Source organism: Streptomyces cyanogenus, assembly GCF_017526105.1.
GTDB classification, from domain to species: Bacteria; Actinomycetota; Actinomycetes; order Streptomycetales; family Streptomycetaceae; genus Streptomyces; species Streptomyces cyanogenus.
This window is the reverse complement of the sequence record NZ_CP071839.1, coordinates 7,798,094-8,023,618: the sequence shown is the minus strand read 5'-3', so window position 1 is coordinate 8,023,618 and position 225,525 is coordinate 7,798,094. Positions and strand designations below refer to the sequence as shown.

Genomic DNA, 225,525 nt, shown 5'->3' with positions numbered 1-225,525 from the left:
GGTTGGCGCGCCGGGCGGTCTCGGCGTAGTCCAGCCGGACCGGGCCGCAGACGACGGCGGTACGGTCGGGGGTTAGGGCCGCCTGGGCGTGGAACAGGTCGGGCAGGGTGGCGGGTTCGGTGTCCGGGGACCGGCGGGCGGGCGGGTTCCAGGTCTCGACGAGGGTGCGCTGCTCCTCGGCGGACAGCATGGGCAGCTCGGCCAGGGTGCGGCCCGGGCCGTCCGCCATGCCCTCCAGCAGGCGGTGCAGGTGGGCGGTCAGGCGGGCCACGGTGGCCGCCTCGAAAAGGTCCGTGTTGAACTCGGCGGTCAGCACGCAGCCGCCGTCCGCGTCCGGGGTGAACTCCAGGACCAGGTCGAAGCGGGCGGCCGGGCGGGGCAGCGGGTGCTCGTCGAAGCGCACCCCGCCGGAGAGCGGCGGCACCGGCAGCGCGGTCTGCTGCACGACGAGCGCCTGGACCAGTGGCGTACGGCTCGGGTCACGCGGTGGCGCCAGCTCCTCGACCACCCGGTCGAACGGCACCCCGTCGTGCGCGAAGGCGTCCAGCACGGTCGCCCGCATGCTCTCCACGAAGCGGTCCACGGTGGCCCGCTCGTCCACCTCGCCGCGCAGCACCACCGTGTTGGCGAAGAAGCCGGGCACGTCCTCCAGGTCGCGTCGTGGGCGGCCGGTGGTGACGGTGCCGAACGCGACGTCCCGCTGCCCCGAGTAACGGGAGAACAGCAGCGCGGAGGCGCCCGCGAAGAGGGTGAACACGGTGGTTCCGCGGCCCGCGGCCAGCTGCCGCAGCCGGGCCACCAACTCGGCGGGAAGCGGGTGCCGGTGGGCCGCCCCGGCGGTGGTGCGCACGGCGGGGCGCGGCCGGTCGGTGGGCAGCTCCAGCTGCTGAAGATCCGTCAGGTGACGTCTCCAGTAGGCGAGGTCGGCGGCGTCCGCGTCGCCGGCCCGGTGCTCCCGCTCCCACACCGCGAAGTCCGGGTACTGCACGGCTGGTTGTGCGAGCCCGTCGGGCTCGCCGGTGATCTCCGCGTGGTAGAGGGCCGCGAGTTCGCGGGTGAGGATGCCCACCGACCAGCCGTCGGTGACGATGTGGTGCTGGGCCAGCAGCAGCAGGTGGTCCTCGGCGGCCAGCCGGACCAGCAGGGCCCGGGTGAGCGGGCCGGCCGCCAGGTCGTAGGGGCGGCTCAGCTCCTCGGTGAGCAGCGCCTCGGCGGCCTCGGCGCGGCGCGCGTCGGGTACGCCGGTCAGATCGGCGGACCTGAGGGGCAGTTCGGGGTCCGGCGCGACACGCTGGGCGCCCTGGCCGTCGACGGTGGTGAAGGTGGTGCGCAGGGAGGCGTGGCGGGCCGCGAGGCGGTGCAGGGAGCGGTGCAGCGCGTCCGGGTCCAGCGGGCCGCGCAGCCGCAGGGACACCCCGGTGTTGTACTCGGTACCGCCCGCGGTGAGGTCGTCGAGGTACCACAGCCGCCGCTGGGCGCTGGACAGCGGCAGGGTGGCCTCGTGGGGGGCCGGCGGTATCGGCTCGGACGGTGCCGCACCCGACGGGTCGCCGGGCAGCGCGGCCAGAGCGGCGATCGTCCGCGCGGTGAACACGTCCCGCACGGTCAGCCGGACGCCCAGCTCCTCCCGGATCCTGGCCAGGACACGGGCGGCGAGGATCGATTCGCCGCCCAGCTCGAAGAAGTCGTCCGTCACCCCGACCGTCTCGGCGCCCAGCACCTCCGCCCAGATCGCGGCCAGGGCCCGCTCCCGCTCCGACCGCGGCGCCACATGCCCGGCCGCGACCGAGCGTTCCGGGGCGGGCAGCGCCCTCCGGTCGATCTTGTGCTGCGGGGTGAGCGGCATCCGCTCCAGTACGACGATCGCCGAGGGCACCAGGTGAGCGGGCAGCGTGGCGGCGAGGGCCGCGCGCAGGGCGGCGGGGTCGAGGGCGAGCGCGGGCGGCTGCGGGCCGTCGGCGGCGGCATCGAGGGCGAGCGCGGGCGGCTGCGGGCCGTCGGCGGTGGGGGCCAAAGTGCCCGAGCCGCGGGACGTGACGGTATCGGTCTGGGGCTCGGTGGGGGCTCCGGCCGGGGTGACGTAGGCGACGAGGCGCTGGTGGCCCGGCGTGTCCTCGCGTACCACCACGACCGCCTCGCCGACGGTGCCTGCGCCGGCCCGGCGCAGGGCCGCCTCGATCTCGCCCGGTTCGACGCGGAAGCCGCGGATCTTCACCTGCCGGTCCAGCCGGCCCAGGAACTCCAGTTCCCCGTCGGCGGTCCAGCGCGCCCGGTCCCCGGTGCGGTACAGCCGGGCCCCCGGCGGGCCGAACGGGTCGGCGACGAAGCGGGCGGCGGTCAGGCCCGGACGGCCCAGATAGCCTCGGGCCACCGCGTCGCCGCCGACGAACAACTCGCCGTCCGCCCCCGGCGCTACGGGACGCAGCGCGGCGTCGAGGACGTACACCCGGGTGTGCGGCAGGGCCCCGCCGATGGTCGGGGTGCCCCGGCCGGCGGTGAGCGGTCCGGTCCAGGTGGCGACGATGGTGGCCTCGGTCGGGCCGTAGGAGTTGATCATGCGGCGGCCGGGTGCCCAGCGGTCCACGAGCCCGGCCGGGCAGGCCTCGGCGCCCACGATCAGCGTGCGCAGGTGACGGGCGGTGCCCTGCGCGGGGCCGGGCAGGGTGGCCAGCGCGGCCGGCGGGATGAGGGCGTGGGTGATGCGGTGCTCGTCCAGGACCGCGGCGAGTTCGTCGCCCAGCCAGGGGCCGTGCGGCGGTACGACGAGTGTGGCGCCGGACAGTACGGAGACGCACAGCTCCAGCACGGAGGCGTCGAAGCTCGGCGAGGAGAACTGGAGCACGCGGTCGCCGGGGCCCACCGCGTACCGTTCGGCGGCGGCCGTGGTGAAGCCGCCGATGCCGCGGTGGGTGACCGTCACGCCCTTGGGGGTGCCGGTGGAGCCGGACGTGTAGATGACGTAGGCGGCGTGGTCGGCGTCGGCCTCGGTACGGGCCTCGGGCCCCGCGCCGTCCCCGGTGTCCAGCAGCTCGCCGACTCTGCGCGGATCGTCCAGGGTGACGGCGGGCGCGGCGTCGGCGAGCATCAGCGCGCGGCGCTCGGCGGGGTAGGCGGGGTCCACGGGCAGGAACGCCGCGCCCGCGCGGGCGACGGCCAGCTCCGCCGCGATGAGTTCCATGGAGCGGGGCAGGACGAGGGCGACCACCCGGTCGGGCCCGGCTCCCCGGCGGGTCAGGTGTACGGCCAACCGGTCGGCGCGTGCGGCCAGTTCGCGGTAGGTCCAGGTGCGTCTGCCGTCGGTGAGGGCCGGTGCGTCCGGGGTGCGGGCCACCCAGGCGGCGAACAGCTCGCCGAGCGTCGGATACGCCGGGGCCGTGCCGCTCTCCGGCACGTCGGTGGCGGGGCCCGCCTGCCGCGGCAGGGAGGACGCCGGTACGGGCTTGTCGTGCAGGTCCGTCATGGGTGAAGTCCTTTGGAGAGCGGGACGATGCGGCGCCGGGGACCGCCACGGTGGCGGCGCGCTGGGCCGGGGCGGCCCACCGGGGGTGCGCGACGGTGCTGCGTGCGGGGGGCGGAGCAGGGATGTGCCGGCCGACGGTGCCGGGCGGTTCGAGGCGGCACCCGATCGGTGGGGATCACCGGTGCCGTAGCCCGTCCGGTGCGGCGGGCGACGCGGCCACCCGGCTCGGGTACGGGCGGCACCGGTATGCGGCGGGAGGGCGGCGGCACCGAGCCGGGCCGGGAACGGAAACCCGGCGGTAGCCGGCCGGTCAGCCGTCGGCGGTGCGCCGGGCCGTGCGGCCGGAGATCTGTACCCGGTCCACCCTGCCGGTGGCCGGATCGCGGTGGAACCGGCCCCCGGGTTCGAGGCGCCCGGTGGCCGGATCGCGCAGGTCGCAGGAGAGGTCGGCGTAGCAGACCAGCGGGAGGGGCAGGTCGCCGTCCACGGACAGGGCCGGTGAGCCGTCCGGCCCCGGCGCCACGCGGTACGTCGTGGTGCCGTTGCGGTAGGTGCCCGTGCAGTCGGGCAGGGCGACGGGGCGGCCCCGGCCCGCGGCCCGCGCGCCGGCGGGCACCCGTATGCCGGTCAGCCGGCCCAGTTCGGCCACGAGGTCGTGCCAGAGCGCGGTCGCGCCGCCGGCGTTGCCGGTGAAGGCGACCACCACCCCGCTCTCCGGGTCGGCCCGCAGATGGCAGGACGTGCCCTGGGCGTTGCCGTCGTGCCCGCACCACACGCGGCCGTCGCGTTCGTACAGGGCGAGTCCGGCGCCCCAGCCGTCGGCCAGCGTGCCCGGGCGGGCGGCCGGTTCGGCGCGGCGCATCTCCTTGGCTACGGCGGGCGGCAGCAGGTCCGCGCGGCCGATCAGCGCGTTGCCGAACGCGGCCAGGTCCCGGGCACTGGCGAGCAGCGCTCCGGCCGGCGCCTCCAGCGGAGCGAGGTTCTGCCGGGCCGGACGGGCCTGCCCGGTGGCGGTGTTGACGGCGTGTCCGGCGGCCACATGGCGTGCGGGCACCGCGTCCCCGAGGAACACCGGTACGGTGCCGAGGGGTTCGAGGAGCAGCGCCCGGACCGCCTCGCGCCACGGCATCCCGGTGACCACCTCCACCAGCCGGCCGGCGGCGACGTAGCCGGCGTTGGAGTAGGAGAAGTCGGCCCCCGGCGGGAACAGCGTGTCGCCGGCGGTGCAGACGGCCGCGAGATAGCGGGGCGCGGTGGTCGCGCCGGCCGTGTCCGAGTCCGGTCCGGTGGGTAACCCACCGACGTGGGCGAGCAGGTGACGGATGGTCACCTCGGGGACATCGCCCAGTTCCGGGAGGTGTGCGGCGGCGGGTTCGTCCGGGTCGAGGTCGCCGTCGTCGGCCAGGAGCATGACGAGCGCGGCGGTGTAGGGCTTGGTGAGCGATCCGAGGGGCACCGCCGTGTCCGCGGTGAGGGCACTGCCGGTCGCGGTGTCGGCCGTGCCGGTGTACACGGTGATGACGTCCGCGCCCGTGTCCAGGGTGAGTTGGGCGCCGGGCACCCGGTGGGTCCGGGCGAGGGCGTCGATGCGGTCCTGCAGCTCCTGCTGCAGCAGGTACGGCGTCCGGGAGGCGGCCGGAGCGACGGGGAAGGTGTACGGCATGAGAAGGGGACTCCCGTTGGATGGGTCTCATGTGCAGGTGTGCCGGTCCGGCCCCTGAGCGGTGTGGGGGCCGGCCGGTGCGCGGTGCGCGCTCGGGCTACGGCCTGCCGACCTCGACGGGCAGCTGCCGTACGCCGATGATCACGGCCGGATTCTGGTAGGCGATGTCCTCGTAGGAGGGGATCGCCAGGATGCGGAATCGTTCATGCAACTTACGCAGAGCGATCCGGGCCTCCAGCCGGGCCAGCGGCGCGCCGAAACAGAAGTGGATGCCGTGCCCGAAGGTCAGATGGGGATTGGGGTTCCGGGTCACGTCGAGGACGTCGGGCGCGGCGAAGCGGGCGGGGTCCCGGTTGGCGGCGCCCAGATGTGCCATCAGCAGGCTGTCCGCCGGAATCTCGTGGCCGCCGAGGACCACGGGCCGGGTGACCCGGCGCCCCAGTTCAGGGAAGGGCGGCAGCCAGCGCAGCACCTCCTCGACGGCGGCCGGGATCCGCGCCGGGTCGGCGCGCAGCGCGGCGTCCGTGCCAGGGTGCCGGTCGAAGGTGACTACGGCGTTGCCCAGCAGTGCGGTGGTGGTGATGTGCCCGGCGACCAGCAGCAGCGCCACGAACCCGACCATCTCCTGGTCGGCGAGGCGGACGCCGTCCACCTCGGCGGCGATGAGTCTGCTGGTGAGGTCCTCGCCGGGGTGGGCGCGGCGGGCGCGGATGTGGTCGAGCATGTAGCCGTTCATCTCGCGCACGGTGGGGGCGATGGCCTCCAGCGCCCGTTCCAGATCGGCCATGTCCGGCGCCTCGCCTAGCTGGTCACCTCCGAAGAGGACGCTCGCCCACTCCTGGAAGAGCCGGTGTTCCTCGGCGGGGATGCCGAGCAGTTCGGCGATCACGATGATGGGCAGCGGATAGGCCAGCGCGTCGACCAGGTCGAACCGGTCGCGGTCGGCGACCTCGTCCAGGAGCCGGGCGCACACGGCCTCGATCCGGGGTCCGAGCCCCTGGACGACCCGGGGGGTGAAAGCCTGGCTCACCAGGGTGCGGAGCTTGCGGTGTTCCGGCGGGTCCATGCCGACGAAGTTGCCCTGCCGGAAGGTCTCGAAGTCGGACTGGGTGGGGGCGAGGGCGGAGAGGTCCGAGGAGTACGTCGCCGGGTCGGCGAGCACGGTGGCGACGGTCTCGTGGTCCACCACCTGCCAGACGCCCTGGGTCTCGTCGTACCGCACCGGCCCGGCCTCGCGTAAGCCCCGCCAGCGGTCGGGTAACTCCTCCAGGAGGATCCGTTCGCCCGTCGGTTGCCTGCTGATCACCTTGTCTCCTTGCTAGCGCGTGCGGGCACGGCGGAGTCACGCACGGGGTTTACGCCGTGGGCCGGTGCGGCCTGGGCCGCGGGCGGTTCCGGGCACGGCTGCGCCCCGCTGCCGGGCGGTCCGGACGGGACGTGCGCACGTCCCGTGCGGCTTCCTCGTGCGCGGCGGGACGGTCAGCCGCCGTCGGTGTGCTGCCGGGGTGGGCCGCAGGCCCTCAACACATGCGGTGCAGGACGCGGCGGCCGCGGGGCCGGCTCCGGCCCCGCGCCGAGCCCGGTCGTGCGACACGCCAACCCGACATAACCCATCCCCTCGGCGACACCTCCCGCGCGGCGATCGCGCGGGGCCCTCCCGGCTCGTGAACGGACAGCGGGACCCGCGGCCCCGGCCGTCCGGAACGAGGTGTGAGAATACGCAGCCGTAGGACGTGCCGTCCCACGATTGGCATGATGCGTACCCCGTAGCACCTTCGTTTCGATGGAACTCGGCCACAGTCTTCACGGTGAGTCACGCGCAAGCAACCCCCTGAAGTTGAACGGAGAGTACTCTTGCGGTGCTTTTGCGTCACTCTCCGGCCGTCTGGCGAAGCCCCGTGCGTGCCTGGGGCCTTGGCCGGATCGTCGCCCCCGCGTGTGCCCCGGCATCTCGCCCGCAAACCGGGCAGGCGAGAAAAAGACCGCCGCCGGGCCCGGCCGGGCAGCGCCGTCCGCCACTCGGCCGCCGCCGACCCGTCCTTCCGCTCCGCTGTTCGACGGGTTGGCCGGACTGCCCCTGATCTGGGGTGATGATCCGGCCGACGGACACTCCGGATACGCCGCCGGGGAACGACGACGACACGCCCGGCGCACCACCCCGGTACACCGCCGATCCGCCCCTGCCGCCGTGCACGTCTCCGCCCGCCCGCCGCGCTGCCGGGGCCGGGAATGTCGCCCCCTGCGTATGGAATCGGCCAACCAGGCGCGACGGGGGCGCACACAGAAAACTCGTACACCTCCCGTGCCTCGTCCCCCACCGGACGCCACGCCAGCCACCGGACGCCACGCCCGCCGACGGCCCGCCGCGACGCCGACCGGCCGGCTCGCGGGTCCTGCCGGCTCCGGGGCGGCGCCGGCGCATGGAGACGGTCCGGCGGGGTATGCGAAGGCATCCGACGTGCGGGGGCGTGAGCGGCGCCCCGCGCACGCTCGCCGTGCGCCGGGCGCCGCCGCGAGGGAGTCTTGTGCCCGGGATGCGACGCGCGGCCGTACGAGGAGGTGGTCGGCGTGTCCGACGGGCCAGGGACGAGCCAGGCGCCGGCCCGGCAGCCGGTGCTGTCGCTCGCGCTGGCCTCGCTGCTGGAGGACCTGCACGCGCACTCCGGCGCGGTGTATCTGCTCAGGCCCGACGAGCCGGTCCTGGAGATGGCCGTGATGGCGGGCATGCCCCGGGCGTTCGCGGCGCCCTGGGAGCGAGTGGGGCTCAGCGCGCCGGTGCCGGTGGCGGACGCGGCGCGCGAGAGACGGCTCGTGTGGGTGGGCGGCGAGGAGGAGATGGCCCGCCGTTATCCGCGGATCTCGGTGGTGCTGCCGTACCCCTTCGCGCTGGCCGCGGCACCCGTGGCGACGGAGGGCACGGTGTACGGCTCCCTGTTCGTCACCTGGCCGGGCGCGCACCCTCCGGAGCTGTCGGACTGGGAGCGCGAGCACCTGACGGCGGCCTGCGAACGGCTGGCGCTGCGGCTGGAGCGGGCCGCGCGGGAGGACCGGCCGATCGGCCACGAGCCGGACGTCCTGGCGGCGCCGGTGTCGGGCGTGGCGGGCACCCTGGGCTCCATCGAGGCGGTGCGGATGGTGTCGAGGCTGCCGTACGGGCTGATGTCGCTGGATCTGCACGGCCGGATCGGTTTCGCGAACACGGCCGCCGCCGAACTGCTCGGCAGGACCGTCGGGGAGCTGCTGGGCACGCTGCCCTGGGCGTCGGTGCCCTGGCTGAACGACCCGATGTACGAGGACCGGTACCGGGCGGCGCTGATCAGCCAGCAGACGACGTCGTTCCTGGCGCTGCGCCCGCCCGGCGAGTGGCTGTCGTTCCGCCTGTACCCGAGCACGACCGGGCTGAGTGTGCGCATCAGCCGGGCCCGGGCGGTGGCGGAGATGACCCGCGCGACCCCGCAGGCGGGTCCGGGACCGTCCCGGCTGGTGACGATCTCGCAGGTTCTGAGCCTGGCGGGCGCGCTGACCGAGGCGGTCGGGGTGCAGGACGTGGTGCAGCTGGTGTGGGACGAGGTGGCGCCGGCCGTCGGCAGCCGGGCACTGGTGCTGCTGCGGGCGCAGGGCGGGCGGCTGCACGTGCTGGGGCACCGCGGCTACCCTTCCGCGCGCGTCGCGGAGCGGTTCGACGGACTGCCGCTGTCCGAGCGGACCCCGGGCACACACGCCCTGAACAGCGGGGTACCCGCGTTCTTCGGCTCGCGGGAGGAGCTGGAGCGGCTGTATCCGGACCGGCAGGACGCCCCGGACGGCTTCGCGGCCTGGGCGTACCTGCCGCTGATCGCGTCCGGGCGGCCGGTGGGCATCTGCGTGCTGGCCTACGCCGGGCCGCACCCCTTCCCGGCCGACGAACGCGCGGTGCTCACCTCGCTCGGCGGGCTGATCGCGCAGGCCCTGGAGCGGGCCGTGCTCTACGACGCGAAACACCGCCTGGCGCACGGTCTGCAACAGGCGCTGCTGCCGCACTCGCTGGCGCCACCGCCCGGCATCGAGGCGGCGGCCCGCTATCTGCCGGCCACCCAGGGCATGGAGATAGGCGGCGACTTCTACGACCTGGTGCCGACCCGTCCGCTGGCGGCGGCGGTGATCGGGGACGTCCAGGGGCACAACGTGACCGCGGCGGGCCTGATGGGCCAGATCCGCACGGGCGTACGGGCGTACACCACCGTGGGGCAGGCGCCGCACGAGGTGATGAGCAGCACCAACCGGCTGCTCATCGATCTGGGCGCCGACCTGTTCGCGAGCTGCCTGTACCTGCGTCTGGACCCGGCGCGCGGGCGGGCCGTGATGGCCCGGGCGGGTCATCCGCCGCCGCTGCTGCGCCGGCCGGACGGGCGGGTGCGGGTGCTGGACCTGGCCGGGGGTCCGCTGCTGGGGATCGACGCCGGGGCCGTGTATCCGACGACCGAGGTGTCCCTGACACCGGGCTCGGTCCTCCTCCTCTACACCGACGGCCTGGTGGAGTCCCCCGGCGTCGACATCGAGGACGCGCTGGTCGGTCTCGGCGCGCTGCTCGCGGACGTCGGCAACCAGCCGCTGGAGAGCCTGGCGGACGAGGTGATCCGGCACGGTGCGGCGGGGCTGGAGCGGGTGGACGACGTGGCGGTGCTGTTGCTGCGGGCGCGCGACGACGGCTGACGCGCACGGCCGTGGTCCGGCCCTCCCGCGGGAGGGCCGGACCACTTCCCCGCCGGCCGGTACCGAGGGGGAGGCCGGCCGGGGATCCTTGCGGGCGAACCGGTCCGCTAGCGCGTGCCGCTCAGGGACGACGAACCGTCGTGCGCCGCACCGGAGCCGGAGGCGTCGGACGGTGCGGACGGGGCGGCGCTGCCGCCGATCTGGTCACCGCCGGCACCGGCCTGGTCACCGGCGCCCGCGCCCGACTGGTCACCGGCACCCGCCTGATCGCCCGCACCGGCACCCGACTGGTCACCGGCACCGGCCTGGTCGCCCGCACCGGCCTGGTCACCGGCACCCGCGCCCGACTGGTCACCGGCACCCGCCTGGTCGCCCGCACCGGCCTGGCCGCCGGCACCCGCCTGGCCGCCCGCGCCGAGCGTCGCTCCGGTGGCCTGGAGGGCGGTGGTGACCGGCTGGAAGAAGGTCTCGCCGCCGCTGGTGCAGTCGCCGCTGCCGCCGGAGGTGAGGCCGAGGGCACTGCCGTCCTGGGTGAACAGCGAGCCGCCGCTGTCGCCCGGCTCCGCGCAGACGTTGGTCTGGATGAGACCGGTGACGGTGTCGACGCCGTTGGGGTCGGTCTCGCTCTGGAAGTTGACGGTGGCGTCGAGTCCGGTGACCTGGCCGTCGTGCAGCCCGGTGGTGGAGCCCATCCGGAACACGGTCGCGCCCACGGTGGCGTCGGCGGCCTGCTTGATCTGCACCGTCTGGCCGTTGCCGACGTTGACCTCGCTGGGCGCCTGCGTGGCCGGGTCGTTGTACTTGACCAGGGAGAAGTCACCCTCGCCGGGGAAGGTGGCCTGGTCGACGGTGGCGATGGGCTGCCCGTTCTGGGAGTCGGACCAGTCCTTGGCGGCGACCCCGCAGTGACCGGCCGTCAGGAAGGCGGGACTGCCGTCGGAGGCGGTGACGTTGAAGCCGAGGGAGCAGCGGACGTTGCCGCCCTGCACCTGGGAGAAGATGGCGTCGCCGCCCGACACGAACGTCTTGAAGGTGCCGGAGGACTTCTTCAGGGTCGCCGTGTCGGAGCCGAGGCTGCGCACGGTCGACTGCAGTCTGTTCCACTTGCTGCCGGTGACCGTGGCGTCGGCGGTGACCACGACCTTGTCGGTGCGCGGATCGACGGCCCAGGAGGTGCCGGGGATGGTCGCCTTCTTCTTCAGCGTCTGCGCGGCGGCCTTGAGTTCGGCGGTGCTGTTGTCGACCTGGCGGACGACCGCGCCCGCCTTCTTGGCCTGGACGATGACGTTGTCGTCGCCACTGACCACGTTGACGACGAGCTGCTGCTTGGCGCTGTCGTAGTACGAGCCGGCGAAGGCGTCGCCGAGGATCTTCTGCAACTGGGCGGCGAGGCCGGAGGCGTCCGCGGCCTTCAGGGTCTTCGCGGTGCCGGTGGTGCCCGACGCCTGGTCCTTGTCCTGGGACGCGTTGGCGTTGGGCAGCAGGAGGGCCGCCGCTCCGAGCGCCGCGACACCGCCCACCGCTATCGCGGCCTTGCGCTTCGGCATTCGCTTGTGACTCAAACTTCTCGACCTCCTGGGGACGGGGGGGTCTGCCGCTCGCGGGCAGTTCGTATCGGGGGGTGGGTATCGCGGCGCCTGGATGGCCGTAGGTACGCGCCGGCCGCATGGTGTGTTCAATTCCGGTTCCGAACGGCCGTACCGGCGTGGCGAATCGGCCACGCTCCGCGTGGCGCGGCAGGGGGCCGGGAACAATCCCCCATATGACGATGACCACCGCCGAAGCCGACAAGATCCTCTCCGTCAACTTCGCCCCCTGGGTGCTCGATCTCGGGCTGACCGTCGAGGCGGTGGGCGAGGACCGGGCCGTGCTGCGACTGCCCTGGTCGGAGCGGCTGGCCCGGGAGGGCGGCGGGCTGTCGGGGCAGGCGCTGATGGCGTCGGCCGACACGGCGACGGTGATCGCGGTGTCGGCCGCGCGGGGCGGGTTCGTGCCGATGACGACGGTGCAGCAGTCGACCTCGTTCCAGCGGGCGGTGACCGGTTCGGATGTCCTGATCGAAGCGGTCCTGACGAAGCTGGGCCGCCGGATGGCGTTCGCCGACGTCACGTTGAGCGATGCCGCCTCGGGCGCGCTCGCCGCCCGGGCGAGCACGGTCTACGCGATCCTCGGCTGACAGGCTCGGTCGGCGACCGGGCGGACACGCTCGGCCACCGAGCGGTAACGGTCGGTTCCCGACCTGAAGCGGAATCCCTCCTTCAGGGAATCTGCACATCCCGCACTCAGCCACCTCACCGGCGCTGAGGGATCTGCACAAGCGCACGCCCTCCGACACGCCTTTGGCGAGGAGTGCCGGATTCGCCGTCCGGCGGGCAGGCCGCCCGCCGCGACGATGCCGTGCGGCATGTGAAGGAGTCGCCGACAAGCCGTGCGCAGACCTGCACGGATGAAACCCTTCGCTTGCCAAGTGCCCAGGTGGGAGCCCTGGTTGATTGGAAGCGCGCCCCGCCTGCGTGCTTTGATCCATCGCACCGCGGGGTCCGGCGGGCCGCCCGGAGACGGGTGCCCGGCGCCCGCGGTCGCGGCCGTCCGTCTGTCCCCAGAGGGGGCCGCTCCCCCTTGTGAAATATCCATATGAAGGGAAGTTCCACCATGAACTCCACCCCCCAGGTCGAGACCGTCGAGATCTCGGACGCCGAGCTGGACAACGTCTCCGGCGGCCTGTCCGTGAACACGCTCAACAGCACCCTCGGCACCGTGAACGAGGTCGCTCCGGGCGTCAACGGCCTGGTCAACACGGTCGTCGGCACCGTCGAGGGCGTGTCCGGCCTGAACACCGCCCCGGTCAACGGCCTGGTCGCCGGTCTCTGATCGCACTTTTGCGCCATCGCGGTCCCGGAGCCGTCCCACGGCTCCGGGGCTCAGCGATGCCCTGACACACATGCGTCTCTCCCACAGGTGAGGGAAGTCCCGTGCAGTTCCGCCAACAGGCCCTCGCCAAGCTCCAGTCGCCGGAGGAGCTGGACCTTCCGGTGCGGCTGGCCCGCCCGCAGGGCTGGCTCGCGCTCGGCGTCACCGTCGTCGTCATGGCCGCCGCCTCCGTGTGGGCGGTGACCGGCTCGGTCGCCTCCACGGTGAGCGCACCCGCCATCCTCACCCACGGGCAGGGCAGCTATCTGCTGCAGAGCCCGGTGGCCGGGCAGGTGACGGCCGTCCTCGCCCGGCAGGGCGAGCGGCTGCCCGCCGACGCGCCCGTCCTCAAAGTCCGTACCGCCGAAGGCGACACGGTGGTCCGGACCGTCGCCGCGGGCCGCGTCACCACGCTCGCCGCGACCATCGGCCAGATCATCCGGACCGGCACGAACGTCGCCGCCGTCGAGAAGGTGGCCCACGCCTCCGACCCGCTGTACGCGACCGTGTACGTGCCCGCCGAGAACGCCGCCGCCATCCCCGCCCACGCCTCCGTCGACCTGACCGTGTCCTCCGTACCGACACAGCAGTACGGCGTGCTGCGCGGCCAGGTGAAGTCGGTGGACCGCACCGCGCAGTCCGCCCAGTCGATCTCCGCGTTCCTCGGCGACAGCCAGCTCGGCGAGCAGTTCACCCGCAAGGGCCGACCGGTGGCCGTCCTGGTGGAACTCGACACGTCCTCGTCCACCAGGAGCGGTTACCGCTGGTCCACCGCCGGCGGGCCGCCGTTCCGGCTCGACTCCATGACCCTCGCCACCGGCTCCGTCCGGCTCGCCGACCAGCGTCCCGTCGATTGGCTGCTCCCGTGACCACCGCCCAGGAAACCCGCGGCCGCAGACGGGCGGCTCCCGCGAAGCGACCCGTCCCCAAGTCCCGGACCGGCACGGTCCGTACCCCCACCGTGCTCCAGATGGAGGCCGTCGAGTGCGGCGCCGCCTCGCTCGCGATGGTCCTCGGCCACTACGGCCGGCACGTCCCGCTGGAGGAGCTGCGCATCGCCTGCGGTGTCTCCCGGGACGGCTCACGCGCCTCCAACCTGCTGAAGGCGGCCCGCGGTTACGGTCTGACGGCCAAGGGCATGCAGATGGACCTGGCCGCCCTCGCCGAGGTGCGGGCGCCGGCCATCCTCTTCTGGGAGTTCAACCACTACGTCGTCTACGACGGCATGGGCCGCCGCTTCGGCCGGCGCGGGGTGTACGTCAACGACCCGGCCAAGGGCCGCCGTTTCGTGCCCATGGAGGAGTTCGACGGCAGCTTCACCGGCGTGGTGCTGGTGCTGGAGCCCGGCGAGGGCTTCACCAGGGGCGGGCGCAAGCCCGGTGTGCTCGGCGCGATGCCGGCCCGGCTGCGCGGCACCGCGGGCACCCTCCCGGCGGCGGTGCTGGCCAGCCTGCTGCTGGTCGCGGTCGGCGCTGCCGTACCGGCGCTCAGCCGCACCTACATCGACATGTTCCTCATCGGCGGGCAGACCTCGCTGCTGGGCGTGCTGTTCACCTCGATGGCCGTCTGCGTGCTGCTCACGCTGGTGCTGACCTGGCTCCAGCAGGCCAACCTGCTGCACGGCCGGATCATCTCCTCCACCCTCTCCAGCGCCCGCTTCCTGCGCCATCTGCTGCGGCTGCCGGTGACGTTCTTCGCCCAGCGCTCCCCCGCCGACCTGGTGCAGCGCCTGCAGTCCAACGACCAGGTCGCCGAGACCCTGGCCCGCGACCTCGCGGCGGCCGGCGTCGACGCGATCGTGGTCGTCCTGTACGCGGTCCTGCTCTACACCTACGACCCGCAGCTGACCTTCGTCGGGATCGCCGTGGCCCTGCTGAACGTGGTCGCCATGCGGCTCGTCGTACGGCTGCGCGCGACGCGCACGGCGAAGCTGCGCGCGGACACCGCGCGGCTGACCAACACGTCGTACACCGGCCTGCAGTTGATCGAGACGCTGAAGGCGACCGGCGGCGAGGACGGCTACTTCCGCAAGTGGGCCGGGCAGCACGCCACCACACTGGAGGAGCAGCAGCGGCTCGGCGTGCCGAGCGCCTGGCTCGGCGTGGTCGCGCCGACGCTCGCCACGTTCAACAGCGCGCTCATCCTGTGGATCGGCGGGCTGCGCGCGGTCGAGGGGCACATCTCGGTCGGTCTGCTGGTCGCGTTCCAGGCCCTGGTCACCCGCTTCACCGCGCCGCTGACCCGGCTCAACGGCGTGGCGGGCCGCATCCAGGACTTCGCGGCCGACGTGGCCCGGCTGAAGGACGTGGAAAACTTCCAGACCGACCCGCTGTACGCCCGCCCCGGCGGCGGCGAGTCGACCCGGCGGCTGCACGGGCACGTCGAGCTGGAGAACGTCTCCTTCGGCTACAGCCCGCTGGACCAGCCGCTGCTGACCGGTTTCGACCTGACCGTCGGCCCCGGTCAGCAGGTGGCCCTGGTCGGCGGCTCGGGCAGCGGCAAGTCCACGGTCTCCCGGCTCATCTCGGGCCTGTACACGCCGTGGGACGGGGTGATCCGCATCGACGGCCGCCGGCTGGAGGACATCCCGCGCGGCGCGCTCGCCGCCTCCGTCTCCTTCGTCGACCAGGAGGTCTTCCTCTTCGAGGGATCCGTCCGCGACAACGTGGCCCTGTGGGACCCGTCGATCCCCGACGAGGCCGTGGCGGAGGCGCTGAAGGACGCGGCGCTGTACGACGTGGTCATGCGCCGGCCCGGCGGCATCCACAGCCGGGTCGAGCAGGACGGCCGCAACTTCTCCGGCGGGCAGCGCCAGCGCCTGGAGATCGCGCGGGCGCTGGTGCGCCGGCCGAGCATCCTGGTGCTGGACGAGGTGACCAGCGCGCTGGACGCGGAGACCGAACAGGTCGTGATGGACAACCTGCGGCGGCGCGGCTGTGCCTGCGTGGTGATCGCGCACCGGCTGAGCACGGTCCGCGACAGCGACGAGATCGTCGTCCTCCAGCACGGCACGGTCGTGGAGCGCGGACGGCACGAGGAGCTGGTGGCGCGCGGCGGCGCGTACGCGGCGCTGGTCAGGGAGCGGTGAGATGACGTCCGTTTCGGAAGGCGACCTCGTCCTCGGGGCGCTCGGCTCGCTGGGCACCCGGCTGGACTGCGCCGGCCTGGGCCGCCTGGACCTGGAGGGCCCGCAGGTGCTGTGGCTGGTCGCGGCCGGCGCGCTGGACCTGTTCGCGGTGGACGCCGCCCAGCAGGGCCACTGGCACCACCTGGGCCGGCTGGAGGCGGGCACGCTGCTGCTCGGTCCGGTCGCCGGACCGCAGCACACGCTGGTGGCCCGGCCGGTGCGGGACTGCGTGGTGCACCGCGTCAACCTGCGCGAGCTGTACCAGCCGGCGCAGACCCAGACCTGGTCGTACGACGAGTACGGCAACCCGCAGTACGTGCCGCCGACATCGAGCCCGCTGGAGTACGCGCTCGCCCTCGGTGTCGGCCGCGGCCTGTCCGTCCTCTTCCAGGCACCGCTGGCCGACGAGCGGACCGCGGCCCCGGCCGACGACGAGGTCTTCTGGATGCAGGTGCCGCCGGGCAGCGTGCAGTACGGCTCGCTGTACGGCGCGGAGGCCGCCGCCGACCTGCTGATGGACCCGGCGCTGTGGCAGAGCCTGGTGGACCAGCAGTACCGGCTGCTGGCCGCGCTCGACCGGTGGATCGAGCAGCTGGAGCGCACCCACGAGACCCGCACGGCCGAAGGGATCAAGGCCGGCGAGGCCGTGCGCGCCCAGGCCGACCGGACCCTGCTGGCCTCCATCGGCAAGCGCTCCGCGCGCCGCACCACGTCGGCCGACGCGGATGCCACCTACGCGGCCTGCAAACTGGTCGCCGAGGCGGCCGGCATCAGCCTCGCCGAGCCCGCGCAGAGCGGCACCGAGAGCGACCGGCTGGACCCCGTGGAACGGGTCGCGCTGGCCTCCCGGGTGCGCACCCGGGCCGTCCGCCTGGACGGGCGCTGGTGGCGCGAGGACGTGGGCCCGCTGGTCGGCCACCGGGCCCTGTCCGGCGCGCCGGTCGCCCTGCTGTGGCGGCGCGGCGGCTATGTGGCCGTACATCCCGGGACGGGGCGTGAGACGCCCGTCGAGAAGGCGAACGCCGAGGAGTTCGAGCCGCGCGCGGTGATGTTCTACCGGCCGCTGCCCGACAAGCGTCTCGGACCGCTCGGCCTGCTCCGGTTCAGCCTCCGCGGCACCCGCGCCGATCTGCTCAACCTGCTTCTCGCGGGGCTGGTGACGGTGGCGATCGGTGCGCTGGTGCCGATCGCGACGGGCAAGGTGCTCGGCGAGTACGTGCCGCGGGCCCAGGAGGGCCTGATCGTCCAGGTGTGCCTGGCGGTGATGGTGAGCGGGGTGGTCGCGGCGGCGTTCACGCTGCTGGAGAACCTCTCCATCCTGCGCCTGGAGGGCCGTGTCGAGGCGGCGCTCCAGCCGGCCGTCTGGGACCGGCTGCTGCGGCTGCCCACCCGCTTCTTCACCCAGCGCTCCACCGGTGAACTGGCCAGCGCGGCCATGGGCATCAGCGCGATCCGCCGGCTGCTGGCGGGCGTCGGCCCGGTCGTCGCCCAGTCGGTGACCGTCGGCGCGATGAACCTGGGGCTGCTGTTCTGGTACAGCCCGGCGATGGCCGCGGCGGCGATCGGCATGCTCGTCGTCATCGCGGCGGTGTTCACCGGGCTCGGGCTGTGGCAGGTGCGCTGGCAGCGGCGGCTGGTGACGCTCGGCAACAAGCTGAACAACCAGGCGTTCCAGACCCTGCGCGGGCTGCCCAAGCTGCGGGTGGCGGCGGCCGAGAACTACGCGTACGCGGCATGGGCGCGGGAGTTCGCGCGCAGCCGGGAGCTCCAGCAGCGGGCCGGCCGGATCAAGAACCTCACCACGGTCCTCGGCGCGGTCTACCTGCCGGTGTGCACCCTGCTGATGTTCATGCTGCTGGCGGGTCCGGCCAAGGGGACGATGTCGGCGGCGGACTTCCTCACCTTCAGCACCTCGGTGACGATGGTGCTGACCTCGGTCACCCAGCTGACCGGCGCGTTCGTGTCGGCGGTGGCGGCGCTGCCGCTGTTCGAGGAGATCAGGCCGGTGCTGGAGGCCACGCCCGAGGTGCGCACGGCGAGCACCCGGCCCGGCCCGCTGTCCGGAGCCGTGGAGGCCCGCCGGGTCTCCTTCCGGTACGCCGACGACGGCCCGCTGGTCCTGGACGACGTGTCCTTCGCGGCGCGGCCGGGCGAGTTCGTGGCGATCGTCGGTCCCAGCGGCTGCGGCAAGTCCACGCTGCTGCGGCTGCTCATCGGCTTCGACCGGCCGGTCTCCGGCAGTGTCCTGTACGACGGCCAGGACCTCGCGGCGCTCGACCAGTCGGCGGTGCGCCGCCAGTGCGGGGTGGTCCTCCAGCACGCGCAGCCGTTCACCGGTTCGATCATGGACGTCATCTGCGGCGCCGAGCCGTACACGCCGGAGGAGGCGATGGCGGCGGCCGAGCTGGCGGGGCTGGCGGAGGACATCAAGCGGATGCCGATGGGGCTGCACACGATCGTGGCGGGCAACGGCGCGATCTCCGGCGGCCAGCGGCAGCGCCTGATGATCGCGCAGGCCCTCATCCGGCGCCCGCGCATCCTCTTCTTCGACGAGGCGACCAGCGCCCTGGACAACGACACCCAGCGCATCGTCATCGACAGCACCCGCAAGCTGAACGCCACCCGGATCGTCATCGCCCACCGCCTGTCGACCGTTCTGGACGCCGACCGGGTGATCGTGATGGAGGACGGCAAGGTCGTCCAGCAGGGCGCCCCGGCCGAACTCCTCGCGGACACCGGCGGCCGGCTGCACGAACTGGTGCGCCGCCAGCTGGCCTGAGGGCCTGCCGCTCGGGATGGTCAGCCGGGTGCATCCGCCCGACGACGTATCACTTCGGAAGCGTGGAGGTCTCGCCGACGGCGGCGAGCAGTTCGAAGGGGAACTCCCGATCGACTTGGCCGATGGTGAGTCCGAGCCAGCGCCCAGTGGACGGCACGTGCCACGTCTGCATGCTGCCGGCGAGGTTGCACAGGGAGCCCAGGGGCTCGGGCGCCTCGATGTCCGGGTGCTCCGGGTCGTCGAGCCCGGGACAGGGCCACAGATCGACCACGGTCGGACGGCCCCAACGCCCGGCCAGCACCGTGACCAGTACGGTGAGGTCTGCCTCCAACTCCTCCTCGGCCGCCGTCATCGCCTCCGGATCAGGAACGTCCCAGAAGTCCCGGCTCTCCCGGAGAACGGCGATGTGATACCCGGGCCCGCCCCATCCGTGGTGCGTCTTCGACTTGCTTTCCCGTTCGGGGAACGGCAGAGCGATCAGCGCATCGATGACCGACAGTTGTTCCTCGGCAGAGCTTGCGGACCGGGGCTGGAGCGGCATGGCGGAAGTGTAGGGCCGGTGGCGGATGCCGTGCGGCCACCTGGAGGTGTGGGCCGGGACCGGCTTCGCCGACCGTGCTGGCGTCGGCTTGGTTCGGTGGACTACGCTGCGCCGCCATGACTACCGGGACGGCCCTGCGCCACGCACGGATGGGTGACCCGGTGCCCTTCTGAGCGCCGTACGGGCCGCTGCGGGCCCGCTTCCGGACCGGGGATCCCGCGTTGCCGCACGGGCTCCGCCTCCGTCGTGTTGATCACAGGTTCCACACATCAACGACGACAGGAGAGTTCATGCCCTGCAAGACGCTGCACATTCCCACCGCGGACGGTCACGCCGACGCGTTCGCCGCCTTCCCCGACGGAGGCGGGCGGCACCCGGGGGTGCTGATGTACCCGGACGGCTTCGGGATCCGGCCCGTGCTGCGGGACATGGCCCACGAACTGGCCCGGCACGGGTACTACGTGCTCGTCCCCAACCTCTTCTACCGGCACGGCCCCGCACCCGTGATCGAACTCCCCGAGCACATCGGAGAAGAGGTCCGGCCCGCGGTCTTCGCCCGGCTGATGCCCTTGATCGAGGCGCACACCCCCGAGCGTTCCCTGAACGACGCCGACTCCTACCTCAGGTTCCTCACCACCCGGTCCGAGGTCTGCGCCGGTCCGTTCGCGGTGACCGGCTACTGCATAGGCGGCCTCCTGGCGGTGCGCACCGCCGCGGCCCACCCCGGCCAGGTGGCCGCCGTCGCCGCGTTCCACGGCCCCGTGGCCGCCGACGGGCCCGAACCTCTCTCCAGGCTCACCGCCCAGGTCCACCTCGGTCACGCCGAAGGCGACATGACACCCGAGGCACTCGGCGAGCTCAACCGGACCCTGGACGCCGCAGGTGTCGGCTACACCTCAGAGATCTACCCCGGCACCGTTCACGGCTTCACCTTGTCCGACACCGATGCCTTCGACCCCGCCGCACTGCAGCGCCACTGGGACCGCCTGCTGCCCCTTCTCGGCCGTACCCTGACCCACGGCTGAGCTCCGGTATCCCCCACCACACGCACAACCACGGCCAGAACCTGGCGAAGCACTACTGGGCGGACCCCTCCCCGTCGGCCGGCCCGGCCGGCTCGTCCTCGTGGTGGGACGGCATCCAGTGGTGTTCGGTGAACCAGCGGCCGAAGATGGCGCCGCCGTAGATGACGAACCCGACGCCGATGAGCCAGGACTCGACGACGAGTACGGTGCCGACGGCGCCGTAGCTCAGGGCGTTGGTGACGATGAGCGGGGTGAACACGAGGTAGGAGAAGGCGCGCAGGCCGGCCAGTCCGACGACGGTGGCCAGCGCGCCGGGCAGCAGCGAGCGCCAGTGCACCTGACCGCCGAGCAGGAAGCGCTGCCCCCACCAGAAGAACAGGATCCCGCTGAGCGTGGACAGCGCGATCCGCTGCGTCCCGTGCAGCGTCGACTTGGACGCCACCTCCTGGTAGAGGTACGCCGTCAGCACGATCAGCCAGGTCGCCTGCCGCCACACCCGGTGCCAGGGCCCGGAGACCAGGCCCCAGATCCGCTCGTAGGCGTTCTGCACGCTGCCGCCGAAGGACACGCCGAAGACGGCGAGCAGGATGCCGCTCCAGACGCTGGTGGTGCCGATGACCTTGCGCGGGGGGCTGATGACGTCGGTGACCACGTGGGCGGACCGCCCGGACAGCCCCATGCCGTCGGTGAGCCAGGACGCGAAGCCGCCGCGCACCAGGGGGTCGGCCGCGGCGACCACGATCAGCAGCGGTGCCAGCGTCACCAGGGACAGGGTGGCGAACCCCATGGCCCGGTGCATCAGCTCCAGCTCACGGCCGTGCTCGAACAGGGCCCGCAGGCGCAGCCACTCCCACGCCCGGTGCAGGCCGCGCCGCAACCGCCTCACGGCTCCTCCCGTGCTCGCCGCCCACACGCTCTCCCGTGCCGGTTCATCCAGCGTGGCACGCACCGGGCGACTCGCAGCCGGAGGGCGGGCAGCCGCACGGGACACTGGTGCGCACGAGTGACCGTCCCGCCCGGCGACACGGTCGGCCGGGTCCGGCGTGCGGGCCCTTCACCGGCGCAGAATCGGACTCCGTGCCCACCACAGACCACCACGCGCCGGACGGCCCGCGACGCACGCTGATCCTGAGCGCGAGCATGGGGGCCGGCCACGACACCGTGGCCGCCGAACTCGCCCGCCGGGCCACGGCCCGGGGCCACGAGGTTCACGTGGCCGACGTGCTGCGGCTCCTGCCGTACGGCCTGGGCGCCGGGCTGCGCCGCGGCTACCAGGCGTCGGTACGGCACCTGCCGTGGCTGTACGCCGGCGTCTACGGCGCGTTCCTGCGCGGCGGGCCCGGCCGGCGGCCCAGCGGGGTGCCGCTGGCCCGGCTCGCCGGGGACCGGCTGACGGAGCTGGTGGACCGGCTGGGCGCCGATGTGGTGGTGTCCGTGTTCCATCTCGCCGCCCAGCTGACCGGGCACCTGCGGGCCCGGGGCGGGCTGCGGGTGCCGAGCGCCGTCTTCCTGCTCGACTTCGCGGTGCACCGGCAGTGGCTGCATCCGGGCAACGACCGGTACCTGTGCCTCACGGACGCGGCGGCCGCGGAGGTGCGCCGCCACCTCGCCGTACCCGTGGTCACGACCGGCCCGGTGGTCGCGCCCGCGTTCCGGGCACCGGCCCCCGGGGCGGCCCGGTGGCGGGAGCGGTTCGCCCGGCGGGCGCCCGGCCGGCCCCCGGTCCTGCTGTCCGCCGGTGCCTGGGGCGCGGCGTCCCGCCCGGCCGCCACCGCCCGGCTGCTGGCGGCGGGCGGTTACCTGCCGGTGGTGCTGTGCGGCCGTGACCAGCGGCTCCTCGCCCGTCTCTCCCGGGAACCGGCGGGCCTCGCCCTGGGCTGGGTCGACGACATGCCCGGGCTGCTGGCCGCCTGCCACGCCATGGTGGACAACGCCGCCGGCCAGACCGCCGTCCAGGCCCTCGCCGCGGGCCTGCCGGTGATCGGCTACCGCCCGCTGCCCGGTCACGGCGCGGAGGGCGTACGCCGCATGGCCGAGCTGGGCCTGTCCGAACCGGCCTCGAACGGGCCCGCCCTGCTGGCGGCCCTGACCCGCCTCCGGGAGGACTCCCCCGACCGCACGACCCGGGTGGCACGCGGCCACGCGCTGTTCCGACGGGACGCCCTGGACTGCCTGACGGACCTGTGACCCGACCACGGCCCCACGCCACCCCCGACGACCACCACACACCGACCCGCCGGCCCCGTACGACACCCTCCAACGGACCCGCGAACCAGCCGGCCCGCCTCCGCGAGCGCGTGCCGCGGTCCCGTGCCACGCGGGCGGACCGTCACCCGTCGGCCCGCCCGCGTGGGCCGTCCTGCACGGCGGTCTCCCGGTCACCGGCCGCCGGTCCGGCCGGTGCGCCGGCCGGCTGTCCGGCCCGGTGGCGGGGGCGGTCACGGAGAGGGCCGGTGGTCCGGCCGCCCCCGGCCCCCGGCACCGTCCGGTACGTGGTCGCGGAGGGGGCCGACCGTGAGGCCCGCCTCCCAGCAGTCCTGGACGATGGCCGGCAGGGCGGCCAGGGTCGCCTGCCAGCAGCCGGGGGCCGAGTGGTGGTCGGAGTCGTGGAGCAGGACGGTGCCGCCGCCGCGCAGGTCCGCGGCGACCCGGGCCCGTACGGACGCCGGCGTGGCGTCGGCCGTCCAGTCCCTGCCCCACGCCGACCACAGGACCGTGCGCAGGCCCGCCCGCCGGGCGGCCCGCCAGCGGCTCGCGGTGAGGATGCCGTACGGCGGGCGGTACCACCGCGGGCGCCGGCCCGTGAGGCCGTGCACCGCGCGGACGGTCCGGGCCACCTCCGCGGCGTCGCGGGCGAACGCGGGCCGCCAGGGCCGGTCGTGGGTCCAGCCGTGCACGCCCAGCTCGTGCCCGCGCCGTACCGTCTCCCGGACCAGTTCGGGATGGCGGACCGCGTGCTCGCCGACCACGAAGAAGGTGGCCCGCACCCCGAGCACGTCCAGCGTGTCGAGGAAGTGCGGGGTCGACTCCGGGTCCGGTCCGTCGTCGAAGGTGAGCGCGACGTGCCGGGGTCGCCCGGTGCCGGCGAGCCCCGGGAAGAGCAGCAGCCGTACGCCCGGCAGCCAGGTGACCGCCGGGCCGATGTGGGCCACGGCCGCACCGGCCGGCAGCAGGACGGCGGCCGTCCGCCAGGCACGGCCGGACACGGGGGACATCGGTGACCTACCTCCTCGGGGGGCGCGGCAGAGCCGCGGTGGATCCCGGGGACGCCTCGGGGCCCGCGGCGTCCCACTCCCCGCCGATGGAGGCGGCGTGGGCCAGGCCGATGCTGCCGGCCCCGATCAGCGCGACACCGACCGCCTCGGGCAGCAGGCTCAGCCCCAGGTGGATCGACTCGGCGAACAGCACCCAGCCGAGTACGACGCTGGTGAGCGCGTCGCCGAGGGTGAGCGCCGGCTGGGAGGCGGTCAGCGAGCCGGCGCCGAGCGCGCCCTGCAGCAACAGGAAGGCGACGAGCCCGGCGAGCCCCGTGGCGTACAGCGACCAGTGCCCGAACATCGCCGCCGGGCCCTGTTCGAGCCGCCCCACGGCCTCCTTGAGCAGCGCCGCGGTGGCGGCGAAGGACACGGCGGAGGCGAGGCCGAGCAGCGCGGCCCGGGAGGCGCCCCGCGCCGCGCGGGCGGCCAGCAGCAGCACCACCACCGCGCCGAGCACCCCGCCGCCGCCCAGCAGCCAGTCCTCCGGCCGCGCGGTGGACCGGCCGGCGGACGGCGCGGCCGCGAGGAGGAACAGGGCCAGCCCGCCGGCGAGGGCGACGAACGCCAGCCAGGTCCGGCCGTCCGGGCGGCGCCGGAAGACGACGCTGCCCACGGCGAGGGTGAACAGCAGTTCGGCGGCGAGCAGCGGCTGGACCAGCGACAGGCTGCCCACGGCCAGCGCCCCGGCCTGCAGCAGGCTGGACAGCGCGAGCAGCCCGGCCCCCGCCAGCCAGTAGGGGCGCCGCAGCAGCCGGGTGAACCGGCGCACGACGGACCCGGCCCCGGCCCCGTGGTCCGGCTCCTGCACGGCGGCGCGGCGCTGGAGCACCGAGGCGGACGCGTTGGAGAGGGCCGCGAGGAGGGCGAGCAGCACCGTGACGGCGGTCATGGCGGTCATCCGAAGCGGGCGGCGAGCCGCCGGTACAGCCCGGGCGCGGCACCGCGCACGCGGGCGGGCAGGCGCAGCCACCCGGGGACGTACACCTCGTCCCGGCCGTGCAGGACGGCGGCGCAGACCGCGTCCGCCACGCGTTCGACGGGCACCGGCCGCGGCCAGGAGCGTGCGTAGGGGGTGCCCCGCCGGTCGAAGAAGGGGGTGTCGACCACGCCGGGGATGACATGGCTGACGCCCACTCCGGTGCCCCGCAGCTCGTACCGCAGGCAGTCGGCGAACGTGGCCAGGGCGGCCTTCGCCGCCGAGTAGACGGCCTCGCCGCGCACGCCGACGCTGCCGGCGAGGGACCCGACGAGCACGATCCGTCCGGATCCGGCCGCCACCATGTGCGGCAGCACGGCCCGCACCAGGTGCACGGTGGCCAGCAGGTCCAGGCCCACGACCTCGTCGATCCGGGCGGCGGGCATGGCGGTGAACTCCCCGGCCCAGCCGACGCCGGCGCCCGCCACCAGCGCGTCCAGCCGGCCGAGGTGGTCCAGGGCGAGGCCGGCGAGCCGGCGGTCGGCGCCGGGCCGGGTGAGGTCCGCGGGCAGCGCGACCGCTCCGCACTGGGCGGCCACCTGCTCCAGTCGGGTGACGTCGCGTCCGTTCAGTGCCAGCCGCCAGCCGCCCTCGGCGGCCAGCCGGCGGGCCACGGCGGCACCGATGCCCGAGGAGGCACCCGTCACCAGAGCGGTGCCGCCGCGGGCGGCGCGCGGGGCGTCGGCCGCCCGGCCGGCCGAGGCCGGGACCGGCCGGGTGTCGTTCGACGGTCCTGCGGAGGACGGGGCGTGGGACATGGTGACGACCTCACTGCGACGGCGTGCACGAGTTCGCGAGCTCCGGGGCCGAATCTTCGCGGTGTATCCAGGGCGCCACACACTGAAACACCGCGCACGGCGAAGCACCGACCGTGCACCTGCCCGCCGTAAAGAAACGTTGCCGTTTCGCTCGGGAGGTCACAGATCCCTCCCCCACCGGCGGGGGGGGGTGCCTGTCCTGGGGACGCTTGGGACGGCCCCGCCGGGTAACTCGCAGGGGAGATCACCTCGTCCGACGGAAGGAGACGTCATGCCTGGCGGGAACGGCCGCGATGATCACGAGGACCGGCCGGAGTCGGCCCTGGAGGAGGTGCTCCGGGAGGTCGAGGAGGCCGAGAAGCGGGACGAGGACAAGGGCGCCCCGGGCGAGGCCGGGGACGCCATCACCCCGAACACCGGGGCGCAGGAGCAGGCGAACGGCGACTGAGCCGGCCGGGCGGCGCGCCCACCGGGCAGCCGGGGTGCCGGTACGCGGGCGCGCCCTGCATCCCGCTGGTCACCCGGCGGGCGCCGCCCTCGTCGCCGGCGCCCCGGTCCTCCTGGTGCTTTCCCCCGGGCCGGGTACCCGAGCCGCATGAACGACGATCTGCGACACCCCCTGCTGCCCCCGTCCCGCGGCCCGCTCTCCGCCGCGGTCACGGCCCACCTGCGCGGCACGGGCCCGCTCCCCCGCCCCGCGGACGCCGCGGACGCCGACCCGTACGGCGACGACCTCCAGCTCGCCCTGTACCTGTGCTATGAGCTGCACTACCGAGGTTTCGCCGGGGTCCCCGCGGAGGCCGAGTGGGACCCGGAGCTGCTGCGCGTGCGGGCCGCGCTGGAGGAGCGCTTCCGGTCCGCGCTGCGCGCCGACACCCCGGTCCACGACAGCCTGGACGAGGCGCTCGCCGCCCTCCTGGTGGAACCGGCCGAGGGCACGGGCGTGTCTCACTTCCTGTCCGCCGAGGGCGAGCTGTGGCAGCTGCGGGAGTACGCGGCGGTGCGCTCGCTGTACCACCTGAAGGAGGCCGACCCGCACGCCTGGGTGCTGCCGCGGCTGTGGGGCCGGGCCAAGGCGGCGATGGCCGCGGTGGAGTACGACGAGTTCGGCGGCGGCCGGGCCGAACGGGTGCACGCGCGCCTGTTCGCCGACCTGATGCGGGACCTGGACCTGGACACGGCGTACGGCCGGTACCTGGACGCGGCCCCGGCCGAGATGCTCGCCGTGGTGAACCTGATGTCCCTGTTCGGCCTGCACCGCGAACTGCGCGGAGCGCTGGTGGGCCACTTCGCCGAGGTGGAGATCACCTCCTCGCCCGGCTCGCGCCGGCTGGCCGAGGCGATGCGCCGCACCGGCGCCGGACCGGCGGCGGAGTTCTTCTACGACGAGCACGTGACCGCGGACGCGGTGCACGAGCAGATCGTCCGGCACGAGGTGATCGGCGGACTGCTCGCCGAGGAGCCGGAGCTGGCGCCGGACATCGTCTTCGGGATCGACGCGACCGAGTACCTGGAGGACCGGCTGGGCCGGCGGCTGCTCGACTGCTGGCGCGCGGGACGGTCCTCGCTGCGGACACCGCCGGCGCCCCGGGCATCGTCCCCACAGGCACCACGGGAACAGGAGATGTCCCATACATCCTGAGCCCCCGGGTATTCGGACGGTGTGATCGCTGTGATGCTTCCGGGCGTGTACGCCCCGCAGGACGACACCGAGCTGCTGGCCGAGGCCCTCGACGAGGTGGCCCCGCCGCCCGGCACCCGGGTACTGGACGTGGGCACCGGAAGCGGTGCGCTGGCCCTTGCTGCGGCCCGGCGGGGCGCCGAGGTGACCGCCGTGGACGTGTCCCGGCGCGCGGTGTGGACCGCCCGCCTGAACGCGTGGCTGTCCCGGCTGCCGGTGCGCATCCGGCGGGGCAACCTGTTCGCACCCGTACGGGGCCGCACGTACGACCTCATCCTGGCGAACCCGCCCTACGTGCCGGCGCCGGACACCGGGCGCGGGCCGCGCGGCCGGGCCGTCGCCTGGGACGCGGGGCGCGACGGACGGCTGCTGCTGGACCGGATCTGCCGGGACGCGCCGGCGCTGCTGAGCCCCCAGGGCGTGCTGCTGATCGTGCACTCGGCGCTGAGCGGTCCGGACCGCACCCTGGAGCTGCTGCGGGACGCCGGTTTGAAGGCCGCGGTGGTGCGGCGCCGCTGGGTCCCGTTCGGGCCGGTGCTGCGCTCCCGGGAGGACTGGCTGCGCCGGCGCGGGCTGCTCGCACCGGCCGACGACAGGGAGGAACTGGTGGTCATCCGTGCCGAACGACCCAGCTGACGCGGCGCCGAACGACTCCGCCGGCCCGGCGCCCGGCGCCCGCCGGCTCACCGTGCAACGGCGCGGGCCCCTCCTGGTGGAAGGGCCCGTGGAGATCGAACTGGAGGACGGGAGCACGGTCTTCTCGGACCGGTTCCGTGTCGCTCTGTGTACCTGCCGGCGCAGTCGCCGCTACCCCTGGTGCGACACGAGTCACCGGCGCAAGGCCTGAGCACCCCGTTGAAACAGATTGTTTTTCGCCGCTCCCCGGGACGGCCCCCCACGGACCGCCCGGGGAGCGGCTGTGTGCCCGGGTCCGGCGGGCGGCCCCACTCCGCCCGTCCGACCCCGGTGCGAGATCACAGGTTCCCCGCTCCAGGGGCCGCACTCCCCAGTTGCGAACCTGATCCGGTGTCCACGAGGACTCCTGCGATCCCGGTCTCAGAACGCGAAGAGGCCGCCGCCGACGGCATCCCGCATGCACGTGTTGCTGAAGGTGCGCTCGTAGGAGAGGCGCTTGCCCTGCCAGACACCCTGGACGGTGACGACGACGGGGTCGTAGATCTTGGTGCACATCACGCCGTCGGCCGGCTTCAGGGCGTCGAGTTCGCCGCCGATGCCGCGCAGTTCGGCGCAGGCCTGTGCCGCGGCCGGGTGGGTGCCCGAGGCCGAGGGGGCGCAGTTCAGGGTGACGGCGCGCTCCGGTGTGGCCGTGGCCGCGTCGGTGCCGTGGCCGGTGGTGAGCACCATGGCCGAGGGGGCGTAGAGCGACGACGGGGCGGCGCCCGGTGCAGCGACGGCGGCCCCGGTCAAGGGTCCGCAGACGGCGGCGGCCGTGAGGCCGAGGGCCGCTGCCCAGCGCGCGGTGTTCCGCATTGTGTGCATCCTTCCGCTCGATCAGACGAAGTGCCGTCTCCGGTCCGGTCGGGCGCCGGAGCGGCGAGCGCCACTCTGCCGACTCCACCGGCGAAACTCACATCGAACCCATGGGTTTCAGTAACCTTTCGTGTTGAAGCAGTGGCGTGAAGTCACGGAACTCGAGCGCCGTGACCCCGGAACAGAGCCGTTCCCCCGTCGCCGAGGCGGCCGGATGGCCGAAAATCAGCTGTTCGTTAATCGTCCTGAAACATTCCGACTGTGGCCGCCACAAGTCCCCTCATGACTCCTTGTGTTCATGAAGTGATCACCGGCGCGCCGATGGACGGTTCCTCCCTCGACGGACCGAAACCCGGACGAACTGCCCTCTGAGGCAACGGCTTCCACCCGCCGCACCGCCGGCGCCCCCTGCCGCCGTCCCCGCGGGCCGCGCCGGCCGGCCCGGTCCGGGACGGTCCCCTCCGACGTACCGGTCGGTATCGTCAGGTGCGCAGGCGGCCGACGACGTACGGGAGTTGACGGATGGCACGGCACTGGGCGGACTTCCAGCACGAGATCTACCTGAACGGGACGACCGGGGCGGTGCCCCGGCTCCCCACCGATCTGACCCGGCTGGAGGAGCTGGCCGAGCACCGGCTCGGTCCGGGCCCGGTGGGCTATGTGGCGGGCAGCGCGGGCGACGGCGGCACGGCCCGCGCCAACCGGGAGGCCCTCGCCCGGCGCCGGATCGTGCCGCGCATGCTGCGGGACGTGCACGAGCGGGACCTCACGACCGAGGTGCTCGGGCGGACCCTGCCGGCTCCGCTCGCCCTGGCGCCTGTCGGGGTGCTGTCCATCATGCATCCGGACGCCGAGACCGCCGCCGCGCGGGCCGCCGCCGCGCAGGGCGTGCCGTTCGTCCTGTCGTCGGCGTCGAGCACCCCGCTGGAGCAGGTGGCGGAGGCGATGGGGGACGCCGAGCGGTGGTTCCAGCTGTACTGGGGCAAGGACCGCGAGGTGACCCGGAGTTTCCTCGCCCGGGCGCGGGCGGCCGGCTTCTCGGTGCTGGTCGTCACGCTGGACACCCCGCTGCTGGCCTGGCGGCCCCGCGATCTGGACCAGGCGTACCTGCCGTTCCTGCACGGCGTGGGCACCGCCAACTACTACACCGACCCCGCGTTCCGGGCCGGCCTCGCCAAGCCGGTGCACGAGGACCCGAAGGCGGCGGTGCTGCACTTCCTCGGCCTGTTCGGGGACGCCGGGCACACCTGGCCCGACCTGGCGTTCCTGCGGGCCCACTGGGACGGGCCGATCGTCCTCAAGGGCGTGCTGCACCCGGACGACGCCCGGCTCGCCGCGGACGCCGGCATGGACGGCGTGGTGGTCTCCAACCACGGCGGCCGCCAGGTCGCCGGCTCGGTCGCGGCGGCCGACGCGCTGCCCCGCGTCGCGGACGCGGTCGCCGACCGGCTGACGGTCCTGTTCGACAGCGGCGTGCGTACCGGCGCCGACGTCTTCAAGGCCCTCGCACTGGGCGCGCGGGCGGTCCTGCTGGGCCGCCCGTACGTGTACGGCCTGGGCCTGGACGGGCGGGCGGGCGTCGAACACGTCATCCGCTGCCTGCTGGCGGAGTTCGACCTCACCCTGGCCCTGTCGGGCCACGCCCGGCCGGGCACGGTGACACGGTCGGACCTGGAAGCCGACGGCGGCGCGACTCCCTGAGCGACGCCGCGGCCTGATCCGGTCCGCCCCGGACGAAACCGCTACGCCGCCGTCCACCGCTGACCGGCGGACCCGTCCCGGACCTTGACGACGAGGTCGGCCCCCGCCTGGTCACCGCCGGCGGCGAGCGCGAGCGTCCGGTCCCAGCGCGGCAGCAACTCGCCCTCGGGAGTGAGGTCGTAGCGCACGTCGTCGCCCCGTTGCGACCCGGCGCCGGCGCAGCGGCCGAGGAGCACCACCCCGGCGTCGGCGTGCGAGTCCAGGCACAGACCGGTGTCGGCGGCACTGCGCAGCAGCCCGTCCGTCTCGTACGTCCACCGCTGTGTGGCCGAGCCGGAGCACGCGGCGAGCACGGCACTCGCGCCCGCCTCCGGTGTGCCCTTGACGTCCAGGCACCGACCGGCGGCGTTGCGCAGCGGACCGGGCCGGCCGGCGGCGGGCAGGCCCGTGGGGCTCGGCGAAGCCGACGTGCCGGGGACGGCGCTGGTGGCGACCGGCTCGGTGCCGTCGCCGCCGTCCGGCCACACACTCACCGCGAGGACCGTCGCGAGCAGCCCGGCCGAGGCCACGCCGACGCCGAGCAGCAGCGTCCGGGACGACCAGGCGCCCGGCGCGCGGCGCGCGGACACGGCGGTGAGGAGCCGGGCCGGCCACCCGGGTCCGCCGTCGCCGGCCCGGCGCCGCCCGCCACCGCGCCGGCGTCCGCCGGACCGCCGGGCGCCGGCGCGGCCGGGATCCTGGCGGCGGCCCGGGCGGGAGTCGAGGTAGCGGCGGGCGCCCCAGCCGAGGACGGCCTCGGCGAGCAGCACCCCCAGGGCGGCGTCGACGTGGCCCAGTTGCTCGGCCGCGTGCCGGCAGTAGGCGCAGCCGGCCAGATGGTCCTGCACATCGGGCAGCAGCGCACCGCCCCGGCGGATCGGCACGTCGAGCAGGCGGTTGTAGTAACGGCACTCCTTGCCGGGCGCGAGTTCCCGGTGGGCGCGCACCAGGCCCTCGCGGAATTTCTCCCGGGCCTGGTCGAGCGCGGCGGTCGCGCTCTGGATGTCCAGGCCGAGCAGTCCGGCGGGCACGGCAGGCGGCTCCGCCTCGACCTCGGTGTGCCACAACAATGCCTGTTCCAACCGGGAAAGGGCGTGGAACGAGCGGTCGGAAAGGACGCGGTTCTCCGGTATCAGGGTCGGCGCGGTGCGCATCCCGCGGCCCCCGGCGGGTTGGGTGAGGCCCGGCAGGACGGCGGTGATCCGGTCCGTGGCGGACCAGTTCAGGACCGTGTCCCGGACGGCCACCAGCAGGCGGGGCCGCAGCGCGTCGGCGGGTTCGCCGAGCGCCAGCCGGCCGAGGACCTGGTGGAAGGCGGTGGCGGTGACCATGTGGGCGAGGGAGCCGGGGGTGGCCAGGCAGATGACCGCGTACTCCTGGGCCGGCTGCCAGTGCCGGGCCATCAGGAGGGCGGCCGACCGGGAGGCCTCCGCGTCGGAGCCGGCCCGCAGCGGACCGGCGAGGAACTCGTCGGATTCCCCGGGTTCGGCGCCGGAAGGCGGCCAGGCGGGACGAGGGGGGTGGGGGGTGAGCACGGAGCGGATTCCTTTTGGCGCGTGGTGCGAGCGGAAATTCACCGCGTTTGAACCCTTGCACAACTTCCACACGGGCAACAAGGCGCACGTGCGACATGGACGGTTTTGAAAGAAAGTCAGAAACAGGGCCGCGACCGGGGCTTGGCGGAAATGCGGCCCTATTCCTCATGCGCCCCGTGTGAAGCGTGCGCACACACCGGCCGGGCGCGCACGCTCCCGGAGCCGGCCGGCCGGTAGTGGACTGGGAGCCGGTCCTCCTCGGAGGCCCGTCCCCGGCCGGCGGTCCCGGCGGCTTCCCTCCGCCGGCCGGGGCGGGCACGGCCCGCGCGGGGTCAGATCTGCCAGGAGCGGAGCCGGTCGGCGGCGCCGTACACGTCGGTCCTGCCTGAGAACAGGTCGCGGGCCAGGTCGACGAGGGCGCCGTAGGGCGGGTCGATGCCGACGCCGCTGACGAACATGTAGGCCACGGCGGTGGCGCAGGCGAAGCGGGCGTTGGCCGCGGGCAGCGGCTTGAGCACGGCGAGGGTGTGCAGCAGCGCGGCGGCGCGCCAGGCCGCGTCGGAGTCCACACCGAGCCGGGGCGGGTCCACCCGGTGCCGGGCGACGGCGGCGACCAGCGCGGAGAAGTCGTCCACGGCGGGCTGGTCGGGCAGGACCTCCTCATGCCGCTGGAGCAGCCACGGGACGTCGATATGGATGACGGAGGAGGTCATCGCTCAGGCGGCCTCGCCCTTGGCGGGACGCTCGTCGTCGGGGAAGGCCGCCGCGAACTCCTCGGCATGGCCGGCGAAGAAGCGGCGGAAGGCCTCGGCACCCTCCTGCAGGGCGCGGTGCCGGGCGATGTCGGCGGCGGCGGCCTCGCGGACGAGGGCCTTCATCGACGTACCGCGCTCCTTGGCGATCTGCCGCAGGTCCTCTAGTTCCCGTTCGCTGAACTCCACGTTGAGAGCTGGCATGGCCCACACGGTACCGCGCGGGTACTCATGCGTAAATACCCGCAGGTCAGCTCGGGTTCACTGCGGTACCGGAAGGCTCCGAGGGCGGTGTCCGGTTGCCGACAGTCACGGGCGGCCCGCCCTCAGCAGGGCCCAGAAGTGCTCACATCCGATCGTCATCAAACAGATCCCGGCGTTCTGGCACACACGATCGTCGCCCCCGGCCGCCGCTCAGGGGAGGACGCGAAGCACTAGGCTGGACCAGCGGGTGGAGCCACCCGTTCACTGTGAGTGTGCGCTTGGGAGCGGCGACGATGAGCCGGGTCTATCCGTTCGACGATGCGGCCACGGCCCGAGCCGTCATCCGCGACGACGGAACGCTGACGGAGTGGAACGAGGGCGCCCACCGCCTGCTCGGCCACCCGGCCGCCGCCGTCCTGGGCCGCCCCGCCGCCGAGCTGCTCGCCGAGGCCGAGCCCCCGGACCCGCCCGCCGGCACCCGCTGGGCGGGCACGGTCGGGTTGCGCCACCGCGACGGCCGTACCGTCTCCGTCTGGCTGCTCGCCCACCGCCGCCCGCCGGACGACGAGCACCCGGGCGGCTGGCTCCTGGTCACCCCGCTCGCCGGCGACGACCCGCCGCCCGGTGGCGACCCGCTCACCGAGGCGGGCCTGATCCAGTCGCCGTGCGCGGTCGCGGTGTACGACGACCGGCTGCGGCTGCGCCGGATGAACGGCGCGATGGCCGACGTGATCGGGCTGCCGGAGCGGCGGCTGCGGGGCCTCAGGCTCGCGGAGATCGGCGGCAGGCCCCAGAGCGAGGAGCTGGAGCAGGACATGCTCCGGGTACTGACCACGGGCCGCCCGCTGGACGTGCAGACCTTCATGCATACCGGCGGCGAGGACCGGGCCCATGCCTGGCTCGCCCGCATGGCTCCGGTCCGGGACGCGGCGGGCCGGGTGCGGGGCGTGTGCCTGGCCGCGCACGACGTCACCGACAACCAGTGGGCCCGGCAACGGCTGCAGCTGGTCAACGAGGCCAGCGTGCGCATCGGGACCACGCTCGACGTCACCCGGACCGCGCAGGAGCTGGCCGACGTGTGCGTGCCCGCGCTCGCCGACTTCGTCACCATCGACCTGCTGGACCCGGAGGAGTACGGCGGCGAGCCGCCCGCCCGCGTCACCGCCCCGGTACGGCTGCGCCGCACCGCCCACCGGTCCGTGCTGCCCGACGTGCCCGAGGCCGTGATCAAGCCCGGCACGGCGGAGGAGTACCGGGACTTCTCCCCGCAGGCCGACTCGATGACCGCGGGTCGCACGATCATCACCTCGGTGACCTCCGGCGCCACCAACCAGTGGCGGACCTGGCACGCGGAACGCGGGGAGCGGGTCCGGCAGTTCGGCATGCACTCCTCGATGTCGGTGCCCATCCAGGCGCGCGGGCTGACCCTCGGCGTCGCGGTGCTCACCCGGCACCGCCGCCCGGACGGCTTCACCCCGGACGACGTGCTGCTGGCCGAGGAGATCACCGCGCGCGCCGCCGTCTGCATCGACAACGCCCGCCGCTACTCGCGCGAGCGGGAGACCGCGCTCGCGCTCCAGCGCAGCCTGCTGCCCCGGTCGCTGCCGCGCACGGCCGCGCTGCACGTCTCCTCCCGCTATCTGCCGGCCGCCCGCGCCGGCGTGGGCGGGGACTGGTTCGACGTGATCCCGCTGTCCGGGATGCGGGTCGCGATGGTCGTCGGGGACGTCGTCGGGCACGGCATCCAGGCCTCGGCGACCATGGGCCGGCTGCGCACCGCCGTACGCACCCTCGCCGACATCGACCTGGCCCCGGACGAGCTGCTCACCCACCTCGACGACCTGGTCGTCCGGCTGTCGGAGGAGTCCGGCGGTGACGTCAGCCCGGGCCAGGACGGCAGCCCCGGCGAGGTCGGCGCGACCTGTCTGTACGCCGTCTACGACCCGGTGTCCCGGCGCTGCACGCTGGCCCGCGCCGGGCATCCGCCGCCCGTGCTGCTGCGGCCGGGCGGCACGCCCCACGCCCTGGACGTGCCCGCCGGTCCCCCGCTCGGCCTGGGCGGGCTGCCCTTCGAGTCGACCGAGGTGGAACTGCCCGACGGCACCCTGCTCGCGCTGTACACCGACGGGCTGGTGTGGTCCCGGGAGCGCGACCCGGAGACGAGCCGGGAGATGCTCCACGAGGCGCTGGGCTCGTACGCGGACTCCCTGGATGAGACCTGCGACCGCGTCCTGCACACGCTGCTCCCGGCCGGTGGCGCCCCGGACGACGTGGCGCTGCTGCTGGCCCGCACCCGGGGCCTGCCCACGGGGCAGGTGGCGACCTGGGACATCCCCGCCGATCCCGCGCTGGTCGCGCCGGTCCGCAAGCAGGTGGTGGAGCAGCTGGACACCTGGTCGCTCAGCGAGGCGTCGTTCACGACGGAGCTGGTGGTCAGCGAGCTGGTCACCAACGCCATCCGCTACGGCGCGCACCCGATCCGGCTCCGGCTGATCCACGACGCGGCCACGCTGATCTGCGAGGTCTCCGACACCAGCCCCACCGCCCCGCACCTGCGCCGGGCCAAGACCTTCGACGAGGGCGGCCGGGGTCTGCTGCTGGTCGCCCAGCTCACCCAGCGCTGGGGCAGCCGGCACCATGCGGAGGGCAAGACGATCTGGGCGGAGCTGCCGCTGTACGAGGAGGACGAGTAGCCCCCGGACGGCCCTCAGGGAGACCGTCAGGAGACCGCCGCCAAGAGCCCGCCCTCACGGACGTCGTCAGGCGGCCGTTCGTCAGGAGCCCGCCCTCAGGAGACCGCCGCCGCTAGGAGGCCGCCCTCAAGCCGCCGCCCTCAAGCGGTCGCCGCCAAGAGCCCGCCCTCACGAGGACGTCGCCAGGCGGCCGTTCGTCAGGCGGCCGTCGTCAGGAGCCCGCCCTCAGGAGACCGCTGTCAGGAACCCGCCGCCGCTAGGAGGCCGCCCTCAAGCCGCCGCCCTCAAGCGGACGCCGCCAAGCGCCCGCCCTCACGAGGACGTCGCCAGGCGGCCGTTCGTCAGGCGGCCGTTCGTCAGGCGGCCGTCGTCAGGAGCCCGCCCTCAGCAGACCGCTGTCAGGAACCCGCCGCCGCTAGGAGGCCGCCCTCAAGCCGCCGCCGTCAAGAGCCCGCCCTCAGCAGACCGTCGTCAAGAGGCCGTCAGCCACGGTCGTACCTGTTTGCGGGCCTCGTGCAGCCGGGACTTGAGGGTGCCGAGCGGGATGCCGGCGCGCTCGGCGGCCTCGGCGTAGTCGAGCTGGCAGATGTCCCGGTAGACCAGCGGCGCGACCAGGTGCGGATGCTCCCGCTCCAGGCGCTCCAGGGCCTCCAGCAGATCCACCCGGGAGCCGGCGATGACGCTGGTGGTGCGCGGGTCGACGGCGTGCCCCGGCTCGATGGCCGCGGGCTGTTCGGCGGCCCGCCGCTTCAGCTCGCGGTACTTCTGCCGGCAGCAGTTGGCGACGACGGTGTACAGCCAGGTGCCGAAGCGGCTGCGGCCCTCGAAGCCGGAGATGTGCCGGGCCACCTGGAGCAGCACGTCCTGGGCGGCCTCCTCGGCGTCCTCCCGGCAGGGCAGGAAGCGCGCGCAGCGGCGCACCACCTCGGGCCGTATCTCCGTCAGCAGCCGGTCCAGGGCCGTGCCGTCGCCGGCGGCGGCACGCCGGGCGAACTCCTCCGTCAGCGCCTGGTCCTGCACGGACGGGCCCCCCTCCGAGTCGATCTCAGGCCAGGCATGATAGTCGTATGCACCCCCTGGAGCGGATCGGCCGCCACCGCCTGGAACAGCCGCTGGGCAGCGGCGCCTTCGCCACCGTGTGGCTCGCCCACGACCCCGAGCTCCAGGCCCCCGTCGCGGTGAAGGTGCTCGCCGAGAACTGGGCGCACCGGCTCGACATCAGGGAGCGCTTCCTGTCCGAGGCGCGGCTGCTGCGCCGGGCCGGTTCCAGCCGGGTCGTGCAGGTCTACGACATCGGTGAACTCCCGGACGGCAGGCCGTACTTCGTGATGGAGTACGCCGGCGGCGGGACCCTCGCCGATCTGCTGGCGGACGGTCCGCTGCCGGTGCGGGAGGCGCTCGCGCTGACGTCCGAGGCCGCGCGCGGCGCCGCCGCGCTGCACGAGGCGGGCATCGTCCACCGCGACATCAAGCCGACCAACGTGCTGCTGCACACCGCCCCGGACGGCACCCGGCGGGTGCTGCTCGCCGACCTGGGGCTGGCCAAGAGCCTCACGCAGGCCTCGGTGCTGACGCTGGCCGCGGGTTCGGCGGGCTACCGGCCGCCGGAGCAGGCCGAGCCCGGCGCGGGCATCGACGAGCGGGCGGACGTCTACAGCCTGGGCGCGGTCGGCTACGAACTGCTGACCGGGACGGTGCCGGGACCGCCGGGGCAGGTGGTACCGCCCCGGCGGCTGCGGCCGGGACTGGACGCGGACGTCGAGCGGGTGCTGCTGCGCGCGCTGGAGCCGGACCGGACGCGGCGCTGGCCGGGCGCCGGGGAGTTCGCGGCGGAGCTGGACCGGCTGGCCGCGGCGCCGTCGGTACGGCCCGCGCGGCGCCTGGACAGGGTGCGCGGCCGGCTCACTCCCCTGACCCTGGCCCTCGCCGCGGTCCTCGCCGCCGGCGGGGCCGCGGTCACGGTGACCGCGGCCCTCCACCGGGACGGCACCGCGGACGACGAGGTGCGGGTCACGGACGCCACCGGGCGGGTGAGCCTGCGGGTGCCGGACGGGTTCGGCCGCGAGCTGCGCGACTCCGGCTGGGACCCGCGGGCGCTCGGACTGGCCGCCGGGCACCAGCCCGGTCTCGCGGTGGCCGACGACCTGTCCCGCTGGTCCGACCCGAAGGCCCCGGTGGACGGGGTGTTCGTCGGGGTCGGTGCGGACGGTGACATCACCGCCAAGGTGAAGGCGCTGGCGCACTCCGGCTGCCGGTACGCGGGTGCCCGCACCTTCGCGGACGCCGACTGGCACGGGCTGGTCAGGTCCTGGAACAGCTGCCCGGACGGCGGCTCGGTCACCGAGTCCGCGCTGGTCCCGGCGGGCGGCGCGACCCGGCCGCAGGTGTACGTGCAGGTGCGTCAGCGGGACGGCGACGACGCGACCGACGGCGTGCTCCGTTCGCTGCGAGTGGCCTGACCGACGCCTGCCGAGCGGCACGGCGGGGAAGAGAACCGGACAGAACCCGGCGCGTCCCGAACTTTTCCGGCGGTCCGTGCATCGGACGGAGAGGACGGCGCACCCGGCGCCGTAGGCACGCGTCCCGGTCGCGTGCCGTGACCTCCAGGAGTGTTGAGCGACATGGTGTACATCCCCCGGTCCGCGCGGCACGGTGCCCTGCTCGTGGGCACGGTCGCCGTGCTGGGCTTCCTGACCGCCTGTGGTGACGGCTCCGGCGCGCACAGCGCCGGCCCGGTCACCGTCTTGGGTACGGCCGCCCCCGCGCGGGACACCTCGCAGCCCCCGGCGTCCCTCGCGAAAACGGCCTCCTCCCCGGCGGGCACCGGCTCGTCGTCCGCGCCGAAGGCGACCGGCACCTCGGGCCGCGCCGCGGCCACGACCGTCCCGGCCGCGGCGAGCTCCCGCTGCCACACCTCCGAACTACGTGCCTCCGTGGGCCGCAACGACCCGGGCGCCGGCCAGGAGAACTTCCCGGTGGTGCTCACCAACACCTCTGCCCGGACCTGCACCCTGCACGGCTATCCGGGCGCGGCCTTCGTCAACGCCTCCGGCACCCAGCTCGGCCCCGACCCCCGGCGTGAGCCGGGCACCCCGGTGACCGTCACGCTCAAGCCAGGGCGGAGCGCCTGGGCCGGGCTGACCTTCTCCAACCCGGAGATCAGCGGAGCGAAGACGGCCACGCCGGCCGCGCTGCTGGTCACTCCGCCGGACGAGCGGGCCTCGTTGAGGGCGGTCTGGTCGGGCGGGCCGGTGCCGGTCTCCGGAAACTCCTCCTCCGTCCGCCTGACGGTGCTCGCCCCGGGCACCGGCCCCTGAGCCCCTCCCCCCGCCCCCTCCACGCGAACCCCGCTGCCACCCCCGAGGCAGCGGGGTTCGCCATGCCGGCCCCGCGGTGGCCCGGTCCGGCATGCCGGTCCCGGGAGTTCCGGTTCGCCATGCCGGCGCGAGGGCAGCGCCGTTCGTCATGCCGGTGCCACAACTGTCACAGGACGGCAACAGGCGCCGTCGGCCGCGATCTTTCCCCGGCCCGTGGTCATCGAACCCGGTCGACCGCACGGCGAACAGGCCCCGCGGGGGCCATGACCAGGGAATCGGGGAGACGATGAGCGGGATCTCACGCAGGCGGGTGCTGACGGCCGGGGTGGCGGCGGGCGCACTCGGGACACTGGCCGCCTGCTCCTCCGGCACCGGCGGGCCGGGCCCGGCGGGCGGCCGGGGCACGGCGCAGGCCCGGCCGGTGAAGCCGATCGGCGACGGCTCCACCGCCGACACCGGCGCCCAGCCGCACCAGCCGAAGCCGGACCGGCTGAAGGAGGGCCAGCAGCCGCCGCAGTTCGTGGTGTTCTCCTGGGACGGGGCCGGCGAGCTGAGCAACAAGCTGTTCTCCCGGTTCCGCAAGGTGGCCGCCGACCACGACGCGAAGATGACGTTCTTCCTCAGCGGCATCTACACGCTGCCCGAGTCCAAGAAGCACCTGTACCGTCCGCCGCAGCACCCGGTCGGCGCCTCCGACATCGGCTACCTCGCCGACCGGCACATCCACGCCACCCTCCAGGAGGTCCGGGCGGCCTGGCTGGAGGGCCACGAGATCGGCACCCACTTCAACGGGCACTTCTGCGGCGCGACCGGCGTGCGCAGGTGGTCCCCGGCCGAGTGGCGCAGCGAGATCGACCAGGCCGTGGACTTCGTGACGAAGTGGAAGACCAACACCGGCTTCACCGACCTCGACCCGCTCCCCTTCGACTACCGCAAGGAGCTGATCGGCGGCCGCACCCCCTGCCTGGAGGGTCAGGCCAACCTGCTGCCGACCGCCGCCGCGCTCGGCTGGAAGTACGACGCCAGCTCCCCCGGCGGGCTCCAGATCTGGCCGGGCAAGGTGCAGGGCGGCAAGCTGTGGGACTTCCCGCTGCAGTCCATACCGTTCGCCGGGCACTCCTTCCAGGTGCTCTCGATGGACTACAACCTGATGTTCAACCAGTCCGGCGGCAACCCGCTCGGCGACCGCACCAAGTACGACACCTGGCGGGCCCAGGCCCGTGACACCTACCTGGCCGGTTTCCGGCGGGCCTACGAGACCAACCGCGCCCCCCTGTTCATCGGCAACCACTTCGAACGCTGGAACGGCGGCATCTACATGGACGCCGTCGAGGAGGCCATCGGGAAGATGGCTTCCTACGACGACGTGCGCTTCGTGTCCTTCAAGCAGCTCGTCGCCTGGCTGGAGGCGCAGGACCAGGCGGTGCTGCGCCGGCTGCGCACCCTGCCGCCCGGGCAGGCCCCGGCGGGCGGCTGGGCGGAGTTCCTGGGCGCGGCGGGCAGCCGGTCGTCGTAACGCGTCCGACGTGGTCTGTTTTCATGGGCGGGCGCCCCGTGCCCGACTCCGGAAGGACCCGCCCTGAACACCCCGCTCGCCGAGGCCCTGTCCGCCGTTCTGCTGGCCGCCGTGCTGGCCTGGGCCGTCGTACGGCCCTTCGGCCGGCCGGAGGCGGTCATGGCCGTCCCCGCCGCCGCCGTCGCGGTCGCGACCGGCGCGATCTCCCTCGACCACGCCCGAGCCGAGGCCGAACGGCTCGGCCCGGTGGTCGGGTTCCTGGCCGCGGTGCTGGTGCTCGCCCACTTCTGCGACGTCGAGGGGCTGTTCCAGGCGTGCGGGGCGTGGATGGCCCGGTGGGCGGCGGGCCGGCCGGTACGGCTGCTGACGGCGGTGTTCGCGCTGGCGTCGGCCATCACCGCCGTGCTCAGCCTGGACGCGACGATCGTGCTGCTGACCCCGGTGGTCTTCGCCACGGCCGCGCGGACGGGCGTACGGCCCAAACCGCATGTGTACGCCTGCACGCACCTGTCGAACACGGCGTCGCTGCTGCTGCCGGTGTCCAACCTGACGAACCTGCTGGCGTTCGCGGCGAGCGGGCTGACCTTCACCCGGTTCGCGGCGCTGATGGCGCTGCCGTGGCTGGCCGCGATCGGCGCCGAGTACCTGGTGTTCCGGCGGTTCTTCGCCCGGGACCTCACGGCGGCGGCCCCGGCGGGCCGGGACACCGACGAGGTGCCCGCGTTGCCGCTGTTCGCTCTGGTGACCGTGGGCTGCACGCTGGCCGGGTTCGTGGTGGCGTCGGCGTTCGGCGTGGACCCCGCCTGGGTGGCGGCGGCCGGCGCGCTGGTGCTGGCCGGACGGGCGCTGGTGCGGCGGCAGGCGAGCCCGCTGACCGTGGTGCGCGCGGCGGCCCCGGCCTTCCTCGCGTTCGTCCTGGCGCTGGGCATCGTGGTGCGGGCCGTGGTCGACAACGGGCTCGCGGACGTGCTCGGACACGTGCTGCCGGCCGGCACCGGGCTGCCCGCGCTGCTCGGGATCGCCGCGCTCGCCGCGCTGCTGGCCAACCTGATCAACAACCTGCCCGCGGTGCTGGTCCTGCTGCCGCTGGCGGCGCCCGCCGGGCCGGGGGCGGTGCTCGCCGTGCTGCTGGGCGTGAACATCGGCCCGAACCTCACCTACGCCGGATCGCTGGCCACGCTGCTGTGGCGGCGGATCGTGCACGAGCACGAGCACGACGTGGACCTCGGGGAGTTCACCCGGCTCGGGCTGCTCGCCGTGCCGTCCTCCCTCGCGGTCGCGGTGGTGGCACTGTGGGGGTCGCTGCGGATTCTGTGACGGGTTCGCGTGAGCCGAGGGAGGCCGAGGGATGCGGGTGATCGCCTGGCTCGTGGAGGGCACCTGGCCCGCCTGCGTGGACGCGGTGCGCGCCCACGCGCCGGACGGCGCCGAGGTGGTGCTGCTGCACGTGAGCGGACCGGACGTGCCCGCGGTGGCGCACGGGGCCTTCGCCGGGCTGCTGGGCCGCGGTCACCGGGAGGCGGACCCGGGTGACCGGGTCGAGGCGCTCGGCGGCACGTCGGCGGCCTCGCTGCTCGCCGCGGCGGCCGAGCGGCTGGGCCGGCCCTGTGTGCGAGAGGAGCGCTCGGGCCGGGTCGAGCGGGAGGTGGTGGCCGCCGCCGAGGGGGCCGGGCTGCTGGTGCTGGCCCGGGACGGGGACCGGTCCCGGCTCGGCCCGAAGAGCCTCGGTCCTGCCGTGCGGTTCGCCGTGGACCACGCGCCCTGCCCGGTGCTGCTGGTGTGGCCGGAACCGGCCCCGGGCCTGGGGACGATCCCGCCCCCGCCGGCGCACCGTCCCTGACGTCAGCGGCGGTGGCGTCCGCCGCCCCCGTCCCAGCCGCCGCCACCCCAGCCGCAGTTCTGCGGGTACCTCGCGCACGGGTCGGCGCTGGTGGTCGGCGAGGGCGCCGGGGCGGACGTCGTCGCGGACGGCGTGGGCGTCGGCCCGGCCGTCCGGGACGGCGTGGGTGCGGCCGGTCCGGGAGTCGTGGGAGGGGCGGGCGGGGTGGACGCCAGGGCGTTGTCCCGGTGCCAGTTGACGTTCTCCATCCGCAGGTCCGGGTGGGCGGTGTCGACGGACCAGCGCTGGACGGTGCCCGCGGCGCGGATCTTGAGCACGAGGGCGCCGGAGCCGTCGGTGGCGGACGGGGTGAGGGCCAGCCCCTGGTTCGCCTGTGGCACCAGGGCGCCTTGGAGGGTGAAGTCGTAGCGGATGTCGCGGGCGGCCTTGCCGGTGGCCGTACAGGGGGCGAGGCGCACGGAGTAGCCGAGGTGGGAGTCCAGGCACAGGTCGGGGGCGGCGGTGTTGCGCAGCAGTCCGTCGGTCTCGTACGTCCACTGCTGGCTCGGGGCGGCGGAGCAGTCGGCGAGTTCCGTCTCGGCACCCTCGGCCGCCTGCCCGCCGACGACGCCGATGCACAGGCCGGAGGCGAGGTTGCGCAGCCTGCCGTGCAGGGTGCCCTGGCCCGGGGTGTTCCGGCCGGCCCAGGAGGCGCCCGGGGAGGGCCTGTCCTTGCCCGGGGTGCGGGAGGGCGTGCCGGCGGCGCCGGGCGCCGGGCCGTCGGGGGAGCCGAGTGCCGACCACAGTGCCAGGGGCAGGACGACGAGGCCGCTGACGGTGACGACGGCCAGCGCGAGGGTCCTGCGCCGGGCACGCCGGGCGGCGCGGTGCGCGGAGCGGGGGGAGGTGGCGGGTTCGGTGCCCGCGGTGACTTCGGTGCCTCCGGCGGGGGCGGGGGAACCGGACGTCCGGCGGCGGGCGGGCGGGACGCCACGGCCGGCCGCTCGGCGGCGGGCGGTGCCCGGGCCGGGCACGGCGTGTTCGGCGGGGGCGGCGGGTTCGGCGGGGGCGGCCTCTGTGAAGGCTTCGCCGCCCTGCGGTACGACGGCGGCCGCGGCCGGTACCGGTGCGGCGGGCTCCTCGGCGCGGACCGCCCGGGACTCCACATAGCCGTGGGCGCCCCAGCCGAGGACCGCCTCGGCGAGCGCGAGGCCCAGGCCGGTGCCGTTGAACTCGGCGAGCTGGCCGGCGGTCCGCTCGCAGTGGGCGCAGCCGGCCAGGTGCTGCCGCAGGTCCGGGTCGATGTCGGTGCCGCCGCGCCGGAACGTCACGTCCAGCATGCGCAGGTAGCGCCGGCACTCGGCCTCCGGGGCGAGTTCGCGGTGTACCTGGAGACACTCCTCGCGCAGCCTCTCGCGGGCGCGGCCCAGTTCGACGCGGGTGTCCTCCTCGTCCAGGCCGAGCAGCGCGGCGGGCACGGCCAGGGGTTCGGCCTCGACCTCGACGTGCCACAGCACGGCACGGGAGGTCTCCGGGATCCGCTGGAACGCGCGGGACAGCAGCCGCCGTTCGGGCGGTGGCAGCAGCCGGGCCGCGGCACGCTCGCCGGGTCCGTCGCCGGAGCGCAGCCCGGGGTGGAGGAGTTCCTGGCGGCCGTCGGTGTCCCACTCGGCCGCGATACGGCGGACGGCGACCAGGACCTGGGGCCGCCAGGCGGCCGTCGGGCCGGTCTGCCGGAGGGACGCGCCGAAGAGCCGGGTGAAGGCGGCCGTGGTGAGCATGCCGGCGGCGCGCGGACCGTCGGTGCACAGCCGGGCGTAGGCGAAGGCCGCCGCCCAGTGCCGGTCGAGGAGTTCGCCGACGGGATGCAGGGCGGGTGACGCGCCCGTCCACTTCTTCAGTTCGGCGCTCAGCTGCTCGTCCGACAGGCCTGCCTCGGTCACGGCCGAATTCCTCCCGAATGCACTACCGGAATTAGTCCATACCAAACGGTATGACGAAGGCATGGGCAGCTCGAACGTCCACCTGAGGCGGCTCTTGTGAAGCGTGGGGGGTGTACGGGAGCGGCCTGGCGCATACACAGGGAATGTATTTGCCCGCGCGCCGACAGCGCACACTTTTACACAGCCGATCACGTCCGAACAAGAGATCTCCCGATTCCCGGTATTCCCCGCCACGGGTTTCTTCATTGACATCTCGTCAACGACAGCCTTTTCCTCCCTTTACTGCCGTTCGCCCGCCCGCGGGCTCGGGAATCCGGAGGCCGCCGCCACCCGTTCCACCGTCAGGTCCGGCCCCGGGGGGACGTGCTGTTCTTCAACGGCAGCAGCACCGACCGCTTCTGGGCGCGGGTGGCGCTGCCGGACAGCGAGGGGGGCGGGGCCGTGCGGCGCGGAGTTCGCGCCGCACGGTCCGCACCGGGTGCTCCGCGGACCGGGCCGTGGTTCGGCTGCGGGTCGTCCGTGGCTGGTCGCGCAGTTCCCCGCGTCCCTTTGGGGAGTGGTTCAGTGGCCGCTGATGTCGTGGGGCGCGTAGGGCTGCTCCAGCTCCTCGATCTCCTTGCCGGTCAGTTCCAGTTCGACCGCCGCCACCGCGTCCTCGATGTGCTGCGGCTTGGCGGCGCCGACGATCGGGGCCGCCACGGTGTCCTGGTGCAGGAGCCAGGCGAGGGCCACCTGGGCGCGGGGCACACCGCGCTCGCCCGCGATCCGGGTGACGGCCTCGACGATCGCGCGGTCGCTCTCCAGGTAGAGCCGGCTGCCGAAGTCGTCGTTCGCGCTGCGCTCGGTGACGGTGCCCCAGTCGCGGGTGAGCCGGCCGCGGGCGAGCGGGCTCCAGGGCAGCACGCCGACGCCCTGGTCCGCGCAGAGCGGCAGCATCTCGCGCTCCTCCTCGCGGTACAGCAGGTTGTAGTGGTTCTGCATGGACACGAACTTGGTCCAGCCGTGCAGCTCGGCGGTGTACTGCGCCTTGGAGAACTCCCACGCGTACATCGAACTCGCCCCGATGTAGCGGACCTTGCCCGCCTTCACCAGGTCGTGCAGCGCCTCCATCGTCTCCTCGACCGGAGTCGCGTGGTCGTAGCGGTGGATCTGGTAGAGGTCGACGTAATCGGTGCCGAGCCGGCGCAGGCTGTGGTCGATCTCGCTCATGATGGCCTTGCGGGACAGTCCGGCCCCGTTGGGCCCAGGCCGCATCCGGCCGTTCACCTTGGTGGCCAGCACGATCTCGTCGCGGTTCGCGAAGTCCCGCAGCGCCTTGCCGACGATCTCCTCGCTGGTGCCGTCGGAGTAGACGTTCGCGGTGTCGAAGAAGTTGACGCCCGCCTCCAGCGCCTGCCGGATCAGCGGTCGGGACGCCTCCTCGTCGAGGGTCCACTCGTGGACGCCGCGGTCGGGCAGGCCGTAGGTCATGCAGCCCAGACAGATCCGCGAGACGTCCAGGCCCGTCGAACCGAGCTTCACGTACTGCATCGTTGCTGCTCCTGCCTTCGGGACGATGGTCACGACAGAGCCTACGACGGCGGCCTGTCGGCGATTTGACTCCTCCGCCGTGCGGGGGATTTGATCCGGGAACGTGCCGCGCCGCCCGGCGCGGGCAGGATGGAGCGGACTTGCCCCCCACGGGTGTGCGCCGTGCCACGGGGTCGCGCACGGCCCTGGGCGCGCTGGCGGCGGTACTGGTCGTCGTGGTGTCGGCGGTGGCCGGCTGTGCCTCCGGCGAGCGGGAGGAGGGCGGCGGGCCGAAGACCGCCCCGCCGCGGCTGCCTCCGCGGCACGCCGGGTTCGACTACCAGATCGGGGGTGCCTATCCCCCGCCCGCGGGCGTGCGGATCGTCAGCCGCGACCGGTCCGACCCCCCGGCGCCGGGGCTGTACAACATCTGCTACGTCAACGCGTTCCAGGCGCAGCCCGCCGAGCGCTCCTCCTGGCCGGCCGAGCTGCTGCTGCGCGACGCGCGGGGCAGGGTCGTCATCGACGAGGACTGGAACGAGCCGCTGCTCGACATCGGCACCCCGGCCAAGCGGGAACGGGTGGCACAGCGGGTCGGCCGGTGGATCGACGGCTGCGCCGACAAGGGGTACGACGCCGTCGAGCCGGACAACTACGACAGCTACACCCGCTCCCACCGGCTGCTCACGGCGGCCGACGCGACCGCGTTCATGCGTCTGCTCTCCCGGCGCGCGCACGCCCGGCACCTGGCGATCGGGCAGAAGAACACCGCCGGGCTGGCCGGGCAGCGCGGGCGTGCGGGACTGGACTTCGCGGTGACGGAGGAGTGCGGACAGTACGACGAGTGCGAGGTGTACGCGAAGGCGTTCGACGACCGGGTGGTGGACATCGAGTACACCGACGGCGGCCTGCGCGCGGCCCGGGCCCGCTGGGGCGGCCGCCTGAGCGTCGTCCGCCGCGACCGGGACGTGTCGGTCCCGGGCAGCGCCGGGTACGTGCGCAAGGTGCGCTGAGGTCCCGCCGACGATACCCGTCCGGCGGCACGACGGCCCGCGGTCACCGTGCCGCCGGACGCCGGTCAGCCGGTGCTGTCCCGCACGGTGATCGCGCTCACCGGGCAGGCACGGGCCGCCGCCCGGACCATCGGGTCGCCCGCGCCGTCCTCACTGCCGGGCAGGAGGGTGCTGTAGCCGTCGTCGTCCTGGGTGAAGACGCCCGGCGCGGCCAGCGCGCACTGCCCGGCGCCGATACAGACGTCCTTGTCGATGTCGATGTGCATGAGCAGAGCCTCTTACCAGCTCACGGGGAGTTCCAGCATCCCCTGGATCGTGTCGCCGGGTTTGAACGGAATCTCCTCCGCCGGGGCGGCCAGCCGCAGCCCGGGCAGCCGCGTGAACAGGCTGCCCAGGGCGATCTCCAGTTCGGCGCGGGCCAGGTTCTGGCCGAGGCACTGGTGGATGCCGAAACCGAAGGCCACGTGGTGGCGTTCGGGGCGGTGGAAGTCCAGGGCGTCGGGGTCGTCGTACAGCGCCGTGTCGCGGTTGATCACCGAGGTGGAGAAGAGCACGCCGTCGCCGGCCCGGATCGTGCTGCCGGCGATCTCGATGTCCTCCAGCGCCACCCGCTGCAGCCCGTCCGCGATGGACAGCATCCGCATCAGCTCCTCCACGACGGCGGGCAGCAGCGCGGGGTCGGCGCGCAGCTCGGCCAGCCGGTCGGGGTGCCGGAGCAGGGTGTAGGTGCCGAGGGAGATCATGTTGGCGGTGGTCTCGTGGCCGGCGACCAGCAGGATGATGGCGAGCGACACGGCGTCGGTGCGGTCCAGCTCGCCCGTGCGCAGGTGCTCGTGGACCAGCTCGTCGAGGATGCCGTCGCCGGGCTCGGCGTCCGCGGCCTTGGCGTCGATGAGCCCGCCGAGGTACTCCTCCAGCCGGTCGCGGGCGTCCACTGTGTCGGCACCGGTCGGGCCGCGCAGCAGCCGGCGGGACTGCTCCTCGAAGAACTCGTGGTCGGCGTACGGCACGCCGAGCAGGCCGCAGATCACCATCGACGGCACGGGCAGCGCGAAGGCGGAGACGAGTTCGGCGGGCGGGCCCTGCGCGATCATCGTGTCCAGCAGGTCGTCCACGATCCGCTGGATCCAGGGCCGCAGGGCCGCGGCGCGTTTGACGGTGAACGACGGGATCAGCAGCCGCCGCTGCCGGTGGTGCTCGGGGTCGTCCAGGCCGAGCAGGGCCACCCTGCGGTTGCGGCCGGCCTCGAACCGGGGCGTGGGCACGGGGAAGCCGGGGCGGTGCCGCTCGGTGGACAGGCGGGGGTCGGCGAGCAGGGCGCGGGCGGTGGCGTGCGCGGTGACCAGCCAGACCTCACGGCCGTCGTAGAGGGTGACGCGGGACAGGGGTCGCCCGTCGCGCAGGGGGGCGTATCCGGTGGGCGGGTGGTAGGGGCAGGTGCGGTCCTGGGGGAAGGCGACGGGTTCGGCCTGGGCAGCCGGGCCGCTGATGTCCGTCAGTTCCGTCATGGAAAGACCTCGCAGACGAAGAAGTGCGTCGTGCCGATCTTCATTAGATGCCCCAGGCATCTATGGGTCGACGTCAAGTTCGGCCACTTCGGTGACCTCCGTCATCTGGCCGAAGCACCCGGGGTCCGGGGGCGGGAACCGGCCACCGTCCCGCAGCCCGCAGCCGGCCATGGGTCAGGGCGGCCGATGCGTGGCCGGAGCGGTGCGACGGTCCCTGAGGTGATCGCCGCGTCGGCGCACGCCGCGCGCGGTAGGGATGTGTGCGGCGGCCATCGGTGTTGACGCCGGTGGCAGACAGACCGTGGACCGACGAAAGGAAGCGGAACCCATGCCTCTTGAGGGCGAGTACGAGCCCAGCCCGACGCAGTGGGTGCGCGAGCAGGTCGAGCTGTACGAGAGCTCCGGCGGGACGAAGGGGACGACGCTGCTCGACACCGGGCTGCCGGTGATCGTGCTGACCACCCGGGGCGCGAAGAGCGGGAAGATCCGCAAGACGCCGCTGATGCGGGTGGAGCACGAGGGCCGGTACGCGGCGGTCGCCTCCCTCGGCGGCGCGCCCAAGCATCCCGTCTGGTACTTCAACGTGAAGTCCGACCCGCACGTCGAGCTGCAGGACGGCCCGGTGAAGCGGGACATGCGGGCCCGGGAGGTCACCGGGGCGGAGAAGGCCGCGTGGTGGGAGCGGGCGGTGGCCGCGTACCCGCCGTACGCCGACTACCAGAAGAAGACCTCCCGGGAGATCCCGGTCTTCGTGCTGGAGCCGCTCGACGAGAGCTGATTCAGGCCGGACACGGCTCCATTTCAGAAAAATCTGTTTCGGGGACGTGTGAACCGGCCCGCGGGCGGGCACTGGTGCGTCAGGCCCCGCCGCGTTCCCCCGTCGCGGCGGGGCTTTCCCGTGCCTCGCCCGCCGGCCGGTCGGTGACATCGAGGAAGATCTGGCCGGCGTCCGGGAACGTCCGGGCGAGGGACCGCTTGATGCGTACGGCGACTTCCTCGACGCGTTCGCTGTCCAGGCCCGGCACCAGGTCGACGCGGGCGGCGACCAGCACGGAGTCGAGGCCCGTCTTCATGGTGAACAGCGCCTCCACGCTGTCGATCTCCGGCTGCGCCCGCAGCTGTGCCCGGATCCTGCCGCTCAGCTCCGGATCCGCGGCCTCCCCGATCAGCTGGGCGCGGGCGTCGCGTCCGAGCCGGTAGGCGACGTAGACCAGCAGCGCGCCGATCGCCAGCGAGGCGGACGCCTCCCAGACGACCTGCCCGGTCACCATGTGCAGGACCATCCCGACCAGGGCGAGGGTCACGCCGAGCACCGCCGTGCCGTCCTCGGCGACCACCGTGCGCAGCGCCGGGTCGTGCAGCGCGCCGAGGCCGCCGCCCTGCCGGCGCACCTGGTGCAGGGCCCGCAGCAGCGACACGCCCTCGGCGAGCAGCGCCACGCCCAGCACGATCAGGCCCGCGACATAGCCGCTGAACGTCTCCTCGGCGCCGCTGCGAAGGGCCTCGACGCCCTGGAAGAAGGAGAAGCAGCCGCCCATGACGAAGATGCCGACGGCGGCCAGGAGCGACCAGAAGAAGCGTTCCTTGCCGTAGCCGAAGGGGTGCCGGCTGTCGGCGGGGCGGCGGCTGCGGCGCAGTGCGGCCAGCAGGAAGACCTCGTTGAGGCTGTCCGCGACCGAGTGCGCGGCCTCCGACAGCAGGGCGGGTGAGCCCGCGAGGACGCCGCCGGCCGCCTTGGCGACGGCGATCACCAGGTTGGCCGCGAGGGCCACCAGGACGGTGACCCTGGTGTGCCGGTCGGTCCCGGACCCGGCCGGGCCGCGGGGCGCGCCGTCGGCATCGCCGCCCGCGGGGGCGCGTGCCGGTCGCCTGTCGCTGTCCGGGGCGTGCGCCGGTGCCGTTCCGGGGTCCGGGGCGTGCGCCGGCCCCGGTGCGTTGTCCTCGGCCGTCCGTGCGGCCGTCTCACGTTCCGAGGATGTCCCACTCACCCTTCGGCGACTGCCCCCGACCGGACGGCTCACACCGTGCGGGACGCGCCGAACGGGGAACGCGGGGACGAGGAGACCCGGACGGCCCGGGCGGACCCGGGCGGACCCGGGCGGCGAGGAGGAGACATGGGCGGCGACGGCAACCGCGCCTACGGACACCGGAGCTTCAGCCGGTCCAGGAGCCACTTCACGGACCGGATCACCGCCGACGGCCGGGACGGCTGGCCGGTGGAAGCGGGCCGATACCGGCTGGTGGTCTCCCGTGCCTGCCCGTGGGCGAGCCGGGCGGTGATCTCACGCCGGCTGCTGGGGCTGGAGGAGGCGCTCCCGATGGCGGTGGCCGACCCGATCCAGGACGACCGCAGTTGGCGGTTCACCCTGGATCCCGGCGGCCGGGACCCGGTGCTCGGCATCCGGTTCCTGAGCGAGGCCTACGACAGGAGGGAGACCGGCTGTCCGGGCGGGGTGAGCGTGCCCGCGATCGTGGACGTGCCCAGCGGGCGACTGGTCACCAACGACTACCAGCGGATCACCCTGGACCTGGCCACCGAGTGGACGGCCCTGCACCGCGCCGGCGCGCCGGACCTGTACCCGGCGAGGCGGCGCGAGGAGATCGACCGGGTGATGGCCGAGGTCTACGAGGACGTGAACAACGGGGTGTACCGGGCCGGGTTCGCCACGCACCAGAGCGAGTACGAGGAGGCGTGCGCGGCCGTGTTCCGGCGGCTGGAACTGCTCGGCGAGCGGCTGTCGGGACAGCGGTATCTGGCCGGTGACACGCTCACGGAAGCGGACATCCGGCTGTTCACCACGCTGGTGCGGTTCGACGCGGTCTACCACGGCCACTTCAAGTGCAACCGCTGGAAGCTGGCGGAGCATCCGGTGCTCTGGGCGTACGCCCGGGATCTGTTCCAGACGCCGGGCTTCGGCGACACGGTCGACTTCGACCACATCAAGCGGCACTACTACCAGGTGCACTCCGGGATCAACCCCACCGGCATCGTGCCGCTCGGCCCGGACCTCGCCGGCTGGCTGAGCCCCCACGGCCGGGAGGAACTGGGCGGCCGGCCGTTCGGGGACGGAACGCCGCCGGGGCCGGTGCCCCCGGGCGAACGGGTGGCCCCGCAAGGACGGCCCGCATGAGGGGCGGCTGACGAGGAAGTAGACACACATGGCCAAGAACAAGAAGAAGAAACTACCTCTCGCCTACCAGCCGATCGGATTCGTGCTCAGCTGGGCGGGTGGCGCGCTGGCCGGTATGGCCTTCCGCAAGGCGTGGATGGCGATCCGGCACGAGGAGGACGCGCCCGACGCCCTGGACCCGGACCGCAGCTGGGGTGAGGTCCTGCTGGCCGCGGCGGTCCAGGGCGCGATCTTCGCGGTCGTACGCAGCGCCGTGGACCGCACCGGCGCGAAGGCCATCGCCCGTTCGACAGGCGTCTGGCCGGCAACCGACAAGGGCGGCCGCGACTGACCCCGCCCAGCCTCCCCCCCCCGGCCCCACCGGCCGTCCCGGCCCCGGTACCACCGGCCGACCTCACCTGAACACCGCCGGACGGGCCCGCCTCGCCACCGCGAGGCGGGCCCGTGCCGGCACCGCCGGCAGCCCGCCGTACGCGCGCACGTGCCCGGTGCCGGCGGCCGGCCCGCTCTCGGTGCCGCCGAGCCGGCTCGGCGGCACCGCGCCCCCGTTCGCGCCGTACGCCTCCGCGTCCGGCGTCAGCCCTGTTTGGGGGCCGTCGGGGGTACGAGGCGGAGGGTGAAGGAGTGGCCGGCGGGGTCGGCCTAGCCGCGCTCCTCGTAGGGGCCCGCCACGTCCCTGGTTTCGATGGGGCGGCCGCCGAGGTCGACGATCCGGCGTTCGGCCTCGTCCAGGTCCTCGACGAGGAAGTCGAGGTGGGCCTGGAGCGAGTTCTCGGGGCGCGGCCAGCTGGGCGGGGTCGCGTTGACGTCGCGCCGGAAGGCCAGCCGGACGCCGTCGGCGCCCCGGACCTCCACCAGGTTGGCGGATGCCGCCGTCCGCTCGCCGTCCAGCAACTCGCGGTAGAACTCGGCGAGTTTCTCCGGTTCCGCGCAGTCCAGTACGACCACGCCCGCTTTGACCAGTGCCATGGATCCTCCCGGGATGCGTCCTCTTCCCTGCGGATATCCCGGGCCCCCGGATTCAGTCGGCGGGCAGCCACTCGCCGTCGCGCATCAACTCCCGCCCGCGCAGCTCGTTCGCCTCGCGCCAGGCCTGGACCCGCTGCGGGAGGACCCTGAAGTACAGGTACCGGGTGGCCAGTTGGCGCGGGTCGAAGCCGGTCTTCCCGGCGAAGATCTCGGCGTCCTCCTCGGGCAGGTCCTCGGGCGTCACCGCCTGCGCGATGCCCTCGACCAGGACGACGTCCCGCGTGGGGCCGATGCCGAGACGGGCCCGGCCGGTGGCCACGAGATTGCGGCCGGTGGGGCTCTCGGCCGGCGTGGCGAACAGCAGCGAGGTGCCGTCCCACACGTACGACAGCGGCACGAGATACGGGGCGGCGCCGTCGGGACCGGCGGTGGCCACCCACGCGTCTACGTCGCTCTCCAGCCGGTGGAGGGTGTCCTTCTTGCGCTGCTCGGCACTGCGGGCGGGGGGCGGGGTCATGACGTACGGCCTCCTCTGGATGATCGTGACGATCAGTGTGACCGCGGATCCCCGGTCCGCGCACGGAGTTGCCCGGGGCGTGTCCGGGGCGGCGGTGCGCGACAGCGGGCGGCCGGCCGTCGGCGGCCCGCCGTACCTCCGACCTCCCGCCGGGGATGCTCTTCGCGGCCCGGACCGGGACGATGTGCATCCGGGAAGACCGCTCTCCCGCTCCGACCGACCCACCTGGAAAGGCACCATGCACGCTGACCTGCTCTTCATCGGCGGCCCCGTCCTCACCCCCGAGGGCCGTACCGCCACCGCCGTGGCCGTCACCGGCGACCGGATCACCGCCGTCGGGCACGCGGAGGTACGCGCGCTCGCCGGGCCCGGCACGGAGGTGGTGGACCTGGCGGGGCGGCTGTTGCTGCCCGGGTTCCAGGACGCGCACGTCCATCCGGTGCCGGCCGGGCTCGAACTGTCCCGGTGCGATCTGACGGGGGCGACGACGGCCGAGGAGACCGTGGCCGCCGTGCGCGCCTACGCGGACGCCCACCCGGAGCGGGAGTGGATCCTGGGCGGCGGCTGGTCGATGGAGGCGTTCGCCGGCGGTACGCCGACGAAGGAGCTGCTGGACGCGGTCGTCCCGGACCGGCCGGTGTACCTGCCCAACCGCGACCACCACGGCGCCTGGGTGAACAGCCGGGCGCTGGAGCTGGCCGGTGTCGGCCGGGACACGCCGGACCCGGCCGACGGGCGGATCGAGCGGCACGCCTCCGGGGAGCCCGGCGGAACCCTCCAGGAGGGTGCGATGCAGCTGGTCGGCCGGCTGACCCCGCCCGCCACCCCCGCCGACCGGCTGGCCGCGCTGCTGCACGCCCAGCGGCATCTGCACGCGCTCGGCATCACGGCCTGGCAGGACGCGCTCGTCGGCGACTTCCTCGGCATGGACGACCCGGCCCAGGCGTATCTCGCCGCCGCGCAGGACGGTTCGCTGACCGCCCGGGTCGTGGGGGCGCTGTGGTGGGACCGGGAGCGGGGTGCCGAGCAGATCCCCGAACTCATCGAGAAGCGTGCCGCGTCGAGCCGGGGACGGTTCCGGGCGGGCACGGTGAAGCTGATGCTGGACGGCGTCGCCGAGAACGGGACGGCCGCGCTGCTCGACCCGTATCTGGACCGGTGCGGATGCCCGACCGCCAACCTCGGCAAGAGCTTCATCGACCCGGAGCGACTTCCGGACTTCGTCACCGAGCTGGACGCGCTCGGCTTCCAGTGCCACTTCCACGCCCTGGGCGACCGGGCCGTACGCGATGCGCTGGACGCGGTGGAGGCGGCCCGCGCCACGAACGGGCCGAACGACACCCGGCCGCATCTCGCGCATCTCCAGGTCGTGCACCCGGACGACGTGCCGCGCTTCGCCCGGCTCGGCGCCACCGCGAACATCCAGCCGCTGTGGGCCGCGCACGAGCCGCAGATGGACGAGCTGACGATCCCGTTCCTCGGACCCGAACGGGCCGCCCTGCAGTATCCGTTCGGGGCGCTGCTGCGCTCCGGGGCGCGGCTCGCGGCGGGCAGCGACTGGCCGGTGAGCAGCCCCGATCCGCTCCAGGGCATCCATGTCGCGGTCAACCGGGTCGAGCCGGGCGGCACTGGGCCGGTGTTCCTGCCGGGCGAACGGCTCGGCCTCGCCGACGCGTTGACGGCGTACACGGCCGGCTCGGCGTACGTGAACCACCTCGACGACACCGGCCGGGTGGCCGTCGGTGCGCTGGCCGACCTGGTGGTGCTGGACCGCGATCCGTTCGCCGGGCCGCCGGAGGCGATCGCGGAGACGGCCGTGGCGCTCACCTATGTCGGGGGCGAGTGCGTGTACGCCGCGGGGTGAGGACGTGCCGGGGGGCGCGGGCCGTCTCCGGTCCGCGGGTGCGGTGACCGGTCGCGCTGGTGCCCGCGCCCTTCGGGGTCCTCTCCCCCGCCCGCGCCGGTCAGTCGCAGCCGACGCCCTCCTTGACCAGCGGCCACGCCTCCACCCCGCGGTCGGTGCGGACGTACGCCGTGGCCCTGTCCGCCGTCAGCCACAGGCGCCGGCCGCGGTGGTGGTACCCGGTGTCACGGGCGTCGGCGGGCATGCGGACGTCCTTGCGGTACGGCGCGCGGAGCAGACCGTCGCGGGTCAGCACGCCGTCGGGGTCGCGGGCGTACGTCCGCTCGTCCAGGGCGAGGAAGTGGGCGGACTGCCAGTCGCAGTGCTCCGGCCCCGGCGCGCTGTGCAGCCGGGCCACCGGGACCCTGCGGCCGGCGCGGTCCGTCCAGATCTCCCAGCCCGTGGTGGCCGTGAAGCTCTCGGGGAGTTCGGCCGGATCGCAGGAGGCGTCGGTCTCGGGACCCCAGCCGGGGCGGTCCTTCTGGTCCTTGGCCACCACGACCGCCACCTTCGTACGGCCGCCCACGTCGTAGGAGTACAGCACCCGGTCCGGCTCCGCGCGCTCGACGCGGTAGCCGTGGTCGGGCAACTCCGGCCGGGCGATGTCGAAGTAGAGGGCCAGCCCCTCCTCCGGGGTGGCGCCGCCGTCGGACCTGCTCCACCCGTCGGGTCCGGAACCGTCGAAGATCTCCCCGTCGCACTCCAGCGCCCGGCCGGCCGCCCCGGAGGCCAGGCGCAGCGCCCGGGGACCGTGCCCGTCGAGTTCCTTGGCGGGGACGCGCAGCGGACCGCTGTAGGGGCTGGCCGGCGGGGAGCCCTTCACCACCAGATCCGGGCGGGGGCCGTCGTCGCACCCCGCCACCGCCACCGCCGTCAGTAGGGCCACCACCGTGAGCACTCTCCGCATCCCCGCCCCTGTTCTCCTGTGCGCCTGATCGCGTCCGTGCGGTCCTTCGACGCCGGTGCGGGCCGGAACGTTCAGCGGGTCTGCTGGAAGGTCCTCCGGTAGGTCTGCGGGGACACCCCGATGGCCGCGTGCAGGTGCTGGCGCAGTGAGGCGCCGGTGGCGAAGCCGACCTCGGCGGCGATCCGGTCCACCGGCAGGTCGCTGGCCTCCAGCAGGTGCCGGGCGCGGGCCACCCGCTGCTGGATGAGCCAGCGGCCGGGGCTGAGGCCGACCTCCTCGCCGAAGCGGCGGGCGAAGGTGCGCAGGCTCATCCGGGCGTGCCCGGCGAGGTCCGCCAGGGTGAGCGGCTCGTCCAGGCGCTCCAGTGCCCAGGCGCGGGTGGCGGCCGTGCTGGCGGCACCGCTCTCGGGGACCGGCTGCTCGATGTACTGGGCCTGGCCGCCGTCCCGGAACGGGGGCACGACACAGCGGCGGGCGACGAAGTTGGCCAGTTCGCTGCCGTGGTCGGTGCGGACGATGTGCAGGCAGATGTCGACGCCGGAGGCCGCGCCGGCCGAGGTGAGGATGCGGCCGTCGGCGACGAACAGGACGTCCGGGTCGAGGTCCACCTGCGGGTACCGGGTGCGGAACCGGTCCGCCACCTGCCAGTGCGTGGTGGCCCGGCGTCCGTCGAGCAGCCCGGCCGCGGCGAGGACGAAGGCCGCCGTGCAGATGGATACGATCCGGGCGTCCGGGCGGATCCGGGCGAGCGCGGCGGCCAGCTCCGGGGGCAGCTCGGCCGGGATGTGCGCGGGCGGCACGGCGGCGACGATCACCGTGTCGGCCGTGTCCAGGATCTCGGGGCCGTGGGCGACACCGACGGTGAAGTCGGCGTTGGTGCGCACCGGCCGGCCGTCGACCGAGCAGGTGAGCACCTCGTAGTGGCCGTCGGCCGCGCCGAAGATGCGGCTGGGGATGCCCAGCTCGAAGGGGTAGACGCCGTCGAGGGCCAGGACGACGACCCGTTCCGGGCGGGGGCGCAGCTCCAGATCAGACATGGCACGATTCTATCGAAGGTTGGCAATCGTGCCATTTCCCGGGCCGGTGGGCTCCGGCAGGCTGGGGACCATGAGCGATGTGAACACGATGCGAGCCATCAGCCAGGACGTCCTCGGCGGTCCCGAGGTGCTGAGGGAAGTACAGGTCGAGCGGCCGCGGCCGCGCCCGAACGAGGTGCTGGTCCGGGTGCGGGCCGCCGGGGTGAACCCCACCGACTGGAAGCACCGGGCCAACGGCGGGTTCCTGGGCGAGCCCCCGTTCGTCCTCGGCTGGGACGTCTCCGGGGAGGTCGCGGAGACCGGGATCGGGGTGGCCGCGTTCCGGCCCGGCGACGAGGTCTTCGGGATGGTGCCGTACCCCTTCGGCCACGGCTCGCACGCCGAGTACGTCACCGTCCCGGCGCGGGCCCTGATGCACAAGCCGGCCTCCCTCGACCATGTGCAGGCGGGTGCGCTGCCGCTGGTGTCCCTGACCGCGTGGCAGGCGCTGACCGAGCACGCCGACGTCCAGGCGGGGCAGCGGGTGCTGATCCACGCGGCGGCCGGCGGGGTGGGCCATGTGGCGGTGCAGATCGCCAAGGCGCGCGGGGCGTACGTGATCGGTACGGCGAGCGCCGGCAAGCACGACTTCCTACGGGAGATCGGCGTGGACGAGCCGGTCGACTACCGGGCCACGGACGTCACGGAGGCGGTGCGTGACGTCGACGTGGTCCTGGACACGCTCGGCGGCGAGACCTCCGTGCGGTCCCTGCGGGTGCTGCGGCCGGGCGGTGTGGTGGTGTCGATCCTGCCGGTGGGCTCCGAGGACTTCCACCAGGAGGCCGAGCGGCTGGGCGTGCGGGCGGTGCGCATGCTGGTCGACGCCGACCGGGCGGGGATGCGGGCGATCGCGGAACTGGCCGGGTCCGGGCGGCTGAAGGCGGCGATCGCCGGGACGTTCCCGCTGGCCGAGGCCGCGAAGGCGCACGCGCTCGGCGAAACCGGCCGGACCACCGGCAAGCTGGTGCTGCTGGCCGACTGAGCGACCCGCACCGCCTCCGCACCCGCGACACACGTCAAACCCGAAGACATATGTCAATCGAACATGCTCAAATTCCTTCCATCGAGGGTAACTTGACGATCGGGAAGCGACGTCGGGGCGCGGGTGGGAGGTGGTGCCGAGGTGCGACACGAACCCGTACCTCTCACCCGGCAACTGGGCATGTACGAGGATCGCGGGCACACGGTGCTGGAGTTGCGGGGCGAGATCGACATCGCCTCGGCGTCGGAGATCGGCCCGTTCCTCGACCGCATCACCGAACGGCCCGAGGTGCGGCTGGTCATCGACCTGCGGCCGGTGGAGTTCTTCGACGGCTCGGGGCTGCGGCTGCTGTACCGGGCGCGCGTCCGGGTGCTGGAGCGCGGCGGGCAACTGCACGTGGTGTGCACGCACCCGCTGACCCTGCGGGTGTTCCGGGTCACCGGCCTGGCCCGGCTGCTGCCCCCGCACCCGAGCCTGGACGAGGCCCTGGCCCGCTCGGAGGCCGCGTCCGGCTCCCTGTGAGCGGGGCCGTCGGCGCGGCCTTCCGTCCCGGCCGTCTGTGTCAAGGACACGACGAGGTCCACGCGCCTGTTGTGCATCGGGATGTGGCGGGCATCCGGTCGGCAGGAAGGAGGACCGTCGCGATGACGACTTCCGTGAGGCGCCTGCCGGGCTGGGCCAAGGCCGTGGCGGCGCTCGTGCTGGTGCTCGCCGTACTGTTCGCCGGGATCCGGCTGGCCGTACTGCCGGGCATCAAGGATCTGTTCGGCACCGACACCCATGACCGCTCCGGACCCACCCTGCTCAGGTCGATCCAGGACATGAGCCGTTACCAAGCGGCCTCGGGCAACTTCCAGGTCGTCGTGGACCTGGAGAAGGACGCCAGGTTCCTGCCCGACGCCCTGCGCGGCACCCGCACCCTGTACGTCGGCGCGGGCACCGTGGACGCCTACGTCGACCTCGGTGGGGTCGGCGAGCGGGACGTGCGGGTCGACGAGGACCGTACGACCGCCACGATCCGGCTGCCGCACGCGCGGCTCGGCAGGCCGGCCCTGGACCCCGACCACTCCTACGCCGTGTCCAAGCAGCGCGGTCTGCTGGACCGGCTCGGCGACCTGTTCTCGGACAACCCCAACAGCGAGCAGGCCGTGCAGAAGCTCGCCGTCCGGCACATCGCCGACGCGGCGAAGCGCAGCGGGCTGACCGCCCGGGCCGAGGGCAACACCACCGGCATGCTCCAGGGCCTGCTGCGCTCGCTCGGCTTCAAGGAGGTGCACATCACGTACGGGACCTGATCAGCCGCCCAGCACCCCCGGCAGGGCCAGCGCCCCCAGGACGGTCGCGCCCACCAGCAGCCAGGCCACGTAGTCGCCGACGTGCCCGGACTGCAGGCGCCTGAGGGGCGCGGCCCAGTCGGGGGCGGCCACCCAGCGGGGCCGGGTGACGGCGAGCCCGGCCAGCGCCACGGCCAGCACGGTGGAGGCCACGCCCAGCAGGACGCCGTGCGCGGTCCAGTGCACCGAGGTATGGGCGCCGCCCGAGCCGGCCTCGTTGACGGAGCGGGCCACCAGGGCGCCGAAGCCGGGGACCACCCCGACGGCGAAGGCGGCGGCGAGCAGCACGGCGGGCACGATCGTCATGGTGTCCGGGACCCGGCGCAGCAGGCCGGACGTCTCCGGTTCCTCGTCGGAGCCGCTGGTCTCGTACTCCGCGTCCTCCGGGCGCGGGCCGAGGCCCAGGAAGACACGGCCGGTGACGCGCAGGACCGCGCCCGCGGTGATCGCGGAGGCGACCACGAAGACCACGGTGAGCGGTCCGCCGACCGCCTCCTCGGCGATCGACTTCCCCAGCGCCGTGCCGAACGGCGGCAGGCCGGCCAGGCCCAGGGCGCCGACGGCGAACATCACCCCGGTGGCGCGCAGTTGCCGGGCCCGGCCGTGCAGCGCGTGCTCGTCGACACTGCCGAACCGGTCCAGGAGGACGCCCGCGCAGGCGAACAGCGCGGCCTTCACCCCGGCGTGCCCGAGGAGGTACAGGGCCACGCCGTCGTCGCCCTCGGGGGTGAGGACGCCGAGCCCGACGAGGAACAGGCCGGTGTGGGCGACGGTGGAGTAGGCGAGGAGGCGTTTGATGTGCCGCTGGTACCAGCACATGACGGCGCCGGTCGCGGCCGTGAGGGCGCCGAGGGTCACCAGGGCCCGGGTCAGGTCGGCGGCGGGGATGCCGCCGGGTCCGGCGAAGACGGTGCCGTACACCCGCCACACGCCGTAGGCGCCGAGTTCGACCATGACGCCGGACAGCAGCATGCAGACCGGGGTGGGGGCGACGGCGTGCGCGTCCGGGAGCCAGAAGTGGAAGGGCACCGCCGCCGCCTTGACCAGCAGCCCGGTCAGCACCAGCACGAAGGAGGCGAGGACCAGCGCGTCCGGGCCGCCCTGCCCGGCGGCGTCGAGCCCGCGGCCGATCTTCGCCATCGCCAGCTCGCCGGTGCGGGCGTACAGCAGGGCGATGCCCATCAGCATGGCGTACGCGCCGAGGGAGTTGACGACCCCGAAGGTCAGGGCGCCCTGGACGGCCTTCGCCTCGTCGATGCGGTAGCCGGTCAGGGCGTACGCCACCACGCTCATCAGCTCGAAGAACACGAACGCGTTGAACAGGTCGCCGGCTACGGCGAATCCGCACATCGCGCCCTGGAAGACCAGCATCAGCGCGGTGAAGGAGCCGGTGCGGTCCCGTGGCGGCTCGTCGAAGTAGCGCCAGGAGTAGGCGAGGGCGGCGAGGGTCAGCAGGGAGGCCAGTGCGGCCATGCCGAGCGCCGGACCGTCCCCGAGGACGAGGATGCCGACGCTCTCGCCGTCGACGGGCAGCCAGCCGCCGACCCACTCGACCATCGGCGGCGCCGAGTTCAGCAGCAGCACGAGCGCGAGGGCGGCCGTACCGCCGGAGACGGCGAACCCCACGATCTCGGCCGCCATGCGGGGCAGATGGCGGCCCGTGGCCACCAGCAGGGCGGCGCCGAGCAGCGGGACGGCGACCAGGAGCGGGATCAGGTGGTGCATCAGCCGCGCAGCTCCCGCAGTTCGTCGGGATCGATCGTGCCGTGCCGTTTGGCGATCTGCAGGACGAGGGCGAGCAGCAGCGCGGTGACGGTGGCGCCGACGACGATGTCGGTGAGGGTGAGCGCCTGCACCACCGGGTCCACCACCGGCCGGGAGCCGGGCTTGATGTCGGAGAAGACGGGCGCGGTGGCGCCGTCGCGGTAGCCGACCGCCAGCAGCAGGACGTAGGTGGCGGACTGGCAGACCGCGAGACAGCCGACGGCGTGGATCAGGTTCCGGCTGGTGGCGAGGCCGTAGCAGCCCGTCAGGAAGACGTAGGCGGCCACCAGGTACGGCAGGACGTGCATCGCGGTGTTCACCTCCCGGGCTCTTCCTCGATCTCGACGGCCTGGTCGAGGAAGTGGGCGAGCAGGACGACGACCGCACTGGCCACCTCCATGCCGACGGCCGCGTTCAGCAGCGGCACGGTGCCGCCGGAGGACAGCGTGTTGAAGGTGCCGTACGGCAGCAGGGTGTTGGCCAGGAACGCGGTGCCGGCCAGGACGCCGGCGGTGCCCAGTACGAGGTAGGCGCAGACCGCGAGGGAGTCGGTGGTCTCGAAGACGCCGAGCGGGCGGACGCGTTCCAGTGCGCCGTAGTCGGCGCCGAGGTAGAGCAGGTGCAGGGCGGTCGCGGCGACGACCCCGCCCTGGAAGCCGCCGCCGGGGCTGAGCTGGCCGTGGGCGATCACGTACAGGCCGGTGACCAGGGCGACGGGCAGGGCGAGCAGGGCGTAGCGGCGGACCGGGCGGACCACCTCGGCGGGTTCCGGCCGTGCCCGGTACTCGTCGCCGGCCTGGCGCAGCAGCACCACGCAACCGAGGACGGCGGCGAACAGGATGCTCATCTCGCCGAGGGTGTCGTAGGCGCGCTGGTCGAAGTTGACGGAGGCGATGGTGTTCGCGGTGTGCCGGGCGAGGGAGGCGTGGACGGCGCGGTCGCCGTACGGGTGCCGGCGTCCGCCGAAGCCGGGCAGGCCGAAGCAGGCGGCGACGAGCAGGGCGGCGAGCCCGGCGCCGCCGACGGCCAGCAGGTACAGCCGCAGCCGCCTCACTTCGGCTCCTCCTTCCTCCGGCCCCGGCGTCTGACCTTGCGCACGGACAGCATGATCAGCAGCGGGGTGAGGGCGGAGCCGACGGCCAGCTGGGACAGGCCGACGTCCGGGGCCTGGAGCACGGTGAACAGCGCGGCCAGCGCCATGCCGAGGAAGGACAGCACCAGCGCCTGGCGGGCGGGGTCACGCTGGGCCACGGCCGCGGTGGCGGAGGCGGCCACGAGCAGCAGGACGACGACGATCACCGCGTCGGACACACGCCACCTGCCCTCGCCCCACGAGCCGGCGCACGCCCCGCGACCGCGCGCCCCGGCATCCCGTCAGCCACCGCGCACCCCCCGGAAACCGCCCGCCAGGGCGCGTGAGGCGATGATGTTGCCGCTGATCAGCAGGGTGCCGATCAGCAGCAGCTTCACCATGGACCGGCCCGGTGTGCCGGCCGCGCACAGGGCGACGACGACGGCCGCGGCCAGTCCCGCGGCGACCCAGGTCAGCCCCCAGGCGCTCGGGCGCCGGGCCGGCTCGTCGGACAGCAGACGGGCGAAGACGAGCGTGCCGACCGGGCCGAGCAGGGCGAGCAGCAGGGCGAGGTCGACGTAGGACGGGCGGCCGTAACCCTGGGCGAGGAGCAGCAGGGCCGGGCAGACGACGGAGGTGGTCAGGTTCTGGGCGATCAACCGGCGGGCCGGCGGGCCGGTGGACACGCCCCAGAGGGTGGCCGCGCCTCCCCCGCCCAGTTCGACGGTCGCCGCGAGGATCCAGCCGTTCACCGCCAGGTCACCGCCCGCCGGCCGGTCCGGGCCAGCAGCGCACCGACGGCGGCGCAGCTCGCGCCGACGATCCGTTCGAGCGTGTCGACGGTCGTGATGAGCACCAGCCACAGCAGCGCCAGCGCCGCCCACCAGGCGAGGAGTTCACCGGCGGCGAGGAGGAACGCGCGGGGGGCCGTACCGCGGGTCATACAGCGCCTCCTCGGTCCGCTGTGCTCGGGTGTGCGGCGGTGGATCCGGAGTGCCGCTGGGGGCATCCAAGCACCGCCGGACCCGGGCGGGAGCGGCGGCGCGCGGGTCCGCATCCGGAGTGCCCCGGAGGCGTGAACGGAAACCAGCGGGGGTGCCGGGCGGGGGCATCCCGGGCCGCGGTGCGGGTAACCGACGTGCGGAACCAGGACGTTGACGACTGGAGGACCGTATGGACCGAACCGTCCCGCGACTGCCGGGGTTTCTGCGCGCCGTCCGCAGGCGCCGCCCGGCGGAGGAGGTCCGGCCCTCGGAGCCCTCGCGCCCCCCGCGGCACGCGCTGCCGCTCCCCCTCCGGCTCCTCGCCGTCCTGGTGGCGTTCGCGTTGATGGTGGCGTTCGCCGTCGTCCTGGCCCGGATCACGCTCCAGCCGTCGCCCGCCTCGGTGCCGCTGACGCACAGCAACCTGCACCCGGGCCGCTCGCTCAGGGCCTATCTGGAGCAGGCGTCGCTGCGGGACGCGCTCCGGCAGCTCGGCGGGAACGTGCTGCTGGGCGTGCCGTTCGGGGTGCTGGTGCCGATCCTCGCGCCACGCGCCCGGGGAGCGGCGCGGGTGACGGCACTGACGGCCCTGGTGATGCTGATGGTGGAGCTGGTCCAGGGCGCGCTGGTCACCGGGCGGGCCTTCGACATCGACGACGTGATCCTCAACACGGCCGGGGCGCTGCTGGGTTGGCTGCTGCTGGGGCGGCGGCTCGGGCGGGGCGTGCACCGTCGGGTGGCCGGGCCGTCGGCCGGGTGATGGTCAGGGGCAGGTCTGCACCAGGGACTTGACGCTCCCTTATCTCACTTCTTAAATCAAGAGGCACACCGCTCCCGCCCCCCACCGAACGGAGAGCCATGGCCTCCTCGCGCCTGCTCCGCAGATGTCTCCTCGCCGCCCTCTCCGCCGCGCTCGTCGGCTCCGCCGCCGTCGGCCCGGCGCAGGCCCGGACCGCCGCCCCGGCGGCCGCGGCCGTCACCACCTTCTCCGACACCTTCGACGGGCCCGCGGGCGCCGCGGTCGACTCCTCGAAGTGGACCCTGGAGACCGGCGACAACGTCAACAACCACGAGCGGCAGTACTACACCTCGGGCACGAAGAACGCGGCCCTGGACGGCCAGGGCCATCTGGTGATCACGGCCCGCAAGGAGAACCCGGCCGGCTACCAGTGCTGGTACGGCAGTTGCCAGTACACCTCGGCCCGGCTGAACACGGCCGGGAAGTTCAACGCCCAGTACGGCCATGTCGAGGCCCGGATGAAGATCCCGCGCGGGCAGGGCATGTGGCCCGCGTTCTGGATGCTCGGCACGCCGGTCAACTGGCCGGACTCGGGTGAGATCGACGTGATGGAGAACGTCGGCTTCGAGCCCTCCACCGTGCACGGCACCATCCACGGCCCCGGCTACTCCGGCTCGGGCGGCATAGGCGCCCCGTACTCGCTGCCGAACGGGCAGGCCTTCGCGGACGCCTTCCACACCTTCGCCGTCGACTGGGCGCCCGACTCGATCACCTGGTCGGTGGACGGGAACGTCTACCAGCGCCGCACGCCCGCCGACCTGGGCGGGAAGACCTGGGTGTTCAACAAGCCGTTCTTCCTGATCCTGAACCTCGCGGTCGGCGGCTACTGGCCCGGCGACCCGGACGGCTCGACGCAGTTCCCGCAAGCGCTGGTGGTGGACTCGGTGTCGGTGACGACGAGCGACAGCGCGGCCGGCGTGCCGATCCGGGGCCTCGCGGGCAAGTGCGTGGACATCGCCGGGGCGAACGCCGCGAACGGAACCCCGGTCCAGCTCTACGACTGCAACGGCACGGGCGCGCAGGCGTGGACCGTCGGCTCGGACGGCACGCTCCGGGCGCTCGGCAAGTGCCTGGACGTCAGCGGCGGCGGCACCGCCGACGGCACGCCCGTCCAGCTGTGGGACTGCAACGGCAGCGCCGCGCAGAAGTGGGCCCTCCCGGCGGCCCGCGACATCGTCAACCCGCAGGCGAACAAGTGCCTGGACGTGACCGGGAGCAACGCGGCCAACGGGACCCGGCTGCAGATCTGGACCTGCACGGGCGGCGCCAACCAGAAGTGGACGGTCGGCTGAGCCCGACGCGCCGGCCGGTCAGCGCACTCTCCAGGTGTACTTGTCACCGCCCACCCAGCGAACCGCGTCCGGGTCGTCCAGGTCGTGGATGGGGATGCCGTAGGAGGCGGCCGTCTCCAGCACGTCCGTGATGGTCCTCGCCTCGCCGACCACCTGACCGTCGATCTCCATGATCCGGAAGGGCGGCTCGCCGTGCCGGCCCGGGCACACCCCGTGGACCAGGACCCGCGGATGGGAGATGTGGGGAGCTGCTTGTTCGGTCATGCAATCGAGGGTAGAACGCAACCCGCGCCGACGGGTCATCCAGCGGCTCCGTCCAGAAGATCCAGTACGGCAGCCTCGACGGCCCCCTGGGTGGCCGGACGCCCGAACTCCCCGTGTTCGCCCAGCCGGGTGAGCGCGGGGGCCACGGTCACACCCTGCTCGAACAGCTCGAACACCTTCGGGTCGATGTACGACGACCGCCACACCGCGGGCGTGTTGCCCAGGTAGTGGCTGACCTCGCGGACGGCCCGGGTGATCTGCCGGCGCCGGGCGGCATCGGTCGCCCGGGCGTCGCGCGCGGCCACGGAGACCGCCACGGCGGCCAGCACGGTGGCGTGCCAGGTGCGGAAGTCCTTGGCGGTGACATCGGTGCCGGACAGCCGGCGCAGGGCCTCGTTGAGGTCGTCGCCGTGCAGGTCGTGCCAGGCGCGGCGGTCCCAGTAGACGAGGAAGCGGTCGCCACCGCGCGGGCGGCGCACCAGGGCCCGGGCGACCTCGTGGACCTGCTCGTCGACGAGGGCGCGGACCATCGCGGTGCCGCCCTTGGCCGGGTAGCTGAAGGTGATCTCGCCGCGGCCGCAGTCGACGTGCTCACGGAGCATGGTCGTCAGGCCGTAGGTCTCGCTGGTGCGGGTGTGCCGGTCGCTGCCGATCCGGAAGAAGCCCAGGTCGAGCAGGCGGACCGCGCAGGCGGTGACCCGGTCCCGGCTCAGCCCGCGTCCGGCCAGGTCGAGCGCCACCCTGGCGCGCAGCTCCGGCAGGGTCCGCGCGACCTGCCGTACGTGCTCGTGCTTGGCCTTGTCCTGCTCGGCGCGGAACTGCTCGTGGTACAGGTACTGGCGGCGCCCGGCGTCGTCGGTGCCGACGGCCTGGAGGTGGCCGTTGGGCCACGGGCAGATCCACACGTCGCGCCAGGCGGGCGGGACGGTCAGGGCCCGGATGCGGGCGAGCTGCTCGGGGTCGGTGAGGGGCTCGCCGGTGGCGTCGGCATAGCGGAAACCCCGGCCGCAGCGGATACGTGTGTAGCCGGGGCCGTCGCACGAGCTGGTGCGCAGCCTCACCCTCGACCTCCTCCGCCCTCCTCGGCCTCTCAGCGGCGGCTCACGGCCGGCGCCAGTCGTCGCTGGTCAGATGGGAGCCGGCCTGCGGGCCCATGCGCAGCATGCCGCCGTCGACACTCCAGGAGGCGCCGGTGACGTAGGAGGCGTCCGGGCCGGCGAGGAAGGCGATCACCGCGGCGACCTCGCGGGCGTCACCGGGCCGGCCGAGCGGCACGCCGGGGCGCCGCTCGGTGTGGACGTCGGTGTCCTCCTGGCCGGTCATCGGGGTGGCGATCTCGCCCGGCGCGACCGCGTTCACGGTGATGCCGTGCTCGGCCAGCTCCAGGGCCATCACCTGGGTGAGCAGGCCGAGGCCGCCCTTGGCCGCGCAGTACGGGGCCGCGCCGACCCGGGGCTGGTGCTCGTGCACGGAGGTGACGTTGACGATCCGGCCGCCGTCGCCCTGCCGGATCATGCGCCGCGCGGCCCGCTGACCGAGCAGGAACGGGCCGACGAGGTCGACGTCCAGGACCCGGCGCACATCGGTCAGGGTCAGGTCCAGGAAGGGGGTCATGGTGCCCGTACCGGCGTTGTTGACGAGTACGTCGATCCGGCCCAGCTCGTCACAGAGCCGGTCCACGGTGTCGGCGGCCTCGGGCAGCCGGGTGAGGTCCAGCTGGGCGACGGCCGCGCGGCGGCCGTGCGCGCGGACCTCCCGCGCCGTCTCCTCGGCGCCCTTCTCGTCCGCGTGCCAAGTGATGCCGATGTCCAGGCCGGCCTCGGCTAGGCGTACGGCGGTGGCCCGGCCGATGCCGGAGTCCGCGCCGGTGATCAGCGCCGTTCGCTGCACGGCTGGTGCGGGCATGGCTCGCCTCCTCACGGTGGGTGTCCGGACGAGTCACCGCAGTACCCGGGGGCGGTGGGGGCAAACGGGTTTCGCCGTGAGGGGTCACCGACCGTCGCGGGCCGCGGCTCGTGGCCGGTCACCCGCGCGGTTCCCCGCGCCCCTCCGGGGCGGCTGGTGCACCCTTGGTTCCCATGGACCCCGTCGCTGCCCTCGACCGGATCGCCTTCCTGCTGGAGCGGGCGCTCGCGCCCACGTATCGGGTACGGGCCTTTCGCACCGCCTCCCGGACGCTGGCCGCGCTCCCCGAGGGCGAGGTGGCGGCGCGGGCCGCGGACGGAACGCTGGAGTCGCTCAAGGGGGTCGGGCCGAAGACCGCGCAGGTGGTGCGGGAGGCGCTGGCCGGTGAGGTGCCCGGTTATCTGCGCAGGCTGGAGGAGGAGGCCGGGACGCCGGCCGGCGCCGAGGGGCCCGGTGCCGGGCTGCGGGCGCTGATCCGCGGCGACTGCCACACGCACTCGGACTGGTCCGACGGGGGCAGCCCGATCGAGGAGATGGGGCGGGCGGCGGCCGAGCTGGGGCACGAGTGGACCGCGCTCACCGACCACTCTCCGCGACTGACCGTGGCCCGCGGGCTGTCGCCCGAGCGGCTGCGCGAGCAGCTCGCGGTGGTGGCCGGGCTGAACGCCCGCTGGGCACCGTTCCGGCTGCTCACCGGCATCGAGTGCGACATCCTCGACGACGGCTCGCTGGACCAGGAGGAGGAGCTGCTGGAGCAGCTGGACGTGGTCGTGGTGTCGGTGCACTCCAAGCTGCGGATGGACGCACGGTCCATGACCCGCCGGATGGTGGCCGCCGTACGCAGCCCGCACGCCGACGTCCTGGGGCACTGCACGGGACGCCTGGTCACGGGCCGGGGGCGGCCCGAGTCCCGGTTCGACGCGGACGAGGTCTTCGCCGCGTGCGCCGAGTCCGGCACCGCCGTGGAGATCAACAGCCGCCCGGAACGGCTGGACCCGCCCCGGCGGCTGCTGCGCCGGGCGGTCGAGGCGGGGGTGCTGTTCTCGGTCGACACCGACGCACACGCGCCCGGCCAGCTGGACTGGCAGATCCTCGGCTGCGCCCGGGCCGAGGAGTGCGGGGTGCCGCCCGAACGGGTGGTGACCACCTGGTCGGCCGAGGAGCTGCTGGACTGGACCCGTGAGGGCCGGGTGCCGGCACGCGTGGCCGGGTCCGGGCGTGGTACCCGGTCCGGAAGCTGAGAGAAGGGATCCCCGGATGGACCGTGCCGCCGTGTTCGACGTCGACGGAACGCTCGTCGACACCAATGCCCTGCATGTCGTCACCTGGTGGGAGGCGTTCCGGCAGGCCGGTCACGACGTGTCCATGCACGACGTGCACCGGGCCGTCGGTCTGGGCTCCACGGATCTGATCGCCCATCTGCTGGGCGACGACCGGGACCCCGACGAGGACGCCGGGCTGAGCGCGGCGCACACGGCGCTGTACGGCCAGTTCTTCGAGCGGCTCCCGGCCCTGCCGGGGGCCGGGGACCTGCTGCGGCGGCTGCACGCCGACGGCTGGACGGTGGTCCTCGCCACCTCGGCGAGCGGTGCCGAGCTGGGCGCGCTGCGCCGGGCGATCGACGCGGACGACGCCATCACCGGCATGGCGAGCGCCGACGACGTCGAGCGGGGCAAGCCGGCCCCGGAGCCCGTGGAACACGCGCTGGAGCTGGCCGGGGTGCCGGCCTCGCGGGCGGTGTTCGTCGGGGACACCGTGTGGGACATGCGGGCGGGCAGCAAGGCCGGGGTGCGCTGTGTCGGGCTGCTGTGCGGTGGGATCCCCCGGGCCGACCTGGAGGAGGCGGGCGCGCAGGCGGTGTACGCCGACCCCGCCGACCTGCTGGCGCGCCTGGCCGGGAGCCCGCTGGGCTGAGCGGTGCCCGGTGGTGACACAGGTCACGAACACGGACGGAACACCCAGGGGTGGTTGCCCGTTGAACGAGCTGTGGGTGCGGATGGGACAGTGTCCCCGGGCCTCACCTTTTGCCCACAGGGACGATCGTTCGGCTGAAGCCCTGTGGAGCCTTTCGCCGAGAGGCGACCGCCATCCGCGCCCACACTCCGACCGCCCCGGCCGTGATTCCCCCGTCACGACCGGGGCTTTCCCTTGCCGCCGTCACTACCGGGGCTTCCCTTGCCGCTGTTGCCGCTGTCGCGGCGGCGCCGCGTGTGCGGGTCCGCCGCCCGGGTACCCGGCCGCTCGTCGCAGCCTCCGCCGTGCCGACGAGAGGAGCCGAAGGTGAGCAGCTCAGCGGGCAGCAGGGTCGTCGTGACAGGCGCCACCGGCAATGTCGGGACGAGTGTGGTGCGTCTGCTCTCGGAGGATCCGGGCATCAAGTCGGTACGGGGACTGGCCCGGCGCACGCCCGACTGGTCGCCGCCGAAGACCGAGTGGTCCGCCGTCGACCTGGGCTCGGACGAGGCCAACGTCGCCGAGCGGTTCGAGGGCGCCGACGCCGTGATCCATCTGGCCTGGGCGTTCCAGCCGACGCACGATCCCGTCACCACCTGGCGGACCAACGTGCTCGGCTCCATCCGGGTGTTCGAGGCGGTCGCCGCCGCCCGGGTGCCGGTACTGGTGCACGCCTCCTCCGTCGGGGCGTACTCGCCGGGGCCGAAGGACCGCCCGGTGGACGAGTCCTGGCCCACGCACGGCTGGCCGGACGCCGCGTACTGCCGGGAGAAGGCCTACCTGGAGCGCACGCTGGACGTCTTCGAGCGCGACCACCCCGAGGTGCGGGTGGTCCGGATGCGCCCGGCGTTCCTGTTCAAGTGGGAGTCGGCGAGCGAGCAGCGGCGCATCTTCGGCGGGAAGTTCCTGCCCGGTCCGCTGGCCCGGCCGGAACTGCTGCCGTTCCTGCCGGACATCCCGGGCCTGCGGGTGCAGGCGCTGCACACGGACGACGCCGCCGAGGCCTACCGGCTGGCGGTGCGCTCGGACAGCGCCCGGGGCGCCTTCAACCTGGCGGCCGATCCCCCGCTGGACGCCGGTGTCCTCGCCGAGTTGCTCGGGTCCCGGCCGGTGCGGCTGCCGCGTACGGCGGCCCGGTCGGCGATCGCCGCCGCCTGGGGGCTGCGCCTGCTGCCCGCGTCCCCGCACCTGTTCGACGCCGTGCTGCGGCTGCCGCTGATGGACTGCGCCCGGGCGCGCGCGGAGCTGGAGTGGGAGCCCCGGCACACCGCGACCGAGGTGTTCCAGGAGTTCCTGGACGGCCTGCAGCAGGGCGGCGGGATGGGGACCGAGCCGATGCGGGGGCGGAAGGTCGGCTGACCGGATGCGCCCGAGCCTACGGAGGAGCGGAGAACACCATGCCTGAGCAGCAGCGCCGGCCCGGCGCCGAGCAGCGGCCGGTCCCCCGGGACATGCCCGACCAGCAGGCCCGGCCGGACGAGGACCCCTGGGACGTCGCCCCGGGCCGCACGCAGGACGACGAGCCGGACGAGGCCTCCGTCCCGGACACGGACGAGGCCGGCACCGGCCCGAGCGGCGCCCCCCGCTCGGGCACGGTCCACCCGGAACACCCGGCGCCGCAGGAGCCGTCGGCCTGAGTCGTGCCGGGCAGGCGAGCATCCGGTTTCCCATGGGGGCCAGCCCCCCGCCGGGGGACGCCCGGTGTCAGGGCACAGGCCCGGAGCCGGGGCGGGCGATACCGGCCGGCCGTCGGCCTGCGCGCTCGAGGGCGGCCGGGTTGCGTATGTGCCGGTGGCCTGCGTCCCGCGGGGGCATGCCGGCTTCAGTCGGCGCACAGCCGGCAGCCGGGCGCGCCAGACGGGCGACCCGGGGCCGGCCGTCGGCCCATGCTCTCGCCGGTGGTCGGGCGTCGGCTCGCGCCTCGTGTCCCGCGGCCCCGGAGGGGTCAGTGGGGGGCGCGGTCCTTGAGGGCGGTGCTCCAGGCCGGAAGCCGTTCCTCGGGGGTTCGTTCGGGGCGGCGACCGCCGTCGGCGAAGAACTCGGCCAGGGGAAGGATCGCGGCGCCGACGGTGACCGCGTCCGGGCCGAGCCTGCCGAGTTCGATGGTCATCTTGTCGGCCGGGTGCCGCAGGGCGTACGTCGCCGCGTGCCGGCGTACGGCCGGCAGGAAGCGCGCGCCGAGCTGGAGCCCGGCCCAGCCGCCGATCAGGATCCGCTCGGGCTGGAAGAGGTTGATCAGGTCGGAGAGGCCGGCGCCGACGTACTCCGCGGTCTCCTCCAGGACGGCCAGCGCGACCGGGTCCGGCGCGGTGTCCCCGGCCGGGTACGCGGCGGCGAGCATCGCGGTGAGCGCGGTCTCCTCGTCGGTGTCCTCGGGCGGCCGGCCGCCCTCCTCACGCCAGCGGGCGAGCAGCGACTCGGCGCCCGCGTAGGCCTCCAGGCAGCCCGGCGCACCGCAGCGGCAGCGGCGCCCGCGCACCCGTACCGTCAGATGCCCCCACTCCACGGCCCGCCCGTTCTCCACCTCGGGCGTGACCAGGCAGGCTCCGACGCCGGAGCCGAAGAGCACGACGACGGCGTTGCGGGCGCCGCGCCCGGCGCCGAACCACATCTCGGCCTGGCCGAGGGTCTTGGCGCCGTTGTCGATGAAGTACGGCACCCCGTCGGGCAGCCCGGAGGCCGAGCGGAGCAGCCGCTCCAGCGGGACCGCGTCCCAGCCGATGGTCTGCCCGTGCACGACGGCGCCCCGGTCCGCGGTGTGTTCCACGATGCCGGGGACGCCGACGCCGACGCCGAGCAGGCGGTCGGGGGCGGCCTGTTCGGCGGCGAGGACCTCGGCGACACCGTCGCGGATGTGACCGGCGATGACCTCGACGTCGTAGCCCTGGGGGGCCAACGGGCGTTCGGCGCGGGCCAGTTCGGTGAGGGCCAGGTCGAACAGCTCGACCCGGACCCGGGTCTCGCCGACGTCGACGCCGATCATCTGACCGCTGTGCGGGGCGACCCGCAGCAGGGTGCGCGGCCGGCCGCCGTCGGAGTCGACGCTGCCGGCCTCCTCCACCAGTCCGTCGGCGATCAGATCCGCGACCACGTTGCTGACCGAGCCGGAGCTGAGCCCGGTGGCCGGCCCGAGCTCGAACCGGCTGAGCGGGCCGTCGAAGTAGAGCCGCTGGAGCACCGCCGTCCGGTTGCCCCGCCTCAGGTCGCGTACCGTGCGTCCGTTGCGCCCCGCCATGTGGCTCCCTTCACGAACCGTGCCCGACCTGCAACATACCCCTTCGGGCACCGGGACGCGAGATTCTCCCAACCCTTAGTTCACGCTGTGAGCTAAGCCGGGGACGGCGGAATCAAGAGCCCCACGGGAAATTCGTTGGCATCTACCTCATCTGGCTAACTAGGCTAGCGATCAGCCTAGAGGGTCTAGGTTCATCGGCACAGCCGGATACGGAAGGACTCCCCCATGAGACCGCTCACCGAGCAGGACATCCGTACCTCGTTCGTCAACTGCTCCAAGGGTGAGGCCAAACGCGTGGCGGTCCCGCGTGATCTCGGTGAACGCCCCTGGGACGACCTGGACTTCCTCGGCTGGCGGGATCCCGGCGCCCCGGACCGCAGCTATCTGGTCACCGAGCGGGACGGCCGACTCGTCGGCGTCGCCCTGCGCTTCCCGGCCGGCCGGCACGGTTTCCTGCACCGCAGCATGTGCTCGGTGTGCCTCACCACGCACCGGGGCAGCGGGGTGTCGCTGATGACCGCGCGCAAGGCGGGCGCGGCGGGCCGCGAGGGCAACTCGGTCGGGCTGTACATGTGCGCCGACCTGGCCTGTTCCCTGTACGTGCGCGGCAGGAGGACCCCGGAGTCCGGCGCCCGGTTCGAGGAGAGCCTGACGCTGGACGAGCAGATAGCCCGCGCCAGGGGCAACCTGGACGCATTCCTCGACAAGCTCTCGGCCTGAGCATCTGGCCTGAAGTAGACGGAAACAGTCCGCAAACAGCCACGTTCGACGCCCCCGAGGAACGGGAACAGGCCAAGGGATGCGCGACGTACGAGAGTGGAACACGGGACTGCGGCGTCTGGCGAAACGCCGCCGGGAGCCGGTGGTCGTCCAGACGCTGCGGTCGGCGGCGGCGGCGACGATCGCCTACGTGATCGCGCTCCGGCTGAGTCCGGAGCCCGCCCCCCTCACCGCGCCGCTGACCGCGCTGCTGGTCGTCCAGGTGACCTTCTACGCCACCCTGACCAACGGCATCCGCCGGGTGAACTCGGTGGTCGCCGGTGTCCTGGTCGCCATCGCGTTCAGTGTGCTGGTGGGCCTGACCTGGTGGAGCCTCGCGCTGCTGATCGTGGCCTCACTGGCCGTGGGGCACCTGGTGCGCGTCGACGAGTACGTGGCCGAGGTGGCGATCAGCGCCATGCTGGTGCTCGGGGTCACCACGGTCGGGTTCACGGCGTGGGCGCGGATCGTGGAGACGCTGATCGGCGCGGTCGTCGGCACCGCCTGCAACCTGCTGCTGCCGCCCCCGGTGTGGGTGGACGAGGCGGGCCGGTCGATCGAGGACCTCGCGCGGCGGGTGCGCCAGCTGATGCTGCGGATGGGTGAGGAGGCCGCGGGCCGCACCCCCTGGCAGCAGGCGGCCGAGCGGCTGCACGAAGCGCGCCGGCTGGACCACGACATCGTCCAGGTGGACGCGGCCCTGCGGCAGGCCGAGGACAGCCTGCGGCTCAATCCGAGGGTGAAGGAGGGGCTGCTGCACCGGGTGGTGCTGCGCACCGGTCTGGACACGCTGGAGATCTGCACGGTGGTGCTGCGGGTGCTGGCCCGTTCGTTCACGGACCTGGCCAAGGCCCGCGGGTCCGAGGAGCTGTTCCCGCCGCGGGTGGGGGCGACGGTGGAGCAGCTGCTGTCGGAGATCGCCGACGCCGTCGTGAGCTTCGCCGTGCTGGTGACCACCCATCTGAGCGAGAACGCCGAGTCGGCGGAGGAGCGGCTGAGTGCCGAACTGCGCACGGCGGCCGGCACCCGGGACCGGCTGGCCGAGCTGCTCCAGGAGGAGGTCCGCAAGGACTGGGCGCACTGGCAGTTGCTCGGGGCGGTCCTGACCGAGACGACCCGCATCATCGACGAGCTGCACACCGAGCACCGCGCCCGCCGCCTGCTGGAGGAGCTGGACCGGGTCTCGCGCGGGCAGCGGGCCAAGCTGCCCCGGCTGGCGTGGCTGCGCGACCGCCTCGGCGTGCAGGAGGAGCTGTGGCGGAACCGCGCGGGGTTCGGTGAGCGTTCTCGGTGAGGAAGCCGCCGGGGCAAGCCGGCGCGGGAGGCGAGGGAGCGGGCGGATGACGGGTGGCGGGGTCCGGATCGACGGGAACACGCTGCGGCTGCCCGGCGGGGTGGCGGTGCGGTTCGTCCGCACCCTGCGGCTGCCGGAGAGCGGCACGCATCCGCTGCCGCCGGGGCTGGGCGAGTTCCCGGTCCGGCGGGTGGCGGACTACGCCGACCGGGTGCCGGAGCCGATGCGGGCACGCGGCGGTGTGATGCTGCCGGTGTATCTGCGCGAGGCGATGTGGCTGAGTTTCACGGGTACGACGGAGCCGGCCGCGCTCCAGGTCGGCGTGGGGAAGGTGTGCGCGGTGTCCGGCGAGCCGTGGCGCGGCCGGCTGTCCCGGCGCCCGCAGAACTACGTGGTGCTGCCCCGCCAGCCCTGGCTGGACGGCATCAATTCCGGCAAGGGCACGGTCCGCCAGTTCGTGGCCGTACCGCTGGGGCTGGGCGCGACCGTGGAGGGGCAGGTCACCGGCGAGGAGGTGTGGGGCGGGGTCCAGCTCCAGTCGTTCCCGCTGAAGGAGGGCGCCCTCGCCGAGTGGCGGCGCCAGGAGCGGGAGCGCGAGCGGGCATTGCGGCCGGGCCCGGCGGGCCCGCTCGGCGGCTACGGCGCGACCGGCGGTTACGGCCCGGCCGGCGGCTTCGGCGCGGCCCTGCCCATGGCAGCGCCGGCCCCGGGCGGGCCGCCGCCCGCCGGTTCGACGCCGCCTCCGGCCGCCGCCGCTTTCGGCGCTCCCCCGCCCCCGGCCGCCGCTGCCCCGCAGCGCGCCGCGGCCATGGGGCTGGGTGTCGGCGGCTCGATGCGGCAGGAGGTCTACCGGGACGACCGGCCACTCGGCGACTGGTCCGAGGAGCCGGCCGGGCGGGTGTTCGTGCACCTGGTCACGCCCCCGGAGTGGCGCCGGATCACCGGCGAGGCGCCCCCGCCGTCGCCGGTCGACCGGGCGGCGTACACCCGCGCGGGCCTGCCCTGGTACGACTACTACGACGCGGACGCCGAGGATCTCGCCCCCACGGACACCCTGGAGACGGTCGAGCCGGTCGGTCAGTGGCTCGGGGACGACCTGGACCCGTGGCAGGCGCCGTCCGCCGGCCAGGTGACACCGCTGAAGGACGCGCCGGGCAAGCCGGTCGAGGACGGTCAGTGGTAGTCATCGCCGTCGCGTGCCGCGCAACGGCTGTTGCCGGACTTGCCCTTGCCGGTGGGCGCGGGCCAAGGTGGCTGTCACCAGCGGGGCGACCGACGACCTGAGGTGCGGCATGGACACGGAGGCACGGACGGCGGAAGAGGGACCTTCCCCGGCCCGGCGGGACGGCGAGCGCGGCGGCTGGACCAGACGCCGGTTCGTCGGGGCCGTGGCCGGCGCGGCGGCCGTCGTGGCGGTGCCGTCCCCGGCCGCCCCGCCGGCGCGCACCGAGGTCCCGCGGACCGTGCCGGACGCGGCGCCGCCGCCCCGCAGGCCGTCCGGACCCCGGCCGCTGTACGTGGGCACGTACACCTCGGTCGAGGGGGGCGGCACCGGCATCGGCCTGGCGTCGTACGACCCGCAGTCCGGGCAGATCACCGGGTCGGGCACGCTCACCGACGTCCCCGACCCGTCGTACCTCGCGGTACACCCGGACGGCCGCACGCTGTACGCGGTGGACGAGCGGCAGGACGGCGGGGTGACGGCCGTACGCCTCGCGGACCGGAAGGTCCTCGGCACCCGGAGCAGCGGCGGTGCCGCGCCCTGCCATCTGTCGGTGCATCCGACCGGGCGCTGGCTGCTGAGCGCCAACTACGGTTCGGGCAGTGTCGCCGTGCACCCGATCGACGCCTCCGGGGCCCTGGGCGAGCGCACCGACCTGGTCACGCACACTTCTCCCCCACCCGGTCCCGGCCAACAGGGCCCGCACGCCCACCAGTTCGTCACCAGCCCCGACGGGGGGCACGTCCTCGCCGTCGACCTGGGCACCGACACCGTGTACACCTACCGCCTCGACCCGGCCGAGGGCAGGCTCACCGAGGTGGCCCGGGCGCAGACCCGGCCCGGCGCGGGCCCGCGCCACCTGACCTTCCATCCGGGCGGCCGGTACGCCTATCTGGCCAACGAGGTGGACGACACCGTGGCCGTGTGCGCGTACGACCCACGGTCCGGCCGGCTGCGTGTGGGCGAGCCGCAGCCGACGGGGTCGGACGGCGGCACCAACTACCCGGCGCAGATCCTGGTGACGGCGAACGGCCGGTACGCCTTCCTCGCCAACCGGGGCCACAACAGCCTGGCCCGGTACGCCGTCGAGGCCGACGGGGCCCGGCTGCGGCTGCTCGGCACGGTGCCGGTGGGCGGGGACTTCCCGCGGCAGATCGCGTTCTCGCCGGACGGCCGGCTGCTGTTCGCGGCGAACCAGCGCTCCGGCACGGTCACCGTCTTCCGTGTCGACTCCGAACGCGGTGAACTCGGCCCGGCCGGCGAGCCGTTCGCGTCACCCGTCGCCGTCTGCGCGCTGCCGCTGTAGCGCGCGGGGGCAGCCGGCGGCAGCGGCCTGGGCCAGCAGGGCGTGCATGCGCTCGGTGAGCTGGGCGACGTCGTCGGCGGGCGCGTGGAACGGCAGCCGTACGTCGCCGTGGGCGCGGGTGCGTTCGATGCGCAGGGTCAGTCCGTGCCGGTCGACGGCGAGCGGCGCCACCCGCGTCGCCGCGTGCAGGCTCTCGGGCCGCACCAGGCGGGTGAGGCGCTCGACGGCGTCCGGGTGGGCGTCGGCGAGATGGGTGAGCAGCCGGGCCTCGGCGTCGGCGAGGGGGTCGGGGCGTGCGGCGGCGAACTCGTCCCGGTCGACCACCACCGCCCCGGCGGGCCGGCGCAGCACCACGCGGGTGGGTTGGAAGAGGAGGGTGCCCTCGGACGGGGCGAACCAGCCGGAGAGGAAGAGCCGGGCGCGGATGCGGTGGCGCACCGGTACGGGTGCCACGTCGGCGAACTCCAGCAGGGCGGAGGGCTCCTGGCGTGGGGCGCACAGGACCGCCCCGAACAGGGCGCTGTCGTCAGGCACCGTCAGCCGTACGGCGCCGTCCTCGGTGACGGTGTGCGCGCCGGCGTACTCCTCGCGCGCGCCGTCCGCGGTCACCGCGCACGACCACGCGGCGGCCAGCACCGAGCGGGCCCGTTCCGCCGCGCCGGGGGCGGCCGTCCAGTCCTGCGTGTCACCCATGAGACCTCCTTAGGTAAGCCTTGCCTAACCTATCGGAGATCGGGGTGCACGCCAACCAGGCCGCACCGTCGGGTGAAGTCGTCAGGAGTGCGCGAGAACGCCCAGCAGGGCACGGGCGCACAGGTCGCGCACCTGTTCCCGGCTGAACTCGCCCTCCCCGCGCAGCCATTCGAGACAGACGGCGGTGGTGAAGGCGAGCCAGCCGCGCACCGCGAGGCGCACCTGGGGGGCGGTCTCGACGACGGGCCCGAACTCGGGGTCGGCGGCGAGCGCGGCCAGGATCTGCTTCTCCTGGGCGGCCAGGGCCTGCCGGTAGACCCGGCGCACGGCCTGGTCGCCGGCCGCGTCGGCGCGGTGGAAGGCGCGGAAGCCGTGGGCGTGGGCCTCGACGTAGCCGAGGTAGGTGTCGAGGCCGGCGGTCAGCTGCTCGCGCACCGGCACCCCGGGCACCGCCGCCGTCATGCGCAGCATCCGCGCGCTCTCCCGCTCCACGACGGCGGCGAAGAACTCCCGCTTGGTCGGGAAGTAGTGGTACAGCAGCCCGCGCGAGACCCCGGCGATCTCGGCGACCTGCTCGATCCACACGTCGTCGTAGGGGCTCTCCGAGAACAGCTTCGCGCCGACCGACAGCAGCTGCTCACGGCGCTCCCCGGTGCTGAGTCTGCGCCGGGCGCGTTCCCCCTGGTTCGCGGGCATGACGTCACTTTACTTGACGTGGATTCAACAACAGGACGACACTGGAACCCGTTATTGAACCCACGTACAACACGCGCGCGTCACTGCTTCAAACCATCCGCTGATCAAGGGAGATCGCGTCATGGCGGAGACGACGGGGGCCACCGGGACCGGGCTGCCGAAGGGTTTCCGGGGCGCCGAGCAGGGCTGGCCCGGGCTGCACCGCATACCGCACCCGCCGCACCGGCTGCCGCTGCTCGGCGATGTGCTCGGCGCCGACCGGAGGCGGCCGGTGCAGGACTCGATGCGCTTCGCGCGCGAGCTCGGGCCGATCTTCCGGCGCCGGGCCTTCGGCAAGGAGTTCGTGTTCGTGTGGGGGGCGCGGCTGGCCGCCGACCTCGCCGACGAGTCCCGGTTCGCCAAGCACGTCGGACTGGGCGTCGCCAATCTGCGGCCGGTGGCCGGCGACGGCCTGTTCACCGCCTACAACGACGAGCCCAACTGGCAGCTGGCGCACGACGTCCTGGCTCCCGGGTTCGCACGGGAGGCCATGGAGGGCTACCACGGCATGATGCTCGCGGTCGCCGGGCGGCTGACCGACCACTGGGACCGCGAGCTGGCGGCCGGGCGCACGGTGGACGTGCCCGGCGACATGACCCGGCTGACCCTGGAGACGATCGCCCGGACCGGCTTCGGGCACGACTTCGGCTCCTTCGAGCGGGACCGCCCGCACCCCTTCGTCACGGCGATGGTCGGCACCCTCACCTACGCCCAGCGGCTGAACAGCGTGCCCGGGCCGCTCGCCCCGCTGCTGCTGCGCGCCGCCGCCCGGCGCAACGCGGCCGACATGGCGTACCTCGACCGCACCGTCGACGACCTGGTCGCCGCCCGGCGCCGGTCCGGTGGCGGCGAGGGGGACCTGCTGGACCGCATGCTGGCGACCGCGCACCCGGAGACCGGGGAGAAGCTGTCCGCGCAGAACGTCCGCAAGCAGGTGATCACATTCCTGGTCGCGGGCCACGAGACCACCTCGGGCGCCCTGTCCTTCGCCCTGCACTACCTCGCCCGGCACCCCGGGATCGCCGCCCGGGCCCGCGCCGAGGTGGACCGGGTCTGGGGCGACGCCCCGCGGCCCGGCTACGACCAGGTCGCCAAGCTGCGCTACGTGCGCCGGGTGCTGGACGAGTCGCTGCGGCTGTGGCCGACGGCGCCCGCCTTCGCCCGCGAGGCCCGGCAGGACACGGTCCTCGCCGGGGAGCATCCGATGCGCCGGGGCGCGTGGGCCCTGGTGCTGACGCCGATGCTGCACCGCGAGCCGGAGGTGTGGGGGGAGGACGCCGACGGGTTCGACCCGGACCGCTTCACCGCGGCGGCCGTGCGGGCCCGGCCACCGCACACCTTCAAGCCGTTCGGCACCGGCGCCCGGGCCTGCATCGGCCGCCAGTTCGCGCTGCACGAGGCGACCCTGGTCCTCGGCCTGCTGCTGCGCCGCTACGAGCTGCACGCCGACCCCGGCTACCGGCTCACCGTCACCGAACGCCTGACGCTGATGCCGGAGGGGCTGCGGCTGCGGCTGGAGCGCCGACCGCGGCTCACCGCAGACCCACAGGGGGCCGGACGGCCGGCCGACGGCGGAGCGGCGGACGAACCACGGCGTGGGCCGGCCGAGCCGTCGGAGCCCCTGTCAGCGGGCCGCTGTCCAGTGCACCGGGTGGGTGACTGAGGCCGGCAGCCGAGTACCCGCGCTGCCCCGGGCCGCGTTGACCTGCGGCTGGGTGAGGAAGAAAGCGCCGGTGAGGTCCGCGTCGGTCAGGTCGGTGTCGCGCAGGTCGGCACCGATCAGATCCGCGTCGCGCAGGTCGGCACCGGTGAGGTCGGCGGCTATCAGACAGGCGCCGCGCAGGCTTGCCCCGCGCAGGTCGGCGCCCCTGAGCCGGGCGCCGACGAGGTCCGCGCCCCGCCGGTCCCTGCCCCTGCCCTTCCCCTTGCCCCTGCCGTTGCCGCCGGCGCCGGCCCGGGCCAGCTCGCTGGTGCGCAGCAGGAGAACGTTGACCTCCTGCCGGTGCGCGGCCACGTCCAGCGCGGCCAGCTCCCCGGGGGTCTGCCGGGTGAGGTGCTCGGTCTTCTCCAGCGCCTGCCGCAGCTCGGGGTGGACGGGCCGGGCGGCGGGCAGGCCGAGTGCCTCGGTCAGGTACCACAGCAGCTCGTGCAGCTGCCGGACCACCGGGAACACGTCGAACATCCGGCGCGCGTGCTCCTTCGGTCCGGTACGCCAGTCCTGTCCGCCGAAGGTGACCTGCGAGACCTTCTGGCCGGCGCCGAAGCAGTCGTAGACCGTGCAGCCGGTGAAGCCCTTCTTCCGCAGGCCGGCATGGATCCCGCAGCGGTGGTCGCCCTGGAGGTTCGGGCAGGGCTTGCCCGCGGGCTTGTCCAGCGCGAAGTCGGCGGAGCGGGCGAAGGGCAGGGCGACGCAGCACAGCCCGAAGCACCGCGCGCAGTCGCCGCGCAGGTCGGTGGCGGGGTCGGCTATCTGATCCGGCATGAGGTTCAGCCTACTGACCTGCGGAAGCAGCCTGTCCCCCGCCGTCGGCCGCGTGCTCCGGACGGTCGGGCAGATGGCCCTGGCCTCCCCCGCCATGTGCCGGGCGGCCCGGGCGTACGCCGGCCGGCTCCTCACGAGGCCGAGCGCGGCGGCGAGCCGTTCGGCGCCGAGGGCGCGCAGCGGGACCGGGGCGGGGGCGGCACCGAGCGCGGCGAGCCGGGCGGCTCAGAACCGCTGGTCCGCGGTGACCGGCACGGCGACCGCGGTCGTGCCCGCCCCGGCGTGGTGCACGACGGCGGCCAGCCGCGGGGAGAGCAGGGCGTGCGGCACCTCGTCGGCGGTGAGCATGTCGTCCTCGTCGGCGGCGATCCGTGCCGCTCCCGCCTGGAGGATGCCCCGCAGCCCGGCGCGCCGCAGCGCCGCGACGGCGATCTCGCTCAGCCGCTCGCCCTCTCCCGTGGCCATACTCCCGAAGCCGACGAGGACGAGCCGGGGCCCCGCCTCCAGGCAGTCCTCCAGGCCGGCGGGCAGCCGCTCCTCGGGAAGCGCAGTTCGCGGTAGAAAGGGATCTGCCGGAGCCGGGCCAGGTCGGCGTCCCGTTAAGGCGGTAGCCGGTGGGGCTGCGTTCGCCGGGCGAGAGCAGCCCCGCCTTCGTCGTAGTGGTGCGGCGTCCGCACGGTCACTCCGGCGAACGCCGCGACCTGCCCCACCGAGTAGCCCATGCGCCTGCCCTTTCGTCCGGTCACAGCCTCGACCCTGACGTAAGGGGAGGGTCGACCCGGAGGGGCCCCGGACGCGCTACCGGCCGAACACCTCGAAGGCCACCGCCGGTATGCCGCCGAAGCGCCTGCCGGTGGCGGTGGTGGTCTCGGTGAGGAAGTCGCGGACGTACGCCTCGGGGTCCTGGTCGGTCAACGCCTCGACGTAGCTGCGGTGTTCGAGCAGCGAGCGCACCGCCCGTTCCAGGCCGGGCCTGGCGTCGACGGCGTGGGTGGGGTTGCTGGACCCGGCGACGGCCACCCGGCGGACGCCGTTCCAGGGTTCCAGGCCCTGCTCGGCGAGTTCCGGGAAGACCCAGCGGTTGCCGGCGTCGGCCGCGGCGTCCAGGGTGGCGCGGCCGACGGCGACGTGGTCGGGGGTGTTCCAGGCGACACCGCCCCAGGTGTCACGGTGGTTGAGGGTGACGAGGAGGTCGGGCCGGTGGCGGCGGATCGCGGCGGCGATGTCGCGGCGCAGCGCGACGCCGTACTCGATCACGCCGTCCCGGTGGTCGAGGAACTCCACGGTGCGGACGCCGACGACGGCGGCACCGGCCCGCTGCTCGCGTTCGCGCAGCGGGCCGCAGACGGCGGGGTCCAGGGTGGCGATGCCCGCCTCGCCGCGGGTGGCCAGCAGGTAGGTGACCTCCCGGCCGGCGTCGGTCCAGGCGGCGACCGCCGCTGAGCACCCGTATTCGAGGTCGTCCGGGTGGGCCACCACGGCGAGGGCTCGCTGCCAGTCGTCGGGCAGGGGCTGGAGCTGGGTGATCTTGGACTCCGTCATGGTGGGCAGACTATGCCGCCCCGTCCGGTGCGCAACCTCTTTACGGGGCGCGCCCCGTCGCGTCACGCCTCGTCGCGCACCAGCGCCAGCAGGCGGTCCAGGACGCGGGGCGCGCCCGCGCGCAGGCCGTCGTGCTCGTACTCGTTGGTGACCCAGGGGCGCAGGCCGCGGATCGCGGCGGCCGTCTCCAGGGAGTGCGCGGTGTCGACGTACATGTCGTCGTGGTACACGGCCGCGGTGACCGGGACCTCGTTCGCGGCCAGGCGTGCCGGGTCGTAGAGGGGCCGCCAGTCGGTGCGGGCGGCGAGCAGCCCGGCCGTCTCGCGCAGGGGGCGCAGGGCCGGGTCGGCGTCGAACATCCAGGGGTGGACCGTCTCGCCGGTGAAGAGCACCGGGCCGTCCCCGGTGAGCGCCTTGGCCGCGTCGAACTGCGGGAACTCGGCGCGGACGCGTTCGGCGGCCCAGGCGGTGGGGCGGGCGTCCTGGCCGTAGATCGCCTCGTGGACGAGGGCGTAGAGGGGGTGGCCGGCGTACGACAGGAGGGCCTGGGCCTGCTCCTGGAAGGCGTCGGACAGCTCCGGGCCGGCGGGGGTGCGGACGAAGGCGTCCTCCAGCAGGTGGTGCAGCCGGTGGCTGCCGTCTCCCGTGCCGAGCATCAGGCCGAGGGACTGGAAGGCCTCGACGGTGAAACGGTAGCCGTTCGGGAGGACCACGTCGTGGGTGAGGAGGTGGTCGGCGATCCGGCGGGCCCGCTCCACGTCCTGCGGGTAGCGGGCGTAGTGCGCGGTGACCTTGCGTTCGATGCGCGGGTAGGCGGCCCGGTACACGTCGTCGGCGTGGGCGTGCAGGGACGGCAGGCCGCCGGTGATGAGCGCGGTGTCGATGCCCTCCGGGGCGAGGGAGAGGTACGACACCGTGCAGAAGCCGCCGAAGCTCTGGCCGAGCACGGTCCACGGGGCGCCGCCGGTGACCTGGGGACGGACGGCCTCGCAGTCACGGACGATGGAGTCGGCGCGGAAGTGGGTGAGGTAGTCGGCCTGCGCGGCGGGACCGCCGCGCAGCGGCAGCGTCTGCCGGGTGGCGGGTGTGGAGCGGCCGGTGCCACGCTGGTCGAGCAGCAGGACGCGGTACTCCTTCAGGGCCCGGTCGAGCCAGGTCTGACGTCCGACGAAACGATTCGCTCCGAAGCCGGGGCCGCCCTGCAGATACACCAGCCAGGGCAGGTCCTGCCCGGCCTTGTCGCTCGCCACCGCCTCGCGGGCGTACAGCTCGATGGTCTCCCCGCCCGGGTCGGCGTGGTCGAGGGGCACGGTGAAGTGGCGGTCGGTGAGGACGACGCCGGGCTGGCGGTAGCTGAGGCTCAACGGGTCTCCTGGGACGGACGGGCTGGACGTGTCCCAGTTGAGCACACGAGGGGGCGGGGGCCGAGCCCCGGGATCATGGATCGTTACTGAACTTCCGGTCAGCACGGGGACCGGGCGCGTGACCCGGCTCAGCGCGCGGCGAGGCTGGAGCGGCGCACCACCGGCTCCGGCTGGAGCACCACCCGCCGGTGCTCGTGCGGCCGCTTGCGCCCGCCCTGCCCGGTCTCCTCCAGCAGCAGTTCGGCGGCGAGGGCCCCATGGTGACGGCGGGCTGCCGTACGGAGGTGAGGGGCACGGCGGCCGCGGCGGCGAACTCGATGTCGTCGTAGCCGGCGCTCGCGAGGTCGTCCGGGACGGTGACACCGGCCGCGTACACGGCCTGGAGGACCCCGAGGGCGAGCAGGTCGTTGGCGCAGAAGACGGCGGTGGGCCGGTCGGCGAGGCCGAGCAGCCGGGCGCCGGCGTCCCGGCCGGCGGCCGCGTCGAGCCGCTCGGTGGGCAGCTTCGCGCAGGGCGTCGGGGCCGAGCGTCGCCTCGGCGAGGGCGTTCAGCGCGCCGGTGCGGCGGTCGCGGACCACCGCACCGACGCTGCGCTCGGTGGTGGACGCCGGGGACGAGGCCTTCCTGGCGCCGGGGCGGATGCCGGAGCGGATCGCGCAGGCGTGCCGGGATGCGGGGCAGCCGGTCCCCGGGCCGCGGGACGAGATCACCCGGTGCGTCCTGGACTCCCTCGCCCTCGCCCACTGGCGGGCCGTGATGGACGCGCAGCCGCTGGCCGACCGTCCGGTGCCCGTCGTGTACCTGGTCGGCGGCGGCACCCGCAACGCGCTGTTGTGCCGGCTGACGGCCGACGCCTGCGGTCTGCCGGTGGTGGCCGGCGCGACCGAGGCCGCCGCCCCCGGCAACGCCCTCGGGCAGACTCGCGCGCAGGGACTCGTCGGCGACCTGGCCGACCTGCGCAGGCTGCTGTCCCGGACCCAGCCGCTCTCCCGGTACGCGCCCCGCGGCGACACCGGCCGGTGGCGGGCGGCCGAGGCCCGGCCCGGCCCGCGGTGAGCCGCGCTCTCCCCTCGGCGAGACCCGCCGACTACCCTGCAACTCGTCCGATGACCGTCACCGAGGAGCCGCGATGCGTGTCGCCCTGTTCCTGACCTGTGTCAACGACACGCTGTATCCGGACACCGGGCGTGCCGTGGTGAAGCTGCTGACCAGACTGGGTGTCGACGTCGACTTCCCGATGGGCCAGAGCTGCTGCGGGCAGGCGCACTACAACACCGGCTACCGCCATGAGGCCGAGCCGCTGGCCCGGCAGTTCTCCGATGTCTTCCGCGACTACGAGGCGATCGTGACGCCGTCCGGGTCGTGCGGGGCGATGGTGCGCGAGCTGTATCCGCGCCTGGGCGAGCGGGCCCGGGCCGAGGGCCGCGGGGACGCGCTGGCGCGGACGCTGGCGCCGGTGGTGCCGAAGACGTACGAGCTGACCGAGTTCCTTGTGGACGTGCTCGGGGTGACGGACGTCGGCGCCTACTACCCGCACAGGGTCACCTATCACCCGACCTGCCACGGGCTGCGCGGTCTGGGCCTGGGCGACCGGCCGCACCGGCTGCTCCGGGCCGTCAAGGGACTGGAACTGGTCGAGCTGCCCGGTGCCGAGGAGTGCTGCGGGTTCGGCGGCACGTTCGCGCTGAAGAATGCCGAGGTGTCAGCGGCGATGGGCGCGGACAAGGTACGCAACGCCGAGTCGACGGGCGCGGAGGTGCTGTGCGCGGCCGACAACTCCTGCCTGATGCACCTCGGCGGCACGATGAGCCGGCTGCGGACGGACCTGCGGCCGGTGCACATCGCGGAGATCCTGGCGAGCACGGAGGAGGAACCGGCGGTATGACCGGAACGTATCTCGGTATGCCGGCCTTCCCGAAGGCCGCGGCCGACGCCGTCCACAATCCCACCCTGCGCGGCAACCTGCGGCATGCCACCCACACCATCCGCGCCAAACGGGCCAAGGCGGTGGGCGAGTTGTCCGACTGGGCGGAGCTGCGCGAGGCGGGCAGGCGGATCAAGGACCACACCCTGCGCCATCTCGACCGGTATCTGCTGCAGTTGGAGGAGTCCGTCACGGCGGCGGGCGGTACGGTCCACTGGGCCGCCGACGCCGACGAGGCCAACCGGATCGTGGCCCGGCTGGTCAAGGAGACCGGTGAGTCGGAGGTCGTGAAGGTCAAGTCGATGGCCACGCAGGAGATCGGCCTCAACGAAGCCCTGGAGGCCGAGGGGATCCGCGCCTACGAGACCGATCTCGCCGAGCTGATCGTGCAGTTGTGCAAGGACCGCCCCTCGCACATCCTGGTCCCGGCGATCCACCGCAACCGGGGCGAGATCCGGGACATCTTCCGCGCCGAGATGGGTGAGTGGGGCCGCCCGACGCCGGAGGACCTGACGGACGCGCCCGCCGAACTCGCCGAGGCCGCCCGGCTGCACCTGCGGGAGAAGTTCCTGCGCGCGAAGGTCGGCATCTCCGGCGCCAACTTCATGGTCGCCGAGACCGGCACGCTGGTCGTGGTGGAGTCCGAGGGCAACGGCCGGATGTGCCTCACCCTGCCCGAGACCCTCATCTCCGTCGTCGGCATCGAGAAGGTGGTGCCCGCCTGGCGGGACCTGGAGGTCTTCCTCCAGACCCTCCCCCGGTCCTCCACCGCCGAGCGCATGAACCCGTACACCAGCATGTGGACGGGGACCACGGACGAGGACGGCCCGCGCACCTTCCACCTGGTCCTGCTGGACAACGGCCGTACGGACACGCTCGCCGACCGGGTCGGCCGCCAGGCCCTGCGCTGTATCCGCTGCTCCGCCTGCCTGAACGTGTGCCCGGTGTACGAGCGAGCCGGCGGACACGCCTACGGCTCGGTCTACCCGGGCCCCATCGGTGCCATCCTCAGCCCGCAACTGCGGGGCACGGCGAGCGAGATCGACGCCTCGCTGCCGTACGCGTCGAGCCTGTGCGGGGCCTGCTACGAGGTCTGCCCGGTCGCCATCGACATCCCCGAGGTGCTGGTGCACCTGCGCGAGCGGGTCGTGGAGGGCGGTCCGGCGGTACGGGAGGGAAACAGGGTGGTGCTCCGGCCGGCGAAGGGGCACGCGGCCGAGCGGGCGGCGATGCGGGCGGCGCGCTGGGCGTTCAGCCACCCGGGCGCCCTGCGCGCGGGCCAGCGGCTGGCCTCCCGGACCCGCCGGCTGCATCCCCGTACGCTGCCGGGCCCCGGCCGGGCCTGGAGCGGCACCCGGGACCTGCCGGCCGTGCCGCCGGAACCCTTCCGTGACTGGTGGCAGCGCACGCGCGGCGGAAAGGACGGCGCCAGGTGAACAGCAGGGAACGGGTCCTGGGCCGGGTGCGGCGCGCGCTCGCGGACGTGACACCGCAGGACCGGCCGTACGAGGAGGCGGTGCCCCGGGACTACCTGCGCGAGCACGGGGAGCTGACCGTCCGGCAGACGGTGGAGCTGCTGGCGGAGAACCTGGCGGACTACCGGGCGATCGTGCACCGCGCCGACGGCGAGGAGCTGCCGCTGCTGGTCACGCGGCTGCTGGCCGAGCGAGGCGCCCGGGAGGTGCTGGTCCCGCCGGGGCTGCCGCCGGAGTGGCTGCCGGCCGCCGGTCCCGTGCGGATCCACGACCGGGCGGCGGACACTCCCCAGCGGCTGGACCGGGTCGACAGCGTGGTGACGGGCTGCGCCGTGGCGATCGCCGAGACCGGCACCATCGTCCTGGACGGCTCACCGGACCAGGGCCGACGCCGTATCTCGCTCGTCCCGGACCACCACATCTGTGTCGTCCGCGTCCCGGAGCAGGTCGTCTCCTCCGTCCCGCAGGCCCTCGAACGCCTCGACCCCACACGCCCGTTGACCTGGATCTCCGGCCCGTCGGCCACCAGTGACATCGAACTCGACCGGGTGGAGGGCGTGCACGGCCCCCGCACCCTGGAGGTGATCCTGCTCGGCCGACCGCTTTCCGCCTGAGACGGTGCTCGCGGTGCCCGGGCGGTTGCGTGCTGACCGCCGGGCGGTGAACGCCGGTGTCCGCCGGTCGGGGCACGGCGGGATGAGGCCCGCGACACGCTGCCGTAGCGTGAGGGAATGATCCGGTTCGAGCAGGTCACCAAGCGGTATCCGGACGGCACGACGGCCGTGGACGACCTGTCCTTCGAGGTGTCCGAGGGGGAACTGGTCACGCTCGTGGGACCGTCCGGATGCGGCAAGACGACCACCATGATGATGGTGAACCGGCTCATCGAGCCGACCTCGGGCCGGATCCTCGTCGGCGGCGAGGACATCGCGACCGTCGACCCGGTGCGGCTGCGCCGCCGGATCGGCTACGTCATCCAGCAGGTGGGCCTCTTCCCGCACCGCACCGTCCTGGACAACACCGCGACCGTGCCCGCGCTGCTCGGCTGGAAGCGGGCGAAGGCGCGGGCCCGGGCGGCCGAGCTGCTGGACCTGGTGGGCCTCGATCCGAAGACGTACGGGCCGCGCTACCCGGCGCAGCTGTCCGGCGGGCAGCGGCAGCGGGTCGGCGTGGCGCGGGCGCTGGCCGCGGATCCGCCGGTGCTGCTGATGGACGAGCCGTTCGGCGCCGTCGACCCGGTGGTGCGCGAGCAGTTGCAGGACGAGTTCCTGCGCATGCAGGCCGCGGTGCGCAAGACGGTGCTGCTGGTCACGCACGACATCGAGGAGGCCGTCCGGCTCGGCGACCGTATCGCCGTGTACGGGCAGGGCCGCATCGAGCAGTTCGACACGCCGGGCGCGGTGCTTGGGGCGCCCGCGACGCCGTACGTCGCCGGTTTCGTCGGCGCCGACCGCGGGCTGAAACGGCTCTCGGTCACCACCATCGAACCGGACGACCTGGAGCAGCCGCCGGTGGCCCGCCTGGACGAGCCCGCCGGGCGGGCGCTGGAGCGGCTGCGGGCCCAGAGCGCCCGGTGGGCCGTGGTCCTGGACCAGGGCGGTGATCTGCACGGCTGGGTCGGCACCGGGGAACTGGTGGCGGGCGGCACGGTCGGGGAGCTGACCCACCGGATGACCGCGTGGGTGCCGGTCGGTGCCCCGCTGAAGCAGGCGTTCGGGGTGATGCTCCAGTACGACGCCGGGTGGGTCGCCGTGCTGGACGGGGCGCGGTTCCTCGGCGTGCTGACCCCGGCCAAGCTGCACGAGGCACTGCGCCGCTCGGTCGACGCGGACGCGCGCGGAGTGACGCGCGGGCAGGTGCCGTTCGACTCGGTGGCGGACGCCTGAGGCGGGCTATCCCAGCAGGCCCTTGTCCTTGAGATAGGTGCGGGCCACGTCGGCCGGGAGCCGGCGCCAGCTGTCGACCTGCTGGTTCATGGCGGCCAGGTCGCCGGTGGTGAGGACGGCGTTGAGCCGGTCGAGTGCCTTCGCCACACCGGGGCCGCCCGCGCGGGAGCGGTTGACGACCGGGACGACGTAGTCGGCGTTCTGCAGCCGCTTGTCGTCGGCGAGCAGGACCAGGCCGAAGGAGCCGAGGGTGGCGTCGGTGGTGGTGGTCAGCACCATCTGGTCCCGGCCGGTCTGCACGGCCCGCTTGGCCTGGGTGGTGCCCACCCCCTTGGGATCGATGCCGGTGATGTCGATGCCGTACACCTTGCGCAGGCCCGGCGCGCAGTACGGCCGCTGGACGCACTCGTCGCCCGCCGCCAGCCGTACCCTCAGCCCGGAGGCGCCGAGGTCGCTGAGGGTCCTGAGGCGGTGCCGGCGGGCGTAGGCGGCGGTCACCGCGAAGGCGTTCTGGTCGACGGCCCGGCCCGGCGGGAGGACGGTGAGCCCGCGGGGTGCGGCGAGGCCGCGCAGTGCCCGCATCGTGGCGGCGAGGTCGGGCGAGCCGGCCGGGGGCGCGCCGGCGCCGTGGGTCTTGGCGTTCAGCCAGTCGGCGAAGGTGGCCGCGTACTCGGGCACGACGTCGATCTGCCCGGACTCCAGAGCCGGTTCGTACAGTTCCCGGTTGGCGACCGTGAGGACGGACGTCCGGTAGCCGGCCCGGTTCAGCAACTGGGCGTACAGCTGGGCGAGCAGGTCGCTCTCGGTGAAGCCGGCCGAGCCGACGGTCAGGTGGCGGCTGTCGCCGGGCGGTGCGGTGACCTGCCCGCGGTGCTCCAGGGCCGGGCCCGTGGCGCAGGCACCCAGCATGAGCAGCGCGCACGCGGCGGGTGCCGCACGCCCCCTCACCGGCCGCCCCGGGCCCACACCGGCGCCAGCCGCTCGACGGCCTCGAAGACCCCCTCGACGAGGAGGGCGAACCCGGCGACGAGCAGGGCGCCCGCGACCACCTGCGGGGTGCTGGCCAGATTGAACCCGGCCGTGATGATCCGGCCGAGGCCGCCGCCGCCCGCGAGCGCGGCGATGGTGGCGGTGGCCACGAGCTGGACGGCGGCGATCCGCACCCCGTTCAGCACCAGGGGGAACGAAAGGGGCAGTTCCACGTGAAACAGTACCTGCCGACCGGTCATCCCCATCCCCCGGGCGGCCTGGACCACACTCCGGTCGACCTCGCGCATGCCGACGTACGCGTTGGTGAGCAGCGGCGGCACGGCGAACAGCACCAGGGCGACCACCGTCGGGCCCTCGCTCCACCTGCCGACCGGGGTCAGGAGCAGCAGCACCAGGACGGCGAAGGTGGGCACGGCCCGGCCGACGTTGGAGATGTTCACGGCGAGGGCCCCGCCCCTGCCGAGGTGGCCGAGGACGAGGGCGACGGGCAGTGCGATCAGACAGCTCAGCAGCAGGCAGACGACGGTGAGCACGAGGTGCTGGAGCAGCCGGTGCCGGATGCCGTCGTCGCCCGGCCAGTGCGCGGGGTCGGTGAGCCACTCCCAGGCGGCGGCGAGGGTGTTCACGCGCGGGCCGCCCGCGTCCAGGGCGTGATCAGCCGCTGCACGCCCAGCAGGAGCAGGTCGGCGGCGACGGCGATGAGCACGCACAGCACGGAGGCGGTGAGCACCTGGGCCTTGAAGTAGGTGTTCATGCCCGCGTAGATGAGGTTGCCGAGGCCGCCGAAGCCGACGATCGCGCCGACCGTGACCAGGGAGACCGCCGAGACGGTGGCGATGCGCAGGCCGGCCATCGCGGTGGGCAGGGCGAGGGGCAGCTCGACGGCGAGGAGCAGGCGGACCGGACCGTAGCCGAGGCCGAGCGCGGCCTGCCGGATCTCCTCCGGTACCGCGCGCAGTCCGGCGAGGATGTTGCGGACGAGCAGCGTGAGCGAGTACAGCACCAGCCCGGCGACGACCAGGGTGGCCGAGAGGCCGTACAGGGGCAGGAGCAGGGAGAACATGGCCAGCGACGGGATGGTGTAGAGGACCGTCGTGACGGCGAGGACCGGGCCGGCCGCCCAGCGCCGGCGGCGGGCCAGTACCGCCAGCGGCAGGGCGACGAGCAGGCCGGTCAGGACGGACAGGAAGGTCAGCTGGAGGTGCTGGACGACCGCGTCGAGCAGGATCTGCCGGCGGGTGCTCAGATAGGCGCCGCAGATCCACTCGTTGCGCGCGAGGCAGTCGTCCGGGGGCGCGGTCACGGCTCCATTGGACCGGGCGGCCCAGGGCGTCGGCGCGCCGGGCTGGCCCGTCCGGGGGAGGCGGCCCGCCGCACTCCGGCCGCGTCCGGCGGGGCGGTCGCCGCCGCGGGCGAGCCCGTCGGCCGGGTTCACACCCATGGCGCCGGAGCTGAACAAGCGCTTAGATAGGGCTCGGCCGCTGTTTCTCCAGGAGCCCGCTCCCCGACCCGCCGGAGGCCCCGTTGTTCACGTCCGTCGACGACGTCTCCGCCCGCCTGGCCGAGACCGGATACCTCGCCTCGCCCGCCGTCGCCACGACCGTCTTCCTCGCCGCCCGGCTGGGCAAGCCGCTGCTGGTCGAGGGCCCGGCCGGGGTCGGCAAGACCGAACTGGCCAAGGCCGTCGCCCAGGTGACCGCGGCCCGGCTGGTCCGGCTCCAGTGCTACGAGGGCGTGGACGAGTCCCGGGCCCTGTACGAGTGGAACCACGCCAAGCAGCTGCTGCGCATCAGCGCGGGCCGCGACGAGAGCTGGGACGAGACCCGCACCGACATCTTCAGCGAGGAGTTCCTCCTGCCCCGCCCGCTGCTCACCGCCATCCGCGGTGACGAGCCGACGGTGCTGCTCATCGACGAGACCGACAAGGCCGACGTCGAGATGGAGGGGCTGCTGCTGGAGGTGCTGAGCGACTTCCAGGTCACCGTCCCGGAGCTGGGCACGGTCACCGCGACCCGCCGCCCGTTCGTCGTCCTCACCTCCAACGCCGGCCGCGAGCTGTCCGAGGCCCTGCGCCGCCGCTGCCTGTTCCTGCACATCGGCTTCCCTGAGGAGGAGCTGGAGCGGCGGATCGTACGGCTGAAGGTGCCGGGCCTCGGCGAGGCGCTGACCGAGTCGGTGGTCCGGGTCGTCGGGACGCTGCGCGCGATGGACCTGCGCAAGGTGCCCTCCGTCGCCGAGACCATCGACTGGGCGCGCACCCTGCTGGCCCTGGGCGCCGGCACCCTGGACGAGACCGTCGTACGGGACACCCTCGGCGTGATCCTCAAGCACCAGGACGACATCCAGAAGGCGGCGGCCAAGCTCGACCTGGACGCGCTGTGACCGGCGTCGCCGACCGGATCACGGGTCTCGCCGGGGCGCTGCGCGCGCACGGGGTGCGGATCGGCACCGGGGAGACCGTGGACGCGGCCCGCGCCGTGGAGGCCCTGGGCCTCGCGGACCGGGAGCTCCTGCGCGAGGGGCTGGCGGCCACTTTGCTGCACGGTCCGGGCCAACGAGCCCTGTTCGACTCGGTCTTCGACCTGTACTTCCCGCGCGGGGTCGGCGGCCCGGACGGTGCTCCCCCGGACCGCGACACCCTGCGCGACCGGCTCACGGAGGCGCTGGCCGCCGACGACCGGGCGCAGCTGGCCCGGTTGGCGGTGGAAGCCGTGGACGGCCTGGGCGGCTACGGGAGTTCGGCGGGCTCGGACGGCTGGTCGGCGTACCAGACCCTGGACCGGCTGCGCCCGCAGACCCTGCTGGCCCGGGTGCGGTCCGAGGTGCGGGGCCGCGGCGGGAGCGGCGCCGGATTCGCGGACCGGCTGCTGGACGACGAGATCCGGCGGCGTATCGAGGAGTTCCGGCGGATGGTCGGGGCGGAGGCACGGCGCCGGGTCGCGGAGCGGCGCGGGCGGGACGAGATCGCACGGCGGGGCGTCAGGCCGACCGCCGACCGGGTCGACTTCCTGTTCGCCGACCGGGACCAACTCGCCGAACTGCGCAGGACCGTCCAGCCGCTGGCGCGCAAGCTGGCCACCCGGCTCGCCGCGCGCCGCCGCCGGGCCGCGCGCGGCACGATCGACCTGCGCCGCACGCTGCGCTCCTCGCTGTCCACGGGCGGCGTGCCGATGCGACCGGTGCTGCGCCGGCGCCGCCCGGTCCGCCCCGAACTGGTGCTGCTGTGCGACGTGTCCGGCTCGGTGTCCGGCTTCTCGGACTTCACCATGCTCCTCGTGCAGGCCCTGCACGACCAGTTCGGCAAGGTGCGCGTGTTCGCCTTCGTCAACCGGCTCGACGAGGTCACCGGCCTGCTCGGCCACGGCCGCGCCGACCCCGACGGGCTGAGCGCCCGGATCCGCGCCGAGGCCGTGCTCACCGGCTGGCACGGCAGCAGCGACTACGGCATGGCGCTGGGCGAGTTCGCCGAGCGGTACGGCGGTGCGGTCGGCCCGCGGACGACCGTGTTCGTCCTCGGAGACGCCCGGACGAACATGAGCGACCCCAATCTCCCCGCCGTACGCGAGGTGGCCGGGAGGGCCCGGCGCGTCTACTGGCTGAACCCCGAGCCCCGCGACCGCTGGGGCACCGGCGACTCGGCCGCGCCCGCCTACGCCGATCTGGTCGAGATGCACGAGTGCCGCACGGCCCGGCAGCTGAGCGGGCTCATCGCGGGGCTGCTGCCGGTGTGACGCCGGAGGCCGGTCCGTGATCCACTGGGCCCCTCGCCGGACCCGACCCGAGGACGCGTCGCCATGACTCACCCGCACGTGCCGCTGGGCACCTTCCCCACCCCGCTGGAACCGGCGCCCCGGCTGGCCGCCGCGCTGGGGCTCGGCCCGGACGACCTGTGGGTGAAACGGGACGACCTGACCGGTCTCGGCGGCGGCGGGAACAAGATCCGCAAGCTGGAGTGGACGCTGGGCGCGGCCCTCGCCGACGGCGCGGACACGCTGGTGACCACCGGCGCCCCGCAGAGCAACCACGCCCGGCTGACCGCCGCCGCGGGCGCCCGGCTCGGCCTGGCGGTCGTCCTCGTGCTGCGCGGCTCCCCGGGCGCCTCCCACTCCGGCAACCTGGCCCTCGACGGCCTCTTCGGGGCCCGGCTCGCCTGGGCCGGCCAGGTGGACCAGGCCGGGCTGGACGCGGCGGCGGCCGAGGTCTGCGCGCGCCTGCGGGCCGGCGGTGCCCGTCCGGCGCTGGTCCCGTTCGGCGGTTCCAGCGTCCTGGGCGCCCGCGGCTATCTGCGCTGCGGCGCGGAACTGCGCGAGCAACTGCCGGACCTGCGCACGGCGGTGGTGGCGCTCGGCTCGGGCGGGACGATGGCCGGGCTGGTCGCGGCCCTGGGCAGCGGGGCCGTCCTGGGCATCGACGTGGGCGCGCTGGCCGACCCGGCTGCGGCGGTGGTCGAGTTCGCCGCACCGCTCACTTCGGAGAAGGTCTCGCCGGAGGGGCTGCGGATCCGCCGGGACCAGGTGGGCGCCGGGTACGCGGTGCTGACCGGCCCGGTACGCGACGCGCTCCGGCTGGCCGCCCGGACCGAGGGCCTGCCCCTCGACCCCGTCTACACGGGCCGGGCCCTGGCCGGCCTGCAGGCCGCGATCACCGACGGCACCGTCCGCCCCGGTGAGAAGACGGTCCTCCTCCACACCGGTGGCCTCCCGGGCCTGTTCGGCCACCCGGACGCCGTGGGGTTCGCGGAGGAGGGGGCGGGGGTTTTCGACCGGTGAGGGGTGGACACCGGCGGGGTCCGCGACCCGTGAAGGGCGGACACTGCGGAGACTTGCGGCCCATGAAGGGCGGACATCCGCCGCGGACACACCACCGGGCCGCCCTCTGACAGTCCCCCCGCACAGACCGCCGGGCCGCACGCGGTGCGGCCCGGTGGCAGGAACAGGCGGACGGATACCGATCGATGGGCGGCTAGCCCTTCGCGTACTCGTTCGCCATCGTCCCGGCGAAGTCCAGGACGACGACCTGCTCGTCACCGACCACCCAGGCGTCGTGGCCGGGCGGGCAGACGAAGACGTCGCCCGGACCGACCTCGCCCTCGCCGCCGTCGTCCATGCGGATGTGCATCCGTCCCTGCACCACATACCCGTTGTGGTGGACCATGCAGCTCTCCGTGCCCGCGATCGACGCCACGGACTCCGACCAGCGCCATCCCGGTTCGAACGTGCCCACTGCGAAGTCGAGCCCGGTCAGGTGGAGGGCTTCGAGGTGACCGCGGGGGAAGTCGCGCCGTTCGTCAGGCTTCTCGACCGTCTTCACTTCCAGCATGACGGTGTCCTCCCTTCCGGCCGCTGACCGCGGCCGGGGCCGGTCTCCGTCCCCGGCGACCTCCGACGGCACCGGTGCTGCGGCGGCGGCCGTACCCCACGCCACCATCGTCGGCCCCGCAACCCGGCCCCGCCATCCAGCGACGCGGAACAACGATGTCAGGTCCGGACCGCGTCCGCACCGGCCCCGTACCGGAGCGAGCGGCGCGGCGAGGGGGACCTGGGAGGTGCCGGCCCCGCAGTGGCGGACCGCCCCCGGAGCCACCGCGGCCTGACCGGCCCGGCGGCCGGGCTACCAGCCGCGCGCCGCCCGCAGCAGCAGGGCGCGGACGCGGGCCACGTCGGGGTTGTCGGAGGCGCCGGGCCGCTGGACGAGGTAGCCGGTGTTGATCGGCGGGTCCTCCGGCTCCAGCAGCGCGACGAGCGCGCCGGACTCCAGCAGGTCCTGGCACAGATAGCGGGGCAGCACGCTGAACCCGGCGCCCGCGGCCACGGCCGTGAGGACGCCGCGCAGGTCGGGCACGGTCACCGCGGCGGTTCGGGACAGGCGCCGGCCGAAGACGTGCCGCCAGTAGCGGCGGGCGATCGGCAGATCCTCGGCGTAGGTGAGCAGCGGGACCCCCTGCAGGACGGTGGGGTCGAAGGACCCCTGCACCCCGGGCTCCCGGCCCTCGGTGTCCTGCGCGTGCCGGCCGCCCGTCAGCCGCTCGGCCCAGACCGGCGCGGCGACCAGCACGAACTCCTCGTCGGTGAGCGGAACGGCGTACAGGGTGCGGCCGCGCGGACGGGTGGTGGCGATCACCAGGTCGTGGCGGCCGGCGCGCAGTTCGTCCAGCAGCGGATCGGTCAGCCCGGTCGCCACCCGCAGCCGCAGGCCCTCGGCGACCAGCGGCGCGAGGACCGGCAGGACCATGGTGCACAGCAGCTCCGCCGGGCCGGCCAGGTGGACGGGGTCGGCCCCGGTCCCGGCCGGCGGGGTGGGGCCGGCGACGGCCGCCAGCTCGTCCAGCGGCGCGGCGACGCGGGCCGCCAGCTCGTCGGCGACGGGGGTCGGCGTGACTCCGCGCGGCAGCCGTTCGAACAGCTCCCGGCCGGTCTGCCGTTCCAGCGCCCGCATCTGCGTCGTCACCGTGGGCTGGGACAGTCCGAGCAGCCGGGCGGCGCCGGTGAAGGAGCCGGAGCGGTACACCGCGAGGAAGGTGCGCAGCAGGTTCAGGTCGAGGGAAGCGGTCTCCACGCACCGAGTATCACCGGCCGGTATTCCCGCGGACCCATAGGGGATCCTATGTCAGCCATTCGATCCTTCATTGGATGCCTATGGGTCCGGCGGCCTACGGTCTTCCTCACGGAGTTCTTGGTCCGCAGCCGCTCTTTCCGCAGACCACCCTTTAGGAAGAGAGACCCCATGTCGAAGATCCTGTTCGTGATGACCGGCGCCGAGCACTGGACGCTCGCCGACGGCACCGCGCACCCCACCGGCTTCTGGGCCGAGGAGGCCGTGGTCCCCTACCGCGCCGCCAAGGCCGCCGGACACGAGGTCGTCGTCGCCACGCCGGGCGGTGTGGTGCCGCCGGTCGACCGGGCGAGCCTCGCGCCCGAGTTCAACGGCGGCCAGGAGGGCGCCGAACAGGTCGCCCGTGCGCTGGAGGAGATGACCGAGCTGCGCACGCCGATGAAGCTGGAGGAGGTGGACCTCGACGAGTTCGCCGCCGTGTTCTACCCGGGCGGCCACGGCCCCATGGAGGACCTGGCCGTCGACGCCGAGTCGGGCCGGCTGCTGGTGGCGGCCCTTGACTCGGGCAAGCCGCTGGCCGTGGTCTGCCACGGTCCGGCCGCCCTGCTCGCCGCGGTCCGGCCCGACGGCACCAACGCCTTCGCCGGCTACCGCGCGGCGGCCTTCACCAACGAGGAGGAGACCCAGGGCGGCCTCGCCGGCCAGGCCAAGTGGCTGCTCCAGGACCGGCTGACCGAGGCGGGCCTCGACGTGCGGGCGGGCGAACCGTGGGCACCGCACATCGTGGTCGACCGCAACCTGATCACGGGCCAGAACCCGGCGTCCTCGGCAGCGGTCGCCGAGGAACTGCTGAAGCGCCTGGGCTGAGAGGCACCGGCCGAGGCCGGCGGCGCCGCGTCGGAGGCACCGGCGGCCGGCGGACCACGGGCGTTCGCCGGCCGCGACCTGCAAGGTCGGGCACCTGTGGGGGTGGACACCTCCGCCTCGACCGGATGTCCGGCCCCGGGCGGCCGACGGGACCCGGTCCGCGCACCGCAGCACCCGTCGGCCGGGGGCCCGCCACAGGCGCGCGGCCCTGGCAGCTCGTGGCAGAGCGCGGCACCGAGATCGGCGGGAAGGACCGTCAGCGGACGGTGGGGCGGTCGCCGCCCGGGACCAGTCGAGCGTGCTCTCCACGGGGACAGTGCAGGATCCGCTCGTCGAGCCCCAGCCTGCCTGCCTCGGTCAGGAAGTCGTGCAGCGGCGAGCGGAAGACGGTGTAGTCGTCGTAGTGCACCGGGAGGACGCGCCGGTGATCGAGACGCCGGGCGAGTTCGGCTCCCTGCGCGCCGTCCATGGTCACCACGAATCCGCCGGGCAGCCGAGTGCCGCCCAGGTGGAGCACCGCCAGGTCGGCGGCGGGGAACCGCCGGGCGATCTCCTCCAGGCCGTCGAACAGCAGGGTGTCGCCGGAGACGTAGAGCCGCAGACGCGGGGGCCGGTCCACAGGACCGAACTCCAGCATGCTGCCCATGACCGGCGGCAGCATGCCGCACAGGAGGGGCTGCAGAGCGTGCCGTCCGGGCAGCGCCGTCACACGGACCTGCGCCTCGCCGCGCCTGAGTGTGCAGCTCTCCCAGGTACGCAGTCCTCCTGCCCGGCGGAACCCCTGCCAGGTACGCAGACGGCGCGCCGCGTGCCGGGTCGTGACGATCGGTACCGAGCGGTCCAGGTGCCGCCGGGCCCGGCGGTCCCAGTGATCACCGTGCAGGTGGGAGAGGACGACGCCGTCCAGGCGGGGCAGGTCCGCCGCGTCGAGGGCCGGCTCGGTGAGCCTCCGGCTGACCAGCCCGTAGCCCAGGTGCGCCCGCTCGCCACGGTGCAGGAAGTTGGGGTCCGTCAGCAGGGTGAGGTCACCGAACCGCAGCAGGACGGTCGCGTTGCCGATGAAGTGGAGGTCGATCGCATCGTCCAAGGTGCTCATGACGTTCCTTGCCCGACGGACGCGCCCGTCTGAGGTCGTCACGGTCTGTTCCGTCGAGCCGGGTTCCCCTCGCCGGGACTTCCACGAGCGGTCCACGGGATCGACTCGGGGCGGTCAGGAAGTAGGTGCCCGCCCGCTGCGGCGCCTGCCATGCCAGGGCGGTGACCACGCGCACCGACTCCGGCCCGGGGGTCACGGCGACGTGGTCCAGCGGGGTGCCGTTTCGGCCCAGGCGGCGTCCCATGCGGCGACGTTGCGGCGCTGGATGACGCGTGCGGCGGTGGCGTAGGCAGCGGCCGCGGTGGCCTGGACGCCGAGGGCGGCGATGACGGCCGCACCCTTGGCCCGGTCGCGGACCCGGCCGGGGCTCAGCGGCGGATCGGTGATGTTCCCGTCGGTGTCGGCCCAGACGCGGATCGTGCTGCCCTTGCGCAGGGCGGGCGGCACGTCGGTTGTGGCGGTGCGGACGTGTCCGCCGGGGTCGGCGAAGCGGACCCGGGTCGGGTAGCGGGTCTTCCTGGCTTCCACGGAGCCGGGTTCGGGGTGCTGCCGGGCGTCCTGGAGGAGGGTGGCGGTCGTGTGGTGGCGCGTGTCGGCCTGGCGCACGGCGATGCGGGTGTAGTGCCGGTGCGCGGCGTCGCCGACCAGAACCGTCGCGACGGGAGTGACGGCGAGCGCGGCCAGGAGCAGCCCGAGGCCGAGCCAGGCCTGCACCAGGTCGCTGCGGCGCCGCAGGGGATTGCGCCGCAGGCGCCAGGCCACGACCCGGGGCAGCTCCTGCGGAGGCGGCGGGGGTGTGCGGCCGGGCATGTGGCCTCCTTCCGGCGGTGGACGCGGGGTGCCGAATGGGGCGGGAGGGTCTTCCGTTCCGATCCGGATCAGGCCTGACCAGGGAGCGCGGTCCTGTGCCGGGCAGCGGTGGTACCCGCGTGGCGGCTGCCGGTCAGGGGACCGCCTCCCTGCACTGCTGGCAGCGGGCGCAGTAGCGGGCCTGTGGGACGATCTCCAGCCGTTCCCGTTCGACGGGGCGGCGGCACAGCTCGCAGCTGCCGTAGGACCCGTCGTCCATACGGGTCAGGGCTGCCTCGATGTCGGTGAGGACCATGCGGGCCGTGGCCGCGAGTTTGACCTGGACCTCGATCTGCGCGGGCGCCTGCCGCTGGAGCCGGTGCTCGACGCGGGAGGTGACCGGTCCGGTGAGCTGCAGGAGTTGCTCCCGGCGGAACAGGCGCTGCTCGTGGAGGCTCTCGCGCAGTGCGGCGAGGTCCTCGGCCGACAGGTGTGTGCGGCCCTGGCCGATGGTCTGGTGGTTCACCACTTCACCCCTCTGAGGGCAGGGCGTAGGAGGTCGGTGCGGGCGGTGGTCAGGCGGTGCGGCGCCGGCAGGTGACGCAGTGGCGGGTGTAGGGGAGGATCTCCAGCCGTTCCGCGGGGATGGGTCTGGCGCAGGCCAGGCAGGTGCCGTAGGTGCCGGCGTCGATGCGGGCGAAGGCTTCCTCGATCTCTTCGACGACCCGCTCCATCGCGGTCTTCTGCTCGGCGAGCAGGTGGTCGTCCGCGCTCTGCACGCCCTCGGTGAGGGCCCGCAGCTGGGCCAGCCGGGAGGTGCGGGCGTGTTCCAGGCGCCGGCGTGCCTCGTCCGGGTGGGGCGCTGTCCGGGTGATGTCGAGCGACATGGTCGGTCCCTTTCTCGGCGGCGTACGGCAGGCGGGCGCGGGGCGCGCCCGTCACGCCGACAAGAGGCCGGGCGGCGTTTCGGGGCCGCCCGCCGGCCGGCGTGATGGCTTCCACCCTGGCCGGGCCGGCGGCGGATACCCATCGGGCGCGGGCCCCATATGCGCCGGGGCGCGGGATCCATCCGTACGCGCCGTGGGTGCTGCGCGCCCCGTCAAATGGGCTCCGGGTCCCATCGACGGGCTGCCCGGGACGGGGGGAGGCTGGCGGGAGGCCCACTCGGGCGGTCCGGCAGCGTGGACGCGGTGGGGCGGCGCGATGCCCGACAGTGGAGGTGAAGCGAGGCGGGAGGAGGGGAGGCGTGGAGCGGGTGTCGTTGTTCTGGCGGATCTTCGCCCTGAACGCCGTGGTGCTGGGCACGGCCACGGCGCTGCTGCTGTGGGCCCCGGTGACCGTGTCAGTGCCGGTGGTGCTCACCGAGGCGGTCATCCTGGTCGGCGGTCTGGCCGTGATGCTGGTCGCCAACGCCGTGCTGCTGCGGCTCGGCCTGGCCCCGCTGGACCGGCTCACGAAGCTGATGAGGACCGTCGACCTGCTGCGCCCCGGCCAGCGCCTGCCCGCGTCCGGCGGCGGCGAGGTCGCCGAGGTGATCCGCACGTTCAACGCCATGCTGGAGCGGCTGGAACACGAGCGGGCCGCCAGCAGCGCCCGGGCACTGCTGGCCCAGGAGGCCGAACGCCGCCGCATCGCGCAGGAACTGCACGACGAGGTCGGCCAGAGCATGACCGCGATCCTGCTGGGCCTCAAGCGCGCCGCGGACCACGCACCGGCACCGCTGCGCGAGGACCTGCACGAAGCGCAGGAGATCACGCGGGCGAGCCTGGACGAGGTCCGTCGCCTGGTGCGACGGCTGCGCCCCGGTGTGCTGGACGACCTGGGTCTGGTCAGCGCGCTGACCTCGCTCACCGAGGACTTCGCCACCCACACCGGGCTGCAGGTCACCCGCCGCTTCGACGCCGACCTGCCCGCGCTTGCGCCGGAGACCGAACTGGTCCTCTACCGCGTCGCTCAGGAGTCGCTGACCAACGTCGCCCGCCACGCGGACGCCGAGCGGGTCACCATCGCGCTGCACCACAACGGCGACAGCGTGGTGCTGACGGTCACCGACGACGGCTCCGGCATCCAGGCATCCCGTGAAGGCGCCGGCATCCGCGGAATGCGGGAGCGGGCCCTGCTCGTCGGGGGCAGCCTGGAGATCGTCCCGGCCCCACGCACCGGCACCCGGGTCCAGCTCACCGCACCCGTTCTCCGGAAGCAGCTCTGACCATGCCCGACACGACCACGCCTGCCCGGACCGGGACGAGCACGATCCGCATCCTGCTCGCCGACGACCACGCGCTGGTGCGCCGGGGTGTGCGGCTCATCCTCGACCAGGAACCGGACCTCACGGTGGTCGCGGAGGCCGGTGACGGCGCCGAGGCCGTCGAGCTGGCCCGCACGCACGACGTCGACCTGGCCGTGCTCGACATCGCCATGCCCCGCATGACCGGCCTGCAGGCCGCCCGCGAACTGGCGTCCCTGAAGCCCGGGCTGCGGATTCTGATGCTCACCATGCACGACAACGAGCAGTACTTCTTCCAGGCCCTGAAGGCCGGGGCCAGCGGGTACGTGCTGAAGTCCGTCGCCGACCGGGACCTGGTCGCCGCCTGCCGGGCGGCGATGCGGGACGAGCCCTTCCTGTATCCCGGCGCGGTCACCGCTCTGATCCGCAACTACCTCGACCGGGCCCGCCACGGCGAGGAGACCCCCGACCAGATCCTCACTCCCCGCGAGGAGGAGGTTCTCAAACTGGTGGCCGAGGGGCACTCCTCCAAGGAGATCGCCGAGCTGCTGTTCATCAGCGTCAAGACGGTCCAGCGGCACCGCGCCAACCTGCTGCAGAAGCTGGGCCTGCGGGACCGCCTGGAACTCACCCGCTACGCCATCCGCGTCGGTCTGATCGAACCCTGACCTCCCGGCCGGCCTCCGCCCGGTAACCCGCACACCACGACGAGAGGGGGCGGCGCATGCACCACGCTGCGCGCTCCGCCCCCGGCACGGGCGGCGCCCGGCCTCCCGCCACAGCGGTACTGGCGGCCGTCGTCCTGACGCTGCTGGCCGCACTCGGTGTCGCCGGGCCCGCACCGGCGGGCGGACCGGCGGCCCACCCGGTGGCAGCGGCGGTCCACCACCGGGACACCAGACCGCACGCCGACGCAGCGTGCGACACCGCCTGCACCGTCCGGGCGGCGATGCGCCAGGAGCCGCACCGCGAGCATGCCGCTCCGCGCGGCCCTCTCGCCACGTGCGTCGACGGTACGACCGTCACCCCGGGCGGCGCTGCGTGGTTCCCAGGGCCGAGCGACCACGTCCCCTCCTCCCGGCCTCGGGCACCCCATGACCGGGACCGGGCACCCCCTGCGGCCTCCGGCACCTGACACTCCCCCCCTTTCCCTCTCCCCGACAGCACCCGACGGCGCCCGCGCCAGCCGTGGTGCGCCTGCCGGAGGCCCGCGTTGAACCGTTCCCTGCGCGTGAGGGCACTGCTCGCCCTCGCCGTGATCTCCGTGTCCCTGTACGTCGCCGTCACCGTGCCGGTCCGCCTCGGACTGGACCTGCGCGGTGGTACGCAGATCGTCCTGGAGACCCGCTCCACTCCCACCGCCGATACCGACAGCGAGGCGACCGACCGCACCCTGGAGGTGCTGCGCGGCCGGATCGACGCGCTCGGCGTCGCCGAACCCACCCTCGTCCGGTCCGGCGAGCGGAGGATCATCGTCGACCTGCCCGGTGTGCAGGACCCGAAGAAGGCCGCCGACGTCCTTGGCCGTACGGCGCAGCTGACCTTCCATCCGGTGCTCGGCGCCGCCGACGGCTCCGACGGCACCTCGCGCCCGCTGCCGAAGCGGTCCCCGGAACGCGTCCTTCCCGACGAGTCCGGCCTGCCGCTGCGCCTCGGCACGGCGGCCCTGACCGGAGAGCACGTCAAGGGGGCCGCCGCCCGGTTCGACCAGCACGGCGGCGCCGGCTGGCACGTCACCGTCGACTTCGAGGGCCCCGGCCGCGACGGCTGGGCCCGGCTGACCGGCGAGGCCGCCTGTCACCCGGCCGGCGACCCGGCACGACGGGTCGCCATCGTCCTCGACGACAAGGTCGTCTCCGCACCGCAGATCGACCCGTCCGTCGTCTGCCGGACCGGCATCCGCGACGGCGCCACCCGGATCACCGGCTCCTTCGGCCCGGAGGAGGCCCGCGAGCTGTCCCTGCTCGTCAACGGCGGCGCCCTCCCCGTGCCCGTCGAGACCGTCGAGCAGCGCACGGTCGGGGCGACCCTGGGCACGCACGCCATCACCGCGAGCGCCTGGGCCGCAGCCATCGGGACCGCGCTGACCGCGCTGTTCGTCATCGTCGTCTACCGGCTGATGGGCTTCCTGGCCGCCGTGGCACTCCTCGCCTACGGCCTGATCTCGTACGCCGTCCTGGCCGCGCTCGGCGCCACCCTGACCCTGCCGGGTCTGGCCGGTTTCGTCCTGGCGATCGGGATGGCCGTGGACGCCAACGTGCTGGTCTTCGAACGGGCCCGCGAGGAGTACGCGAGCCGCCGGCGCCCCAGTCCCCGCTCGGCGTTGACGGCCGGTTTCCGCCACGCCTTCAGCGCGATCGCCGACTCCAACATCACCACGCTGATCGCGGCCGCCCTGCTGTTCCTCCTCGCCTCCGGGCCCGTGCGCGGCTTCGGCGTCACCCTCGGCATCGGCGTGCTCGCCTCCATGTTCAGCGCTCTGGTGATCACCCGTGTGCTCGCGGAGTTCACCGCGAGCCGTCCCTCCGTACGGCGCCATCCGCACCTGACCGGCATAGCGACCGCGGGCCCGGTCCGCGACCGTCTCACCCGCCGCACCCCCAGGCTGATGCGCCGGCCGCGCCGCTGGCTGGCCATGTCCGCCGCCGTGCTCGTCCTGGCCGGCTCGGGCATCGCGGTGCGCGGCGTGGACCTGGGCGTCGAGTTCACCGGGGGCCGTCTCGTCGAGTACGCCACCAGCACTCCCGTCGACCCCGACCGGCTCCGCACCGCCCTCGCCGACGCCGGATTCCCCCGTGCCGTCGTGCAGTCCTCCGGCGGCACCGGTCTGACCGTGCGCACGGAGCCGCTGACCAACGCCCAGGAGGCCGAGGTCACCGGCACGGTGCGCGACCTCGTCGGCCGGGCGGACAAGGTCCGTGACGAACTGATCGGTCCCAGCCTCGGCGAGGAGCTGCGCCGGGGAGCCGTGGTCGCGCTCGCCGTGGCCCTCGGCGCCCAGTTGCTCTACCTCGTGGCCCGCTTCCGCTGGGTGTTCGGCACTGCCGCCGTCGCCGCCCTCGTCCACGACGTGGTGATCCTCGTCGGCGTCTTCGTCTGGCTGGGCAAGCCCGTCGACGGGGTGTTCCTGGCGGCCCTGCTCACCGTCATCGGTTACTCGGTCAACGACTCCGTGGTCCTCTTCGACCGCGTCAGGGAACTGGCCCGCAAAGACCCCCGGGCACCGCTGCCCGGTCTCGCCGGCCAGGCGGTCCTGCAGACGCTGCCCCGCACCGTGAACACCGGCATGGGCGCCGCCTTCATCCTCACCGCCCTCGCCGTGCTCGGCGGATCCTCCCTCACCGACTTCGCCCTGGCCCTCCTCACCGGCCTCGCCGTCGGCACGTACTCCTCCGTGTTCACCGCTGCTCCCGTGGCCCTGGAGCTCCACCGGGACGGCACCCGGTCCGGTCCCGGCCGACAGCGCTGACCGGCACAGGCGCGGTGGCCCGCGGGAAGGCCACCGCGCCCCACCACCCGCCCTCGTACCGCGGAGCCTGCCGGTCCGCACCCCGCCGCGCACGGGTTCCTGCTGTGGTTCGCGGCCCGGAGCGTCCGTGCTGCAGAGCCGGCCGAACTACCGCATAGTGAACGAGGTGGCCTCTTCCGGGGCGCCTGACATCGTTGTCCGGGATCGCGGCCGCCGCGACGGCGCTGCGCGGTCGGCACGGGAAGGACACGGAAAGAACACGGGAAAGACCCCGCACCCTCGGAGGCGACGCGCCCCCGCGGCGCGCAAGGGAGGCTGTATGTCGTTCCAGGACCCGGCAGTGCTCCACTGCCCCTTCGACTTCGCCGACGCGCTGGAGTTCGACCCCTCGCTGGCCTCGCTGGCGCAGCGCGGTCCGGTCAGCCGGATCCGGCTGCCCTACGGCGAGGCGGAGGCGTGGCTGGTGACCAGCTTCGCCGGAGTGCGTCAGGTGACGTGCGACCCCCGGTTCAGCCGGGCGGCGATCGTCGGGCGGGACTATCCGAGGATGACTCCCGAGCCCATCGTGTCGCCGGAATCGATCAACGTGACGGACCCGCCGCACGTCACCCGGTTGCGGCACGTGACGGCGCAGGCGTTCACCCGCGAGCGGGTCGCGGCGATGCGGCCGGCCGTCGACAAGGTGGTGGCCGGGCTGCTCACGGCGATGGCCGAGGCGGGGCCGCCCGCCGATCTGGTGACGCATCTGTCGGTGCCGCTGCCGCACCTGACGATCTGCGAGCTGCTCGCCGTCCCCGAGGCCGACCGCGAGCAGTTGCGGGACTGGACCATGCGGCTGCTGGCCACCTCTCCGGACGCCCGGCAGGACGCGGCCGACGCCAAGGCCCGCCTCCGCAAGTACTTCGCCGAACTGATCCCGGCCAGGCGGAGCACGCCGGGCGAGGACCTGCTGAGCGCGATGGCCACGGCCGAGGTGCCGGAGGGCGAGGAGCCGCTGAGCGACGACGAGCTGGCGGTCCTGGCCGTGACGCTGATCCTGAGCGGCAACGACACCGCGACCTGCCAGATCAGCAACATCGCCTACCTGCTGCTGACCCGTCCCGAGGAGCGCGCCGCACTCGCCCGGGAGCCGGAGCGGTTCCCCGGCGCCCTGGAGGAGCTGCTGCGGTTCATCCCGTTCCGCAAGGGCGTGGGCATCCCGCGGATCGCGCTGGAGGACGCGGAGATCGAGGGAACGGCCATCAGCGCCGGCGACTACGTGCACGTGTCCTACCTGGCGGCCAACCGCGACCCGGCCGTCTTCCCGGATCCGCACAGGCTCGACCTCGCACGGCCGGTGCACCCGCACATGACGTTCGGCTGGGGCGGGCACCACTGCCTGGCCGCGCCGCTCGCCCGCGCGGAGCTGGACAGCGCGGTCACCGGCCTGCTGGCCCGCTTCCCCGACCTGCGCCTCGACGTCTCCCCCGACGACATCCGGTGGGACACCGGCACCATCCGCCGTTTCCCGCTGAGCCTGCCGGTCACCTGGTAAGGCCGGCGCCCGACGGCACCGGTGGGCCGGGGCCGCCGGATCGTCAGCCGTACCGGCCGAGGAGCGCCTGGAGGTAGGCCTCCAGGCGCTCGGTGAGCACGGCCGCCGTCAGGTCCGCCCTGCCGAGTTCCCGCCAGGGCTCGGCGACCTTCTCCGCGTCCGGCGCGAAGGCCAGCGCGTCGAGCACCCGCCAGTACAGGTGGTCCGCCGGCTCCTCGCTCAGTGTGCCGCCGGCGGCGACGTAGTGATCGGCCAGCCGCATGCCGGCGGGTACGCCGTGCAGCAGGGCGAGGGCGGTGGAGCAGTGGGCCACGTCCAGGTCGGCGGGGCCCCAGGAGGTTTCCACCCAGTCCACGACACCGGTGATCGTCAGACCGGCGCCCGTTCCGGAGAAGAGCACGTTCCCCGGGTGGAAGTCGCGGTGCAGGAAGCAGGGCCGGTGCGCCGGGGCCGGGCGGCGGATCACCTCCACGGCGCGCCGCCACACGTCCGGCCGCCCCGGTCGCTCGGGCAGCCGTACCCGGTCCGGAGCGGTCCATGCCTGGTAGGCGCGCGGCCGGGCTGCTTCCGGTACGGGCAGCGCGTGGATCGCCACCAGTTGCCCGGCCAGGAGTTCCGTCGTCCGCTCCAGGTCCTCCCCGGTGAGCCGGAGCGTTCCCGGGAGCAGGGACATCAGCAGGGACGGGTGGTCGCAGTGCTCGGCCGCCGCGTCGACGGCGTGCAGTCGGGCCACCGGCACGCCGGTGTCCGCGAGCAGCCGGAGGACGTCCGCCTCCCGGGTCAGCAGTCCCGGCGCGTGTCTGACGTAGAACGGCTTGACGAACGACCGCAGTACGAGGGAGTACCGCTCTCCGTTCCCCTCGACGTCGAGCCGCCGCATCTGCGAGGTCCAGCCCCCGCGCAGTCCGGCCACACCGCCGATCCGCTCTCCGGGCCGCAGGTTCCGCTCCACCCAGGAACGGGTCCTGGACCACTGCGCGGTCCCCGTCTCCCCCACTGCATCGGTCACGGCCACCAGCCTAACGACCGGTCAGCAATGGCCGTGGCTCGGGCCGGCGATGCGACGAGAGGCCCCGGCCGCGCACGCTCGCCCGGCCCCGAGCAGTCGTGCGCCGGCCCCCGGCTGCCCGAGCCGTCGCCCACCGCGCCTGTCCGGTCCTGCGCCGCAGGGCTTACGAAGTCGTGACGTGCGGGCGCGGCCGGGTGGTGCGGCGGCGGGGCGGGCCTAGCGTGGGCGTATGCGTGTACTGGTCACCGGCGGTGCCGGGTTCATCGGGTCCCATGTCGTGGAGGCGCTGACGGCGCACGGGCACGAGGCGGTCGTCTTCGACGTGCGCGCGGACCCCGGCGCGGACGTGCGCGATCCCGCGGCGGTCACCCGGGCCGTGGCCGGCGTGGACGCCGTGTGCCACCAGGCCGCGATGGTCGGGCTCGGGATGGGGTTCGGGGACGCGGTGGAGTACGTCTCCCGCAACGACCTGGGGACGGCCGTCCTGCTCGCCGCCATGGCGGAGGTGGGGGTACGGCACCTCGTGCTGGCCGGGTCGATGGTGGTGTACGGGGAGGGGCGGTACGCGTGTCCGCGTGACGGGGTCGTACGGCCGGGGCCGCGGGCGGTCGCCGACCTGGACGCGGGCCGGTTCGAGCCGGGGTGCCCGGTGTGCGGTGCGGAGCTGAGCGCGGGGCTGGTCGGCGAGGACGCGCCGGCCGATCCGCGCAACGTGTACGCCACGACCAAGCTCGCGCAGGAGCACCTGGCCGCCGCCTGGGCCCGGTCGACGGGCGGGTCCGCCGTGTCGCTGCGCTACCACAACGTGTACGGGCCCCGGATGCCCCGGGACACCCCGTACGCCGGTGTCGCCTCCTTCTTCCGCTCCGCCCTCGCCCGGGGTGAGGCGCCCCGCGTGTTCGAGGACGGGCGGCAGCGGCGGGACTTCGTGCATGTGCGGGACGTGGCCGCCGCCAACCTCGTGGCGCTGGAGGGCCGTTCCGCCCCGGGTGTGCTCACCGTGTACAACACCGGCAGCGGCGAGCCGCACACCGTCGGCGAGATGGCCCGCGCGCTGGCCGACGCCCACGGCGGGCCCGCGCCGGTGATCACCGGGGAGTACCGCCTGGGCGACGTCCGGCACATCACGGCCGACTCCTCGCGGCTGCGGACCGAGCTGGGCTGGAAGCCGGAGGTCGGTTTCGCGGAGGGCATGCGGGAGTTCGCGCTCTGCGAGTGAGCCGGGCCTGAGGTGCCGCCGGGTTTGCGATCGAGCCGGACCTGGGGTGCCACGGGGTCTGCGACAGAGCCGGGCCTGGACGCCGGGCCCGCGACCCGAGCCGCGCCTGGACTGCCGCCGAGCCCACGATCCAGCCGCGCCCGGGGTACCGCCGAGCCCACGACCGAGCCAGGCCTGGACTGCCGCCGGGCCCACGACCGAGCCGCACCCGGACTGCCGCCGAGCCCACGACCGACCCGCACCCGGACTACCGCCGAGCCCACGATCCAGCCGCGCCCGGACTACCGCCGAGCCCGCCATCGAGCCAGGCCTAGGCTGCCGCCGGGCCCAGGCCGGGGTTACGGTGCCGCGGGCAGGGTGACCTCGAAGCGGCAGCCGCCGGGGATGTTGTGCACGGTGGCCCGGCCCCGGTGGGCCTCGACGATGCCGCGCACGATGGCGAGGCCCAGGCCCGCGCCGGCCGGCGGGGTGCGGGCGTGGGTGCCGCGCCAGCCGGTGTCGAAGACGCGGGGCAGGTCCTCCTCGGGGATGCCGCCGCAGCCGTCCGTCACGGAGACGACCACGCCGTCGGGCGACCGCTCGGCGGCGACGGCGACCGTGCCGTCGGCGGGGGTCCGGCGGATGGCGTTGACCAGCAGGTTGCCCAGGACGCGGCTCATCTCCTTGGCGTCGACCTCCACCGGGACCGGCTCCACCCGGTCGCCGACCAGCCGGACGCCGTGGGCGCGGGCGAGCGGGTCGGCTCCGGCGAGGGCGTCCCCGACGAGGTCGTAGAGGGAGATCCGGGACGGCGTCAGCGGAAGCGTGCCGGCGTGGATGCGGGAGAGCTCGAAGAGGTCGCCGACCATGTCGTTGAGGCGCTCGACCTCGGTGCGGATCTGTTTCAGATAGCGGCCGGGATCGTCGGCGACCCCGTCCTCCAGGGCCTCCGACATGGCGCGCAGCCCGGCGAGCGGGGTGCGCAGGTCGTGGGAGATCCAGGCGACGAGTTCCCGGCGTGAGGTCTCCAACAGGCGTTCCCGCTCACGGGATTCGGCGAGTCGCGCACTGGTGGCCGCCAGCTCGCGGCTCAGTTCGGCCAGTTCGGCGGTGGCCGGGACCGCGGGGGCCGCGAAGTCGCCGGCCTCACCGAACGAGCGGGCCGCCAGGGCGAGTTCGTGGCTGCGGGCGACGACCCAGCGGCCCAGCAGGAGGGCGGTCGCCAGGGAGACCACGGCCGCCATCGCGACGACCGTCGTCACCACGGTCAGGTCGTGCGGGGAGAGGAACATCGCCCAGGCGACCGCGAGGGTGCCGGCGAGCACACCGCCGACGCCGACCGCGGCGACGACGGCGAGGGACACGGTGAGCGAGCGGCGCCGCAGCAGCCGGAGCGCGGCGGCCCCCGCGAGGCCGGTGGCGGCGGCCCCGGCGAAGGCGTACAGGGCGATGAGCAGGGTGTCGCGCATGTCAGCCCTCCGCGTCCCGGGCGCCCGGATCGAAGCGGTAGCCGACGCCCCACACGGTCTGGATCAGGCGCGGCCGGGCCGGGTCGTCCTCGGTCTTGCCGCGCAGCCGGCGGATGTGGACCGTCACGGTGGAGAGGTCGCCGAAGTCCCAGCCCCACACCTCGCGCATGAGGTCCTCCCGGCTGTACGCCCGTCCCGGATGCCGCAGGAAGAAGGCGAGGAGGTCGAACTCGCGCAGGGTGAGTGCGAGTTCGGTGCCGTTCTTGGTGGCGCGGCGGGCGGCGGGGTCGACGGTGAGCCCGGCGGCGGCCAACGGGCCGGCGGCCACGGCGGGGCGGGCGCGGCGGAGCACCGACTGCACCCGCAGGACCAGTTCGCGGGGGCTGAACGGCTTGGTCACGTAGTCGTCCGCGCCCACCTCCAGCCCCAGGATGCGGTCGTCCTCGTCGCCGCGGGCGGTGAGCATGACGACGGGCACGGCGGCCCGCGCGCGCAGCCGGCGGCAGACCTCCAGGCCGTCCATGCCGGGGAGCATCAGGTCGAGGACCACCAGGTCGGGCCAGTGGGCGGCGGCGCGGATGAGGGCGGTGGGGCCGTCGTCGGCGCGGTCCACGAGGTACCCGGCGCGGCCGAGGTATCCGGCGACGACCTCGGCCACGGTGGCGTCGTCGTCGACGACCAGGACCCGGGCGGCACCGGGGGCCGGCGGCGGAGCCGGTGCGGGGGCTGCTGGGGCGATCCCCTCGGTGGCGCTGCCCGTGCTGGACAGGTGCGGCTGTTGCATGGTCCCAGCCTCGCACCGGGCCGTCGCGGGTGTCGCGTCCGCGGCCGGGTCCCGGCCCCGACGTCCGCGTTTCGTAAGGAGCACTGGTCCGATATGTCCCCTTCACGTTCGTAGGGTGAACGGCGTGACCACCTCATCACCCTCTTCACCGGCAAGCGTGGACGTGGTGCTGCCGTGCCTGGACGAGGCGGCGGCCCTGCCCTGGGTGCTCGCCCGGATCCCGGCCGGCTGGCGCGCCCTCGTCGTGGACAACGGCTCCACCGACGGCTCGCCGGACATCGCCCGCGCCCTCGGCGCGACCGTCGTCCACGAGCCGCGGCGCGGTTTCGGTGCCGCCTGCCACGCCGGGCTCACCGCCGCCACCGCCGACGTCGTCTGCTTCTGCGACTGCGACGCCTCCCTCGACCCGGGGCACCTCGTGCCCTTCGTGCAGGAAGTCCTCGACGGCCGGGCCGACCTGGTCCTCGGCCGGCGGCGGGCGCGGGGCCGGGGCGCCTGGCCCGCGCACGCCAGGGCCGGCAACCTCGCGCTCGCGCGGCTGCTGCGCCGCCGTACCGGACTGCGGCTGCGCGACCTCGGTCCGCTGCGCGCGGCTCGCCGGGAGCCGCTGCTCGCGCTCGATCTGAGCGACCGGCGCAGTGGCTATCCGCTCCAGATGGTGGTGCGGGCGGCCGACGCGGGCTGGCGGATCACCGAGCACGACGTGCCGTACCTGCCGCGCGCCGGCAGCTCCAAGGTGACGGGCACCTGGCGCGGCACCTGGCAGGCGGTGCGGGACATGAGCCGTGTCCTGGCCGAACCCCCGGCCGACCGGAGGGCCGTACGGTGACCACGCTGCTCGTCATCGCCAAGGAACCGCTGCCGGGGCGGGTCAAGACGCGGCTCACCCCGCCGTTCAGCCCCGCGGAGGCGGCGGCGCTCGCCGAGGCGGCGCTCGCCGACACGCTGCAGGCCGTGGCGGCTGCGCCCGCCACCCGGCGCGTGCTGGTGCTGGACGGGTCTCCCGGCCCCTGGCTGCCGCCCGGTTTCGACGTCGTACCGCAGTGCGCGGGCGGCCTGGACGCCCGGCTGGCCGACGCGTTCGCCCGGTGCGCGGGCCCCGCCCTGCTCATCGGCATGGACACCCCGCAGGTGACCCCGGAGCTGCTGAGCGTGGACTTCGCCGGGTACGACGCGTGCTTCGGGCCGGCGGCGGACGGCGGGTTCTGGGCGCTGGGCCTGGCCGAGCCCGACCCGCGGCTGCTGCGGGGCGTGCCCATGTCGACGCGGTGGACGGGTGCCGTGCAGCGGCGGCGGCTGCTGGCCGCCGGGCTGCGGGTGCGCGACCTGCCCCGGCTGCGCGACGTGGACACCGCCGCCGACGCGGCGGCGGTCGCCGCGCTCGTGCCGCACGGCCGGTTCGCCGCCCGCCTCGCCCGGTGCACCGCGCACACCGGCCCCGGGACCGCCCGATGAGCACACCGCCGGCCCTCGCCTGGGCCGGCGCCGACCCCTACGCGGACGCGCTGCGCACCGGGCGCGGCCCGCTGTTCCTGCGCCGCAGCGACGGCTGGCTGCTGCCGCTGGAGGTCGAGCGGTGGTGCGCACGGGCGGACCCGGTCGACCGGGCGGTGCTGGACCGCTGCGAGGGCGCCGTGCTCGACGTCGGCTGCGGGCCGGGGCGGTTGGTGGCCGAACTCGCCGTCCGGGGCCGTACCGTCCTCGGGATCGATGTCAGCGAGGCCGCCGTCGAGCACACCGTGCGGCTCGGCGGCCAGGCCCTGCGGCGCTCGGTGTTCGAGCCGCTGCCCGGCGAGGGCCGCTGGGGCACGGTGCTGCTCATGGACGGCAACATCGGCATCGGCGGCGATCCGCGCGCCCTGCTGGACCGGGTGGCCCGGCTGCTGTGTCCCGGCGGCCTGCTGATCGCCGAGACGGCCGCGGTGGACGTCGACGAACGGTCCGAGGTGCAGGTCGTCGCCGGTACCGGGGCGGGGGCGGACGGTGGCGCGTTCCCGTGGGCCCGGCTCGGCACCCCGGCCCTGCTGCGGTACGCGGGCCGGCCGGGCTGGCGGACGGTGGGTCAGTGGACTGCCGGCGGGCGGCGCTTCGTCTCGCTGCGCAGCCTGGCCCGCGCTCGGCTCCGCACCGCCAGCAGCAGCGCGGAGCCGCCGAACAGCACGGCGCTGATCAGCAGCCAGCGGGCGAGGAAGCCGTCCGGGGACAGGCCGGTGGCGGACCGGTAGCGCCGGTCGACCATCCCGCTGATCAGCGGGAACCACACCAGCAGGAGCAGCCCGGACAGGGCGGCCGGGACGCGGACGTACAGCGTCCACTCCCGCCGCCCCGCGGCGCCGAGCCCGCGGACGACCGCCCGGTCCGCCACGGTGTACAGCGGCAGCAGCACGAGGTCGTGCAGCAGCGCCGCCCCCACCACCCACAGCGCCACGGCCCGCCAGTCGCCCGCGAGCAGCCGCACCCCGGCATAGCCGGCGAGCGCGAACGAGCAGGCCAGGAGCAGGATCTGGAAGGGATTGCCGAGGGGCGGGCGCGGGCGCATCACAGGTCTCCGAAGGTCAGCCGGGCCACCCACTTGGTGTTGAGCACACCGGGCGCGGCGGGCACGATGATCCGCGCCGGGTAGCCGTGGTCGGGGGACAGCTCCTCGCCGTTGACGTACAGGGCGAGCAGCGAGCGGGGGTCGGCCACCTGGTTGGCGCGCAGGGCCGCGCGGCGGAACGCGCCGTGCCGCTGGAGCGACTCCACGAACACGTCCGGCGGGTCGCCGTCGTGGCCGACGAGCGCCGCGAGGTCGCGCAGTCGCACCCCACGCCACCACTGGTCGGCGGTCGACCAGCCCTCCACGCAGGCGATGGGCAGCGACGCGCTGTGCAGCGGCAGCCGGAGCAGCTCGGCGCGGCTGAGGCGCACGGTTCCGGTGCGCCCGGTGACGACGAGCCGCCACCCGTCGCGGTGGGTGTCGGCCGGGGTGATTCCGGCGTACGCGGCCGTCTTGTTGATCTGGAACCCGTTCGGGCCGCCGCCGGGGTCGGCCGCGCCGTGCGGCGCGAGCAGGGCCGTACGGCGGAAGGGCCCGCCCAGGCTCTGCCCCACGGTGGTCAGGAACAGCAGCAGCGAGCCGCCGCCGACCAGCGCCAGCGCCCCGCGCCGGGAGACGGTGGGGGCGTCCGGACGCGGGGTGACCAGGTCGCCTTCCTCGCGCAGTCGCCCCCGCACCGCCCGCAGGGCCGTCGGCGCCTTCAGGACGGCGTGCGCCACGAACGCGGCGAAGAACACCCACGCGCCGTAGAAGTGCAGGGGGTAGAAGGAGCCCGGGAAGACGTAGTCCAGCTGGACGTTGAGCACACCGGTGGTGAACTCGAACAGGCCGCCGCCGACGAGCAGCAGCAGGGAGATCCGCTCCAGCGCGTGCGCGACCGAGCGGGCCGGGGGCAGCGCGAACAGCCTCGGCACCACGGACCACAGCTTGGCCAGCAGCACCGGGATCAGGGTGATGCCGAGGGTGACGTGGACGCCCTGCGTGAACCGGTACAGCCAGACCGGCCCGGTGGGCCAGGCGAAGAGGTAGAAGCCGAGGATCCCCTTGCCCGGTGTCTGGTCGTTCACCCTGGACAGACCCGGGTTGTAGGCCGCGTACGACACCAGTCCGGTCACGAACAGCACGGTGATGCCGGCGAGCAGCACCAGACCGAGCACGGAGGTGAACCAGGGGCCGCGCAGGGGGCTGCGCCAGAAGCCCGGGGAGGAGGGGAGTCGCGGGTGGTGGTCTCGCATGGTCCGACGGTAGGCCGGAAGGACACCCGGAACGGGCCCGCAACCCATGACGAAACGCTGACGTCCGGCCGTTGGTGGCGTTCTTCGCCCGATCGCGGACCTAGCGTTCCGGTGTGACCCAGGCTCCCCTCCGTGACCGGTACTCCGGCCTGCGCGCCGACCTCGGTGCCGCTGCCGCCGCCGTCCTGCTCGTCCTCGCCGCCGTGCTCGTCGGCCGGCACCTCCAGGACACCCGCCGCACGCTGTTCGTGCACTGGCCGCCGCTGTTCGCCGACTGGGACCCGCACCTGGGCCCGGGCACGCCGGCCGCCGTCCTGGTGGCGTTCGTCGTGGTGGCCTACGGGCCGTCCGCCGCCGCGCGGCTGCCGTGGCGGGGGCTGCTGCCGGCGGCCTGGGGCACGGCGCTGGCCTGGACGGGGTCGCTGGCACTGGTCGACGGCTGGCAGCGGGGCGTGGCCGGCCGGCTCACCACCCGCAACGAGTACCTCACGGTCGTCGGCCGCTTCCACGACATCCCGGCCGCCCTGCGTGACTTCACCCACCACATCGTCAGCGGCTCCCCCGCCCCCTGGCCCGCCCACATCGCCGGGCATCCCCCGGCGGCCACCCTCACCTTCGTGCTCCTGGACCGGGCCGGTCTGCGCGGCGGTGGCTGGGCGGCCGCCTGGTGCCTCACGGTCGGTGCGACCGCCTGTGTGGCGGTGCTGGTGGCGGTGCGGGCCCTGGCCGGCGAGGACCTGGCCCGGCGGGCGGCGCCGTTCCTGGTCATGGCTCCGGCCGCGGTCTGGGCGGGGGTCTCGGCCGACGGGTACTTCGCGGCGGTCGCCGCCTGGTCCGTGGCCCTGCTGGCCCTCGCGGTCACCGGCCGGTCCGTGTTCTGGGCGGCGGGCAGCGGGCTGCTGTACGGCCTGACCTGCTACCTCTCCTACGGCCTCACGCTCTTCGCGCTGATCGGCGCTGCCGTGCTGGTGGCGGGCCGGCAGCGGGTCCGCGAGCGACCGGTCCTGCCGGTGCTGTTCCTCGCCGGGGTGGCCGTCGTCCCGGTGGCGTTCACGCTGTCCGGTTTCGACTGGTGGGAGGGGTACCGGCTGCTGGTCACGCGCTACTACCAGGGCGTGGGTGGCACCCGTCCCTACGGCTACTGGGTGTGGGCCAACCTGGCCTGCACGGTGCTGATCACCGGCCTGGCCACGGCGGCCGGGCTGCGGCGGGCCGGTGCGTCGGCCACCCGCCGCACGGCGCCCCGGAGCGAGCTCCGCCTCGCGCTCGTCGTGGCGGCGGCCCTGGCGGCCCTGCTGGTCGCGGACCTGTCCGGGATGAGCAAGGCGGAGACGGAGCGCATCTGGCTGCCGTTCGCGACGTGGCTGCTCGCGGCCTGCGCGTTCCTGCCGCGACCGCGCGGCTGGCTCGCCGCGCAGGCGGTGCTCGCGCTCCTGCTGAACCATCTGCTGTTCACCGGCTGGTGACACTGCCCGCGGCTGCTGCCGGGCGGGCCGGCGTGCCCGGTGGTCCGTGGATCGGGGACCGGCCGGCGTGCCCGGTGCTCCCTGGATCCGGGACCGGCCGGGGCGCGGATCGGCCCTCCCGGCCGGTCGTGCCGGACCTGGCTTGCCGACCCTTCGCCCGGCCCGAAGGGCACGTGTGTGCGCCCGCAGGGCCGTGCCCGGGCGGAGAGGTTCCGGCCGTTCCGCCCGCTTCTCACACATGGCCGAGCGTGCCGCAGCGGTGAAGCCGGGTAACTGGTAGCTCTCGGTAGGGCATGCGCTGCCCGCGACCGACCGAGGAACCGACCGAGACGAGGAGCGATGGCGACCACCGTGCGTGACCCCCGTACCGAGACCGCGCCCGCCAGTCTGCAACTGCCCGGGCTCCTCCTGGGAGTGGGGCTCGGGGGATTCCTCGACGGCATCCTGCTGCACCAGCTCCTGCGCTGGCACCACATGCTCAGCAGCACGAACCACGACCGCATCGGCGTCCGGTACTACGACCCGCACACCGTCTCCGGGCTGCAGATGAACACCCTGTGGGACGGCATCTTCCACACCGTGTGCTGGCTCGCCGTCCTCGGCGGACTCGCCGTCCTCTACGCCCGGGTGACCACCGGCCGGCGGCAGGTGTGGGCCTCGCGGGTGCTGTGGGGCTGGATCCTGGCCGGCTGGGGGCTGTTCAATCTCGTCGAAGGCCTGCTGGACCATCAGATCCTGGGCATCCACCACGTCCACGGCGGTCCGTACCAGGTGTGGTGGGACCTCGCCTTCCTGGCCCTCGGCGCACTGCTGCTGGCCGGCGGCGGGCTGCTGCGGCGCGGCGCACGGCCGTTCGACCCCGCGGCCCCGCGTGCCGGACGAGACGGACGCGACGCCTGATGGGCCACCACCACGCCCCTCACCAGGACGGCGGCGGTGTGCTCGGCGTGCTGCTGCCGGCCCTGGCCCTGCTGGTGTGCGCGGCCGGCTACCTGCTGCTGGTACGCCGGGCGCGCCGCCGCAACCGGCCCTGGAGTGTCCGGCGTACCGTCAGCTTCGGCGCGGGGCTGGCCCTGCTGGCGGTGGCACTGCTGCCGCCGCTCGCGCCCCTCGCCCACCGCGACTTCCGCGGGCACATGGCCCAGCACCTGCTCCTCGGCATGTACGCCCCGCTCGCGCTCGCGCTCGGCGCCCCGGTCACGCTCCTGCTGCGCGCCCTCCCCGCGTCCCGTGCCCGCCGCGTCACCGCGCTCCTGCACAGCGCCCCGTCCCGCCTGCTCTCGCACCCGGCGCCGGCCCTGCTGCTGTCCGCGGGCAGCCTCCCGGTCCTGTACTTCACCCCGCTCTACGACACCGTGCTGGCCCACCCGGCCGGACACTGGCTGCTGCACGCACACTTCCTGCTGTCCGGGTGCCTGTTCGCGTACTCCGTCGCCGGGCCCGACCCTGCCCCGGCCCGCCCCGGGGTGCGGACCCGGCTGGTCGTGCTGGGGTGCGCGATCGCCGTGCACGCGGTCGTCGCTCAGCTGATGTACGGCGGCTTCTGGGTGCAGGTGCACGCTCCCGCCGCCGAGGTCCGGGGCGGCGCGGAGATCATGTACTACGGCGGTGACATCGCCGAACTCCTGCTCGCGGCCGCACTGGTCGCCACCTGGCGCCCGGAACGCCCCGCGCTCCGGAAGCCGGCGGCACGGCCCGCTTAGTGGAATATTGAACAACCGCGTTCCGTTGTGGCCGTCGAAGGAGGTCACGAGTGGAGACCCAGGTGGAGACCACGTACTACGACCGGGGCACGCCCGCCGAGCGCTGGGAGCGCGCGCAGCGGTTCTTCGACGCGAAGGACTACGCGGGCGCGGCCCGGGTGCTGGCCCGGCTGGTCGAGGAGGTGCCGGAGCAGACCGGACCGCGGCTGCTGCTGGCCCGCGCCTACTACCACTCGGCCCAGCTGCGCCGCGCCGAAACCGAGCTGCGCACCATCGTGGAGCGGGACCCGGTGGAGCACTACGCCCGGCTGATGCTGGGCCGCACGCTCGAACGGCAGGCCCGGCACGAGGAGGCGGAGCGGCACCTGCGCATCGCCTCGGCGCTCGCGGGCGACTTCCCGCAGGAGTGAGCAGGCCGGAGGCCCGGTTCCCGTCGGGGACCGGGCCCCCGGCATGCCTCGGGCGCGCTTCCTGTCCGGGACCGGGCCCCCGGCCCTGTCCCGGGCGCGGTTCCTGCTACTTCACCCCGCCGGCACCCCCGTAGGTGCGGTGGCCGCGCCGGTGCGCGATCTCGCCGAGGAGGATGTCGACGGCGAGGAAGCCGGCCAGCGGGATGCCGAGCAGCGGCACGAACCAGCCGAGCACGGCGACGGCCGCGAGCGCCGGGACGAGCAGGTACGGCGGCACCTCAGCCCAGGCGCCGCGCGGGATCGGCCGGCCGAAGGCGGAGCCCCGGCCGCGCTGCCACCACATGCGGTAGCCCCACAGGATCAGCAGGATCAGGGCGAGGGCGAGCAACGCGAGGGCGATCTGGTTGACGAGCCCGAACAGGACGCCGGTGTGCAGGTCGATGCCCCAGCGGGTGAGCTTGGCGAGCACCGGGTAGTCGGCGAACCGCAGTTCGTCGGTGACCTGTCCGGTGGCCGGGTCGACGGCGACGGAGTCCTGCTTCGTGGGCCAGCCGCGCTGGATCTGCCTGACGACCCAGGCGCTGTCCGCGTCGGCCGGCGGCACGATCTCCACCGGGTCCTCCAGACCCTTCGCACGAGCCGCCGCGAGCACCTTGTCCGGGCCCACCCCGTGCTCGGCCGTGCCGCCGGTGCCCGCCGCCGAGCCGTGGCCCGCGTGCTCGCCGCCGGACACGGCCGCCGAGACGGACGGGGTGGCCTGGCCGAGCGAGGTGCGCAGCTCGTCGATGTTCGCGCCGGCGTACGCCGACCACGTCAGACCGGTCGCCGACAGGAACAGGAACCCGGCCGCGGTCCAGACGCCGACCGTGCCGTGCAGGCCGAGGGTGCGGCGCCGGCCGGTGGTGCCGCGGACCCTGCGCAGGGCGCGGCGCCGGGAGAACCACAGCACCAGGCCGCCGCCCGCGATCACCCACAGCCAGCTGGCGGCCAGCTCGCTGTAGAGCCGGCCGGTCTCGCCCAGGTGCAGATCGCGGTGCAGTTCGTCGATCCAGGTGCGCAGCGGCAGCGCGCCGGTCGCGCCGTACTGCTCCAGCGCGCCGCGGACCTCCCCGGTGTACGGGTCCACGAACACGGCGAGGGTGTGCTCCGGGTCGACGCCCTCGACGCCGGAGAGCAGCACCCGGGTGGTGGCGCCGGCCTCGGGCGCGGGGCGTACGGCGGTGACGGTGCCCTCGGGGTGGGCCTTGCGGGCGGCGGCCACCTGGGCGGAGACCGGCAGCTCGCGCTCCCCGGCCGGGACGGTCAGCTCATGGTCGTACACGAGCTTCTCGGCCTGGAAGGAGCCCGCGTACAGCAGGCCGGTGACGGCGGCGACCAGCAGGAAGGGCGCGATCAGCACGCCGGCGTAGAAGTGCAGGCGCAGCACGAGCGGGCGCAGGGGTGCCCAGCGGCCGCGGGCGGCGGGGCGGGACGCCTCGGCCTGGGTGGTCGAGGGAGCGGTGGTCATCGGCGGGCTTCTCCGGGGCTCGGTGCGGAAGCGGTGGCGGTCGAGTAGTCGGACCGCGAAGCGGCGGAGTTCCCCGGGGTGTTGGTGACCTGTGCCACAGGAACGGGTGGACGGGCGTGGCATCCTGACGCGATGGCACCTCCCCGTGATCACGCGCCGCTCGCCGAGCGGGTCGAGGAACTCCTCGCCGCCGGCGGTCCCCTGCCCATCGTCGCGGCCGGACAGCCGGTGCTGCGGCACGGCACCGAGCCGTACGACGGTCAGCTCGGGCCCGCGCTGCTGGCCCGGTTCGTCGAGGCCCTGCGCGTCACCATGCACGCGGCCCCCGGCGTGGGCCTGGCCGCGCCGCAGGTCGGCGTACCGCTCAGGATCGCCGTCCTGGAGGACCCGGCGCCGGTGCCGGAGGAGGTCGCGGTGGCCCGGGGCCGCGTCCCGCAGCCGTTCCGGGTGCTGGTCAACCCGGTGTACGAGCCGGTCGGCACCGCCCGCGCCGCGTTCTTCGAGGGCTGCCTGAGCGTGCCGGGCTGGCAGGCGGTGGTCGCCCGGCACGCCGAGGTGCGGCTGCGCGCCGAGGACGAGCACGGCCGCCCACTGGACGAGCTGTTCACCGGCTGGCCGGCCCGCATCGTCCAGCACGAGACGGACCACCTGGACGGCACCCTGTACCTGGACCGCGCGGAGCTGCGCTCCCTGTCGACCAACGAGGCGGTGGCAGCCCTGTGGGGCGGGCCGACACCTGCGGCGGCGGCCGCGGCCCTCGGCTTCGACCTGCCCTGACGGGAGGTCAGTTGTCCCGGTAGGCCTCCAGCAGGCGCAGCCACACCTCGCTCAGGGTCGGGTACGACGGAACCGCGTGCCAGAGGCGGCCGAGCGGGACGCGCCCCGCGACGGCGACGGTGGCCGAGTGGATGAGTTCGCCGACGCCGGGGCCGACGAAGGTGACTCCGCGCAGGATCTCCTCCTCCAGATCCACGACCATGCGGGCGCGGCCCTTGTAGCCGTCGCCGTACAGGCCGGCGCCCGCGACGGAGGAGAACTCGACGTCGACGGCGCGGACGCGGTGGCCGGCCTGTTCCGCCTCGGCGAGGGAGAGGCCGACGGCGGCGGCCTCCGGGTCGGTGAAGACGACCTGGGGTACGGCGTGGTGGTCGGCGGTGGCCGCGTGGGCACCCCAGGGCTCCTCCGCGAGGGTGCCGCCGGCCGCGCGGGCGGCGATCGCGGCGCCGGCGATGCGGGCCTGGTACTTGCCCTGGTGGGTGAGGAGGGCGCGGTGGTTGACGTCGCCGACCGCGTACAGCCAGTCGGTGCCGGTGACGCGGAGGCTGTCGTCCACGTCGAGCCAGGAGCCGGGTTCCAGGCCGACGGTCTCCAGGCCGAGGTCGTCGGTGTGCGGGACGCGCCCGGTGGCGAAGAGGATCTCCTCGGCCTCGATCCGGTCGCCGGTGCCGGTGACGGCCACGACCGTGCCGTTCTCACGGCTCACGGACTCCACCGAGGTGCCGGTGCGGATGTCGACGCCCGCCTCGGTGAGGGCCTCGGCGACCAGTTCCCCGGCGAACGGCTCCATGCGGTTCAGCAGCCCCTTGCCGCGCACCAGCAGGGTGACCCGGGAGCCGAGGGCCTGCCAGGCGGTGGCCATCTCGGTGGCGACGACACCGCCGCCCACGACGATCAGCCGGTCCGGGGCCGCCTTGCCGCTGGTGGCCTCGCGGCTGGTCCAGGGCTTGACGTCGCCGAGTCCGGGCAGGTCGGGCAGCTGGGCGCGGGTGCCGGTGGAGACGGCGACGGCGTGCCGGGCGGTGAGGGTGGTGACCGTGCCGTCGGAGCCGGTGACGGTCACCGTGCGCGGCCCGGCCAGCCGGCCCTGGCCACGGTAGAGGTCGGCGCCGGTGCCCTCCAGCCAGGCCACCTGGCCGTCGTCGTGCCAGTGGGAGGTGTAGTCGTCCCGGCGGGCGAGGACGGCCGGGGCGTCGAGCGGGCCCCGGACCGTCTGGGCGAGGCCGGGCAGGCGGCGGGCGTCGGCCTGTGCGATGACCGGCCTGAGCAGGGCCTTGCTCGGCATGCAGGCCCAGTACGAACACTCGCCGCCGACCAGTTCGCTCTCCACGAGCGCGGTCGTCAGCCCGGCCGCGCGGGTGCGGTCGGCGACGTTCTCCCCCACCGGTCCGCCCCCGATCACCACGACGTCGTAGGCGATGGATTCCGTTTCCGTCATGGGGTCAGTCTGGTGGGTGGTGTGCGCCGTGGCCACACGGGTACGCGCGCGGAACCCAGGCGTGCACGGGTGGAATAGGCGGCCCGGCGACCGTGTTTCCGCCGTCGGCACACCCCCTACACCAGGAAGCGGGAATCACGCCATGAGCAGCACCGTGGAGCTGACCAAGGAGAACTTCGACCAGACCGTCAGTGAGAACGAGTTCGTTCTCATCGACTTCTGGGCGCAGTGGTGCCCTCCGTGCCGGCAGTTCGCGCCCGTCTACGAGAAGGCCGCGGCCGACAACCCCGACCTGGTGTTCGGCAAGGTGGACACCGAGGCGCAGCCGGAGCTGGCCGCGGCCTTCGACATCCAGTCGATCCCGACGCTGATGATCATCCGTGACCAGGTGGCGGTCTTCGCCCAGCCGGGCGCCCTGCCCGCGCCGGTGCTGGAGGACCTGATCGGGCAGGCCCGCAACCTCGACATGGACGAGGTCCGCAAGAGCATCGCCGCCCAGCAGGGTCAGACGCAGGAGTAGCCCGTGCGGGGGCAGCGGCACCGGGTCAGCTGGACTCCCGCTGCACCACCGAGGCCCCCAGCACGGTGTGGACCTCCGGCTCGCCGCCGGGGTCGCGCACCGCGCGGTCGACCAGTTCGGCGAGGGCGCGGCCCGAGGGCAGCTCGATGTGGACGGTGCTGAGCCGGGGCCGCAGCAGCCGGCCCAGCATCAGGTCGTCCGCACCGATCACGGCCACGTCCTCGGGGATGCGCACGCCCTCGTCCTGCAGGGCACGCATCAGCAGCATCGCGTACGCGTCGTTGTACGCGAACACCCCGTCCAGCCCCGACTCGCGCCGGCGGGCGGCCACTTCGGCCGCGGCCTCCTCGGTGTAGGCGAGCGGCAGCTCCGTCACCACGGCGTCGGTGCCGCGCAGCGCCTCACGCACGCCCGCGAGCCGGGGCCGCGAGTAGGCCGCGAGACCCGGTTCCCCGGGCAGGACGACACCGATCCGGCGCCGGCCCCGCTCGTACAGGTGGGCGGCCGCGCAGTGGCCGACGGCGTCGTGGTCCATCAGGAAGGCGTGCGCCCCGTCGACGCGGTCGGGGCCGAGGGTGACCACGGCCCGGGTACCGGAGCGCTTGAGCAGGGCGACGCCCTCCGGGCCGAGACCGGCGCCGGGCACCAGGACGGCCACCGGCCGCAACTCGGCCCAGGCGCGGGCGGCTTCGTCGCCCTGCAGGCCGACGCTGCCGTACTGCACGACGGTGTAGTCGAGCCGGCCGAGCGCCCATTGGAGTTCGTTGAGGAACCCGCCGTAGAGCGGGCCCACCGGGATGGCCGGGGCGGGCATGAGGACCATACGGCTGTGTCCGGCGCGCAGGCTGCGGGCGGCGGCGTGCGGGACGTACCCCAGTTCCCGGGCGGCCTCGTGCACGCGCCGGCGGGTGACCTCGCTGATCCGTACGGCGCTGGTGTTGTTCAGGACGTAGGACACGGTCGCGCGCGAGACGCCGGCCAGGCGGGCCACGTCGGCACTCGTGGGCGTGTTCGGTATCTGCACCATGACAGACCGCATCTTGGCAGAGGGGCGGAGGCCCGGAGCGGGCGGGGCAAGGTGGTTCATCGTTCGACAAACGCGGCACATCGCCGAAGTTGACGAACATGTTCGTCGCGAACTTGTTCTTAACGAACACGTTCGATACGGTGAGGGCATGACCGACGCTCCACGCTCCCGCCGGGAGCGCCCCGCCAAGCCCGCCCTGACCCGGGAGGGCATCGTCGCCGCCGCCGTCGCGATCCTGCGGGCGGAAGGACTGCGCAAGGTGACCATGCGCCGGCTCGCCCAGGAACTCGACACCGGCCCCGCCTCGCTCTACGTGTACGTCCGCAACACCGACGAACTGCACGCGGCCGTCCTGGACGAACTGCTCGGCACCGTCGGGCCGGCACCGGCCGAGGGGAACTGGCGGGAGCGGCTGGAGCGGGTGCTCACCGCGTACACCGCGATGCTCCTGGAGCATCCCTCCCTCGCCCGCTCGGCGCTGACCGCCCGGCCGAGCGGCCCGCACTACCTGCGGCTGATCGAGACCCTGCTGGGTCTCCTCCGGGACGGCGGGGTGCCTGCCGCCCAGGCGGCCTGGGGCGTGGACCTGCTGCTGCAGCACGCCACCGCGACCGCGGCCGAGCACGCCGGGGACGAGGCCCCGGACGAGTGGCAGGCGCTGATCCGGGCCCTGCGCGAGGCACCCGCCGCCACCCATCCGCACATCGCCGCCGACGCGGACGCACTGCTGTCCGGCACCCCCGAGGCCCGCCTGTCGTGGGCCTTCCGTGCCCTGATCAACGGCATCGAGCGGACCGCCGTACCCACCGAAGGCCAGGAGGCCCGATGACCGCCGCTCCCCTCCCCCACCACCCCGTCGCCGTCGTCGGCGCGGGCCTCGGCGGGCTCACGCTCGCCCGCGTGCTGCACGTGCACGGCATCCGGGCCGCGCTGTTCGACCTGGAGGCGTCACCCGACGCCCGGACCCAGGGCGGCATGCTCGACATCCACGAGGACTCCGGCCAGGAGGCGCTGCGGGCCGCCGGGCTGTACGAGGAGTTCCTCGCCCGGGTCCACCACGGCGGCCAGGCCACCCGCGTCCTCGACCGGAACGGCACCGTCCACCTGGCCGAGCCCGACGACGGCACCGGCGGACGTCCCGAGACGGACCGGGGGGACCTGCGCGCCCTGCTGCTCGGCTCCCTGCCCGCTGGCACGGTCCGCTGGGGCGCCAAGATCACCGCCGCCCACCCGCTGGACGGCGGCCGGCACCGGGTGACGCTCGCGGACGGCACCGCGTTCACCACCGACGTGCTGGTCGGCGCGGACGGCGCCTGGTCCAGGGTGCGCCCGCTGGTCTCCGCCGCCCGGCCCGCGTACACGGGTGTGTCCTTCGTGGAGGCGGACCTGCTGCCCGCGGATCGGCGCCACCCGGCGAGCGCCGAGGTGGTCGGCGGCGGCATGCTGTTCGCCCTCGGGGCGGGCCGCGGCCTGCTCGCCCACCGCGAGACCGACGGCAGCCTGCACGTGTACGCCGCCGTGACGGCGCCCGAGGACTGGCTGGACGGCATCGACTTCACCGACACCGAGGCGGCCAAGGCGGCCGTGCTGAAGGAGTTCGACGGCTGGGACGAGAGCCTGCGGGCGCTGGTCGCGGACGCGGACGGGGCGCTGGTGCCGCGCCGGATCCACGCCCTGCCGGCCGGCCACCGCTGGGACCGGGTGCCCGGGGTCACCCTGCTCGGGGACGCCGCCCACCTGATGTCGCCGTTCGCGGGCGAGGGCGCCAACCTGGCCCTGCTCGACGGCGCCGAACTGGGCCTCGCGCTGGCCGCGGCCCCCGGGGACACCGAGGCCGCGCTGGCCGCCTACGAGGCCCGGATGTTCCAGCGCGCGGAGGCGTCCGCCAGGGACTCCGCACACGGCCAGGACCTGCTGTTCCGTGCGGACGCCCCGCAGGGGCTGGTGCGGATGTTCACCGGGCGGGACGACTGACCGGGTCCGACGACGGCCCGGAGCACCGGCTCACCCGGCCCGGTCACGGCGGCGGTGGTCAGCGCTGCGGCTGCGTGCCGGTCACCCGGTCGACCAGGTCGAGCCAGCCGGCCTCCAGCCGCTCCATGGACAGCCCGCGTTGCCGCGTCAGGTGGTGGATCAGGGCCGGGTCCAGCGAGGCCAGCAGGGTGTGGGCGAGCAGGTCGCAGTCGGCGCCCGGCAGGATCTGCCGGAGCAGCACCGTGATGTGCATGCGCAGCGACTCGTACGCGGGGTGAGAGAAACGGCGGGTCGGCTCCGGCTGGGCGGCCAGCTGCAGATCCAGCTGCTCGGCCGTGCGGTACAGCACCGCCACGCCGAACGCCCGCAGCCGCTCCAGGGGCGGCGAGCCGGGGCCCAGCGGCGGCGGCCCGCTCAGGAAGTCGGCCTGGAGCCGCTTGGCCGAGTGGTCGAGCAGGGCCGTCAGCAGTCCGGTGCGGTCGCCGAAGCGGCGGAAGACGGTGCCCTTGCCCACCTTGGCCGCGGCGGCCACCGCCTCCATCGTGACCCCGGCCACCCCGTGCTCGGCGATCAGCCGGGCGGCGGCCTCCAGCAGCCGCGCCCGGTTGCGGGCCGCGTCGGCACGCAGGCACGGTTCGTCGGGCGGGCCGACTTCCAGCAACTGGGGTGTACCGAGGGGCTCCTGGGGCTTCGGGGAGGGCGGGACAGCGCTGGACATGAAGACAGCGTAAAGCATCGGGAAGAAAACTGGACCACGGTCCGTTTAGGGTGCTAGAAAATTAAACGGACCTCGGTCCGGATCGTGACAGCGATGTTTCAGCCCTTTGGAGTTCCCATGTCTGTTCGCATCCTCGCGCTCGTCGGCAGCCTCCGCGCCGGTTCGCACAACCGCCAGCTCGCCGAGGCGGCCGTGAAGCTCGCGCCGGAGGGCGTCGAGGTCGAGCTGTTCGAGGGCCTGGCCGACGTCCCGTTCTACAACGAGGACATCGACGTCGAGGGCAGCGTCCCGGCCGCCGCCGTCAGGCTGCGCGAGGCCGCCGACGCCGCCGACGCGTTCCTGCTCTTCTCGCCCGAGTACAACGGCACCATCCCGGCCGTCCTGAAGAACGCCATCGACTGGCTGTCCCGTCCGTACGGCGCCGGAGCCTTCGGCGGCAAGCCCGTCGCCGTCATCGGCACCGCGTTCGGCCAGTACGGCGGCGTGTGGGCGCAGGACGAGGCCCGCAAGGCCGTGGGCATCGCCGGCGGCAAGGTGATCGAGGACATCAAGCTGTCCATCCCCGGCTCCCTCACCCGCTTCGCCGAGACCCACCCGGCCGACGACGCCGAGGTCGCCGCCCAGCTGACCGAGGTCGTGGCCCGCCTGCACGGCAACGTGGGCGCGGCGGCCTGAACCGTACGACTCCCGCGAGGTCCCCGGTCCTGACGACCCCCGCAGGCCCCCAGCCGTACGACCCCCGCAAGGGCCGGAGCCGCCGTGGCTCCGGCCCTGCCGCATGTCTCGGCACCGGCCCTTGTTGCGCGGCGGGCGGCTTCCCGCTCGTCCCGCTCGGCGACCGGCTGCCCGCCCGCTGCTGGTGACCCTGCTCGGGCCGACCGGTGCGGGCCTGTGCGCCGCCGCCTGTGCGCCCGCGCTGCCGCCGCTGGGTCGCGGCGAGCGCCCGGCGACCGGCGGCTGCTCCGGCACCTGACGGCACGCCGTCCCCGCCGCGACAACCCCGGCCCGGCACATCGTGACGCCGGCAGGTCGTCGTCCGGGCGCGACGGGGTAGACGGCTGGTGACCGTGTACGCCGGGGCGGCGCACCCGACGGGGGCTCCCTGCGGCGGTACCCGGCCGGCGGCGCCGTGAGGCGGGGCGCCGGCCGCCGCCGGAGAGGGGAGGTTCAGCGGACGACGGACCCCGGCCGCCGTGGCCGGGTACGAACGCCGGCCGTCGCCGGCAGGCGCGCCCGCCGAGCAGCACCCCGGTCACCGCCCGGCGCGCCGGTGAACCGCCGTAGTCGGCCGGTCGGTCGGTGGGTGGGTGCCACCCACGAGTCGGCCAGTCATGGGAGGAGTAGCGATGTCCCTGGTCCCGCCGCCGTTCGATCCGGAACTCGCCACCGTGCTGGAGTCGTTCCGGGAGGTGATCGCGCCCGGGCTCACCCCGGACGACGTCGAGGCGGCCCGGCGCGGCGCGGCCCTCGGGATGGTCGACGTGACGGTGGACGGCGCCTTCGACGCGGAGGACCGTACGGTGCCCGGACCGCAGGGTGCCCCCGACGTGTCCCTCCTCGTGTGCCGGCCCACGGCCGCGCCCGCCGGGGCCGGGCTGCCGGTGATCTACCACGTGCACGGCGGCGGCCTGGTGGCCGGCACCAACCGGGCAGGGGTGACGGAACCGCTGGCCTGGGCCGGCGAACTGGGCGCGGTGGTGGTGTCGGTGGAGTACCGGCTGGCGCCCGAACATCCGCACCCGGCACCGGTCGAGGACGTGTACGCCGGACTGCTGTGGACCGCGGAGCACGCCCGGGAGATCGGCGGCGACCCGGACCGGATCGTGGTCGCGGGCGCCAGCGCCGGCGGCGGGCTGACGGCGGCGCTCGCCCTCCTCTGCCGGGACCGCAGGGGCCCGCGCCCGCTCGGCCAGCTGCTGATGTGCCCGATGCTGGACGACCGCAACGACACGGTCTCCAGCCGTCAGATGGCCGGCTGTGGCGTGTGGGACCGCACCGCCAACGAGACCGCGTGGACGGCGCTGCTCGGTGACCGTCGCGGCGGCCCGGAAGTCTCCCCGTACGCGGCCCCCGCCCGCGCCACCGATCTCGCCGGCCTGCCCCCGGCCTTCCTGGACGTCGGCTCGGCGGAGACCTTCCGGGACGAGGTGGTCGGCTACGCCTCCCGCATCTGGCAGGCCGGCGGCGTGGCCGAACTCCACGTCTGGCCGGGTGGCTGCCACGGCTTCGACGCCCTCGCCCCGGAGGCCTCCCTGTCCCGCACGGCCCGCGCGGCACGGATCGCCTGGCTGCGCCGGCTACTGGGTTGAACCCGTGGCCGCGCCGCTGCCCGGGTGAATCCGTGGCCGCGCCTGCTACCGGGTCGACCCCATGGCCGCACCGACTGCTCGGGTGAACCCGTGGCTGTCGTCGCGCTGCCGCGCGGGGAGGCGGTGCCTCAGCCGGACGCGACCTGTTCCGTGGCGGGTGTCCGCCGCGGCGTTCGGTCGAAGTGCACCACGACGCTGCCGTAGAACCTCTGGACGGCGTTGTCGACGCTGCGGATGAAGCCGGTCTCGGCGTTGCCGCGGCCACTGCCCATGCTCTTGAACAGGGACAGGCGGAAGCCGGTGATCCGGGTGCCGTCGGCCTTGGGCAGGAGGTCCGCCGGCTCGGGACGCAGCCGTTCCAGCGTTCCCCTCGGTCCGCCTGTCTCACCGTCGACCAGTGTCTCGATGTGCAGATCGGCCGGTGCCTCCGCCAGCCGGCGCACGAGCCTCTTGGCCCATGTCAGGGGGTAGCCCTGGTCGGGTGCCGGGATGTCGGTGGAGACCCGGAGCCTGCCGGTGCGCAGGTCCGCGCCGACCGACAGCACACCGGATGTGCCGTCGATGCGGAGTTCGGCCTGGAGCCGGCCGTGCAGGCACAGTTGGTCGGCCTGGGTCCGTCGTAGCTCCCGGGGATCCCTGCCCCGCTTGCCCCGCTGCACCGGGAGCACCTTGCGGCCGAGTTCGCCACCGAGCCCGAGACACACCTGGCGGATGAGCCGTTCCCAGCTCTCCACGACCTCCAGCGCCCTCGGGTCGCCCTGGCACAGGGTCTCGTCATCGATGCCGTTGCGCACCGGCACCCAGGCCGGACCCATGTTCTGGAAGCCGTGGCAGCCGGAGTTCTCGTGCTGGAGATAGTGGAGCAGCTCCTGGAGCAGCCACGCGTGCGCCGCGTTGCCGACGCCTTCGTGCCGGATCAGCAGCTGGGCGTGGTAGGTGACCTCCGCCCAGGACAGGTGCCACAGGGCCACCTTGTGCTTGCGCCGGCCGTCGACCTTGACGTCCACCAGGGGGCTGCCCTCCAGTGCCACGTCGTTCGACAGGGTGATCACGGCCTCGTAGCCGCGGCGCGCGGCGATGTCCATGTACGCCTGGACCTGCTCGCTCTTGAGCACGTTGCCGTTGGTCTTCGTCTCGACCAGCGCGGTCCACAGCTTCCCCGCCCGCTCCACCCGGACGACCCCGTCCGGCCGCCGTGGCGTGTCTCCGTGCGGCAGCGACACCTCGACGAACGTCTCCATGCGGCCCGCCGGCGCTCCGAACCCGGCCACGAGCCGCCTGCCGAACTCCGGCACCTGAGCCATGACCGACAGCAGCACCGAGGTCGCGCGGGCCTCTCGGTCCCGGTCGCTCTTGAGCGCGGAGACCGGGAACAGCCTGGCCTCCCTCCAGGACTCGTGCTCGGCGAGAGACCTCTTCGCCGCCTTGGGGAGTGTGATCTTCCTCTTGGCCGTGCGGGGGCGAGGCGCCGGCTCGGGCGCCGGGGCGGTCTCCGCGGACCTGCGGGGTGAGGGAACGGCGGGCAACGCGGTCGCCGGGTCCGGACCGGCTGCGGCGGCCTCGACCGCCGTGTCCTCCTCCTCGGCCGTCCCTTCGTCCAGAGCGGATCCCTCCGCCGCGTCGTCGTCGATGTCGACGCCGAAGTCTGTCGCCAGACCGGCCAGGCCGTCGGCGTAGCCCTGCCCGACGGCACGGAACTTCCAGGCGCCGTCCCGGCGGTACAGCTCGCCGAAGATGACCGCGCTCACCGCTGCGGCGTCGTCGATCGCGAACCGGAGGAGTGCCTCACCGGTCCCGTCGGACAACGTGACCGTGAGGTCCTCCAGTTCACCGAAGCGGGCGCCGCCGTACCGGCTCGCGGCGACGATCATCCTGTCGACGTCCTCGGGTACCGCCGTCAGGTCGAAGCCGATCCGGTCCTCGTCGCCCTGCTCCGCAGGGGCCTTGCCGAGCAGTTGCACGCTGCCGTCGGGCGCGACCGGGTTGTTGTAGAAGTAGAAGTCGGCATCGCTGCGCACCTTGCCGTCCGGGCCCAGCAACAGGACCGACACGTCGGCGTCGCCCTCGCCGCTCGGGCTGGCCCAGCGCAGGCTGACGAGCACCGAGCCGACGTCGTCGCTCAGGGCAGAGAGCGTCGCATTCGAGCCCTTCACCATCTCACGCACGAACAATCCCCCCAGATCGCTGTGACTTCCCCGCGGGCACACGTCATCAGGGGCCCGCCGAGCACCTTTGTGTGATGTGGCACACACGAGAAGACTGTAGCGTCCAGAGATCGCCGCCACGCCCCGTGGAAAACACCCGCGCGAAAACCGTACGCGCACCCCGATCTGAGGTTACCGTTCAGTAGAAACCGTGCCCGGAGCCTCCCGGAGGTGCTCCCCATGACGCCTGACCGTGCCGCGGGTCTCGCGGAGAGTCGCCGTGCTCTCGCCGACGGGGAGGTGAGTTCCCGGGTGCTGGTGGAGCAGGCGCTGGCGCGGATCGAGGCGACGCAGTCGACGCTGAACGCCTTCCGGATCGTACGCGCCGAGGCCGCGCTCGCCGAAGCGGACGCCGCCGACCGGGAGTTGGCCGCCGGTGTGCGGCGCCCGCTGCTCGGGGTGCCGGTGGCGGTGAAGGACGACATGGACGTGGCGGGCGAGCCGACCGCGTTCGGCTGCCGGGGTGAGTTCCCGCCGGCGGCCTCGGACGGGGAGGCGGTACGGCGGCTGCGCGCGGCCGGTGCGGTGATCGTGGGCAAGACCAACACCTGCGAGCTGGGGCAGTGGCCGTTCACCGAGGGCCCGGCGTTCGGCGAGACCCGCAACCCGTGGGACACCGGGCACACGCCGGGCGGTTCCTCGGGCGGGTCGGCCGCCGCCGTCGCCGCCGGGCTGGTCCCGGCCGCGCTCGGCTCCGACGGCGCCGGCTCGGTACGCATCCCCGCCTCCTGGACCCATCTGATCGGCATCAAGCCGCAGCGCGGCCGCATCTCGACCTGGCCGCGCGCCGAGTCCTTCCAGGGCATCACGGTCAACGGCACCCTCGCCCGTACGGTCGCCGACGCGGCCCTGCTGCTGGACGCGGCCGGCGGCAACCACGACCGCGACCCGCACCGGCCGCCCGCGCTGGTGGTGGCGGACGCGGTCGGCCGCGACCCGGGCCGGCTGCGCATCGCCCTGTCCCTGAAGCCGCCGTTCACCGCCGTACCCGCTCGGCTGCACCCGGAGATCCGCGCCCGGGTCGTCCAACTCGCCGACAGACTGGCCGGGCTGGGGCACGTGGTGGAGGAGGCCGATCCGCCGTACGGGCAGATCGGGCTGGCCTTCGTGCCGCGGGCCACCGCCGGGATCGCCGAGTGGGTCAGCGAGGCACCCGATCCCACGCTGCTCGACCCGCGCACCCTGGGGGCGGCCCGGCTCGGCCGGCTGCTCGGCGGGGTCCCGCTGCGAGCTGCCCGGCGTGCCGAGGCGGTGCTGCACCGGCGGATCGGCGCGTTCTTCGGGTCGTACGACGTGATCCTCGCGCCGACGACCGCCCTGCCCCCGCCGCGGATCGGCGCCTTCGCCCGGCTCGGCGGGCTCGCCACCGACCGGGCGATCATCGCCGCCTGCCCGTACGCCTGGCCGTGGAACGTGCTCGGCTGGCCGGGGGTGAACGTGCCCGCCGGGTTCACCGGTTCCGGGCTCCCGGTGGGCGCGCAGCTGCTCGGCCCGGCCCACAGCGAGCCGCGCCTGGTGTCCCTGGCCGCGCAGTTGGAGGCGGAGCTGGCCTGGCACGAGCTGTGGCCGCCGCGGCGGGCGGACGCGGACAGCCCGGCCGTGTGACGGTGTTCCGCCCGTACGCTGGGGCCATGGACGACGCGGCGATGGTCGGGCTGATGGGGCGGGTGACGGGGACGGTCGGGCCCGGTCTGGTGGGCGAGGTGATGGTGCGGGTGCGCGGTGGCGCGGAGCACTTCCTCGCCCATCCGGCCGACGGCAGGAGCCGGATCGCGACCGGGACGGTGGTGATGGTGGTGGAGCACCTGCCCCCCAGGACGGTCTACGTGACGCCGGCGTACGACGGTTGAGCCCGCGTCGCCCCAGGTGAGGGCGGCGCGTCAAGATTGCGACAAGGATTCGCCGGCGTCTTCACCCGGGGCCCCGGCAGGCGCACACTCCCTTCGTTCGGTGCCGAACGGGCACCATGCAAAGGGGGCGTATGCCGATGATTGTCGGCGTCGTTGCGGGGGCGGTCGTCGTTGCCGTCCTCGTACTGATCGGTCTGTTCAAGATGATGTGGCGGGTGGCCGAGCCGAACGAGGCGCTCATCATCTCCGGGTCCAAGCACCGCACCGAGGGCCTTGAGGAGGGCATGGGCTTCCGCATCGTCACCGGGCGGGGCACGCTGGTGCTGCCCGGGGTGCAGGCGGTGCGCAAGCTCTCGCTGGATCTGAACGAGACCGAGCTGCACGTGGACTGCGTGACGCACCAGGGCATTCCGCTGAAGGTGCGGGGCGTGGTCATCTTCAAGGTCGGCGACGACTTCGTGTCGATCGCGAACGCGGCCCGCCGGTTCCTGGACCAGCAGCGGCTCATGTCGGAGCGGGTGCACAACGTCTTCGCCGGTCATCTGCGGTCGATCGTCGGCGGGTTGACGGTCGAGGACATGATCCGCGACCGGGAGAAGCTGACCGGGCAGACCCGGGCGGCCTGCGGTACCGAGATGGAGAAGCTCGGTCTGATCGTGGACTCGTTGCAGATCCACGAGATCGAGGACCCGACCGGGTACATACAGAACCTGGCGATGCCGCACGCGGCGGCCGTCCAGCGGGACGCGCGCATCGCGCAGGCCGAGGCGAACCGGCTGGCCACAGAGGCCGAACAGCAGTCGTTCGCGCGGATGGCGGAGGCCACCCGGGACAGCGAGATCCTCCAGGCCGGCTACCAGGCCGAGCGGGACAAGGCGGCGGCGAAGGCCCAGCAGGCCGGCCCGCTCGCCGCGGCGGCGGCCCGGCAGGAGGTCGTCGTGCAGGAGACCCGGGTCGCCGAACTGGAGGCGCACCGGCGCGAACAGCAGCTCCAGGCCGACGTCCGCAAGCCGGCGGACGCCAGGGCGTACGAGAAGCGGACACTGGCCGAGGCCGAGCGCGACGCACGGATCTCGGCGGCCCAGGCCAAGGCGAAGGAGACGGAGCTGGCCGCGGCGGCCGAGGCGACCCGGGTGAAGACCGCCGCGGCCGCCGAGGCCGAGGCGACCAAGACCCGGGGTACGGCCAGCGCCGCCGCCACCCGGGCCACCGGTGAGGCCGAGGCCGCCGCCGCACAGGCGAAGGGCCTGGCGGAGGCCGAGGCGACCCGGGCCCAGGGTCTGGCGGAGGCGGAGGCCATCAAGGCCCGGGCGGCGGCCCTGGCCGAGAACCAGGAGGCGGTCGTCGCCCAGCAACTCGCCGAGAAGTGGCCGGAGATCGTAGAGGCCGGCGCGTCCGCGTTCGGCAACGTCGACAACATGGTGCTGCTCAACGGCGCCGACGGCATGGGCGAGTTGTTCGCGAAGGCGCTCACCATGGGCGGCACGGGCCTGGGTCTGGCCCGCAAGCTGCTCGCGACGATGGGCGACAACGGGCAGCCGGTGAACGGTGGTTCGCCCTCGCTCAACGGGCTGGTGACTCCTCCGCCGCAGAAGGTGCCCGTGGAGCAGGAGGGCTGAGACAGCGGCGTCCGTCACGGCCGGGGCCCCTCACCGGGGCCCCGGCCGCGCGCGTGCACGAGCCGGCCGGTCGGCTTGGGCCCGGAACCTCCCGCGGTGCCGGCATGTTCCGTGGCCCCCGTCTGTCCCGTGCCCGGCCGTCCGGTCCCACGGGATCAGACCGTGAGCAGGGAGACTCCCAGGGCGACCAGGGTGCCCGCCTTGAGGATCTCCAGCGCCACGTACCACGGATGGCTGCGCGAGCGGGGCAGCTCCTCACCCGCGAGGATCCGGTCCGACCTGCGGTTGAGGCGGGGGCGTACGACGGCCAGCTGGGCGACGAGGAGCGCCGTCACCGCCGCGGCCGGCCCGGCGATCCCGGCCGGGGCGTCGCCCAGGCCGACCGCGACGACCACGGCGACCGCCAGGACGGCCTCCACCCCGCGTTGAGCGCGCGGAACACCAGCCGGCCGATGCCCAGCCCGACGGGGATCGTCACGCCGGGTGCGCGGAACTTGAGCGGGGCCTCCAGGAAGGAGATCGCCAGCACCATCCCGAGCCAGACGAAACTGACCGCACCGGCGGTGGCGGCGGAGGTGACGTTCATGGGCGGGGGCCTTTCTCCGCGGGGGGCGGCGATAGTCGGAGGGGTCCGGGGCTGCGGATGCGGCGGCCGGCAGGAAGCGGTGGGGCAGGGGCGGACGTTCTACCGCTCGCGGGCCCGGCGGGACATGAGCGGGCAGTCGACGGCTCGCGCCTGCGACGGGTCAGCGGGCCGACGATCCGGTCAAGTGGGCGACGCAGGAGTCGGGTTCGGCGAAGGGTTCCAGCGCGGTGGCCGTCAGCGGTGCGTCCAGCCGCGCCAACGCGCCCTGCATCAGGCCCAGGTGGAGCGGGCACACCACACCGCTCCGCTCCTCGGCGAGTTCCAGGAACGGGCAGTGCCGCAGCCGGATCCGCTCCGGCGGCCCGCCGGACCCACCGCCCCCTTCCGGTCGCGGTGCGAAGCCCAGGTCGTCCAGCAGGGCGAGCAGCGCGGTCATCGACCGCTCGACGGTGGGCGGCTCGTCCGGCGGGAGCGGGTCCACCAGGAAGCGCCCCCAGGCGCGGCCCGTCTCCATGGCCTCCGCCCGCGCCTCGGCCGGGTCGGCGGCGGCCCACCGGCTGAGCAGCATGCGGGCCAGCAGCCGGTAGTCGCGCAGGCCGCCGCGGTCCATGCCCGGGCGCGGGGTGTAGACGGCGCGGGGCCGGCCGGGTCCCGAGGACGCCTCGGCCCGGCGCTCCACCAGACCGTCGGCCACCAGGGCGTCCAGGTGGAACCGCACGGAGTTGGGATGGAGCCCCATCCGCTCGGCGGCCTCCGCGACCCCGAGCGGCGCGGGCGCGGTGCGCAGCAGCTCCAGCACCTCCCGGCGGCGCGGGCTCTCCCGCGTGCTCACGTCCGGACACCCCTCTTCCACCTGCTGGTTCTTTTTCACGAATCGTACCTGTATTAATTGTAGAGTGGAGGGGCACCGAGGGCAGGGAAACGGAAGAGCCGAGGGGACCACCAGATGACGCCGCCCGCGATCGACACCGCACCGGCCGACAGCCCGGCCCCGCGCGTCCTGTGCGACACCCGCGCACTGGCCGAGGCGCCTCCGGTACCGGCGGGTGTGCTGTGGAAGCTGGCGGAGAGCGGGCGGCAACTGGACGCGAACGTGGTCCGGCTGGCACCGGGCGGACGGGTCACGGCCCACACCGAGGCCCAGTTGGACGTGCTGGTGCTGGTCGTCGCCGGGGACGGCACGCTCGGCGACGGCACCGCGGAGGCGGCGGAGCCGCTGGCCGAGGGCGCCCTGGTCTGGCTGCCGCACGGTGCTCCGCGCAGCATCACCGCGGGCGGGACCGGACTGACGTACGTGACCGTGCACGACCGGCGCCCCGGCATGCGGATCGGCCCGCGCCCCGGCGTCACATCGCTCCCGCAGCCCGGCGCCACGGGATAACGCCCGTACGGCGGCCGCGAGTTCGCACGCGCCCGACGTGGCGGTGCGGTTCGGTATGGTGCGCTGGTGTCAGCGATCAAGCAGTTCCAGGTCACCTTCGACTGCGCGGAACCCGAGCGCGTCGCCCGCTTCTGGTGCGAGGTGCTGGGATACGTCATATCTCCGCCACCGGCGGGGTTCGCCAGTTGGGAAGAGTTCAACCGCTCCCGGGCTCCCGAGGACGGGGGAGCGTGGTGCGCGTGCAGTGATCCCACCGGGGTGGGCCCGCGGCTGTTCTTCCAGCGCGTGCCCGAAGGCAAGGTCGTCAAGAACCGGGTGCATCTCTGCGTGCGGGTCGGTACCGGGCTCGTGGGTGAAGAGCGCCTCGCCGTGCTGGAGGCCGAGTGCGCGCGGCTGGTCCCGCTCGGCGCGGTACGCGTGCGGCTCCTCTACGACGGCAACGATTCGTGCATCGTGATGCAGGACGTCGAGGGCAACGAGTTCTGTATCGACTGAGCGTCCTCCGGGAGACAGCCGCCCACGGCGTCACCTCTCAGGGGCAGCCTTTAGAGTGCCTGCGTGACCACGTCAACCGCTGAGAACGTCCCCGGCCGTCACGGCCCGCACGCCACCACCGAGGCCGATCCGCGCGCCGTCGGCCGGGTGCGCACCGAGTACTCCCCCGCCCACGACGGCGACCCGGACCCCGGGGAGATCGTGTGGACCTGGGTTCCGTTCGAGGAGAACGACGGGCGGGGCAAGGACCGTCCGGTGCTGGTGGTCGCCCGGGAGCCGGGCGGCACGCTGCTCGCCGTGCAGCTGTCCAGCAGGCGGCACGACAGCGACCGGGACTGGGTGGCGATCGGCAGCGGGCCCTGGGACCGGTCGGGCCGGGACTCCTGGGTGGCCGTGGACCGCGTGCTGCGCCTCCACGAGGAGGGCATGCGCCGCGAGGCGTGCGCCCTGGACCGGATGCGCTTCGACCTGGTCCGCCGGCGCCTTTACGAGCGCTACGGCTGGACCTGACCGGCCCGCTCCGTACGGCCGCCCTCGGCGGCCACGGCCTCCGGCTCCGGGAAGGCCCGTGCGAACGCCTCCCGCACCACGGCCCCGGGTGTCCGGTCCAGCACGCCGAACACCACGTGTGCGAAGGCGTGGGCGAACCGGCCGCCGGGGCCCAGCAGGGTTCGGAAGGCGTGCGCGACCTGGGCCGGGTCGTTCTGGAAGACGCCGCAGCCCCAGGCGCCGAGGACCAGCCGGCGGTAGCCGTGGGCCGCGGCCGTCTCCAGGACGCGTTCGGCGCGCACGGCGAGGGCGCCGGGGAGCTCGGCGGCCCGCTCCGGGGCCGTACGGCGGATCACGCCCGCGTTGGGGGCGGCGGCCGTCAGGAAGCCCGCGTGGTACGGCTCGGCGAGCAGCACGCCCCGGTCGTCGCGGAAGACGGGGACGGCCGGGGAGTGGATCACCCGGTCGGTGTAGAACGGGTCGCGGTCGGCGCGGTGGTGGTCGTAGAAGGCGCGGGCCGTCAGCAGGCAGGTGTGCAGCGCGGAGGCACGGCACAGGGCCTCTTCCTGGGCCTGCGCACCGTTGAGGTAGCCGCCGCCGGGGTTCCGGGCCGAGGCGAAGTTCAGGACGGCGACGGGGGCGTCGGCCAGCCGGCGGGCCGCCTCCAGGCTGCTCTCGCCGGTGACCTCGAAGACCGTCCGGCTCGCGGGCCCGACAGGCGCGACCGGCACCGGCGCGGGACCGAACGTCCGGGTGCCCGCCCGCGCGGCCCGGACCGCGTCCGCGACCGGCACCTCCCGCCCGTCCGGCGCCCGGTACCAGCCCGCAGCGACGATACGTTCCGTCTCCGCGGCGATCCCGCGCAGGCGCGCGCTCACGGCGCCACCCCCGTGGGCGCCACGAACGCGGCCTGCGCGGTCTCCCCCGTCGTGCTCATGCAGGCATCCTGGGTGATGCTGGTGATGCGGTGCAACGGAGTTTCCCGCCCCGGAACGGCCCGGGAACGCGCAAGGAAACGGAGGTGACGGATCCGGAACGTCCCGGTTGGCACCCTTGTGCGATGCGGCGGAAAGGTCTTGGGTGGGACGAGCGCCTGCCCGGACACCACCCCGGGCCGGTTGGCATGGTGGAACCTTCAGGAGGACCCGACATGTCCGATACACAGAGCGACGGCGGTGACTGTACGGAGCACCGCACCGCCGTCACCGAGGCCGAGGTGGAGGCCCTGGTCCGGGGCATCTGCTTCAAGACCGGGCCGCCCCGCACCCTCGGTGTCGAGCTGGAGTGGCTCGTCCACTCGCTGGAGCTGCCGCAGCTCCCGGTCACACCCGAACGACTCGAAGCGGCCTACGCCACCCTGCGGGCCGTACCGCTGGATTCGTCGCTCACCGTCGAACCCGGCGGCCAGCTGGAGCTGAGCTCCCCGCCCGCCGCCTCCCTCATGGAGTGCGTCGACACCGTCTCCGCCGACCTGGACACCGTACGGGCGGTCCTTGCGGAGGACGGCCTCGGCCTCGCGGGCATCGGCCACGACCCCTGGCACGCCCCCCGCAGGTTCCTGCACGAGCCGCGCTACGACGCCATGGAGGCCTGCCTGGACCGCAACGGTCCGGCCGGCCGGAACATGATGTGCCTGTCGGCCTCCGTCCAGGTCTGCCTGGACGCCGGCCACGAGGAGCCCGGCCCGCTGGGGCACGCCAGGCGCTGGTGGCTGGCGCACCAGCTGGGCGCGGTCCTGGTGGCCGCGTTCGCCAACTCGCCGCTGCTGGGCCGGCGGCCCACGGGCTGGCAGTCCACCCGGCAGCTGATGTGGATGGAGATCGGTGCCGGCCGGGCCGGCGCTCCCCCGCTGAACGGCGAGCCACGGGCTGCCTGGGCCCGGCACGTGCTGGACTCGCCGGTGATGTGCGTCCGCCGGGAGAGCGGGCCGTGGGAGGTGCCCGCGGAGCTGACCTTCCGGGAGTGGACCCGCTCCGGGTCGCCCCGGCCGCCCACCCGCGCGGACCTCGACTACCACCTGACGACCCTGTTCCCGCCGGTCCGGCCGCGCGGCCACCTGGAGCTGCGGATGATCGACGCGCAGCCCGGAGCGGACGGCTGGCTGGTGCCGCTCGCGGTGACGGCGGCGCTGTTCGACGACCCGGAGGCCGCCGAGCGCGCCTACCGGACCGTGAAACCGCTGGCCGAACGGGACCTGAACCGGCCCGCGCCGCACAACCCGCTGTGGGCGGAGGCGGCCCGGCTCGGGCTCGCCGACCCGGAGCTGCGCGAGGCCGCCGACATCTGTTTCGCGGCGGCCCTGGAGGCGCTGCCCCGGCTGGGCGCCACCGCCCGGGTCACCGACGCCGTGGCCGCCTTCCGGGACCGCTTCGTCGCCCGGGGCCGCTGCCCGGCCGACGACCTGCTGGACCGGCTGCCCGCAACAGAACCGCCCCGTTCCGGCCCGGCCGGGGGCGCCCGCACCGCCCATCGGAGGAAGGACATCCGTACATGACCGCCCCCGAGACCCAGACCCAGGCCGAGGAGACGGACACCGAGGCGCTGCGCGAGCGCGCACTGGCCTCGCTCACCACCGCCCGCTCCCGCACCACCCTGCTGACCAGCTGCGTCGACGAACCGGATCTGACCGCCCAGCACTCCCCGCTGATGTCCCCGCTGGTGTGGGACCTCGCGCACATCGGCAACCAGGAGGAGCTGTGGCTGCTCCGGGCGGTCGGCGGCCGGGAGGCGATGCGGCCCGAGATAGACAGCCTGTACGACGCCTTCGAGCACCCGCGGGCCGAGCGCCCCTCCCTGCCGCTGCTGCCGCCCGCCGAGGCCCGCCGGTACGCGGCCGACGTCCGCGGCCGGGCGCTCGACCTGCTGGAGGCGGCCGACTTCCACGGCACCCGGCTGACCGAGGCCGGCTTCGCCTTCGGCATGATCGCCCAGCACGAACAGCAGCACGACGAGACCATGCTGATCACCCATCAGCTACGCAAGGGCCCGCGGGTCCTGACGGCCCCGGACCCGGATCCGGTCCCGCTGTTCACCGGCCCCGCCGAAGTCCTGGTGCCCGGCGGCCCGTTCACGATGGGCACCTCCGGCGAGCCCTGGGCGCTGGACAACGAGCGCCCGGCGCACCCGCGGGAGGTGGCGCCGTTCTGGATCGACACGACCCCGGTGACGAACGCGGCGTACCAGGCGTTCATCGAGGACGGCGGCTACGACACCGAGCGCTGGTGGTCGCCGGAGGGCTGGGCGCACATCCGGCGGCACGGCATCTCGGCCCCGCTGTTCTGGCGGCGGGACGGCGGCCAGTGGCTGCGGCGCCGGTTCGGGATCACCGAACCGGTCCCGCCGGACGAGCCGGTGCTGCACGTGTGCTGGTACGAGGCGGACGCCTACGCCCGCTGGGCCGGACGGCGGCTGCCCACCGAGACGGAGTGGGAGAAGGCGGCCCGCTTCGACCCGGCCACCGGCCGCTCCCGGCGCTACCCGTGGGGCGACGCCGACCCGGCGCCCGAACACGCCAACCTGGGCCAGCGGCACCTCCGGCCCGCCCCCGCCGGCAGCTACCCGGCCGGTGAATCGCCGCTCGGCGTCCGGCAGTTGATCGGTGACGTGTGGGAGTGGACGGCGAGCGACTTCCTGCCGTACCCGGGCTTCACGGCCTTCCCGTACAAGGAGTACTCGGAGGTGTTCTTCGGGCCCGAGTACAAGGTGCTGCGCGGCGGTTCGTTCGCCGTGGACCCGGTGGCCTGCCGGGGCACGTTCCGCAACTGGGACTACCCGATCCGCCGGCAGATCTTCTCCGGGTTCCGCACCGCCCGCTCGGAGACCGTCTGATGTGCCGTCACCTCGCCTATCTGGGCCCGGAGGAGCCGCTCGGCCGGATCCTCACGGAGCCCCCGCACAGTCTGTTCCGGCAGTCGTGGGCGCCGCGCCGGCAGCGGTACGGGACGGTCAACGCCGACGGTTTCGGGGTGGGCTGGTACACCTCCGGCGATCCCGTCCCGGCGCGCTACCGGCGGGCCGGGCCCATCTGGGCCGACCTGTCCTTCTCCGACCTGGGCCGGGTGGTGCGCTCCGGTGCCGTGCTCGCGGCCGTCCGGGACGCGACCCTGGCGGGGGCCGACGCGGAGGCCGCGGCGGCCCCGTTCGCGGCCGGGCGGTGGCTGTTCAGCCACAACGGCGTGATCGCGGGCTGGCCGGACTCGGCGGCACCCCTGGTGTCCGCGCTGCCGCCGGTCGACCTGCTGTCGCTCCAGGCCCGCACCGACTCGGCGTTCGTCTGGGCGCTGGTCCTGCACCGGCTGCGCAGCGGCGACGAGCCCGGCGAAGCCCTGGGCGAAACGGTGCGCCAACTGGCCCTGGCGGCCCCCGCCTCCCGTCTGAACCTGCTGCTGACCGACGGAACCACGATCGCGGCCACCGCCTGGGGCGACTCGCTCTGGTACCGCACGGAGCCCGGCCGGAGCACCGTCGTCGCCTCCGAGCCGTACGACGACGACCCCCTCTGGCAGGAGGTCCCCGACCGCACCGCGCTGACCGCGAGCCGCGCCGGAGTGCTGCTCGCCCCCGTGGACGAACCGGCGCCCGCATCACCGAAGGAGCCCTGCCGTTGAGCCCCCTGCACGTCACCCGCACGCTCCCCGAGGACGCGACGGACGCCGCGCTGCGCGCCGACGTCCTGCACGGCCTCACCGTCACACCCAAGTGGCTGCCGCCGAAGTGGTTCTACGACGCCCGCGGCAGCGAGCTGTTCGAGCAGATCACCGAACTGCCCGAGTACTACCCCACCCGTGCCGAACGGGAGATCCTCACCGCCCGGTCCGGTGAGATCGCCGCCGCGAGCGGTGCCCGCACCCTGGTCGAACTGGGCTCGGGCTCCTCGGAGAAGACCCGCTATCTGATCGACGCGCTCCCCCTGTCGGCGTACGTCCCGGTCGACGTCAGCGAGAGCGCCCTCACCCAGGCCGGGCAGGCGCTGATCGAGGAGCGCCCGGACCTGGACGTGCACGCCCTGATCGCCGACTTCACCGCCCCGCTGAACCTGCCCGCCACGCCCGGGCCCCGGCTGGTGGCGTTCCTCGGTGGCACGATCGGGAATCTGCTGCCGGACGAACGCGCCCGGTTCCTGGCCTCCGTGCGCTCGCTGCTCGCCCCGGGCGACGGGCTGCTGCTCGGCACGGACCTGGTCAAGGACGAGCGGGTGCTGGTGCAGGCGTACGACGACGCGGCCGGGGTGACGGCCGCGTTCAACAAGAACGTGCTGGCCGTGGTCGACCGCGAGCTGGGCGCCGACTTCGATCCGGACGCGTTCGACCATGTGGCCGTGTGGGACGCCGAGCGGGAGTGGATCGAGATGCGGTTGCGCTCCCGTACCGCGCAGACCGTGAAGGTGCCCGCACTGGATCTCGCCGTGCACTTCACTGCGGGCGAGGAGCTGCGCACCGAGGTGTCGGCCAAGTTCCGGAAGGAGGGCGTGACCGCTGAACTGGCCGCCGCGGGCCTGGAGCTGACCCACTGGTGGACGGACCCGCAGGGCCGTTTCGCGCTGTCGCTGAGCGTGCTGCGGTGAGCCGGTCCGGGCCGGTCAGCCGACGTTCGGGGCGAGCGCCTCGGTGATCCTGCGGGAGGCGCGGCGGGCCTCGGTCACCGGGTCCGCGCCGTTCAGCACCCGGGTCATGTACTCCTTGATCGGGTTGTCGGCCTCCACGTCGGCCCACTGAGGGGTGTGGGGGGTCGCCCGGCCGTGTGCCGCGCCCGCGGCCATGGCGGCGACCCCCTCCTCGCCCGCGACCGCGCCGGCCAGGGTGGTCTTGTTGGGCACGTAGTTCATGGTGCGGGCGAGTTCGGTGTCCCACTTGGCGCCGGTGAGCGCCGCGACGACGGCGGTCGCGGCGAACTGGTCGTCGGTGTTGCGCGGGACGACCAGGTCGGAGCCGCCGGTGAAGACGGTGCCGGGCCGCCCGGCGGTCCTGCCGGGCACCGGGAAGAAGCCGAGTTTGCCCTCCAGGGCCGGGTTCTGCCGGACGACGGCCCGGGCGAGCCCGGGTACACCGATGATCTGCGCGACCCTGCCGCCGGCGAACACCCCGGCCTGGGGCGGGTGTTCCTCGTCGGCGTCCACGGGTCCCCTGCCGAGCGCCTGGAGCCGGCGGTAGAAGTCCATGCCGCGCAGCGCGGCCGGAGTGTCCAGGGTGCCCCGCCACGTGTAGTCCTGCTCCCGGGCGAGGTCGCCGCCCTCGTCCCAGATGAAGCCGGAGAGCGTGTACCAGTCCTGTCCGGCCAGGTAGATGCCCTGCGTGCCACCGGAGTCGAGCTTCTCGGTGGCCGCGAGCCATTCCTCGCGGGTCCCCGGCGGGCGGGTGACGCCGGCCTGGTCGAACAGGTCCTTGCGGTAGATGACGACGCGGTTGGCCGCGTACCAGGGGATGCCGTACTGCTTGTTGCCGTCCTTGCCGGGCTGGGCGAGGCCGGGCAGCCACTTCTCCTTGCCCCAGTCCCGCATCGACTCCAGGGTGAGGTCAGCGAGCCGGCCGCCGTCGGCGTAGAGCGGCACCTGGGTGTTGCCGACCTCGATGACGTCCGGGCCGTCGCCGGAGCCGGCCTTCAGCGCGGTGCGGACCTTCTGGACGATGCCGGTCCACTCCTGGATGCGGATGTCCAACCGCAGGTCCTCGTGGGTGCGTTCGAAGTCCTCGGTGAACCGCTGCAGGAACTCCTTGGAGGCACTGTCCTTCATCAGCCACACGGTGACGGTCCTGCGCTCGTGGTCGCCGCGGAGCATCCCGCAGCCGCTGACGAGGGCGCCGGTGACACAGATGAGGGCGAGCAGACGTCGTCTCACGGGGGGTCCTGTTCTGTCTGGCGGGGGTGCTGGGACAGGGAAGGGGGGCCCGACGTGGGGGACGAGCGCAGGGCTCGTACGGGTGTGGTGGATTTTGGTATGGACCAATGCGGAGGTCAAGGGCTACCGGCGGTACGCCGGCGACGCCGTGCGGACGGAGCGCGGATACGGCACGGTGGAGTACGGCGTGACACGAGAGGAGCACCCGCATGTCGAACCACACCTACCGGGTCACCGAGATCGTCGGCACCTCGCACGAAGGTCTCGACCAGGCCATCCGCAACGGCATCGCCCGAGCCGACCAGACCCTGCGCAACCTGGACTGGTTCGAGGTGACCCAGATCCGCGGCCAGATCGAGAACGGCCGCGTCGAGCACTACCAGGTGGGCCTGAAGGTGGGCTTCCGCCTGGAGGACGCCGACTGAGCCGCCCGGTACGGCGTCTCACGTACGCCCTTCACGCTCCTGCGCCTCCTCCAGCGCGGGCGACTTCGCGGCCCAGCGGGCCCGTACCACGGTGAACCCGGCGCGCTCGGCGTCGTCGCACACCAGCTCGTCGTCGTCCACCAGCACCCGAACCTCCCGGTCCCGGGCGAGCCGGCGCAGGATCTGCAGCTTGGTGAACCGGGCCGGCCTGCGGTCGGCGTTGCTCCGCATGTACACGCGCCCCTCGGGCAGCCCGTGGGCCGCGAGCCAGTCCAGCGTGTCCCGGCGGCACCGCTCGGGACGGCCGGTGAGGTAGACGACCTCGCACGCGCCGGCGCTCTCCACGGCCAGCGTCACGCCCTCCGCCAGCGGCGGGTCCTGGGGCGCGGCGGCGAAGAACGCGTCCCAGTCGCGTGGCCGGCTCTCCAGGAAGTGCTGGCGGTGGGCGGTGTCGGCAAGCGTGTTGTCGAGGTCGAACACGGCGAGCGGGCGCTTGCTGCTGTCTGTCACACCGCCACCCTAGCCAGCCCACGGGTCCCGGCAACCTCCGCGCCACCGGCGGCCACCGGGGTACGACACGAGTCCGCCGACGCCCGGGAGCACCTGGTGCGCACCACGTCGATCCGGACCCGCGCCCCACACCGCTGACGCGCCGCGCCACACCGTCCGTGCCCGGGCACCGACCGGGCGTAGCCGCGGGAATCCCGCGTCCGGCAGGGCGTTGAACCCTGCGTGAGCAGCTCAGTGATCAGCCGGACCCGGTTCTCCGTCCTCGACCGCTCCCGCACCCGCGAGGGCCGCCCGCCCGGCGAGGCGCTGCGGGACACCGTCGCGCTGGCCCGGGAGGCGGAGGCGCTCGGCTACCACCGGTTCTGGGTGTCCGAGCACCACGGGGTGCCCGGGGTCGCCGGCTCGGCGCCGACCGTGCTCGCCGCCGCTGTCGCCGCGGCCACCCGCACCATCCGGGTCGGCACCGGCGGGGTCATGCTGCCCAACCACCAACCGCTGGTCGTCGCCGAACAGTTCGGGGTGCTGGAGGCGCTGTTCCCGGGGCGGATCGACATGGGGCTCGGCCGCTCCGTGGGCTTCACGGACGGGGTGCGCAGGGCGCTCGGCCGGGACAAGGGCGCCGCCGAGGACTTCGCGGCGCAGCTCGGGGAACTGCTGGGCTGGTTCACGGGCGGCTCGCCGGCCGGGGTGCACGCCCGTCCCGCGGAGGGCCTCCGGGTGCCGCCGTTCGTGCTGGCCATGGGCGAGGGCGCGCGGATCGCGGCCCGCGCAGGCCTGCCCATGGTCATCGGTGACCTGCGCGGCCGCGAGAAGATGCTGCGCGGCATCGACGAGTACCGCTCGCTGTTCCGCCCCTCCCCCTGGGCGTCCGAGCCGTACGTGGTGATCTCCGGCACGGTCGCGGTCGCCGGCACCGAGGCCGAGGCGCACCGGCTGCTGGTCCCCGAGGCCTGGTCGACGGCATACTCCCGCACCCACGGCACCTTCCCGCCGCTGGCCCCCGCCGAGGCGGTCGAGACCCGTACGATGACCGCCCGGGAACGGGACCTCTACGAGTCCGCTCTCGCCGGGCACATCGCCGGCACCGCGGAGCAGGTCGCCGACGAGCTGGAGTCGGTGCTGAAGGAGACCGGCGCCGAGGAGGTGCTCGTCACCACCAGCACCTACGACCGCACGGCCCTGCTGGACTCACACCGGCGGCTCGCCGCGCTCTTCGCGCCGGGCCGCTGAGCCGACCAGGCCCCCGAGCCTCCCAGCCGCCGAGCCGCCGTGACGTTCGAGATGCGGTTCCGGCCCGGGCCGGTGACCCTGGGGAGGCAGGCCTGAACGCGACGAGGAGGGCTGTCATGTCCTTCATGGACAAGATCAAGGGCATGCTCAAGGGCCACGAGGGCATGGCCGACAAGGGCATCGACAGGGGCGGGGACCAGGTCGACCGGCGCACCGGCGACAAGTACCGGTCGCAGGTCGACACCGGTCAGGACAAGCTGCGGGACGAGTTCGGCACCCGGCCGCAGGACCGGGACAACCCTCCGCAGGTCTAGCGGGCGGGGGCGGTTGGAGTATCCCCCGATGCACAGCCCCCAGGACCCGTACGTCCGCGTCCGCGGCGCCCGTGAGCACAACCTCAAGGGCGTCGACGTGGACATCCCCCGGGACGTCCTGGCCGTGTTCACCGGTGTCTCCGGCTCGGGCAAATCCTCGCTGGCGTTCGGCACGGTCTACGCCGAGGCCCAGCGGCGGTACTTCGAGTCGGTCGCCCCGTACGCGCGCAGGCTGATCCACCAGGTCGGGGCGCCCAAGGTCGGTGAGATCACCGGGCTGCCGCCCGCGGTCTCGCTCCAGCAGCGCCGCGCGGCCCCCACCTCGCGCTCCTCGGTGGGCACCGTCACCAACCTCTCCAACTCGCTGCGGATGCTGTTCTCGCGCGCCGGCAGCTACCCGCCGGGTGCCGAGCGGCTCGACTCGGACGCGTTCTCGCCGAACACGGCGGCCGGCGCCTGCCCCGAGTGCCACGGCCTCGGAAAGGTGCACGAGACCACCGAGGAACTGCTGGTCCCGGACCCCTCGCTGTCCGTCCGCGAGGGCGCCGTCGCCGCCTGGCCGGGCGCCTGGCAGGGCAAGAACCTGCGGGAGATCCTGGACACGCTCGGGTACGACGTGGACCGGCCGTGGCGGGAGCTGCCCGCCGAGCAGCGCGCGTGGATCCTGTTCACCGACGAGCAGCCGGTCGTCACCGTGCACCCGGTCCGGGACGCGGACCGCATCCAACGGCCCTACCAGGGCACGTACACGAGCGCCCGCCGGTACGTCCTGAAGACCTTCTCCGACACCAGGTCGCCCACCCTGCGGGCGAAGGCGGAACGGTTCCTGACCAGCGCGCCCTGCCCGGCCTGCGGGGGCAGCCGGCTGCGGCCCGAGGCGCTCGCCGTGACCTTCGGCGGCCGGACCATCGCCGAGCTGGCCGCGCTGCCGCTGACCGACCTCGCGGGACTGCTCGACGGCGGCGACGAGACGGCCCGGGTGCTCACGGCCGACCTGAGGTCCCGGATCGCGCCGGTGGTCGAGCTGGGCCTCGGCTACCTCAGCCTGGACCGGGCCACCCCGACCCTGTCCGCCGGCGAGCTGCAACGGCTGCGGCTCGCCACCCAGTTGCGCTCCGGGCTGTTCGGCGTCGTCTACGTGCTGGACGAGCCGTCCGCCGGACTGCACCCGGCGGACACCGAGGCCCTGCTGACCGTGCTGGAGCGGCTCAAGGCGGCCGGGAACTCGGTGTTCGTGGTGGAGCACCACCTGGAGGTGGTGCGCGGCGCCGACTGGCTGGTCGACGTGGGCCCCGGCGCGGGCGAGCACGGCGGGCGGGTGCTGTACAGCGGGCCGCCGGCCGAGCTGGCCTCGGTCGAGGAGTCGGCGACCGCCGCGTTCCTCTTCGACGAGTCTCCCGGGCCGGCGCGTGAAGTGCGCGAAGCGCGCGGCTGGCTGACGGTGGGTCCGGTGAGCCGGCACAACCTGCGCGAGGTGACGGCCGCCTTCCCGCTCGGTGTGTTCACCGCGGTCACCGGTGTCTCCGGCTCCGGAAAGTCCACCCTGATCGGCGAGTTGACCGAGGACCTGGAGGGGGTCGGGCGGCTGGTGCGGGTCGACCAGCGGCCCATCGGACGCACCCCGCGGTCCAACCTGGCGACCTACACGGGGCTGTTCGACGTCGTACGGAAGGTGTTCGCCGGCACCGAGGAGGCGCGGGCCCGCGGGTACGGGGTCGGGCGGTTCTCCTTCAACGTGGCGGGAGGGCGCTGCGAGACCTGCCAGGGCGAGGGGTTCGTCAGCGTGGAGCTGTTGTTCCTGCCCAGCACGTACGCGCCCTGCCCGGACTGCGGGGGCGCCCGCTACCATCCCGAGACGCTCCAGGTGACGTACCGGGGACGGAGCATCGCCGATGTGCTCGACCTGACCGTGGAGGCCGCCGCGGAGTTCTTCGCGGACACGCCGGGCGCCGCCCGCAGCCTGGGCACCCTGCTCGACGTGGGCCTCGGCTATCTGCGGCTCGGCCAGCCGGCGACCGAGCTGTCCGGCGGGGAGGCGCAGCGGATCAAGCTGGCGAGCGAACTGCAGCGCGGGCGCCGCGGCCACACCCTGTACCTGCTGGACGAGCCGACGACCGGACTGCACCCGGCCGATGTGGAGGTGCTGATGGAGCGGCTGCACGGGCTCGTCGACGCCGGGCACACGGTCGTCGTGGTCGAGCACGACATGACGGTGGTCGCGGGCGCCGACTGGGTGATCGACCTGGGCCCGGGCGGCGGCGACCGGGGCGGCCGGATCGTGGCGGCCGGCCCGCCGCAGCGGGTGGCGCGGGCGGAGGCCGGCGCCACGGCGCCCTACCTCGCGCGGGTCATGCCCTGAGCCGGGCGGGGCGCCGGGGGCGGCGGGCGCGGGGGCTCAGGTGCTCAGCAGGCGGTTGAAGAAGGAACGGTAGCGCCGCAGCGCTCCCCGGAGTTCCTCCGTGTCCACCTTCTCGCCCTCGGCCCACTGGCTCTCCAGGTCCTTCTTGTGCTGGGCGAAGGTGGAGGCCAGGGTCTGCATGACGTCCGCCACCAAGGCGTCGGCGTCGTGCACCGCCTCGCGGGGGTCGTCGACGAACCGGTTCTGGATCGCCTGCCAGCGGTCGCGGAAGGTCCGCTCCTCGTCGTCCGTCAGCAGCTGCGGAGCCTCGTCGTCCGAGGCCGGAGCGCCGGTGGCGGCCGGGGTCTCGGCACTCTCCGGAGCCGAGGCGTCGGCGTCGGTACCGGTCCCGCCGCCGGCGGCCGTGTCCTCCGCGTCCTGTGTTCCGGTGCCCGGCGTCCCGGTGCTCTCACCGGGGTACACCGGAGCTTCCGAGGGTGGTTCCTCCGGTTCGGCGCCCGCACCGGTGGCCGTCGGCTGGGCGAGGTCCTCGGTCGAAAGATCGCCGGCGGTGCGGGCCGCGTCCTCGTTCCTGTGCATGCGTTCCTCCGTGCGGAGTGCTGATCGTGGTCAGGACCGGGCGTGCTGCGCCCGGCCGCCGCCGTCGGAGAGCAACTCGTCGAACAGGGCGCGGTAGTGCACCATGGCGCCGCGCAGCTGTTCGGTCGTCGCCCGCTTGCGGGTGGAGAGGGCCTCCACCTCGTGCGCGGCCCGGTAGTGCTCCAGCGTGGAACTGTGTTCCACCGAGAGGTCCTTCATCTGCTGCTCGAACCCCTCGGTCGGATACCCGCGCTCGTGCATCAGCGAGGTCACCAGCCGGTCCGCGTCGTGCACCGCATCCTCCGGCCGGTCGACGAACTCCTCCTGGACGCTGGTCCACTCCCGCGTGTAGCGGTCCCGTGAGACGGGGGGGAGCTCCTTGATGTCCAGCGAGTCGTGTCGCCGCTCACGCTCCCTCAGCTCACGCTCGGCGGAGAGCCGGCTGTCGGATCCCTCGACCGTCCGTTCGTACTCCGGACCGAAGCGCTCACGGAGGTGACGGCGTCGCATCAGCAGTGAGACCGCCACAGCGGCCAGAGCGATCACCACCACGATCGGAATGATGATCGCCAGAAGCGTTCCCGTGGACATGGGCGCACGCTCCTCAGGGAGTAGTGATGTGCACTCTCCGAATTCCCTCTCGCGCCGAATCTACTCATTTCGGACATGTGGTCTATGCGTGCACGGTGACGCGCTCTCCTTCGGTGACCAGCGCCGCGTGCGTCCAGGCCGGCTCCGGGGCCACCGTCTGGGCGGCCCGGGCGAGGGAACGCCGGTCCGGGTGGGCGCCCGGCGGGATCACCGGCCGGACCTCCACCTCGGCGACCAGGCCGCGGGTCCGCGCCACCCGCCACAGTGAGGCCGGCAGGGTGTCCTCCCCCACGAAGGCCGCCGCGGTGCCGGGCCCGCCGTCCTGCCGGCGGTAGCGCAGACTGACCGGCTGGACGGGCACCCCCGCGTCGAGCGCGGCCTGGAAGACGGCCCGGCGGAACCGGCCGTGGGCGCGTCCGCACCAGGTGCTCCCCTCGGGGAAGGCGGCCACGGCCGCCCCCGCGCGCAGGACGCCGGAGATCCGGGCGACCGTGCCGGGCAGGGCGCGCAGCCGGTCCCGCTCGATGAACAGGGTCCCGCCGCGCGCGGCGAGCACGCCCGCCACGGGCCACTGCCCCACCTCGGTCTTGGCGAGCATCCGGGCCGGGCGTACGGCCGTGAGCAGCGGGATGTCCAGCCAGGAGACGTGGTTGGCGACCAGCAGCAGCCCACCGTCCGGCGGGGCGGCACCGGTGATCCGCACCCGCACCCCGACGGCCCGCACGATCATCCGGCACCACCGCGCGACCCACTCGGCCCGGATCCGGCCGCCCAGCGGGGACAGCACGATCCCGGCCAGCACCAGGGTCGCGACCGCGGCCAGCCGCAGCACGGCACGCGGCACGGCCACGGCGGCCGGGGCCGGCGCCACACAGGCGTCCGGGGTGCAGGGCGCGGTGGGCAGCCAGCCGCTCATCAGGCCGGGACGAGGGAGAGGAAGTGCCGCAGATAGCGCGGGTTGACCCGGCGCATCGACAGCAGCACGTACAGGTCGGCGACCCCGAAGTCCGGGTCGTGCGCGGGCTCGCCGCACACCCAGGCGCCGAGCCTGAGGTAGCCGCGCAGCAGGGCGGGGAGGTCGGTGCGGGCGGCCGGGGCCTGGGTGTTCGGGGTCCACGGGAGCAGCGGCCGGACCCGGAACTCCGCGGGCGCCAGGTGCCTGTCCTTGACCCGCTCCCAGGTGCCGGCGGCCAGGGCCCCGCCGTCGGCGAGCGGTACGGAGCAGCAGCCCGCGAGCCACTCGTGGCCCCGGTCGGTCATGTAGCGGGCTATCCCTGCCCAGATCAGGCCGATGACGGTGCCGTCGCGGTGGCCGGGGTGGACGCAGGAGCGGCCGACCTCGACCAGGCCGGGCCGGATCCCGTCCAGCGCGCTCAGGTCGAACTCGCCCTCGGAGTAGAGCCGGCCGACGACCGCGGCCCGCTCCGGGGGCAGCAGCCGGTAGGTGCCGACGACCTGCCCGGTCACCTCCTCGCGCACGAGCAGGTGGTCGCAGTAGGCGTCGAAGGCGTCGACGTCGTGCCCCGGCTCGGCGGTGGCCAGCAGGGCTCCCATCTCCCCGGCGAAGATTTCGTGCCGCAGCCGCTGCGCGGCACGCACGTCGGCCTCGTCACGGGCGAGGGTGACGGTGTAGCGGGTGGGGGCCGCGGGCAGCGGGGGACGGTCGAGGGTGGTCACGCCGGTCATGGCTCTCTCCTGGGCACGGGCCGGGTCGGCGACGGGGGCGGCGGGCCTGGTGCGGCCCGCCGCTCCTGTTCTTCCGACGCCGGTTGGCGTGCGTGTGACCGGTGCCAGGAGTGCGGATGTGGGGGCGGTGAACGCCTTGGTCAGCCGTCCTCGGCGACGCATCCGGCGAGCAGCCGCCCGGCCTCCTCCTCGTCGAGCACCCGCTCCAGGACCAGGTCGCCGTGCATGTGCGGGAAGAAGCGGCCCGCGGGCCAGCTCCGCTCGTACGGCGGCGGGTCCAGGACGAGCAGGCGTACGCCGTCCACGACGGGTATGTCCGAGGGCGTGCCCTCGTTCCACACCCAGTCGCCGGAGGGGGTGACGAGGTTGAAGGAGCCGGTGGTGTCCACCTGGCCGGGCTGGTCGCGGCAGACGGCGGCCTCCTCGGCGGAAGGGGCGCGGCCGGGCAGGTGGCCGCCGCCGACGAGGACGTCGGCGAGCAGGGTGTGCAGCTGGAAGTTGTCACCGATGCCGGTCATCCGCATCGCGTAGCCGGTGCCGGTGGGGCGGTGCAGGACGACCAGCGGTTCGTCGTCGAGGACGAGCAGGGCGTAGGCCAGGCACTTGAAGTCGTGCCCGGAGGCCTCCTCCACCGAGCGCAGCACCTGGAGGAGGCCGGCGCGGGTCCCGGCGTCGAGGGCGGTGCGGACGGCGGCGTGGTTGAGCATGGCGACGGCGGCCATCTCCCAGTGGCGGAGAGTGAGCCAGGCGATGGCCTGGTCCTGGCCGACCCGGTCGAGGAGATCCTCGGGCGGCTCCTCGGCCTGCGGGTCGGGGAAGTCGCCGCCGCCGGTGGCCGCCCAGCGCTCGCAGAACCCGTGGGCGCCTTCGAGGGCTCCGGCGAGGCCGGCGAGGACCTGGGGTGCGCAGGCGGTGGGGTCGGCGCCGCGTTCGACGCACGCGCCGACGAGCACGGCGACGGTGGCGCGGGGGGCGGCCGGCATCTCGTCCAGGATCGCTGCCAGGCGTGGCCCGGCCTCCCGGAACTCCTGGTCATCCGCCTGGCCGAAGTACCGGTGCAGTTCCTGGAAGTGCTGCAGCGAGCGGTCGGCGTCCTGCGCGCGTACGGCGGCCTCGAAACCGGCTACGGCACCGCGGAACCGTCCATTCCCCTTGTTCCCGAGCATCATGGCGGCAGGCTACAGGGGGCCGGAACACCAGACGGGGCCGGATGAGCACCTCCCCGGCCCCGCCCGCCCGCCTCTGGTCGGCGAACGTCCTCAGGCGGCGGCTACCTCTTGCCCGCCTTCCGGGTGGCCCGCAGCCACTCCTTGTTCATGCTGGTGATCGACATCAGCGGAATGCCCTTGGGGCAGGCGGTGGCGCACTCACCGGTCAGCGTGCACCCGCCGAATCCCTCGGCGTCCATCTGGGCCACCATGTCCAGCACCCGCGTCTCCCGCTCGGGCGCGCCCTGGGGGAGCACGTTCAGATGGTTGACCTTGGCGGAGGTGAACAGCATCGCCGCGCCGTTCGGGCACGCGGCCACGCACGCCCCGCAGCCGATGCACTCCGCGTGCTCGAACGCGAAGTCGGCGTCGGCCTTGGGCACCGGAGTGGCGTGGGCCTCCGGCGCGGAGCCGGTCGGCGCGGTGATGTAGCCGCCGGCCTGGATGATCCGGTCGAACGCCGACCGGTCCACCACGAGGTCCTTGATCACCGGGAACGCGGACGCCCGCCACGGCTCGATGTCGATCGTGTCGCCGTCCCGGAAGGACCGCATGTGCAGCTGGCAGGTGGTGGTGCGCTCCGGCCCGTGCGCGTCGCCGTTGATGACCAGGCTGCACGCGCCGCAGATGCCCTCGCGGCAGTCGTGGTCGAAGGCGACCGGCTCCTCCCCGGAGAGGATGAGCTGTTCGTTGAGGACGTCCAGCATCTCCAGGAAGGACATGTCGGGCGAGATGTCGTCGACCTCGTAGGTGGACATCGCTCCTTGGGCGTCGGCGTTCTTCTGCCGCCAGACGCGCAGGGTGAGCTTCATGCGTAGCTCCGCTGGGTGGGGTGGACGTACTCGAAGACCAGGTCTTCCCTGTGCAGGACGGGGGCCTGGCCGGTGCCGGTGAACTCCCAGGCGGCGGCGTAGGAGAACGCGTCGTCCTTGCGGGCCGCCTCGCCGTCCGGGGTCTGGGACTCCTCGCGGAAGTGGCCGCCGCACGACTCGGTGCGGTGCAGCGCGTCGAGGCACATCAGCTCGGCGAGCTCCAGGTAGTCGACGATGCGGTTGGCCTTCTCCAGCGACTGGTTGAACTCCTCGCCGGTGCCGGGCACCTTGATCCGCCGCCAGAACTCCTCGCGGATCTGCGGGATCCGCTCCAGGGCCTTGCGCAGCCCCGCGTCGCTGCGGGCCATGCCGCAGAACTCCCACATCAGCTCGCCGAGTTCACGGTGGAAGGAGTCGGGTGTGCGGTCGCCGTCCACGGCCAGCAGCAGGTTGATCCGGTCCTCGGTCTCGGCCAGCACCTCCTGCACGACGGGGTGCTGGTCGGTGACCGGTTCCTGGTGCGGGTTGCGGGCCAGGTAGTCGTTGATGGTGGCCGGCAGCACGAAGTAGCCGTCGGCGAGGCCCTGCATCAGCGCGGACGCGCCGAGCCGGTTGGCGCCGTGGTCGGAGAAGTTGGCCTCACCGATCGCGAACAGGCCCGGGATCGTGGTCTGGAGGTCGTAGTCGACCCACAGGCCGCCCATCGTGTAGTGCACGGCCGGGTAGATCCGCATCGGCACCTCGTACGGATCCTCGTCGGTGATCCGCTGGTACATCTCGAAGAGGTTGCCGTACCTGGCCTCGACGGCCTTGCGTCCCATGCGCCTGATGGCGTCGGCGAAGTCCAGGTAGACGCCCTGCCCGCCGGGGCCCACTCCCCTGCCCTCGTCGCAGACGTTCTTGGCGGCGCGGGAGGCGATGTCCCGGGGCACGAGGTTGCCGAAGGAGGGGTAGATGCGCTCCAGGTAGTAGTCGCGCTCGTCCTCGGGGATCTCGTCCGGCGGGCGGGTGTCGCCCTGGGCCTTGGGCACCCAGATCCGGCCGTCGTTGCGCAGCGACTCGCTCATCAGCGTCAGCTTCGACTGGTGGTCGCCGGTGCGCGGGATGCAGGTCGGGTGGATCTGCGTGAAGCAGGGGTTGGCGAAGTAGGCGCCGCGCCGGTGCGCCCGCCAGACGGCGGTCGCGTTGGAGTTCATGGCGTTGGTCGACAGGTAGAAGACGTTGCCGTAGCCGCCGGAGGCGAGCACCACGGCGTCCGCGAAGTAGGTGTCGATCTTTCCTGTGATCAGGTCCCGGGCGACGATTCCGCGGGCCCGTCCGTCGACCACGATCAGGTCGAGCATCTCGGTCCGCGGGTGCATCTCCACGTTCCCCGCGGCGATCTGCCTGCTGAGGGCCTGGTAGGCGCCGAGGAGCAGCTGCTGCCCGGTCTGGCCGCGGGCGTAGAACGTCCGCGACACCTGGACGCCGCCGAAGGAGCGGGTGTCGAGCAGGCCGCCGTACTCGCGGGCGAACGGCACGCCCTGGGCCACGCACTGGTCGATGATCTCCACGGAGATCTGCGCGAGCCGGTGCACGTTCGACTCGCGCGCCCGGAAGTCGCCGCCCTTGACGGTGTCGTAGAAGAGGCGGTGGATCGAGTCACCGTCGTTGCGGTAGTTCTTCGCCGCGTTGATGCCGCCCTGCGCGGCGATGGAGTGGGCGCGGCGCGGGGAGTCCTGGTAGCAGAACTGGACGACGTGGTAACCCTGTTCGGCGAGCGTGGCGCCCGCGGAGCCGCCGGCCAGTCCGGTGCCGACGACGATGATCGTGTGCTTGCGCCGGTTGGCGGGGTTGACCAGCTTCGCCTCGAAGCGGCGCTTGTCCCAGCGTTCGTGGACGGGCCCGGCGGGGGCCTTGGTGTCGGTGACCGGCGCGCCGGTCGCGTAGTCGGCGTAGGCAGTCATGTCAGCTCACCACTCCGGTCATGACGCCCACGGGTACGGCGATGAAGCCGGCCGTGAGCAGCAGCGCGAGGACGTTCGCAAGGGTCTTCAGGGCGCGGTCGCGCGTGCGGCTGCCGACGCCTAGGGTCTGGGCGGCGCTCCAGAAGCCGTGCCGGATGTGCAGGCCGAGCGCCAGCATCGCGACGATGTAGACGACGTTGCCGTACCAGGTGGAGAAGGTGTCCACGACGTTCTGGTACGGATGGCCCTCCTGGAAGCCACCGGAGTGCACCGTGCCGGTGGTCAGGTCGAGGACGTGCCAGACGATGAACAGGCCGAGGATGACACCGCCCCAGCGCATGGTGCGGGTCGCGTAACCGGCCCGGGGCTTCTTGTGCACGTACTTGCCGGGACGTGCCCTGATGTCGCGGCGGCTGAGCTGGTAGGCGGAGGTGGCGTGGGCGACCACGGCGACGAGGAGGACGACCCGGATCAGCCAGAGCGTCCACTCGTAGTGCATGAAGGGTTCGCCGACCGTGCGCAGCCAGTGCCCGTAGTGGTTGAACTCCCCCGCGCCGAAGAAGATCTTCAGGTTTCCGATGACGTGGGCGACCAGGTACAGCAGCATGATCACGCCGCTGACGGCCATCACGGTCTTCTTGCCGACGGTGGAGTCCCACATCGTGCGTGCCATGGACGGCCGTCGGTCCGTCCGCGTTACCAGTGCCATGACACAGCACGCTAGGGCCGAAGGTCCCGATCGGTCCAAGACATGGTCCAGCTCGTTTCCATAGGCTGACGCTATGCTGGGAGGGTGCAGTTCCAGCAGCTCCAGTACTTCGTGGCCGTCGCCGAGACCCGGCACTTCACCCGCGCCGCCGAGCGTGTCCATGTCGCCCAGCCGTCGCTGTCCCAGCAGATCAAGGCGCTGGAGCGGGAACTGGGCGCGGATCTGTTCCTGCGGGCCCGGGGCAACATCACGCTCACCGACGCGGGCGAGGCGCTGCTGCCGCTCGCCCGGCGCATCCTCGCCGACGCGGACACCGCCCGGCACGAGGTGCAGGAGCTGGTGCAGCTGCGGCGGGGCCGGGTACGGCTGGGGGCGACGCCGAGCCTGTGCACCGGCCTGCTGCCGGACGTGCTGCGCGCCTTCCACGACCGGTATCCCGGCATTCAGCTGCTGATCGAGGAGGGCGGCTCCCACGACCTGGTGCGGGAGCTGGCGCGCGGCGCGCTCGACCTCGCGCTGGTCGTGCTGCCGCTGCCGACGCCGGCGCCCGCGCTGACGACCGTGGAACTGCTGCGCGAGGACCTGGTGGTGGTGTCCTCGCCGGAGGCGCCGGTGCCCGGCCGGGGCGGGCGGGCGGTGGAGATCGGCGACCTGGAGGGCGAGCGGCTGGTGATGTTCCGGCACGGGTACGACCTGCGCGAACTGACCGTCGCCGCGTGCCGCTCCGCCGGGTTCGAGCCGGACTTCGCGGTGGAGGGCGGCGAGATGGACGCGGTGCTGGGGTTCGTCCGGGCGGGGCTCGGCGTGGCCGTCGTACCCCGGATGGTGGCCGCCCGGGCGGGCCGGGGACTGCGGGTCACCCCGCTGGCCCGCCCCGGTCTGCACCGCACCATCGCGCTCGCCCACCGCAGCGACGTGGCTCCGCCGCGGGCGGCCCGGGAACTGCAGCGGATGCTGCTGGAGCGGTAGGCGGCGTCGGTCAGCGGTGCCGGTCAGCGCAGGACGGCCGGCCGGAGCACCTCCTCGCACCACCGGCGGAAGGAGGTGGGCGCGGTGTCGGGCGTGGTGGGCGCCGCGCTGCCGTAGAAACCCTGCTCGGCGGTCGCGGCCACGAGGTCGGCCGTGCCCTGCGCCCAGGCCTCGCTCGCCCCGTGCCGCAGCAGCGACGCCTTGTACTCCGCCCCGCTCAGCCGCCGGAAGCGGACCGGCCGGTCCAGCACCTCGGACACGACGCGCGCCATCCCCTCGGGCGTCAGCGCGTCGGGACCGACCGTCGGCACGTCCTCCTGACCGGTCCAGGAGCCGTCGAGCAGCAGCCGTGACGCCGTGACGCCGATGTCACGGGTGGCGCAGGTGCGCAGCACCCGGTCGCCGTACGTCGCCATGGAGATCACTCCGCTGTCGCGGATCGCCGCGGCCTGGTGGAGCAGGTTCTCCATGAGGTACGGCGGACACAGCGCCCGGTGGTGGACCCCGGTGGCCCGGACCACGTCGTCCATGGCCAGCGAGGCCGAGATCTGCCCGGCGTCGCGGGCCGTACCGCGGCCCAGGGTGGAGACGGCGACGACCCGTTCGACGCCCTGGGTGCGGATCGCGTCGACCAGCGGCCGGGTGAAGGCGCCGAAGTGGCCGTCGAGGCTGTCGGCGGCGGGCGCCGGCGGCACCAGCCAGAACACCCGGTCGACGCCCGCGCACGCCTTCGCCGTGACCTCGGGGTCGGCGTGCGAGCCGGCGACGGCCTCGACCCGGTCGCGCACGCGCGGGGACAGGCGCGCGGGATCGCGGACGATCACCCGGATGTCTCCCGCCGCGGCCCCGGCGTCGAGGAGCGAGTCGAGGACCTGGCTGCCGATCTGGCCGGTCGGGGTGGTGACAAGGATCACTGAAGGCTCCAGGAGGGAGGGGGTCGGGTCGTGATCGAGCCTGCCGTCCGGCGTCCGGGAACTGAAGGACCGCTTCGCTCCCGGTTGTTACCCTCAGGGCAATACCGGAGGGAGGCGAAGCCATGGAGTCCCGCCCGCTGCGCTACTTCGTCGCCGTCGCCGAGGAACTGAACTTCGCCCGCGCGGCCGAGCGGCTGGGCATCTCCGCCCCGCCCCTGTCCCGGGCGATCCGCCGGCTGGAGACGGATCTCGGCGTCGCCCTCTTCGAACGCACCACCCACAGCGTCGCCCTGACCCCGGCGGGCGAGGTCCTCCTCACGGAGGCGCGGTTCGCGCTGGACGCCCTGGAGGCGGCCGGGCGGCGGGCCCGGCGCGCGGCCGGGCCGGACCGCACGCTGGTCCTGGCGGTCAAGGCGGACGGCGACGCGGGACTGCTGGAGCCGATCCTGGAGCGCTTCGCCGCCGACCCCGCCGCCGTCCCGGTGACGGTCCGGCTGTGCGGCTGGCTGGAACAGCCGCGGCTGCTGCGGCGCGGGGAGGCCGACGCCGCGCTGGTCCACGAGCCCTTCGACCGCACCGGCCTGGACAGCGAGACCCTGATCGCCGAGCCGCGTGTCGCCGCGCTCGGCGCGGCCCACCCGCTCGCCGCCCGGGACCACGTCCTGCTGGCCGACCTCGGGCTGCGCCCCGGGGACCTGCACCGGTTCCTGGAGAGGATGCGGCACGGGGGCCGCGACCTCGCCCAGCTGCTCACCTGCGTCGCCCTGGGCGAGCTGGTCACCGTGCTGCCGGCGTCCGTCGCCGACCGCTATCCGCGTCCGGGCGTCGTCTACCGGGCCGTCCCGGACGCGCCGCCCTCACTGCTGGCGGTCGTCTGGCCGCAGCAGTCCCGCTCCACGGCCACCGCGGCACTCGTCCGGGCGGCCACCGCCGTGGCCGCGTCCGCCCGGGAGGGGTACGACGACGCGCGGGCCGGTCAGCCCGTCGCGTCGACCAGGGCCAGGTCCTGGAGCCTCTCCGGCGGGCCCGGCCGGGCGTAGTACCAGCCCTGGGCCGTGTCGCAGCCCAGGATCCGCAGCTGTTCGGCCTGGGCGCCGGTCTCCACGCCCTCGACCGTGACCGCGAGGTCGAGGCTGTGGGCGAGGGAGACGATGCCCTCCACGATCTTCAGGTCGACGGGGTCGGCGGGGAACTGCTGCATGCTCTGGGTGAACGAGCGGTCGAGTTTGAGGATGCTCACCGGCAGGCGGCGCAGGTTGGCGAGGTTGGAGTAGCCGGTGCCGAAGTCGTCCAGCGCGATGTCGACGCCCATCTCGGCCAGCCGGCGCAGCGGTTTGAGCAGGTCGTCGTCGGCGCCGATGAGCGCGGACTCGGTGACCTCCAGGCAGAGGGCGTCCGGGGCGACGCCGGAGCGTTCGAGGATGTCGACCGTGTCCTGGACCAGGCCGGGGTGGCTGAGCTGGCACGGGGACAGGTTGACGTTGATGCGCAGCGGGCCGGCGGAGGTCTGTTCGCCGTAGCGTTCGCGCCAGGCGCGGGCCTGGCGGATCGACTCCTCCAGGACCCAGCGGCCGAGCGGCACGATCAGGCCGGTGTGCTCGGCGAGCGGGATGAACCGGTCGGGGCCGAGGACGCCGTGCTGCGGGTGCAGCCAGCGCACCAGGGCCTCGGCGCCGCGCACACTGCCGTCGCCGAGGTGGACGAGCGGCTGGTACTCGATGAAGAACTCGCCGCGTTCCAGGGCGGTCGGCAGGGCCGTGGTCAGGCCGTGCCGGGTGATGGCGCGGGCGTCGGCCTCCGGGTCGGCCAGTTCGCAGCGGTTGCCGCCGGCCGACTTCGCGCGGTACATGGTGATGTCCGCGCTGCGCAGCACCTCGGCGGCGGTGCGTTCGCCGGCCGGGCCCTCGACGATGCCGAGGCTGCCGCGGACCAGGAGGTCGCGGCCGTCGATGCTGATCGGGGTGACCAGCGCGTTCATGATGCGCTCGGCGAGTTCGTCCACCGTGCGCTCGGTGCCGGGACCGGTGGTGAGGGCCACGAACTCGTCGCCGCCGAGCCGGGCGACCATCTCGCCGGGCGCGGTCGCGCAGGACTGGAGCCGGTCGGCGACCTCCACCAGCAGCCGGTCGCCGGCCGCGTGGCCGAGGCTGTCGTTGATGGTCTTGAAGCCGTCCAGGTCCAGGTAGCACAGGCCGAAGCGCTGGCCCTCGCCCGCGCTCAGCACCTTCTCCAGGCGTTCGAAGAACAGGGTGCGGTTGGGCAGGCCGGTGAGGGCGTCGTGCGTGGCTTCGTAGCGCAGCCGGAGGTTGAGCAGCCGGCGCTCGGTGGTGTCCTCCATGAGGGCGAGCTGGTACTGCGGGGTGCCGTCGGCGTCGCGGAGCAGGGAGACCGTCAGGTTGGTCCACAGCGCCGTACCGTCGGGGCGGTTGAAGGCCTTCTCCAGGTGGTAGTGCTCGCGTTCGCCGCGCACGAGTTCGTCGTAGAGCCGCCAGGTCTGCGGGGCGTCCTCGGGGTGGATCCAGTCCTGGACGCGGCGGCCGCGCAGGGACTGCTCGGGGAGGCCGAACATGCGCAGCAGCGCCTCGTTGACCTGGAGGACGTTGCCGTCGAGGTCGGCGATGCCGATCCCTATCGCGGCGCCCTCGAAGACCGCGCGGAAGCGGGCCTCGGTCGCGTGCAGCGCCTGGGCCACCACGCCCTGGGCCCGCAGCGCGGCCTGGGCAATGGCTTCCTGCTCGGCGAGGGTGCGCTCGCGCAGCGCCTGGGCGTAGCCGGCGGCCATCGCGTGCTGCAGGCGCGAGGAGCGCATGCGCAGTTCGTCCTGGGGGCCGTCCTCGCCGCAGTACAGGACCAGGTAGGCGTCGACGCAGTCCAGGGTGCGGGCGAGCGCCTCGGGGTCGGTGCAGTGCGCCTCGACCAGGGCGGCGCCGACGGCCTTCGCCGCGTCCGCGTCGAAGCTGCGGGCGCGCAGCAGCTCGCTCAACCGGCGGGCGAGCGGCAGGAGTTGTTCCTCGAACTCGGCGCGGGTGAACGACGTCGAGGTCACCGGGAAGAGCGCCCGGCTCCAGATCGTCGTCAGCCGGCGCAGTCTGCCCTCCGGCTCGTCCGGCTCCGCGCTCATGCCGTGCGCCCCACGCCGGCGAACCCGGAGAAGGCGTACGGGTCCTCGTCCTCCGGTGCCGCGTCCGGGCGCCAGTGCGGCATCGGCACCAGTCCGGGTTCCACCATGTCGTACCCCTCGAAGAACCGCGCGATCTCCTCGCGCGAGCGCATGATCAGCGGGTTGCGAATGTCCTTGTACACGTCCACCGCGCCCTCGGCCCGCTCGGCGGGCAGCGGGATTCCCTCGTACGAGGCATGGGTGAGGATCAGCAGGCTGCCGGGCGCGAGCGCCTCGCGCAGCTCGGCCACCGCACCGTAGGGGTCGTCCGCGTCTTCCACGAAGTGCAGTATGGCAACGAGGAGGAGGGCCACTGGCCGCTTCAGGTCGATGAGGCTGTCCAGCCGGGGGCTGGAGAGGATCTCGTGGGGCTTGCGCAGGTCCGCCGCGATCACGTCGGCGTCGTCGTTGCCCGCCAGGACCGCCTCGCTGTGGGCGACCGCCACCGGGTCGTGGTCGACGTAGACCACACGGGCGCCCGGTACGGCCGTCTGCGCCACCTCGTGGACGTTGCCGAAGGTCGGGATGCCCGAGCCGATGTCGAGGAACTGGGTGATGCCCTCCCCGGCCGCGAACCGCACGGCCCGGCGCATGAACGCCCGGTTCGCCTGCATGATCTTCGGCAGTCCCGGCATGAACTCCATGGCCTTGCGGGCGGCTTCCCGGTCCACCTCGAAGTTGTGCGAACCGCCCAGGTAGTAGTCGTAGATCCGTGAGACGCTCGGCACCGAGATGTCGATGCTCCGGGGGGCCCAGGCGGGGCGCTCCATGTATCACTCCAAGGCGTAGGCGACAGGGACATGCGTTCCGGTGTTCGAGCAGAGGCTACTGATCGCCCGCCAAACGGGCGACCTGAACCGGAAATTGACCATCCGTTCCCGGTCACTGCCTGCGGCAAGTGCCCGCACGGCCCCGCTGTGTGACGGCCGTCCGGCCGCGCGTCCACCGCACACAACGATCCGCCCCCTCCGTGCGGTGCGGAGGGGGCGGATCTGCGGCCGCGCGCCGGGTCGGGCGGGACGATCGACCCTGGGGAGGTGATCTATTCGCCCGGCGCGCCGACCGGCTTGCCGTCGGGCGAGACGGCGTACCAGGTGCCGCCCACGCCCTGACCGTTGGTGTCGCCCGGGGCCTTGTCCCCGGAGAAGGTGTAGATCGGCCAGCAGTTCACGGTCATCTGCTTCACCCCGTCGGGACGGGTGAACGGCATCAGGCCCTTCTTCTTCACGCCCTTGGTGTCGTCGGCGTCGACCGGGCCGACGGCCGGCCACTTCTCCAGGCAGGAGCCGGTGCAGTTGGAGACGGACTTCGGCCAGGCCTGGTCCTTCATGAAGCGGTAGACCGTCATGCCGTTCTTGTCGACGACGATGTCGCCCAGCTTGGGGTCCTTGCGGACGGACAGGCCGGGCAGGTCGGACAGCGTGGCCTTCTTGCCGTTGGGGGCGAGCGCGAACCACTTGCCGCCCACGCCCTGGCCGTTGACGTCGCCGGCGTTGACGTCCTTGGCGTAGCGGTAGGCGGGCCAGCCTCCGATGGTGAGCTGCTTGGTGCCGTCGGCGCGGGTGACCTCGCCGAGCAGCGCCTTGTCGATGCCGGCGCCGGCGGTGGCGTCGTCGGCGGGGACCGGCGGCCAGGTGGTGGCGCAGTCGCCGGCGCAGTTGGACTTGGGCGGGTTGGCGGTGTCCTTGTCGAACCGGTAGAGGGTGAGGCCGGAACCGTCGGTGAGCACGTTGCCCAGGTCCGGGTTGGCGGCCACGGTGAGCTTGCCCGCGGGGGCGACCGCGGCCGGGGAGGCGGAGGTCTTGTTGCCGTCGGCGCCGTATCCGTTGCCCGCGCCGGTCGCGGTCCCGGCGCCCGGGTTGCCGTAGTCGCCGGCCGCGGCCGTGGCCCCGACGTTCTGGGCCGCCGACGCGGGAGCGGTGGCGTTGTCCTGACCGCACGCCGTCGTCAGCGCCAGCACCGAAGCGGCCGTGGCCACCAGTGAGGCGGTCCGCCAGGAGGTCTTCATCGTCAAACTCCCCATCATCGCCTGGATATTGCAGCGCCTGCTGTGCCGCCGCACGGCCATGGGTACGCGGCGTAGGGGCCGCGGTGTTCAACGGCGGCCGGAATTTCTTTCGGGATCCTGTGACGCGCCCGGGGAGCCACCGGTGCGCGTACCGGGATGGACCGGTCTGATTCGGGCTCTTCCGCCTGCCAAACCTGTGATCACCCCATCTCCCTCTTTCAGTGCAATCTCGGCGTACCGGGGGGTGCGGGCGGCCGGTCGCCCCTCATGATCTTCGTCGTGCATGGACCCGAAGTGACCCGACGCGCGCCCGCCCCGCGGGTGTTGGCCCTCCTGACGCTGACCTGGGCGCTGGTGGGATGGCCGGCCGGCGGCGCGTCGGCCGACGCCTGCGCGTCCGCCTCGACGGGCCCGGACGGCACGGTGGCCGTGGCCTACGCCGGCGGTCACCACTGGCCCGACCCGCCCTGCCCGAAGCCGCCCCCGCCCCCGTGTCCGCCCACGCCGACGCCCACCCCCACGCCGACACCGCCGCCTCCGCCGCCTCCGCCGAAACCGACACCCACCCCCGAGCCGACGCCGACACCGACACCGACACCTGACCCGACGCCGCCGCCGAAGCCGACGCCGCCGCCCACGCCGCGGCCGCCCAGGCCCGCTCCGGCACCCCCGGCACCCCCGGCACCCCGGCCGACGCCCCCTCCCGCCCCTCCGCCGGCGCCTCGGCCCGCCCTCGCGCCGAAGCCTGCGCCCAGGCCCACCCCACGGCCCTCTGCGACCCCGGTGAGCTACCCGGCGTACCACCCCCACGCCGTCAGCCGCCCCACCCGCGGCCGTACCTCGCCCGTCACCTACGTCCTGCTCATCACCGTCCCCGCGATCGTCGCCGTCGCGGCGCTGCGCCCGCGCTGACGCGCCGGCCCGCTCACTTCTGGAGGCACCAGTTGTCGGATTGGCTTGTTCTCGTCCTCGCGATGCTGGGGGCCTGCGCCGTCGTGGTCGTCATCACGCTGCTACGGCACCGGACGGCCGCCGAGGACGAGGATCCGAGCGAGACCCCGGACGTCATCGAGTACATGACGATGTGGATCGGCGTCGTCTACGCCATCGTGCTGGGGCTGGCCATCGCGGGCGTCTGGGAGGCCCGCAACGCGGCCCAGGATCACGTCCAGACCGAGGCCCAGGCGCTGCACGAGATCTCGGAGCGGGTCCGGGTCTACCCGCCGGACGTCCGGGACCGCGTCCGCGCCGACGTGGACGCCTACGTGGGGTACGTCGTGCACACCGAGTGGCGGACGATGGCGGACCAGGAGCGGGTCACGGAGCGCGGCGCGGAGCTGCTGCAGACGGTGCGGGCGGACGTCACCGACTACCAGCCGCGCAACGACTTCGAGGCGCAGGCCTACCAGCCGCTGCTCGACCAGCTCGCCACCGCCGACCAGGCGCGCAACGCACGGGCCGACGCCACCGGGGCCGTCATGCCGCCGGTGGTGTGGTGGGGGCTGCTCACCGGGGCACTGATCACCGTCGGCATGGTGTTCGCGCTCCAGATCCGGCGCACCCGGCGCGAGTTGGTCCTGGCCGGGCTGTTCTCCGCGACCATCGCCTTCATGCTGTTCCTCATCTGGGACTTCGACGCGCCCTACAGCCGCGGCATCGCGGTCACCGCGGAGCCGTTCCTGAGCATGTTCCCGGGCGCCGGATAGCCCCCGGCCGCCGGAGCGGCGTGCGCCGCCCGGCCGGCACGGCGGCCACGACAGGCCTTCGCCCCCGCTTCCGCGAGGAATCGGGGCGAAGGCCTGTCGGTGTTCACGGCTCGGGGACGGGGACGGGGTCGGATCCGGTGGCCTCGGCGGCGCACCGGGGACTCAGACGCGCTTCTCGTGCCGGCGGCGCAGCCAGAAGGCGCCCCCGCCGATCACGGCAGAGGCCACCAGGCCACCGCCGATGGCCATGTCGGTGGGGGTCGCGCCGCTGATCCTGCCGCCGCCGAACCCGGCGTGCACACCGCCGATCACGGTGAAGGCGTCCCGGCGGGTGATGGTGCGGCCGTCGCAGCGGACGGTCACGTCGTAGCGGCCGCGGCGGGCGTCGCGGTCGACGGTGGCGACACCCCGGGCGGTGTCGTCGCGGAACGGCTCCAGCCGGGTGACGCCGAAGGCGTCGGAGCTCGCCGTGCCGCTGCTGCAGCCGTTGACGATGATGGTGACCTGGCCGCCGGCGGACACGATGTCGGGCGTGACGAAGATGTCGCGGGAGTTGCCCAAGCCCTCGCCACGGCCTCCTTCCCCGCCGATTCCGTTCCCACGGCCGAAGTCGTCCCCGCGGCCCCCGCGCCCGTTGTTGCCGCCCTCACCGCCACGGCCGTTGTTCCCGCCCTCGCCCCCGCGGCCGTTGCCGAAGCCCTCGCGGCCGTTTCCGTTGAAGTTGCCGTTGCCGTTCCCGTTGAAGTTCCCGTTTCCGTTGAAGTGGCCGTTGCCGTTGAGATTGCCGGTGCCGGGGCCGACGACGCCTCCGCTGAAGGTGCCGATGTTGCCGGTGCCGGGCACGATGACGGTGGTGTTGTCGGTGCTGCTCGGACCGCCCCCGTTGCCCATGCCGTCCGCGACGGCCACGGGGGCGGCGAGCCCGAGCACGGCGACCGTGGTGCACGCCGCCGCCAGGGCACGTTGGTTGCGCATGTGATCCTCCGCGGGAGGTCACCGGGTCCCGTCCCCGGTGGATCGGCGAGAAATCACCTCCCGCATAGACCCTCGGACGCGCGGAACACGCCCGCATGTCGAGAATGGTCCGTCCTGGTGATCCGACACGCCGACGGACAACCACACAATCCGATATTGCCGCAGGTCACGGACCGTCAGAAAATTCCCGGGAACGGCAACTCGGATGGCTCACCGAGCGTGCGGGCCGCCACCCGTTCGCCGATCACCCCGTCGCCCGCCGCCCGCGCGGGACTTAGCGTTTTCCCATGCGCGACGGGCGTGGCGGCGACCGCGTCGAGAGGGGATGGCGAATGTCTGCGTCCAAGCTGGCCGAGCTGGCCGAAGAGGAGGAGCGGCGGAGGAAGCGCGCCCCCTGGGGCGTGATAGCGCTTGTTCTGCTGACCGGTCTGGCCCTGATCCGCAACGGCTCCGGGGAGTTCGACGTCGGTCCGCCACAACCCGCCTCGGCGGCGGCGCCCGACAGCCGCGCCACCCTGGGCTCCTTCGCGCCCGCGCCCACCGCCCTGCCGTTCTCCCCCGTGCAGCGGATCCGCATCCCGGCGATCCGGGTGGACGCGCCCGTCGTACAGGTCGGGCTGGACGCGGACGGCTGGGTCGCCGCGCCACCGCCGGAGAACCCGGGCCTGGCGGGCTGGTTCACCGGCGCCGTGTCCCCGGGGGAGAAGGGCACCGCGGTCATCGTCGGCCATGTCGACAACAAGCAGGGCCCCGCCGTGTTCTACGGCCTCGGGGCGCTGCAGAAGGGGAACCAGGTCGAGGTCCTGCGCCAGGACGGCAAGACCGCGGTGTTCGAGATCTACGGGGTCGAGGTCTTCGCGAAGAACAACTTCCCCGGCGACCGCGTGTACGGCGCGAAGGGAACGGCGGAGCTCCGGGTCATCACCTGCGGAGGCGGCTTTTCCAAGCAGAACGGCTACGAGGGGAACGTCGTCGTCTTCGCCCGCCTGGCCGCGGTCACGTGAACCGCCGCGACCAGGCGGGACGGTGAGGACCGACGGCTAGGCGCGCCGGGGCGGCACGGTGAGGTGGTACCCGGAGTCGATCAGATAGGGCAGCCACTCCCGGATCGCGCGGACGGTCTGCGAACGGTCGCCCCCGGCGTCGTGGGAGAGCACCACGACGCCGGGGGCGGCGCCGCTCTCGACCCGGTCCACGATGGTGCGGGTGCCCGGCTCCATCCAGTCGGTGGTGTCCACCGTCCAGGCCATCGGTTCCATGCCCATCCGGGCGCCCAGCTGGAAGGCGGCGCGGTTCCAGGCGCCGTAGGGAGCGCGGAACCACTGCGGGCGCTCGCCGTAGGCGTCCTCGATGGCGTCGCTGGTGCTCTCCATCTCGGAGCGGATCTCACCGCGGCCCAGCTCGGTCAGCAGCGGGTGGGTCCAGGTGTGGTTGCCGACCACGTGGCCCTCGTCGGCCATCCGGGCCAGCAGTTCCCTGTTCTCCACGACGCACTCGCCGCACACGAAGAACATCGCCCGTACGCCGTACTTGGCGAGGGTGTCCAGGATGCGCGGGGTGTACTCGGGGTTCGGTCCGTCGTCGAAGGTCAGCACCATGCGCCGGCCGCGTCCGGAGACCCGCAGGACGGGTTCGTCCCGCACCTTCAGCCTGCGGGGCGCGGTGCGCGGCGGGCCGTATCCGGTGAGCGGCTGGAGCCGGAAGGCGGAGGGTTTGAGGGCCTGGCGGGCCTGCGGGCCCGCGACGGGGGCCGCGGCGGTCCGGGTGGTCTCCTCGCCGCCCGCCACGATGGCCCCGGCGGTACCCGCCGCTCCCAGAGCGGCGATGCCGGCGAGGAGCATCCGGCGCCGCGTGAACAACTGATCCTTCTGCATCCCCCATCAGTCGCCCCACCGAGCACCGGCACGGCTCAACAACACCGGTACGGCGGCGGATTACACCCGGACGGCGCAGTGATCGTACTCCTCGGAACACGCGTGTGAGCGCGGGTGTCGCGGCGTGCACGGGTCACCGGCGGCGCACGAGCGGGAACGGGAGCGTCTCGCGGATCGTCAGGCCGGTGAGGAACATGACGATCCGGTCGACGCCGAGGCCGAGGCCGCCGGTCGGGGGCATGGCGTAGGCGAGGGCCTGGAGGAAGTCCTCGTCCAGTTCCATGGCCTCCGGATCGCCGCCGGCAGCCAGCAGCGACTGCTCGGTGAGCCGGCGGCGCTGTTCGACGGGGTCGGTCAGTTCCGAGTAGGCGGTGCCGAGTTCGGTGCCGAAGGCGACGAGGTCCCAGCGTTCGGCGAGCCGCGGGTCGGTGCGGTGCTGCCGGGTCAGCGGGGAGACGTCGGTCGGGAAGTCCTTGTAGAAGGTGGGCGGTCCGGTGCGGTGTTCGACCAGCCGCTCGTACATCTCCAGCACCACGTCACCGGGTCCGTCGTCGGCGGTGTACGGCACGCCGGTGCGGTCGCACATCCGGTGCAGCCGCAGCAGTTCGGTGCCGGGGCCGATCTCCTCCCCGGCCACCTCGGAGATCGCCCCGTACACGGTCCTGACCGGCCAGGTCCCGGAGATGTCGTACTCCACACCGTCCTTGCGGGCCACCGGGCGGCCGAAGGCGGCGGTCGCCGCGGCCTGGATCAGTTCGCGGGCGAGGTCGAGCATGACGTCGTAGTCGGCGTGGGCCTGGTAGGCCTCCAGCATCGTGAACTCGGGGTTGTGCTTGTAGGAGACGCCCTCGTTGCGGAAGGTGCGGCCCAGCTCGAAGACCCTCTCCAGGCCGCCCACGCACAGCCGCTTCAGATACAGCTCGGGGGCGATGCGCAGGTACAGGTCGAGGTCGTAGGCGTTGATGTGGGTGGTGAAGGGGCGGGCGTTCGCGCCGCCGTGGACCTGCTGGAGCATCGGGGTCTCGACCTCCAGGTAGCCGCGGTCCAGCAGGCCCTGGCGCAGGGCCTGTACGGCGGCGGAGCGGGCGCGGACGACGGCGCGGGCGTCGGGGCTGGTGATCAGGTCCAGGTGGCGCCGGCGGACCTTCGCCTCGGGGTCGGTCAGGCCGCGGCGCTTGTCGGGCAGCGGGTGCAGGCACTTGCCGGTGAGCTGCCAGGAGCCGGCGAAGACGGTGGGTTCCCCCTTGTCGGACAGGCCGGCGCGGCCGGTGACGGTGATGTGGTCGCCGATGTCGGTGTCGTGGGTGAAGCGGTCGAGGTCCGGGCCGGAGCCGTCGCGGGTGAGGGCGATCTGGTGGTCGCCGGACCAGTCGCGCAGCACGGCGAAGACGATGCCGCCGAAGTCGCGGACGAGCAGGACGCGTCCGGCGACGGTGACCTGCGCGCCGGGCGTGACGTCGGCGAGGGCGTGGGTGGGTGCCGGGACGCCGACCGGGTAGGGGTCGGTGCCGGTGGCGCGCAGCCGGTCCAGGGTGCGGTACCGGACGCGGACCTGGTCGGGCAGGCCCGCGTCCGGGGCGGCGGGCCCGGCCTGGTCCCCTCCGGCGAGGCCGAGCGCCGGCACGGACGGCGGGACCGCCGCAGCGGTGGACCGCCGTCCGGTCCCCGGGTGCCCCTTTCCCCAGAGTTTGTGCAAGCTGGGTACGGAGACGAAGCCCTCGGCGATACCGGAGGCGAGGCCGATGCGGGCGAGGGAGGCGGTGTCGCCGTAGCAGAGGAAGCGCGGGTACCACTCGGGGCGGTACTTGGCGTTGGAGCGGTACAGCGCCTCCAGTTGCCACCAGCGGGAGAAGAACAGCAGCAGCCGGCGCCAGAGCCGCAGGACCGGTCCGGCGCCGATGCGGGCGCCCTCCTCGAAGACCGACCGGAAGACGGCGAAGTTCAGCGAGATGCGGCGCACGCCCAGTTTCGGCGCGGCGGCGCACAGTTCGGCGACCATGAACTCCATGACCCCGTTGGGGGCGGCGCGGTCACGGCGCATCAGGTCCAGGGAGACCCCGTCGCGGCCCCAGGGCACGAAGGAGAGCAGGGCGAGCAGCCGGCCGTCCTCGCCGAGGGCCTCCACGAGCAGGCAGTCGCCGTCGGCGGGGTCGCCGAGCCGGTCCAGGGCCATGGAGAAGCCGCGTTCGGTCTCGGTGTCCCGCCAGGCGTCGGCCTTGTCGACGATCTCCTCCATCTCGCGTTCGGTGAGGTTCGCGTGGCGGCGGACGCGGCAGACGGCTCCGGTACGGCGGACCCGGTGCACGGCCTGCCGGGTGACGCGCATCTCGCGGCCCTTCAGGTCGAAGGAGGCCACGTGCACGATGGCCTCGTCGCCGAGCTGGAGGGCGCCCAGTCCGGCGCGGGCGCAGGCGCGGGCGCCGGCCTCGGAGGCGCCGATCACGGCGGGCGCCCAGGCGTGCCTGCGGGCCACGTCCAGCCAGGCGTCGATGGCGTGCGGCCAGGCCTCCGGGTCGCCGACGGGGTCGCCGCCGGCCAGGCAGACGCCGGCCTCGACGCGGTAGGTGACGGCCGCCTTGCCGCTGGGTGAGAAGACGACGGCCTTGTCCCGCCGGGTGGCGAAGTAGCCGAGGGAGTCCCGCTCGCCGTACGTCCTCAGCAGGGCGCGGATGCGGGCCTCCTCGTCGCCGTGCAGGGCGGCCTCCAGGCGCTGCGAGCGGAACAGCGTGGCGGCGGCGTTGAGCAGGGCGAGGGCGCCGAACAGCCCGAGCAGGAAGGTGATCTCGCGCGGCGGGCGGCCGGCGAAGGAGCCGGAAGAGACCAGTCCGCCGCACACCCGGTCGGCCGCCCACGCCAGGTGCTGGTCCGCCGGGAGCGTGCCCGGGAAGAGCAGCACCAGGCCCCAGCCGAGCAGGATCGCCACGGCCAGCCCGGCCAGCAGCACGGCCAGGGCCCGCCACACGGCACCGCGGCGGGAGGCGGCGTAGAACTCGTGGCGGGCCAGCACCAGCAGGAGCAGCAGCAGCGCGCACAGCACCAGGGAGGGCAGTGACGCGGCGTACAGGCCGACGGCCACGCCGGCCGCGTCGCCGAGGACGAGCAGGCCGAGATAGACGACGACCAGCCACCAGGCGACCCTCTTGCGGGCGGCGGTGGCGCCGGCCAGCAGGAACAGGAAGACGGCGTAGGCGAGGTTGGCGCTGATGGGGACCAGGAGCAGGTCGAGGGCGCGGACGACCGGGCGGAGCGGGTGGCGCAGCGGGGGGACGACGGCGAGCACGGCGCACAGCAGGCCGAGGACGGCGAAGAGGGTCGCGAAGGCCTTCGGGACCCAGCCGAGGCGCCCGCCGGGGGGCGGAAGCGCCGGGGCCGTGGCGTCCCTCCCGGAGGCGGGCTCCGCGGTGGCGGTCATGGTTCCGACTCTAGGAAGGGGCGCCGTGGCTCGCCCGTCGAGCGGCCGGGCAGCCGCCGCTTCTTCAGGAACGGTCGGTTCCGATAGCCTCACGACCGTGACGGAACAGCACGAGCAGCACTCGCCCGCACACCGGTTCGAGCGCGGCACGGACGGTCCGAAGGTCATCGTGGCCGGCGTGGACGGCTCCGACTCCTCGATGCGGGCCGCCGCGTACGCGGCCGGGCTGGCCCGGCGCCAGCACGCGCTGCTGGCGGTGGTGTACGTGCAGCCGGTGCTCGCCGCCGGGGCGGCGCTCGGGGCGCCGGTGGCGGAGACCACCGACGAGATCGCCGAGGACCTGGTCGCGCAGATCCGGGAGGGTGCCGAGCGGCTCAAGGGGATCTTCGAGGTGCGCTGGGAGTTCCACACCTTCCGTGGCGACCCCTACAACGGGCTGGTCAAGGCGGCGGACGAGCTGAAGGCGGACGCGGTCGTGGTGGGCGCCTCGGAGCAGGCCGGCCACCGGATCATCGGCTCGGTCGCGGTCCGCCTGGTGAAGACGGGCCGCTGGCCGGTGACGGTCGTGCCGTAGAGCGCCACGGCCACGCCACCCGTGGGCCGCCGGGGCGCCCGACGGCCGGAAGGGGGGGCTGAACACACCTGCGCGGTGACCGGCCCGCCCTCGGCCACCACGGGCCTCCGGCGGGACGCCCTTGAGACGGAGGCCGGCCGGCGAGTCCCCTCACCGCCGGCAGCAGGCGAGATGCCCCGGGGACGGAAACCGGCCGGCGACACCCGCCACCGGCAGAACCCCCCGCGCCGCAGACGAGCCGACGATCCCCCACCACCCGCCACCGGCAGAACATCCCGCGCCCGAGGCCGGCCGACGTTGCCGCCCCCCTGACCACCGGCAGGACGCCCCGGAGCCGGAGACCGGCCGGCGACACCCGCCGCGACGGGTCCCCGGCGCCTGCCCCGGCGGTCGGCCGATGGGTGGGGCCGGGCGGGAGCCGGGCGGGGGGGGCGAGGCCGGTGAAGCCGGGGACGAGGCACGAGGCCGGTGAAGCCGGGCACGACAGACGAGACCGGTGAAGCCGGGCACGAGACACCAGGCCAGTGAAGCCGGGCACGACAGACGAGACCGGTGAAGCCGGGCACGAGACACCAGGCCAGTGAAGCCGGGCAGGGGGGCGAGGCCGGTGAAGCCGCGTAGGGGGGCGAGGCCGGCGGAGCCGGGTAGGGAGGCGAGGCCGGCTCGGGATCGTCGCCGGGGCGCCTGGCACGGACGCCGGTCCCGCCGTGCGTGGCGTCTTCCCTGTGGCTCCGGGCTGAGCCATCATGATCCGCCGTCAGCCGTTTGCCGTCGGCGAAGAGGTGAGGCGTATGGCCAAGCTCCGTGCGGGTGAGGGGATTCTCCGCCGCAAACCCATCGAGCACATCGAGGAGACCGAGGTCACCGAGGGCACCCGGCTGGACAAGTCGCTGGGGCTCTGGCAGCTGACCGCCATCGGCGTCGGCGGCATCATCGGCGCGGGTATCTTCACCCTGGCCGGCACGGTGGCGAACGGCACGGCGGGGCCCGCGGTGCTGGTGTCCTTCCTGATCGCCGGTCTCGCGAGCGCCTGCGCCGCGCTGTCGTACGCCGAGTTCGCCGGGATGATCCCAAAGGCGGGCTCGGCCTACACCTACGGGTACGCGGTGCTCGGCGAGTTCGCGGGCTGGTTCATCGGCTGGGACCTGCTGCTGGAGTACACCGCGATCGTGGCCGTGGTGGCCATCGGCATCTCCGGCTACTTCGGCTTCCTGGTCGAGGCGGTGGGCGCGGACCTGCCCGACTGGATGCTGGGCGCGCCCGGCACCGGGTCCGGGCACCGGGTCGACCTGTTCGCGCTCGTGCTGTGCCTGCTGATCGCGTGGCTGCTGAACCTGGGCATCCGCAGCGCGGCCCGCTTCGAGACCTTCGTGGTCGTGCTGAAGGTGCTGGTGGTGCTGCTGGTGATCGGCGTGGGCGTGTTCCACATCAACACGGCCAACTACACCCCGTTCTTCCCGTTCGGCATCAGCGGGGCGTTCACGGGCGCCGCGACGGTGTTCTTCGCGGTGTTCGGCTACGACGCGATGTCGACGGCGGCCGAGGAGTCGAAGGACGCCCAGCGGCACATGCCGAAGGCGATCATCTACTCGCTGGTGATCTCCATGGTGCTGTACGTGGCGGCCTGCCTGGTGCTGACCGGCATGCAGAACTACAAGGACATCGACAAGGAGAGCGGCTTCTCCACGGCGTTCAAGTCGGTGGGCCTGGACGCGCTGGCGAACGTCATCGCGGTCGGCGCGATCATCGGCATCCTCACGGTGATGTTCACGTTCATGCTGGGCGTGACCCGGGTGTGGTTCTCGATGTCCCGGGACGGGCTGCTGCCCCGGTGGTTCGCCAAGACGCACCCGACGCGGCACGTGCCGACCCGCGTGACCTGGATCGTCGGGGCGGCCTCGGCCGCCATCGCCGGGTTCGTGCCGATCGGCGAGGCGGCCGAGCTGACCAACATCGGCATCCTGCTGGCGTTCGTGGTGGTGTGCACGGCCGTGATCGTGCTGCGCTACCGGCGGCCGGAGCTGCCGCGCTCCTTCCGGACCCCGGGGATGCCGGTCGTGCCCGCGCTGGGTGTCGTCTTCTCGATCTGGCTGATCACGTTCCTGCAGTGGCAGACGTGGGTGCGGTTCGCGGTCTGGTTCCTGATCGGCTGCGCGATCTACTTCGGCTACTCCTACCGGCGCTCGGCGCTGGCCCCGCGGCGGCCTTCCGGACAGGGCTGATCACTCCGCCATGACCAGGCCGTCCTGAGCGGCCCCCCGGCTGAGCACGACGTCCCTGATGCGGTTGCGGACGGCCTCCAGTTCGGCGCCCTGGGCGATGGCGTGGTTGAGGTCGAGGACGCGGCCGGCGTCGAGGTCGTACACCTGCGGGACGAACTCGGCCTTGGTGACCCGCCAGGCCCCGCCCGGCCGGGCGGGCGGGGCGAAGGTGAAGCGGCCGAGGGTGGACTCGTTGCCCCGCGGGTCCTGGGCTCCGTCGCCGTTGTACATCTCGCCGGCGATCTGGTCGCCCATCCCGTAGACCACCCAGGTGCCGTTGACCTTCTCGTACGCCTGCGGGACGTGGGCGTGGGTGCCGAGGATCAGGTCGATGTCCGGGTGGCCGTCGGTGGCCGAGGCGGTGAGCCGCTGGGCGAGGCCGAGCTGGAGCCGGTCGGGCTCGTCCTGCCACTCGGTGCCCCAGTGCACGGAGAGCACGACCACGTCGGCGCCGCCCCGCCGGGCCGCGCGGGCGTCGGCGATCATCCGGTCGGCGTCGATCAGGTTGACCGCCCAGGGCTGTCCGGGCGGCATCGGGTTGCCGTTGGTGCTGAAGGTGTACGACAGGTGGGCGACCTTGGCCGAGCCCGCCCGCAGGATCGTGACCGTGCGGGCCTCGGCCTCGCTGCGGGCGGTCCCGGAGTGCCGCAGACCGGCCTGGTCCATGGCGTCGAGGGTGCGCTGGATGCCGGCGGCGCCGTCGTCCAGGGCGTGGTTGGAGGCGGTGGAGCAGCCGTCGTAGCCGGTCGCGGCGAGACCCGCGGCGATCTGCGGCGGGGACTTGAAGACGGGGTAGCCGGTGTAGTCGCCGTCGGCGCCGTAGACGGTCTCCATGTGACACAGCGCCAGATCGGCGCCGGAGACGACCGGTGCCACGCCGGCCAGCATCGGGCGGAAGTCGTGGCCGTTGCCGCCGGCGTCGTAGGCGGCCCGTTCGATGACGGAGGTGTGCGGCAGGACGTCCCCGGAGGCGACGAGGGTGAAGCCGCCGGGCGCGGCGGGAGCCGAGCGTCCCTGGGCGCCGGTCTCGCGGTGCTGGTTCTGGCAGGCCGCCCCGGCCGCGAGGACGGCGGTCAGGGCCAGGGCCACCTGCTGTCTGCGTCCGATCATCAACTCACCCCAGGATTGTCGTATATACAGACGAAGCCGTGACGGGCATATGGGTATGAATCTGGTGTGCCGGATAAACAGCCCGGGTGGTGTCATTAGCCCGTCCGGTGTTCCGGCGTACCGCTCGGCCGACCGTTCGCCGACGCGATCGACCGTCCGTCGCACAACCGGGTACGCCCCCTGTCCGCCGGACCGGGCCCTGCGCTGCGATACGGCCATGACGGCCGGAACCTCACTCACCCACGGGACGACGACCGCCGAGGACGAGCTGGCCGCGCTCCAGCGCGAGCACGGCGGCCCCCTGTTCGCCCTGCTCCTCAGGCTCTGCGACGGAGACCGGCAGCGCGCCGAGGACCTCGTGCAGGAGACCCTGGTGCGCGCCTGGCAGCACCCCGAGGCACTGCACGCCGACGACTTCGACTCGGTACGGCCCTGGCTGCTCACCGTGGCCCGGCGGCTCGCCATCGACGCCCGGCGGGCCCGGCAGGCACGGCCACCCGAGATCGGCGACGAGGTCCCGGAGAACGCGCGGGTGACCGCCGACCACGCCGAGCGGGCCGCGGCGATGCTCGACGTCCGGGAGGCTGTGAAGACACTCACGCCCGAGCACCGTGACGTCCTGGTACTCGTGTACTTCCTCGGGGCCAGTGTGGCGGAAGCGGCGCAGACCCTGGGGATACCACCCGGTACCGTGAAATCCCGCGCGTACTACGCGCTGCGCGCCCTGCGCCGGGTCCTTCCGGGTTACGCGGCCGACCTGCGGTGAAACCGACAGCCTGGTCAAACCTCGGTAAAGCGCCTTGCTGTGGCCCCCGTTCGGGCAATGGGCTGTCCTCATCCGCGTTCCGGTCGGACGCGGCCCCGGGGTTCGGGTGACGCGCACGCACCGGAGGAAGGGCAGGAAGGGATGCTGCACACAGGGCACGAGAGCACGGACGGCACCGACGGCGGTGAACTGGCCGTCCCCATGGCCTGGTTGTACGCCGAGTACATCGCCGACGAGCTGCTGCGCACCGGCGATCTGATGCCACCGACGTCTTTCGAGTTCCGGGCCGGCCGGGACGCACTGGCGCTGACCGTCTTCCTTTCCGACACCGACGGGGAGCTGTCCGGCATCCGGGTGATCTCCCAGCTGGAGAACTGGCTGTCGCTGACCGCCTACGACCAGCCGTGGCGGGACTGGGTGCGGGCGCGCATGGCCGAGCTGACGGAGCGGGCGGCCGGCTCGGACGCCCCCGACCCCGACCTGGCACTGGCGGCGGACGCCTGGCGGTGGCTGGAGGAGACCGAGCTGCTGGCGCCGGACCTGGACGCGGTGCCGGGCGGCGGGATGTTCGGGGAGGACGACGGGCCGAAGGTGTGGACACCCGCCTGGCGGCTCGGACTGCCCCTGGGGCACCTCGCGATCCACCTCTTCTGAACCTTCCGGAATTCACACCAATCCGCGAGCCGGGCCGCTCCGAATCTCTTGTCCGCGATTCTGTGCGCGGCTTGAGTGATTCGGCGGTCGGCTGCGTACGGGTGGGAGCAAGGAGTAACCCCACCCGCACCCATCGGCACGAGGATTCGGCATGAGGTCCCTGGAAAGGCATCGCGACGTCGGCGCGTACGCGCTCGGCGTGCTGGACGAGGCGGAGGCCTTCCGCTTCGAGGACCACCTCATGGAGTGCCCTCAGTGCGCGGCACGCGTGACCGAATTCGGGCCCGCGACCCGGCAGTTGATGCTGTACCGCCGGGCCACGCCGCGCTTCGTGCACCCCATGGCACAGCCCGGTCCCCGGTTGCTGGACCGGTTGCTCGGCGAGCTGGCGCACCGGCACCGGGCGCGGCGCCGCCGGCTGCTGTACGGCCTGGCCGCCTCGGTGGTGCTGGCCGTCGCCGGTCCGGGGATCGTGGCCTTCGCCGGCCACGCCGAGCCGGCCGCGCCCCGGGTCACCGCGGCGACCGATCCGCACACCGGAGTGTGGGCGCGGGTCACCTCCGCGGACCAGGACTGGGGCAGCGATCTGCGTCTGGAGGTCAAGGACGGCTCCGGGCCGCACACCTGCCGGCTGGTCGCGGTCGGCCGCGACGGCAGCGAACAGGTGGTCGCCGGCTGGACCAACCCCGGTGACGGGACCCGGCCCACCACCACCATGGGCGCCGCGGCGATGCACCCGGACCAGATCGCACGCTACGAGGTCCGCACGGCAGAGGGAAAGCTGCTGGTCACAGTAGGGGAACGGTAACGGCGCCACGACTTGACCGAAGATTCATCTTAGGTAAGCCTTGCCTAGGTTTATTTGAGTCTTCCAGGAGCAGTCCGTGTCCGTACGCCCCGAACCCTCCCTGTCCCCCCAGCCGCCCTCCGCGTCGCGGCTCGGCGTCTACGACACGTGGTGGACGGTCGGCGCGGCGGCGGTGAGCGTCGGTCTGGGCCTCGCGGCCTGCGCCTGGGTCTCCGCGCACCTCAGGGTGGACGCCGCCCTGCACTCCGCGGCGCTCTTCGTCCACCTCGCCTCCCTGGTGCTGGGCTTCGGTGCCGTACTGGCCGCCGACTACCACGTCCTGCTCTGGCTGACCGGCCGCTGCTCCCTGGCCGACGCCCTGGAAGGCACCCACCGGCTGCACGTGCCGATCTGGGCCGGGCTCGCCGGGCTGGTGGCCAGCGGAGTCCTGCTCCATCCCGACCTCGGCGCCCCCCTCACCCGGATCAAGCTCGCCCTGGTGCTCGGGCTCACCCTCAACGGCCTGCAGGCCGGACTGCTCGCCCGGCGCATGCGGGCGCGGCGGGACGGGTCGGTCGCGCCGCGCCTGCTCGCCTGGGGGGCCGCCACCGCTGTCGTGTCCCAGGTGTGCTGGTGGGGAGCGGTGGTCATCGGCTTCCGCAACAGCCAACGCTGAGCCCGGGCTCACTTCAGCAGGCGGGACAGCCGGCGGTCGGCCAGCGGCTTGCCGCCCGTCTGGCAGGTCGGGCAGTACTGGAGCGAGGAGTCGCTGAAGGAGACCTCGCGGATGGTGTCGCCGCACACCGGGCAGGGCTCGCCGGTACGGCCGTGGACGCGCAGGCCGCTCTTCTTCTCCGACTTCAGCCGGCCGGCCGCCAGGCCCCGGGAGCGCTCGACCGCCTCGGTGAGCGTGTCGCGCAGCGCCGTGTACAACCGGTGGGTCTCCTCCGGGGTGAGGGACGCGGCGAGCTTGAACGGGGACATCTTCGCGGCGTGCAGGATCTCGTCACTGTAGGCGTTGCCGACGCCCGCGATCAGTGACTGGTCGCGCAGCGCACCCTTCAGCTGCCGCCGTTCGTCCTTGAGCAGGGCGGCGAAGCGTTCCTCGTCGAAGTCGGCGGCGAGCGGGTCCGGGCCGAGGCGGGCGATGCCCGGGACCTCCCGCGGGTCACGGACGACGTACACGGCGAGCCGCTTCTGGGTGCCGGCCTCGGTCAGGTCGAAGCCCTCTCCGGTCTCCAGCGCCACGCGCAGCGCCAGCGGGCCCTTGCCGGGCTTCGGCGGGGCGTCCGGCAGCCGGTCCTTCCAGTGCAGCCAGCCCGCACGGGCCAGGTGGGCCACGAGGTGCAGCCCGCCGTCCGTCTCCACGTCCAGGAACTTGCCGTGCCGGCGCACGGCCGTCACCGCGCCGCCCTCGACGGCGGTGACCGGGGGGTCGTACGTCTTCAGGACGCTGACGGCGACCGGCAGCACCCGCACCACCCGGCGGCCGACCAGGTGCTCGGTGAGGAAATCCGTCAGCGCTTCCACCTCGGGCAGTTCCGGCATACGTCCAGAGTGCCATCCGGCACCGACGACGCCCTGCGGTCCGCCCGGCCGGTGCCTCACGGCAGCCGGAACTCGCACCACACCGCCTTGCCGCCGCCGCGCGCCTCCACGCCCCAGGCGTCGGCGAGCCGGTCCACGAGGAGCAGACCGCGGCCGGACACCCGGTTCTCCCCCGCGTCGCGGCGCCGGGGCAGCGCGCTGGAGGAGTCCTCGACCTCGATGCGCAGCCGGCGGCCGCCGCCGGACAGGGCCCGCAGGGTGACGATCGCGGAGCCCTCGGTGTGCATCAGCGCGTTGGTGATCAGCTCGTCGGCGGCCAGCTCGATCTCGTAGGAGCGGTCGCGGGCGCCCCAGGCGCGGACCGCGGCGCGGATCATGTGCCGGGCCCGGGCGAGGGCCTCCGGGTCGTCGGGCGCCACGTACTGCCGGAGCCGGCCGCCGGCGGGCGCGGTCCCGGGGACGCAGCGGCGCAGCAGGAGCAGGGCCACGTCGTCTTCGCCGCCCTGTTCCTCGGACAGCTGGATCAGCCGGTCGGCGAGGTCGCGCACCTCGTCCGGGCCGTCCGCGACGAGTGCGGCGAGGCCGCGCATGCCGTCGTCGAGATCGGTGCCGGGCTTCTCGACGAGCCCGTCGGTGCACAGCAGCAGCGTGTGCCCGGGATCGAGTTCCAGGGTGGCGACCGGGTACTCCAGCCGACCGAACTCGGCGGACAGGCCGAGCGGCAGTCCGCCCTCGACGGTGACCCGGGTGCAGCTGCCGTCGCTGTGCCGGACGAGTGGGTCGATGTGCCCGGCGCGCACCACCTGGACGACCCCCGTGGACAGGTCGGCCTCGGCGTACAGGCAGGTGGCGAACCGGTCGGTGTCGAGTTCGTGGAGGAAGACGGAGGCGCGGGCCATCACCGCGGCCGGGGTGTGGCCCTCGGCGGCGTAGGCGCGCAGCACGATCCGCAGCTGGCCCATGACGGCCGCCGCGTGCGTGTCGTGGCCCTGGACGTCGCCGATGACCGCGCCGACCCGGCCGCCGCCGGAGGGCGTGCCCCCGGGCAGCGGGATCAGGTCGTACCAGTCGCCGCCGATGTCCCGGCCCAGGGCTGCCGAGCGGTAGCGGACCGCGACGTCGGCACCGCGGACGCTCGGGATGGTGCGGGGCAGCATGGCCTGCTGGAGGCCCTGGGCGAGGTCCTTCTCCTCTTCGTAGAGCATGGCCCGCATGAGACTCTGCGCGATGCTGCTGCCCAGGGCGACCAGGACGGCGCGTTCCTCGGCGGAGAAGCCGCGCCGGTCGTCGTAGAGCAGGCCCATCGCGCCGATCGGGCGGGCCTGGGCGATCAGGGGCAGATAGGCGGCCGAGGTGATGTGCAGGTCGGTGAGGTCCGGCCAGAGGATCGGGTAGCCGGCGGCGAACTCCTCCGGGGACTCGATGAACCGGGGGCTGAGGGTGCGGACGACCTCGCTCATCGGGTACGGCTCGTCGATCCGGGTGATGCGGGTGCCGGGGACCGAGCTGCCCGCGGGCCCCTCGGCCACCAGCCGGATCCGGCCCGCCTCCACCAGGCCCATCACCAGGCTGGCCGCACCCAGGTGGCGGACGCCGTGGGTGTCCTTGAGGACGTCGATGACGTCCTGGATGCTGCGGGCGTGGGCGAGGGCGGCGGAGATGACCTGGACGACGCTGGTCTGCTGCCGGAAGGCCTCGTCCTGGGCGGCGCGCAGACTGCGGGCGGCACTGTCGGCGAGCTCCTCGGTGGCGTCGCGGACGATGCCGACCACTCGGCGCGGGCGGCCGGTCTCGTCGCGCCGGATGTAGCCCTGGGTATGGGTCCAGCGCAGGGCGCCGTCGCGGCAGCGGATGCGGAAGTAGGTGCCGTAGTTCTCGCTGCCGTCCTTGATCGCGCGGGCGACCACCGCGTCCAGCCGGGCGGCCTCCGGCGGTGGCACCCGGACGGCCAGGCTTTCCGGGCGTCCGTCGTACTCGTCGGGCCGCAGGTCGAACACCTCGAAGGCCTGGGCGTCCATGTGGAAGAGACCGGCGTCCAGGTCCCAGTCGAAACTGCCCATCCGGTTGAGCGCGAGGATCGGGTCCGGGTGCGCGGGCCAGTCCTCCGGGAGTGACAGGGAGCTCGCTCCCCGATCGGCCATGGGGCCCACACTGCCAGGATCCGGCCGATTCTTCGACTTGATCGGCGGCCTCACCGGTCGCTCAGCCGACGGGACTGCCGGGGGCGGTGCCGGCCGGCCCGGTCGGGGCGCGGGTGGCCGTGCCCGATGCCATGAGGGGCGGGTCGGCCGGGGTCGTGCCGGCGCCGTCGGGCTTGTCCTGGATGCGGGGCGGGCCGGTCTCGCCGGAGGTGGCGAGGGAGAGGACGGGATCGGGGGCGAGGGATGGCGGCCGTGTCGCGGTGTTCCGGTCCGGGGGGCCGGTACGGCGGTCCGGTGCCGCGGGGACGGAGGGCGACGGCGGCATGCCGGTGCCGCCCGGGGAGGCGGGCGGGCCGCTCCCGTCGGGACGGGGCTGCCCGGTGACCGCCGTTCCGGCGTCCGCCCGCTCGGGGTCGGCCGGGCCGGTGGCCCCGGGGGGCGCGGGCACGACCCGGTCCCGGCGGACGTCGGGGCCGACCCGGCGCTCGATCCAGGTGCGGCTCGCGGCGTCCACGATCGTGAGGCTGGTGACGGGGCGGGACGCCGGGGCCACCACGACCACCTGGTTCGGCCGGTATCCGGCCCACGGGGTGCCGCGTGCACCGGCTCCGCCGCGGGTCGGTGTGGGCTGGTCGAGCGGGTTGCCGCAGGCGCAGCGCACCCGGGGCACCCCCCGGTTGTCGACGAGTACGGCGGTGCCGGCCTGGAGCACGGCCTGGTAGCGGGCCGCCGCGTGGTCGCGGTAGGCGTGGCTGGTGACGCGGGTGTCGGCGGCGAGGAGGACCGGGGTCAGACCGCGCAGGTATCCGGGGAGCTCCGCCCGGGTGACGCCGGCCACCCCGGCGAAGGCGTCGGCCCTGTCCTCGTCCGCCGCCAGGTGGCGGATGTGCCGCTCGACGTCGCAGCCGGCGACGCGCGGGGAGCCCCGGTACAGGCCGGGTGTCGCGCCGGACAGGGTGCGCGCCGCGCGCAGGGGCGCCTCGACGTCGCCGGGCTGCACCCGGGCGGTGACCCGGGGGGACTGGGACCTCGGCACACCGGTGTCGGTGGACTCGGTGAAGGGCTCGGGACCCCGCTCGGTGGCGGCCTGCAGGAGGACCAGCTCCCCCGCCCTGGTCTGCTTGACGCCGGTGCCCGCACAGCCCGTGGCCAGGAGCGTCACGAGGAACGCGCAGGCCGTGACGATGGTTCGGGTGGGTATCCGCACCGCACACTCCGCATCACTGTGGGTGATTACGCCCTATTGTTGGCATTGCCCAGCCTTGCCTGGCAACTCGGGGACCGTCGGGCCGAGAACGGCGCCGGTGGTCCCGCACAGGAGGCGTGCACGGCCGTGGACTGGTTCACCGCACCCGGCTACTGGCTGAGCCGGCTGGTCTTCCAGCGGGCTCTGGCGGGCCTGTACCTGGTCGCGTTCCTGACGGCGGCCCTGCAGTTCCGGGCCCTGCTGGGCGAGCGCGGGATGCTGCCCGTCCCCCGCTTCGTCGCCCGGGTGCGGTTCCGGCGCGCCCCCAGCCTGTTCCACCTGCACTACTCCGACCGCTTCTTCGCGGCCTGCGCCTGGTCGGGCTGCGCGGTGGCGGCGGCCCTGCTGGCCGGGGCGGACTCCGCGCTGCCGCTGTGGGCGGGGATCCTGCTGTGGCTGGTGCCGTGGGCGCTGTACCTGTCGATCGTCAACGTCGGCCAGACGTGGTACGCGTTCGGCTGGGAGTCGCTGCTGCTGGAGACGGGGTTCCTCGCCGCCTTCCTCGGCAACGACGAGGTGGCGCCGCCGGTGCTCGTGCTGTTCCTGCTGCGCTGGATCCTGTTCCGGGTGGAGTTCGGCGCCGGGCTGATCAAGATGCGGGGCGACGCCTGCTGGCGGAAGCTGACCTGCCTGTACTACCACCACGAGACCCAGCCGATGCCGGGCCCCCTCAGCTGGTTCTTCCACCATCTGCCGAAGCCGCTGCACCGGGCGGAGGTGGCCGCCAACCACGTCACCCAGCTGGTCGTGCCGGTCCTGCTGTTCACCCCGCAACCGATCGCCACGGCCGCCGCCGCCCTGATGATCGTCACCCAGCTGTGGCTGGTGCTCTCCGGGAACTTCTCCTGGCTGAACTGGGTCACCATCGTGCTGGCCCTGTCCGCGCTCCGGCTGCCGGCGACGGCGCCGTCCGTGCCCGCGGCGCCGCTGTGGTACGAGGTGCTGGTGCTCGCGGTCGCCGCCCTGCTGGTCCTCCTCAGCTACCGGCCCGTGACGAACATGGTCTCCCGCCGCCAGGTGATGAACCGCTCCTTCGACCCGCTGCACCTGGTGAACACCTACGGCGCGTTCGGCAGCGTCAGCCGGGTGCGCTACGAGGTGGTGGTCGAGGGCACGCTGGACGACACTCCGCACCCGGACTCCGACTGGCGTGAGTACACGTTCCGGGGCAAGCCCGGCGACCCTGGGCACTGGCCGCGCCAGTTCGCCCCCTACCACCTGCGCCTGGACTGGCTGATGTGGTTCGCGGCGCTGTCGCCCGGCTACGCCGGGGAGTGGTTCGGGGGGCTGGTGGAGCGCCTGCTGGAGAACGACCGGGACACGCTCAGGCTGCTGCGCCGCTCCCCGTTCCCGCCGGACACCCCGCCCCGCTATGTCCGGGCCCGGCTGTTCCGCTACCGGTTCACCAGCTGGCGGGAGCTGCGGGAGACGGGGGCGTGCTGGGAGCGGACGTTCGTACGGGAGTACCTGCCGCCGACGCGGCTGGCGGGCTCGGTTCAGAGGTCGTAGACGCGGGTCGCGGTGGTCCTGAACAGCGCCGTGCGCTCCGCCTCGCCGAGCCCCGCGGTCAACTCCTCGGTGAGCGCGTGGACTTCGGTGTACGGCGAGGACGGCCTGTCCTCGCGCACCTTCCGCGCCCGCGTCTGGCGCGGCTACCAGGAGGAGGGCGCCTTCGCCCGCACCCGCCGCGAACACGCCGCCATCCACCGCGCCCTCACCGCCCGCGACCCGGAGTCGGCACGCGCGGCGGCAGCGGCCCACGTGGGCGAGGTGGAGGAGTGGCTCACGACGCAGCTGGGTCCCTGAGCAGCCCCTCGGTCAGGCTCCCACCGGGGGCGGGGGCGCCTCCGGGCGCCCGCTCTGCGCCTCGGACCAGGCGCGCAGCTCGGTGGCGCCGATCTCCTCGACCACCGCCTGCAGCGCCTGCCGGGCCGCCGCGTCACGTTCGGCCTCCGGCAGGAGCAGGTAGCGGTCGATCGCCCGGCGCAACGACTCCCGCGCCTGCGCGGCCAGCACCCAGCGCGAGCCGGCGCCGTACAGCTGGCGCATCCCGGTGAAGAAGACGGCGCCGCCCGCGATCAGCGCGGTCAGCCAGGCGGGGGCGTGCAGGCCGGCGGCGACGACGGTCACCGATGTCGTGAGCAGGGCGCCGAGTTCGGTGGCGTGGTGCAGCCGCCTGGCACGGTCCGAGGCCCGCGCGTAGAACGCCAGGTCCTTCCGGGCGAGCGCCAGCAGGGGATCCGGCTCCGCGGCCCAGGAGTTGTCGGGCACCCTTCTTCGTTGCATCGGGACATCATCGCGGCTGTGACCGGGCCGGGGAAAGCCCGGGCGGTGGGCAAGGGCGGCCCGGGCACCCTCGCCCACCGTGGGTTCAGGCCCTGCGCAGCCTCAGGGTCACCAGTTCGAACGGGCGCAGCCGCACGGTGACCCGGTCACCGTCGAGCACCGGCGGCGCCCCCTCGTCCCACGGCCGCTCCAGCAGGTCGGTCGCCGTGACGTCCGCGACCTCGAAGCCGGCCGTCAGGGTGGCCCGGGCGCGGCCGCCGTGGGCCTCGTGGAAGCGGACGACCACGTCTCCGGTGCCGTCGTCGGCGAGCTTCACCGCCGTCACCACCACCGCGTCGTTGTCGACCGTGACCAGCGGGGTGACCTCGCGGGCGCCGGTCAGCCGGCGTTCGGGCAGGTTGACCCGCCAGCCCTCGCGGACCGCGTCGGCGATCGAGGCGCCGGGGAGCAGGGCGTGCCGGAAGCGGTGGACGCCCTGGTCGGTCTCCGGGTCGGGGAAGCGCGGGGCGCGCAGCAGGGACACCCGGACCGTCGTGGTCGTACCGCGGTCGCCGTCGGTGCGGACCGTGCGGGTCACGTCGTGGCCGTACGTCGAGTCGTTGACGACCGCCACGCCCCAGTCCGGCTCCGCCAGGTGGACGAAGCGGTGGTTGCAGGCCTCGAACTTGGCCCACTCCCATGAGGTGTTGGTGTGGGTGGGGCGGAAGGCGTGCCCGAACTGGGTCTCGGACGCGTACCGCTCGGCGTGCAGGTCGAGCGGGAAGGCCAGCTTCAGGAACTTCTCCGTCTCGTGCCAGTCGACCTCGGTGTCGACGAGCAGCCGCCGCTCGCCCGGCGGCAGGGTCAGCAGCTGGGTGACCCGGGAGGAGCCGAAGGTCCGGACGATCCGCACCGAGGTGCCGTCCTCGCCGGCCGTGACCGAGTCGGCGTCGGTGAGGTCGGTGACGGTGTTGCGGTAGAAGGAGTCGACGTCCCAGGCGTCCCACATGTTCGGGAAGTCCGGGTGGAGCTGGAGGAGATTGGCGGACCGGCCGGGGGCGACGGTCTCGCGGTCGGCGGCGGGGTCGTAGGCGGAGACGACCAGGCCCCGGGCGTCGACGGTGATCCGCAGCAGGCCGTTGTCCAGCGTGAACCCGCCGTCCTCGCGCGCGGCGAGCCGCGTGTGTCCCGTCACGGCGGGTGGGGCGGCACCGCCCGCGGGGACGCCGTGGCCGGCGTGCGGGGCCGCGTTGAAGACAAGCTCGGTGCCGCCCTCGCCGGCCAGGGCCCGCTGCGCCGCACCGATGATCCCGTTCAGCTCGGCGGCGACGCGCTCGTACGTCGCCCGTGCCTCCCGGTGCACCCACGCGATGGAGGATCCGGGCAGGATGTCGTGGAACTGGTGCAGCAGGACCGTCTTCCAGATCCGGTCCAGCTCCTCGTACGGGTAGGGGAATCCGGTGCGTACGGCTGCCGTGGCCGCCCACAGCTCGGCCTCCCGCAGCAGGTGTTCGCTGCGCCGGTTGCCCTGCTTGGTCTTCGCCTGGCTGGTGAGGGTGGCGCGGTGCAGTTCCAGGTACAGCTCGCCCACCCAGACGGGCGGTTCGGGGTACTCGGCCTCGGCCTTCTCGAAGAACGCGCGCGGTGCCTCCCAGACCACGGTCGGGGAGCCTTCGAGGTCGCGCAGCCGGGCCGCCTTGGCGACCATCTCGCGGGTGGTGCCGCCGCCCCCGTCGCCCCAGCCGGTGGGCGCGAGGGAGTGCCGGGCCCGGCCCCGGTCCTTGAAGTTCCGGGCCGCGTGGGCGAGTTCGCTGCCCTTCATCGAGCAGTTGTAGGTGTCGACGGGCGGAAAGTGGGTGAAGACGCGGGTGCCGTCGATGCCTTCCCAGTGGAAGGTGTGGTGCGGGAACGTGTTCGTCTGCGACCAGGAGATCTTCTGCGTCAGCAGCCACTTGGAGCCGGCCGCCCTGATGATCTGCGGCAGGCCCGCGGCGAAGCCGAAGGTGTCCGGCAGCCAGGCCTCCTCGTTCTCGATGCCGAACTCGTCGAGGAAGAACCGCTTGCCGTGCACGAACTGCCGGGCCATCGCCTCCGAGCCGGGCATGTTGGTGTCCGACTCCACCCACATCCCGCCGGCCGGCACGAACCGGCCCTCCGCCACGGCCTTCTTCACCCGCGCCCACACCTCGGGCCGGTGCTCCTTCACCCAGGCCCACTGCTGCGCCTGGGACATGGCGAACACGAAGTCCGGCTCGTCCTCGACGAGCGCGGTCATGTTGGACGTCGTACGGGCCACCTTGCGCACCGTCTCGCGCAGCGGCCACAGCCACGCCGAGTCGATGTGCGCGTGCCCGACGGCGCTGATCCGGTGCGCGGACGGCACGGCGGGGGCGGACAGCACGCCGGTCAGCCGCTCCCGTGCCCGGTCCGCGGTGCCGTTCACGTCCTGGAGGTCGACGGCGTCCAGGGCGCGTTCGACCGCGCGCAGGATGTCGTGCCGGCGTGCGGAGTCGACGGGCAGCTCGGCCATCAGCTCACCCAGCACCTCCAGGTCCAGCACCAGCTGCCAGACGGTCTCGTCGAACACGGCGAGGTCCATGCGGGTGAGCGTGTACTGCGGCTCGGCGCCGGCGGTCTCCTTGTCGCCGAGCGGGGTGGGCCGGAAGGGGTGGTAGTCGAGGATGACCGGGTTGGAGGCGGCCTCGATGTGCAGGCGCACCTCCTCGCCCCCCGCGACCGGCGCACCGATCCGCACCCACTGGTTGCGTGGGTTGAGGCCCTTCACCGGGGTGCCGTCGGGCCGGTAGACCAGGCCCTCGCACTGGAAACCGGGCATGTTCTCGTCGAAGCCGAGGTCCAGCAGCGCCTCGACGGTCCGCCCGGCCCAGGCCTCGGGCACGGTCCCGGTCACCCGGAACCAGCTGGTGCCCCACGGAGCACCCCACCGGGTGCCCACCTCGATCGGCTCGGGCTCGGCGGCGAGCCCCTGCGCGACCGGCACGGGCTCGCCGGGCGCGTGCCACACCGCGACCCGGAGCGGCACGGACTCGGGGTACACGGCAGGGCGGATACGTTCGTCGAGGACGCGCCTGAGGCGGGCTTCCACCAGCGTGCGGTCGTCATGCATGCGGGGTGCTCCCTGCGGGTTCCGGTGTTTACCAGGGGTGGGTGACGGTGACGGGGGCCGAGGCGTTGTAGAGCTCCCCCACCGCGCGCACTTCGAACCGTGCGGTCGTCTCGCCTTGTTCGGGCCGCTGGCCGGGGACGAACCAGGCGCGCTGGCCGGTGGCGCCGAGGAAGCGGCGGGTGCCGTCGGGGAGGAGGCGGTGGAGGGTGTAGTGGCGGACGGTGCCGGGGGCGGCGTTCCAGGCGAGGCGGAGGTCGCCTCCGTTCGCCGCCGTGACGCGGGCACCGGTGGGAGCGGCGGGCGGCGGCGGGGTGCCGTCGGGGCGGACGGCGAGGCCGCCCAGCCGCCAGCGGACCGGGCCGTCCGTGGCGGTGAGGCGGACACCGAGGGCGTGGACGGTGCCGGACAGGCCGGTGAGCGGGACGGTCACGGTCTGCCAGCCGTTGACCGATCGCACCCGGATGTTGTGGTTGACCGGGTTCACAGCGCGATAGGTGTACGGCGGTGTCGCCCCCGGCATCCCCGGTTCGGCCGTCGCCACCGCCAGCTCGACGTTCACACCCCCAGCCTCGCTCCGGAAGGTCAGGTCGACAACCGTGCTCACACCGATCGGCAGCCGCGTCGCGTACAGGTCCACGACCGCTGGATGATCCAGTTCACCGGCCACCAGCACGCTGCTCCCGCCGCGCCAGGCGTCGGCGAAGTCGAAGGCGACCGCCGGCCGCTCCCCCGCCGTCCGGACGATCCACCGCCGTGACGGCAGCCGGTCCTGGAGCCCGAGATGGTTCCACGGCACCGCCGAGGCGACCGTCCCCTCCTCGTACCAGCGCAGTCCGTGCCCGGTGTTGAACACGGAGGCGAACGGCACCGAGGTCACCGTCGACCGGTCCGCCACGGACACCGCCGGCGCCCGCCAGGGATCACCCGCGTCCGGCCGCGCCGGGTCCAGCGAACGACCGGTCCAGAACCGGTCGTCGGCCGCGTGGAAGTCCACGGGCGCGCGCCGGTCGGCGGGCAGGTGGTTGCGGGTCCACTCGGGCCGGTAGAAACCGATCGAGGTGACGTGCGGCGGGCCGGCCGGCACGATCGCGTCCCAGTTCACATACGTGTCGGACCCGTTCGACTCGACGTCGACGCCGGCCCACAGCTGGTAGCGGCTGCGGCCCAGCCGGTCCGCCTTCGTACCGGACGCGGCCAGCGTGGCCGTGCTCCACCGGAAGTCCACGAACATGTCGTCGCAGGCCTGGAAGAACGCCTGGTTCCGGCTGTTCAGGGCGCCCTGCCAGCCGACCGTGCCGTTCACGGTCATCGCGTCGTACCAGGTCACTCGTTGCCCCCTGGCCGCGGCGAGGGCCTTGAGCTCCTGGACGAAGCCCAGTACGGCCGTGCCCAGCGCGGTGTCGCCGCCGCCGGTCTCAGCGTTCACGAACCAGCCGTCGAAGCCGTAGGCCGCGGCGACCGCGACGAGTTGCGCGGCGAGCGGGTGGCGGCCGGCGGCGTCCTTCTGCACCAGGTCCCGGGTCCACTGGAGCTGTCCGCCGTAGGCCACCGGGGGCAGGAAGACGTTTCCGAGGACGGGGACGCCGTGCCGGTGGGCCGCGTCCACGACGGGCGCGTTCGGCGCGAGGATCAGTCCTTCGCCCGCCGAGCCGCCCCAGAACACCAGCTCGTCGAGGTACGCCCAGTGGGTCAGGGCGTAGTGGTCGGCGGTGGCCGAGCCCTGGGAGGGGTTGCCCGAGGTCGGCCCGAAGGAGACGAGCGCCTGGACACGGGCCTGGCCGGAGCGGGCGGTGGGGTTCGCCGGGGTGGGGGTGAAGCGGGGGGCGAGCGGCACGGTCGCGGCGTTGAAGGCGAGGTCGGCGTCGTCGGCCGCGCGCCAGCTCTTCAGGCTGCGCCAGGTGATGCCGGGCCCGGGGCTGCCGGCGGGCAGCGAGTCCGGGTACCAGTACGCGGCGTACGGCGGGGTCGCGGCGGTGGCGCGCGGGGCGGCCGCCGCGGGCAGGGCGGGGGCGAGGGCGGCGGCGCCTGCGGCGATCAGGACGGTGCGTCTGGTGGGGTGCACGAGCGGGTGCCTCCTTGGGGGATGGGGAGTACCTGGTCGGGAGTGACGACGTCGGTGATGCCGCGCGCGGCGAGGTGGTCCTTGTCGTCGGCGCGCGTGTCGAGGACGGTGGTGGGGCGGGCTCCGTCCGCGACGAGCCGGAAGAAGGCGTCGAAGACGTCGCCGCCGGGCGCGCAGCGGGAGCGCCGGCCGGGCGCGGCGGGTACGACGAGGGCCGTGCCGCGCACCGCCGGGGCGCGGGGGGTCCGGCGGGCCGCTCCGGCCAGCACCCGGGCGATGTCCTTCGGCCGCCGGTCGTTGGTCAGCAGGCCGAGGGAGTACTCGAGGGCGGGGAAGTCGGCGAGGGTGCGCGGGACGTCGTGGGAGCACCACCAGGTGACGCCCCACAGGTCCGGGCAGTCCAGTACGTGGGCGAGGGTCTCCTCGGCGAAGGCGGCGGCGTGCTCGGCGGGCACGAGGGGCGCGGGGGCGCCGACCTCCTGGAGCCACACCGGCCGGTGCGGCTCGTCCGCCCAGGCCTTGCTCAGCTCGACCAGGTAGGCGGCGTGGTGCTCGGTGGGCACCGAGGTACGGCCGTACCGCTGGGCGGTGCCGTTGAAGACCCAGGAGTGCACGGCGGTGAGGTCGCCGAGCCGGGCGGAGTGGCCGGGGGTGAAGGGCTGGTCGTCCTGGTACCAGGCGGCGTCGTAGGAGGCGTGCAGGTGGAGCCGGCCGGGGGCGCCCTCGGCGCAGGCGGCGAGCATCCGGGTGAGCCAGCGTTCGGCTTCCCCGGGGGTGATCCGGTCGGGGTCGGGGTGGGGGCCGGCGGCGAACTGGTTGACCTCGTTGCCGACGGTCATGCCGAGGAAGGCCGGCCGGTCGGCGAGGGCGGCGGCGAGGGTGCGCAGATAGGCGGCCTGACCGTCGGTGACGTCCGGGTCGGTGAAGAGGTTGCGGCGGTGCCAGGTGCGGGTCCAGGCGGGCAGGAAGTCGAAGCTGGACAGGTGCCCTTGGAGTCCGTCCACGTTGACGTCGAGGCCGCGTTCGGCGGCGGCGTCGGCGAGGGCCACGAGCTGGTCGACGGCGCGCGGGCGGATCAGGGTGCGGTTGGGCTGGAAGTACGGCCACAGCGGGAAGACGCGGATGTGGTCGAGGCCGAGCGCGGCGATGGCGTCGAGGTCGGCGCGCACGGAGTCGAGGTCGAAGTCGAGCCAGTGGTGGAACCACCCTTCGCTGGGGGTGTAGTTGACGCCGAAGCGCACGGCAGCAGGCATGCGGTGTCCTTGCACTCGGGGGGCAGTCGAGGAGGGTTCAGCCCTTGACCGCGCCCTCGCCGACCCCGCGGAAGAAGTACCGCTGGAGGCAGGCGAAGAGGACGATGAGCGGTGCCACGGCGATCACGGTCCCGGCGGCGACGAGGCGTTCGTCGTTGGCGAAGGTGCCGTGCAGATAGTTGAGGCCGATGGTCAGGGTGAACCTTGACGGGTCGCTCAGCACGATGAGCGGCCACAGGAAGTCGTCCCAGGCGCCCATGAAGGCGAAGATCGCGACGACGGCGAGGGTGCCCTTCGCCGACGGCAGGGCGACGCGCCAGAACCGCTGCCAGACGTCGGCGCCGTCGACGTAGGCCGCCTCCTCGATCTCGTAGGGCAGGTTGCGGAAGGCGCCCCGCATCAGCAGCACGTTCATCGCGCCGACGGCGCCGGGCAGCACGACGCCGATCAGCGTGTTGTTCAGGCCGAGTTCGCGCATGGTGGTGAACTGGGCGATGACGATGCCCTCGACGGGCACGAGCATCGCCAGCACGAAGACGAGGGTGGCCGCGCGCCGGCCGCGGTAGCGCAGCCGGGCCAGGGCGTATCCGGCGAGTGCCGAGCCGACGCAGTTGGTCACGACGCTTGCGGTGGCGACCTTCAGGGAGTTCAGGGCGTAGTCCCAGACCGGGATGGTGTCGGCGACCCGGCTGTAGTTGTGCAGGGTGGGGTGGCCGGGCAGGAACCGGGGCGGGGAGCTGTAGATGTCCTCGGTGGGGCCCTTGAGGGAGGTGGACAGCTGCCACAGGAACGGGCCGGCGGTCAGGGCGAGGACGGCGAGGAGCAGCAGGTAGCGCCCGATCAGCTCGCCGGCCCGGATCCGGCGGCCGTGCTCGTCGGTGACGCGCGGCTCGCGGACCTCGGTGGCCGGCCGTTCGGGCCGTACCTTCTCCAGGACGCTCACGACTCCTCCTTCCGGTCGGCGCGCAGTACGAGCAGCATCAGGGCGACGGTGACGGCGAACACGACGACGGAGAGGGCGGAGGCGTAGCCGACCCGGCCGGTGAGGCCGGTGCCGGTGCGCTGGACGAGCATGACGAGGGTGGTGTCCTCGCCGGCCGGACCGCCGCTCGGGCCGGCCATCAGGTAGACCTCGGAGAACACCTTGAAGGCGGCGACGGACGACAGCGCGGCGACCAGCACCATGGTGGAGCGCACGGCGGGCACGGTGACGGAGAGGAAGCGGCGCACCGGTCCGGCGCCGTCGACGGCCGCGGCCTCGTGCCATTCGCGCGGTACGTTCGCCAGCGCGGCCAGATAGATGATCATGTAGTAGCCGAGGCCCTTCCACACCGTGACCGCCATGGCGCTCAGCAGGAGCAGCCACTGGTCGCTCAGGAACCCGATCCGGCCGATCCCGACGGTCTCCAGCAGGGAGTTGACCAGGCCGCGCTCGTCCAGCAGCCACACCCAGATCAGCCCGACCACGACGATCGAGGCGACGACCGGGGTGTAGAAGGCGGAGCGGAAGAACGTGATGCCGGGGATGTTCTTCTGCACGAGCAGCGCGAGCAGCAGCGGCAGGACGACGAGGGCGGGTACGACACCGGCGATGTACAGGGTGCTGTTGCGCAGGCCGGTCCAGAACATGTCGTCGTGGAGCAGCTCGCGGAAGTTGGCGAAGCCGACGAAGCGGCCGGGGACCAGGGTGCGGCGGTCGGTGAAGGAGTTCCCCAGCGTGGAGAGGAACGGGTAGAGCACGAACGCGCCGGTGATCAGCAGTCCGGGCGCGGCGAACAGCCAGGGGCTGGACGGAAGCTGGCGCCTGATGCGGAGGGGGGTCGCCATGGCGGGTCAGCCCTGCCGGAGCAGCCGGTCGGCGGCGTTGACAGCGTTGTCGAGGGCTTCCTTCGGGCTCTCCTTGCCCTGGAGCGCCTTGGCGACCTCGTTGCGCAGCGCGGTCTTCATCTGCTCGCTGAACAGCACCGGCGTGTAGTTGACCGCGTTCTTCAGGGACTTGGCGGCGGCGACGCGTACCCGGGTCTCGTCGGTGCCGTCCTCCTTGGTGAAGTACGGGTCGTCGAGGGAGCCGGCGGTGCTCGGGAAGATGGCGACCTGCTTGGCGAAGGACATCTGGTGCCGCGCGTCGGTGACGAAGTGCGCGAAGGCGACCGCGGCCGGGGTGTGCCGGGTGCGGGAGTTGACCATCACACCCATCACGTACATGTTGACGTGCCCGGTGCTGGTGATCTGGTCGGTGATGCCGATGTTCCGGTACAGGCTCGGCGCGTTCTTCTTGAAGTTGCCGAGGTCCAGGGCGCTGCCGGGGTTCATGGCGACGGCGCCGGTGAGGAACTTCTTGCCCGCCGACTCCCCGGTGGCGGTCAGCGCCTGCGGGTCGAGGGCCTTGGCGTCGTACAACTGCTTGTATCTGGTGAGCAGTTCGACACCCTTGGCGTCGTTGAAGGTGAAGGCGGTGCCCTGCTCGTTCATCAGCGGGACGCCGTAGCGGCCGAAGTCCTCGATGGTGGGCACGTTGGCGAGGGTGGCTACCTTGCCGTCGCTCTGCCCGGCCATCCGCAGGGCGTCGGCGAAGAGTTCGTCGTACGTCTTCGGCGGCTGCTCCGGGTCGAGTCCGGCCTGCCGGAACAGCGCCTTGTTGTAGAAGAGCGGGCCGGTGTTGAGGTACCAGGGGAAGGCGTACATGCCTTTCTTGCCCGGTATTCGATGGCCGGCCCAAGCGCCCGGCAGGTACTCGGACCTGTACTGGGCGGCTGCCTTGTCGAGGTCGAGGGCGAGGCCGGCCTCGGCGAGCGGGGCGACCAGGTCCGGGGAGACGTTGACGACGTCGGGCAGGGTGCCGCCGGCCGCGTCGGCGCTGAGCTTGTCCGGGTAGCCCTCGGCGGGCTGGTCGACCCATTTCACGTGGGTGCCCGGATACTTGTTCTCGAAGTCGGCGATCAGGCTCTCGAAGTACGGCTTGAAGTTGGCGCGCAGGTTCCAGGTCTGGAAGGTGATGTCGCCCTCCACCTTGCCGGAGGCGTCGGTCGTACCGCCGTCGTCACCACCCGAGCCGCAGGCGCTCAGCGGCAGGACGAGGGCGACGGCAGCGGCGGTGAGGGCTCTGCGGGACATGGGCACGGGGACACGGCTCCCTTGCTGTTCCGGGGCTGGTTCGTGGCGTCAGAGACCTTGCCCGGGGCCTTCCGAGAAAGTCAATGGATTCACCGAGCTAAAGAAACAAGCCCTTCATCAGTGCAGGTCAGAGAGTTTTGTTCCGGACGCTTGCCGCAATTCACTAATGCGCTTTAGGGTCTTGACACCTCCACGCACTCAAGCGCATTAGCAATCACCCTCCGAAGGGGAGAGACGTGCCGACCAGACGGTCCCCCGCCCGCCGGCCCACGATGAAGGACATCGCCCGGCGCGCCGGGGTCTCCGAGAGCGCCGTGTCCTTCGCGCTCAACGGCCGCCCCGGCGTGTCCGAGGCCACCCGCGCCCGGGTCCGCCGGGTCGCCGAGCAGCTCGGCTGGCGCCCCAGCACGGCCGCCCGCGCCCTGTCCGGAGAGGGCGCGGCGACGGTCGGCTTCGTCCTGGCCCGCCCCGCCCACACGCTGGGCGTGGACTCGTTCTTCCTCCAGCTCGTCTCCGGCATCCAGGAGGTCCTGGCCGAGCGGCACCTGGGCCTGCTCTTCCAGGTGGCGCAGGACGTGAGCGACGAGTGCGCGGTGTACCGGCGCTGGTGGGCGGAGCACCGGGTGGACGGCGTCCTGGTGGCCGACCCGCGCGCCGACGACCCGCGCCCCGACCTGCTGGACGAACTCGGCCTGCCCGCCGTGGTGATCGGCGGCGCACCGGACGAACGCCACCCCGGTCTGTCCACCGTCTGGGCGGACGACGCGGGCGCGATGGCCTCCGTCGTGGACGAGCTGACCGCCCTCGGCCACCGGCGGATCGTGCACATCGCCGGCCTTCCGGACCTGGCCCACACCCGGCGCCGGATCGCCACCCTGCGCGCGGAGGCGGAGCGGCGCGGGCTGTCCGAGGTCCGATCGGTGACCACGGACTACTCCGACACCGAGGGCGCCGCGGTCACCCGCCGGGTCCTGAACTCCCCGGCTCCTCCGACCGCGTTGATCTACGACAACGACGTGATGGCGGTGGCCGGGGTCTCGGCGGCGGCCGAACTCGGCTGCCGCGTACCGGAGGACGTCTCCGTCGTCTCCTGGGAGGACTCGGCGCTGTGCCGCATGGTCGCCCCGCGGCTGTCCGCCCTGTCCCGTGACAGCGCCGAGTTCGGCCGCACGGCGGCCCGGGAGCTGCTGGCCCTGCTGGACGGCGCCCCGGCACGGGCGGTGGGGGTACCGGTGCCGCGGCTGACGGGGCGGGGCAGCACGGGTGCCGTGCGCCCCGGCAGCCCGGTCGGCACGGCGCCCTGATGGCCGGTCGGCTCCGGTCCGCCGGACGCGTCCTCTCGACGTACTCCGCCCGGCCGTGCAGAGTTCTCCTACCGTCGTCCGTACCGATGAGTAACGAGGAGTGCCCGTGAGCAGTTGGGCCGGCCGGAGTGCCGTCGAGATCGCCGCCGCCGTCCGTGAGAAGCGGGTCACGCCACGGGAGGTGGTGGCCGAGCATCTCGCGCGGATCGAGCGGCTCGACGGCCGGGTAGGGGCGTTCCGGAAGGTCCGGGCACAGGCGGCGCTCGCCGAGGCCGACGAGGTGGCCTCCCGCGCCGATCTGGACGGACTCCCGCTCGCCGGCGTGCCGTTGGCGGTCAAGGACAACCTGGCGGTGTGCGGCGAGTCCGCCCGCAACGGCTCCGCCGCCACCCCGGACGCCCCGGCCGGCGAGGACCATGTGACGGTGGCCCGGCTGCGTGCGGCCGGTGCGGTGGTCGTCGGCCTGACGAACGTGCCCGAGCTGTGCGTCTTCGGCACCACGGAGGGCCCGTACGGCATCGCCCGCAATCCGTGGGACCTCTCCCGTACGGCGGGCGGCTCCTCCGGCGGCAGCGCGGCGGCGGTCGCGGCGGGGCTGGTGCCGCTCGCGCTCGGCAACGACGGCATGGGCTCCCTGCGCATCCCGGCCGCGAACTGCGGGCTGGTCACGCTGAAGCCGGGGCACGGGGTGGTGCCGGCCGGGATCGGCAACGGCGACTGGTTCGGGATGTCGGAGAACGGCCCGCTGGCCACGACGGTCGGGGATCTGCGGCTGATGCTGGCGGTCCTCGCGGACAGGGAGTTCGCGCCCACGGAGGAGCGGCCCCGCCGGAGGATCGCCGCCGCGGTGCGCAGCCCGCTCGCCGGGGTCGGCGTGAGCCGGCCGTATACGATCGCGGTCCGGCAGGCGGCCGGGGTGCTGGCCCGGGCCGGGCACCAGGTGCGGCGGGCCGAGCCGCCGTACCCGCTCTCGCTCGGCGTGACCGCGCTGCGGCACTGGACGGCAGGCACGGCGGTGGACGCCGAGGGGCTGGACAGGACACGGCTGGCCCGCCGCACCCGGGTGCACGCGGCCGTGGGCCGCCCGTTCGTCCGCCGGGTCCGCACCGGCGAGGCCCGCGAACGGCTGCGGGCCCGGCTGACGCCGTTCTTCACCGAGTACGACGTGCTGCTCACCCCGGCGCTGGCCCGCCGCTCCCCGCAGGCCGGCCCGTGGCACGAGCGTGGCTGGCTGCCCAACGTGCTGGCGAACACCGCCTATTCGCCGTTCACCCCGCCGTGGAACCTGACCGGCTGGCCCGCGATGTCCGTCCCGGCCGGCACCCTGCCCTCGGGCGCCCCCTGCGCCGTGCAGCTCGTGGGCCGGCCGGGCACGGAGGCCCTGCTGCTCGATCTGGCCGAGGAACTGGAGGAGCTGAGCCCGTGGCAGCGGACGGCCCCCGTGACCGGCCGGACCTGAGGGCGGAAGCGGCCACGCGGGCCGCGGTGTGAAGGGCCCTGCCGCCGAAGAAGCCGGAACCGCGGCCGGTCCTCGGCCGCGGTTCGTGTGAACGGCATGGACGCGCGGCGGGAACGCCCCTGCGTGCGGCGATCGCGAAGCGTCCGGCCCGGGGGTCAGTCCACGCTCGGCAGGATGTGCGGCTCGGCGAGGTCGTCCTCGTAACCCGCGAGGCGGATCGGGGCGGACCGGGCCCACACGTCGAGACTGCCGAGTTCCCCGGGCCGGCGGCCCACGCGCTCCGGGTGTTCCTCGGGGCGCTGTTCGCGTTTCGTCTTCTCCGGTGTCACCGCGCACTCCTTATGTGTCGGGTCACCCCTCGGGGCGTACCGGACAGTCTGCGCTCCGGCGTTCGACGCCCGCTCGGGTCTGGATGGAAGGCCAGTTCGGACGCGGTGGCGCCGGTGTCTCTGTCGGAGCAGGCCGTGGTGGACCGGCTCACCCCAGGACGGACGATGGGTGTGGGTGGGACCCCTTGTCGCTGTCCGTCCCCTCCAGGTTAACCAGATGAGCGGGCATCCGCTCGATAGGGAATGCAAACAAGCGGTAACCGATACGCTTCCACCAGCCGCTCAATACCCCCTAATATGGGGCTTTTTGAAACAAGACGCTCACTCGTACGACCCGCGAATCACCCATGTGGCCTACAGGGGCGAACACCTCTTCAAGCGCTGTTGGCCGAGTGGCAAGCTCGCCATGGTCTGCTGGCGCGGCAACGGCTGTCTCGCGGAAGGACTGACGCATGGAGCTGCGCAGCGTCGAGGAGCTGATGGATCTGCTGTACGCCGGCCGGTGCCGGCACGCGCTGCGGACCGCGGCGCTGCTGCGCCGAAGCCGTCCCGCCGACAAGGAACTCCAGGTGGCGGGGCTGGTGCACGGCATCGGGCAGGTGCTCTGCCCGGGCGACGCGGCGACAGCGGCGCGGACCGCGGCCGAGGCGGTGCGCTCCCTGCTCGGGGAACGGGTGTTCCGGCTGGTGGGCGCGGACGCGGACGCCGCCGACGACGATGCGCTGCGGCTGCGCCAGGCCGCCGAGGAGAGCCGTACGGCCGGCTTCGACGCGGGCGTGCCCGAGGACTGGCGCACGGTGCTGGAGCTGGTGGCGAGCCGTCATGCGCGGCTCGACGCGGTCGACTGACGCCCGGCCGGCCGCCGTACCCCGCCACCCGCGCGGCGGCTCACCACTTGCCGGGCGCGTAGTCCTTCATGAAGACGCCGTACAGGTCCTCGCCCGCCTCGCCGCGCACCACCGGGTCGTAGACGCGGGCGGCGCCGTCGACCAGGTCGAGCGGTGCGTGGAAGCCTGCCTCGGCGAGGCGCAGCTTGTCGTAGTGGGGGCGCTCGTCGGTGATCCAGCCGGTGTCGACCGAGGTCATGAGGATGGCGTGGGTCTCGAACATCTCCTGGGCACTCGTCCGCGTCACCATGTTCATCGCGGCCTTGGCGGCGTTGGTGTTGGGGTGGCCCGCGCCCTTGTAGCCACGGCTGAAGACGCCTTCCATGGCCGAGACGTTCACGATGTACGCCCGTCCGCTCGCCGCCTTCTTCGCGGCATCGGCCATGGCCGGGCGGAGCTTGCTGATCAGGATGAACGGCGCCGTGTAGTTGCACAGCTGGGTCTCCAGCAGCTCCACGGGGGAGATCTGGTCGATCGTCTGCACCCAGGTGTTGCTGTCGACGACGTCGGGGAGCAGGCCGCCCGCGTCGATGGCTGTGCCGTCGAGGTGCCGGGCGACGCTGGCGTTGCCGGCGACCAGCGCGAGGTCGGCGACCTTCTGGGCGTCCAGGCCGCTGGTGCCCAGGGGCAGCGCTGCCAGGCCGTCGACCGCGCCGGAGTTGAAGGCGCCGATCACGTGGTGGGCGGGCAGCTCCCCGGCGGGCAGCGGGGCGCTCTCGCCCTCGACCAGGGCGGCGTAGGCGGAGGGCAGGCGGCGTACGGTCTGCGTGGCGTTGTTGATCAGGATGTCCAGCGGGCCCGCCTCGGCGACCTGATCGGCCAGGGCGACGGCCTGGGCCGGGTCGCGCAGGTCGATGCCGACGACCTCCAGGCGGTGCATCCAGTCCGCCGAGTCCTCCATCGCCTTGAAACGGCGGATGGCGTCCTTCGGGAACCGGGTGGTGATCGTCGTGTGCGCGCCGTCGCGCAGCAGGCGCAGCGCGATGTACATGCCGATCTTGGCCCGTCCGCCGGTGAGCAGGGCGCGCTTGCCGGTGAGGTCGGCGCGGGCGTCCCGCTTGGCGCGGTTGACGCGGGCGCAGTCCGGACAGAGCTGGTGGTAGAAGTAGTCGACTTCCACGTATCGCGCCTTGCAGGTGTAGCAGGAGCGCGGGCGCTGGAGTATCCCCGCGATCTTGCCGGCCTCGACCTTGGAGGAGGGCAGGATGCCCTCGGTCTCGTCGTCGATGCGCTCGGCGGAGCCGGTGGCGGTGGCCTCCGTCACGGCGCGGTCGTGCGCGGTCTTCGCGGCCCGGCGCTCCTGGCGGCGGCGCTGCTTCACCGTCCGGTAGATGTGCGAGGTGGCCCGGCGGACCGCGATCGCGTCGGGGTGGTCGACGTCGAGCCGGTCCAGCTCCTGCAGCACGCTCAGGCAGACGGCCAGCCGCTCGGGGTCGATACCGGGCCCGTGGACCAGCTCGTCCACGGAGGCCTCCGTGGGCATGTCCATGGACGCCGAGCCGTCCTCTGTCACCGTCATCGCGCTGCCGCTTCCCTGATCACCCGCGCAGCGCTCCGACTCGCGCCCGCTTTCGAACAGCGGATTTTACGGAGCCCCGCCCCCGGAACCAAACCGCTCCGCTCCCCGAACCCGGCGCCCCGGATCCGCCGAGCCTCGCCCACACGCCGCCCGGGGCCATCCCTCCGGGCGCCCACCGAGGCCCGCCGACGCTCCACCACACACCCGTCCCCCACCGACGGGCCGTGCCGCACATCGGGTGCCGGTGCGGGTGCGGGTGAAAGGTGCAGGTAGGCCGGCGTGCGCCGTCACCGGGCCCGGGTGGGACGGCGCACCCCCCACCCCGGGCCGTCCCACAGCACCCGACGACAGCGCACACCCACCCCGGGCCGCACCACCCTCACCCGACGACGGCCCACCCGCACTCCGGCCCCCCACCACCAGGCACCGCACCCGAAGCCCTCGGCGGCGTGTCCGCGCGACGGGGGTCGCGAGCCCCCGGCGACGGTGTTGTCCGCGTGGTGCGGGCGGGAAGCCGCGTCCGGACGGAAGCCGGTGTCAGCGGTCGCACACCGCCAGCAGTGTCTCGACCTCCGCCGACACCGCGTGAGCGAACCGGTCCAGGTCCGGCACCGCCCGCGCATCGGCGACCAGCCCGTAGTGCACGCGCCCGCGATACGTCGAGATCGCCACCGCCAGTGCCTGCCCGGGCGCCAGCGGAGCCAGCGGATACACCTCGGTCAGCTCGTGCCCGCCGAGCCGGAGCCCCAGACCGGGCAGCGGCACGCTGGTGACCAGGATGTCGAACCACAGCCGGGCCGCCTGCCCGACCAGCGGCCCGCCGAGCCGGTGGCCGAGCGCCGGCACATGGTCGGCGAGCAGCGCCACCGCGCCGGCGCCCCGGTTGGGGCCCGCGTCCTTGTTGCGCACCATCGCCGTCCGCACGGTCTCCAGCCGGCCGAGCGGGTCGGGCTCGTGCACCGGAAGCCGCATCAGGTACCCGGAGAGCCGGTTGCCCTGCCGCTGGGCGGCGTGCGGGCGGCGCCGGGAGACGGGGATCAGCGCGCGGGGCGCCACGCCCTTGCTGCCGTCGCCGCGCTCGTCCAGCCAGCGCCGCAGCGCCCCGGCGACGACGGCGATGAGGACGTCGTTGACGGTGCCGCCGGCGCTCTTGCGCACCCGGTGCACGTCGTCGATGTCGAGGACGACCCCGGCGGTGCGGCGGGTGCCGCTCGACGCGGAGGCCAGCGCGGCGGTCGGGCGCATGCCGAGCGTGGACAGGGCGAGCGAGGCGCCGATGTCCAGGACCTGGCCGACGTCGGACAGCGCGCCCCTGATCAGCCCGGGCACCCGCGCGGGCAGCCGCCGCACGTCGGACAGCAGGCCGTGCGGCGGTTCGATGGCGCGGGGCGCACGCTCGGGCAGGTCGACGGGGTCCAGCACGCCGGCGGCGAGCTTCAGCGCGCGCAGCCCGTCGGCGAGGGCGTGGTGGAACTTGAACAGCACGGCGAAGGACACCCCGTCCTCGCCGGGCAGCACATGCGCCTCCCACGGCGGCCTGCCGCGTTCCAGCGGGCGCTCCATCAGCCGGCCGGCGGCCGCCTGGAAGTCGCCGGTCGGAGCGTGCAGCCGTACGTGGTTCAGCGGGTCGAAGTCCGGGTCGCTCTCGCGGGTCGCGCCGCCGAAGGCGAGCGGCTGCCAGGTGTCGCGGATACGCATCCGCAGGCCGGGTACGGCGGCGGCGCGGGCGGCGAGCAGGTCGGCGGCGTGGGCGCCGGCGGTGGGCGAGTGCGCCGCGAAGACACCGAGCGCCCCGAGGTGCATCGGGTGCCGGTCGGACTCCATGTTCCAGAAGGCCAGGTCGAGTGGAGCGAGCAGGTCGGAAGTCAAGGGCTTGCCTCACGCGTGCGGCGACGGGCGGATCAGCAGTCAATCCCGGCTGGTCGATTACGGTCAAGTACGATCACGCTACGCTCAGTTAACGTCAGGTTAAGTCCCGCCCCCGGTGAGGGCGGCGGGACTCAGGAGACACCTGAGGTCACCTCAGAACGGGCGGCGCCGCTTCGGGTGACGTACCCCACTCCGACGGGCGCGGGCCGACCGTGAACGCCAGCGAGCGCAGGGAGCGCAGCGCACCGGTGGTCAGGTAGGTCCGTCCGTGCGGTGTCCCGTCCGTGTGCACGGCCTGGACATAGCGGTCGGCGGCCGAGGTGCCGGGCGCGGTCACCGTCAGCCGGCCGCCGGGCCAGTAGCGGCGGTCCAGGGCCAGGTCGACGCGCTCGAAGACCGGGGTGGTCAGGCCCCAGGTGTCGTAGCCGGGCTGGACCGGGAAGAGCCCGATGGACGACAGGACGTTCCAGGCGGACATGGTGCCGAGGTCGTCGTTGCCGGTCATGCCGGTGGGGCTGTCGGTGAACAGGGTCAGCGCCGCGTGCACCACGTCGGTGGTCTTCCAGGGCTGGCCGGTGGACAGGTACGTGTAGGGCGCGACGAGGTCCGGCTCGTTCATCGGGTTGTACACGGCGGCGTTGTAGTACGCGTACGGGTCGCCGTGCACCCACACCTCGCGGGCGGTGCGCTCCGGGTCGGCGAGCAGCCGGTCGTAGGCGAAGAAGGTGTCCAGGCGGACGTTGGCCGCGCTCGTGCCGCCGATCAGGCCGACCATGCCCGGGACGTCCTGGGGCACCAGCCACTGGTACTGCCAGGCCGTGCCCTCGTGGAAGCCGGTGCCGCGGGCCGGGTCGGGCGAGCCGGTGAAGGCGCCGGCGGCGTCGCGGGCGCGGAAGAAGCCGGTGGCGGGGTCGAAGACGTTCCGGTAGTTGCGCGAGCGGGCGGCGTAGCGGGCCGCGTCGTCCGCGTGCCCGAGGCCGCGGGCCATCTGGGCGAGCATCGCGTCGGCGAGCGCGTACTCCAGGGTGACGGAGGCGCCGTGGTGGTAGTCGGAGTCGCCCATCTTGGCCAGCGGGCGGTCCTTGATGTAGGGCGCGAAACCGTTCGCGATGTACTCGGCGTTGGCCTCCCGGCCGATGCCCGGGTACTCGGCGGGCGGCACCCCGTCGGCGTTCTTCTTCAGCGCGCGGTAGGCCCGCTCCTCGAAGCCCTTGAGCAGCCCCATCCGGTAGGCGGTGGTCAGGAACGGGGTGACCGGGTCGCCGCTCATGACGTTCGTCTCGACCGGGCCGTACCCCCACTTGGGCAGCCACCCGCCGTCCTCGTCGATCGCCACCACCGACCTGGCCATGTCCCGGGCCTCGCGCGGGGCGAGCAGGGCGAGCAGCTGGGCCTGGGTGCGGTAGGTGTCCCACAGCGACCAGTTCTGGTAGTACGTGAAGCCCTGGGCGCGGTGGGTACGGCGGTCCCAGCCGAAGTAGCGGCCGTCGGCGTCGCTGCCGGTGTTGGGCGCGAGGTACGACCGGTACAGCGAGGAGTAGAAGGTGCGGCGCAGCGCGGGCGTGCCGCCCCTCACCCGGACGGCGGAGAGCCGGGCCTCCCACTCCTCCCGGGCCCGGTGCCGTACGGCGTCGAAGGACCGGCCGCCCTCGGCGCGCAGGTTGCCGGCGGCGCCGCGCGAGTCGACGTACGACAGGGCGGTGGTCGCCTCGACCGTGCGGTCCTTGGTGGTGTCGAAGCGGACGTAGGCGCCGCCGGCCCCGCTCCGGGCGCCCGGCGTGACGGTCCCGCCGTCCCAGGCGCCGTAGGCGGTGAAGGGCCGGCTGAAGCGGGTGATCGTGTACACCGTGTAGGGGCCGCTGTCCCGGCAGAAGCCGTGGCCGGTGATCTCGGTGCGCACGGTGCGGTCGTCCAGGATCTGCACGGAACTGCTCACCGGCTTGTGCAGCGACTGGGCGGCGTTCAGCAGGACGTTGGCCTTGTCGGTGGCCGGGAAGGTGTAGCGCTGTACGCCGGTGCGGGCGGTGGCGGTCAGTTCGGCGCGGATACCGGAGGCGAGGCCGACCCGGTAGTAGCCGGGGCTCGCCTGCTCGTCGTCGTGCGAGAAGGCCGCCGCGTACCGGGCGTAGTCCGTCTGTGTGACGTCGCCGGTGGTGGGCAGCACGGGCAGGTCCCCGCCGATCCGGCAGCCCACGCCCGAGAGGTGGACCAGGGAGAAGCCGCGGATACGGTTCTGCGCGTAGTCGTAGCCGGTGTTGTGCCCGGTGTCCGGGGAGAGTTGCACCATGCCGAAGGGCACGGCCGCGCCGGGGAAGGTGTTGCCCTCGTTCTGGGTCCCGATGAACGGGTTGACCAGGTCGGTGAGGTGGCCGTCGGTCCGCTCGGCGGCCCGTGCGGCGGGGGTGGCGATCAGCGCGGACGCTGCCATCACCCCGGCCAGGCACAGCCGCGTGCGCCGGGTCCCTCTCATGTCGGATGACCTCCGCTGATTGGACATCGTTGCCTGCATCCTGGACGGCGGAGGCCGAAAACCCGGGCATTCATGGATATTTCCATGGAACGCGTCGCGCGGGCGCGCAGAGAGCCGAGAGCTGATGGGCGGTCAGAGGGCCGGCCTGAAGCCCTCGTGGCCGGCGGCGAACCCCAGCCCGGTGGAGAAGCGGTGGGCGTCCTCGCGGTTCTTGTTGCTGGTGAGCTGGACGAGCGAGCACCCGCGTGCCCGTGCTCCGGTCATCGCGTGCCCCATCAGGATCCGGCCGCGCCCGCCGCCCGCCCGGATCCGCACCGCCTCGATCAGCGCCCGCTCGGCACCGCCCCTGCCGAGCCCGGGGCGTACGTCGCCTGCAGGCAGCCCACCACCGTGCCGGTGCCGTGCTCGGCGAGGACCAGAACCTCGTTGCGCGGGTCCTGCTCGATGGCGGCGAAGGCGCGCTCGTGTTTCTCCCTGCGAAGGCAGCGGGCACGGCGTCGGCCCCAACGCCCGCTACGGCACCCGCTGCCCCTTGCCCAGTGCGATGACGCCGCCCTTGGAGACGGTGTACAGCTCGGCGTCGCGCTCCGGGTTGACGCCGATCGTCGCGCCGGGCGGCACCTCGACGTTCTTGTCCAGCACGGCACCGCGCACGACCGCTCCCCGGCCGATGTGCACGTTGTCGTGCAGCACCGAGCCCTGCACGACCGCGCCCGGGTCGACCCGTACGCCCGGTGACAGCACGGACCGGGTGACCTGACCGCGGATCAGGCAGCCCGCGCTGATGATGGACTCGCTCGCGATGCCGCCCGCGTTGAACCGGGCCGGGGACAGCTGGTAGGAGTGCGTGTAGACAGGCCACTGACGGTTGTAGAGGTTGAACGCGGGGCGCTCGGCGATCAGGTCCATGTGCGCCTCGTAGTAGGCGTCCAGGGTGCCCACGTCCCGCCAGTAGCCCTGGTCACGGCTGGTCTCGCCGGGCACGTGGTTGTCACTGAAGTCGTACAGCTGCGCCTCGCCGCGCGCGGTGAGCTGGGGCAGGATCGAGCCGCCCATGTCGTGCACCGACTGGCTGTCCTCGGCGTCCCGCTGCAACGCCTCGATCAGGGCCTTGGTGGTGAAGATGTAGTTGCCCATCGAGGCGAAGACGGTCTCCGGGTCGTCCGGGAGCCCCGGGGGGTCCGCCGGCTTCTCCAGGAAGCGCTCGACACCACGGCCGTCCGCGCCCGGTGTGATCACCCCGAAGGAGGAGGACTCCGCCCGCGGCACCCGGATGCCGGCCACCGTCACGCCCGCGCCGCCCTCGATGTGCTGCGCGAGCATCTGCCGCGGGTCCATGCGGTACACGTGGTCGGCGCCGAACACGGCGACGTACTCGGGCTGTTCGTCGTGGACGAGGTTCAGCGACTGCAGGATCGCGTCGGCGCTGCCCAGGTACCAGCGCGGGCCGAGGCGCTGCTGGGCCGGAACCGGGGTCACGTAGTTGCCGAGCAGGTTGGACATCCGCCAGGTGGTGGTGATGTGCCGGTCCAGCGAGTGCGACTTGTACTGGGTGAGCACACAGATGCGCAGCACGTCGGCGTTGACGAGGTTGGACAGGACGAAGTCGACGAGCCGGTAGGTGCCGCCGAAGGTGACGGCCGGCTTGGCGCGGTCCGCGGTCAGCGGCATCAGGCGCTTGCCCTCGCCGCCCGCCAGCACGATTCCTAGTACGGAAGGCCCTCCACGACGCATGGCCGCTCCCCTCACCGTGGTTGAAACCATGGCTGCCCCGAGCAGACCGGACTAAGCCTGCTTGAGGATCTCCTCGTACAGCCCCGCCGTGCGGCGGGCCACCGCGTCCCAGCCGAACTCCCGCACCGCGCGCTCCCGTCCGGCCTGCCCCATCCGCCGGGCCGCGTCCGGGTCGCCGAGGACGGTGTCCAGCGCCCGGGCGAGCCCGGCCTCGAAGCCGTCGTCGACCTCGACCAGGAGACCGCTGCGGCCGTCCGCCACGACCTCGGGGATGCCGCCGACCCGGGACGCGACGACCGGGATGCCGCAGGCCATCGCCTCCAGGTTGACGATGCCGAGCGGCTCGTACACCGAGGGACAGGCGAACACCGCGGCGTGCGTCAGGAGTTGGACCACCTCCACGCGCGGCAGCATCTGCGGGATCCAGAACACGCCCGCTCGCACCCGGCGCAGTTCCTCGAACAGCTCCCGGAACTCCCGCTCGATCTCCGGGGTGTCGGGCGCGCCCGCGCACAGCACCACCTGGGCGCCGGGGTCGATGTCCCGTACGGCGCGCAGCAGATGGGGCACGCCCTTCTGCCGGGTGATCCGGCCGACGAACAGGACGTACGGGCGGGCGGGGTCGATGCCGTGCCGGGTGAGCGCGTCGGTGTCGTGGTCGGGGCGGTACAGCCGGGTGTCGATGCCGTTGTGCACGACGTGGACCCGGGCCGGGTCCAGCGCCGGATAACAGGCGAGGACGTCCTCCCGCATGGCACCCGAGACGGCGATCACGGCGTCGGCGGCCTCGATCGCGGTGCGCTCGGCCCAGCCCGACAGCGCGTACCCGCCGCCGAGTTGCTCGGCCTTCCAGGGGCGCAGCGGCTCCAGCGAGTGGGCGGTGACCACATGGGGGATGCCGTACAGCAGCTTGGCGACGTGCCCGGCGAGATTGGCGTACCAGGTGTGGGAGTGGACGAGTTCGCGGCCTTCGAGGCCGGCGGCCATGGCGAGGTCCACGGAGAACGTGCGCAGCGCGTCGTTGGAGCCGTCGAGGGCGGACCAGGGGCGATGGCGTACGACACCGACCCCGCGCCCCTCGCCCCAGCAGTGCACCTCCAGGTCCACCAGGGCGGCCAACTCGCGGGCGAGGAACTCCACATGGACACCGGCGCCACCGTACACATCCGGGGGGTACTCCCGGGTCAGCAGTCCCACACGCACCCGGCAACCCCCTGGTCTCGGCGGCACGTCCCCCTCATGGTCACCCAGATGCGCCGCCCGCGGAAGAGCGCGGGGAGGAGCGCGGCGGCCGGGCGAGGCAGCAGTCGCCGCAGAGCCCGCCGCCGGGGACCCGGTAGTACAGGCAGCAGCTGCGGCGCCGGAAGACCGTGCCGTCGCGGATGCCGGTGGCGTCCAGCAGGGGGTGGGCGAAGAGTTCGCCGGTGAGCGCGCGGGTGCGGGCCGCCACGTCGGTACGGCCGTGGGCGCGGGCCCAGCGGCTCAGTTCCCGGGCGGTCGCGGCGAGCGCGGACCCCGCGTTGCCCCACAGCAGGCCGGACGCGACGCCGTAACGGGCCCGCAAGGTCGCCGTCAGGGGCTCCAGATGGCCGTGCAGCACGGTCGCGGCGAGCGTGGCCGCGTCCCCGGGCAGCGCGCGCGGCTCGGTGAGCCACAGGTCGTCGGGGGCGGTGGCGCGGGCGTCCCAGCGCAGCAGGCGCGGATCCAGGTCGGGCACCCGGCCGTACAGGACGGCGCAGCCGAGCGCCGCCGACCACAGCCGGGCGGCCAGGCCCTGATGGGCGAGGGAGGCGGCGACGCGCGGCTCGGCGGTCCGCAGGCGGTCGGCGACGGTGGCGACCCGCACGGCCACGGGGTTGCGCCGGGGGTCCGATGTGCCGCCGGCGTAGCCGTCCGCGAGGGTCGGCAGCCGCCACGGCCCGGCGCCGGCCGTACCCGGCAGCGTGCGCAGGACGAAGAAGCCGCCGAGCGGGCGCAGCGCGGTGAGATCGGGGTCGAGGTCCACGACAGGCACTAGTACCAGGCGTGCCGCCGGGGCGAGCGGGCGGGTGTGCACCCTGCGCCACCCGACCAGGGGATGATCAACCGACCGGTGTACTCCATCGGCAGTAGGACGCATTGGGTGCTCAGGTACGACGACGTACGGCGCGCGGGCGGGCAGAGTGTGGGCCATGGAAGCCGACCGCACGCCGCGCCGCAGCGAGCACGCCCAGGGCACGCAGAGGAGACACGGATGAGTGCCCTGGCGTTGTCCGTGCTCCTCTCGGTCGTCTCCGCCCTCGCCTACGCGGGCGGAGCGATCGTGCAGGAGCAGGTCGCGGTGGCCTCCCCCGGCCGCGGGTACCTCCCGCTGCGCCGGCCCGGCTGGTGGGGCGCGCTGGGGCTCAACGGTCTCGGCGGCGTGCTGCACGTGGTGGCGCTGGCCTGCGGGCCGCTCAGTCTGGTCCAGCCGCTCGGCGCGCTGACCATCGTCTTCGCGCTGCCCCTGGCGGCACTGTGCGTCGGCCGCCGGGCCGGCGCCGCCGCCTGGCGCGGCGCCCTCATGACCACGGCGGGCCTCGCCGGCCTGCTGTCCCTGGTCGGCTCCTCCGCCGCGCACTCCCTCGCCCCGGCCCAGCGGCTGGTGGTCGCGCTGGTCACCGGCGGGGCGGTGGTGGCGCTGCTGTGCGCGGGCCTGGCCGCGCACCGGCATCCCGCGGTGCGCAGCGTGCTGCTCGCCACCGCCTCCGGCACCGCCTTCGGCATGTCGTCGGTGTTCACCAAGACCGTGGCCGTCGACTGGACCCACGGCATCGGCCTGGGCGGCCTGTCCTCGCTCACGGTCATCGGCCTGTTCACCATGGCCGGCGTCCTGCTGTCCCAGGCCGCCTACCGGGGCGGCGGCCTCGCCGCCCCGCTGGCCACCCTGACGGTGGTCAATCCGGTGCTGGCGGCCGCGGTGGGCATCCTGATGTTCGGCGAGACGTTCCGCTACGACACCACGGGCACCGTGCTCGCCCTGGGCTGCGCGGTGGTGGCGGCGGGCGGCCTGATCATGCTGACGACGGAGCGGATGGAGCGCGCGGCGGCCACCGCCGGGGGGTCACCGGCCGTTGCTTCGCCGCCCGTCCCTTCTGCGGCCACTGCGCAGACCCGTCCGGGCGTGCCGCGGCAGCGCGGGACCACGGGCACCGGAGCGGGCCCGGCCGGACCCGCCGAGACCGGCGCCGGGCCGGACGGACCGGCGCCGCGCGGGCCGCTGCTGCCGGGCCCGGCCGGGAACGGCCCGGACGCCGACGGTGGCGGACCACCGGCCGACGGCGTGCTGCCCGCCTCGTACCCCGCACCGCACCGGAGCGTTCCCGTGCCGCTGCCGGTCCTGGACCGGCAGCGCAGCCGCGTCAGATCCTGACGCCGCCGGCCCTCAGGTAGGCCAGCGGGTCGATGTCCGAGCCGAATCCCGGCCCCGTCCGCACCTCGAAGTGCAGATGCGGGCCCGTGACGTTCCCGGTGGCGCCGGAGCGGCCGATGCGCTGGCCGGCGGTGACGCTCTGGCCGGTCCGCACGGAGATGGCCGACAGGTGGGCGTACTGGGTGTAGCGGCCGTCGGCGTGCCGGAGCACCACCTGGTAGCCGTACGAGCCGCCCCAGCCCGCGGCCACGACCCGCCCGGCCGCCGCCGCCTTCACGGAGGTGCCGGTGGGCACCAGGAAGTCGACGCCGGTGTGGTAGCCCTTCGACCAGTGGGAGCCCGCCACGTGGTAGCCGGTGCCGACGGACGCGGTCACCGGGGCGACGAGGGCGTGCCGGGCCGGGGGCGTGGTGCGGTGCCTGGTGGGGTGCTCCGAAGGCGTCTTCTTCTTCGGGGACTTGGGAGGCGCGGGGCGGGTGGGGGTGCCGTTCAGGCTGAGCCGCTGCCCCGGCATGATCAGGTCGGGATTGGCACCGATGGTGGTGCGGTTGCCCGCGTACAGCGCGTGCCAGCCGCCCGGCACGTGGTGGTCGCCGGCGATGCCGGAGAGGGTGTCGCCGTGCACCACGGTGTACATCTCGGCCCGGCCGGCCCGGGACTGCGGGGTGATCTGCGGCTGTACGTCCTTGACGGAGCCGGAGCCGGAGCGGGCGGAGCCGGACTTCGCGGAGCCGGATTTCGCGTGGCGTGCGGAGGTGTTCTCGGTGTGCACGTCGGGGGCGGCTCCGCCCCGGGTGAGCCCGGCCCGTACCGAGCACACCGGCCAGGCGCCGGGCCCCTGCCCGTCCAGGACCTTCTCGGCGACGGCGATCTGCTCGGCCCGGGTGGCCTGGTCGGCGCGCGGCGCGTACCGGGCGCCGCCATAGGCCTCCCAGGTGGACTGCGTGAACTGCAGCCCGCCGAAGTAGCCGTTGCCGGTGTTGATGCTCCAGTTTCCGCTGGACTCGCAGGCTGCGACCTTGTTCCAGGTGGCCGCGTCGGCGGCGTCCGCGGTGCCGGCGGCGACCAGCGGGAGCGCCAGGCCGGCACCGCCGGCCGTGACGGTGAGTGAGGCGCGGTTGATCCTGTTCGGCTGGTACCGGCGGTGCCGGCCGCGTACGGCCATGTCCGAAATCCCCTCGGCATGCGTCAGGAGCGGCAAAAGTAAGCGCCGCGAACAGGCCATGACAAGACGGTAAATCGGCCTCCCGTCCGGTCCAAATGGCCAAGAACGGCCCCTCCTTGAGCCGGCGGGCCGGTGGCTGAGGCGAAAGGCCGCCCCGCCGCGTACACATGCGTGGCGGGTCGGATGTGCGCTCGCCGAAGCGGCACGTCAGGATGGGCGAGGACCCGTACTGACGGAGCCGTAGTACACGAGGCAACCAGGGAGCAGGCGGTATGAGCACTTCAGCGCAGATCGGTGTCACGGGCCTCGCGGTCATGGGCCGCAATCTCGCCCGGAACTTCGCGCGCAACGGCTACACGGTCGCCGTGCACAACCGTACGGCGTCGCGGACGAAGGCGCTGGTGGAGGAGTTCGGGCACGAGGGCGACTTCGTCGCGGCCGAGACCGCCGAGGAGTTCGTGGCCGCCCTGGAGCGGCCGCGCCGTCTGGTCATCATGGTCAAGGCCGGTCAGCCGACGGACGCGGTGATCGAGGAGTTCGCCCCGCTGCTGGAGCCCGGTGACATGATCATCGACGGTGGCAACGCGCACTTCGCGGACACCCGGCGCCGGGAGAAGGCGCTGCGCGAGCAGGGCATCCACTTCGTCGGCATGGGCGTCTCCGGCGGCGAGGAGGGCGCGCTGCACGGGCCGAGCATCATGCCGGGCGGTCCGAAGGAGTCGTACGACTCGCTGGGCCCGATGCTGGAGAAGATCTCCGCGAAGGCCGCGGACGGCGCCCCGTGCGTCACGCACGTCGGCCCGGACGGCGCCGGTCACTTCGTGAAGATGGTGCACAACGGCATCGAGTACGCCGACATGCAGCTGATCGGCGAGGCGTACCAGCTGCTGCGGGATGTCGCCGGGTACACGCCCGCGCAGATCGCGGACATCTTCCGCACCTGGAACACCGGCCGGCTGGACTCGTACCTGATCGAGATCACCGCCGAGGTGCTGTCCCATGTGGACGAGGCCACCGGCAAGCCGTTCGTGGACGTGGTGGTGGACCAGGCCGAGCAGAAGGGCACCGGCCGCTGGACGGTGCAGATCGCGCTGGACCTGGGGGTTCCGGTGTCCGGCATCGCCGAGGCGGTCTTCGCCCGCTCCCTGTCGGGCCACGCGGCCCTGCGGGAGGCCTCCCGGGGGCTGGCCGGGCCGCAGGCGTCGCCGCTGGGCGAGGCGGAGGCGGCGGCCTTCGCCGACCGGGTGGAGCAGGCGCTGTACGCGTCCAAGATCGTGTCGTACACGCAGGGCTTCCACGAGATCGCGGCCGGCAGCGAGGAGTACGGCTGGGACATCGACCTCGGTGCGGTCTCCGCGATCTGGCGCGGCGGCTGCATCATCCGTGCGGCCTTCCTGGACCGCATCCGCGCCGCGTACGACGCCCGGGCCGGGCTGCCCAGCCTGCTGTCCGACGAGACGTTCGCGCGGGAGATCGCCGACGCGCAGGACGACTGGCGCGAGGTGCTGATCGCCGCGACCCGGCAGGGCGTGCCGACGCCCGGCTTCGCCGCGGCGCTGGCGTACTACGACGCGCTGCGGGCCCCGCGGCTGCCGGCGGCGCTGACGCAGGGGCAGCGGGACTTCTTCGGCGCGCACACGTACCGGCGGGTGGACCGGGACGGCTCGTTCCACACGCTGTGGGGCGGGGACCGGTCCGAGGTGTCCGCGTAGCACGGACGACCGGGGCGCGGGCACGGGCTGCATACGACATGCGGCTCCCCGCGCCCCTCGGCGTGTCCGGGGCGTTCTCCGACCGAGGGGCCGGGGCGGGCACGGCCTTCGTGAGGGGCGGCACGGGTTCCGCACCGGGCACGGGGTGTGCGCGGCTGGGCGCCCCTCCGGGAGATCCCGTGTCTCAGGCGCGGGGCGGGTCCGGTTCCGAGTTGGTACGGGCCGGTGAGAGGCGGATCCGGTTCCGCACCCGGCACCGGGTGTGCGCGGCTGGGCGCCCCTGCGGGTGACCCCTGTCCCAGGCACGGAAGGAGAGGCCCGGCCTCCCGGTCAGACGCCGACGGGGCGTGCCCGACGACGCGGCTCCGTGTCCCAGGCGCGGGGCGGGCCCGGTTCCGAGTTGGTACGGGCCGGTGAGAGGCGGATCCGGTTCCGCGCCCGGCACCGGGTGTGCGCGGCTGGGCGCCCCTCCGCGTGACCCCGTGTCCCAGGCACGGAAGGAGAGGCCCGGCCTCCCGGTCGGACGCCGACGGGGCGTGCCCGACGACGCCGTCCCGTGTCTCAGGCGCGGGGCGGGCCCGGTTCGAGTTGGTACGGGCCGGTGAGAGGCGAATCCGGTTCCGGACCGGGCACGGGGCATGCGCCCCTCCGGGTGACCCCCTGTCCCAGGCACGGTCCGGCCTCCCGGTCGGGCGCCGGCGGGGCGTGCCCCTCGACGCGGTTCCGTGTCTCAGGTGAGCGGTGGGCCCGGTTCCGGGTTGGGTACGGGCTCGGGGCCCGGCGGGATCGGGGACGGGGACGGCTCCGGGGGGCCCGGGTGGGGCGGGGCCGGAGGCGGGGTCGGGTTCGGACCCGGCGCGGGCGGGGTGGGCTGCGGAGCCGGCTCCGGCGGCGGGACCGGGCTGGGGTACGGATCGGGCGGGGTCGGTGTCGGGCCCGGACCCGGTGTCGGGCCCGGCGGGACCGGGTCGGGGTGCGGGTTCGTCATGGTGTCCTCCGGGCAGTCACGGCACGTCGCCTCTGGACTACTCCCCCGCCTACCCTTCGCCCGCGCGGCCACTCACCCGAGGGCAGCACCGGAGGGGTCCAGGTGGGTGGCAGCCGCGAGCACGGGACCGGCCTCCGGGACGCGCCCGGGGTCGGGCAGCGGGGCCCCTCCGGGACCGCCGACCACTCAGAACCGGCCCGGGGGGCGCGTAGCCGGTTCTTCGCGGCCGACTGCAGGGTCGGGCCGGCCGGCGGGGCCGGCTCGGCGTGGCGTTCGGCCCACTTCACGACGTACGGGCACAGGGGCGCCACCGGGACGCCCTCGCGCTCGGCGAGGGCGTACGGCTCGCGGGCGAGGGAACCGCCGATTCCCTTCCCCGCGTGGTCAGGCTCGACGATCGTGTGGACGGGGACCAGGGCGCGCGCGGGCGACTCCGGCACGAAGTCGATGCGGCCGACGACTTCACCGTCTCCGACGGCCTCCAAGCGGCCCGCCCCCGGTCGTCGCGGATCTCGGTCCCGCCCATGGGCACGCACGCTCCTGGTCCGCGGTCCTCGGTCCGCCGGTCAGGCCCCCACGGCCTGCGGGCTGCGCTGCTGGTCCGAACCGGGCACCGGCTCGGACGGGTCGGCGCCGAGGGACACGATCCGGTTGCCGGCGTCGACATGCACGACCCGGGGCCGCAGCTCGCGCGCCTCCGCGTCGGTGACCTGAGCGTAACTGATGATGATCACCAGATCACCGGGCTGCACCAGATGGGCAGCGGCCCCGTTGATCCCGATGACCCCGGACCCGCGCTCCCCCTCGATGACGTACGTCTCGAGCCGGGCCCCGTTGGTCACGTCGACGATGTGGACCAGTTCCCCGGGCAGCAGGTCGGCCGCGTCGAGCAGCTCGGCGTCGATGGTCACCGATCCCACGTAGTGCAGGTCGGCCTGGGTGACGGTGGCACGGTGGATCTTGGACTTGAACATGGTACGCAACATCGGGGCACTCCCACAAGTAGGCTCCCTGCCTGCGTTTTTGCAGGTCAAGGGCTGTTTCCACACCCTACAACGAGTCGCACGTTCGGGCAGCTTTCCCCAGGTTTTTCAGGACTCACGCTGACCACTTGCTGACTTTTCTGACGCCTCGCCAGGCGACTGGAGGAGGGCTTCGCCCGCTCTCCCGTCCCCCGCGGAGAGGACGGCTCAAGCCTACGCAGCACCCCCTCAAGGGCATCCGTGATGACCGTCACTCGGGCAGTCTGGAGGGTGGTCAGAGGCGGCCGACGCACCCCGCAGGTGGAGGCCCCCTGAAGTTCATCCAAGATCCCGAGGACCGAACGAGCGCGGCAACATAGCAGCCTCGCCGACCCGAGGATGATCGGGCTCAGGGCCGCCGCCGGCGCAGCAGGCCCAGCCGGGTTCGGCCGTGAGGCCCCGTGCGCCCCTCGTGCCGCACGGTGACCCGGTCGGCGGGCAGGCAGTCCAGACCGTGGACCTTGCCCGCGCCCACCAGGGTGACCTCGATCTGCCCCCGCCGTACCGCGGCCAGCGGGGACAGGTCGACGGCGGACTGGTAGCTCTGGCAGGTCAGACGCAGCTTCAGCGAGGACAGGCCGGGGAACGCGGCGGCGAGGTCCGGGAGCGGTTCGCCCGTCAGCACACCGTCCGCCTCGAGCGCCCCGACCCGCGGCAGGGGCACGGCGGGCAGGGGTACGCCGTACTCCGAGGACAGGGTCAGCGACCTCAGGTTCGGGGCGCGTTCGAGGAAGGCGAGGCCGGCGGGCCGGGGCAGCCGGTGCAGAACGAGTTCTTCGGCCCGGCACTCGGCCAGGATCTCCAGGTTGGTGACGACGTCGCACGACTCGACGACGAGGCGGCGCAGCGATCCCAGCGGGGCGAGGGAGGGCAGGCCGATGGACACCGCGCTGGACGCCTCGACGACGAGGGAGCTGACCTCCAGGCCGGCCAGTACCGCGACGAGGTCGGACGTCAGCAGCTGGCCTCGCAGGGACAGGTGCGGCGCGCGGTTGAGGAGATGGACGCCGGCCGCCTGCTCCGGGCTGGAGAGGAATAGCACGATGTCGTCCGCCGGGAGTCCGGACAGGACCTCCTCGGCGAAGGACTGGGCGTCGAAGTACGGCCACGACAGGGCCACTTCCTGCCGTACCTCGCGAACGGGCACCCGCTGGAAGGCGGCCAGCTGGTGCAGGGCCACCTCGCCGCCGATCCGCGCGATCGTCATCACCGTCGCCCGCGCCTGCTCGGCGTTCAGGTCCGTCGGACCGGGCAGCAGGTCGAGGACGATGTCGCCGGCCGTCGCGAGCTGTTCGGCGTCCGCGGGCGTGTCGGGGGGAATCAGGGCCGACGCGCGCAAGGACACCGCGGCGCGTACGGCCGGGTCGAGGGTCGTGGCGTGTTCCAGGGCGGCGGCGGCCAGCAGATGGTAGCGGCGGCGCAGCTGCGGGTCGGAGGCCTGGTCGCCCAGCTCGATCAGCCGGCGCAGCAGGTAGGCGCGTTCGCCGTCCCGGGCATGCCCGATCGCCAGCCGGATGACGTCGTCCCACTGGTCGTCGCGTCCGGACTCGGCCAGCAGTCCGAGGTCCTCCGCCTCCACCGCGGCCTTCGCGCCGAGGTAGTCCTGGAAGGTGCGGTGGATGAAGTCCACCATGCCGACGGACGGCTCGCGCAGCAGTCCGCTGCGCAGCAGCAGGTAGCGGAAGACGTCCTCGGCACGGTCGGGCGAGGCGAGCGCCGGCATGGCCGGGAGCTTCTCCCGGATGATCCGTACGGCGGTGGTCTGGGCGGCTTCCGACCGGCCGTTGCGGATCAGCCAGTACGCGATCCGCTGGAGCAGCTGGACCTGCGCTTCCTCGGTGGGCACCAGGCCCTCCGGTACCGGGATCTCGCGCTCCTTGTCGCGGCGGACGAGGAGCATGCTGAGCGCCGCGGCGTACAGCTCCATGCGCCGCTCCGGCAGATGGGTCAGCCGGTCCCGGTGCAGGGCGCAGATGAGCGCGCACATCAGGGGGTTGGTGGCCAGCCGGTACAGGTCGTGCTTCTGCCGGAGGGTCGTGCGCAGGGCGTCCCGGCACCGCTCGACGGCCACGCGTTCCTCGGGGTCGTCCACCGCGGTCAGGACGGCGTCGTGCCAGCGGTGCACGAAGCGGTCGACGTCGTGGCGGTTCATCGGCAGGAGGTTGAACTCCGCGAAGTCCACCTCGGCCAGCCAGTGGGTCTCCACGGCCGACGGCCGGGTGGTGACCAGGAAGAACGCCTCCGGATAGAGGTCGACGAGGTCCAGCAGCCAGCGTCTGACGACGGGGCGTTCGCTCTCGGAGACCTCGTCCACGCCGTCGATCAGCAGCATGCCCCGGCCGCTGCTGAGCACGCGGTCGGCCCAGCTGTCGGGCTGCAGTCCGTGCAGCATGTTGCCGACCGCGCCGAGGAACCGCTCGGGGTCGGGCAGTCCCGGTTCCTTGGCCATCGCCCGCAGGGGCAGCATGAACGGCACACGGCCGCGCAGGCCGGCCAGTTCGTCGCCGAAGGAGTCCTGAGCGGCGCAGACGGCCAGCCACTGCATCAGCGTCGTCTTGCCCGAGCCCGCCAGGCCGCGCAGCACGGCCCGGTTGCAGCCGGACAGCGCCTCCTCCACGCGCCGGCGGTTGGCGGACGGGGAGCCTCCGTCGCGGTGCGAGGCCAGTTCGAGGTTCAGGTAGGCGGCGTCCAGGGGCCAGCGGGCCTGGCCGGGGCCGCTCAGGTCGAGGCCGAAGATGTTGAGCTTGCCGTACTTGCGCTCGATGTGGGCGAGGTAGCGCGCCTCGAACGCCTCGTCCGCGCTGCCCGGGCGCGGGATGCGGTCCACCAGGGCGTCCAGCAGGCGCAGGGTCTCGTCGAGCAGCCGGGTCTGGGCGACCTGGGCGTGGGCGACGAAGGTGGAGCGCTGGGTGAAGAAGTGCAGGATGTGCAGGCAGCTGAGTTCCAGGAGGCTGTCGTACAGGGCGGTCGCGTCGCCCGACAGGTCGCGGGTGGCGTCCGGACGGGCGGCGGCGAGGCTGCGCGCCAGCTCCCGGTGTCCCAGACGCACGGCCTGGACGTCGTCCATGTCGAGGTCGCCGAGGGCGGCGAGGGTCTCGGCGAGGGCGTCGGCGAGCGCTTCGCGCTCCTCGGAGCCGACCGGCGGCTCGTACGGGTTCGCCTCGGTGGCCGCCTTCACCAGCTCCCTGGCGATCTTCCACATGTCGAGCCTGCCGAGGCCCTGCTTCTCACCGCCCCACCGCACCCATCCCGACAGCCGGACGGGCTTGTCGACGAGTCCCGCGCCCTGGCCCTCCCGGGCGAAGAGCCTGGCGATGATCGGACGTGCCACCGAGGAGGCGACACGCGCGGTCGTACTGACACTGGCCGGATCCATGGCTTCCCCCTGAACCGTCACTTCGGGAACAGGTTCCCCAGTAAGTGGTGCTGGGACACGAGGCGTTGGGGAGAAATGGGCGTGCGCGACGCGGGCCGCAGCGCTGTCCGGGCCGCCCGGCCCGGATCTGCGCGGCCTCCGCGCGCCTCACCGAGGATCCACCACCGAAGCCGATACCTTTATCTGCTATGAGCACTATGTCCGTACGTTCGAATCTCGCCCGGGTGTCCGTACGACGGTGCTCCCTGCCCGCTCCCCTCCCGTCCCCGCTGGAGCCCCCATGCCTCTGCTGCTCATCCAGGGCAAGTACCGCCTGAAAAACACAAAGCCGGACGGAGACACCGTCCACTTCGTCGCCGACAACCCCGACGAGTGGAAGCTCGTCGGCGGCAAGCACCCCGTGAACGCCTCCAGCAGCGGTGACGCGGCACTCCGCCTGGAGGCCATCGACGCTCTGGAGACCCACTACGCCGGGGAGAACCAGCCCCTGCAACTGGCCCACGCCGCCGCGGCGGAGCTGCTCACCTGGCTCGGCTTCAACGACGTACGGCGCGAGCCGAACGAGAACGTCACCGCCTCGACGCCCGAGTCCGTGCCCGGCTGGATCCTCACCGGCGGCGGCGACGTCAACAACCGAGCCGTGGCCTTCGCCGGCCGGGGCGCACCTCCCGCGGCCAGCGGTACGGCGGTGGTCGTGGACGTACCTCTGCTGCGGCAGACCGCCAACCACCACCTGGCAGCCCTGGGCCTCGCCTATCCGACATTCTACGCCGGTCTCTTCGCCGACCTGCGGCAGGAACTCACCGCCGTCGCCCAGCAAGCCCGGGCGGCCCGCCAGGGCGTGTGGGCGCAGGACGTGACCACCACCGGCTTCAAAGTCGACGACCTGACGACCATCACCGACCACGCCGTGATCATGCCCAAGCTGTTCCGGCGTCTGGTCGACTACCTCAAGCTGGGCATGCCGGTCCCCTGCTTCCCGGCCTACCTCGCCGGCAAGGAGGACATGGTGACGGTGCTGTCCACCGGCGAGCGCCTCGTCGGCCTGCACCACGTCGTCACGGTCACCAATGGGCACACCGTCCGGCTGACCCGTCCGATCGAAGACCTGCTCTTCGACGAGGGCTGAGAGGCCCCGCGACCATGACCGACACCGTGGACTTCCTCGCCCTGTCCGAACTGCTCACGGGCGAGCCCACGCTCGACCCCGCGCCGGCGGACGCCTACCGGCAACGCCTGACCACCGCCTTCGCCACCGAAACGTTCCCCGGCTGATCAGCGTCTACCGGGCGGCGGCCACCACCGCTGACCCGGCGGCTGCGCTCCAGGCGGCCATGGACGCCGACACCGCACTGGCCCGCGTCGCGCGCGAGACCATCACCGTCTGGCACACCGCCCAGTTCAAGCGGCCCGACAACACCGTGGACCCACCGGCGACGCCCGGCCAGTACCCGCCGGCCTGGTGTGGAAGGTGATCCAGGCCCACCCGGTCTCCGCCGCCCCCACCCCGCCCGCGCCGTCCGGATACGGCTACTGGACCCAGCATCCCTGAGGCAAGGACACAGGTCCCATGAAAACCCCGTACGACGTCGTCATCGTCGGAGCCGGTGTGGCCGGCGCCCTGTGCGCCTGCCAGGTGCAGCAGGCCCCAGGCATCGCGCCGAGTTACGGCGACCAGCTCGTGCGCAACGCAGTGGACGGTGTCCCATCGAGGGCATTCCCGTCACCGCGCTGACCACGCCGTCCGTCCGGCGCCAACTACGACGCCTCCTCTTCGACCGCGATGAGCATGTCGACCGCTTCTTCGCGCCGGCCGCCACCCGCTTCGATCACCTGGTCGGGGGCAAGTGGACCAAGACCGATCGCGACCCGGCGGTCGGTGGCTGGCAGCACGCGGCCGCGCAGGGTTCGGCCGGCTCTGAGTGGTGCCGGGCGGCGGTCGACGCCTCAGGCGGTGTCGGTCGCCGGGCGGGCGCTCTCCCCCGTCAGGCGCCGGTGCTGGAGCGCGAGGACCGCGTCCGCGAGCGCGTCGTCGCTCATCCGCTCCAGAAAGGCGCGGGTCGCGCGGGCCAGGGCGGCCGTGGCGTCGGCGCGCTGCTGCGGGGACAGTCCGGTGTGGAGGGCCGGGACCGGCTGGTGGCCGACGCCGCGAGCGCGCAGCACCTGGGCGAGGAGCGGGAGGACGGCGGCCTGGAGGGAGACGGCGGGGCATACCAGGGACACGCTGAGCGAGTCGCCGCGGGAGACGCCGGAGTGCAGCCACAGCAGCGGGATGTAGAGCAGGTCGCCGGGGCCGACGGTGAAGCGGACGCTGTCGCCGTCGGGCAGATCGTGGGCGCCCACACCGGGGTGGTTCATCATGCGCCGTACGACGTCCTGGCGGTCCAGGTGCTCGGAGGAGGCGAGCGTCCACTCCTTCGTGCCGTTCTGCTGGAGCACGAAGTTGTCGCTGTGGTCGAAGTGGGCGCCGATGCCGCTGCGCGCGTACGTGCGGATCGCGTCGAACCAGGCCTGCGGCGCGCCGAAGACGCCCGCGAGCCGGTCGGCGCGGTCGCGCAGGCCGGTGTCGAAACGGGAGACCTGTTCGATGAACGTCACCTCACCGGGCCGCTCCTTGACCTCCGTGCCGTCGGCGCGCGCCCCGGCCAGAGCGGCGTCGAAGTCGTCGTCGGTCCACACACGGCCCAGCAGCTCCTTCGCCCCGCCGGGGACGTACAGGGGCCGTTTGCGCCAGTAGGCGGAGAAGAAGAGGTCGAAGTCGAAGGACGGCTGTTCGAACGGGAGGTCTGACGTCATACCGGTTTCCCTTCGCTACGGAGTCGTGGGCCGCACTGCCCTCAGCTGTTCGGGACCATGGACCAGTGCCTGGACGCCGTCGGCGAGGAAGGTGTACGGGTACGGGGTCGGCTGCGCGCTCGCCTCGTCGATCCGGGCGAGGTCCTCCGGCGGCAGCGAGATCTCCAGCGCGGCCAGGTTCTCCAGGAGTTGCTCGCCGGAGGAGACGCCCACGGCAACGCTGGTGATCTCCGGCTTGCTCAGGATCCAGGCCAGGGCCAGCTGTCCGGGCCTACGCCCCGTCCGCGCCGCCAGGTCGGTCAGACACGCGATGACGCGGGGCACGACCGGGCGGAAGGGGTCGACGTCGCCGGTGGTGAAGGTCTGCGTCATCCGCCCGTCGCCGGTGATCCGCCGCTCCTCCAGGTCCACCCGGTACCGGCCGGTCAGCAGGCCGTTGGCGAGCGGCCCCCACGCGACCAGACCGACGCCGGTGGCCTCGGTGAACGGGAAGAACTCGTGCTCGATCGTCCGCTCCAGCGCGTTGTAGTTGAGCTGGACCGCCGCCGGGACGGGCCAGCCCCGCCACCGGGCGACGGCCTCGGCCTGACCGGCGTACCAGCCCGGCACGTTGCTCAGCCCGACGTAGCGGACCTTCCCGGCGGAGACCAGGTCCGCCACCGCGGCCAGGCTCTCCTCGACCGGGGTGACGCCGTCCCACAGGTGTAGGTAGAGCAGGTCGATGCAGTCAGTGCCGAGGCGGCGCAGCGACCGCTCCACGGACGCGACGAGGTTGCGGCGGCTGCATCCGCCGGAGTTCACGTCCCGCGGGTCCGTGCGGTACCCGCACTTGGTGGCGATCACCACCTGGTCCAGTGCGGACCGGCGGCGCAGCGCCCGGCCGAGCCAGGTCTCGCTCTCGCCACGGTTGTAGACGTTCGCGGTGTCGAAGAAGTTGATGCCGTGGTCGAGGGCGACGCCGAGCAGCGCGTCCGCCTCCGCGGCCGGCATGGTCCAGCGCGGCCCCCACTGCGAGCCGAAGGTGGCCACGCCGAGGGCGATGTTCGACACCTTCAGTCCGGTGCGGCCCAGCAGACGGTACGTCACCTTGGTCATACGGCGCTCCTCGCTCCCCCGGCTCAGATCAGCGAGCCGGCGGAGCCGCCGTCGAGCCGGCACAGCATGCCGTTGGCCGCCCGCCCGAGGCCCGCGAGGTACTGGACGCTGCGGTAGCACGCGTCGAAGTCGATCAGCTCCTCGATGACCAGGTCCGGGTTGGACTTGCGCAGGAACACCCGGGTGATCTCGGCCTCGTCGACGCCGCGGCGGGCGGCGACCCGCTGGAGCTGCGCCACCTTGTCCGGATCGGCCAGCGGGCCCAGCAGCAGGGTGGCGACGGCCGTGTTGCGGGAGCGGCAGGCGTCGGCGAGCGAGCCGGTGAGCACGCGCAGCGCGGCCTTGCTCGCCGCGTACGCGCCGGAGTCGCGGTCGGCGTGGAACATGGACTCCGAGTTGATGACGACGATCGAGGTGAACCGGGTGTCGGGGGTGGCGGCCAGCAGGTCCAGGGTCAGCCGGTAGGGGACGAGGGCGTTGACCCGGAAGACGTCCTCCAGCTCGGCCAGGGACAGTTCGTGGGCGGGGCGGGGCGGGTAGCTGACGGCGTTGTGGACGATGAGGTCGGGTGCCTCGCCGAGCCGGTCCGTGATCCGCTCCAGGGTCTCGGGCCGGGACAGATCGGCCTGGAGGTGGTCGACGCCGGGTGTGCCGGGGGTCTCGGACGCGGGGCGGCGTCCGAGACCGGTCACCTTCCAGCCGTCGGCGGCGAGCCGGGCGGCCAGGTGGGCGCCGAGGCCGTGGCTGCTTCCGGTGACGAGGGCGTGCTGGGCCATGTCTATTCCTTGACGCTCACCAGGAGACCGCTCTGGGTCCCGACGAATGCGGAGAACAGCCGGGTGCTGCGCCCGACCGCGCGGTTGTAGCGGTGGATGGCCTTCGCCTCGCGGTCCTCGTCGGACCCCTCGGTGCGCTCGGCGGTGAAGTCGCCCTGGGCGAAGGCGTCGTCGGCGATCAGCACGCCGCCGGGTTCCAGCAGCGGGTAGCACAGCCGCAGGTAGTCGGGGTACGACTTCTTGTCGGCGTCGATGAAGATCAGGCCGACGCTGCCGGGCGGCACGGTCTCCAGGTAGGCGCGGGCGTCGCCGACGACGATGTCCACCCGGTCCTCGACCCCGGCGGTGCGCAGATTGCGGCGGGCGGCCTCGGCGGCCCGCGGGTCGATCTCCAGCGTGGTCACCCGCCCGCCCTCGGGCAGGCCGCGGGCCAGGTGGATGGTGGAGTAGGCGAACAGCGTCCCGATCTCCAGCACCTGCCGGGGCCGGCGCAGCAGGGTGAGCAGTTGCAGGACGCGGCCCGCGTTGTCGTCGACCTGGATGGTCGGCAGCCGGTCGTCGAGCAGGGAGCGCCGCAGGATGCCGTCGAGCACCTCCTCGCGGGGGCCGAGGACGGCGCGGATGTAGCCGTGCGGGATCGTCGTCACGCGTCTGCTCCCGGGTGCTGAGCGCCGCGGGTCCCAGCCGGCGCCGAGGGCGCGGTGCCGTCGTGGAGGCGGGCGGCGTCGTAGAAGGCGAACAGGGCCTCGCTGTCCGGCCGGGTGGTGGGTGCGTCGAAGTCGAAGCAGGGCAGGAACAGTTCGGGTGCCTGGTCGGGCGTGACGTCCGCGAGGGCTGTGCGGTGGAAGGGGGCGAACTTCTGGGCGCTGTCCGCGGCGCCGAAGAGATAGGCGAAGTTGGCGCCGGGGTTGGCGGTGAACATGGGCCAGGTGAAGTAGCCGGGGAAGTCGCCCAGGGTGCAGTGGCGGCCGATGCCGAACCGCTCGTCCAGGCGCCGGAAGGAGTCCTCGAGGCCGCCGTCGGCGTGCCGGTGGACGTCGAAGTCCAGCAGGGCCAGCACGGCGCGCTCCAGGTAGGTGCGCCGGTACTCGATCATCTTGATGCGGCGGCACAGGGCCAGTCCCTCCTCCGCGGCCGGGGTGAGGGAGAGGTACCGGGCCAGGTCGGGGTGGTAGGCCCACTTCTCGCACCACATGCTGAGGTGCTCCAGCCGTTCCAGGGGCAGGTACTCCAGGCCGGACCGGTTGGAGATCCGCTTGCGGATCAGCAGGTGGTTCAGGGCGTGCCCGAACTCGTGGAACAGGCTGTGCATGTTCTGGAAGGTGATCCGTCCCCCGCCGTCGGCTCCCGGCCGGAACCGGCAGGAGACGTAGGCGACCGGCCGCTGCACCACGCCGCTCCAGTCGGTGCGGTTGCGGATGCCCTTGGTGTGGTTGGCCCCGATCGTCTTGTTCCCGGTGTCCCACAGGTCGAAGTTGATGTGGCCGACCTCGCCGTGCTCGGAGCGGACGGCGACGGTGACGACCTGTGCGGCGCCGGTCGCCTGCCGGGTGAGGGTGAGGCCGAAGACGTGCCGGGCGACGGCGAAGATGTAGTCGAGGCAGTCGTCGAGGTCGAACATCGGCGGCTTGGCCCCGCCGGTCGCCGTACGGACGCTGTGCGCGAAGTGGGCGAACGGCTCGTCGCCCGCGTCTGGGCACAACCGCCGTATTTCCGCCTCCAGTTCGGTGTGGGCGGTCAGCGCCCGCGCCAGGTGGCGCTCCAGGAAGGCGGCCACGTCGGCCTCCTCGACAGCGCACTTGGTGAACGTCCGTGCGAGCACGCTTGGGTGGCCCTGCGCGGCGCTCTGCCGCCGCCGCGCCTCGATCAACCCGTCGACCAGGCCGAGCAGCCGCGGCAGATGCGCCTCGCGCGCGCCCTGCCAGGCCCGGGCGAGCTTGCCGCGGGTGGCGGGGCTGCCGACCTGGCTGGAGAGCTTGTAGAACACGGCCGACGGGGTGCCCGATCCGGCGGGCGTGCCCAGGCGCTCCAGCAGCCGGGCCTGGTCGCGCTGGACGTCGTCGAGGACGCCCTTGGCCTCGGTGAGCAGGGCGTCGAGTTCCTCCTCGACGGCAATGTCCGCGGGCTCCTGCTTGGCGCTCAGCTGGGCGACGTAGGCGAGTCGGGACTCCTCCGCCTCCGGGTCCGGGCAGCGCAACAGCAGCAGCTTCTCCAGGATCTGCCGGTCCAGCTCCGGGTCCTTGTGGAAGGCGTCGCGCCAGGGCAGCAGGCGCTCGAAGTCGACGAACTCTTCATTGGCCTCCAGGTAGAGGAAGATGTAGGCGACGTTGTTGTAGATCGAGGTGATCTCGACCAGGGTCTCCTGGGTCAGCCGCGGCTCGGCCACGATCTCCCGGAGCCGGCTCATCATCGCCTCCAGGGCCTCCTCCATGGCGGTGAGGCTCTCCCGGTCCGGCGCCAGAACGGGGTCTACGGACATGAGGTCACTCCTCGTCGCACGGCTGGAACAGGAACTGGTAGAGGTCGCCCCCGTACGACGCGGCGTACATGCTGCCCGAGGCGGCCGCGACCGGGGTGATGTCCAGGGCCGGTTCGTGGTCGGGCAGGCCGAGCACCTGGCTGCTCTCCCACAGGAACCGGCCGTCCTCGCGAGCGAGGCACACGATGTTGCCGCGTTCGGCGGTCGCCACGAAGTTCCCGTCGGGGAGCACCGTGAGCGAGGTGTACGAGCGGGGCGCGCCCTGGGGTGAGGTCCACCGCACCTCGCCCGAGGATGTCAGACCGGTGACCGTGCCGAGCTGGGTGCCGACGGCCAGGACGTCCCCGGACACCGCCGGACTGCCGGTGATCTTGGCTCCGAGCCGGACCTCCGCCTCGGGGCGGCCGGTCTTGGCGTCGAGGAGGACGCAGCGCCCGTCGACCGGGCAGACGGCCAGCCGGCCGGTGTCGGACAGCAGCGCGGGCGACGCCTTGACGGGGTGGCCGATCTCCTGCCGCCACACCTCGGTGCCGTCCGTGGCCAGGGCGACGACGTGTTCCCCGCAGCACAGTACGGCGGTGTCGTCGGCGGCGGGGACGGGGCTGGCGTAGGGGTCGCGGTAGGCGGCGACGCCGCCGTGGGCCGCCGACCAGGGGCGGGGCAGCGGGCGGTCGTACACGATCTCGCCGGTGCCGAGGGCGAGGCCCAGGCAGCGGCTGTGGAAGGCCGCCACCACGAGCAGGTCGGCGCCCGGCAGCACGGTGGGCGTGGCGAAGACGGGGAACTCGGCCTTGCGCGACCACACCAGGGTGCCGCGCAGGTCGAAGCAGGTGATCAGCCCGCTGGTCGTCGCGACGATGACATGGCGGCGCGCCTGGTCGACGACGAGGGAGGCGTACACCGAGCGGTCCAGGCGGCGTTCCCAGTAGACCTTGCCGAGGCCGGGGTCGAAGAACCGCAGCCGCCCGTCGTCGCTGGCGACCACGACGCCGACGCCGGCGACGACGGCGGGGGTGGAGCTGACCGGGACGGGGACGGTCTGACCGAGGTGGGCGCTGTCGTGGGTGAGGCGCCGGTGTCCACAGACGGCGGGCTCGCGGTCCCAGTGGAAGGCGC

The 225,525-nt window shown here is 73.8% G+C and carries 203 protein-coding genes and 8 pseudogenes (2 of these 211 only partly in view); 102 read left to right on the top strand and 109 right to left on the bottom strand.

The window, feature by feature from the left end:
- The 3 genes from S1361_RS35570 to S1361_RS35560 all read right to left on the bottom strand — a co-directional run.
- Positions 1-3,460, bottom strand: partial view of a non-ribosomal peptide synthetase gene (locus tag S1361_RS35570; RefSeq protein ID WP_243769414.1) — the 5' end (the start) only. It extends 15,476 nt beyond the left edge of the window; the window shows 3,460 of its 18,936 coding nt (coding positions 1-3,460); it begins with the start codon at positions 3,458-3,460; its stop codon lies off the left edge, out of view.
- A 310-nt stretch (positions 3,461-3,770) separates the two neighbouring features.
- The gene (locus S1361_RS35565; protein ID WP_208035938.1) at positions 3,771-5,123 is read right to left on the bottom strand and encodes a serine hydrolase domain-containing protein; all 1,353 of its coding nucleotides are present in this window, start codon (positions 5,121-5,123) and stop codon (positions 3,771-3,773) included.
- Between the two features lie 97 nt (positions 5,124-5,220).
- Positions 5,221-6,429, bottom strand: coding sequence for a cytochrome P450 (locus S1361_RS35560; RefSeq protein WP_208035937.1), 1,209 nt, complete (start codon positions 6,427-6,429; stop codon positions 5,221-5,223).
- Positions 6,430-7,682: 1,253 nt separating this feature from the next.
- Here S1361_RS35560 and S1361_RS35555 point away from each other — a divergent pair.
- Positions 7,683-9,815 (top strand): SpoIIE family protein phosphatase, encoded by a 2,133-nt coding sequence (locus S1361_RS35555; protein WP_208036919.1) that lies wholly within the window; start codon positions 7,683-7,685, stop codon positions 9,813-9,815.
- Positions 9,816-9,922: 107 nt separating this feature from the next.
- Here the strand turns inward: S1361_RS35555 and S1361_RS35550 are convergent, their stop codons facing one another.
- A complete protein-coding gene (locus S1361_RS35550; protein WP_208036918.1) occupies positions 9,923-11,362 on the bottom strand; it encodes a S1 family peptidase in 1,440 nt (479 codons plus the stop codon).
- 215 nt (positions 11,363-11,577) lie between these two features.
- On the opposite strand from S1361_RS35550, the gene S1361_RS35545 reads away from it, so the two are divergent.
- The 5 genes from S1361_RS35545 to S1361_RS35525 all read left to right on the top strand — a co-directional run bounded on the left by S1361_RS35545 (position 11,578) and on the right by S1361_RS35525 (position 18,631).
- The gene (locus tag S1361_RS35545; RefSeq protein WP_208035936.1) at positions 11,578-11,991 is read left to right on the top strand and encodes a PaaI family thioesterase; all 414 of its coding nucleotides are present in this window, start codon (positions 11,578-11,580) and stop codon (positions 11,989-11,991) included.
- 476 nt (positions 11,992-12,467) lie between these two features.
- On the top strand, positions 12,468-12,686 hold the full coding sequence (locus S1361_RS35540) for a type A2 lantipeptide (RefSeq protein WP_208035935.1): 219 nt from the start codon (positions 12,468-12,470) through the stop codon (positions 12,684-12,686).
- A 101-nt stretch (positions 12,687-12,787) separates the two neighbouring features.
- The gene (locus S1361_RS35535) at positions 12,788-13,594 is read left to right on the top strand and encodes an HlyD family efflux transporter periplasmic adaptor subunit (RefSeq protein ID WP_208035934.1); all 807 of its coding nucleotides are present in this window, start codon (positions 12,788-12,790) and stop codon (positions 13,592-13,594) included.
- Complete coding sequence (locus S1361_RS35530) at positions 13,591-15,813, top strand: NHLP family bacteriocin export ABC transporter peptidase/permease/ATPase subunit (RefSeq protein WP_208035933.1); 2,223 nt, start codon at positions 13,591-13,593, stop codon at positions 15,811-15,813. Before S1361_RS35535 ends, S1361_RS35530 begins: the two co-directional genes overlap by 4 nt.
- A 1-nt stretch (position 15,814) precedes the next feature.
- Complete coding sequence (locus S1361_RS35525; RefSeq protein WP_208035932.1) at positions 15,815-18,631, top strand: NHLP bacteriocin export ABC transporter permease/ATPase subunit; 2,817 nt, start codon at positions 15,815-15,817, stop codon at positions 18,629-18,631.
- 49 nt (positions 18,632-18,680) lie between these two features.
- On the opposite strand, the gene S1361_RS35520 is transcribed toward S1361_RS35525, so the two are convergent.
- A complete protein-coding gene (locus tag S1361_RS35520; protein ID WP_208035931.1) occupies positions 18,681-19,172 on the bottom strand; it encodes a hypothetical protein in 492 nt (163 codons plus the stop codon).
- Positions 19,173-19,462: 290 nt separating this feature from the next.
- On the opposite strand from S1361_RS35520, the gene S1361_RS35515 reads away from it, so the two are divergent.
- Positions 19,463-20,197, top strand: coding sequence for a dienelactone hydrolase family protein (locus S1361_RS35515; RefSeq protein WP_208035930.1), 735 nt, complete (start codon positions 19,463-19,465; stop codon positions 20,195-20,197).
- A 52-nt stretch (positions 20,198-20,249) separates the two neighbouring features.
- Here S1361_RS35515 and S1361_RS35510 read toward each other — a convergent pair whose 3' ends face one another.
- On the bottom strand, positions 20,250-21,083 hold the full coding sequence (locus tag S1361_RS35510; RefSeq protein WP_243769413.1) for a ribonuclease BN: 834 nt from the start codon (positions 21,081-21,083) through the stop codon (positions 20,250-20,252).
- 191 nt (positions 21,084-21,274) lie between these two features.
- On the opposite strand from S1361_RS35510, the gene S1361_RS35505 reads away from it, so the two are divergent.
- Entirely contained in the window at positions 21,275-22,384 is a 1,110-nt protein-coding gene (locus S1361_RS35505; RefSeq protein ID WP_243769412.1) for an MGDG synthase family glycosyltransferase, read from the top strand.
- Between the two features lie 251 nt (positions 22,385-22,635).
- Here S1361_RS35505 and S1361_RS35500 read toward each other — a convergent pair whose 3' ends face one another.
- From S1361_RS35500 to S1361_RS35490, 3 genes are read right to left on the bottom strand one after another with little or no spacing between them, the layout of a single operon-like run.
- Positions 22,636-23,412, bottom strand: coding sequence for a polysaccharide deacetylase family protein (locus S1361_RS35500; protein WP_208035929.1), 777 nt, complete (start codon positions 23,410-23,412; stop codon positions 22,636-22,638).
- 7 nt (positions 23,413-23,419) lie between these two features.
- Positions 23,420-24,343: a DMT family transporter gene (locus S1361_RS35495; protein WP_208035928.1), complete on the bottom strand. Its 924-nt coding sequence runs from the start codon at positions 24,341-24,343 to the stop codon at positions 23,420-23,422.
- A gap of 5 nt (positions 24,344-24,348) precedes the next feature.
- Entirely contained in the window at positions 24,349-25,188 is an 840-nt protein-coding gene (locus S1361_RS35490; protein ID WP_208035927.1) for an SDR family NAD(P)-dependent oxidoreductase, read from the bottom strand.
- Between the two features lie 271 nt (positions 25,189-25,459).
- Here S1361_RS35490 and S1361_RS35485 point away from each other — a divergent pair, with 271 nt between their 5' ends.
- From S1361_RS35485 to S1361_RS35470, 4 genes are all read left to right on the top strand, one after another.
- On the top strand, positions 25,460-25,636 hold the full coding sequence (locus S1361_RS35485; RefSeq protein ID WP_208035926.1) for a hypothetical protein: 177 nt from the start codon (positions 25,460-25,462) through the stop codon (positions 25,634-25,636).
- Positions 25,637-25,783: 147 nt separating this feature from the next.
- On the top strand, positions 25,784-26,830 hold the full coding sequence (locus S1361_RS35480; protein ID WP_208035925.1) for an iron-containing redox enzyme family protein: 1,047 nt from the start codon (positions 25,784-25,786) through the stop codon (positions 26,828-26,830).
- A 33-nt stretch (positions 26,831-26,863) separates the two neighbouring features.
- On the top strand, positions 26,864-27,505 hold the full coding sequence (locus S1361_RS35475) for a HemK2/MTQ2 family protein methyltransferase (protein ID WP_208035924.1): 642 nt from the start codon (positions 26,864-26,866) through the stop codon (positions 27,503-27,505).
- Complete coding sequence (locus S1361_RS35470; RefSeq protein ID WP_425087812.1) at positions 27,486-27,716, top strand: CDGSH iron-sulfur domain-containing protein; 231 nt, start codon at positions 27,486-27,488, stop codon at positions 27,714-27,716. Before S1361_RS35475 ends, S1361_RS35470 begins: the two co-directional genes overlap by 20 nt.
- Before the next feature lie 209 nt (positions 27,717-27,925).
- On the opposite strand, the gene S1361_RS35465 is transcribed toward S1361_RS35470, so the two are convergent.
- A complete protein-coding gene (locus S1361_RS35465) occupies positions 27,926-28,360 on the bottom strand; it encodes a subtilase-type protease inhibitor (protein WP_208035923.1) in 435 nt (144 codons plus the stop codon).
- Between the two features lie 522 nt (positions 28,361-28,882).
- Here S1361_RS35465 and S1361_RS35460 point away from each other — a divergent pair.
- Positions 28,883-30,061 carry a lactate 2-monooxygenase gene (locus S1361_RS35460; protein ID WP_208035922.1) on the top strand — a complete coding sequence of 393 codons (1,179 nt, stop codon included), beginning with the start codon at positions 28,883-28,885 and terminating at the stop codon, positions 30,059-30,061.
- 41 nt (positions 30,062-30,102) lie between these two features.
- On the opposite strand, the gene S1361_RS35455 is transcribed toward S1361_RS35460, so the two are convergent.
- The 3 genes from S1361_RS35455 to S1361_RS35445 all read right to left on the bottom strand — a co-directional run bounded on the left by S1361_RS35455 (position 30,103) and on the right by S1361_RS35445 (position 32,591).
- Positions 30,103-31,635 (bottom strand): RICIN domain-containing protein, encoded by a 1,533-nt coding sequence (locus S1361_RS35455; RefSeq protein WP_208035921.1) that lies wholly within the window; start codon positions 31,633-31,635, stop codon positions 30,103-30,105.
- A 332-nt stretch (positions 31,636-31,967) separates the two neighbouring features.
- Positions 31,968-32,348, bottom strand: a complete 381-nt coding sequence (locus S1361_RS35450) for a toxin Doc (RefSeq protein ID WP_208035920.1) — start codon at positions 32,346-32,348, stop codon at positions 31,968-31,970.
- Between the two features lie 3 nt (positions 32,349-32,351).
- Positions 32,352-32,591, bottom strand: coding sequence for a hypothetical protein (locus tag S1361_RS35445; protein ID WP_030344647.1), 240 nt, complete (start codon positions 32,589-32,591; stop codon positions 32,352-32,354).
- Positions 32,592-32,884: 293 nt separating this feature from the next.
- On the opposite strand from S1361_RS35445, the gene S1361_RS35440 reads away from it, so the two are divergent.
- Complete coding sequence (locus S1361_RS35440) at positions 32,885-35,284, top strand: SpoIIE family protein phosphatase (RefSeq protein WP_208035919.1); 2,400 nt, start codon at positions 32,885-32,887, stop codon at positions 35,282-35,284.
- Between the two features lie 471 nt (positions 35,285-35,755).
- On the opposite strand, the gene S1361_RS35435 is transcribed toward S1361_RS35440, so the two are convergent.
- Entirely contained in the window at positions 35,756-36,304 is a 549-nt protein-coding gene (locus tag S1361_RS35435) for an RNA polymerase sigma factor (RefSeq protein WP_030344638.1), read from the bottom strand.
- Positions 36,305-36,351: 47 nt separating this feature from the next.
- Here S1361_RS35435 and S1361_RS35430 point away from each other — a divergent pair, with 47 nt between their 5' ends.
- The 5 genes from S1361_RS35430 to S1361_RS35410 all read left to right on the top strand — a co-directional run bounded on the left by S1361_RS35430 (position 36,352) and on the right by S1361_RS35410 (position 41,957).
- Complete coding sequence (locus S1361_RS35430) at positions 36,352-37,743, top strand: serine/threonine-protein kinase (protein ID WP_208035918.1); 1,392 nt, start codon at positions 36,352-36,354, stop codon at positions 37,741-37,743.
- Positions 37,744-37,905: 162 nt separating this feature from the next.
- Positions 37,906-38,601, top strand: coding sequence for a DUF4232 domain-containing protein (locus S1361_RS35425; RefSeq protein ID WP_208035917.1), 696 nt, complete (start codon positions 37,906-37,908; stop codon positions 38,599-38,601).
- A 286-nt stretch (positions 38,602-38,887) separates the two neighbouring features.
- On the top strand, positions 38,888-40,117 hold the full coding sequence (locus tag S1361_RS35420) for a polysaccharide deacetylase family protein (RefSeq protein WP_208035916.1): 1,230 nt from the start codon (positions 38,888-38,890) through the stop codon (positions 40,115-40,117).
- A gap of 63 nt (positions 40,118-40,180) precedes the next feature.
- On the top strand, positions 40,181-41,434 hold the full coding sequence (locus S1361_RS35415; RefSeq protein ID WP_208036914.1) for an SLC13 family permease: 1,254 nt from the start codon (positions 40,181-40,183) through the stop codon (positions 41,432-41,434).
- A gap of 31 nt (positions 41,435-41,465) precedes the next feature.
- A complete protein-coding gene (locus tag S1361_RS35410; protein WP_208035915.1) occupies positions 41,466-41,957 on the top strand; it encodes a universal stress protein in 492 nt (163 codons plus the stop codon).
- 2 nt (positions 41,958-41,959) lie between these two features.
- Here the strand turns inward: S1361_RS35410 and S1361_RS35405 are convergent, their stop codons facing one another.
- Together S1361_RS35405 and S1361_RS35400 are read right to left on the bottom strand one after the other, a co-directional pair.
- Positions 41,960-43,879 (bottom strand): ricin-type beta-trefoil lectin domain protein, encoded by a 1,920-nt coding sequence (locus tag S1361_RS35405; protein WP_243769411.1) that lies wholly within the window; start codon positions 43,877-43,879, stop codon positions 41,960-41,962.
- 561 nt (positions 43,880-44,440) lie between these two features.
- Positions 44,441-45,409: an aldo/keto reductase gene (locus S1361_RS35400; RefSeq protein WP_208035913.1), complete on the bottom strand. Its 969-nt coding sequence runs from the start codon at positions 45,407-45,409 to the stop codon at positions 44,441-44,443.
- Between the two features lie 140 nt (positions 45,410-45,549).
- Here S1361_RS35400 and S1361_RS35395 point away from each other — a divergent pair, with 140 nt between their 5' ends.
- Entirely contained in the window at positions 45,550-46,401 is an 852-nt protein-coding gene (locus tag S1361_RS35395) for an endo alpha-1,4 polygalactosaminidase (RefSeq protein WP_208035912.1), read from the top strand.
- A gap of 65 nt (positions 46,402-46,466) precedes the next feature.
- Here S1361_RS35395 and S1361_RS35390 read toward each other — a convergent pair whose 3' ends face one another.
- Complete coding sequence (locus tag S1361_RS35390; protein WP_208035911.1) at positions 46,467-46,667, bottom strand: ferredoxin; 201 nt, start codon at positions 46,665-46,667, stop codon at positions 46,467-46,469.
- 12 nt (positions 46,668-46,679) lie between these two features.
- A complete protein-coding gene (locus S1361_RS35385) occupies positions 46,680-47,909 on the bottom strand; it encodes a cytochrome P450 (RefSeq protein ID WP_208035910.1) in 1,230 nt (409 codons plus the stop codon).
- A gap of 328 nt (positions 47,910-48,237) precedes the next feature.
- Between S1361_RS35385 and S1361_RS35380 the strand changes: the two genes are divergently transcribed.
- Complete coding sequence (locus S1361_RS35380; protein ID WP_208035909.1) at positions 48,238-48,687, top strand: nitroreductase family deazaflavin-dependent oxidoreductase; 450 nt, start codon at positions 48,238-48,240, stop codon at positions 48,685-48,687.
- Between the two features lie 79 nt (positions 48,688-48,766).
- Here the strand turns inward: S1361_RS35380 and S1361_RS35375 are convergent, their stop codons facing one another.
- On the bottom strand, positions 48,767-49,684 hold the full coding sequence (locus S1361_RS35375; RefSeq protein WP_208036913.1) for a cation diffusion facilitator family transporter: 918 nt from the start codon (positions 49,682-49,684) through the stop codon (positions 48,767-48,769).
- A 339-nt stretch (positions 49,685-50,023) separates the two neighbouring features.
- Here S1361_RS35375 and S1361_RS35370 point away from each other — a divergent pair, with 339 nt between their 5' ends.
- Positions 50,024-51,040: a glutathione S-transferase family protein gene (locus S1361_RS35370; protein WP_208035908.1), complete on the top strand. Its 1,017-nt coding sequence runs from the start codon at positions 50,024-50,026 to the stop codon at positions 51,038-51,040.
- Between the two features lie 28 nt (positions 51,041-51,068).
- Entirely contained in the window at positions 51,069-51,371 is a 303-nt protein-coding gene (locus S1361_RS35365; protein ID WP_208035907.1) for a DUF4235 domain-containing protein, read from the top strand.
- A gap of 245 nt (positions 51,372-51,616) precedes the next feature.
- Here the strand turns inward: S1361_RS35365 and S1361_RS35360 are convergent.
- Together S1361_RS35360 and S1361_RS35355 are read right to left on the bottom strand one after the other, a co-directional pair.
- Positions 51,617-52,009: pseudogene (locus S1361_RS35360) on the bottom strand (VOC family protein).
- Between the two features lie 52 nt (positions 52,010-52,061).
- Positions 52,062-52,526 carry a pyridoxamine 5'-phosphate oxidase family protein gene (locus tag S1361_RS35355; RefSeq protein ID WP_208035906.1) on the bottom strand — a complete coding sequence of 155 codons (465 nt, stop codon included), beginning with the start codon at positions 52,524-52,526 and terminating at the stop codon, positions 52,062-52,064.
- Between the two features lie 238 nt (positions 52,527-52,764).
- Between S1361_RS35355 and S1361_RS35350 the strand changes: the two genes are divergently transcribed.
- A complete protein-coding gene (locus tag S1361_RS35350) occupies positions 52,765-54,390 on the top strand; it encodes an amidohydrolase (RefSeq protein WP_208035905.1) in 1,626 nt (541 codons plus the stop codon).
- A 100-nt stretch (positions 54,391-54,490) separates the two neighbouring features.
- On the opposite strand, the gene S1361_RS35345 is transcribed toward S1361_RS35350, so the two are convergent.
- Entirely contained in the window at positions 54,491-55,336 is an 846-nt protein-coding gene (locus S1361_RS35345; RefSeq protein WP_208035904.1) for a hypothetical protein, read from the bottom strand.
- A gap of 71 nt (positions 55,337-55,407) precedes the next feature.
- Positions 55,408-56,373, bottom strand: a complete 966-nt coding sequence (locus S1361_RS35340) for a GlxA family transcriptional regulator (protein WP_208035903.1) — start codon at positions 56,371-56,373, stop codon at positions 55,408-55,410.
- 70 nt (positions 56,374-56,443) lie between these two features.
- Between S1361_RS35340 and S1361_RS35335 the strand changes: the two genes are divergently transcribed.
- The 3 genes from S1361_RS35335 (at position 56,444) to S1361_RS35325 (ending at position 58,689) form a co-directional block, all read left to right on the top strand.
- Entirely contained in the window at positions 56,444-57,394 is a 951-nt protein-coding gene (locus tag S1361_RS35335; RefSeq protein WP_208035902.1) for an NADP-dependent oxidoreductase, read from the top strand.
- A 180-nt stretch (positions 57,395-57,574) separates the two neighbouring features.
- Complete coding sequence (locus S1361_RS35330; RefSeq protein WP_208036912.1) at positions 57,575-57,916, top strand: anti-sigma factor antagonist; 342 nt, start codon at positions 57,575-57,577, stop codon at positions 57,914-57,916.
- Between the two features lie 122 nt (positions 57,917-58,038).
- A complete protein-coding gene (locus S1361_RS35325; protein WP_208035901.1) occupies positions 58,039-58,689 on the top strand; it encodes a DUF4230 domain-containing protein in 651 nt (216 codons plus the stop codon).
- Here the strand turns inward: S1361_RS35325 and S1361_RS35320 are convergent, their stop codons facing one another.
- The 6 genes from S1361_RS35320 to S1361_RS35295 all read right to left on the bottom strand — a co-directional run bounded on the left by S1361_RS35320 (position 58,690) and on the right by S1361_RS35295 (position 62,507).
- Positions 58,690-60,453: a complex I subunit 5 family protein gene (locus S1361_RS35320; RefSeq protein ID WP_208035900.1), complete on the bottom strand. Its 1,764-nt coding sequence runs from the start codon at positions 60,451-60,453 to the stop codon at positions 58,690-58,692.
- Positions 60,453-60,800 (bottom strand): sodium:proton antiporter, encoded by a 348-nt coding sequence (locus tag S1361_RS35315; RefSeq protein ID WP_208036911.1) that lies wholly within the window; start codon positions 60,798-60,800, stop codon positions 60,453-60,455. The genes S1361_RS35320 and S1361_RS35315 overlap by 1 nt, the downstream gene beginning before the upstream one ends.
- 8 nt (positions 60,801-60,808) lie before the next feature.
- Positions 60,809-61,546: an MnhB domain-containing protein gene (locus tag S1361_RS35310; protein ID WP_208035899.1), complete on the bottom strand. Its 738-nt coding sequence runs from the start codon at positions 61,544-61,546 to the stop codon at positions 60,809-60,811.
- A complete protein-coding gene (locus S1361_RS35305) occupies positions 61,543-61,803 on the bottom strand; it encodes a Na(+)/H(+) antiporter subunit B (RefSeq protein ID WP_208035898.1) in 261 nt (86 codons plus the stop codon). Before S1361_RS35305 ends, S1361_RS35310 begins: the two co-directional genes overlap by 4 nt.
- A 63-nt stretch (positions 61,804-61,866) precedes the next feature.
- Positions 61,867-62,316, bottom strand: coding sequence for an MrpF/PhaF family protein (locus S1361_RS35300; RefSeq protein WP_208035897.1), 450 nt, complete (start codon positions 62,314-62,316; stop codon positions 61,867-61,869).
- On the bottom strand, positions 62,313-62,507 hold the full coding sequence (locus S1361_RS35295; protein WP_208035896.1) for a hypothetical protein: 195 nt from the start codon (positions 62,505-62,507) through the stop codon (positions 62,313-62,315). The genes S1361_RS35300 and S1361_RS35295 overlap by 4 nt, the downstream gene beginning before the upstream one ends.
- Before the next feature lie 230 nt (positions 62,508-62,737).
- Here S1361_RS35295 and S1361_RS35290 point away from each other — a divergent pair, with 230 nt between their 5' ends.
- A complete protein-coding gene (locus tag S1361_RS35290; RefSeq protein WP_208035895.1) occupies positions 62,738-63,307 on the top strand; it encodes a VanZ family protein in 570 nt (189 codons plus the stop codon).
- Positions 63,308-63,405: 98 nt separating this feature from the next.
- Positions 63,406-64,638, top strand: coding sequence for a glycoside hydrolase family 16 protein (locus S1361_RS35285; protein WP_208035894.1), 1,233 nt, complete (start codon positions 63,406-63,408; stop codon positions 64,636-64,638).
- An 18-nt stretch (positions 64,639-64,656) separates the two neighbouring features.
- Here S1361_RS35285 and S1361_RS35280 read toward each other — a convergent pair whose 3' ends face one another.
- The 3 genes from S1361_RS35280 to S1361_RS35270 are packed head-to-tail and all read right to left on the bottom strand — an operon-like array spanning position 64,657 to position 66,807.
- On the bottom strand, positions 64,657-64,902 hold the full coding sequence (locus S1361_RS35280) for a hypothetical protein (RefSeq protein WP_208035893.1): 246 nt from the start codon (positions 64,900-64,902) through the stop codon (positions 64,657-64,659).
- Between the two features lie 35 nt (positions 64,903-64,937).
- The gene (locus S1361_RS35275) at positions 64,938-65,963 is read right to left on the bottom strand and encodes a DNA topoisomerase IB (protein ID WP_208035892.1); all 1,026 of its coding nucleotides are present in this window, start codon (positions 65,961-65,963) and stop codon (positions 64,938-64,940) included.
- A 40-nt stretch (positions 65,964-66,003) separates the two neighbouring features.
- On the bottom strand, positions 66,004-66,807 hold the full coding sequence (locus S1361_RS35270; protein ID WP_208035891.1) for an SDR family oxidoreductase: 804 nt from the start codon (positions 66,805-66,807) through the stop codon (positions 66,004-66,006).
- A gap of 173 nt (positions 66,808-66,980) precedes the next feature.
- On the opposite strand from S1361_RS35270, the gene S1361_RS35265 reads away from it, so the two are divergent.
- The 4 genes from S1361_RS35265 to S1361_RS35250 all read left to right on the top strand — a co-directional run bounded on the left by S1361_RS35265 (position 66,981) and on the right by S1361_RS35250 (position 70,397).
- Entirely contained in the window at positions 66,981-68,048 is a 1,068-nt protein-coding gene (locus tag S1361_RS35265) for a PHP domain-containing protein (RefSeq protein ID WP_208035890.1), read from the top strand.
- Positions 68,049-68,064: 16 nt separating this feature from the next.
- The gene (locus S1361_RS35260; RefSeq protein WP_208035889.1) at positions 68,065-68,721 is read left to right on the top strand and encodes an HAD family hydrolase; all 657 of its coding nucleotides are present in this window, start codon (positions 68,065-68,067) and stop codon (positions 68,719-68,721) included.
- Positions 68,722-69,087: 366 nt separating this feature from the next.
- Positions 69,088-70,119 (top strand): SDR family oxidoreductase, encoded by a 1,032-nt coding sequence (locus S1361_RS35255; RefSeq protein WP_208035888.1) that lies wholly within the window; start codon positions 69,088-69,090, stop codon positions 70,117-70,119.
- 38 nt (positions 70,120-70,157) lie between these two features.
- Positions 70,158-70,397, top strand: coding sequence for a hypothetical protein (locus S1361_RS35250; RefSeq protein ID WP_208035887.1), 240 nt, complete (start codon positions 70,158-70,160; stop codon positions 70,395-70,397).
- A gap of 308 nt (positions 70,398-70,705) precedes the next feature.
- Here the strand turns inward: S1361_RS35250 and S1361_RS35245 are convergent, their stop codons facing one another.
- The gene (locus S1361_RS35245; protein ID WP_208035886.1) at positions 70,706-71,995 is read right to left on the bottom strand and encodes an ROK family transcriptional regulator; all 1,290 of its coding nucleotides are present in this window, start codon (positions 71,993-71,995) and stop codon (positions 70,706-70,708) included.
- Between the two features lie 225 nt (positions 71,996-72,220).
- Between S1361_RS35245 and S1361_RS35240 the strand changes: the two genes are divergently transcribed.
- From S1361_RS35240 to S1361_RS35225, 4 genes are all read left to right on the top strand, one after another.
- On the top strand, positions 72,221-72,715 hold the full coding sequence (locus S1361_RS35240; protein WP_208035885.1) for an FBP domain-containing protein: 495 nt from the start codon (positions 72,221-72,223) through the stop codon (positions 72,713-72,715).
- A gap of 79 nt (positions 72,716-72,794) precedes the next feature.
- Positions 72,795-74,048 carry an aromatic acid exporter family protein gene (locus tag S1361_RS35235; RefSeq protein WP_208035884.1) on the top strand — a complete coding sequence of 418 codons (1,254 nt, stop codon included), beginning with the start codon at positions 72,795-72,797 and terminating at the stop codon, positions 74,046-74,048.
- Between the two features lie 46 nt (positions 74,049-74,094).
- Complete coding sequence (locus tag S1361_RS35230) at positions 74,095-75,231, top strand: hypothetical protein (RefSeq protein ID WP_208035883.1); 1,137 nt, start codon at positions 74,095-74,097, stop codon at positions 75,229-75,231.
- A gap of 109 nt (positions 75,232-75,340) precedes the next feature.
- Positions 75,341-76,576 carry a lactonase family protein gene (locus S1361_RS35225; protein WP_208035882.1) on the top strand — a complete coding sequence of 412 codons (1,236 nt, stop codon included), beginning with the start codon at positions 75,341-75,343 and terminating at the stop codon, positions 76,574-76,576.
- On the opposite strand, the gene S1361_RS35220 is transcribed toward S1361_RS35225, so the two are convergent.
- Complete coding sequence (locus tag S1361_RS35220; protein WP_208035881.1) at positions 76,544-77,269, bottom strand: DUF2470 domain-containing protein; 726 nt, start codon at positions 77,267-77,269, stop codon at positions 76,544-76,546. The two genes, S1361_RS35225 and S1361_RS35220, sit on opposite strands and share 33 nt — an antisense overlap.
- An 81-nt stretch (positions 77,270-77,350) precedes the next feature.
- A complete protein-coding gene (locus S1361_RS35215; protein ID WP_208035880.1) occupies positions 77,351-77,965 on the bottom strand; it encodes a TetR/AcrR family transcriptional regulator in 615 nt (204 codons plus the stop codon).
- Between the two features lie 121 nt (positions 77,966-78,086).
- Between S1361_RS35215 and S1361_RS35210 the strand changes: the two genes are divergently transcribed.
- Entirely contained in the window at positions 78,087-79,667 is a 1,581-nt protein-coding gene (locus S1361_RS35210) for a cytochrome P450 (RefSeq protein ID WP_208035879.1), read from the top strand.
- Here S1361_RS35210 and S1361_RS35205 read toward each other — a convergent pair.
- From S1361_RS35205 to S1361_RS35185, 6 genes and pseudogenes are all read right to left on the bottom strand, one after another.
- On the bottom strand, positions 79,629-80,486 hold the full coding sequence (locus tag S1361_RS35205) for a pentapeptide repeat-containing protein (RefSeq protein WP_208036910.1): 858 nt from the start codon (positions 80,484-80,486) through the stop codon (positions 79,629-79,631). The genes S1361_RS35210 and S1361_RS35205 overlap by 39 nt on opposite strands.
- Before the next feature lie 84 nt (positions 80,487-80,570).
- Positions 80,571-81,029: pseudogene (locus S1361_RS35200) on the bottom strand (glycosyltransferase); the annotation flags it as partial.
- Positions 81,026-81,208: pseudogene (locus S1361_RS40450) on the bottom strand (MerR family transcriptional regulator); the annotation flags it as partial. The pseudogenes S1361_RS35200 and S1361_RS40450, both read right to left, overlap by 4 nt.
- Before the next feature lie 76 nt (positions 81,209-81,284).
- The gene (locus tag S1361_RS35195; RefSeq protein WP_208035878.1) at positions 81,285-82,028 is read right to left on the bottom strand and encodes a PIG-L deacetylase family protein; all 744 of its coding nucleotides are present in this window, start codon (positions 82,026-82,028) and stop codon (positions 81,285-81,287) included.
- Between the two features lie 62 nt (positions 82,029-82,090).
- Complete coding sequence (locus S1361_RS35190) at positions 82,091-83,392, bottom strand: alpha/beta fold hydrolase (RefSeq protein WP_208035877.1); 1,302 nt, start codon at positions 83,390-83,392, stop codon at positions 82,091-82,093.
- A gap of 128 nt (positions 83,393-83,520) precedes the next feature.
- A pseudogene (locus tag S1361_RS35185) lies at positions 83,521-83,967 on the bottom strand (substrate-binding domain-containing protein); the annotation flags it as partial.
- A gap of 7 nt (positions 83,968-83,974) precedes the next feature.
- On the opposite strand from S1361_RS35185, the pseudogene S1361_RS35180 reads away from it, so the two are divergent.
- From S1361_RS35180 to S1361_RS35160, 5 genes and pseudogenes are all read left to right on the top strand, one after another.
- Positions 83,975-84,448, top strand: a pseudogene (locus S1361_RS35180) (FGGY-family carbohydrate kinase); the annotation flags it as partial.
- 73 nt (positions 84,449-84,521) lie between these two features.
- Complete coding sequence (locus tag S1361_RS35175) at positions 84,522-85,277, top strand: (Fe-S)-binding protein (protein WP_208035876.1); 756 nt, start codon at positions 84,522-84,524, stop codon at positions 85,275-85,277.
- Complete coding sequence (locus tag S1361_RS35170; protein WP_208035875.1) at positions 85,274-86,752, top strand: LutB/LldF family L-lactate oxidation iron-sulfur protein; 1,479 nt, start codon at positions 85,274-85,276, stop codon at positions 86,750-86,752. The genes S1361_RS35175 and S1361_RS35170 overlap by 4 nt, the downstream gene beginning before the upstream one ends.
- The gene (locus S1361_RS35165) at positions 86,749-87,405 is read left to right on the top strand and encodes a LutC/YkgG family protein (RefSeq protein ID WP_208035874.1); all 657 of its coding nucleotides are present in this window, start codon (positions 86,749-86,751) and stop codon (positions 87,403-87,405) included. The genes S1361_RS35170 and S1361_RS35165 overlap by 4 nt, the downstream gene beginning before the upstream one ends.
- Before the next feature lie 117 nt (positions 87,406-87,522).
- On the top strand, positions 87,523-88,677 hold the full coding sequence (locus S1361_RS35160; protein WP_208035873.1) for a betaine/proline/choline family ABC transporter ATP-binding protein: 1,155 nt from the start codon (positions 87,523-87,525) through the stop codon (positions 88,675-88,677).
- Positions 88,678-88,683: 6 nt separating this feature from the next.
- On the opposite strand, the gene S1361_RS35155 is transcribed toward S1361_RS35160, so the two are convergent.
- The 3 genes from S1361_RS35155 to S1361_RS35145 are packed head-to-tail and all read right to left on the bottom strand — an operon-like array spanning position 88,684 to position 90,970.
- Positions 88,684-89,586: an ABC transporter substrate-binding protein gene (locus tag S1361_RS35155; protein WP_208036909.1), complete on the bottom strand. Its 903-nt coding sequence runs from the start codon at positions 89,584-89,586 to the stop codon at positions 88,684-88,686.
- A gap of 35 nt (positions 89,587-89,621) precedes the next feature.
- Positions 89,622-90,293 carry an ABC transporter permease gene (locus S1361_RS35150; RefSeq protein ID WP_208035872.1) on the bottom strand — a complete coding sequence of 224 codons (672 nt, stop codon included), beginning with the start codon at positions 90,291-90,293 and terminating at the stop codon, positions 89,622-89,624.
- Positions 90,290-90,970, bottom strand: coding sequence for an ABC transporter permease (locus tag S1361_RS35145; protein ID WP_208035871.1), 681 nt, complete (start codon positions 90,968-90,970; stop codon positions 90,290-90,292). Before S1361_RS35145 ends, S1361_RS35150 begins: the two co-directional genes overlap by 4 nt.
- A gap of 221 nt (positions 90,971-91,191) precedes the next feature.
- Here S1361_RS35145 and S1361_RS35140 point away from each other — a divergent pair, with 221 nt between their 5' ends.
- The 3 genes from S1361_RS35140 to S1361_RS35130 all read left to right on the top strand — a co-directional run bounded on the left by S1361_RS35140 (position 91,192) and on the right by S1361_RS35130 (position 94,436).
- The gene (locus S1361_RS35140) at positions 91,192-92,049 is read left to right on the top strand and encodes an AAA family ATPase (RefSeq protein WP_208035870.1); all 858 of its coding nucleotides are present in this window, start codon (positions 91,192-91,194) and stop codon (positions 92,047-92,049) included.
- A complete protein-coding gene (locus tag S1361_RS35135) occupies positions 92,046-93,398 on the top strand; it encodes a vWA domain-containing protein (protein WP_208035869.1) in 1,353 nt (450 codons plus the stop codon). Before S1361_RS35140 ends, S1361_RS35135 begins: the two co-directional genes overlap by 4 nt.
- A gap of 63 nt (positions 93,399-93,461) precedes the next feature.
- Positions 93,462-94,436 carry a pyridoxal-phosphate dependent enzyme gene (locus tag S1361_RS35130; RefSeq protein ID WP_208035868.1) on the top strand — a complete coding sequence of 325 codons (975 nt, stop codon included), beginning with the start codon at positions 93,462-93,464 and terminating at the stop codon, positions 94,434-94,436.
- 193 nt (positions 94,437-94,629) lie between these two features.
- Here S1361_RS35130 and S1361_RS35125 read toward each other — a convergent pair whose 3' ends face one another.
- Both S1361_RS35125 and S1361_RS35120 read right to left on the bottom strand, forming a co-directional pair.
- The gene (locus S1361_RS35125) at positions 94,630-94,986 is read right to left on the bottom strand and encodes a cupin domain-containing protein (RefSeq protein WP_208035867.1); all 357 of its coding nucleotides are present in this window, start codon (positions 94,984-94,986) and stop codon (positions 94,630-94,632) included.
- A 291-nt stretch (positions 94,987-95,277) separates the two neighbouring features.
- Positions 95,278-96,222 (bottom strand): LysR family transcriptional regulator, encoded by a 945-nt coding sequence (locus tag S1361_RS35120; RefSeq protein ID WP_208035866.1) that lies wholly within the window; start codon positions 96,220-96,222, stop codon positions 95,278-95,280.
- A 168-nt stretch (positions 96,223-96,390) separates the two neighbouring features.
- On the opposite strand from S1361_RS35120, the gene S1361_RS35115 reads away from it, so the two are divergent.
- On the top strand, positions 96,391-97,086 hold the full coding sequence (locus tag S1361_RS35115; RefSeq protein WP_208035865.1) for a type 1 glutamine amidotransferase domain-containing protein: 696 nt from the start codon (positions 96,391-96,393) through the stop codon (positions 97,084-97,086).
- Between the two features lie 256 nt (positions 97,087-97,342).
- Here the strand turns inward: S1361_RS35115 and S1361_RS35110 are convergent, their stop codons facing one another.
- The 4 genes from S1361_RS35110 to S1361_RS35095 all read right to left on the bottom strand — a co-directional run bounded on the left by S1361_RS35110 (position 97,343) and on the right by S1361_RS35095 (position 99,858).
- Positions 97,343-98,182, bottom strand: a complete 840-nt coding sequence (locus S1361_RS35110) for an MBL fold metallo-hydrolase (RefSeq protein ID WP_208035864.1) — start codon at positions 98,180-98,182, stop codon at positions 97,343-97,345.
- Positions 98,183-98,374: 192 nt separating this feature from the next.
- Positions 98,375-98,992, bottom strand: a complete 618-nt coding sequence (locus S1361_RS35105; protein ID WP_208035863.1) for an Rv1733c family protein — start codon at positions 98,990-98,992, stop codon at positions 98,375-98,377.
- A gap of 133 nt (positions 98,993-99,125) precedes the next feature.
- Positions 99,126-99,500: a TraR/DksA family transcriptional regulator gene (locus S1361_RS35100; protein WP_208035862.1), complete on the bottom strand. Its 375-nt coding sequence runs from the start codon at positions 99,498-99,500 to the stop codon at positions 99,126-99,128.
- Positions 99,501-99,546: 46 nt separating this feature from the next.
- Positions 99,547-99,858, bottom strand: coding sequence for a TraR/DksA C4-type zinc finger protein (locus tag S1361_RS35095; protein ID WP_208035861.1), 312 nt, complete (start codon positions 99,856-99,858; stop codon positions 99,547-99,549).
- A 368-nt stretch (positions 99,859-100,226) separates the two neighbouring features.
- Here S1361_RS35095 and S1361_RS35090 point away from each other — a divergent pair, with 368 nt between their 5' ends.
- The 5 genes from S1361_RS35090 to S1361_RS35070 all read left to right on the top strand — a co-directional run bounded on the left by S1361_RS35090 (position 100,227) and on the right by S1361_RS35070 (position 106,201).
- Positions 100,227-101,180, top strand: a complete 954-nt coding sequence (locus S1361_RS35090) for a HAMP domain-containing sensor histidine kinase (protein ID WP_208036908.1) — start codon at positions 100,227-100,229, stop codon at positions 101,178-101,180.
- Positions 101,181-101,182: 2 nt separating this feature from the next.
- Positions 101,183-101,866, top strand: coding sequence for a response regulator (locus tag S1361_RS35085; protein WP_208035860.1), 684 nt, complete (start codon positions 101,183-101,185; stop codon positions 101,864-101,866).
- Positions 101,867-101,922: 56 nt separating this feature from the next.
- Entirely contained in the window at positions 101,923-102,333 is a 411-nt protein-coding gene (locus S1361_RS35080) for a hypothetical protein (RefSeq protein ID WP_208035859.1), read from the top strand.
- A gap of 78 nt (positions 102,334-102,411) precedes the next feature.
- Entirely contained in the window at positions 102,412-104,667 is a 2,256-nt protein-coding gene (gene secD / locus S1361_RS35075) for a protein translocase subunit SecD (RefSeq protein WP_208035858.1), read from the top strand.
- Positions 104,668-104,986: 319 nt separating this feature from the next.
- On the top strand, positions 104,987-106,201 hold the full coding sequence (locus S1361_RS35070; protein ID WP_208035857.1) for a cytochrome P450: 1,215 nt from the start codon (positions 104,987-104,989) through the stop codon (positions 106,199-106,201).
- 43 nt (positions 106,202-106,244) lie between these two features.
- Here S1361_RS35070 and S1361_RS35065 read toward each other — a convergent pair whose 3' ends face one another.
- Entirely contained in the window at positions 106,245-107,216 is a 972-nt protein-coding gene (locus S1361_RS35065) for a phosphotransferase family protein (RefSeq protein WP_425087789.1), read from the bottom strand.
- Positions 107,217-107,439: 223 nt separating this feature from the next.
- Between S1361_RS35065 and S1361_RS35060 the strand changes: the two genes are divergently transcribed.
- Positions 107,440-108,429: an NAD-dependent epimerase/dehydratase family protein gene (locus tag S1361_RS35060; RefSeq protein ID WP_208035856.1), complete on the top strand. Its 990-nt coding sequence runs from the start codon at positions 107,440-107,442 to the stop codon at positions 108,427-108,429.
- Between the two features lie 338 nt (positions 108,430-108,767).
- Here S1361_RS35060 and S1361_RS35055 read toward each other — a convergent pair whose 3' ends face one another.
- Both S1361_RS35055 and S1361_RS35050 read right to left on the bottom strand, forming a co-directional pair.
- A complete protein-coding gene (locus S1361_RS35055) occupies positions 108,768-109,877 on the bottom strand; it encodes a sensor histidine kinase (RefSeq protein WP_208035855.1) in 1,110 nt (369 codons plus the stop codon).
- A 1-nt stretch (position 109,878) separates the two neighbouring features.
- The gene (locus tag S1361_RS35050) at positions 109,879-110,661 is read right to left on the bottom strand and encodes a response regulator transcription factor (protein ID WP_208035854.1); all 783 of its coding nucleotides are present in this window, start codon (positions 110,659-110,661) and stop codon (positions 109,879-109,881) included.
- A 115-nt stretch (positions 110,662-110,776) separates the two neighbouring features.
- Here S1361_RS35050 and S1361_RS35045 point away from each other — a divergent pair, with 115 nt between their 5' ends.
- The 3 genes from S1361_RS35045 to S1361_RS35035 are packed head-to-tail and all read left to right on the top strand — an operon-like array spanning position 110,777 to position 112,886.
- Entirely contained in the window at positions 110,777-111,490 is a 714-nt protein-coding gene (locus tag S1361_RS35045; protein WP_208035853.1) for a glycosyltransferase family 2 protein, read from the top strand.
- Positions 111,487-112,116 (top strand): TIGR04282 family arsenosugar biosynthesis glycosyltransferase, encoded by a 630-nt coding sequence (locus tag S1361_RS35040; protein WP_208035852.1) that lies wholly within the window; start codon positions 111,487-111,489, stop codon positions 112,114-112,116. Before S1361_RS35045 ends, S1361_RS35040 begins: the two co-directional genes overlap by 4 nt.
- Positions 112,113-112,886 (top strand): class I SAM-dependent methyltransferase, encoded by a 774-nt coding sequence (locus S1361_RS35035; protein WP_208035851.1) that lies wholly within the window; start codon positions 112,113-112,115, stop codon positions 112,884-112,886. Before S1361_RS35040 ends, S1361_RS35035 begins: the two co-directional genes overlap by 4 nt.
- 313 nt (positions 112,887-113,199) lie before the next feature.
- Here the strand turns inward: S1361_RS35035 and S1361_RS35025 are convergent, their stop codons facing one another.
- The gene (locus S1361_RS35025; protein ID WP_208035850.1) at positions 113,200-114,435 is read right to left on the bottom strand and encodes a molybdopterin-dependent oxidoreductase; all 1,236 of its coding nucleotides are present in this window, start codon (positions 114,433-114,435) and stop codon (positions 113,200-113,202) included.
- A gap of 113 nt (positions 114,436-114,548) precedes the next feature.
- On the opposite strand from S1361_RS35025, the gene S1361_RS35020 reads away from it, so the two are divergent.
- The 4 genes from S1361_RS35020 (at position 114,549) to S1361_RS35005 (ending at position 118,014) form a co-directional block, all read left to right on the top strand.
- Positions 114,549-115,901: a hypothetical protein gene (locus tag S1361_RS35020; RefSeq protein ID WP_208035849.1), complete on the top strand. Its 1,353-nt coding sequence runs from the start codon at positions 114,549-114,551 to the stop codon at positions 115,899-115,901.
- 339 nt (positions 115,902-116,240) lie between these two features.
- A complete protein-coding gene (locus S1361_RS35015) occupies positions 116,241-116,801 on the top strand; it encodes a DUF2243 domain-containing protein (RefSeq protein ID WP_208035848.1) in 561 nt (186 codons plus the stop codon).
- On the top strand, positions 116,801-117,604 hold the full coding sequence (locus S1361_RS35010; RefSeq protein ID WP_208035847.1) for a cytochrome c oxidase assembly protein: 804 nt from the start codon (positions 116,801-116,803) through the stop codon (positions 117,602-117,604). The genes S1361_RS35015 and S1361_RS35010 overlap by 1 nt, the downstream gene beginning before the upstream one ends.
- A gap of 62 nt (positions 117,605-117,666) precedes the next feature.
- Positions 117,667-118,014 carry a tetratricopeptide repeat protein gene (locus S1361_RS35005; protein WP_208036906.1) on the top strand — a complete coding sequence of 116 codons (348 nt, stop codon included), beginning with the start codon at positions 117,667-117,669 and terminating at the stop codon, positions 118,012-118,014.
- 106 nt (positions 118,015-118,120) lie between these two features.
- On the opposite strand, the gene S1361_RS35000 is transcribed toward S1361_RS35005, so the two are convergent.
- The gene (locus S1361_RS35000; RefSeq protein ID WP_208035846.1) at positions 118,121-119,521 is read right to left on the bottom strand and encodes a PepSY-associated TM helix domain-containing protein; all 1,401 of its coding nucleotides are present in this window, start codon (positions 119,519-119,521) and stop codon (positions 118,121-118,123) included.
- A 132-nt stretch (positions 119,522-119,653) separates the two neighbouring features.
- On the opposite strand from S1361_RS35000, the gene S1361_RS34995 reads away from it, so the two are divergent.
- Positions 119,654-120,298, top strand: coding sequence for a peptide deformylase (locus tag S1361_RS34995; RefSeq protein WP_208035845.1), 645 nt, complete (start codon positions 119,654-119,656; stop codon positions 120,296-120,298).
- A gap of 7 nt (positions 120,299-120,305) precedes the next feature.
- Here S1361_RS34995 and S1361_RS34990 read toward each other — a convergent pair whose 3' ends face one another.
- Positions 120,306-121,736, bottom strand: coding sequence for a dihydrolipoyl dehydrogenase family protein (locus tag S1361_RS34990; RefSeq protein WP_208035844.1), 1,431 nt, complete (start codon positions 121,734-121,736; stop codon positions 120,306-120,308).
- A 142-nt stretch (positions 121,737-121,878) separates the two neighbouring features.
- On the opposite strand from S1361_RS34990, the gene S1361_RS34985 reads away from it, so the two are divergent.
- Complete coding sequence (locus S1361_RS34985; protein ID WP_208035843.1) at positions 121,879-122,256, top strand: thioredoxin family protein; 378 nt, start codon at positions 121,879-121,881, stop codon at positions 122,254-122,256.
- Positions 122,257-122,281: 25 nt separating this feature from the next.
- Here the strand turns inward: S1361_RS34985 and S1361_RS34980 are convergent, their stop codons facing one another.
- On the bottom strand, positions 122,282-123,295 hold the full coding sequence (locus tag S1361_RS34980; protein ID WP_208035842.1) for a LacI family DNA-binding transcriptional regulator: 1,014 nt from the start codon (positions 123,293-123,295) through the stop codon (positions 122,282-122,284).
- Positions 123,296-123,431: 136 nt separating this feature from the next.
- Between S1361_RS34980 and S1361_RS34975 the strand changes: the two genes are divergently transcribed.
- Together S1361_RS34975 and S1361_RS34970 are read left to right on the top strand one after the other, a co-directional pair.
- A complete protein-coding gene (locus tag S1361_RS34975) occupies positions 123,432-124,112 on the top strand; it encodes a TetR/AcrR family transcriptional regulator (protein WP_208035841.1) in 681 nt (226 codons plus the stop codon).
- Positions 124,109-125,257, top strand: coding sequence for an FAD-dependent oxidoreductase (locus S1361_RS34970; protein ID WP_208035840.1), 1,149 nt, complete (start codon positions 124,109-124,111; stop codon positions 125,255-125,257). The genes S1361_RS34975 and S1361_RS34970 overlap by 4 nt, the downstream gene beginning before the upstream one ends.
- Positions 125,258-125,315: 58 nt before the next feature.
- Here the strand turns inward: S1361_RS34970 and S1361_RS34965 are convergent, their stop codons facing one another.
- Positions 125,316-125,993, bottom strand: a complete 678-nt coding sequence (locus S1361_RS34965) for a TetR/AcrR family transcriptional regulator (RefSeq protein ID WP_208035839.1) — start codon at positions 125,991-125,993, stop codon at positions 125,316-125,318.
- A gap of 99 nt (positions 125,994-126,092) precedes the next feature.
- Between S1361_RS34965 and S1361_RS34960 the strand changes: the two genes are divergently transcribed.
- The gene (locus tag S1361_RS34960) at positions 126,093-126,650 is read left to right on the top strand and encodes an NAD(P)H-dependent oxidoreductase (protein ID WP_208035838.1); all 558 of its coding nucleotides are present in this window, start codon (positions 126,093-126,095) and stop codon (positions 126,648-126,650) included.
- 671 nt (positions 126,651-127,321) lie between these two features.
- Positions 127,322-128,284: an alpha/beta hydrolase gene (locus S1361_RS34955; RefSeq protein ID WP_208035837.1), complete on the top strand. Its 963-nt coding sequence runs from the start codon at positions 127,322-127,324 to the stop codon at positions 128,282-128,284.
- A gap of 128 nt (positions 128,285-128,412) precedes the next feature.
- Here the strand turns inward: S1361_RS34955 and S1361_RS34950 are convergent, their stop codons facing one another.
- The gene (locus S1361_RS34950) at positions 128,413-130,440 is read right to left on the bottom strand and encodes a TerD family protein (protein WP_208036905.1); all 2,028 of its coding nucleotides are present in this window, start codon (positions 130,438-130,440) and stop codon (positions 128,413-128,415) included.
- A 228-nt stretch (positions 130,441-130,668) separates the two neighbouring features.
- Here S1361_RS34950 and S1361_RS34945 point away from each other — a divergent pair, with 228 nt between their 5' ends.
- The 3 genes from S1361_RS34945 to S1361_RS34935 all read left to right on the top strand — a co-directional run bounded on the left by S1361_RS34945 (position 130,669) and on the right by S1361_RS34935 (position 133,957).
- A complete protein-coding gene (locus S1361_RS34945) occupies positions 130,669-132,093 on the top strand; it encodes an amidase (RefSeq protein WP_208035836.1) in 1,425 nt (474 codons plus the stop codon).
- Between the two features lie 26 nt (positions 132,094-132,119).
- On the top strand, positions 132,120-132,338 hold the full coding sequence (locus tag S1361_RS34940) for a hypothetical protein (RefSeq protein WP_208035835.1): 219 nt from the start codon (positions 132,120-132,122) through the stop codon (positions 132,336-132,338).
- A 131-nt stretch (positions 132,339-132,469) separates the two neighbouring features.
- On the top strand, positions 132,470-133,957 hold the full coding sequence (locus S1361_RS34935; RefSeq protein WP_208035834.1) for an SPFH domain-containing protein: 1,488 nt from the start codon (positions 132,470-132,472) through the stop codon (positions 133,955-133,957).
- A gap of 155 nt (positions 133,958-134,112) precedes the next feature.
- On the opposite strand, the pseudogene S1361_RS34930 reads toward S1361_RS34935, so the two are convergent.
- Both S1361_RS34930 and S1361_RS34925 read right to left on the bottom strand, forming a co-directional pair.
- Positions 134,113-134,543: pseudogene (locus S1361_RS34930) on the bottom strand (hypothetical protein).
- 160 nt (positions 134,544-134,703) lie between these two features.
- Positions 134,704-135,375 carry a helix-turn-helix transcriptional regulator gene (locus S1361_RS34925; RefSeq protein WP_208035833.1) on the bottom strand — a complete coding sequence of 224 codons (672 nt, stop codon included), beginning with the start codon at positions 135,373-135,375 and terminating at the stop codon, positions 134,704-134,706.
- 114 nt (positions 135,376-135,489) lie between these two features.
- Between S1361_RS34925 and S1361_RS34920 the strand changes: the two genes are divergently transcribed.
- The 3 genes from S1361_RS34920 to S1361_RS34910 all read left to right on the top strand — a co-directional run bounded on the left by S1361_RS34920 (position 135,490) and on the right by S1361_RS34910 (position 136,929).
- Complete coding sequence (locus tag S1361_RS34920) at positions 135,490-135,924, top strand: cupin domain-containing protein (RefSeq protein ID WP_208035832.1); 435 nt, start codon at positions 135,490-135,492, stop codon at positions 135,922-135,924.
- A 66-nt stretch (positions 135,925-135,990) separates the two neighbouring features.
- Complete coding sequence (locus tag S1361_RS34915; RefSeq protein ID WP_208035831.1) at positions 135,991-136,419, top strand: VOC family protein; 429 nt, start codon at positions 135,991-135,993, stop codon at positions 136,417-136,419.
- A 63-nt stretch (positions 136,420-136,482) separates the two neighbouring features.
- Positions 136,483-136,929 carry a type II toxin-antitoxin system PemK/MazF family toxin gene (locus tag S1361_RS34910; RefSeq protein ID WP_208035830.1) on the top strand — a complete coding sequence of 149 codons (447 nt, stop codon included), beginning with the start codon at positions 136,483-136,485 and terminating at the stop codon, positions 136,927-136,929.
- Here S1361_RS34910 and S1361_RS34905 read toward each other — a convergent pair.
- Positions 136,914-137,786 carry a TIGR02452 family protein gene (locus S1361_RS34905; RefSeq protein WP_208035829.1) on the bottom strand — a complete coding sequence of 291 codons (873 nt, stop codon included), beginning with the start codon at positions 137,784-137,786 and terminating at the stop codon, positions 136,914-136,916. The genes S1361_RS34910 and S1361_RS34905 overlap by 16 nt on opposite strands.
- Positions 137,787-138,058: 272 nt before the next feature.
- On the opposite strand from S1361_RS34905, the gene egtA reads away from it, so the two are divergent.
- The 4 genes from egtA to egtD are packed head-to-tail and all read left to right on the top strand — an operon-like array spanning position 138,059 to position 142,471.
- Entirely contained in the window at positions 138,059-139,402 is a 1,344-nt protein-coding gene (gene egtA / locus S1361_RS34900; RefSeq protein ID WP_208035828.1) for an ergothioneine biosynthesis glutamate--cysteine ligase EgtA, read from the top strand.
- On the top strand, positions 139,399-140,736 hold the full coding sequence (gene egtB / locus S1361_RS34895) for an ergothioneine biosynthesis protein EgtB (protein ID WP_208035827.1): 1,338 nt from the start codon (positions 139,399-139,401) through the stop codon (positions 140,734-140,736). The genes egtA and egtB overlap by 4 nt, the downstream gene beginning before the upstream one ends.
- A complete protein-coding gene (gene egtC, locus S1361_RS34890) occupies positions 140,736-141,515 on the top strand; it encodes an ergothioneine biosynthesis protein EgtC (RefSeq protein WP_208035826.1) in 780 nt (259 codons plus the stop codon). Before egtB ends, egtC begins: the two co-directional genes overlap by 1 nt.
- Positions 141,512-142,471, top strand: a complete 960-nt coding sequence (gene egtD / locus S1361_RS34885; protein WP_208035825.1) for an L-histidine N(alpha)-methyltransferase — start codon at positions 141,512-141,514, stop codon at positions 142,469-142,471. The genes egtC and egtD overlap by 4 nt, the downstream gene beginning before the upstream one ends.
- A gap of 15 nt (positions 142,472-142,486) precedes the next feature.
- Here egtD and S1361_RS34880 read toward each other — a convergent pair whose 3' ends face one another.
- On the bottom strand, positions 142,487-143,743 hold the full coding sequence (locus S1361_RS34880; protein ID WP_208035824.1) for an extracellular solute-binding protein: 1,257 nt from the start codon (positions 143,741-143,743) through the stop codon (positions 142,487-142,489).
- A 209-nt stretch (positions 143,744-143,952) separates the two neighbouring features.
- Here S1361_RS34880 and S1361_RS34875 point away from each other — a divergent pair, with 209 nt between their 5' ends.
- The gene (locus tag S1361_RS34875; protein ID WP_208035823.1) at positions 143,953-144,168 is read left to right on the top strand and encodes a dodecin; all 216 of its coding nucleotides are present in this window, start codon (positions 143,953-143,955) and stop codon (positions 144,166-144,168) included.
- An 18-nt stretch (positions 144,169-144,186) separates the two neighbouring features.
- On the opposite strand, the gene S1361_RS34870 is transcribed toward S1361_RS34875, so the two are convergent.
- Complete coding sequence (locus tag S1361_RS34870; RefSeq protein WP_208035822.1) at positions 144,187-144,678, bottom strand: phosphatase domain-containing protein; 492 nt, start codon at positions 144,676-144,678, stop codon at positions 144,187-144,189.
- A 222-nt stretch (positions 144,679-144,900) separates the two neighbouring features.
- On the opposite strand from S1361_RS34870, the gene S1361_RS34865 reads away from it, so the two are divergent.
- The 3 genes from S1361_RS34865 (at position 144,901) to S1361_RS34855 (ending at position 148,581) form a co-directional block, all read left to right on the top strand.
- Positions 144,901-145,908, top strand: a complete 1,008-nt coding sequence (locus tag S1361_RS34865) for an LLM class flavin-dependent oxidoreductase (RefSeq protein ID WP_208035821.1) — start codon at positions 144,901-144,903, stop codon at positions 145,906-145,908.
- 116 nt (positions 145,909-146,024) lie between these two features.
- Entirely contained in the window at positions 146,025-146,222 is a 198-nt protein-coding gene (locus S1361_RS34860; protein ID WP_208035820.1) for an antitoxin, read from the top strand.
- A 28-nt stretch (positions 146,223-146,250) separates the two neighbouring features.
- A complete protein-coding gene (locus S1361_RS34855; protein WP_208035819.1) occupies positions 146,251-148,581 on the top strand; it encodes an ATP-binding cassette domain-containing protein in 2,331 nt (776 codons plus the stop codon).
- 36 nt (positions 148,582-148,617) lie between these two features.
- On the opposite strand, the gene S1361_RS34850 is transcribed toward S1361_RS34855, so the two are convergent.
- The 8 genes from S1361_RS34850 to S1361_RS34815 form a co-directional block, all read right to left on the bottom strand.
- Entirely contained in the window at positions 148,618-149,160 is a 543-nt protein-coding gene (locus S1361_RS34850) for a hypothetical protein (protein ID WP_208035818.1), read from the bottom strand.
- A 30-nt stretch (positions 149,161-149,190) separates the two neighbouring features.
- A complete protein-coding gene (locus S1361_RS34845; RefSeq protein ID WP_208035817.1) occupies positions 149,191-149,751 on the bottom strand; it encodes a hypothetical protein in 561 nt (186 codons plus the stop codon).
- A gap of 82 nt (positions 149,752-149,833) precedes the next feature.
- Positions 149,834-150,667, bottom strand: a complete 834-nt coding sequence (locus S1361_RS34840; RefSeq protein ID WP_208035816.1) for a lysophospholipid acyltransferase family protein — start codon at positions 150,665-150,667, stop codon at positions 149,834-149,836.
- Positions 150,667-151,437, bottom strand: coding sequence for a GNAT family N-acetyltransferase (locus S1361_RS34835; RefSeq protein ID WP_208035815.1), 771 nt, complete (start codon positions 151,435-151,437; stop codon positions 150,667-150,669). Before S1361_RS34835 ends, S1361_RS34840 begins: the two co-directional genes overlap by 1 nt.
- 140 nt (positions 151,438-151,577) lie before the next feature.
- Positions 151,578-152,606, bottom strand: a complete 1,029-nt coding sequence (locus tag S1361_RS34830) for a hypothetical protein (protein WP_208035814.1) — start codon at positions 152,604-152,606, stop codon at positions 151,578-151,580.
- Positions 152,607-152,707: 101 nt separating this feature from the next.
- On the bottom strand, positions 152,708-153,457 hold the full coding sequence (locus tag S1361_RS34825) for a succinate dehydrogenase/fumarate reductase iron-sulfur subunit (protein WP_208035813.1): 750 nt from the start codon (positions 153,455-153,457) through the stop codon (positions 152,708-152,710).
- Positions 153,454-155,403 (bottom strand): fumarate reductase/succinate dehydrogenase flavoprotein subunit, encoded by a 1,950-nt coding sequence (locus S1361_RS34820; RefSeq protein WP_208035812.1) that lies wholly within the window; start codon positions 155,401-155,403, stop codon positions 153,454-153,456. The genes S1361_RS34825 and S1361_RS34820 overlap by 4 nt, the downstream gene beginning before the upstream one ends.
- A gap of 1 nt (position 155,404) precedes the next feature.
- Positions 155,405-156,076, bottom strand: a complete 672-nt coding sequence (locus S1361_RS34815) for a succinate dehydrogenase (protein WP_208036904.1) — start codon at positions 156,074-156,076, stop codon at positions 155,405-155,407.
- A 120-nt stretch (positions 156,077-156,196) separates the two neighbouring features.
- Here S1361_RS34815 and S1361_RS34810 point away from each other — a divergent pair, with 120 nt between their 5' ends.
- A complete protein-coding gene (locus tag S1361_RS34810) occupies positions 156,197-157,081 on the top strand; it encodes a LysR family transcriptional regulator (protein WP_208035811.1) in 885 nt (294 codons plus the stop codon).
- A gap of 23 nt (positions 157,082-157,104) precedes the next feature.
- On the opposite strand, the gene S1361_RS34805 is transcribed toward S1361_RS34810, so the two are convergent.
- Complete coding sequence (locus S1361_RS34805) at positions 157,105-157,995, bottom strand: NAD(P)H-binding protein (RefSeq protein WP_208035810.1); 891 nt, start codon at positions 157,993-157,995, stop codon at positions 157,105-157,107.
- Positions 157,996-158,117: 122 nt separating this feature from the next.
- On the opposite strand from S1361_RS34805, the gene S1361_RS34800 reads away from it, so the two are divergent.
- Positions 158,118-159,035 carry a LysR family transcriptional regulator gene (locus S1361_RS34800; protein WP_208035809.1) on the top strand — a complete coding sequence of 306 codons (918 nt, stop codon included), beginning with the start codon at positions 158,118-158,120 and terminating at the stop codon, positions 159,033-159,035.
- Here S1361_RS34800 and S1361_RS34795 read toward each other — a convergent pair.
- From S1361_RS34795 to S1361_RS34785, 3 genes are all read right to left on the bottom strand, one after another.
- The gene (locus tag S1361_RS34795; RefSeq protein ID WP_208035808.1) at positions 158,972-161,116 is read right to left on the bottom strand and encodes a putative bifunctional diguanylate cyclase/phosphodiesterase; all 2,145 of its coding nucleotides are present in this window, start codon (positions 161,114-161,116) and stop codon (positions 158,972-158,974) included. The genes S1361_RS34800 and S1361_RS34795 overlap by 64 nt on opposite strands.
- Positions 161,113-161,925, bottom strand: coding sequence for an SAM-dependent methyltransferase (locus S1361_RS34790; protein ID WP_208035807.1), 813 nt, complete (start codon positions 161,923-161,925; stop codon positions 161,113-161,115). Before S1361_RS34790 ends, S1361_RS34795 begins: the two co-directional genes overlap by 4 nt.
- 272 nt (positions 161,926-162,197) lie before the next feature.
- The gene (locus S1361_RS34785) at positions 162,198-163,163 is read right to left on the bottom strand and encodes an SCO0930 family lipoprotein (RefSeq protein WP_208036903.1); all 966 of its coding nucleotides are present in this window, start codon (positions 163,161-163,163) and stop codon (positions 162,198-162,200) included.
- Positions 163,164-163,946: 783 nt separating this feature from the next.
- On the opposite strand from S1361_RS34785, the gene S1361_RS39970 reads away from it, so the two are divergent.
- Complete coding sequence (locus S1361_RS39970; RefSeq protein WP_279577642.1) at positions 163,947-164,075, top strand: hypothetical protein; 129 nt, start codon at positions 163,947-163,949, stop codon at positions 164,073-164,075.
- Positions 164,076-164,107: 32 nt separating this feature from the next.
- Positions 164,108-164,869, top strand: coding sequence for a bestrophin-like domain (locus S1361_RS34780; RefSeq protein WP_208035806.1), 762 nt, complete (start codon positions 164,108-164,110; stop codon positions 164,867-164,869).
- A 162-nt stretch (positions 164,870-165,031) separates the two neighbouring features.
- Here S1361_RS34780 and S1361_RS34775 read toward each other — a convergent pair whose 3' ends face one another.
- A complete protein-coding gene (locus S1361_RS34775; RefSeq protein WP_208035805.1) occupies positions 165,032-165,844 on the bottom strand; it encodes a hypothetical protein in 813 nt (270 codons plus the stop codon).
- A gap of 332 nt (positions 165,845-166,176) precedes the next feature.
- Between S1361_RS34775 and S1361_RS34770 the strand changes: the two genes are divergently transcribed.
- Complete coding sequence (locus tag S1361_RS34770; RefSeq protein ID WP_208035804.1) at positions 166,177-166,848, top strand: class F sortase; 672 nt, start codon at positions 166,177-166,179, stop codon at positions 166,846-166,848.
- A gap of 36 nt (positions 166,849-166,884) precedes the next feature.
- On the opposite strand, the gene S1361_RS34765 is transcribed toward S1361_RS34770, so the two are convergent.
- Positions 166,885-167,718 carry a polysaccharide deacetylase family protein gene (locus tag S1361_RS34765; protein ID WP_208035803.1) on the bottom strand — a complete coding sequence of 278 codons (834 nt, stop codon included), beginning with the start codon at positions 167,716-167,718 and terminating at the stop codon, positions 166,885-166,887.
- A 133-nt stretch (positions 167,719-167,851) separates the two neighbouring features.
- Positions 167,852-171,130 (bottom strand): bifunctional lysylphosphatidylglycerol synthetase/lysine--tRNA ligase LysX, encoded by a 3,279-nt coding sequence (gene lysX / locus S1361_RS34760; RefSeq protein WP_208035802.1) that lies wholly within the window; start codon positions 171,128-171,130, stop codon positions 167,852-167,854.
- A gap of 97 nt (positions 171,131-171,227) precedes the next feature.
- Here lysX and S1361_RS34755 point away from each other — a divergent pair, with 97 nt between their 5' ends.
- Both S1361_RS34755 and S1361_RS34750 read left to right on the top strand, forming a co-directional pair.
- Positions 171,228-171,704 carry a universal stress protein gene (locus S1361_RS34755; RefSeq protein ID WP_030347467.1) on the top strand — a complete coding sequence of 159 codons (477 nt, stop codon included), beginning with the start codon at positions 171,228-171,230 and terminating at the stop codon, positions 171,702-171,704.
- A 791-nt stretch (positions 171,705-172,495) separates the two neighbouring features.
- On the top strand, positions 172,496-173,926 hold the full coding sequence (locus S1361_RS34750; RefSeq protein ID WP_208035801.1) for an amino acid permease: 1,431 nt from the start codon (positions 172,496-172,498) through the stop codon (positions 173,924-173,926).
- On the opposite strand, the gene S1361_RS34745 is transcribed toward S1361_RS34750, so the two are convergent.
- Positions 173,927-175,075 (bottom strand): CapA family protein, encoded by a 1,149-nt coding sequence (locus S1361_RS34745; protein ID WP_208035800.1) that lies wholly within the window; start codon positions 175,073-175,075, stop codon positions 173,927-173,929.
- A 217-nt stretch (positions 175,076-175,292) separates the two neighbouring features.
- Between S1361_RS34745 and S1361_RS34740 the strand changes: the two genes are divergently transcribed.
- The 4 genes from S1361_RS34740 to S1361_RS34725 all read left to right on the top strand — a co-directional run bounded on the left by S1361_RS34740 (position 175,293) and on the right by S1361_RS34725 (position 177,958).
- A complete protein-coding gene (locus S1361_RS34740) occupies positions 175,293-175,841 on the top strand; it encodes a sigma-70 family RNA polymerase sigma factor (protein ID WP_208035799.1) in 549 nt (182 codons plus the stop codon).
- Between the two features lie 141 nt (positions 175,842-175,982).
- On the top strand, positions 175,983-176,495 hold the full coding sequence (locus S1361_RS34735) for a hypothetical protein (protein ID WP_208035798.1): 513 nt from the start codon (positions 175,983-175,985) through the stop codon (positions 176,493-176,495).
- Positions 176,496-176,646: 151 nt separating this feature from the next.
- Positions 176,647-177,303, top strand: a complete 657-nt coding sequence (locus S1361_RS34730) for a zf-HC2 domain-containing protein (protein WP_208035797.1) — start codon at positions 176,647-176,649, stop codon at positions 177,301-177,303.
- A 76-nt stretch (positions 177,304-177,379) separates the two neighbouring features.
- Complete coding sequence (locus S1361_RS34725; protein WP_208035796.1) at positions 177,380-177,958, top strand: hypothetical protein; 579 nt, start codon at positions 177,380-177,382, stop codon at positions 177,956-177,958.
- 8 nt (positions 177,959-177,966) lie between these two features.
- Here the strand turns inward: S1361_RS34725 and S1361_RS34720 are convergent, their stop codons facing one another.
- The 3 genes from S1361_RS34720 to S1361_RS34710 all read right to left on the bottom strand — a co-directional run bounded on the left by S1361_RS34720 (position 177,967) and on the right by S1361_RS34710 (position 182,178).
- The gene (locus tag S1361_RS34720; protein ID WP_208035795.1) at positions 177,967-178,830 is read right to left on the bottom strand and encodes an Fpg/Nei family DNA glycosylase; all 864 of its coding nucleotides are present in this window, start codon (positions 178,828-178,830) and stop codon (positions 177,967-177,969) included.
- A gap of 56 nt (positions 178,831-178,886) precedes the next feature.
- A complete protein-coding gene (locus S1361_RS34715; protein ID WP_208035794.1) occupies positions 178,887-180,971 on the bottom strand; it encodes a SpoIIE family protein phosphatase in 2,085 nt (694 codons plus the stop codon).
- A 61-nt stretch (positions 180,972-181,032) separates the two neighbouring features.
- A complete protein-coding gene (locus S1361_RS34710; protein ID WP_243769407.1) occupies positions 181,033-182,178 on the bottom strand; it encodes a DUF6777 domain-containing protein in 1,146 nt (381 codons plus the stop codon).
- 126 nt (positions 182,179-182,304) lie between these two features.
- Between S1361_RS34710 and S1361_RS34705 the strand changes: the two genes are divergently transcribed.
- Together S1361_RS34705 and S1361_RS34700 are read left to right on the top strand one after the other, a co-directional pair.
- Positions 182,305-183,726 (top strand): lipase maturation factor family protein, encoded by a 1,422-nt coding sequence (locus S1361_RS34705; RefSeq protein WP_208036902.1) that lies wholly within the window; start codon positions 182,305-182,307, stop codon positions 183,724-183,726.
- A 99-nt stretch (positions 183,727-183,825) separates the two neighbouring features.
- A pseudogene (locus S1361_RS34700) lies at positions 183,826-184,023 on the top strand (FCD domain-containing protein); the annotation flags it as partial.
- Between the two features lie 12 nt (positions 184,024-184,035).
- Here S1361_RS34700 and S1361_RS34695 read toward each other — a convergent pair.
- The 7 genes from S1361_RS34695 to S1361_RS34665 form a co-directional block, all read right to left on the bottom strand.
- Entirely contained in the window at positions 184,036-184,503 is a 468-nt protein-coding gene (locus tag S1361_RS34695; protein ID WP_208035793.1) for a DUF4231 domain-containing protein, read from the bottom strand.
- 85 nt (positions 184,504-184,588) lie between these two features.
- Positions 184,589-187,609, bottom strand: coding sequence for an alpha-mannosidase (locus S1361_RS34690; protein ID WP_208035792.1), 3,021 nt, complete (start codon positions 187,607-187,609; stop codon positions 184,589-184,591).
- A 28-nt stretch (positions 187,610-187,637) separates the two neighbouring features.
- Entirely contained in the window at positions 187,638-189,671 is a 2,034-nt protein-coding gene (locus S1361_RS34685; RefSeq protein ID WP_208035791.1) for an endo-beta-N-acetylglucosaminidase, read from the bottom strand.
- Positions 189,644-190,924: a glycoside hydrolase 5 family protein gene (locus S1361_RS34680; protein WP_208035790.1), complete on the bottom strand. Its 1,281-nt coding sequence runs from the start codon at positions 190,922-190,924 to the stop codon at positions 189,644-189,646. Before S1361_RS34680 ends, S1361_RS34685 begins: the two co-directional genes overlap by 28 nt.
- 37 nt (positions 190,925-190,961) lie before the next feature.
- Positions 190,962-191,867, bottom strand: a complete 906-nt coding sequence (locus tag S1361_RS34675) for a carbohydrate ABC transporter permease (RefSeq protein WP_208035789.1) — start codon at positions 191,865-191,867, stop codon at positions 190,962-190,964.
- Complete coding sequence (locus S1361_RS34670) at positions 191,864-192,751, bottom strand: carbohydrate ABC transporter permease (RefSeq protein WP_208035788.1); 888 nt, start codon at positions 192,749-192,751, stop codon at positions 191,864-191,866. Before S1361_RS34670 ends, S1361_RS34675 begins: the two co-directional genes overlap by 4 nt.
- Positions 192,752-192,757: 6 nt before the next feature.
- A complete protein-coding gene (locus S1361_RS34665; protein WP_208035787.1) occupies positions 192,758-194,044 on the bottom strand; it encodes an ABC transporter substrate-binding protein in 1,287 nt (428 codons plus the stop codon).
- A gap of 266 nt (positions 194,045-194,310) precedes the next feature.
- Here S1361_RS34665 and S1361_RS34660 point away from each other — a divergent pair, with 266 nt between their 5' ends.
- On the top strand, positions 194,311-195,342 hold the full coding sequence (locus S1361_RS34660) for a LacI family DNA-binding transcriptional regulator (RefSeq protein ID WP_425088112.1): 1,032 nt from the start codon (positions 194,311-194,313) through the stop codon (positions 195,340-195,342).
- 106 nt (positions 195,343-195,448) lie between these two features.
- On the top strand, positions 195,449-196,801 hold the full coding sequence (locus tag S1361_RS34655) for an amidase (protein ID WP_208035785.1): 1,353 nt from the start codon (positions 195,449-195,451) through the stop codon (positions 196,799-196,801).
- A gap of 155 nt (positions 196,802-196,956) precedes the next feature.
- Here the strand turns inward: S1361_RS34655 and S1361_RS34650 are convergent, their stop codons facing one another.
- Complete coding sequence (locus tag S1361_RS34650) at positions 196,957-197,130, bottom strand: hypothetical protein (RefSeq protein ID WP_208035784.1); 174 nt, start codon at positions 197,128-197,130, stop codon at positions 196,957-196,959.
- A gap of 452 nt (positions 197,131-197,582) precedes the next feature.
- On the opposite strand from S1361_RS34650, the gene S1361_RS34645 reads away from it, so the two are divergent.
- Positions 197,583-197,978: a hypothetical protein gene (locus S1361_RS34645; protein WP_208035783.1), complete on the top strand. Its 396-nt coding sequence runs from the start codon at positions 197,583-197,585 to the stop codon at positions 197,976-197,978.
- A gap of 40 nt (positions 197,979-198,018) precedes the next feature.
- On the opposite strand, the gene S1361_RS34640 is transcribed toward S1361_RS34645, so the two are convergent.
- The 7 genes from S1361_RS34640 to S1361_RS34610 form a co-directional block, all read right to left on the bottom strand.
- Entirely contained in the window at positions 198,019-199,536 is a 1,518-nt protein-coding gene (locus S1361_RS34640) for an SDR family NAD(P)-dependent oxidoreductase (RefSeq protein ID WP_208035782.1), read from the bottom strand.
- Positions 199,537-200,073: 537 nt separating this feature from the next.
- Positions 200,074-201,405, bottom strand: a complete 1,332-nt coding sequence (locus S1361_RS34635) for a wax ester/triacylglycerol synthase family O-acyltransferase (protein ID WP_208035781.1) — start codon at positions 201,403-201,405, stop codon at positions 200,074-200,076.
- A gap of 148 nt (positions 201,406-201,553) precedes the next feature.
- The gene (locus tag S1361_RS34630; RefSeq protein WP_208035780.1) at positions 201,554-203,875 is read right to left on the bottom strand and encodes a GH92 family glycosyl hydrolase; all 2,322 of its coding nucleotides are present in this window, start codon (positions 203,873-203,875) and stop codon (positions 201,554-201,556) included.
- A gap of 132 nt (positions 203,876-204,007) precedes the next feature.
- On the bottom strand, positions 204,008-204,139 hold the full coding sequence (locus tag S1361_RS39965; protein ID WP_279577641.1) for a GNAT family protein: 132 nt from the start codon (positions 204,137-204,139) through the stop codon (positions 204,008-204,010).
- A gap of 249 nt (positions 204,140-204,388) precedes the next feature.
- Positions 204,389-205,609: a glucose-1-phosphate adenylyltransferase gene (gene glgC / locus S1361_RS34620; protein WP_208035779.1), complete on the bottom strand. Its 1,221-nt coding sequence runs from the start codon at positions 205,607-205,609 to the stop codon at positions 204,389-204,391.
- 51 nt (positions 205,610-205,660) lie between these two features.
- Entirely contained in the window at positions 205,661-206,812 is a 1,152-nt protein-coding gene (glgA, locus tag S1361_RS34615) for a glycogen synthase (protein ID WP_208035778.1), read from the bottom strand.
- A 40-nt stretch (positions 206,813-206,852) separates the two neighbouring features.
- Positions 206,853-207,614, bottom strand: coding sequence for a (2Fe-2S)-binding protein (locus S1361_RS34610; protein ID WP_208035777.1), 762 nt, complete (start codon positions 207,612-207,614; stop codon positions 206,853-206,855).
- Positions 207,615-207,842: 228 nt separating this feature from the next.
- On the opposite strand from S1361_RS34610, the gene S1361_RS34605 reads away from it, so the two are divergent.
- Entirely contained in the window at positions 207,843-209,000 is a 1,158-nt protein-coding gene (locus tag S1361_RS34605) for a DMT family transporter (protein ID WP_208035776.1), read from the top strand.
- On the opposite strand, the gene S1361_RS34600 is transcribed toward S1361_RS34605, so the two are convergent.
- Positions 208,990-210,165: a transglycosylase family protein gene (locus tag S1361_RS34600; protein WP_208035775.1), complete on the bottom strand. Its 1,176-nt coding sequence runs from the start codon at positions 210,163-210,165 to the stop codon at positions 208,990-208,992. The genes S1361_RS34605 and S1361_RS34600 overlap by 11 nt on opposite strands.
- A gap of 272 nt (positions 210,166-210,437) precedes the next feature.
- Between S1361_RS34600 and gndA the strand changes: the two genes are divergently transcribed.
- A complete protein-coding gene (gndA, locus tag S1361_RS34595) occupies positions 210,438-211,877 on the top strand; it encodes an NADP-dependent phosphogluconate dehydrogenase (protein WP_208035774.1) in 1,440 nt (479 codons plus the stop codon).
- Positions 211,878-213,068: 1,191 nt separating this feature from the next.
- Here gndA and S1361_RS34590 read toward each other — a convergent pair.
- The 3 genes and pseudogenes from S1361_RS34590 to S1361_RS34580 all read right to left on the bottom strand — a co-directional run.
- Positions 213,069-213,391: pseudogene (locus tag S1361_RS34590) on the bottom strand (GNAT family N-acetyltransferase); the annotation flags it as partial.
- 40 nt (positions 213,392-213,431) lie between these two features.
- Entirely contained in the window at positions 213,432-213,851 is a 420-nt protein-coding gene (gene panD / locus S1361_RS34585) for an aspartate 1-decarboxylase (protein ID WP_208035773.1), read from the bottom strand.
- Positions 213,852-214,236: 385 nt separating this feature from the next.
- On the bottom strand, positions 214,237-217,263 hold the full coding sequence (locus tag S1361_RS34580; protein ID WP_208035772.1) for an NACHT domain-containing protein: 3,027 nt from the start codon (positions 217,261-217,263) through the stop codon (positions 214,237-214,239).
- A 280-nt stretch (positions 217,264-217,543) separates the two neighbouring features.
- On the opposite strand from S1361_RS34580, the gene S1361_RS34575 reads away from it, so the two are divergent.
- The 4 genes from S1361_RS34575 (at position 217,544) to S1361_RS34565 (ending at position 218,998) form a co-directional block, all read left to right on the top strand.
- Complete coding sequence (locus S1361_RS34575; RefSeq protein ID WP_208035771.1) at positions 217,544-218,392, top strand: nuclease; 849 nt, start codon at positions 217,544-217,546, stop codon at positions 218,390-218,392.
- A 14-nt stretch (positions 218,393-218,406) separates the two neighbouring features.
- Positions 218,407-218,538, top strand: coding sequence for a hypothetical protein (locus S1361_RS39960; RefSeq protein ID WP_279577640.1), 132 nt, complete (start codon positions 218,407-218,409; stop codon positions 218,536-218,538).
- A gap of 59 nt (positions 218,539-218,597) precedes the next feature.
- On the top strand, positions 218,598-218,738 hold the full coding sequence (locus tag S1361_RS34570) for a hypothetical protein (RefSeq protein WP_208035770.1): 141 nt from the start codon (positions 218,598-218,600) through the stop codon (positions 218,736-218,738).
- A 95-nt stretch (positions 218,739-218,833) separates the two neighbouring features.
- Positions 218,834-218,998: a hypothetical protein gene (locus tag S1361_RS34565; RefSeq protein ID WP_208035769.1), complete on the top strand. Its 165-nt coding sequence runs from the start codon at positions 218,834-218,836 to the stop codon at positions 218,996-218,998.
- A gap of 23 nt (positions 218,999-219,021) precedes the next feature.
- Here S1361_RS34565 and S1361_RS39955 read toward each other — a convergent pair whose 3' ends face one another.
- The 7 genes in view from S1361_RS39955 to S1361_RS34535 are tightly spaced (at most 54 nt apart) and all read right to left on the bottom strand, a layout consistent with a single transcriptional unit that may run on beyond the window.
- On the bottom strand, positions 219,022-219,156 hold the full coding sequence (locus S1361_RS39955; RefSeq protein WP_279577639.1) for a hypothetical protein: 135 nt from the start codon (positions 219,154-219,156) through the stop codon (positions 219,022-219,024).
- Between the two features lie 54 nt (positions 219,157-219,210).
- Complete coding sequence (locus tag S1361_RS34560; RefSeq protein ID WP_208035768.1) at positions 219,211-220,059, bottom strand: JmjC domain-containing protein; 849 nt, start codon at positions 220,057-220,059, stop codon at positions 219,211-219,213.
- A gap of 15 nt (positions 220,060-220,074) precedes the next feature.
- The gene (locus S1361_RS34555) at positions 220,075-221,154 is read right to left on the bottom strand and encodes an aldo/keto reductase (protein WP_208035767.1); all 1,080 of its coding nucleotides are present in this window, start codon (positions 221,152-221,154) and stop codon (positions 220,075-220,077) included.
- A 23-nt stretch (positions 221,155-221,177) separates the two neighbouring features.
- A complete protein-coding gene (locus S1361_RS34550) occupies positions 221,178-221,930 on the bottom strand; it encodes an SDR family NAD(P)-dependent oxidoreductase (protein ID WP_208035766.1) in 753 nt (250 codons plus the stop codon).
- Between the two features lie 2 nt (positions 221,931-221,932).
- Positions 221,933-222,577, bottom strand: coding sequence for an O-methyltransferase (locus S1361_RS34545; protein WP_208035765.1), 645 nt, complete (start codon positions 222,575-222,577; stop codon positions 221,933-221,935).
- Entirely contained in the window at positions 222,574-224,409 is a 1,836-nt protein-coding gene (locus S1361_RS34540; RefSeq protein ID WP_208035764.1) for a M3 family metallopeptidase, read from the bottom strand. The genes S1361_RS34545 and S1361_RS34540 overlap by 4 nt, the downstream gene beginning before the upstream one ends.
- A 4-nt stretch (positions 224,410-224,413) precedes the next feature.
- A protein-coding gene (locus tag S1361_RS34535; protein ID WP_208035763.1) for a PQQ-binding-like beta-propeller repeat protein crosses the window boundary here: on the bottom strand, positions 224,414-225,525 show its 3' portion. It continues 109 nt past the right edge of the window; only the last 1,112 of its 1,221 coding nucleotides appear in the window; its start codon lies beyond the right edge, outside the window; the stop codon is at positions 224,414-224,416.

Coding starts and splice junctions, on each gene's coding strand:
- S1361_RS35565 (WP_208035938.1), bottom strand. CDS start 5,123: ATGCCGTACACCTTCCCCGTCGCTCCGGCCGCCTCCCGGACGCCGTAC.
- S1361_RS35550 (WP_208036918.1), bottom strand. CDS start 11,362: ATGCCGAAGCGCAAGGCCGCGATAGCGGTGGGCGGTGTCGCGGCGCTC.
- S1361_RS35545 (WP_208035936.1), top strand. CDS start 11,578: ATGACGATGACCACCGCCGAAGCCGACAAGATCCTCTCCGTCAACTTC.
- S1361_RS35540 (WP_208035935.1), top strand. CDS start 12,468: ATGAACTCCACCCCCCAGGTCGAGACCGTCGAGATCTCGGACGCCGAG.
- S1361_RS35525 (WP_208035932.1), top strand. CDS start 15,815: ATGACGTCCGTTTCGGAAGGCGACCTCGTCCTCGGGGCGCTCGGCTCG.
- S1361_RS35520 (WP_208035931.1), bottom strand. CDS start 19,172: ATGCCGCTCCAGCCCCGGTCCGCAAGCTCTGCCGAGGAACAACTGTCG.
- S1361_RS35515 (WP_208035930.1), top strand. CDS start 19,463: ATGCCCTGCAAGACGCTGCACATTCCCACCGCGGACGGTCACGCCGAC.
- S1361_RS35500 (WP_208035929.1), bottom strand. CDS start 23,412: ATGTCCCCCGTGTCCGGCCGTGCCTGGCGGACGGCCGCCGTCCTGCTG.
- S1361_RS35495 (WP_208035928.1), bottom strand. CDS start 24,343: ATGACCGCCGTCACGGTGCTGCTCGCCCTCCTCGCGGCCCTCTCCAAC.
- S1361_RS35490 (WP_208035927.1), bottom strand. CDS start 25,188: ATGTCCCACGCCCCGTCCTCCGCAGGACCGTCGAACGACACCCGGCCG.
- S1361_RS35485 (WP_208035926.1), top strand. CDS start 25,460: ATGCCTGGCGGGAACGGCCGCGATGATCACGAGGACCGGCCGGAGTCG.
- S1361_RS35480 (WP_208035925.1), top strand. CDS start 25,784: ATGAACGACGATCTGCGACACCCCCTGCTGCCCCCGTCCCGCGGCCCG.
- S1361_RS35475 (WP_208035924.1), top strand. CDS start 26,864: ATGCTTCCGGGCGTGTACGCCCCGCAGGACGACACCGAGCTGCTGGCC.
- S1361_RS35465 (WP_208035923.1), bottom strand. CDS start 28,360: ATGCGGAACACCGCGCGCTGGGCAGCGGCCCTCGGCCTCACGGCCGCC.
- S1361_RS35460 (WP_208035922.1), top strand. CDS start 28,883: ATGGCACGGCACTGGGCGGACTTCCAGCACGAGATCTACCTGAACGGG.
- S1361_RS35450 (WP_208035920.1), bottom strand. CDS start 32,348: ATGACCTCCTCCGTCATCCATATCGACGTCCCGTGGCTGCTCCAGCGG.
- S1361_RS35445 (WP_030344647.1), bottom strand. CDS start 32,591: ATGCCAGCTCTCAACGTGGAGTTCAGCGAACGGGAACTAGAGGACCTG.
- S1361_RS35440 (WP_208035919.1), top strand. CDS start 32,885: ATGAGCCGGGTCTATCCGTTCGACGATGCGGCCACGGCCCGAGCCGTC.
- S1361_RS35430 (WP_208035918.1), top strand. CDS start 36,352: ATGCACCCCCTGGAGCGGATCGGCCGCCACCGCCTGGAACAGCCGCTG.
- S1361_RS35425 (WP_208035917.1), top strand. CDS start 37,906: ATGGTGTACATCCCCCGGTCCGCGCGGCACGGTGCCCTGCTCGTGGGC.
- S1361_RS35420 (WP_208035916.1), top strand. CDS start 38,888: ATGAGCGGGATCTCACGCAGGCGGGTGCTGACGGCCGGGGTGGCGGCG.
- S1361_RS35410 (WP_208035915.1), top strand. CDS start 41,466: ATGCGGGTGATCGCCTGGCTCGTGGAGGGCACCTGGCCCGCCTGCGTG.
- S1361_RS35400 (WP_208035913.1), bottom strand. CDS start 45,409: ATGCAGTACGTGAAGCTCGGTTCGACGGGCCTGGACGTCTCGCGGATC.
- S1361_RS35390 (WP_208035911.1), bottom strand. CDS start 46,667: ATGCACATCGACATCGACAAGGACGTCTGTATCGGCGCCGGGCAGTGC.
- S1361_RS35385 (WP_208035910.1), bottom strand. CDS start 47,909: ATGACGGAACTGACGGACATCAGCGGCCCGGCTGCCCAGGCCGAACCC.
- S1361_RS35380 (WP_208035909.1), top strand. CDS start 48,238: ATGCCTCTTGAGGGCGAGTACGAGCCCAGCCCGACGCAGTGGGTGCGC.
- S1361_RS35370 (WP_208035908.1), top strand. CDS start 50,024: ATGGGCGGCGACGGCAACCGCGCCTACGGACACCGGAGCTTCAGCCGG.
- S1361_RS35365 (WP_208035907.1), top strand. CDS start 51,069: ATGGCCAAGAACAAGAAGAAGAAACTACCTCTCGCCTACCAGCCGATC.
- S1361_RS35355 (WP_208035906.1), bottom strand. CDS start 52,526: ATGACCCCGCCCCCCGCCCGCAGTGCCGAGCAGCGCAAGAAGGACACC.
- S1361_RS35350 (WP_208035905.1), top strand. CDS start 52,765: ATGCACGCTGACCTGCTCTTCATCGGCGGCCCCGTCCTCACCCCCGAG.
- S1361_RS35345 (WP_208035904.1), bottom strand. CDS start 55,336: ATGCGGAGAGTGCTCACGGTGGTGGCCCTACTGACGGCGGTGGCGGTG.
- S1361_RS35340 (WP_208035903.1), bottom strand. CDS start 56,373: ATGTCTGATCTGGAGCTGCGCCCCCGCCCGGAACGGGTCGTCGTCCTG.
- S1361_RS35335 (WP_208035902.1), top strand. CDS start 56,444: ATGAGCGATGTGAACACGATGCGAGCCATCAGCCAGGACGTCCTCGGC.
- S1361_RS35330 (WP_208036912.1), top strand. CDS start 57,575: ATGTACGAGGATCGCGGGCACACGGTGCTGGAGTTGCGGGGCGAGATC.
- S1361_RS35325 (WP_208035901.1), top strand. CDS start 58,039: ATGACGACTTCCGTGAGGCGCCTGCCGGGCTGGGCCAAGGCCGTGGCG.
- S1361_RS35320 (WP_208035900.1), bottom strand. CDS start 60,453: ATGCACCACCTGATCCCGCTCCTGGTCGCCGTCCCGCTGCTCGGCGCC.
- S1361_RS35315 (WP_208036911.1), bottom strand. CDS start 60,800: ATGCACGTCCTGCCGTACCTGGTGGCCGCCTACGTCTTCCTGACGGGC.
- S1361_RS35295 (WP_208035896.1), bottom strand. CDS start 62,507: ATGACCCGCGGTACGGCCCCCCGCGCGTTCCTCCTCGCCGCCGGTGAA.
- S1361_RS35290 (WP_208035895.1), top strand. CDS start 62,738: ATGGACCGAACCGTCCCGCGACTGCCGGGGTTTCTGCGCGCCGTCCGC.
- S1361_RS35285 (WP_208035894.1), top strand. CDS start 63,406: ATGGCCTCCTCGCGCCTGCTCCGCAGATGTCTCCTCGCCGCCCTCTCC.
- S1361_RS35280 (WP_208035893.1), bottom strand. CDS start 64,902: ATGACCGAACAAGCAGCTCCCCACATCTCCCATCCGCGGGTCCTGGTC.
- S1361_RS35270 (WP_208035891.1), bottom strand. CDS start 66,807: ATGCCCGCACCAGCCGTGCAGCGAACGGCGCTGATCACCGGCGCGGAC.
- S1361_RS35265 (WP_208035890.1), top strand. CDS start 66,981: ATGGACCCCGTCGCTGCCCTCGACCGGATCGCCTTCCTGCTGGAGCGG.
- S1361_RS35260 (WP_208035889.1), top strand. CDS start 68,065: ATGGACCGTGCCGCCGTGTTCGACGTCGACGGAACGCTCGTCGACACC.
- S1361_RS35250 (WP_208035887.1), top strand. CDS start 70,158: ATGCCTGAGCAGCAGCGCCGGCCCGGCGCCGAGCAGCGGCCGGTCCCC.
- S1361_RS35245 (WP_208035886.1), bottom strand. CDS start 71,995: ATGGCGGGGCGCAACGGACGCACGGTACGCGACCTGAGGCGGGGCAAC.
- S1361_RS35240 (WP_208035885.1), top strand. CDS start 72,221: ATGAGACCGCTCACCGAGCAGGACATCCGTACCTCGTTCGTCAACTGC.
- S1361_RS35235 (WP_208035884.1), top strand. CDS start 72,795: ATGCGCGACGTACGAGAGTGGAACACGGGACTGCGGCGTCTGGCGAAA.
- S1361_RS35230 (WP_208035883.1), top strand. CDS start 74,095: ATGACGGGTGGCGGGGTCCGGATCGACGGGAACACGCTGCGGCTGCCC.
- S1361_RS35225 (WP_208035882.1), top strand. CDS start 75,341: ATGGACACGGAGGCACGGACGGCGGAAGAGGGACCTTCCCCGGCCCGG.
- S1361_RS35220 (WP_208035881.1), bottom strand. CDS start 77,269: ATGGGTGACACGCAGGACTGGACGGCCGCCCCCGGCGCGGCGGAACGG.
- S1361_RS35215 (WP_208035880.1), bottom strand. CDS start 77,965: ATGCCCGCGAACCAGGGGGAACGCGCCCGGCGCAGACTCAGCACCGGG.
- S1361_RS35210 (WP_208035879.1), top strand. CDS start 78,087: ATGGCGGAGACGACGGGGGCCACCGGGACCGGGCTGCCGAAGGGTTTC.
- S1361_RS35205 (WP_208036910.1), bottom strand. CDS start 80,486: ATGCCGGATCAGATAGCCGACCCCGCCACCGACCTGCGCGGCGACTGC.
- S1361_RS35195 (WP_208035878.1), bottom strand. CDS start 82,028: ATGACGGAGTCCAAGATCACCCAGCTCCAGCCCCTGCCCGACGACTGG.
- S1361_RS35175 (WP_208035876.1), top strand. CDS start 84,522: ATGCGTGTCGCCCTGTTCCTGACCTGTGTCAACGACACGCTGTATCCG.
- S1361_RS35170 (WP_208035875.1), top strand. CDS start 85,274: ATGACCGGAACGTATCTCGGTATGCCGGCCTTCCCGAAGGCCGCGGCC.
- S1361_RS35160 (WP_208035873.1), top strand. CDS start 87,523: ATGATCCGGTTCGAGCAGGTCACCAAGCGGTATCCGGACGGCACGACG.
- S1361_RS35155 (WP_208036909.1), bottom strand. CDS start 89,586: ATGCTGGGTGCCTGCGCCACGGGCCCGGCCCTGGAGCACCGCGGGCAG.
- S1361_RS35130 (WP_208035868.1), top strand. CDS start 93,462: ATGACTCACCCGCACGTGCCGCTGGGCACCTTCCCCACCCCGCTGGAA.
- S1361_RS35125 (WP_208035867.1), bottom strand. CDS start 94,986: ATGCTGGAAGTGAAGACGGTCGAGAAGCCTGACGAACGGCGCGACTTC.
- S1361_RS35115 (WP_208035865.1), top strand. CDS start 96,391: ATGTCGAAGATCCTGTTCGTGATGACCGGCGCCGAGCACTGGACGCTC.
- S1361_RS35110 (WP_208035864.1), bottom strand. CDS start 98,182: ATGAGCACCTTGGACGATGCGATCGACCTCCACTTCATCGGCAACGCG.
- S1361_RS35105 (WP_208035863.1), bottom strand. CDS start 98,992: ATGCCCGGCCGCACACCCCCGCCGCCTCCGCAGGAGCTGCCCCGGGTC.
- S1361_RS35095 (WP_208035861.1), bottom strand. CDS start 99,858: ATGTCGCTCGACATCACCCGGACAGCGCCCCACCCGGACGAGGCACGC.
- S1361_RS35085 (WP_208035860.1), top strand. CDS start 101,183: ATGCCCGACACGACCACGCCTGCCCGGACCGGGACGAGCACGATCCGC.
- S1361_RS35080 (WP_208035859.1), top strand. CDS start 101,923: ATGCACCACGCTGCGCGCTCCGCCCCCGGCACGGGCGGCGCCCGGCCT.
- S1361_RS35070 (WP_208035857.1), top strand. CDS start 104,987: ATGTCGTTCCAGGACCCGGCAGTGCTCCACTGCCCCTTCGACTTCGCC.
- S1361_RS35060 (WP_208035856.1), top strand. CDS start 107,440: ATGCGTGTACTGGTCACCGGCGGTGCCGGGTTCATCGGGTCCCATGTC.
- S1361_RS35055 (WP_208035855.1), bottom strand. CDS start 109,877: ATGCGCGACACCCTGCTCATCGCCCTGTACGCCTTCGCCGGGGCCGCC.
- S1361_RS35050 (WP_208035854.1), bottom strand. CDS start 110,661: ATGCAACAGCCGCACCTGTCCAGCACGGGCAGCGCCACCGAGGGGATC.
- S1361_RS35035 (WP_208035851.1), top strand. CDS start 112,113: ATGAGCACACCGCCGGCCCTCGCCTGGGCCGGCGCCGACCCCTACGCG.
- S1361_RS35025 (WP_208035850.1), bottom strand. CDS start 114,435: ATGCGAGACCACCACCCGCGACTCCCCTCCTCCCCGGGCTTCTGGCGC.
- S1361_RS35015 (WP_208035848.1), top strand. CDS start 116,241: ATGGCGACCACCGTGCGTGACCCCCGTACCGAGACCGCGCCCGCCAGT.
- S1361_RS35010 (WP_208035847.1), top strand. CDS start 116,801: ATGGGCCACCACCACGCCCCTCACCAGGACGGCGGCGGTGTGCTCGGC.
- S1361_RS35000 (WP_208035846.1), bottom strand. CDS start 119,521: ATGACCACCGCTCCCTCGACCACCCAGGCCGAGGCGTCCCGCCCCGCC.
- S1361_RS34995 (WP_208035845.1), top strand. CDS start 119,654: ATGGCACCTCCCCGTGATCACGCGCCGCTCGCCGAGCGGGTCGAGGAA.
- S1361_RS34990 (WP_208035844.1), bottom strand. CDS start 121,736: ATGACGGAAACGGAATCCATCGCCTACGACGTCGTGGTGATCGGGGGC.
- S1361_RS34985 (WP_208035843.1), top strand. CDS start 121,879: ATGAGCAGCACCGTGGAGCTGACCAAGGAGAACTTCGACCAGACCGTC.
- S1361_RS34980 (WP_208035842.1), bottom strand. CDS start 123,295: ATGCGGTCTGTCATGGTGCAGATACCGAACACGCCCACGAGTGCCGAC.
- S1361_RS34975 (WP_208035841.1), top strand. CDS start 123,432: ATGACCGACGCTCCACGCTCCCGCCGGGAGCGCCCCGCCAAGCCCGCC.
- S1361_RS34970 (WP_208035840.1), top strand. CDS start 124,109: ATGACCGCCGCTCCCCTCCCCCACCACCCCGTCGCCGTCGTCGGCGCG.
- S1361_RS34965 (WP_208035839.1), bottom strand. CDS start 125,993: ATGCTTTACGCTGTCTTCATGTCCAGCGCTGTCCCGCCCTCCCCGAAG.
- S1361_RS34960 (WP_208035838.1), top strand. CDS start 126,093: ATGTCTGTTCGCATCCTCGCGCTCGTCGGCAGCCTCCGCGCCGGTTCG.
- S1361_RS34955 (WP_208035837.1), top strand. CDS start 127,322: ATGTCCCTGGTCCCGCCGCCGTTCGATCCGGAACTCGCCACCGTGCTG.
- S1361_RS34950 (WP_208036905.1), bottom strand. CDS start 130,440: ATGGTGAAGGGCTCGAATGCGACGCTCTCTGCCCTGAGCGACGACGTC.
- S1361_RS34945 (WP_208035836.1), top strand. CDS start 130,669: ATGACGCCTGACCGTGCCGCGGGTCTCGCGGAGAGTCGCCGTGCTCTC.
- S1361_RS34940 (WP_208035835.1), top strand. CDS start 132,120: ATGGACGACGCGGCGATGGTCGGGCTGATGGGGCGGGTGACGGGGACG.
- S1361_RS34935 (WP_208035834.1), top strand. CDS start 132,470: ATGCCGATGATTGTCGGCGTCGTTGCGGGGGCGGTCGTCGTTGCCGTC.
- S1361_RS34920 (WP_208035832.1), top strand. CDS start 135,490: ATGACGCCGCCCGCGATCGACACCGCACCGGCCGACAGCCCGGCCCCG.
- egtA (WP_208035828.1), top strand. CDS start 138,059: ATGTCCGATACACAGAGCGACGGCGGTGACTGTACGGAGCACCGCACC.
- egtB (WP_208035827.1), top strand. CDS start 139,399: ATGACCGCCCCCGAGACCCAGACCCAGGCCGAGGAGACGGACACCGAG.
- egtC (WP_208035826.1), top strand. CDS start 140,736: ATGTGCCGTCACCTCGCCTATCTGGGCCCGGAGGAGCCGCTCGGCCGG.
- S1361_RS34875 (WP_208035823.1), top strand. CDS start 143,953: ATGTCGAACCACACCTACCGGGTCACCGAGATCGTCGGCACCTCGCAC.
- S1361_RS34860 (WP_208035820.1), top strand. CDS start 146,025: ATGTCCTTCATGGACAAGATCAAGGGCATGCTCAAGGGCCACGAGGGC.
- S1361_RS34855 (WP_208035819.1), top strand. CDS start 146,251: ATGCACAGCCCCCAGGACCCGTACGTCCGCGTCCGCGGCGCCCGTGAG.
- S1361_RS34850 (WP_208035818.1), bottom strand. CDS start 149,160: ATGCACAGGAACGAGGACGCGGCCCGCACCGCCGGCGATCTTTCGACC.
- S1361_RS34845 (WP_208035817.1), bottom strand. CDS start 149,751: ATGTCCACGGGAACGCTTCTGGCGATCATCATTCCGATCGTGGTGGTG.
- S1361_RS34840 (WP_208035816.1), bottom strand. CDS start 150,667: ATGAGCGGCTGGCTGCCCACCGCGCCCTGCACCCCGGACGCCTGTGTG.
- S1361_RS34835 (WP_208035815.1), bottom strand. CDS start 151,437: ATGACCGGCGTGACCACCCTCGACCGTCCCCCGCTGCCCGCGGCCCCC.
- S1361_RS34830 (WP_208035814.1), bottom strand. CDS start 152,606: ATGATGCTCGGGAACAAGGGGAATGGACGGTTCCGCGGTGCCGTAGCC.
- S1361_RS34825 (WP_208035813.1), bottom strand. CDS start 153,457: ATGAAGCTCACCCTGCGCGTCTGGCGGCAGAAGAACGCCGACGCCCAA.
- S1361_RS34820 (WP_208035812.1), bottom strand. CDS start 155,403: ATGACTGCCTACGCCGACTACGCGACCGGCGCGCCGGTCACCGACACC.
- S1361_RS34815 (WP_208036904.1), bottom strand. CDS start 156,076: ATGGCACGCACGATGTGGGACTCCACCGTCGGCAAGAAGACCGTGATG.
- S1361_RS34800 (WP_208035809.1), top strand. CDS start 158,118: ATGGAGTCCCGCCCGCTGCGCTACTTCGTCGCCGTCGCCGAGGAACTG.
- S1361_RS34795 (WP_208035808.1), bottom strand. CDS start 161,116: ATGAGCGCGGAGCCGGACGAGCCGGAGGGCAGACTGCGCCGGCTGACG.
- S1361_RS34790 (WP_208035807.1), bottom strand. CDS start 161,925: ATGGAGCGCCCCGCCTGGGCCCCCCGGAGCATCGACATCTCGGTGCCG.
- S1361_RS34785 (WP_208036903.1), bottom strand. CDS start 163,163: ATGAAGACCTCCTGGCGGACCGCCTCACTGGTGGCCACGGCCGCTTCG.
- S1361_RS34775 (WP_208035805.1), bottom strand. CDS start 165,844: ATGCGCAACCAACGTGCCCTGGCGGCGGCGTGCACCACGGTCGCCGTG.
- S1361_RS34770 (WP_208035804.1), top strand. CDS start 166,177: ATGTCTGCGTCCAAGCTGGCCGAGCTGGCCGAAGAGGAGGAGCGGCGG.
- S1361_RS34765 (WP_208035803.1), bottom strand. CDS start 167,718: ATGCAGAAGGATCAGTTGTTCACGCGGCGCCGGATGCTCCTCGCCGGC.
- lysX (WP_208035802.1), bottom strand. CDS start 171,130: ATGACCGCCACCGCGGAGCCCGCCTCCGGGAGGGACGCCACGGCCCCG.
- S1361_RS34750 (WP_208035801.1), top strand. CDS start 172,496: ATGGCCAAGCTCCGTGCGGGTGAGGGGATTCTCCGCCGCAAACCCATC.
- S1361_RS34745 (WP_208035800.1), bottom strand. CDS start 175,075: ATGATCGGACGCAGACAGCAGGTGGCCCTGGCCCTGACCGCCGTCCTC.
- S1361_RS34740 (WP_208035799.1), top strand. CDS start 175,293: ATGACGGCCGGAACCTCACTCACCCACGGGACGACGACCGCCGAGGAC.
- S1361_RS34735 (WP_208035798.1), top strand. CDS start 175,983: ATGCTGCACACAGGGCACGAGAGCACGGACGGCACCGACGGCGGTGAA.
- S1361_RS34730 (WP_208035797.1), top strand. CDS start 176,647: ATGAGGTCCCTGGAAAGGCATCGCGACGTCGGCGCGTACGCGCTCGGC.
- S1361_RS34720 (WP_208035795.1), bottom strand. CDS start 178,830: ATGCCGGAACTGCCCGAGGTGGAAGCGCTGACGGATTTCCTCACCGAG.
- S1361_RS34715 (WP_208035794.1), bottom strand. CDS start 180,971: ATGGCCGATCGGGGAGCGAGCTCCCTGTCACTCCCGGAGGACTGGCCC.
- S1361_RS34695 (WP_208035793.1), bottom strand. CDS start 184,503: ATGCAACGAAGAAGGGTGCCCGACAACTCCTGGGCCGCGGAGCCGGAT.
- S1361_RS34690 (WP_208035792.1), bottom strand. CDS start 187,609: ATGCATGACGACCGCACGCTGGTGGAAGCCCGCCTCAGGCGCGTCCTC.
- S1361_RS34680 (WP_208035790.1), bottom strand. CDS start 190,924: ATGCCTGCTGCCGTGCGCTTCGGCGTCAACTACACCCCCAGCGAAGGG.
- S1361_RS34670 (WP_208035788.1), bottom strand. CDS start 192,751: ATGGCGACCCCCCTCCGCATCAGGCGCCAGCTTCCGTCCAGCCCCTGG.
- S1361_RS34660 (WP_425088112.1), top strand. CDS start 194,311: ATGAAGGACATCGCCCGGCGCGCCGGGGTCTCCGAGAGCGCCGTGTCC.
- S1361_RS34645 (WP_208035783.1), top strand. CDS start 197,583: ATGGAGCTGCGCAGCGTCGAGGAGCTGATGGATCTGCTGTACGCCGGC.
- S1361_RS34640 (WP_208035782.1), bottom strand. CDS start 199,536: ATGACGGTGACAGAGGACGGCTCGGCGTCCATGGACATGCCCACGGAG.
- S1361_RS34630 (WP_208035780.1), bottom strand. CDS start 203,875: ATGAGAGGGACCCGGCGCACGCGGCTGTGCCTGGCCGGGGTGATGGCA.
- S1361_RS39965 (WP_279577641.1), bottom strand. CDS start 204,139: ATGACCGGAGCACGGGCACGCGGGTGCTCGCTCGTCCAGCTCACCAGC.
- glgC (WP_208035779.1), bottom strand. CDS start 205,609: ATGCGTCGTGGAGGGCCTTCCGTACTAGGAATCGTGCTGGCGGGCGGC.
- S1361_RS34605 (WP_208035776.1), top strand. CDS start 207,843: ATGAGTGCCCTGGCGTTGTCCGTGCTCCTCTCGGTCGTCTCCGCCCTC.
- S1361_RS34600 (WP_208035775.1), bottom strand. CDS start 210,165: ATGGCCGTACGCGGCCGGCACCGCCGGTACCAGCCGAACAGGATCAAC.
- gndA (WP_208035774.1), top strand. CDS start 210,438: ATGAGCACTTCAGCGCAGATCGGTGTCACGGGCCTCGCGGTCATGGGC.
- panD (WP_208035773.1), bottom strand. CDS start 213,851: ATGTTGCGTACCATGTTCAAGTCCAAGATCCACCGTGCCACCGTCACC.
- S1361_RS34580 (WP_208035772.1), bottom strand. CDS start 217,263: ATGGATCCGGCCAGTGTCAGTACGACCGCGCGTGTCGCCTCCTCGGTG.
- S1361_RS34575 (WP_208035771.1), top strand. CDS start 217,544: ATGCCTCTGCTGCTCATCCAGGGCAAGTACCGCCTGAAAAACACAAAG.
- S1361_RS39960 (WP_279577640.1), top strand. CDS start 218,407: ATGACCGACACCGTGGACTTCCTCGCCCTGTCCGAACTGCTCACGGGC.
- S1361_RS34570 (WP_208035770.1), top strand. CDS start 218,598: ATGGACGCCGACACCGCACTGGCCCGCGTCGCGCGCGAGACCATCACC.
- S1361_RS34565 (WP_208035769.1), top strand. CDS start 218,834: ATGAAAACCCCGTACGACGTCGTCATCGTCGGAGCCGGTGTGGCCGGC.
- S1361_RS34560 (WP_208035768.1), bottom strand. CDS start 220,059: ATGACGTCAGACCTCCCGTTCGAACAGCCGTCCTTCGACTTCGACCTC.
- S1361_RS34555 (WP_208035767.1), bottom strand. CDS start 221,154: ATGACCAAGGTGACGTACCGTCTGCTGGGCCGCACCGGACTGAAGGTG.
- S1361_RS34550 (WP_208035766.1), bottom strand. CDS start 221,930: ATGGCCCAGCACGCCCTCGTCACCGGAAGCAGCCACGGCCTCGGCGCC.
- S1361_RS34540 (WP_208035764.1), bottom strand. CDS start 224,409: ATGTCCGTAGACCCCGTTCTGGCGCCGGACCGGGAGAGCCTCACCGCC.